Here is a 230,686-nt window from a genome sequence, read left to right on the forward strand (position 1 = left end):
TGATCTTCTCGGGCGGCACCCCGGACGTCGCGCCGCTCACGCAGCGCCTCGCCGAGCTCACGGGCACGCGCGGGCAGGACTGGCAGCGGCTCACGGCCGCCGCGTTCGTCTCGCTCATCGTGCCGTTGATCGTGTTCTTCAGCCTCCAGCGCTACTTCGTCCGTGGCCTGCTGGCGGGCTCCACGAAGGGCTGATCCGCACCCGCCCGACCCGGCCCGGTCGTCCGCTCGCGCGGGCGGCCGGGCCGTCGTCGTGGCGGGCGCAGGCGTGGTCGGAAGAGATCCCCCACGGGCGTAAAATCGCCGGAATGACGAGGATGGGCGACATCGCCGCGGGCGGCGGGATGCGCGGGGGCGGCGGACGCGGCGGACGGGTGAGCGCGGCCGACGCCGAGGCGCAGCGCAGGGCCAACGCCGAGGCTCCGCGGGTCGAGAACCTGCTGGGCCGGATCGTGGAGCTCTTCCAGCCCCACCGCCGGGCGCTGGTCCTCACGATCGCGCTCGTGCTGGTCGGCGCGGGCCTCACGGTCGTGCCGCCGCTGCTCACGCAGCAGGCCTTCGACCGCGGGCTCTTCCCGCCCACCGGCGGCCCGGACATCCCCGTCCTGGTCGAGCTCGTCGCCATCATGATCGCCATCTGGGTCGCGGGCGCCGGGCTCGGCGTGTGGCAGACGTACCTCACCGCGACGGTCGGCAACCGGGTCATGGGATCCATGCGGGTCGACCTGTTCCGCCACCTGCAGAGCATGGAGCTCGGCTTCTTCACGCGCACGAAGACGGGCGTGATCCAGTCCAGGCTGCAGAACGACGTGGGCGGAGTGGCGGCGGTCCTCACCAACACCGTCTCGAGCGTGCTCGGCAACACCGTGACCGTCATCGCGGCGCTCGTCGCGATGCTCGTGCTCAACTGGCAGCTGACCCTCGTGGCCGTCGTGCTGATGCCCGTGCTCGTCATCGCGCAGCGGCGCGTGGGCCAGGTGCGGGCGCGGATCGCGTCGAAGACGCAGGAGTCGCTGTCGGACATGACGGCGATCACGCAGGAGACGCTCTCGGTGTCCGGCATCCTCCTGTCGAAGAGCTTCAACAGGCAGGCCGCGGAGACCGAGCGCTACGAGGCCGAGAACCGCACCCAGATCCGGCTGCAGGTCAGCCAGCAGATGAGCGGCCAGTGGTTCTTCGCGCTCGTGCAGATCTTCCTGTCGATCATCCCGGCCATCGTCTACGTGGTCGCGGGCTTCCTCATCACGGGCGGCGTCAGCGTCACCGCGGGCACCATCGTGGCGTTCACGACCGTGCAGGCGCGGCTCATGTGGCCGCTCATCGGCCTGATGCGCGTCGCGCTCGACCTCCAGACCTCCGGCGCCCTGTTCGCCCGCATCTTCGAGTACCTCGACCTCGAGCCCGCGATCCGCGACCGGCACGACGCCCGTCGTGTGGCCGCAGGCCCCGCCCTCGGCCGCGTCGCGTTCGACGACGTGCGCTTCTCCTACCCCGACACGCGACCCGGCGAGCGGCCCACCCTCGACGGCATGTCGTTCGAGATCCAGCCCGGCCAGTTCGCGGCGTTCGTGGGGCCGTCGGGCGCGGGCAAGACCACGGTGTCGTACCTCATCCCGCGCTTCCACGACGTGACCGGCGGGTGTGTGCTGTTCTCCGGCGAGGACGTGCGCGACCTCGAGCAGGAGTCGCTGCTGGAGAACATCGGCATCGTGAGCCAGGAGACGTACCTCTTCCACGCGACCATCGGCGAGAACCTCCGCTACGCGCGCCCGGACGCCACGCAGGAGCAGATCGAGCAGGCGGCGCGCGCCGCGAACATCCACCAGACCATCGAGTCGTTCCCCGACGGCTACGAGACGCTCGTGGGGGAGCGCGGCTACCGGCTGTCCGGTGGCGAGAAGCAGCGCATCGCCATCGCCCGCGTGCTGCTCAAGGACCCGGCCGTGCTGATCCTCGACGAGGCCACGAGCGCGCTCGACGCGATCTCGGAGCGCGTCGTGCAGCGTGCGCTCGACACGGCGTCGCGCGGCCGCACCACGATCGCGATCGCGCACCGGCTCTCGACCGTGGTGGACGCCGACGTGATCTTCGTGGTCGTCGCCGGCCGCATCGTCGAGCGCGGCACGCACGTCGAGCTGCTCGCCCGCGGCGGCGAGTACGCGCGGCTCTACAGCGACCAGCGCACGGCGGCCGCCTGACCCGGACGCACGACCGCCCGCCCGCGACGGCGGACGGGCGGTGCGGCGGTGTGCCTCAGGAGCGGGCGTCGAGCAGCTGCTGCATGTAGAGGATCTCCTTGTCCTGGATCATGACCATGCCGTTGGCGAGGTCCGTCACCAGGGGGTTCCGCGAGCGGTCGAGGAGGCCCTGGGCCATCTCGACGCCGCCGCGGTGGTGGGCGATCATCAGCGTGAGGAACTTGCGCTCGGCCTCCACGCCCGTGAGCGACTGCAGCTCGTCGAGGTCGGCCTGCGACGCAAGGCCCGGCATGGTCGCGCCCGGGGTCATGTCCATGGAGGAGTGGTCGGTCTTGCCGTCGAGCGTCGGCAGCGTCATCCACGTCATGCGCGGCTGGGACGGCGCCTGGTCGAGGCCCCACGAGGTGAGGAACGCGTACATCTGGCCGGCCTGCTGGGCCTGCGCCTGGGCGATGTCCTGCGCGATGAGCTTGACCTCGGGGTCGTCCGTGCGGTCGATGATCATGAGCGACATCTGCACGGCCTGCTCGTGGTGCACCTGCATGTCGCGGGAGAAGCCGGCCTCCGCGCTGTTCGTGCTGGGCGTGAGGGCCGAGACGGGCGCGGTGACGCGGCCGACGAGGAGGCCGGCGACCACCAGGGCCACCGCGACGATGCCTGCGGCGAGGCCGATGCGGATCCGGCGGCCGCGTGCGCGCGTCGCCTCGCCGTGCGCGACGAGGCCCTCGAGCTCCTCCTCGCGGATGTCGTCGTCCGGGACGTGGTCGACGACGACGTCGCCGTCCTCTTGGCGGTCGGATCCGCCCGTTCCGCGGTCGGTCACGGTCAGCCGACCCGGCCCTCGCCCTCGAGGGCGCCGGTGCACGCCGCACCGGCCTCGGGGGCGTTCGGGCTCTTCCAGTACTTGGCCATGAAGTCCTTGATGCGCTGGTCGTCGATCGAGTCGACCTTCACCTGCGCGCCCCACGCGGACAGCGCGATGGGGGTGTCGAGGCCGTCGTACGGCGACATCGTGACGTAGCCGCCGAACGACTCCGCGTACTTCTGGAGCTTCGACAGGTCGTCGCCGGTGATCTTCGCGGCGTCGTAGGTGATCCAGACGGCGCCGTGCTCGAGGTCGTGCACCGCGTTCTCGTTGGGCTGCGGCTGGTCGTAGATGCCGCAGTTGAGCCACATGGGGTTGTGCTCGCCGCCGGCGGGCGGGCTCATGCCCTCGTACAGGCCGGCGTAGTCGACCGGGGTCTGCACGTGGGTGCTGGGCAGCGAGTCCCAGGTGCGGAGGCCCTCGATCGAGATGTCGGCCGGATCCTGCTTCGGTGTGCCGGTCGAGACGACCACCCCGATGACGACGGCGACCACCGCGACGGCGGCCACGGATCCCGTGATGATGCCGATGAGCCGGTTGCGGCGCGCGCGGTCCTGCTGCCTCTTCAGCGCCGCCACCTTCTCGGCGCGGCGGGCCTCGCGCTGCTGCTTGACCGTGAGGTCCTTCTGGGCCTGCTTGGCGGTCGGCGGGACGGGCCGCCCGCTCTCGTCGCCGGAGGGCGTGGTGTCGTCGCGTCGCGCCACGGAGGGTCCTTCTCTGCTGGGGAATGTGCGGCCAGGATACCGGCTCGGCCTGGACGGACCCTGCCCGCGCGGGGCGCTCCGGCCCCGTAACACGGCGGAGGCGCGCGCCTACACTGGACGAGCGGAGCCCACCGGACCGCACACCTGACACCGGGAGCGCCACCTCACGTGAAGTACGCCGACACGATCCTCGACCTCATCGGGAACACCCCGCTCGTGAAGCTCAACAAGGTGGTCGAGGGGATCTCGGCGACCGTGCTCGTGAAGGTCGAGTACCTGAACCCCGGCGGCAGCGCCAAGGACCGCATCGCGACGCGCATCATCGACGCCGCCGAGCGCGACGGCAAGCTGGAGCCCGGCGGCACGATCGTCGAGCCCACCTCGGGCAACACCGGCGTCGGCCTGGCGCTCGTCGCGCAGCAGCGTGGCTACCGCTGCGTGTTCGTGCTGCCGGACAAGGTCGGCGAGGACAAGCGGAACGTGCTCACGGCGTACGGCGCCGAGATCGTGGTCACGCCCACCTCCGTGGCGCCCGACCACCCCGACTCCTACTACTCGGTGAGCGACCGGCTCGCGCGCGAGATCCCCGGCGCCTTCAAGCCCGACCAGTACTCGAACCCCAACGGGCCGCTCAGCCACTACGAGACCACGGGTCCCGAGATCTGGCGCGACACGGAGGGGCAGATCACCCACTTCGTCGCGGGCGTCGGCACGGGCGGCACGATCAGCGGCGTCGGCCGCTACCTCAAGGAGGTCTCCGAGGGGCGCGTGCGCATCGTCGGCGCCGACCCCGAGGGATCCGTCTACTCCGGCGGCACCGGCCGCCCCTACCTCGTGGAGGGCGTCGGCGAGGACTTCTGGCCGGCGGCCTACGACCCCGACGTCGTCGACGAGGTCATCGCATCCAGCGACCAGGAGTCGTTCGACATGACCCTGCGGCTCGCCCGCGAGGAGGGCCTGCTCGTCGGCGGATCCAGCGGCATGGCCGTCGTCTCCGCGCTCAAGGCCGCGAAGCACCTCGGCCCCGACGACGTCATGGTGATCCTCCTGCCCGACGGCGGCCGCGGCTACCTCGGCAAGATCTTCAACGAGAAGTGGATGCAGTCGTACGGCTTCGCCCGCGTCAACGGCCAGCGCACGGTCGCCGACGTCATGAGCGCCAAGACCGGCAGCCTGCCCGACCTCGTGCACGCGCACCCGAACGACACGATCCGCGACGCGATCCGCATCATGACCGAGTACGACGTCTCGCAGCTGCCGGTCCTCTCGGCCGAGCCGCCCGTCGTCATGGGCGAGGTCGCGGGCGCGGTCGACGAGCGCAGCCTGCTGGAGCTCGTCTTCAGCGGCCGCGCGCAGCTGTCCGACCAGGTCGGCCCGTTCGCGGGCGCGGCGTTCGGGCTCATCGGCGTGAACGAGACCGTGCCCGACGCGTGGAGCGCGCTCGGATCCGCCGACGCCCTCATGGTGAGCGACGGCGGCAAGCCCGTGGGCGTGCTCACGCGGCACGACCTCCTGACCTACCTCACCGACTGATCCACCGGCGCAGCACCAGCACCCCTCCCGACCCATAGAGACGAGTCCCCGTGAGCGACAAGCACGACTTCGACACCCGCGCGATCCACGCCGGACAGGACCCGGATCCCACCACGGGCGCCGTCATCCCGCCGCTCTACCTCACGAGCACCTTCGTGCAGGACGGCATCGGCGGGCTCCGCGAGGGCTACGAGTACGCGCGGAGCGCCAACCCCACGCGCACCGGACTGCAGGAGCTGCTCGCGTCGCTCGAGAAGGGGAGGCACGCGTTCTCGTTCGCCTCGGGACTCGCCGCCGAGGACACGCTGCTGCGCGCGATCACGCGCCCCGGCGACCGCATCGTGCTGAGCGACGACGTGTACGGCGGCACCTACCGCCTCCTCACGCGCGTGCTCGGCGACTGGGGGATCGTCGTCGAGACGGTCGACATGAGCGACCTCGCGGCGGTGGAGCGGGTGCTCGGATCGGGCCCCGCCAAGGTCCTCTGGGTCGAGACGCCCAGCAACCCGCTCATGAAGATCAGCGACATCCGCGCGCTCGCCGACCTCGGGCACGCGGCGGGCGCGGTGGTCGTCGTCGACAACACGTTCGCCTCGCCGTACCTCCAGCAGCCGCTCACGCTCGGCGCCGACGTTGTCGTGCACTCCACCACCAAGTACCTGGGCGGCCACTCCGACGTGCTCGGCGGAGCCGTGGTCCTCGACGACGACGCGCTCGCCGAGAAGGTCGGCTTCCTGCAGTTCGCGGTCGGCGCCGTCTCCGGACCCATGGACGCCTGGCTCACGACGCGCGGGATCAAGACCCTCGCCGTCCGCGTCGAGCGGCACTCCGCGAACGCCGAGGAGATCGCCGCGTTCCTGCAGCAGCACCCCGACGTCACGGCCGTTAATTACCCGGGCCTCCCGGAGCACCCGGGACACGACATCGCGAAGGCCCAGATGGCGGGCTTCGGCGGCATGATCTCGTTCCAGGTGCGCGGGGGAGCGAAGGCCGCGCGCCGCGTCGTCGAGGGCACGCGCGTGTTCCAGCTCGCGGAGTCGCTCGGCGGCGTCGAGTCGCTCATCAGCTACCCGTCCGAGATGACGCACGCGTCCGTGAAGGGCACGCCGCTCGAGGTCCCGGACGACCTGGTGCGCCTGTCGGTCGGCATCGAGTCCGTCGAGGACCTCGTCGTCGACCTCGAGCGCGCGCTCGGCAAGGCCCTCAAGCAGAGCAAGCACTAGTCGCGAACGGCCCGCCGCCTCGATGGGCGGCGGGCCGCGCAGCCCTCAGGGCAGCAGCTCGCGCACGGCCTCGTCGACGCTCACTCCGCGCTCGCGGGCGTGGGCGCTGAGGCGCGCCATCGTGTCGCGATCGAGCGCGATCGTGAGCGTGGTGTCGCCGGGCTCCGGCGCGATCTCCTCGTCGAACGCGTCGAAGTCGAACAGGCCCGGCTGCGCGGGGGCCTCGGCCTCCAGCTCCTCCGCCGCCGCTGCCACGGGATCGGCCGCGCGCTCGGCGTCGGCCGCGACGGCCGCGGTCTCCGTCGCGTCGTCGGGGGATCCGGACGCGTCGGCGTCGTGGCCCGCCCAGCCGGGGCCAGCGGGGATCGTGCTCCGGCCCTGGAACGCGGTCGCCACCGCGCGCGCCCGCACGTCGGCGGCCTCGTTCAGCGGGTGGTTCGCGTGGCCCTTGACCCACTCGAAGCGGTAGCGGCGGCCTTGGATCTCGGCGTCGATCTCCTTGAGCAGCTCGACGTTGAGCACCGGCTTGCCGTCGCCCTTCCGCCAGCCCTTGCGCTTCCAGCCGGGCATCCACTTCGTGACCGAGTTGATGACGTACTGGCTGTCGCAGAGCACGAGCAGGTCGTCGTCGAGGTGGGCCGTGGCCCGGAACAGCTCCAGCACGGCCTTGAGCTCGCCCTGGTTGTTGGTCGCGTGCGCCCAGCCGCCCGCGGCCCAGTGCTCGTCGTCGACGTACCAGGCCCAGCCGGCGGGTCCGGGGTTGCCGAGCGCGGATCCGTCTGCCGCGGCGGTGATCGTCACAGGTGGTGCCTCTCGTCGGGTGGACGACCAGTCTGCCGCAGGCGTCCGACCCCGGCGCGCGCCCCTCCCGGCCGCGGCCCCTCCGTCCGCATGCGGCATGTGACAGTCACATGTGACAATGTGACACCTGCGCCACGGGGCGCTGTCGGGCGGATGCCCGCACGGAGACGGGGTCGATGATGACGACGGAGACGCCGCGCGGCAGGGCGCCCAGCATCCGCGACGTCGCGCGCCTCGCCGGGGTGTCGCACCAGACGGTCTCGCGCGTGCTCAACGACTCGCCCTCGCTCCGCGCGGAGACCCGCCAGCGCGTGCTCGACGTGATGGAGCAGATCCAGTACCGGCCGAACCGCGCGGCCCGCGCCCTCGTCACCAGCCGGTCCCGCACGATCGGCGTGCTCACCGCCCAGAGCTCCCAGTACGGTCCCGCGTCGTCCATCGCGGCCATCGAGGAGGCCGCCCGAGAGGCCGGGTACCTGGTCACGACGACCAACCTGCCCTCGTCCGACGAGGCCGCGATCCAGGTCGCGCTCGGCCACCTCGTCGACCAGGCCGTCGAGGGCCTCGTGGTAGTGGCGCCGCAGGTGCGCGTGCGCGAGGTGATCGCGAGCATGTCGCTCGACGTCCCGTACGTGACCATGCAGAGCGACGGCCGCGGCGACGCGCACGACCTCTCGGTCGACCAGATCGCGGGCGCCCGACTCGCCACGCGTCACCTGCTCGAGCTCGGCCACCGCGACATCTACCACCTCGCCGGCCCGCAGGACTGGGTCGAGGCGGAGGCGCGGATGCGCGGCTTCCTCGACGCGATGTCGGCCGCCGACGTGCCCACGACCGCGCCCATCCTCGGCGACTGGACCGCGGAGTTCGGGTTCTACGCGGGCCGCGAGATGCTGCGCCTCCGCGACTTCACGGCGATCTTCTCCAGCAACGACCAGATGGCCCTCGGGCTCATCCACGCCGTGCGCGACGCGGGCCTCGACGTGCCGGGCGACATCAGCATCGTCGGCTTCGACGACATCCCGGAGGCGTCGCACTTCTGGCCGCCCCTCACGACCGTCCGCCAGGACTTCGCCGAGGTCGGACGCCGCTGCGTCGCGCTGCTGCTCGACGGCATGGGCGGCACGGGGGACAGGTACCGCGGCACGATCACACCGGAGCTGGTCGTCCGGGCGTCGACGGGACCGCCCTCGTACTGACCCGGCGACCCGGCCGACGCCCCCTCCCAGCCGCCGACGCCCCACTTCGAGGGGGCGCGGCCTCTCGGGTTGACAGGTCGATCCCGCGCGTGTGTAGAGTGACATCCGCTGATGTGACCGTTCACATCGGAGGGTGGTCTTCCCGGATCGCCACGCAGCAGACGAAGGAGTCGATCCCGTGCCCAGCGCCCCCACGAGCACCGCAGCCGAGGCCCAGCCCGGCACAGAGGCCGAGAGCTACGTCATCGGCGTCGACTACGGCACCCTCTCCGGCCGTGCCGTCGTGGTGCGCGTCTCGGACGGCGTCGAGCTCGGCTCCGGCGTCCTCGACTACCCGCACGCGGTGATGGACGACACGCTCGCCGCGACCGGCGCGCAGCTGCCGCCCGAGTGGGCCCTGCAGGTCCCGAGCGACTACGTGGACGTGCTCAAGCAGGCCGTCCCCGCCGCCATCCGCGAGGCCGGCATCGACCCCGCCCGCGTCATCGGCATCGGCACCGACTTCACCGCGTGCACCATGGTGCCCACGCTCGCCGACGGCACCCCGCTCAACGAGGTCGACGGATACGCCGATCGCCCCCACGCCTACGTCAAGCTCTGGAAGCACCACGCGGCGCAGTCGCACGCGGACCGCATCAACGCGCTGGCCGAGGAGCGCGGCGAGAAGTGGCTGGCCCGCTACGGCGGCCTCATCTCCAGCGAGTGGGAGTTCGCCAAGGGCCTCCAGCTGCTCGAGGAGGACCCGGAGCTGTACGGCCTCATGGAGCACTGGGTCGAGGCGGCCGACTGGATCGTCTGGCAGCTCACCGGCAGCTACGTGCGCAACGCCTGCACCGCCGGGTACAAGGGCATCCTCCAGGACGGCGAGTACCCGACCGCTGAGTTCCTCGGCGCGCTCAACCCCGACTTCGCGTCCTTCGCCGAGGACAAGGTCGCGCACGAGATCGGCCAGCTCGGATCCGCCGCCGGCACGCTCTCGGCCGAGGCCGCAGCCTGGACGGGCCTGCCCGAGGGCATCGCCGTCGCGGTCGGCAACGTCGACGCGCACGTCACCGCGCCGGTCGCCCGCGCCGTCGAGCCCGGCCAGATGGTCGCGATCATGGGCACGAGCACCTGCCACGTGATGAACAGCGACGTGCTCACCGAGGTCCCCGGCATGTGCGGCGTCGTCGACGGCGGCATCGTCTCGGGGCTGTACGGCTACGAGGCCGGCCAGTCCGGCGTCGGCGACATCTTCGCCTGGTACGTCAAGAACCAGGTGCCCGCGCGCTACGCCGAGGAGGCCGCTGCCGCAGGCAAGAGCGTGCACCAGCACCTCACCGACCTCGCGGCCGACCAGCCCGTCGGCGGCCACGGCCTCGTCGCGCTCGACTGGCACTCCGGCAACCGCTCGGTGCTCGTCGACCACGAGCTCTCCGGACTCGTCGTCGGCACCACGCTCACCACGCGCACCGAGGAGGTCTACCGGGCGCTGCTCGAGGCCACCGCGTTCGGCACGCGCAAGATCGTGGAGACCTTCGCCGCGTCGGGCGTCCCCGTCACCGAGTTCATCGTCGCGGGCGGCCTGCTGAAGAACGCGTTCCTCATGCAGGCCTACAGCGACATCCTCCGCCTCCCCATCTCGGTCATCACGAGCGAGCAGGGCCCGGCGCTCGGATCCGCCATCCACGCCGCCGTCGCCGCGGGCGCCTACCCGGACGTGCGCGTCGCGGGGGACGCCATGGGCAAGGTCGAGCGCGGCAGGTACCAGCCCGACGAGGAGCGCGCGCTGGCCTACGACCGCCTCTACGAGGAGTACTCCACGCTGCACGACTACTTCGGTCGCGGCGCCAACGACGTCATGAAGCGGCTCAAGTCGCTGAAGAGAGAGGCCCGCGCGTGAGCAACTTCGCCCCCGAGATCGAGGTCGCGGTCGCCCGCGTCCGCTCCGAGGTCTCCCGCCTGCACGGCGAGCTCGTGCGCTACGGCCTCGTGGTCTGGACCGGCGGCAACGTCTCCGGCCGCGTCCCCGGCGCCGACCTCTTCGTGATCAAGCCGTCTGGCGTCAGCTACGACGACCTGAGCCCCGAGAACATGATCCTCTGCGACCTCGACGGAAACGTGATCCCGGACACCCCCGGCTCCCGCAACGCCCCCTCCAGCGACACCGCGGCGCACGCGTACGTCTACCGCAACATGCCCGAGGTGGGCGGCGTGGTCCACACGCACTCCACCTACGCGGTGGCGTGGGCGGCCCGTCGCGAGCCCATCCCGTGCGTCATCACCGCGATGGCGGACGAGTTCGGCGGCGAGATCCCCGTCGGCCCGTTCGCGATCATCGGCGACGACTCGATCGGCCGCGGCATCGTCGAGACGCTCACCGGGCACCGCTCGCGCGCCGTGCTGATGGCCGGTCACGGGCCCTTCACCATCGGCAAGGACGCGAAGGACGCCGTGAAGGCCGCCGTCATGGTCGAGGACGTGGCGCGCACCGTGCACATCTCCCGCCAGCTCGGCGAGCCGACCCCCCTCCCCGTGGAGGCCGTCGACTCCCTGTTCGACCGCTACCAGAACGTCTACGGACAAGCACCCCAAGGAGCCCTGAAGTGAGCCGCATCACCACGTCCCTCGACCACTACGAGGTCTGGTTCCTCACCGGCAGCCAGAACCTCTACGGCGAGGAGACCCTCCAGCAGGTCGCCGAGCAGTCGCAGGAGATCGCCCGGCAGCTCGAGGAGGCGTCGGACATCCCCGTCCGCGTCGTCTGGAAGCCCGTCCTCAAGGACTCCGACAGCATCCGCCGCATGGCACTCGAGGCCAACGCGAGCGATGCCACCATCGGCCTCATCGCGTGGATGCACACGTTCAGCCCCGCGAAGATGTGGATCCAGGGCCTCGACGTCCTGCAGAAGCCCTTCCTCCACCTGCACACGCAGGCCAACGTCGCGCTGCCCTGGAGCAGCATCGACATGGACTTCATGAACCTCAACCAGGCCGCGCACGGCGACCGCGAGTTCGGCTACATCCAGTCGCGCCTCGGCGTCGTCCGCAAGACCGTCGTCGGCCACGTGAGCACCGAGTCGGTGCGGCAGGGCATCGGCACGTGGATGCGCGCCGCCGCCGGCTGGGCCGCCGTGCACGAGCTCAAGGTCGCCCGCTTCGGCGACAACATGCGCAACGTCGCGGTCACCGAGGGTGACAAGACGGAGGCCGAGCTCAAGTTCGGCGTCTCCGTGAACACGTGGGGCGTCAACGACCTCGTCGAGCGCGTGGACGCGGCGACCGACGCCGAGATCGACGCGCTGGTCGATGAGTACGAGACCCTCTACGACATCCAGCCCGAGCTGCGGCGCGGCGGTGAGCGCCACGAGTCGCTCCGCTACGGAGCGGCCATCGAGGTCGGCCTCCGCTCCTTCCTCGAGGAGGGCGGCTTCGGCGCCTTCACCACGAGCTTCGAGGACCTCGGCGGCCTCCGCCAGCTCCCCGGCCTCGCCGTGCAGCGGCTCATGGCCGAGGGCTACGGCTTCGGCGCCGAGGGCGACTGGAAGACGGCCGTGCTGATCCGCGCGGCGAAGGTCATGGGCTCCGGGCTCCCGGGTGGCGCGAGCCTCATGGAGGACTACACCTACCACCTCGTCCCCGGCGAGGAGAAGATCCTGGGCGCGCACATGCTCGAGATCTGCCCCACGCTCACGACCGGCCGACCGAGCCTCGAGATCCACCCGCTCGGCATCGGCGGGCGCGAGGACCCCGTGCGCCTCGTCTTCGACACCGACCCCGGCCCCGCGGTCGTCGTCGCGATGAGCGACATGCGCGACCGGTTCCGCATCGTCGCCAACGTCGTGGAGGTCGTGCCGCTCGACGAGCCGCTCCCGAACCTGCCCGTCGCCCGTGCCGTGTGGAAGCCCGCGCCGGATCTCGCGACGAGCGCAGCGGCGTGGCTCACCGCCGGCGCCGCCCACCACACGGTCATGAGCACGCAGGTCGGCGTCGAGGTCTTCGAGGACTTCGCCGAGATCGCGCGCACCGAGCTCCTCGTCATCGACGAGGACACGACCCTCAAGGGTTTCACCAAGGAAGTCCGCTGGAACCAGGCGTACCACCGCCTGGCCCAGGGCCTGTAACACCCACACCAGGGGTGCGCATCCGGCGCAGAAGCCGGGAGAGCGCCTCACAGCAGCAGTACGAAAGGACACGACCGTGAAGATGAAGAAGGTCCTCGTCGGCATCGCCGCCACGAGCATCGCCCTCTCCCTCGCCGCCTGCTCCGGCGGCGGAGGCCGCGGCGGCAGCGCCGGCGGCACCGAGGACAACAAGGGCGCCCTCGTCGGCGTCGCCATGCCCACCAAGACGAGCGAGCGCTGGGTCGACGACGGCAACAACGTCAACGACCAGCTCACCAAGCTCGGCTACAAGGTCGACCTGCAGTACGCCAACGACAAGGTGCAGGACCAGATCTCGCAGATCGAGACGATGCTCAACAAGGGCGCCAAGGCGCTCATCGTCGCGTCGATCGACGGCACCGCGCTGACCCAGGTCCTCAAGACCGCGGCCGACGACGGCGTCAAGGTCATCGCGTACGACCGCCTGATCAACGGCACCGAGGACGTCGACTACTACACGACGTTCGACAACCAGCAGGTCGGCGTGCTCCAGGGCAACTCCCTCCTGCAGGGCCTCGGTCTCGTGGACGCCGACGGCAAGGCCACCGGCAGCACCGAGAAGAAGACCATCGAGGTCTTCGCCGGCAGCCCGGACGACAACAACGCGCAGTTCTTCTACGACGGCGCGATGAGCGTCCTCAAGCCGTTCCTCGAGTCCGGCCAGGTCACGATCGGCTCCGGCCAGTCGGACTTCAGCCAGGTCGCGATCCAGCAGTGGAAGCAGGAGGGCGCGCAGGCCCGCATGGAGAACCTGCTCTCCGGCTCGTACCCCGGCGGCGCCAAGCCGGACGGCGTCCTCTCGCCGTACGACGGCCTGTCGCGCGGCATCATCCAGGCCCTGACCTCGGCCGGCGTCGCCAGCGACGCCATGCCGATCATCACGGGCCAGGACGGCGAGAAGGCGTCCGACAAGCTCATCCTCGACGGCGTCCAGTACTCGACGATCTTCAAGGACACGCGCCTGCTCGGCAAGGAGGCCGTCACGATGGTCGACGACCTGCTCACCGGCGGCACGCCCGACGCTCCTGACTCCTACAACAACAAGGTGAAGGACGTCCCGACCAAGCAGTTCGCCCCCGTGACCGTGACGAAGGACAACCTCGTCGAGGTCATCGTGGACAGCGGCTACTACACGCAGGACGAGATCGACAAGGGCGAGTAGTCCCCTCCCGCGCCGCCCCGGCGGCGCACCCGGCCGGTCGACGCTCGCGTCGACCGGCCTCCACCGGGTCGGGCCGGCCGCGCACCGCGGCCGGCCGGATCACGGGTGACGGTCACCCGCCGCCCGCAGCACCGCCGCCGGGTACCCGGCACCACCATCCACACAAGTGAGGCAGGCCATGGCCAACCACATTCTCGAGATGCGCGGCATCACCAAGACGTTCCCCGGCGTCAAGGCGCTGCAGGACGTCACTCTCGAGGTCACGCGCGGCACGTGCCACGCGATCTGCGGCGAGAACGGCGCGGGCAAGTCGACCCTGATGAAGGTCCTCTCGGGCGTCTACCCGGCCGGTTCCTACGACGGCGACATCGTCCTCGAGAACGATGTCGTCAAGTTCTCCAGCATCCGCGACAGCGAGAAGTCGGGCGTGGTGATCATCCACCAGGAGCTCGCGCTGAGCCCCTTCCTCTCCATCGCGGAGAACATCTTCCTCGGCAACGAGATCTCCAAGGGCGGCTTCATCGACTGGAACGCCACCAACGTGGAGGCCGCGAAGCTCCTCGCCCGCGTCGGGCTGAGTGACAACCCGGCCACCAGGATCGCCGACATCGGCGTGGGCAAGCAGCAGCTCGTGGAGATCGCGAAGGCCCTCTCCAAGGAGGTGAAGCTCCTCATCCTCGACGAGCCCACCGCGGCGCTGAACGACGAGGACTCCGCCCACCTGCTCGACCTGATCAAGCACCTCAAGGGCCAGGGCATCACGAGCATCATCATCAGCCACAAGCTGAACGAGATCAAGGCGATCGCCGACGCGGTGACGATCATCCGCGACGGCAAGACCATCGAGACCCTCGACCTCGCACGCGACTCCATCAGCGAGGAGCGCATCATCAAGGGGATGGTCGGCCGCGACCTGCAGAGCCGCTACCCCGACCGCACGCCGGACATCGGCGAGGAGGTCCTCCGCATCGAGGACTGGACGGTCCACCACCCGCAGGAGCACTCCCGCGTCATCGTCGACCACGCCAACCTCAACGTCCGCGCGGGCGAGGTCGTCGGCATCGCCGGCCTCATGGGCGCGGGCCGCACCGAGCTCGCGATGAGCGTCTTCGGCCGCTCCTACGGCGCGAACATCTCCGGGAAGCTCTACAAGCGGGGCAAGGAGATCCAGGCGAAGACGGTCGGCGACGCCATCAAGCACGGCATCGCCTACGCCACCGAGGACCGCAAGCACTACGGCCTCAACCTCATCGACGACATCAAGCGCAACATCTCCGGCGCCGCCCTGGACAAGCTGGCCAAGGCCGGCTGGGTCGACGCGAACCAGGAGTACGTGGTGGCAGACGGCTACCGGAAGTCGATGAACATCAAGGCCCCGAGCGTGGGCGCCATCACCGGGAAGCTCTCCGGCGGCAACCAGCAGAAGGTCGTCCTCTCCAAGTGGATGTTCTCCGACCCGGACGTGCTCATCCTCGACGAGCCCACCCGCGGCATCGACGTCGGCGCCAAGTACGAGATCTACACGATCATCAACGCGCTCGCCGCTCAGGGGAAGGCGGTCATCGTCATCTCCAGCGAGCTGCCCGAGCTGCTCGGCATCTGCGACCGGATCTACGCCCTCTCCGCCGGGCGGATCACGGGACAGCTGCCGATCGCCGAGGCGACCCCCGAGAGCCTCATGTCCTACATGACCAAGGAAAAGGAATAGCAAGCATGTCCAGTCTCAGCAGTGTGGCGGGTTTCCTCGTCAGTCGCCTCAGGCAGATCGGCATCTTCATCGCGCTGATCGCGATCGTGGTGCTGTTCCAGATCCTCACCGACGGGACGCTCCTCGAGCCCCGCAACGTCACGAGCATCGTCGTCCAGAACGCCTACATCCTGATCCTCGCGATCGGCATGGTGATGATCATCATCGCCGGCCACATCGACCTGTCGGTCGGATCCGTGGTGGCCCTCATCGGCGCCGTATCCGGCGTGTTCGCGGTGAGCTGGGGATGGCCCTGGTACATCTCGATCATCGCGAGCCTCGTGATCGGCGGCCTCATCGGCGCCTGGCAGGGCTTCTGGGTGGCGTACGTCGGCATCCCCGCGTTCATCGTGACCCTCGCCGGCATGCTCACGTTCCGCGGCCTCGCGCAGATCGTCCTCCAGAACCGCCCCATCACGCCGTTCCCGGACGAGTACGTGTCCGTCGGCGCGGGCTTCCTGCCCGACCCCTCGGGCGGCACCTCCTACCTCGAGTGGGTCACCGTCACGCTGGGCGTGCTGGCCGCGATCTTCCTCGTCGCGCAGCAGCTCCGCGAGCGTCGTGCCCGCGTCAAGCTCAACCTCGAGGACGAGCCCTTCGGCTGGTTCATCACGAAGCTCGCCACCATCGCGATCCTCGTGCTCGGCATCACGTACCTGCTCGCCAGCTATCAGGGCACGCCGATCGTGCTGCTCATCCTCGCCGTGCTCGTGCTCGTCTACACGGCGGTGATGAACCGCAGCATCTTCGGTCGTCACATCTACGCCCGAGGCGGCAACCTCAACGCCGCGCAGCTGTCCGGCATCAACACGAAGCGCGTGGACTTCCTGCTCTTCGTGAACATGGGCTTCCTGGCGGCGCTCGCGGGCATCGCCTTCACCGCGCGCAGCAACTCCGCCCTCCCGAGCGCCGGCAACGGCTTCGAGCTCGACGCGATCGCCGCGGTGTTCATCGGCGGCGCGGCCGTCACCGGCGGCATCGGCACCGTGACGGGCGCCATGATCGGTGGTCTGATCATGGGCGTGCTCAACAACGGCATGTCGCTGCTCGGCCTCGGCACGGAGTACCAGCAGCTCATCAAGGGCCTCGTGCTCCTGCTGGCCGTCGCGTTCGACGTGTTCAACAAGAGCCGCGGATCCAAGTCCGCGACCTGATCCACCCGCTCTGACGCGCAGACGAAGGGCCCGGCATCCGAGTGGATGCCGGGCCCTTCGTCGTGCGCAGCTCTAAATATCAGTATGGCTTTCTTCGAGAGCACCAGGATTGAGACCGGGGTGTGGAAGACTCTGGAGTGGAGTTGGTCGCGTCTCTAAGATCCGGTCATGAGGACCCCGAGGCACAACGCATCCTCACAACGCATCTCGTTCAGCAAAGAGGTCGAAACACCTTTCCGGCGACCGGTCGCCAGGTTCGGGTCGCTCGTCGTCATGGTGCTCGCGGCATCCCTCCTCTACGCAGCACCCGCGCATGCCTCTGAACATGCCGCTGCGGGAGGAGCGGCTCAGCCGATGGAAACCCTCGTCACGTCGGTGAAGCCAGAGTCCGTCAGCGAATTGGTTCACGAGTTGGATGCATCACGTCTGCCCGCATCAATCACCGTGGAGTCCGGCGTCGTCGTTCGGAAATATCGGCTAGGGAACGGTCTAACCGTATCCGTTCCGGATGCCCTCGGGGGCAGCGGGCACGCACCCCTATCATCGTCGTTGATCGGTGCCGGCTACGAAAATAGAAGGGGTGCATACATCTCGTTCAATAAGACCGATCAAACTGCTTTGGCTTCTGGGGCGGGCGCGGCGCTCGGTGCTGCGATTTGTTTCGCGGGTCCGGTAGCGTGCGGTAACGCGGCAACCATCATAGCGGTCGCCCTGGTCTACATCAACGATCAGGGTCTCTGCGCGGGCAATGGGGAACTCCGCATCTATACTGCGACTCTGCAGGGTCGTTGTGTCTGACGCATTTCGTGGATGCTGTGCTGACGCGCGAGGATACAATTCATCAGGCAAAGGCGTCTACAGAGATGAAAGAGGGTGCATGACGTGAGATCCCGCGTGGTGTTGTGGGTCATCGGCACTGCTTCTGTCTTGATCGCAGGTTGGGCCCTGGCCGGGCAGGATGGCAGCCGTTTTGTCGCCCTCGTGACCGTCCCGCTCTTCGTTCTCTTCGTGCTCCTGGCCGTGTCGCTATCCCGGCGCAGACGTCCGCCGGGCTGAGAAGAGGCATCACGGTCCGCCGTTGACAGGATGGGGCACGAGCTGAGGCAATCATCCGGCGCTGCGAAGCGCAGACGACGAGAGCCGCCCCCGTGATCCGGGAGCGGCTCTCGTGTCGTGCGGGTGCGGACTCTAGGAGCGCGCGCCCATCAGGTGCTCGAGCGCCAGCTGGTTGAGGCGGACGAAGCCGAAGCCCTTCGCGTCGAAGTACGACGGGGCGTCGAAGTCCTCGTAGGAGGAGCGGTCGGCGAGGATGTCGTCGTACGACTCGCCCTCGTTCAGCGTCGGCGTGTAGATGTCGGCGACCTTGGCGGCGGCGAGCGCCTCCTGGACCTCGGGGTCGGCGCGGAACGCCTGCGCGCGCTCCTTGAGGAGCAGGTACATGCGCATGTTCGCGGCGGCGGAGTCCCACACGCCCGTGATGTCCTCGGTGCGGCTGGGCTTGTAGTCGAAGTGACGGGGGCCGTCGTAGGAGCGGCCGCCGCCCACGCCGCCGTTCTCCAGCAGGTCGACGAGCGAGAACGCGTTCTGCAGGTCGCCGTGGCCGAAGACGAGGTCCTGGTCGTACTTGATGCCGCGCTGGCCGTTGAGGTCGATGTGGAAGAGCTTGCCCTGGTACAGCGCCTGCATGATGCCGGCGGTGAAGTTGAGGCCCGCCATCTGCTCGTGGCCGACCTCGGGGTTCACGCCGACGAGCTCGGGGCGCTCGAGGGTCTCGATGAAGGCGAGCGCGTGGCCGAGGGTGGGCAGCAGGATGTCGCCGCGGGGCTCGTTGGGCTTCGGCTCGATCGCGAAGCGGATGTCGTAGCCCTTGTCGGTGACGTAGTCGCCGAGGAGGTTGACGGCCTCGCGGTAGCGCTCGAGCGCGCCGCGGACGTCCTTGGCGGAGTCGTACTCGGCGCCCTCGCGGCCGCCCCACATGACGAACGTCTGCGCGCCGAGCTCGGCGGCGAGGTCGATGTTGCGGAGCACCTTGCGGATCGCGAACCGGCGGACGGCGCGGTCGTTGCTGGTGAAGCCGCCGTCCTTGAAGACGGGCGCGCTGAAGAGGTTGGTGGTGACCATCGGCACGACGATGCCGGTGTCGCTGAGGGCGCCCTTGAGGCGGTCGATCTGCGTCTGGCGCTCCGCGTCGGTGGATCCGAAGGCGAAGAGGTCGTCGTCGTGGAAGGTGAGGCCGTAGGCGCCCAGCTCCGAGATGCGCTCGACGCCCTCGACCACGTCGAGGTCGGAGCGGGTCGGGCCGCCGAAGGGATCGGCCCCCGTGTAGCCGATGGTCCAGAGTCCGAACGAGAACTTGTCCTCGCGGGTGGGGGTGAGCGCCATGGTGTCTCCTGTCAGCGTCGTCGGTGATTTGTTGCTAACTACAACCTAACCGGAGCGCGGCCGGGGCACAACGCCGACACGACGCTGGGGCGGGTCGGCTGGACGCGCGACGGGCACCCCGGCAGGATGGCAGGAGGTCGTCGTCGACCGCGCGCGTGCGCATCCGCCGGCCTGCCATCGCCCCGACGGAGAGGTCCACCCGACATGACCGACGCATCGCCCGCCGCAGCCGGACCGGACGCGGATCCCGCCGACGACCGGGGCGAGGGCCTCGAGTTCCCGCCCGGCTTCCTCTTCGGATCCGCCACCGCCGCCTACCAGATCGAGGGCGCGGTCGACGAGGGCGGGCGCGGCCCCTCCATCTGGGACACGTTCAGCCGCACGCCCGGGAAGGTCCTCGGAGGGGACACGGGCGACGTCGCCGACGACCACCACCACCGGCTCGAGTCCGACCTCGACCTGATGCAGGCGCTCGGCCTGGAGGCGTACCGCTTCTCGATCGCGTGGCCGCGCATCCAGCCGACCGGGCGCGGGCCGGCGAACGCGGAGGGCCTGGCGTTCTACGGGCGGCTGGTCGACGGGCTCGTGGCCCGGGGGATCACGCCCATCGCGACGCTCTACCACTGGGACCTCCCGCAGGCGCTCGAGGACGAGGGCGGCTGGGCGAGCCGCGACACCGCGTACGCGTTCGCCGACTACGCGCGGATCGTGGGCGAGGCGCTCGGGGACCGCGTCGGCACCTGGACCACGCTCAACGAGCCGTGGTGCTCGGCCTACCTCGGCTACGCGGCCGGCGTGCACGCGCCGGGCCGCACGGACGCCGAGGACTCGTTCCGCGCCGTGCACCACCTCAACCTCGCGCACGGCCTCGCGGTCCGGGCGCTCCGGGAGGTCGTGCCGGCCGACGCGCGCTTCTCCATCACGCTGAACCTGCACGTGATCCGCGGCGAGGGCGACACGGGGCCCGAGGCCGTCCGCCGCGTCGACGGCGTCGGCAACCGCGTGTTCCTCGACCCGCTGCTGCACGGCCGCTACCCGGCCGACGTGCTCGAGGACACCGCCTCGATCACCGACTGGTCGTTCGTGCTCCCCGGCGACACCGAGCTCATCCGCCAGCCGCTGCACCTGCTGGGCGTCAACTACTACAACACCAGCCGGGTGCGGATGCGGGACGGCTCCGTCGCGGGCGGCGGCACCTCCATCCACGGCGACGTCGCCGCGACGCCGTTCCCCGGCACCGACGACGTCGAGTTCCTCGAGCAGCCGGGCCCGTACACGGCGATGGGCTGGAACATCGAGCCCCAGGGCCTGGAGGACCTGCTCGTGTCGCTGCACGACGAGTTCCCCGACCTGCCGCTCATGGTGACGGAGAACGGCGCTGCGTTCGACGACGAGGTGACCGTGGAGGACGGCGTGCGCGCGGTCCACGACCCCGAGCGGATCGACTACCTGTCGCGCCACTTCGCGGCGGCCCACCGCGCGATCGAGCGCGGCGTCGACCTCCGCGGCTACCAGGTGTGGTCGCTCCTCGACAACTTCGAGTGGGCATACGGGTACTCGAAGCGGTTCGGCATCGTGCACGTGGACTACGCCACCCAGGAGCGGACGCCCAAGGACAGCGCCCTCTGGTACGCGCGGCTCATCGCCGACCGCACCATCCCGGCGGTCGACGCGCGGCCCGAGCGCCACGTGCGCCCCGGGGCGTGAGCGGGCCTGCGCCCGGCACGGACGAGCGTGCGGTGCTCGCCGCCGGGATCGTGATGCGGCCCGCGCGGATCACCGACGCCGCAGCGCTCGCCGCGGCGTACCGCGAGAACCGGGAGCACCTCCGGCCGTTCGAGCCCGCCCGCACCGACGCGTTCTTCACGTCGGCGGGGCAGCGCGCACAGCTCGCGGGGCGCATCGCCGAGCGGGCGGCCGGATCCGGCCTGCCTTACCTCATCGTGGAGCGCGACCGCGTCATCGGCCGCTGCGACCTGTTCGCGGTGAAGCGCGGCGCGGCGCAGAGCGCGAGCCTCGGCTACTGGATCGACCGCGAGCGCCAGGGCGCCGGGCTCGCGACGGCGGCTGCCCGGGAGGCGGTCCGCATAGCCCGCGCCGCCGGGCTGCACCGGCTGGAGGCGTCGACGCTGGTGGGGAACGGCGGATCCGAGGAGGTGCTCACGCGCGCCGGGTTCGACGCCATCGGGATCGCGCCGGCGTACCTGCGGATCGACGGCGCGTGGAGCGACCACACGCTGTGGCAGCGCGTGGTCGACGGAGCGCACTGACGGGCGCCGCGTGGGTCGGTCGGCGTCCGCTCAGGCCTCGAGGAGCAGCTCGGTCATGCTGCGCAGGCGCGCCTGCGCGGTCGAGTCGGCTCCGCTGCGGCGGACGACGTCGTCGTGCACCTGCTCGGCGACCCGCAGGAGGTCGGGCAGGATCCCGCGCCCGCGACCGGTGAGGGCGATGAGGAGGCGGCGTTCGTCGGCCAGGTCACGCTGGCGCGTGATGTAGCCGAGGAGCTCGAGGCGCTTGAACAGCGGAGACAGGGTGCCCGGAGTGAGCTGCACGGCATCGCTCAGATCGCCCGCGCGACGCGGGTCGTGCTCGTGCAGGGCGAGCATGACGAGGTACTGCGGGTGCGTCAGGTTGTACGGCTTGAGCAACGGCCTGTAGAGCGAGATCACCGCTCGGGACGCGGCGGCGAGCAGCAGTCCCATGTCGCGGTCGAGCAGCGCTCCGTCGTGGTCCGTCATGTGTCCTCCTGGCCGTCCGCGGGACGCGTCCCCCGACGGCCTGATCCCTTCGGACGCTACTCCCGAGACCGAGCAGCGGCGCGACCCGGGTCCGCACGCACAGGGCGCGCGGAGGCGCGCGTCATCACTCGGTCGTGGGCGACATCCACCCCTGCTCCATCTGGTGGCGTCGCACCTCGGCGACGGCCCGGTCGGCGTCGACCGGCACCGCGTCCCAGATGATGCCGGAGCCGTCGAGCCAGCCCAGCGCGAGCATGGCGTCGGCCAGGTCCTCCACGAACATCGCCACCGTCGTGCCGTGGGAGCGGATGCGGTCGCCGTGCAGGCTCCAGCCGAAGTAGGCCGACAGGTACCTGGCCTGCTCCGAGTGGCTGCGCTGCAGGTGCCGGTTCGACCGCTCGGTGGATCCGCCCGAGGCCTGGACCTCGTCCTGCAGCTCGTCGCCGTGCTCGTCCGACATGCGTCACCGTTCCTCCGCGTCAGGGTGCCCGCGGTGGACACCGGAGGCAGACCCCTCAGACATTACGTAGCGCCACCGACAATCCGCCAGGGGCGGCTGTCCTGGCGGCGTGCGGGCCCTGGGCGCTCACGCCCGACGGAGCTCCCAGTCGCCGACGCGCAGCCGGACGAGCGCCGCGACGGCGGCGTGCACGGCGGGCGAGGCGGATCCGCCCGGAGCCGTGACGACGTGGACGACGCGCTCGCCGACGCCGGAGATCCGCCGCCGGACGACGCCGCGGGGGAGGGGCGCGGTCGCGAGGGCGAGCGACGGGAGGAGCGCGACCCCGAGCCCCGCCTGCACCATGCCCACTGCGGCGGCCGCGTTGTCGGTCTCGAAGGCCGTCGCCGGCGCGAAGCCGCTGCGGGCGCACGCGCTCACGAGGTGGCGGCGGCAGCGCACGCAGCCGGCGATCCACCTGTCGTCGGCCAGGTCGTGGAGCGCGAGCGGGCCGCGGTGCCGCAGCGCCCGCGACTCCGGCAGCACGGCCCACAGCGTCTCGCGCCAGAGCGGCCGGGACTCGAGGCCGTCGAGGGAGCGCGCGCCCGGGTCGTCGGGGTCGTCCGGGTAGGCGAAGGTGACGGCGACGTCGGCCTCGCGCGCACGGACGGCCGCGACGGCCTCGGGCGGCTCGGCCTCGAGGTAGCCGAACCCGAGGCCCGGGTGCGCCGCCGCGAGGCCGCCGAGCAGCCGCGGGACGACGGTCGACGACGCGGAGGGGAACGCCGCGACGCGCACGGTCCCGGCGCGCAGGCCCCGCAGGTCGTCGAGCTCGTCGGCGGCCTGGTCGATGGCGTGCACCACGGTCTCGGCGTGCCTCGCGAGGACGCGGCCGGCCTCCGTGAGGACGACGCCGCGGCCGGCGCGCGCCGTGACGGGCACGCCGATGCGCGCCTCGAGGCGCCGGAGGGTCTGCGACAGGGCCGGCTGGCTGACGCCGAGGGAGGCCGCAGCCGCGGTGATCGAGCCGCGCACGGCGAGGGCGTGCACCGCCGCGAGGGCGGCGGAGTCGAGGTCGCGCGCGGTCGGGGGAGCGTCGGTCATTCACGGAGCATAACGCGGGCTTATGGGACGCATGCCGGGCGGGGTCTTGCTCGATGGATCCGCCCTCGTCACGCTGGACGCATGACGACCGCGCCCCTGCCCGCCGACCTGCGCGACCTGTTCGAGGCCGGGCCCGGCTACCTGTCCGCCTGCACCATGGGCCTGCCCACGCGCGCGACGGTCGAGCGCCTGCGCGCCGATCTCACGACGTGGTCGGCCGGCGGATCCACCGCGCACGGCTACGGCGGCGTCGTCGAGGGCGTGCGCGCGTCCTACGCGTCGCTCGTGGGCGTGCCGGTCGGATCCGTCGCCGTCGGCTCGCAGACCGCCTCCTTCGTGAGCGTGCTCGCCGCCGCCGTGCCCGCGGGCGCCGAGGTGCTGTGCGTGACGGGCGACTTCAGCTCTCTCACGTACCCGTTCGTGGTGGCGGAGGCGCGCGGGGTCGTGGTGCGGCACGTGCCGCTCGAGGAGCTCGCGGCCGAGATCGGCCCGCGCACGCACCTGGTCGCGTTCTCCCTCGTGCAGTCCGCCGACGGCCGGGTCGCCGACGTCGCCGCGATCCGGGAGGCCGCGCGGATCCACGACGCCCTCACCCTCTGCGACACCACGCAGGCGGCGGGCGCCATGCCCATCGACGCGAGCCTGTTCGACGCGACCGCCTGCCACGCGTACAAGTGGCTCTGCGCGCCGCGCGGCGCGGCCTTCCTCACGCTGTCCGACCGCTACCGCAGGACCCTCGTCCCCGTGCAGGCGAACTGGTACGCGGGAGCCGACGTGTGGGCGTCCTGCTACGGGCCCGCGATGGCGCTCGCCGAGGACGCGCGCGCGTTCGACGTCTCGCCCGCGTTCGGCGCGTGGGTGGGCGCCGCTCCGGCGATCGCGCTCTTCGCGCGCCTCGACCTCGATGCCGTGCACCGCAGGAACGTCGAGCTCGGCGACCTCGTGAGCGTGGGCCTCGGCATCGAGCCGCGCGGGCAGGCCATCGTGACCTGGCCGGACGCGGACGGCGCCGACCTCGCCTCCCTCGGGGCGGCGGGGATCGTCGCCTCGGGCCGCGCCGGCCGCGCGCGCATCGCGTTCCACCTCTGGAACGACGAGGACGACGTGGAGCGGGTCGTCCGCGCGCTCCGGCGCTGAGGAGCGGCAGCGCGGCGATTCCCTGGGCTGGGAATATGCCGGGCGCGAGCCAGTTGGACTTCGAGGCGGCGCACGCGCACGTCCTCCGTCCTCCGGCGCCCCGCGCCCCCCTCATCCCGAAGGAACGCTCCGTGTCGTCTGCCGTCCTCCACCCCGGCGATGCGCTCTCCCGTCGAGAGCGCATCGTCTACATCATCGTGCTGGGCGCCCTCGTCGGCCTCGGGCCGTTCACGATCGACCTCTACCTGCCCGCCTTCCCGGTGATCAAGGACCAGTTCGGCGTCTCGGACGCGGCCGTGCAGCTGACCCTCACGGGCACCACCGTCGGGTTCGCGCTCGGCCAGCTCGTCGTCGGCCCGTGGAGCGACCGCGTGGGCCGGCGCCTGCCGCTCATCGTCGCCACGAGCCTGCACATCCTCGCGTCGCTCGGCGCCGCGCTCGCCCCCGACGTCACGGCGCTGCTCGTCTTCCGCATCCTCCAGGGCGCCGGTGCCGCCGGCGGCGCGGTCGTCGCCATGGCCATGGTCCGCGACCTCTTCGGCGGCCGCCCGCTCGTGCGCATGCTCTCGCGCCTCGCGCTCGTGACCGGGCTCGCGCCGATCCTCGCGCCCGTGATCGGCTCGCAGCTGCTGCGCTTCGTCGACTGGCGTGGCGTGTTCTACGCGCTCACCGCCTACGCGCTCCTCGTCGTGATCGCCGTCACCTTCTTCATCGTCGAGACGCTGCCGAAGGACCGCGTGCGCATCGAGGAGAAGGGGACGCTCCTCCGCCGCTACCGCTCGGTGCTCGGTGACCGCGTGTTCGTCGGCGTCGCCCTCATCGGGGGGATGCAGTTCGCGGGGCTGTTCTCCTACCTCTCCAGCTCGTCGTTCCTGTTCCAGGACGTGTACGGATTCGACGCGCAGCAGTTCGGGATCCTGTTCGGGATCAACTCGCTCGGGGTCGTGATCGGCAACCAGATCGCCGCCAGGCTCACGAAGGTCATCGGGCCGCAGTGGATCCTCGCGGGCGTCGTCACCGTGCAGTTCCTGTCGTCGGCGACGATCGTGCTGCTCGGGACGTTCACCGACGCGGGGCTGCTGGGCACCCTGATCCCGCTGTTCTTCTTCATCCTCGCGTGCGGCTTCGGGTTCCCGTGCGTGCAGGTGCTCGGGCTCGTCAACCACGGGCACGAGGCCGGCACGGCCGCGTCGCTGCTCGGTGCCGTGAACTTCGGGCTGGCGGGTGCGATCTCGCCCATCGTCGGCGTGATCGGCATCACCTCGGGCGTGCCGATGGCGGCCGTCATGGGGGCGTGCGCGGTCGTCTCCATCCTCTCGATGTGGCTCATCGTCCAGCCGCGGACGGTGCCGGCGCTCACGAACTGACGGCCGTCGACCGGCCGGGAGCGCTGGGTAGGGTGAGGCCATGAGCCCCGCCCGCGACCCGGCCCGCCTCCGGGGCGTCGACGCCGCCCGGGGCCTCGCGGTCCTCGGGATGATGGCGGCGCACGTCGCCGTGCCGCGGACCCTCGAGCTCGACGAGCCGGCGACCTGGCTCGCCATCACGGACGGCCGCTCCTCCATCCTCTTCGCGACGCTCGCGGGGCTGTCCATCGCGCTGATGTCGGGGCGCGAGCGGCCGGCGGACGGGAGCGACCTCGCGCGCGTGCGCCTGCGGATCCTCGTGCGCGCCGCGTGCCTGTTCCTCCTCGGCGGGCTGCTGGCGTCGCTGCAGACGTACGTCGCGGTGATCCTCGAGGTCTACGCGGTGCTGTTCGTGGCCGTGCTGCCGCTGCTGCGCTGGCGCGCGTCGCGGCTGCTGGCGCTGGCCGCGGTCGCCGCCGTCGCGCTGCCGGTCACGACCACCGCGCTCGCCATCCACTTCGACGGCGCGCTGATGCGGCCGGATCCGTTCGTGGTGCTCGTCGTCACGGGCCACTACCCGGCGCTCACCTGGGTGGTGTTCGCCATCGTCGGCCTCGGGATCGGCCGGCTCGCGCTCGGAGCCGCGCGCGTGCAGCTGCTGCTCGTGACCGTCGGCGCCGGCCTCGCCGTGCTCGCGTACGGCGGCTCGGCGCTCGTCGAGGCCGCGCTGCCCGCGCCGCCGCCGGGGTGGGAGTTCATCCTCTCGACGACGCCGCACGGGGGCTCGCCGTTCGAGGTCGTGGGGTCCGGCGGGTTCGCCATCGCGGTGATCGGCCTGTGCCTGCGCGTCGCCGCCCTGCTCCCGGCCGTGCTCGTGCCGCTCGAGGCGGTGGGGCAGCTCGCGCTCACCGTGTACGCGGTGCACATCGTGGTCATCGACCTCGTCGCGCCCGAGGGCGAGCTCATCGCGGACGACGGCGCGTACCTGGCGTTCGTGGTCGTGACCGTCGTGCTCTGCCTCCTCTGGACGCGGACCATCGGGCGCGGGCCGTTCGAGCGCGCGCTGGGCGCGGTCGCCGGGCGCGCGTCCGCCCTCGCGCCGCGCGGGACGGGGGAGCGCGGGACGGGGGAGCGCGAGCCGGGGGAGCGCGAGCCGGAGGGCGTCCGTTAGAGCAGCGGGCCGGATCCGGTTCGGGCGTCGCGCGCGGCGGCCCCGAGCCGGCCGAGCGCGTCCACCCGGGACAGGCTCGCGGCGTCGTCCACGTCCCACGCGGCGGACAGCGCGCACCACGCCTCCGTCCACGCGAGCACGGCATCGAGGTCGGCGCCCGTCTCCTCGGCGACCACGCGCGCGCGGCGGGCCAGGCGTCCCGGCCGCAGCGCGATCGCGGGGGTGGGATTCGCGAGCACGTTCGCGGTGTCGAAGCCGGGGTCGCCGACGAGGGCCTTCGGGTCGATGGCGCGCCAGGCGTCGCTGTCGCTGTCGTCGCGGTCGTCGTCGCCGTTGCCGTCGCCGAAGCGCATGACGTTGCCGTGGTGGACGTCGCCGTGCAGCACGACGCCCGGCCCGGATCCGGCGAGCAGCTCGCGGGCGACGCCGGCGCCGCGGTCCAGGGGCCGGGGGAGCGGGCGCACGGGCTCGAGGAGCTCGCGGAACCAGACGGTCAGCGGCACGGCCTCGGCGACCATCGTCGCGTCCAGCGGGACCAGGTGAAGCCGGGCGGCGGCGCGGGCGAGGATCCGCGTGGCCCGGTCGTCGCGAGCGTCCGCGTCCGGCCCGTCGGCCGAGGCCTCCCGCACGAGGATCCCCGGGTCGCCCGAGCGCGCCATGAGCACGGTGCCGTCGGCGTCCGACTCGAGCACGGGCGCGGCGCCGCGGCCGGCCCAGGCCGCCATCAGCCGCCCGCCGCGCCGCTCCTCCTCCACGAGCGGCACCTTGAGCATCAGGCGCGCGCCGTCGCGGCGGACCGGGGCGAGCACGCTGCTGGCTGTGCGCGTGGCAGGGCCGTCCTGATCCAGCCGCCAGCGCTCGAGCAGCGGCGCGAGCATCGAGGGGGCCGGGTCCGTCACAGCCGGATCGACACGGGGACGCCCGTGAGCGCCATGATGCCGACGACGGCGCCGATCACGCACACGCCCAGGAGCACGAGCGCCCCCGCCATCGCGATCCGCGACCGCTCGTACCAGGGCAGGATCCCGCGCCTGGCCCCGCGCAGCTCCGCCATCGTGAGCACCTTCGCCTGCTCCGTCAGCGGGAGGTCGAGGTCGGCCGCCATCGAGCGCATGGTCCACAGGTCGTACACGTGGCCGCTCAGGCGGAGGAGGAGCCGGCCGTCGACGTCCATGACGAACAGGCGCGGTCGCGTGTCGAGCGTGAGGCCCTGGTAGACGTGCACGACCAGGAGGTCGTGGACGGTGCTGCCGCGGATGCGCGTGCGGCGCCCGAGGAAGCGGGACTCGACGTCGCCCGTGATGTGCGAGATCCGCACGTAGGAGGTGAGGTACAGGCCGGCGAGCACGGCGCCCAGCAGCACGATCAGGACCACGCCGAGGATCACGGCCTCCGCGTTCCCCGTGGGGACGGCGAGCACGAGCAGCGCCGCGCCCAGCGGGATCACGAGCGCGAGCGTGGCGAGGCCGAGCTGCCGGAGCAGCGCCGCGCGAGGGCGGATGAGCGTGCTCGTGCCCGCGGGGGGCGCGTCGCCGTCGTCCTGCACGTGGCCTCCGGTCGTCCGACGCCGTCGCCGCGTCTGCCGTCGTCCGGCGCGCCGCGCATCCAGGGATGGGCGGCGCCCGCGGGTGCGGGCGGGACGACCGGTCCAGCCTAGGCGGGTGCCGACCCGGCGGGCAGAGGCGCTATGGGGGACACGGGGAGGCCGCCGGGGTACACGAGAGCCCCGGCGGACCGGGGTCCGTCGGGGCTCTCGTGCGACTGGCGGAGGATAGGGGATTCGAACCCCTGAGGGCTTTCACCCAACACGCTTTCCAAGCGTGCGCCATAGGCCACTAGGCGAATCCTCCATGACGCGTGCCGCGGCGTCAGGAACGCGGCGGCACCCGTCGATACTACCTGCCCGCGAGGAGGCTCGATGCACCAGGGGTGTCGAGCAGCCCGGCGAGGGCCCGACGGGAGGGCGCGCCGAGCTTGGCGCGCGCCTGGTACAGGTGCGACTCGACCGTGCGCACGGACAGGAAGAGGCGCCCGGCGATCTCCCGGTTGCTCAGCCCCTGCGCCGCGAGCACGCCGATCTCGAGCTCCCGGCGGGTGAGCATGCTGACGTCGAGGACGGGCGTGACCGTCACAGCGGCGGCGGCCGGCGCACCACGGTCGATGCGCGCTTGGATCCGCGCCAGCGTAGCCCGCGCCTCGGAGAGGGCGGTCCCGGTCTCGCCGCCCGCCAGCATGCGGAGGAGGTCCTCGCATGCGGTCAGGGCCTGCTGGTGCAGGCCGGACTCCTCGAGCGTGCGGACGCCCTGCGCGACGAGCGCCGCGTCCGCCGTGCGGGATCCCTCCACCACCTCGGCCATGCCGTGCAGGGCCGGCACGTCGGTGCGATCGCGCACCAGGCGGGCGCCCGAGACGAGGCGGGGATCCGCGGATCCGAGCGTCCAGGCCCGGAACAGCATGCCCGCCCGGAGCGCGTGGGCGTCGCCGCTCAGGTCGCCCACGTCGAGGAGCAGCGTCGCCGCCTCCTCCGGCCGGCCGCGGGACGCGAGGATCTCCACGCGCACGCCCTCGGCGAGCATGCGCTGGTACGGGTAGCGCGGATCGGCCCGGTGCGCGATCTCCGTCGCGATGCGCTCGGCCTCCTCGGTGCGGCCGCGGAGCGCGAGCACGCGGGCGCGCTGCATGCCGATCCAGAGCCGCCACGTGCCGATGTCCGGGCCGATCAGGCGGTCGTCCGCGAGGGTCAGCTCGGCCTCCGCGCGGTCGAGCCGGCCGAGGTCGAGGGCGACGCCGCCCGTGATGGCGCCGAGGACGGGGATGAACCACTGCGCGTCCTGCGCGATCGCCGACTCCACCCACGCGTCGAGCTCGCGCTCGAGGTCGGGCAGGTCGAGGCGGCACAGGCGGCGGCTGAACGCGCTCGCCGAGAGGAGCTCGAGGCGCGCCTCCTCGAGGAGGATGTCGTCGTAGGTCCCGCGGCGGTCGGAGCGGCGGGAGACGAGGCCGAGCCCCTCGTCGATGGCGTCGCCGAGCTCGGCGCCGCGCCCGAGGTGGCCGAGCGCGAGGACGACGGCGCGCTGGGCCCTGAGGCGCACGAGCGGGCTGGCCGTGAGGGTGGAGGCGTCCCGGGCGGCGCGGAGCGCGGACTCCCACTCCATCAGCCCGAGCGACATGGCGGCGCCGATGACGGCCGCCTGCGCGCGCTCGTCGGGATCCGCGTCGGCCCCGTTCGCGATCTGGTCGAGCAGGCGGCGGACGCGGTCGGTCCCCGGCATCGCGGCATGCGTCGAGAGGACGCGCCAGTGCAGCGCCTCGACGCGCTCGGCCGCGGTGAGGGACGTCGTGTCCAGCGACTCCAGCACCGCCATCGCGCGCGCCGGGTTGCCGAGGACGGTCAGGGCGCGTCCCCGCTCGCAGGCCGCGTACGCGTCTGAGCCGCCGCGACCGGCGATCTCCGCGAAGGCGAGCGCGTCGTGCGTCATGCCGACGTCGTTGGCGAGCCGCGAGGCGACGAGGTGCACGACCGCGAGCGTGTCCTCGCCGAAGCGCTCGACGGCGTCGCGGCGATCGTCCTCGGTGAGCGTGCGCGCGATCAGCAGGCTCTCCTTGGGGTTGAGGGGGACGCCGTGCGCCGCCTCCTGCAGGAGCGACCCGACGACGCGACGGGTGAGGGCGTCGACGGCCTCCGGGTCGGTGCGGGCGAGCGCGGCCTCGGCCTCCAGCAGGTCGGCGCGGAGGATCCGGTCGCCCTGGCCCTGCACGCGCGCGAGGCCGCGGGCGCCGAGCACCCGCAGGATCGTCTCGCCGAACAGCCGGGCGGCACGCTGGTAGGGGACGCCGTCGAGGCGGGCGAGGAGCACCAGCGTGCTCCGCTCGTCGTCGTCGAGCATCGAGACGCGCGAGGAGACCAGCTCGAGGATCCGGGCGCGCGGCGCGTGCGGGCTCGGGAAGGCGTAGCCCGTGATGGTGCGATCCGGGCCGTCCGACTCGAGCGCCTCGAAGGTCAGCTCGCGGACGAGGAACGGCCGTCCGCCGCTGCGCCGCTGGATCTGCACACGCGTCGCCTGGTCGAGCGCGACGTGGCCCGCGATCGAGTCGATCATCGCGTCGACCTCGGCCGCATCCAGCGGGGCGAGGTCGAGCCGCTCGGCGTAGCCGTTGCGCCAGAGGCCGAGGATCTCGTGGGCCGCCTGCGCGTTGCGCACGGCCTGGTCCCCGCCCGCCTCGAGGTCCCTGGCGCGGAGGTGGCGGGGATCGCCGCCCGTGTCGTCGACGGTCACGAGCAGCGTGCAGCGCTCGCTCGCTCGCGCGTCGACGAGGGCGGCGCGCAGGTCGGGTGCCATCAGGTGCCCGTCGTCGATGACCACGACGGGTCGCACGGCGGGGAGTGGTCGCGCGGTGCGGATCCCGGGGACCTGGTCGACGACCCGGCGCAGGACGTCGGCGAGGTCGGGCGTGGAGGCGTGGGCGCGGATCACGGTGAGGCCGTTGCGCGTGAGGGCGTCCGCGACGCGACCGGCGACGTAGCTGCGACCCGAGCCGACGCTGCCGGTGACCACGGCGCTCGTGCCGGCCGCGAGCCACCGCTCGAGCGTCTCCAGGTCGCGGGCGCGGCCGCCCCGAGCGGCAGCCGGGCTCTCGACGCGGCCGCTCGACCGCATGTAGGTGTGCGTCATCTGCTTCATGTGACCCCCGTCGCGTCAAAGCGGTGGTCCACGCCGCATCCCCCGAGGCTGCGCGGTCCTTGTGAGTACATCTTGCGCGGAATGCGGGGTTCGAGCCAGGCGAACCGACGTTTACTGATCGGATGGGTCGCGGAAATAAGTAGTCCGCACTGTGGGGGACACGCTCCGACGCTCCTAACGTCTTCTACATGTCCGGGCATGGGGATGCTCCGGACGGTGCGCTCCGACGCATCATGCGTGCGACGCACGGGACCACGACGGCTTCGGGTGCCGTCGGCCCGAAGCGTCGCCCGTGGCACGACCCGGGTGCCTCAGCAGCCCGGAAGCGGATGACGGCCCCCTCCATGGAGGAGGGGGCCGTCATCCAGATCCGCGCGGCTCGCGCGCGAGGCGGGTGCCGCTAGTAGCGGAGGCCCGCGATGGCCTCGGCGACGGGCTCCTCGCCCGAGATCGCCTCGAACTGGACGCGGACGCCCGTGCCGTCCACGAGCGCGGTCGCGACGATCTCGGCGACGTCGGCGCGCGGGATGGAGCCGCGTCCCGTGGACGTGCCCACCTGGATGCGGCCGGTTCCCGCGTCGTCGGTGAGGCCGCCGGGACGCACGATGGTCCAGTCGATGTCGCGGGCGCGGAGGTCGGCGTCCGCCTCGGACTTGGCGCGCTGGTAGATCTCGTACGTGTCGTCGCTGTCGGGGTCGAAGCCGTCGACGGCCATGGCCGAGATCATCACGTAGCGCGTGACGCCCGCCTTCTCGGCGGCGTCGGCCAGCAGGATGGCGCCGTCGCGGTCGATCGTGAGCTTGCGCTCGGGACCGGAGTCGGGCCCGCCGCCGGCCGCGAAGACCACGGCGTCGGCGCCCTGGAGCGCCTGGGCGACCTGGTCCACGTCGCTCTTCTCCAGATCCAGCACGAGCGCCTCGGCGCCCGCCTCGGCGAGGTCGGACGCGTGGTCCGGGTTGCGGACGATGCCGACGGGCTGGTGGCCCTGGTCGGCGAGGCGTCGTTCGAGCAGTCGGGCGATCTGGCCGTGTCCTCCGGCGATGATGATGCGCATGCCGCCCACGCTACGCCCGGCGCGGTGACCGGCTCCTGGGCGCCGCCGCCCGCCCGACCGGGCTCCCGCGTCGGGTACACTCGGTGTCGGCTCCTCGCGTGGTGCCATCCAGGTGAACTCCCCCAGGGCGGAGACGCAGCAAGGGCAGCCGGGCTCTGGCAGGTGCGCGAGGGGTCTTCTCCTTTTAACACGCGCAGGCTGCCGCGCAGGCGACGCCCATAGGCTTGCGGGCATGGCTCGGAGCATCTACATCACGTCCGCCGAAGGGCACTCGGGCAAGTCGACGGTCGCGCTGGGCGTGCTCGACACCCTCACCCACCAGATCCAGCGGGTGGGCGTCTTCCGTCCCATCGCGCGCTCCATCGAGGAGCCCGACTACGTGCTCCAGGCGCTGCTCGCGCACGACGGCGTCGACCTCGACTACGACGAGTGCGTGGGCGTCACCTACGACGACGTGCACGCGGATCCCGAGGCCGCCCTCTCGCGCATCGTGGAGCGCTACAAGGCCGTCGAGGCGAAGTGCGACGCGGTCGTCATCGTCGGCAGCGACTACACCGACGTCGGCAGCCCCACCGAGCTGTCCTTCAACGCGCGCATCGCCGCGAACCTCGGCGCCCCCGTGCTCCTGGTGCTCACCGGCCGCCGCGCGGACGAGACCGGCGGCCGCAGCCCCGACGAGATGCGCCAGATCGCCGACCTCGCCATCCCCGAGCTGGTCACCGCGCACGCGGCCCTGCTCGGCGTCGTCGTTAACCGCGCCGACCCCGAGCAGCTCGACGCCATCACGGCCGCGATCCCCGCTGCCGTCCCCGCGTCGCTCCAGGCGCGGGCGCCGCACGTGCCGGTGTGGGCGATCCCGGAGGACGCGTTCCTCGTCGCCCCCACGGTCTCGGAGCTGCTCGACGCGGTCGACGGCACGCTCGTCAAGGGCGACCAGGCGCTCCTCAGCCGCGAGGCGCTCGGCGTCGTCGTCTCGGCCATGTCCATGGAGAACGTGCTCGCGCGCCTCACCGAGGGCGCCATCGTCGTGATCCCCGGCGACCGCAGCGAGGTCCTCCTGGGTGTGCTCACGGCGCACGCCTCCGAGACCTTCCCCACGGTCGCGGGCATCGTGCTGAACGGCGGGTTCGCGCTGTCGCCCACCATCGAGACGCTCATCGCCGGGCTCGACCAGACCCTGCCGATCATCTCCACCGAGCTCGGCACCTACGAGACCGCGAAGCGCATCACGCAGACCCGCGGCCGGCTCTCGCCCGAGTCCACCCGCAAGATGGACACGGCGCTCGCAGCCTTCGAGCAGCACGTCGACACGTCGCGGCTGCTCGAGCTGCTGGACGTCAGCCGCTCCGACGTGGTCACGCCGCTCATGTTCGAGTACGGCCTCATCGAGCGGGCCAGGACGGCCGGCAAGCGGATCGTGCTGCCCGAGGGCACCGACGACCGCGTGCTGCGCGCCGCCGGGACGATCCTCAGCCGCGGCATCGCGGACGTCACGATCCTGGGCGAGGAGATCGAGGTGCGCTCCCGCGCCATCGGCCTCGGCATCGACATCGGCCGCGCGACCGTGCTCAGCCCGTTCGACGCGGTGCTCCGCGAGCGCTTCGCGGAGGAGTACGTCCGCTTGCGCGCCCACAAGGGCATGGTGCTCGACATCGCGCGCGAGACCGTGACCGACGTGTCCTACTTCGGCACGATGATGGTCCAGCTGGGCCTCGCCGACGGCATGGTGTCGGGGGCCGCGCACACGACGGCGCACACCATCCGGCCGGGCTTCGAGATCATCAAGACCACCGAGGGCGTCTCCGTCGTCTCGTCCGTGTTCCTCATGGCGCTCGCCGACCGCGTGCTCGTCTACGGCGACTGCGCCGTGAACCCGGATCCCACGGCCGACCAGCTCGCCGACATCGCCATCTCCTCGGCCGAGACCGCGGCGCAGTTCGGCATCGAGCCGCGCATCGCGATGCTGTCGTACTCGACGGGGGAGTCGGGCGCCGGCGCCGACGTGGAGAAGGTGCGCCAGGCGACGGCGCGCGTGCGGGAGCTGCGGCCGGACCTCGCGGTCGAGGGCCCCATCCAGTACGACGCTGCGGCGGACGCGGCGGTCGCGGCCACGAAGATGCCCGGCTCGGCGGTCGCCGGCCGCGCGACGGTGTTCATCTTCCCGGACCTCAACACGGGCAACAACACCTACAAGGCCGTGCAGCGCTCGGCCGGCGCGGTCGCCATCGGGCCCGTCCTGCAGGGGCTCCGCAAGCCCATCAACGACCTGTCGCGCGGCGCGCTCGTGCAGGACATCGTCAACACCGTCGCCATCACCGCCATCCAGGCCGAGGGGATCGAGGCGGGCTGAGCGCCCGTCCGTCCCGTCCGTCCCGCCCGCACTCGCACCCGCACCGTCAGGAGAATCCCCGTGCCCGTCGTCCTCGTCGTCAACTCCGGATCGTCGTCGTTCAAGTACCAGCTCATCGAGATGGACACGGAGTCCGTGCTCGCGTCCGGGCTCGTGGAGCGCATCGGCGAGCCGACCGGATCCACGCGTCACAAGGCCGGCGGCGACTCGTGGGAGCGCGAGCTGCCCATCGCGGACCACACCGCCGGGTTCCAGGCGATGCTCGACGCGTTCGCCGAGCACGGGCCGTCGCTCGACGAGGAGCCGCCCGTCGCGGTCGGCCACCGGGTCGTGCACGGCGGCGACGTGTTCGTCGAGCCGACCGTCGTCACCGACGAGGTGAAGGCCGACATCGACGACCTCTCCGCGCTGGCGCCGCTGCACAACCCGGGCGCGCTGCAGGGGATCGAGGCAGCGCAGACCGCGTTCCCCGACGTGCCGCACGTCGCCGTCTTCGACACCGCGTTCCACCAGACGCTGCCGGCCGAGGCGTACACCTACGCCATCGACCGGGAGCTCGCCGCGGCGCACCGCATCCGCCGCTACGGCTTCCACGGCACGAGCCACAAGTTCGTCTCGGAGGCCGCCGCGCGCCTGCTCGGCAAGCCGCTCGAGGAGACGCGGATCATCGTTCTGCACCTCGGCAATGGCGCGTCGGCCGCGGCCGTGCAGGGCGGGCGCTCCATCGACACGTCCATGGGCCTCACGCCGCTCGAGGGCCTGGTGATGGGGACCCGCTCCGGCGACATCGACCCGGCGATCCTGTTCCACCTCGCCCGCCACACCGACCTCGGCCTCGACGAGCTCGAGACGCTGCTCAACCGGAGGAGCGGCCTGCTCGGGCTGACCGGTCTCGGCGACATGCGCGACGTGCAGCGCGCGGCGGCCGATGGCGACGAGGCCGCGCAGACGGCGCTCGGCGTGTACCGGCACCGGATCCGCCACTACGTGGGCGCGTACGCGGCCCAGCTCGGCGGTGTCGACGCGGTCGTCTTCACGGCCGGCGTCGGCGAGAACAACCCGCTCGTGCGGCGACGCTCCCTCGCGGGCCTCGAGTTCATGGGCATCGGGGTCGACGACGACCGCAACGAGCTGATCAGCTCCGAGGCGCGCTTCGTGAGCCCCGAGGGATCCCCCGTCGCGGTGCTGGTGATCCCCACCGACGAGGAGCTCGAGATCGCCCGGCAGTCGTTCGCGGCGACGGCGGGCTGATCCGGCCGCGCCCTCCGCTCTCCCCGCACGCTCCGCGAGGCCCGCGATCCACTCGGATCGCGGGCCTCGCGTCGTCGTGCCCTGGTCCGCGCGGTCAGTAGGGCTACTGGGATGCCTACTGAAGCGAGTGCGTGCTCTGCGCACGGGCAGACCAGTGCCCCGCAGTGTTGTCCGCTCCGCGACCGGATGAAAGCCTCATAAGACCGTGGGAGTGGTGGGGGCCGCCCCGTGGTGACGCACGGCCGCGTCCACGAGCGCGGCCGGCCATGCAATCGAGGGGAACGCAGATGGCACTACACATGCCCAGCCGCAGAAGCAGGCTGGCGACCGCGACGGCCTTCGGGCTCGCCGCGGCGATCGTCGCATTCGGGGGCACCGCGCCCGCGAACGCCGAACCGGGGGACACGGCGGAAGCTGAGGGCCGATTCCTGACCCTGACGAACGTCCCGCAGGTGATCGCCCTCGATGGCGCGTACACCTCCTACGGACCCGGCGACACCGCCGCGCAGGTGGAGGACGCGCCCCTGGACGTGGACGTCCTGAACGGGCTCGCGAACGCGCAGCTCTCCGCTGGCGTCACCCTCGGCTCCCTCCTCGACCTGGACCAGGCCGCATCGGCCGGCGTGCTCCAGCAATACGCGTCCGCGGGACCGGCCGGCGCCACGGGCGCGGCAGGAGCCGTCTCGGACAGCGGCGCCATCACGGTCGGCGCCGGCGGCGGCGGACAGCAGACGGTCATCGACCTCGGCTCCACCATCGCCTCGATCGGTGCGCAGAACACCCTCTCCGACCTCTCGCTGCGCTTCGGCGCCATCTCCTCCACCGTCACCTCGACGGGCACGGGGACGCCCGCCTCGGACTACGACATCGCGTCGGCCGAGGCCGTGCTCACGAGCCCGCTCGTCGCGCAGATCAGCTCGCGGCTCACCACGGCCGTGAACGGGATCGCGCCCGGCATCGCCGGATCGGTCGACGTCTCGGCCGCCACGGGGCCGCTCCTCGAGGGCATCCTCGGGGAGAACCTCGTCACGAGCGTCCTGCGGGTCGGCACCCCCACCGTCGTCGCCACGGCGAACGTCAACACGGCAGCCGTGGTGAACGCCGCGCTCGCGCAGCCCCTCACCAACGCCGACGGGACGGTCTCGATCGACGTCTCGGCCGGCACGATCACGGTCGACCTCGACCGGATCCAGGCGCTCAACGACCGCCCGGCCGGCACCTCGGTCCTGTCATCGGAGCTGCTCGCGGGCGTCGTCGACTCCGCGATCACGAACATCTTCACGGAGGTGCTGCCGAACCGCCTGGTGACCGCGCTCCGCACCTCCACCACGGTGAACGTCGCGGTCACCGCGCCGCTCACGACGGGGCTGCTCAATGCCAACGCCGGCACGCTCGGCGTGGACGTCAACCTGTCGCTCGACCGCCTCCTCGGCGGCACGACGGGCACGGCGCCCACGATCAGCCTCGCCCGGACCAACCTGATCGGTCTCACGGTCAACCTGACGACCCTCGCGCCGCTGTTCGACGACCTCGTGACCGGGCTCCTCGGCTCCAACGCCGACACCGACCTGCTGCCGGCCATCGGCACCGCGCTGACCGGCGTCAGCACGGGGGTCATCACCGCGCTCGCCCCGGCCTTCCCGGTCGTCGACCAGGTGGTGCGCCTCACGGTCAACGAGCAGGCGCCGGACGCCTTCATCGACGAGGACGGCGTCGACGCCGGATCCTCGTCGGTGACCGCCCTCCGCGTGCGGCTGCTCGGGAACGGCGGGCCGACCGTCGACCTGGCCCGCTCGACCGTGCGTGCCGTGCCGGCCCCCGTCGCCGACGACGTGACCATCACGACCCCGACGCCGAACCAGGTGATCGAGCTGCCCGCCGGGCAGACGACCGTCGTGGTGCCCGTCACCGGCACCGCCGACCCGGATGCCGAGGTCACGCTGACCGTCGGCGGCCAGACGGTCGGCCCGCAGCCGGTCGGCCCCGGGAACGCCTACACGCTCACGCCCCCCGCCCTCCCGGCGGGCACGTACACGGCCACGGTCACCCAGACGATCGACGGCCAGGCCGCGGGCTCGGCGACGGTGACCTTCACCGTCGCCCCGGCCGCCACCGGCATCACGATCACGACGCCCACCGCTGGCCAGGTCTTCCTGACCACCGCGACGGACCCGACTGTCGACGTGCCCGTCGAGGGCGCAGCGGACGTCCGCGCCTCCGTGACCGTCTCGATCCCCGGCCAGACCGCGCAGACCGAGCTGGTCGGCACGGACGGCCGCTACGACGTGGTCTTCGCCGACCTCCCGGTCGGCACGTACACGGCGACGGCCACCCAGTCGATCGACGGCGTGGTCCGCGGAACCGAGACGGTCACCTTCACGGTGGGCGCCCCGGCAGTGGGGATCGCGATCGACTCGCCCACCGACGACCAGGAGATCCCGAGCAGCGGGACCGGGCCGAACCCGACCGCTGACGTCCCCGTGACCGGATCCGCGGACCCCCGCGCCTCCGTGACGGTGACGATCCCCGGACGGACGTCCCAGACGGACACGACGGTCACGAACGGCCGCTTCGACGTCCTGTTCCCGAACCTGCCCGTGGGCACCTACACGGCCACGGCGACGCAGACGATCGGCGGAGTCGCGGTGGGGACGGACATGGTGACCTTCGTGGTCGGCGCGCCCGCCGAGGACGTGGTCATCGACACGCCGACCAACGGACAGACGTTCACGATCCCCGCGGGCGGCACCACGACCGACGTGATCGTGAACGGCAGCGCGGATCCCCGTGCCACGGTGGTCATCTCCCTCCCGGGACGCGACGACGTCACGCAGGTCGTCGGGGACGACGGCCGCTTCGAGACGACGTTCACCGGCCTGACGGCCGCGTCGTACGACGTGACCGTCACGCAGTCCATCGGCGGCGCGCCCGCCGGCTCGGACACCGCCTCCTTCACCGTCCAGATCGCAGGGATCGAGCAGGTCGTCATCGAGACGCCCGAGCCCGGCGACTTCATCCCGCTGGCCGCCGGCACCACGACGGTCGTCGTCCCGGTGACGGGAACGGCCGACCCGGCCGCGACCGTCACGCTGACCGTCGGCGGCACCACGACGGGCCCCGTGGAGGTGGACGACGACGGTGGCTTCACGCTGACGCCGCCTGCCCTCCCGGCGGGCACCTACACGGCCACCGTCACCCAGACCATCGGCGGGCAGCCGGTGGGATCCGACACCGTGACCTTCACCATCGGCGCTCCGGTGACCATCACGGCGCCGACCGCCGGCCAGGAGTACACGCTGCCCACCGGCGCGACCGGGGTCGACGTGACCGTCTCCGGCCGGGCCGACCCGATCGGGACCGTCACGGTCACGATCACCGGGCGTACGCCCATCGAGGTCGAGGTGGGCGACGACGGCACCTACGAGGCCACCTTCACGGGCGTCCCCGTCGGCTCCTACACCGCCACCGCCACCCAGACGATCGGCGGCGCAGCGGCAGGATCCGCCGACCCTGTGACCTTCACCGTCACCGCCGGCGCTGCTGACGGCGGCACCGACGCAACCGCTGCCGTGGATGTCGACGGCGGCGCGGACGCGGCTGGTGCGGATGCGGCTGGGACGGACGCGGCTGGAACGGATGCGGCTGGGACTGACGCGGCTGGTACGGACGCGGCTGGTACGGACGCGGCTGGTACGGACGCGGCTGGCACTGACGCGGCTGGCACTGACGCGGCTGGTACGGACGCTGCTGGGACAGACGCTGCCGGAACGGATGCGGCTGGAGCGGACGCTGCCGGAACCGACGCGGCTGGAACGGATGCCGCCGGAACTGACGCTGCTGGGACCGACGCTGCCGGGACCGACGCTGCCGGGACTGACGCTGCTGGGACGGACGCTGCCGGGACTGACGCTGCCGGTACGGACGCTGCTGGGACGGACGCGGCTGGGACGGACGCGGCTGGTACGGACGCTGCTGGTACGGACGCTGCCGGAACCGACGCTGCCGGAACCGACGCTGCTGGAACGGACGCTGCCGGTACGGACGCTGCCGGAACCGACGCTGCCGGAACCGACGCTGCTGGGACGGACGCGGCTGGTACGGACGCTGCTGGGACGGACGCTGCCGGAACCGACGCGGCCGGAACCGACGCTGCTGGAACGGACGCTGCCGGTACGGACGCGGCTGGTACGGACGCTGCCGGAACCGACGCTGCCGGGACTGACGCGGCTGGTACGGATGCGGCCGGAACGGACGCTGCCGGAACCGACGCTGCCGGGACTGACGCGGCTGGTACGGATGCGGCTGGTACGGACGCTGCCGGAACCGACGCTGCCGGAACCGACGCTGCTGGAACTGACGCTGCCGGGACTGACGCTGCCGGAACCGACGCTGCTGGAACTGACGCGGCTGGTACGGATGCGGCTGGTACGGATGCTGCCGGTGCGGACGCGGCTGGTACGGACGCTGCCGGGACTGACGCGGCTGGTACGGACGCTGCCGGGACTGACGCGGCTGGTACGGACGCTGCCGGGACTGACGCGGCTGGTACGGACGCTGCCGGTACGGACGCTGCCGGAACCGACGCTGCCGGAACCGACGCTGCTGGAACTGACGCTGCCGGGACTGACGCTGCCGGAACCGACGCTGCCGGAACTGACGCGGCTGGTACGGATGCGGCTGGTACGGATGCGGCTGGTACGGATGCTGCCGGGACTGACGCGGCTGGTACGGACGCTGCTGGTACGGACGCTGCTGGTACGGACGCTGCTGGTACGGACGCTGCTGGTACGGACGCTGCTGGTACGGACGCTGCTGGTACGGACGCTGCTGGTACGGACGCTGCTGGTACGGACGCGGCTGGTACGGACGCGGCTGGTACGGATGCTGCCGGGACTGACGCGGCCGGGACGGACGCTGCTGGAACTGACGCGGCTGGTACGGACGCTGCCGGAACGGACGCTGCCGGGACTGACGCTTCGGATGCTGCTGGAACGGATGCGACGGATGCTGCTGGGGCTGACGCTTCGGACGCTGCCGGTACGGATGCGATGGATGCTGCTGGGGCTGACGCTTCGGACGCGGCCGGTACGGATGCGACGGATGCTGCTGGGGCTGACGCTTCGGACGCTGCCGGTACGGATGCGACGGATGCTGCTGGGGCTGACGCCTCCGACGCGGCCGGCGCCGATGCCAGCGACGCCAGCGATGGATCCACGGACGGCTCGGACGCTCCCACCCGGGCGACCGTCTCCCTTCCGGTGATCGTCCGCGGGACGGGCGTCGTCCAGGAGGTGACCGCCGAGAACTTCACTCCTGGCGAGACGATCCTGGCGACGGTCAACTCCACGCCGATGCCGCTGGAGCCGAAGATCGCGGACGCGGACGGGCGGGCGACCTTCACCTTCCCGGTCGGTGCCGACTTCGAGCTCGGAGCGCACTCGGTCACGGTGACGGGTACGGAATCCGGCCCGGCCGACGAGATGCTCACGCAGTTCCAGGTGGTCGCCGCGACGGTCCCGGCCGGCCAGCCGGGCCCGGTGCTCGGCGGAGGCGGTTACGGCGGCGGGATCCTCCCGGTGACGGGCGGCGACGCCGACGGGCTGCTGCTGCTCGGCGGGATCGCGCTCCTGATGATGCTGACCGGCGCCGGTGCCCTGCACCGCAGCCGCAGCCGTCGGGTGTGATGCTCCGGCACTGAACACGGAAGGGGCGGGCGTCCCGGCAGATCCTGCCGGGACGTCCGCCCCGCTCCACTCGATCAGCTCGAGCGCGTGACCTGCACGACCCGCACGACCTGCACGACCGGCACGACCCGAGACCCACCCGACGCACGAAGGGGACGGCGCAGATGACCGACACGAAGCACGAGCACGACGCGGAGGCGGATCTCGAGGAGGCCACCGCCTCCCCGCAGCAGCCGGATCCCGAGGATCCCGCGGACCCCGCGGATCCCGCGGATCCCGCGGACGAGCATCCCGACGACCACGAGACCGGCGCCCCGGGCGACGCGCCGTCGTCCCCCACGGGCACGACGCGCCCGTCCACGCCCCCCGGCCTCACCCGCGGCGCGCGCATCGGGACGGCCGTCGCCGCCGCCGCCATCGCGATCTACGTCGCCACCTCGATCCTCATGGTGGTGCCGCAGGGCGACGCCACCCGCGCGCTCACGGCCGCCGCGCGCCCCTACTTCAGCCAGCAGTGGAACGTGTTCGCCCCCTCCATCCAGAAGACCAACCGCCACCTCGAGATGCAGGCGCAGTGGCGGGACGCGTCCGGGACCCTGGTCAAGAGCGACTGGGCCGACATCACCGGCGTCGAGTACGCCGCGGGGGAGGGGACGCTGCAAGGATCCCGCACGGTGAAGCAGAGCGCCAACCTGCTCAAGACGTACACCGAGCGGTTCCAGACCCTCACGCCGGAGCAGAAGGCCATCGTGCAGGACACCTTCATCCGCCGCGCGGACACCGACTCGGGCTTCGCCGCGAAGTCGGACACGTCCCTCATCGAGCAGCTCACCGCGCTGGACGAGGGCAGCCAGGGCCGCGTGATCCGGCTGCTCCGAGCGGACTACGTGATGAAGGAGTTCACGACCTACTGGGCGACCGCCTGGTTCGGCCGCGACATCGAGCGCGTGCGCTGGCGGGTCGTGACCGACAGGCCCAACGACTTCGCGCACCGGGACGACGCCACGCAGCAGTTCAGCCAGAACGTGCTCCCGTTCGGATGGCGGGAGGCGGACGACATCATCGATCCGCAGGCGCTCAGCGTCTACCAGGGAGTCATGGAGAGGTACGGACGATGAGCGCGGATCAGCACGAGCCCGACCGGTCGACGGCCGAGAGCACCCCGGCGGGGCGCGCGAGCACGACCGCCTCCGCGAAGAAGCCGGCGAAGGCGACCACCGCGACGACGTCCACGAAGCCGAAGGCGCCGGCCGCGGGATCCTGGACCGGTCGCCACCATCCCCGCAACGCGTCGTCACGACCCCGCGGTGCCGTCGCGCGCCGGGCGTCCGGCGTCCGCGCCGCCCGCCTCCGGCAGATGCTCCAGGACCGCGAGCTCCTGACCGCGCTCCGCGACCCGCGAGGCTGGCCGCGCGGCATCGCGACGTGGATGACGGAGCGCGAGCACGCGACGTACAGCTTCGCGGCCTTCCGCATCACGATCGGCGCCGTGATCCTCATGGTGCTCGTGACGTGCTTCAGCGACCGCCACTACCTCTGGGGCGTCGGCGCCCGCTTCATCGACCCGGAGTCCACGCGCCGCGGGTGGCTGCCCCTGTTCACGGGCCTGTTCTCCAAGACCGACGCGACGCTCTTCGACCTGGCCTACCTGCTCCTCGTGGTGCTGGCCGCCCTCTTCACGCTCGGCTGGCGCACGCGCATCGTGACGCCGTTCCTCCTGGTCTTCTGGGTCGGCCTGTCCACGAACAGCACGCTGCTCACGAACGGGGGCGACACCGTCCTGCGGCTCGTGCTGTTCTTCGCGCTCTTCGCCGACCTCTCGCGGCACTTCTCCATGGACGCCGCACGGCGTAGGCGGGCGGCGGTCACGCCGGCTGTCGGGACCGCGGGCCGGGCTCCGGTCGGCCTCGTGCAGGTCGCCCGTGCGCAGATCGACCGCATCCCGCGGCTGGTCCCCGTGCTCCTGCACAACACCGCGCTGGTGCTCTGCGCCTACCAGATCATGCTCGTCTACGTGAACTCGGCCCTCCTCAAGCTGCAGGGCGCGGAGTGGCGCGACGGGACCGCGACCTACTACTCGCTCATCCTCGACGGCTACCGCCCCTGGCCGTGGCTGAACGACCTCCTCGTGCAGTCGAGCCTCGGCATCGTGGTCGCGAGCTTCGTCGCCGTGACCTTCCAGGGCCTCTTCCCGCTCCTCATCCTGTGGCGTCCGACGCGGATCGTCGCGCTCGTCGCCATCACCGGCATGCACCTGATGATCGGGCTCCTGCTCGGACTCTGGCCGTTCTCGCTCGCGATGATCGCGCTCGACTTCCTCTTCATCCGGGACGCGACCTGGCGCGAGGGGCGGGCGCTGATCGGGCGCTGGAGCGAGGACAGGCCGGACCGGATCCGGGCGGCGCACGCGCGTCGCTCCTCCCCAGCACCGGCAGCGGAGGTGCCGGCCGAGGCGTGACGCCGCGGGCGGCCGGACGGTCGGGGGTGCCCGGTATCCTCGGGACCGTGGTCACCGCCCTGTATCGCCGTTACCGGCCAGAGAACTTCGCCGAGCTCATCGGCCAGACGCAGGTGACGGATCCGCTGCGCACCGCCCTCCGCACCAACCGCGTCAACCACGCGTACCTGTTCAGCGGCCCGCGCGGATGCGGCAAGACCACGTCGGCCCGCATCCTCGCGCGCTGCCTCAACTGCGCCGAGGGCCCCACCGACACCCCGTGCGGCGTCTGCCCCAGCTGCGTCGAGCTCAGCCGGGACGGCAGCGGATCCCTCGACGTGGTCGAGATCGACGCCGCGAGCCACAACGGCGTCGACGACGCGCGCGACATCCGCGAGCGCGCGGTGTTCGCCCCGGCGCGCGACCGCTACAAGATCTTCATCCTCGACGAGGCGCACATGGTCACGCCGCAGGGCTTCAACGCGCTGCTGAAGATCGTGGAGGAGCCGCCGGAGCACGTGAAGTTCATCTTCGCCACCACCGAGCCCGACAAGGTCATCGGCACCATCCGCTCCCGCACGCACCACTACCCGTTCCGGCTCGTGCCGCCCTCGCAGATGCTCGACTACGTGGAGCACCTGTCCCGCGAGGAGAGCGTGCAGGTGGCGCCCGGCGTGCTGCCGCTCGTGGTCCGTGCCGGCGGCGGATCGGTGCGCGACACCCTCTCCCTGCTCGACCAGCTCATCGCCGGGTCGGAGGACGAGAGCGTGGAGTACGAGCGCGCCGTCGCCCTCCTCGGCTACACGCACGCGGCGCTGCTCGACGAGGTCATCGACGCGGTCGCCCGGCACGACGCGGCCGCGGCGTTCGCAGGGGTGGACCGGGTCATCCAGACCGGCCAGGATCCGCGCCGCTTCGTGGAGGACCTGCTCGAGCGGCTGCGCGACCTCATCATCGTGGGCGCCACATCCGCCGAGGGCGCCGCCGCCGTGCTGCGCGGCACCCCGGAGGACGAGCTCGAGCGCATGCGCGCGCAGGCCGTCGCCTTCGGCGCCGTCGAGCTGTCGCGCGCCGCCGACGTGGTCAACGCCGCCCTCACCGAGATGACCGGCGCGACCTCGCCGCGCCTCCACCTCGAGCTCCTGGTCGCGCGCGTGCTCGTGCCCGCGAGCGACGACACGCACCGCGGCGCCCTCGCGCGGGTCGAGCGCCTCGAGCGCCGGGTCGGCGTGGCCGACGCGGGGGCGGATCCGGCGCCCGCCGCGGTCGCGCCCGTCACGACGCCCGCTGCCGCGCCCGCAGCGGCTCCCGCGCCTGTCGCCACGCCTGCTCCCGTCGCCACGCCTGCTCCCGTCGCCACGCCCGCACCGGTCGCGGCTGCGGATCCGGCCCCCAAGACGAAGCCCACGGAGACCGGCACGTCGGCATCGGCCGCATCCGCTCCCGAGGAGCCCTCCACGTCCTCGTCCGGCACGAGCGCGCCGTCGGCGGAGGTGCCGCCGGCGACCGCATCCGCCGCATCCGCCGCATCCGCCGCGCCCGTCGGCCCCGTCACCTTCGAGCAGCTGCGCGACTCCTGGCCGTCGGTCGTCGAGGCGGTCGAGAAGGCCAAGCGCAGCGCCTGGCTCGTCGCCGTCACGGCTACGCCGCGCGCCCTCGCGGGCGACGTGCTCACGCTGTCCTTCGTCAGCGCGAACGACGCGGAGAGGTTCAAGGAGCGCGGCGCTCCCGGCCAGGGCGTCAGCGACATCCTGCGCACCGCCATCCTCGACGTGCTCGGCATCCGCGTGAAGTTCATCGCCCGCGTCGAGCCGCACGGGGGCACCGGGGCTCCCACCGGCACGCCCGCTCCCACCGGCGGCGGATCCGCGTCGACCGCGCCCGAGGCCTCCCGACCGGCGGCGTCCCCCGGCACGTCGAACGGCACGCGATCGAAGGGCGGGAGCGCCACCGCGACGTCCGCTCCGACCAGCCCGTCGGCGTCGACCGCGGCGTCGTCACCCGCGGTGACGGCCCCAGCGGCGAAGGCACCGCCCGCGAAGACCACCCCCGCAGGCGGCGGCTGGGCCACCGTGGCCATCCCCACCTCCGATCCCGGCGTATCAGAGGCCCGGTCCGTCCGGCCGCCCGCCTCCCGCCCCGAGCTGTCCGCTCCCGCGGCCCCCGCGGTCCCGCCGACGGCACCGGCCGCCGCACCGCGAGCCGCGGCCCCGAGCGCGCCCGCCCGCGGATCGTCGGTCGTGCCCGACGCGCACGTCCCCGACTTCGAGGAGCCCGAGCCCGACGAGTTCGGCCCCGCCGAGCCCGGCTGGGCCACCGGCGGTGCCTCTCCGGACTCGGCCCCGCCCGTGGCCCGATCCGTCCCCGCGCAGCAGCAGCCCGCCGCCGCCGCCGTCTCCGGATCCGCTCCACGGCCGGACACGCCCGCCGCCGCCCCGGCCGCGTCTGCGTCCGCGGCGCCCCAGCGCTACGGCGAGTCGGTCGTCCGCGAGCTCCTCCAGGCGACCTTCATCGAGGAGAAGCCCGTCGAGCGCAAGGCCCGCCCCACCATCCGCCCCACAGGTCAGGACTAGCGCCGCATGTACGAGGGAATCGTCCAGGAGCTCATCGACGAGCTCGGCCGTCTGCCGGGCATCGGCCCGAAGTCCGCCCAGCGCATCGCGTTCCACATCCTGCAGACCGAGACGTTCGACGTCTCGCGCCTGGCCGAGGTGCTCACGGTGGTCCGCGACAAGGTGCGCTTCTGCGCCATCTGCGGCAACGTCAGCGAGGAGGAGACCTGCGGCATCTGCCGGGATCCCCGCCGCAGCCCCGCCACCATCTGCGTGGTCGAGGAGGCGAAGGACGTCGTCGCCATCGAGCGCACGCGCGAGTTCCGCGGGCTCTACCATGTGCTGGGCGGGGCCATCAGCCCCATCGACGGCATCGGGCCGGACGACCTCCGCATCCGACAGCTCATGCAGCGCCTCGCCGACGCCACGGTCACCGAGGTCATCATCGCCACGGATCCGAACCTGGAGGGCGAGGCGACCGCCACCTACCTCTCGCGGCTGCTCTCCACCTTCGACATCCGCGTCACGCGCCTCGCCTCGGGCCTCCCCGTCGGCGGCGACCTCGAGTACGCCGACGAGGTCACCCTCGGCCGGGCCTTCGAGGGCCGGCGCCTCGTGGGGGAGTGACCGGAGCGCACCGCGTCACGCGGCGGATCCTCCGATGCCGCGCCCATATGATCGTGAACCGGGCCGCCCGCGCCCACCCGAACCCCAGGAGTCGCCCGTGAGCCTCATCGTGCAGAAGTTCGGCGGATCGTCGGTGGCCGATGCCGAGAGCATCAAGCGCGTCGCGAAGCGCATCGTCGCCACCCGCAAGGCCGGCAACGACGTGGTCGTCGCCGTCTCCGCCATGGGCGACTCCACGGACGAGCTGCTCGACCTGGCCCACGAGGTCACGCCCATCCCCGCGCCGCGCGAGCTCGACATGCTCCTCACCGCGGGCGAGCGCATCTCCATGGCACTGCTCGCCATGGCCATCAAGAGCATGGGCTACGACGCGCGCTCGTTCACCGGCAGCCAGGCAGGCATGATCACCGACGCCCAGCACGGCGCCGCCCGCATCGTCGACGTCACGCCCGGCCGCGTCCGCGACGCGCTCGGCGAGGGCGCCATCGCCATCGTCGCGGGCTTCCAGGGCTTCAACCGCGGCACCGGCGACATCACCACGCTCGGACGCGGCGGATCCGACACCACGGCGGTCGCGCTCGCCGCGGCCCTCGGCGCCGACGTCTGCGAGATCTACACCGACGTCGACGGCATCTTCACGGCCGACCCGCGCGTCGTGCCCCTCGCCCGCAAGATCGACCGGATCACGAGCGAGGAGATGCTGGAGCTCGCGGCGTCCGGCGCGAAGGTCCTCTACATCCGCGCCGTCGAGTACGCCCGACGGCACGGCGTCCTGCTGCACGTCCGCTCCTCGTTCACGCACAACGAGGGCACCATCGTCTACAACCCCACGGATGGAGAGAATGTGGAAGAGCCCGTCATCGTCGGCGTCGCCGCCGACCTCAGCGAGGCCAAGGTCACGGTGGTCGGCGTCCCCGACGTGCCGGGCAAGGCCGCGCAGATCTTCACCATCGTCGCCAAGACCGGCGCCAACATCGACATGATCGTGCAGAACGTGTCGGCCGCCGCCACGAGCCTCACCGACATCTCGTTCACGCTCCCGAAGTCGGACGCGCAGCGCGTCCTCACGGTCCTCGCCGCCGAGAAGGACGAGGTCGGCTTCACCGGCCTCCAGCACGACGACCAGATCGGCAAGCTCGCGCTCGTCGGGGCCGGCATGCGCACGAACGCGGGCGTCTCGGCGCAGCTCTTCACGGCGCTGTCCGACGCGGGCATCAACATCGAGATGATCTCCACCAGCGAGATCCGCATCTCGGTCGTCACCCGCGCCGACACCATCGACGAGGCCGTCCGCGTCGTCCACCACGCGTTCGGGCTCGACGCGGACGACGTCGCCGTCGTCCACGCCGGCACCGGCCGCTGACCCGCACACGCCCGACCCGCACGCCCGACCCGCACGCCCGCGCACCGCAGGAGGAGACACCCGTGACCGACACCGCATCCGCCGGATCCGCCGCCCCCGCCCCGGAGACCCCCGGCCTCCGCGTCGGCGTCGTCGGCGCCACCGGCCAGGTCGGCGCCGTCATGCGCCGCCTCCTCGAGGAGCGCGCGTTCCCGATCGCGGAGATCCGCTTCTTCGCCTCGGCGCGTTCCGCCGGCACGACGCTGCCGTTCGCCGGACGCGACGTCGTCGTGGAGGACGCGGCCACCGCCGATCCCACGGGCCTCGACATCGCGCTCTTCTCCGCGGGCGCCACGACGTCGCGCGCGCAGGCGCCCCGCTTCGCCGAGGCGGGCGTGCTCGTCATCGACAACTCCAGCGCCTGGCGCATGGACCCCGAGGTGCCGCTCGTCGTCTCCGAGGTCAACCCCGAGGCCATCGGCGACGCCCGCCGCGGCATCATCGCGAACCCGAACTGCACCACCATGGCCGCGATGCCGGTGCTCAAGGTCCTGCACGAGGAGGCCGGCCTCACCCGCCTCGTGGTCAGCACGTACCAGGCCGTCTCCGGATCCGGCCTCGTCGGCGCCGAGGAGCTCGCGGGCCAGGCCGAGGCCGCCGTCGCCGCGGGCCCGGAGGCGCTCCGCCGCCTCGTCCACGACGGCCGCGCGGTCGAGCTCCCCGAGCCCGCCGTGTACCAGCGCCCCATCGCCTTCGACGTGATCCCGCTCGCCGGCAGCATCGTCGACGACGGCCTCTTCGAGACCGACGAGGAGAAGAAGCTCCGCAACGAGAGCCGCAAGATCCTGGGGCTGCCCGACCTCCTCGTCAGCGGCACGTGCGTGCGCGTCCCCGTCTTCACCGGCCACTCGCTCTCGGTCAACGCCGAGTTCGCGTCGCCGCTGAGCGTGGCCCGCGCCGTCGAGCTGCTGTCGACCGCGCCCGGCGTCGAGCTGTCGGACATCCCCACGCCTCTCCAGGCCGCCGGCACCGACCCCAGCTACGTGGGCCGGATCCGCGCCGACGAGGGCGCGCCGGAGGGCCGTGGCCTCGCCCTCTTCATCAGCAACGACAACCTCCGGAAGGGCGCCGCGCTCAACGCCGTGCAGATCGCCGAGGTCGTCGCGGCAGGGCGCTGATCCCTGCCCGGCCGGCGCGCGTGAGGGTTCCCGTACCACTCCCGGCAGCTCCGAGGGGGCCCCGAGGAGCGGGCGTAGACTGATCCGGTGAGCGAATCAGCGGAACCGGTAGACGTCGTCCTCGTCGGTGGCGGGATCATGAGCGCGACGCTCGGCACCCTCATCAAGCAGCTCGAACCCGACTGGACCATCCAGATCTTCGAGCGCCTGGGCGAGGTCGCCATGGAGTCGAGCAACCCGTGGAACAACGCGGGAACGGGTCACGCCGCCCTCTGCGAGCTGAACTACACGCCGGAGAAGGACGGGAAGATCGAGATCGGGTCCGCGACCCGCATCAACGAGCAGTTCCAGCTCTCCCGCCAGTTCTGGGCGCACCTGGTCACGGCCGGCGCCGTGCCGGAGCCCAAGGAGTTCATCAACCCCACCCCGCACATGACGTTCGTCCGCGGCACGGAGAACGCCGAGTTCCTCCGCCGTCGCTTCGACGCGTTGCGCGCCCATCCCCTCTTCGAGGCGATGGAGTACTCGGAGGACCCCGCGGTCATCCACTCCTGGGCCCCGCTCCTCGTGCTGCAGCGCGAGAAGGACGAGGTCATCGCGGCCACGCGCTTCGAGGGCGGCACCGACGTCGACTTCGGCGCCCTCACCAACAAGCTCATCGACTACCTCACGGAGCACGGCGCTGCCCTGCACCTCAACCACGAGGTCCGCGGCCTGTCGCAGAACCCGGACGGCAGCTGGCACCTCCGCATCCGCAACGACGTCGGCCGCTCGACCGTGCAGGTGGATGCGAGGTTCGTCTTCATCGGCGCGGGCGGCGGTGCTCTGCCCCTCCTGCAGAAGTCGGGCATCCCCGAGATCAAGGGCTTCGGCGGGTTCCCCATCAGCGGCGAGTGGTTCCGCACGGACGACCCCGAGATCGTCGCGAAGCACCGCGCGAAGGTCTACGGCAAGGCGGCCATCGGTTCGCCGCCCATGTCCGTGCCGCACCTCGACACGCGCGTGGTGGGGGGCGAGACCTCGCTGCTCTTCGGGCCCTACGCCGGCTTCAGCCCGCGCTTCCTCAAGAAGGGCTCGCTGCTCGACCTGTTCGCGTCGATCCGGCCGCACAACATCATCCCGATGCTCGCCGTCGCGAAGGACAACCTGAGCCTCATCAAGTACCTCGTCAGCCAGCTCATCGCCTCGAAGGAGACGAAGTTCGACGCGCTCCGCGAGTTCATGCCCACGGCCGACCCGAAGGACTGGTACCAGGTCACGGCCGGCCAGCGCGTCCAGGTCATGAAGAAGGACGCGAAGAAGGGGGGCGTCCTGCAGTTCGGCACCGAGGTCGTCGCGGCCGCGGACGGCAGCATCGCCGGCCTCCTCGGTGCTTCGCCCGGCGCGTCCACGGCGGTCCCGATCATGCTCGACGTCCTCGAGCGCTGCTTCCCCCACCGCATCGCGGGATGGAAGAAGCCCCTCACGCGCATGATCCCGAACTACGGGACCCTCGTGGCGTCCGACCCGAAGAAGACGCCGAAGATCATCCAGGAGACCGCCGAGGTCCTCGAGCTCCAGCACTGATCGGACGGGCGGGCGCGAGATCGCGCCCGGCCGCTCGCATCCCGTTCGAATGTGTGTTCGAATGGGCGCATGAGATGGAGCGCGCAGAGGCTGTCCGACGCGAGCGCTGATGCGCTGCCCGGGCTCGCCCGCCTGAGCAACCTCGTGCAGAGCGTCCGCACCCCGGAGTTCCAGGGCGTCACCTTCCACGAGGTGCTCGCCAAGTCGGCCCTCAACCGCGTGCCGGGGGAGTCGAAGGTCATGCCGTACGGGTGGACCATCAACCCCTACCGCGGCTGCACCCACGCCTGCGTCTACTGCTTCGCGCGCCCCACCCACGAGTACCTCGACCTCGACGGTGGCCGCGACTTCGACGACCAGATCGTCGTCAAGGTCAACGTCGCCGAGGTGCTGGCCCGCGAGCTCGCGAAGCCCACGTGGACGCACGACGCCGTGGCGCTCGGCACCAACACCGATCCGTACCAGCGGGCCGAGGGCCGCTACGCGCTCATGCCCGGCATCATCGCGGCGCTCGCGTCGTCGGGCACGCCGCTGTCCATCCTCACCAAGGGCACGCTCCTGCGCCGCGACCTCCCGCTGCTCGCCGAGGCCTCGACGAGCGTGCCGGTGGACCTCGCTATGAGCATCGCCGTGCTCGACGACGACCTGCAGCAGTCGGTGGAGCCCGGCACCCCCACGACGACCGCGCGGCTCGCGACCGTCACGGCGATCCGCGATGCGGGCCTCGACTGCACCGTGTTCATGATGCCGATCCTGCCCATGCTCACGGACGGCGTGGAGCACCTGGACCACGCGCTCACCCGCATCCGCGAGGCCGGCGGCACGCGCGTCCTCTACTCCGCGCTGTACCTGAAGCCCGGCGTGAAGGAGTGGTACCTCCAGTGGCTCGAGCGCGAGCGCCCGGATCTCGTGGGCCGCTACCTCGACCTCTACGCGCGCGGCGCGTACGCCCCGCAGGCGTACCGGTCGTGGCTGAAGGCGCGCATGGATCCGCTGGTCCGCCGGCACGGGCTCGGCGGCGGGCGGGTGGATCCGCGCACCGGCGGCGTGCTGTCCCGCGCAGACCTCCCGGACGTCGAGGCCGCGCGCGCTCCGGTCGGGGTCCGGCCGCGTCCCGGCTGGAGCCAGGAGGGCGCGGACAGCCGCGCCACGACGGCACGCGGTCGCGGCAGCTGGACGCAGGCGCCGACCCCCGGCCCGCTGGTCGCCGCGGCGCTGCCCGCCGCCTCGGCGACGCAGGCCACGCTGTTCTGACCCGGGGTGTCCGCCCACGCCCCCGGATGCCGTCCGGGCGCGCCCCTGGCTAAAGTTCTGACATGACCACGCTGCGCGACCCCGGGGCGGTCACGCGCGACGCCTCCGGGCGGTCGTCGCCGCAGCCCGTGCGCGTCGGCGTGCTCATGGGCCACGAGCCCGCGCTGGACGAGGTCTGCGCGATCCTCCGCCGCCGGGCTCCTGAGATCGACGTCGTGGTGAGCACGACGGGCTGGCTCCAGCTGGTGCGCTCGCCGCGCTTCCCGACGGACGTCGTCGTCGTCGACTACGACCTCGCCGACGAGGTCAGCCTCGAGGGCCGGATCCGCTCCTGCCGCGCGGCCGGAGCGGCCGTCGTGGTCCTGTCGCGTTCGGGTGCCGAGGAGGTACGCCGTCGCGTGGTCGACGCGGGGGCCGCCGCGCTGCTGACCGGGCCCGTGCCCGCGGCGGACATCGTGGCCGCCGTCCGCGCCGTCGCCGCGGGATCCCGATCCGGGCAGCGGCGCGACGACGCGGGGGCGGGCGAGGTCGGCGCACGCGACTTCGCGAGCCCCCGCCTCAGCCAGGGCGAGGAGCAGGCGCTCCGCCTGTACGTCACGGGTCGATCGACCCTGGCCGTCGCCACGGCCATGAACGTCCAGTACGAGACCGCGAAGACGTACCTCCGTCGCGTCCGCGCGAAGTACCGCCTCGTCGGGAGGATCGCGAGCCGTCGGTCCGACCTGATCGATCGCGCCACCGAGGACGGCTACCTTCGGTAGATGGCCAAGCTCTACTTCCGTTTCGGCGCGATGAACAGCGGCAAGAGCACCTCGATGCTCCAGGCCGCCTACAACTACGAGGAGCGCGGGCAGCACGTGCTGCTCACGAAGCCCGTGATCGACACCAAGGGCGACCGCGACATCGTGTCCCGCCTCGGCGTCCGTCGCCCGGTGGACTTCCTCCTCGAGCCGGACGCGGACGTCTGGCAGGAGTTCGGGATCCATCGCGAGCGCGTCCTGCAGGAGAAGGGCGGCCCGACGGCGTGCCTCCTCGTCGACGAGGCGCAGTTCCTCCGCGAGTCGCAGGTGGACGACCTGCTGCGCATCGCGATCCTGCAGGACGTGCCCGTCATCGCCTACGGGATCCGCACCGACTTCCAGACGGTCGCGTTCCCCGGGAGCCGGCGGCTGCTGGAGATCGCGCACAGCCTGGAGGAGATGAAGACCATCTGCCGCTGCGGCCGCAAGGCCGTCTTCAACGCCCGCCAGGTCGGCGAGCGGTTCATCTTCGCCGGCGACCAGGTGGCGATCGACGGCGAGGACGTCACGTACATGTCGCTCTGCGGCGCCTGCTACCTCGCGGAGAGCGGGGGAGTGCTCACGAGCGGCCGGCCCGTCGAGGCGGGCGTGTCGGCCTTCGGCTACCCCGCGGGCCCCGACGCCGACTTCGCCTGATCCGACCCGGGGGCCGGGCGGCGCGGGTCGTCAGTCGCGCAGGTAGCGGAGGCCGAACGCGGTGAGGACCCCCGTGATCAGCAGGGTGACGAGCGGCAGGAGGGCGGCGCAGGCGTCGAGCATGGGGGCGGACCTCGTCTTCGGGTGAGCGGGCGGCGATGCATGGGGCAGGTGGGTGGCCTGACCTGCAGCCACGCTAGACCGAGCGTCCCACCATGGGTCCGCCCCAGATGCTGGGGCGTCGTCCCCGGGGCGTCATTCCCGTCTCCGGGGAACCGGGACGGGTCCGCGGCTGTGGGAGCATGGGGCTCGGGCGCCGCTGGGGGGCGCTCCATCGACGAGGGGGATCGCTTGTGGAACTGCGTGAATACATCCGGATCCTGCGACGGTCGTGGGTGCTCATCCTGCTGGTCCTGCTGCTCGGCGTGGGCGCCGCGGCCGGCTACTCGCTCGTGCAGACCCCCGAGTACCGGGCGTCGTCCAAGGTCTTCGTCTCGACGCAGTCGGCGGGCACCGTGCAGGACCTGAGCCAGGGCAGCACGTTCACGCAGCAGGCGGTCAAGAGCTACGCCGACGTGGTGGCGACGCCCGCGGTGCTCGAGCCGGTCATCGCCCAGCTCGGCCTCGACGCGACCGCCGAGTCGCTGGCACCGAAGATCACCGCCACCGCGGCCGCCGACACCGTCATCATCCAGATCTCCGTGGAGGACGAGCAGGCCGAGGCCGCCGCCACCATCGCGAACGCGGTTGCCCGGAGCTTCACCGACTTCGTCGCCGACCTCACGCCGCTGGACGTCAACGGCCAGCCGCAGGTGAAGATCACCACCCTGCAGGAGGCGCGGATCCCGGCGTCGCCCGTCTCCCCGCAGGTCCCGCTGAACCTCGCGCTGGGCGGTCTCATCGGCCTCGCGCTCGGCGTCGCGGCGGCCGTGCTGCGCGCCACGCTGGACACGCGGATCCGCGGCGAGCGCGACCTGCGTCTCGTGACGCACGCACCCATCCTCGGCGGCATCGCGTACGACCCGAAGGCCAAGGATCGCCCGCTCATCGTGCAGTCGGATCCGCGCAGCCCGCGCGCCGAGTCCTTCCGCAGCCTGCGCACGAACCTGCAGTTCCTCGACTTCGGCGGCCGCGCGCGCAGCTTCGTCATCACGAGCGCGGTGGAGTCCGAGGGCAAGTCCACCACGAGCGCCAACCTCGCCATCGCGCTGAGCGACGCGGGCGCCCGGGTCGCGGTCATCGACGCCGACCTGCGCCGTCCCAAGCTCGCGTCCTACCTCGGGCTCGAGGGGGCGGTCGGGCTCACCGACGTGCTCATCGGCCGCGCGGAGCTGAAGGACGTCCTGCAGCCGTGGGGCAACCGCAACATGTTCGTGCTGCCGGCCGGGCAGATCCCGCCGAACCCGAGCGAGCTGCTCGGATCGCGCACCATGGTCACGCTCCTCAAGGAGCTCGAGGCCGAGTTCGACACCGTGCTCATCGCCGCGCCGCCCCTCCTCCCCGTCACGGACAGCGCCGTGCTGTCGAAGAGCGCGGGCGGGGCGATCCTCATCGTGTCGTCCGGTCGCGCGCATCGCGGCCAGGTCCACGCGGCCATCGAGTCGCTGAACAGCGTCGGCGCCGAGGTGCTCGGCGTCGTGCTGACCATGCTCCCGACCAAGGGCCCCGACGCCTACGGGTACGGCCAGTACGGCTACTCGTACGTGCGCCCCGACAGCGCCGAGACCGCGAGCCCGGCCGCTCCCTGACCCGCCGCCGACCCGTGTCGTCCCGGCTGGTCCCGCGGGGGCCTGTACGATCCGGATGACACCACCGCTCGACCCCGCATCTCCCGTCGCGCGGATCGGCGGCCCGTGCTCCACCGAGAGGAGCGGGTCGCGGCTCGTCGGCGGGACGCGGACCGGATCCGGCCCCCCGCGAGGGTGAGCCGCCCGCGGCCGCACGATGCCCGCCACACCGGGAGACACCATGTCGGCTCACGCCGAGGCGCGACCGCGCCGCCCACGACGTCCGTCCGGCCACCGCGCCACTCGATCCGCGGGCGCCGCGCGTGGCTAGGTCGGCGCCGGACGGCCGGAAGCCCATGGCCGTCACGGGACGCACCCGCCGGCGTCGTCCGTCGCTCGGCCGCATCATCCCCGGGGTCGGCGTCACCGCTGTGGTCGCCTTCCTCGTCATCGACCTGATCCTCGTCTCGGCCGCCGTGACCCGCACCGGCGGGGGATCCCCCGACGAGGGCACCGCAGCCCCTTCGCCGTCCGCCACCAGCACCGACGCCGCCGCGAGCCCGACGCCCGCGCCGAGCGCCACCCCGAGCACGACCGTGGCCGCGCCCACCGTCTTCCTCGCGGCGGGGAACGCCGAGGTCGCCTGGCGCACCACGGGTGGCTCCTGCACGGGCGAGCCCGCCCGCATCCAGACCACCATCGACGAGGGCCGCACCTGGGACACCCGCTCGACGGGCTCGTTCGATGCGCGCCGTATCCTCGCGCTGCAGGTGGAGAGCCCGGACGTCGGCAGCATCGTCGCCGACGTGACCGCCGCGTGCACCCGCACCACGCTCCAGAGCTTCACGGGCGGCGAGTTCTGGCGCGACGCGCCCGCGCTCACGGCGACGACCGCGTACGTCGACCCGGCACAGCCCGGCACGGTCCAGCTCGTCCAGGGCCCGCGGGAGGCTCCGTGCGACGACGCCGTCCAGGTCGTCGACAGCGGCCAGGCCGCGGCGGTGCTCTGCGGATCCGGCGCGCTGCACGTCCGCTCGGGCAGCGGCGACTTCCGCCAGGTCGACGCCCCCGGTGTCCTCGCGCTGGCGCTCGGCACGGACGGCATCCTCACGGCGGGCACCGCCGGATCCTGCGCGGGCACGAGCGTCGGCCGCATCGTGCCGGCCTCGGGCGCCGTGAGCGTCCTCGGCTGCGCGGCGGCCGCCCCCACCAGCGGATCCGTCGCCATCTCGGCAGCGGGTCGCGACGTCTGGCTGCTCACCGGCGACTCCGTCAGCATCTCCGCCGACGGAGGGGCCACCTGGTGACCTCGGCGCCCGGCCTCGCGCCGTCGCCGCGTCGACGCCGGGCTCGGCGCCCCTGGACGCGTCGCCGTGTCGTGACGGTCGCCGTCGCCGCGATCGCCGTCCTCCTCCTCCTCTGGATCGCGTGGGTCGCCGCCCGCGCCCTCCTCGCCCGCGGGGAGCTCGAGCAGGCAGTGCCGCTCGCGTCCTCCGTGCAGAGCGACCTCCTGGCGGGCGACCCCGCGGGAGCGTCGGCGAACGTCGCGCAGCTGCGCGATCACTCCGCGCGCGCGGTGTCGCTCACGGGGGATCCGGTCTGGGCCGTCACCGAGCACGTGCCGTTCGTGGGCCCCAACCTCCGCGCCTTCCGCGAGATCGCCGGGATCGTCGACCGCATCGGCGGCGAGGCGCTCCAGCCCGTCGTCGGCATCGCCGGCACGCTCGACGTCGCGAGCCTCACGCCGAAGGACGGGCGGCTCGACCTCGACCCCATCGTGGCCGCGCAGGAGCCCGTCCGCCAGGCCGACGACGCGCTCGACGCGGCGCTGACCGACGTGACGGCCATCGACACCGGCAGCACCATCCGCCCGGTCGCCGACGCCGTCGCGCGCCTCGAGGAGACGGTGGGCAAGGCCGCCGAGACGCTCGCCGTCGTGCGCCACGTCACCGACCTCGCGCCCGCCATGCTCGGCGCCGACGGCGACCGCAGCTACCTGCTCATGTTCCAGAACAACGCCGAGGTGCGCTCCACGGGAGGCATCCCCGGCGCCCTGGCGCTCGTCCGCACGGGCGGCGGCGCGTTCTCGCTCGCCGCCCAGGACTCGGCGCGCGCGTTCCCGCGCCTCGCGGAGCCCGCCCTGCCGCTGGATCCCCAGACCGCCGGCCTCTACGGCACGATCACCGGCCGCTACATGCAGGACGTCACGCTGACTCCCGAGTTCCCCCAGGCCGCACCGCTCGCCGCCGAGATGTGGCGGCTCAAGCACGGCCAGGCGGTCGACGGCGTGATCAGCATCGACCCGGTCGCCCTCTCGTACCTGCTCGAGGCCACCGGCCCCATCACGCTCGCGACCGGCGACGTGCTCCGCTCCGACGACGCCGTCGACCTGCTCCTGCACGACGTCTACCTGCGCTACCCGAACCCGGACGTCCAGGACGCCGTCTTCGCGAGCGTCGCCGACTCGGTGTTCGCGAAGGTCTCCTCCGGGGACGTGGATCCGGCCGCGCTGGTGAAGGCGCTGGGGCACGCCGCCGAGGAGCGTCGCATCCTGATCTGGAACTCGCGCGCCGACGAGCAGGCGACCCTCGACGGCACCACGTTCCAGGGCTCGCTGCCCGCCGACAACGACGAGTCGACGGTCTTCGGCGTTTTCCTCAACGACTCGACCGGCGCGAAGATGGACTACTTCCTCTCGCTGCGGACCACGCTCGCGATGGCCATGTGCCGGGACGACGGCAGGCCGGACTACCGCACCGAGGTGATCCTCGGATCCACGGCGCCGGCCGACGCGGCCTCGCTGCCCTTCGTGGTCACGGGCGGAGGCGTGTACGGCGTCGCGCCCGGTGACGTCAAGACGCGCGTGGCGGTGTACGGTCCCCCTGGCACGGTTCCGCTGCGGGTGCACATCGACGGCCAGGAGACGCAGTTCCAGCCGGAGATCGTGGGCGGGCGGGCCGTCGCGCAGGTCGAGGTGACGCTGAAGCCCGGTCAGGAGGTCCGCATAACGGTGGACACGCTGGGTGACAAAAAGACCGACACCCCCCTCTCCATCGTCACGACGCCCGTAATTAACACGATCGCAACGCAGTTCCGCTCGCTGTCCTGCGATCCGGCCCAGTAGTCTCCTCCGTGGGGGAATGAACGACGGCGGACCCGAGTCCGCTAGTGGCCCCTGTGCACCACGCGCAACTCACACTGGGGGAACCACATGCTCAAGAAGATCCTCGCCGGGGCGGCCATCGCCCTCGCCGCGACGTTCACCGTCGCCACCGCCGCCAACGCGGACCCGTACACGCCCGAGGGCGGCGTCACCGTCAGCGACCCGACCGTTGCGCCCGGCGAGAGCACCGTCCTGTCCTTCGGGCCTGGTTCGTTCGCTCCCGTCAGCCCCGTCACCATCACCATCTCCGGTGAGGACGCGGCGAACGCCACGCTCGCCTCCTTCCGCACGGCCCCCATGGCCGTGACGACCAACTCCATCACCAAGACCTCGGCCAACGACGGCAGCCTCCGCGTCACCGTCACGCTGCCGGCTGGTAGCGCCGCGGGCTCCTACGCCCTCACCGGCACGGACGCCCAGGGCAACACCGTCTCCACGACCATCTCGGTCGTCGCGGCCGCCGGCAACGGCACCGCGACCGGTGGCTCCAGCGCCGACGGCGCCGCGGGCCTCCCCGTCACGGGTGGACAGCTGCCCGTCGTCCTCATCTGGACCGGCGGCGGCCTGCTGCTGCTCGGTGCCGCTCTCGTGGTCGTGCTCGCCACGGTCCGTCGCCAGCGCGCCACGGTCTGACCCACATCACGGACAGCGTCGCCTGACTCCCTCCCGGAGCCTGGTGGCGGAAGGCCCCGAGGCATCCGCCTCGGGGCCTTCCGCCGTCTCCGGGCGCCGTGACGAGGCGGCGGTTGACCCCAGTCCGGGGCAGATCCCGCCGTCCACTCGGCAGGGGCGGCGGACGCGGCTAGCATCTCCAACGTGGGTTTACCCGACCCGCTGTCTGCCTGAAGGCGTCGACCCGAAATCGCGCCCCGCGGACACCACCGCTCCGAGGCGATACCCGTCGTGCCCCCGCACGTCCGTCCCGGGCGCATCAGAGAAGGCCCACCCGAGATGCTCGCCAAGACCCTGGCGGGCGCGTTCGTCGCGCTCGTGATCACCGTTTCCGTCCCCGTCGCCGCCCAGGCGGAGAACTACGTCCCCAAGGACTCCACCGTCGCCTGCAGCGGCATGACCGTCACCCCGGCCGCCGTCGCCCCCGGCGAGTCGGTCCGGATCGCCGGCGTCGCCGGATCCTTCACCGCGGGCGAGACCGTCGCCGTGCGCCTCTCCGCCGCGGCAGGCGCACCCGCCGCAGCCGGCGACCCCGCCGCATCCCTCACCGCGGCCGCCGACGGCTCCGTCTCGGGCACGCTCGTCGTCCCGACGACGGCGACCGGCACCTGGCGCGCCAACCAGACCGCCGCGTCGGGCGACCACTGGTGCGGCATCGTCTCCGTCGTCCCGGCGAGCACCCGCACTGCGGCGGATGCGGGCTCGCTGCCCATCACCGGCGGCACGCTGCCCATCGGCCCCGCGATCACCGGCGGCGGGCTGCTCCTCGCCGGCGCCGCGGCCGCGGGCATCGCGACGGCTCGCCGTCGTCGCGCCTCCTGACGCCCGACGCCGCTCCCGACCCGACGTGGGCGGATCCGATCACGACCGGATCCGCCCGCGTCGTCGTGTCCGCGCCCCGATGAGCGCCGCCGTCGCCGCGCCGAGGAGAGCTCCTGCCCCGTTGGCCGCCACGTCGGTGACGGACGCCACGCGCACCGGCAGGAACGCGCCCTGCGCGAGCTCCACCGTCGCCGACATGGCGGTCCCGGCGAGCACGACGACCCACCAGCGGGGAACCCCGAAGGCGAGCACGCCGAGCATGCCGAGCGGGGCGAACAGGGCGACGTTCGCGGCCTCCTCGAGCATCGTGTAGCGGAACCATGGCATCCCGTGGTGCTGCACGAACACGACGCCGCGCATCAGATGGGGATGGACGCCGCGGTCGACGCTGTCCGGGGTGAGCGTGACCAGCCTGATCAGGGCGACGTACGCCAGGAGCAGCACGGTGGCCTGCCGCCGGCGGATGCGTCGGCGCTCGCGATCCCGCCGGGCGCCCCAGGCCGAACGGCCGGTCGCGGTGCCATCGGCCGTCGCGCCAGGCGGGGAGCGGGGGCGGCGGGACCCATCGGGCCGCAGCCTGGCAACGCGCCCCCGGCGGGGAATGCGCCGCGGATCGCGCCCGTTCTCCCCGGGGTGACCCACCTCGAACGCGTGCCCCTGGACGTCCTCGACCTCGCTCCCCGTCCCTTCGGCGGCACGAACGCCGACGCCGTCGCGGGCAGCATCCGGCTCGCGCAGGCCGCCGAGGCCGCGGGGTACTCGAGGTTCTGGGTGGCCGAGCACCACGGCATGCCCGGGATCGCGAGCTCCGCCCCCGCCGTCCTGCTGGCCGGCATCGCCGCGCGCACGTCCACCATCCGCGTCGGCAGCGGGGGCGTCATGCTGCCGAACCACACGCCGCTCGTCGTCGCCGAGCAGTTCGGGACCCTCCGCGCCCTCTACGGCGACCGCATCGACCTCGGCATCGGCCGGGCTCCCGGCACCGACGGCGCGACCGCGATGGCGCTCCGCCGCAGCGAGGCGGGCCTCGGCGTCGACGACTTCCCGCAGCAGCTCGTCGACCTGGTCGGCTTCTTCTCGGGCGGCATGGCGGACGACAACCCGCTGCGTGGCATCACGGCCGTCCCGGGGCTCGGCGACCGCCCGCAGATGTGGCTCCTGGGATCCAGCGGCTACTCCGCGCAGGTCGCCGCCGCGCTCGGGATCCGGTTCGCCTTCGCGCACCACTTCGCCGGCGACCGCACGGAGCAGGCGCTCGCGCTGTACCGCGAGCGCTTCGAGCCGAGCGACGACCTCGCCGCGCCGCACAGCGCCATCGCGGTGAACGTCATCGCCGACGAGGACCCCGAGGTCGTCGAGCGCGAGGCGCGTGCGGGCCGCATCACGTGGCTCCGCATGCGGCAGGGCGGGAAGCCCCAGCCCGTGGATCCGGCCAAGGCCGCCGCGTATGCGTTCAGCGACCTCGAGCGCGAGATCATCGGGGCGCGTGACCGCCGCCAGGCGATCGGCTCTCCCGACGCCGTGCGCATCGGCCTCGAGCGCCTGCTCTCGAGCACGGGCGCCGACGAGCTCATCGTCGCGCCGTCGTCCACGACGCTCGAGCACCGCATCCAGACGCTCCGCATCGTGCGCGATCTGGCTATCGGGGAGGCTCGCGCGGCCTGATCGCGAGTGCACTCATCACATTTCGGCCACGGGGAGCTGAGACCCTCCCTGAGGCGGATGTCGCGCCTCCGGGCGCGGGTTAGATTCGTACCATGAGGAAAACTGACCTGACCATCTCGACCCGGTTGGGCGCGTTCCTCGGACTCGTCGGCATGAGCACGATCGCCGGCGTGCTCGTCGCCGCCATGGTGACCCCGGCCATCGCCGTCTCCGGCATCGCGGCCAACAGCACGATCGGGGTCTTCGAGGACATCCCCGACAACCTGCAGATCGACAACCTCGCCCAGAAGACCGTGCTGTACGCCAAGCAGGGCGACCAGCAGGTCCCCTTCGCCGAGTTCTTCTCGCAGGACCGCGAGGAGGTCCCGTGGGAGGCCGTCTCGTCGTACGCGAAGGACGCCGCGATCGCGACCGAGGACCCCCGCTACTACGAGCACGGCGGCGTCGACGTCCTCTCGGCCGCTCGCGCGCTCGCGCAGAACGTGCTGAACAAGGAGGTCCAGTCCGGCGCCTCCACCATCACGATGCAGTACGTCCGCAACGTCCTGGTCCAGAAGGCCCAGAACATGGTCGACTCCTCCGACGAGGCCACTCAGGCCGAGGGACGCAAGGCCTTCCAGGAGGCCACCCAGCCCGACATGCCCCGCAAGCTCAAGGAGATGCGGATGGCGATCGGGGTGGAGAAGAAGTACTCCAAGAACGAGATCCTCCTCGCCTACCTCAACATCGCGAACTTCGGCAGCCGGGTCTACGGCATCGAGTCCGCGGCGCGCTACTACTTCAACGTCTCCGCCGCCGACCTGACCCTCGAGCAGGCCGCGAGCCTCATCGCCACGGTCAACGCGCCCGAGGTCTTCAAGATCGACAACCCGGACAACCTCGGGCGCAACAAGGAGCGCCGCGACCTGCTGCTGCGGAACATGCTCAAGGAGCAGAAGATCACGCAGGAGCAGTACGACACGGCGTCTGCCGCCGCCATCACGCCGACGATCACGCCCTCCACGAGCGGCTGCATCCAGGCGAACCCGATCTCGGCCGCCTACTTCTGCGACTACGTGAAGAACGAGATCCTGACGAACCCGGAGTTCGGCGCGACCCCGGCCGAGCGCGACGCCGTGCTCAAGCGCGGCGGCATGCAGGTCTACACGACGCTCGACCTCGACATCCAGGGCAACGCGGCGGAGCAGATGCGCAAGCAGGTGCCGACGACCGCGCGGTTCACGAAGATCGGCGGATCGGTGGTCTCCCGCGAGGTGAAGACCGGCCGCATCATCGCGATGGCGCAGAACACCGACTACGGCGTCGCGGCCGACCAGGCCGGCGTCACGGAGATCAACTACTCGGCCGACAAGGCCCACGGCGGCTCCGCCGGGTTCCAGGTCGGATCCACGTACAAGATCTTCACCCTGGTGGACTGGCTGAAGAGCGGGAAGTCCGTCTACCAGACCGTGAACGCGTCGAAGACGAAGTGGAACCAGTCCGAGTTCCGCGCCTGCGGGGAGCGCGTGGGATCCGAGCCGTACACGGTCACCAACGACACGAACACGGGTGCGACCTCGAACCAGACGGTCCTCCAGGCGACCGTGGCGTCCGTGAACTCGGCGTTCATCGCCATGGCCAGCCAGCTCGACATCTGCGACATCAACCAGACGGCGAAGGACATGGGCGTCTACAACGCCGACAACCGCGATCTGCAGAACTACCCGCCGGACGTGGTCGGCTCGGGCGGCAACAACGTCGCCCCGCTCCAGATGGCGACCGCCTTCGCCTCCGTGGCGAACCAGGGCACGATGTGCCCGCCCATCGCGATCGACAAGGTCGTCCTCCCGGACGAGTCGGAGCTCGTGACCCCGAAGAGCGAGTGCGCGCAGGCCATGAGCCCGGAGGTCGCCAACACGGCCGCCTTCACGCTCAAGGCGGTCATGGGCGGCACCGGCGCGGCGTCGAACCCGCGCGACGGCACCGAGATCATGGGCAAGACCGGCACGACCGACCGCTCGAAGGACACCTGGTTCGTCGGATCCTCGACCGAGGTCACGACGGCCGTCTGGGTCGGCAACGTCGAGGGCTTCGCGTCCATGCGCCGCAACGTCCTCAACGGCTCGGCCGCGGACAGCGCGCGTCACCGGATCTTCAAGCCGCTGCAGACGTTCATCGACGACCGCTACCCGGCGGAGGGCTTCCCCGCCCCGAGCAGCACGCTGACGAAGAAGCCGTACGTGCCGCCGGCACCGAAGCCCACGCAGTCGGCGGCGCCCACGGCACCCGAGGCGCCCGCCGCTCCGGCGGCGCCCGCCCAGCCCGCCCCTCCCGCGGAGGAGTGAGCCCGCGCTCGATGGGGAGCGCGCGCCGACGGCCGTCGCCTCCGGGCGGCGGCCGTCGTGCTGTGCGCCGCCGGGCCCCGGATGCCTCGGATCGCGCGACTCGTAGACTGGACGACCGCTCCACCACCGACCCGGGAAGGCCATCATGACCGGGACCCCGACGTCCGCACCCGCGCGCGTGCGCACGCTCCTGCCCGGCATCGAGGGGCTCCGCGGGGTCGCCGCCGTCGCCGTGCTGCTGTACCACGTGCAGCGCCAGCTGGCCCGGCCCACCACCGACGTCCCGCTCGTCGGCGAGGTCGCCTTCTTCAGCCACGGCGTCACGCTGTTCTTCGTGCTGAGCGGCTTCCTGCTGTTCCTGCCGTTCGCGCGCGGACTCGTCGACGGCGGCGCGATGCCGCGGCTGTCGCGCTACGCCGCCAACCGCGTCCTCCGCGTCTTCCCGGGCTACATCGTGGTGCTGCTGCTCGTGAGCCTCGTGCTGCGCATCGCGATCCTGCCGCGCGAGACCCGTGACGCCGGCATCTCGGTGGGCACGCTCGGACCGGTCGACACGGTCGTGAACGCGCTGCTGCTGCAGGGCTACACGCCGCGCACGCTCCGCAGCGGGATCGAGGTCGCGTGGACGCTCGCCGTCGAGGTGTCCTTCTACGTGGTGCTGCCCGTCGTGGCGCTCCTCGCGGCGCGGCTGCTGCGGGGGAGGGCCACGTGGATCCGCGCCCTCGCACCCGCGGCCGTGCTCCTGCTGATCGGCGTGGCCGGCAAGGTGTGGTCGATGATCGCCCAGGCCCCGCTCGGTCACCGCGGACGCCTCGCGAGCGAGTGGGGCGTCACGTGGGAGGCAGTTGCGAACCGCAGCATCCTCGTGCACGCGGACCTCTTCGCCTACGGGATGGCGGCGGCCGTCGTCCTGCTCACCCTGTCGGCGGACGAGGCGCTGCGCGACCGCGTCGCCGCCTGGCGGGTGCCCGCCGGGATCGTCGCCGCCGCGCTCATCGTCGTCGCCTCGGAGGCGCCCGTGGGCGCGTTCGAGGAGAGCATCGTGGCCGCCTCGTGCGCGATGCTGCTGCTGCTCGTGGCGCTGCCGCGGCGCGGGGGATCCCTCGGCCCGGTGACGCGGTTCCTCGAGCTGCGGTGGATCGCCTGGCTCGGCACGATCTCGTTCAGCGTGTACCTCTGGCACCTGCCGGTGATCCGCTTCCTCCGCCGCGCGGGCCTCGTGCTGCCGGACACGCTCGCGGGCTTCGCCCTGAACACGCTCGTGGTCGGAGCGGTGACGCTCGCGCTCTCGGCGGCGACCTACTACGCGATCGAGCGGCCGGCGCTGCGGCTGAAGGCCGTCACGCGCTAGACCACGCCGCGACACGGGCCCGGCACGACGAAGGGCCGCTCCCGGAGGAGCGGCCCTTGGCGTTCGTGCCTGTCCTGCTGTGCCTCCCGGAGGAGGCGGTGTGTCGGGGTAACAGGATTTGAACCTGCGACCTCTTCGTCCCGAACGAAGCGCGCTACCAAACTGCGCCACACCCCGATGGCCCGAGGGCCGGGCTCTACGATACCCGATGTTCGCGGGTCCGGAGTACGCCGCGGGCGGTCAGACCGCCGTGAGCGTGAGCAGCGTCGCCTCGGGGAAGCAGGCGAAGCGCACGGGCGCGTAGATCGAGGTGCCGAGGCCAGCGCTCACGTGGAGGAACGACGCCCGGTCGGCGTGAGGCCAGACGCTGAGGCCCTTCACCTGGCGGCGCGGGATGTCGCAGTTGGTGACGAGCGCGCCGTAGCCGGGCACGCAGACCTGGCCGCCGTGCGTGTGCCCGGCGAAGATCATGCGGGCGCCGTTGGTGACGAACGAGTCGAGCACCCGGCGGTAGGGCGCGTGCGCGACGCCGATCGACACGACCGGCGCGTCCGAGGCGCCCTGGTAGGCGTCCCCGTCCTCGCGCAGCGCGTCGAGGGCTCCGGGGAGCGCCTCGAGGTGGTCGAAGTCCCGGTGAGGGTCGTCCACGCCGAAGAACTCCAGCAGCGTGCCGTTGACCTCGATCGCGCCGGCCGCGTTGTTGAGGTCGACCCAGCCGAGCGACGCGTAGAGCCGCTCGAGCCGCGCGAGGTCGAGGTCGGCGGGCCGCTGCGTGGCGTGCGTGTTGGCGGTGAAGTACTTGAACGGGTTCTTGAGCATCGGCCCGTAGTAGTCGTTCGAGCCGTGCACGAAGACGCCGGGGATCCCGCGGAAGGCCTCGAGCGTCTCCTCGACCGCGATGATGCCCTGTTCGTGGCCCGTGTTGTCGCCGGTGTCGACGACGAGGTCGGGCTCGAGGTCCGCGAGCTCCCGAACCCAGCGCTGCTTCTTGTGCTGCCACGGTGCCATGTGCATGTCCGACAGGTGGAGCACGCGGATGGGGTCCGCGCCCACGGGGAGCACCGGCACCGTCACCTCGCGGAGGGTGAAGCGGCGGCGCTCGTAGAAGGACGCGTACGCGAAGACCGCCGCGCCGGCCGCGGCGACGCCGCCGACGGTGCGTGCGATGGTGCCGACGACGCTCATCAGCTGCGCCCGATGTAGAGCGTCACGGGACCGCTGCTCTGTTGACCGGCGGCGGGATCCGTGCGGGTCGCCTTCCCGATCTGCGAGTTGTCCTGCACCTGCTCCTGCGCCATGGTGACGTCGAATCCAGCGCCACGGAGCGTCTGCCGGGCGCTCGTCATGTCCTGCCCGCGCACGTCAGGGACGGTGCCCGGGGTGCCCTGCTGCTGGCCCTGGTCGGGCCCGCTGCTGATGAACACCGTGACGGTCGATCCACGCGCCGCGTTGGCGCCGGCACCCGGGTCGGATCCGGCGACCTGACCGACGGCCACGTTCGCGGAGGACCGCGAGCCGCCCTGGGCGAAGGACAGGCCCGCGCCCTCGATGGCCGACTGGGCGTCGGCGGGCGACATGCCCGACACGTCCGGCACCTGGACCGTCGGCGTGCGGGTGAGGTCCGCTGCCGGGCCGGGGAACGCCGACCCCTTGTAGACCGCGTTGACGGCCTGCATGAACGGCTTCCACACGGCGAAGCGAGCGGTGGACATCAGCTGCCCGTTCGGGAGCTTCGTCAGGCGCTGGCGGATGTCCTGTCCGCCGTAGCTGCCCACCCAGATGGCGGTGGTGACCTCGGTGCTGGATCCCACGAACCAGGTGTCCTTGGCCCTGTCCGTGGTACCCGTCTTGCCGATGAGGGGCGTGCCGTCGTTCGTGTTGGCGGCGGCACCGGTCGCGCTCATGACCCCGCCGAGCGCGTAGGCGGCCGTGTGGGCGACGTCCGGGCTCACGGTCTCCGTGCAGTTCGCGGAGGGAGGCGTGATCTCGGTGTCATCGGGCAGCACGACCTTGTCGATCAGGATCGGCGTGCACGTGGTGCCGTTGTTCGCGACCGTGGCATACGCCGAGGCCATCGTGAGCGGCGCGATGTTGTTGCCACCGGACCCGATGATGTCGGACACGAGGCCGGAGAGCGGCTTGCTCTTGTCCGCCTGATGGATCCCGATGTCCTTCGCGGTCTGCACGATGCCGCACATGTCGAGCTCGGAGGCCATGGCCATGAACGCGGTGTTGGTGGAGTTCGCGGTCCCGGACATGACGGTCCGGTTGGCACCCGGCGCGGCACCGTCGTTCGTGACCGTCAGCGGCTTCGAGCTCAACGTCCCGCCCGTGCACGAGTCGCGGAAGTCGCTCCCGGCCCATGTCCCCTTGGAGGAGTTGACGACCTCGTTCACCGAGTGCCCCTCCTTCAGCCACTCGAGGAGGGTGACGATCTTGTACGTCGATCCCACCTGGAAGCCACGCGACCCGCCCATGTCCTGGTCGGTGTTGAAGTTGACGCTCTGCACACCAGCGCCCGCGTCGTTGCCGTAGTCGGTGTTCTGCACCATGGCGATGACGCGACCGGTCTTCGCCTCGACGCTGGTCATCGCCGACCCGAGCTCCGGGATGCTGTTCATCGTCGTGGGGATCTGCTTGCGCAGGTCGTCCGTGGCCTTGGCCTGCAGGTCGAGGTTCAGCGTCGTGTAGATCTTGTAGCCGTTGCGGTTGAGGTTCCGACGGGCCTCGTCGGGGGTCTGGCCGAACTCCTTCGAGTTCTCGACCGTGTACTTCACCGCGTCGCAGAAGTACGCGGCGCTGGCGGGCTGGGCCGCGTTGCAGCCGCTCACCGAGGGGGTGATCGCCGGTGTGACGGGGGTGGCGATCGCCTCGTCGTGCTGTTGCTGCGTGATGCTGTGGTGCTTGAGCATGTTGTCGATGAGCACGTCGCGGCGCTCCTGGTTGGCCGTGATGTTCCCGGGCTCGTCGATCCGCAGGGCCGTGGGGTAGTTGACCGTGGCGACGAGGCTCGCGGCCTGGGCGATGCTGAGGTCCTTCGCGTCCACGCCGTAGTAGTACTTCGCAGCCGACTGGATGCCGTAGACGCTGCCGCCGTAGTTCGCGATGTTGAGGTAGCCGAGGAGGATGTCGTTCTTCGAGAACTTCTTCTCCAGGCCGATCGCGAGGCGCATCTCCTTGAGCTTGCGGGCGGTCGACTCCTGCGTCGCCTCCGCATACGCCTTCTTGCCCGCGTCCGGGTCCGTCTCGGCGAGCGTCTCCGCCTTCTGCACGAGCACGTTCTTCACGTACTGCATGGTGATGGTGCTGGCGCCCGACTCGACGCCGCCGCCGATGACGTTCTGGGCGAGCGCGCGGAACGTGGACTGCACGTCGACGCCGCCGTGCTCGTAGAAGCGGGGATCCTCCGTGTCGACGGCCGCGGCCTTCGCGTTGTCGGAGACCTCGTCCCAGCTCACCTCCTGGCGGTTCTGCGCGTAGAACTCCGCGAACTTGACCGGCTGGCCGCCCTGCGTGGCGTACAGCTCGGTCTTCTGGGCGAGGTTGTCGATCTGCAGGTAGTCCGGCAGGTCCTCGAAGAGGCCGATCGTGTTGTTGGCCGCGAGGCTCGTGACGGCGATGGCGGGGGTGACCATAGCCGCGACCAGCACGCCGGCGACGGCGCTCATGCCGAGGACGCCCGTGAGCGCGGCGGCGACGCGGCCGGGCGTGTTCTTGGAAGCAGACATAGACTCCAGAGTACGGGAAGGGTGTATGGGAACCCGTGAGACCTGTGCGCCGGCCGCCCGCGCCCGTCCCGTCATGCACCCGACCCGACCGGCAAGGAGCCGAGATGACCGCAACGCCCGCGCAGTGGGAGTACCTCACCACGCCGCTGATGATCCACAACACCGCCGCCATCCTCAACACCTGGGGATCGCAGGGCTGGGAGCTCGTGCAGGTCGTCACCGGCCCCGAGGGCGGGCTCGTCGCCTACATGAAGCGCCCGGTCGCCGGTGCGGAGCACGGCGCCTGATGGGCGCGATCTCCGACCGGCTGGCCGAGCTGGGCATCGAGCTGCCCGCGGTCGCGGCCCCCGTCGCCGCCTACGTCCCCGCGGTCGTGCACGGCGGATTCGTCTACACGAGCGGCCAGCTGCCCTTCGTCGACGGCGCGCTCGCCGCGACCGGGAAGGTCGGTGCCGAGGTGTCGGCCGAGGACGCCAAGGCGCACGCCCGCACGTGCGCGCTGAACGGGCTCGCGGCCGCGGCGGATGCGGCCGGCGGCGTCGACCGCATCGCGCGCGTGATCAAGGTCACGGGCTTCGTCGCCTCGGCCGAGGGCTTCACCGGGCAGCCGGGCGTCATCAACGGCGCGAGCGAGGTGCTGGGGGAGATCCTCGGCGATGCAGGGATCCACGCCCGCTCTGCCGTGGGCGTCGCCGAGCTGCCGCTCGGCTCGCCCGTCGAGGTCGAGCTCGTGGTGGCGCTCGTCGAGTAGCCGTCGTCCGCCGTGGCGGACAGGGGAGGGCCGGGTGCGCATCGCACCCGGCCCTCCTGTCGTCCCGCGCCGTGATGTCGGATCAGCCCGCGCTCATGCGGTCGGAGATGACCTGCATCACCTGCGTGTCCGCCAGCGTGGTGGTGTCGCCGATCGCCCGGCCCTCCGCCACGTCGCGCAGCAGCCGGCGCATGATCTTGCCCGAGCGCGTCTTCGGCAGCTCCTGCACGACGAACACGCGGCGCGGCTTCGCGATGGCGCCGATCTGGTCCGAGACGTGCTTGCGGAGGACCTCGTTCGGATCCTCGTCGCCGAGCGCGCTCGCCTCGGCCGAGCGGAGGATCACGAAGGCCACGACCGCCTGGCCGGTCGCCTCGTCGGACGCGCCGACGACCGCAGCCTCGGCCACGTACGGGTGCGCGACGAGCGAGGACTCGATCTCCGCCGTCGACAGGCGATGGCCGGAGACGTTCATCACGTCGTCGACCCGGCCGAGCAGCCAGATGTCGCCGTCCTCGTCGAGCCGCGCGCCGTCGCCCGCGAAGTAGCGGTCGCCGAAGCGGTCCCAGTACGTCTCGCGGTAGCGCTCCGGGTCGCCCCAGATGCCGCGCAGCATCCCGGGCCAGGGCTCGGTCACGACCAGGAGGCCGCTCTCGCCTCGCGCGACGGGCTCGCCCTGGTCGTCGACCACGGCGACCTGGATGCCGGGGATGGGGGACTGCGCGGATCCGGGCTTCGTCGCGGTGACGCCGGGGAGCGCGGAGATCATGATGCCGCCGGTCTCCGTCTGCCACCACGTGTCCACGACGGGCACGTCGCCGCCGCCGACGACGTCCCGGTACCAGCGCCACGCCTCCGGGTTGATGGGCTCGCCGACCGAGCCGAGCAGGCGGATGGAGGAGAGGTCGCGCGCGTCCGGGATCTCTCGGCCGGTCTTCATGAAGGAGCGGATGGCCGTGGGCGCCGCGTACAGGATCGTCACGCCGTGCTTCTCCACGATGTCCCACCAGCGGCCGGGCTGCGGGGCGTCGGGCGTGCCCTCGTAGATGACCTGCGTGGCGCCGTTCGCGAGCGGGCCGTAGACGACGTAGCTGTGGCCGGTGATCCAGCCGACGTCCGCCGTGCACCAGTAGACGTCGGTCTCGGGGTGCAGGTCGAAGACGTTGCGGTGCGTGTAGGCGACCTGCGTGAGGTAGCCGCCGGAGGTGTGCAGGATGCCCTTCGGCTTCCCGGTCGTGCCGCTCGTGTAGAGGATGAAGAGGGGGTGCTCGGCCTCGAAGGCCTGGGCCTCGTGCTCCGGATCCGCCGCGGCGACGCGCTCGTGCCACCAGAGGTCGCGGCTCTCGTCCCAGTCGACCTCGTTCTCGCCGCGCCTGACGACGAGGACGTGCTCGACGGATCCGGCCGATCCGACCAGTGCGGCATCCACGGCGGGCTTGAGCGGGAAGACCTTGCCCTTGCGCCAGCCGCCGTCCGCGGTGATGACCACGCGGGCCGCGGCGTCGTCGATGCGCGCGCGCAGGCTCTCGGCGCTGAAGCCGCCGAACACGACGGAGTGGACGGCTCCGATGCGCGCGACGGCCAGCATCGCGATCACGGCCTCCGGGATCATCGGCAGGTAGATCGCGACGCGGTCACCCGCGACGACGCCCAGGTCGCTGAGTGCGTTCGCGGCGCGCTTGACCTCCGCGGTCAGCTCGGCGTAGGTGAGGTCGCGGGTGTCGCCTGGCTCGCCCTCCCAGTGCAGCGCGACGCGGTCGCCGTGCCCGGCGAGCACGTGCCGGTCGAGGCAGTTGTAGGCCACGTTGAGCCGTCCCTCGGGGAACCAGCGGGCGACGGGCGCGTCCGACCAGTCGAGGACCGTCTCGAACGGGGTCTCCCAGGTCACCAGCTCGCGGGCCCTGTCGGCCCAGAAGCCGAGACGGTCGGCGGCGGCGGACGCGGCGAGGGACTCGTCGGCCACGCGGGTGGCGCGGAACGCGTCCGACGGCGGGTGGACGGGCCCCGACTCCGCCGTCGTCGCCGGGCGCGAGGGGATGGCCGTCCCCTCCTCGTCCTGGTCGGGCGCGGCGGGGCTCGAGGCTCCGGGCTGGGTCGATCGGGGGTTCGTGGACATCGTCATCGTCATCCTCTCCGCGACCCACGTTAGCGGGTGGGTCGTGCGCCACCGCGGCCGACAGGGGGATGCGGCGACCCCGCTGCCCGGGAGTACGGTGGGGGAACGGCCAGAACACGCATGACCCTCCCCTGGGGGGAGGCTCGCGGCGTATGCTCATGCCGTCGGGTCAAGCCCGGCGTGTGGCGGATCCAGGATTCCCCCGATCCTTCGTCACGTGGCGGCGCCCGTTCCCCCGATGGGCGCCGCCCCTCTTCCTCCCCAACGTGTCGCGATGACGGCTCCTCACCGGCTCGTGCCGGCCCGCGAGGACGGCGAGCGGCCGCGCCTAGTGTCCGCGCATGATCGAGTGGCAGGCATCCGTCGTGGGTCGAGGCGTCCTCCCGGGGGAGGCGTCGCGGCACCGGTCCGCGGGCGGCGCGGGGCCGGGCTATCGTCCGCTCGTCGTCGCCCCCGCGGCCTTCGTCCCTCGGACCCGGACGCCCGGCGGCGCTGGTCGGGGCGTCGCGTCGTCCGACGCCCGGGGCACGGGGGTCGGCGGGGTCCTCCGTCTCCCGGCGGACGGCGTCGTCGCCGAGCCCGCATCGCACCCGACCCTGCGCCGGGTCCCGTCCGCGCTCGGTCCCCTCGCGCATCTGGCGCAGGACCCCCGGACGACGGACGTGTTCGTCAACGGCGACGGCGAGGTCTGGGTCGACCGCGGATCCGGCCCCGAACGCCGACCCGACGTCGACCTCGGCGGTGAGCCGTCCGTGCGCGCGCTGGCCGTGCGGCTGGCCGCGGAGGGCGGGCGGCATCTGGACGAGGCGGCGCCGTGCGTGGACGTGAGGCTGGGTGACGGGATGCGCATCCACGCGGTGCTGCCACCCGTGTCGACACGCGGCACGCTGCTCTCCATCCGGCTCCCCTCGCGGGCGAGGCCGACGCTCGACGCGCTCGACGCGGCGGGGGCATTCCCGCCCGGATGCCGCGCTCTGCTCGAGGAGGCGGTGCGACGGCGCACGAACCTCCTGATCACCGGGGCCGGCGGCAGCGGGAAGACGACCCTGCTCGGCGCGCTGCTCGCCCGAGCGGATCCGCGGGAGCGCATCGTGCTCGTCGAGGACGTCGCCGAGCTGCGCGTGCGTCATGCGCACGTCGTGTCGCTCGAGGCCAGGCAGGCGAACATCGAGGGGGCCGGGGAGCTGTCCCTGCCGCGCCTGGTGCGGGAGGCGCTGAGGATGCGTCCGGACCGGCTGGTGGTGGGGGAGTGCCGGGGCAGCGAGATCAGGGACCTGCTCGGAGCGCTCAACACCGGGCACGACGGAGGCGCGGGCACCCTGCACGCCAACGGCGTCGCGGACGTGCCGGCCCGGCTCGAGGCGCTGGGCGCGCTCGCCGGCATGGACGCGGTCACGACGGCACGCCAGGCGGTGAGCGCGATCGGCCTGGTCGTCCACCTCGCCCGGACGCCGCGGGGACGCCGGGTGACCGCCGCCGGACGCCTCGCGACGGGCGACGACGGCCGCCTCCGCATCGTGCCGGTGCGCTGGGATCCCGGCGCGGGTCCGGTGGCGCGGCCCGCGGTGGCGGTGTGGGCCTCGGATGCGCGCGGGGGGCGTGGATGATCCGGGACGCGCACCCCTTCCGCCCAGGGCTGCGTCGGCGGCTGCGTCCGCGTCTGCGGGGCGCGGGCGACGAGGCGGTCGTCGAGGAGGCCGAGGAGATCGCCGCGTTCGTGCGACGACTCGCGGTGCTGCTCGGCGCGGGGCTGCACCTCGAACGCGCGTGGTCGCAGCTGGCGCCGCCGGGCGGGCGCGCCCGGCGCGGCGAGCGCGCGGTTCCCGCCCTGGTCCGTCGCGTGGCCGCGGGCGCAGGGTCGGCTCCCCTCGCCGACCGCGTCGTGGCGGCGGCCACCGCGTGCGAGGCGGCAGGCGGAGGCACCGCGGGTTCGTGGTCCGCGCTCGCCGCGGGGCTGGAGGTCGCGGATCGCACGGGAGCGCCGCTCGCGCGGTCCCTCGATCGGCTCGCCGGCTCCCTCGTCGACATCGCCCGGGTGCGCCGCGAGGCGGGGACGGCGCTCGCCGGCCCGGTGGCGACCAGCCGCACCGTCCTCCTCATGCCCGGCGCCGGTCTGCTCCTGGCGGCCGGGCTCGGGTTCGATCCGCTCCGCGTCCTCGTCACCACCGTGCCCGGGCTCGTGTGCCTCGTGGTGGGCTCCTCGCTCGTGGCGATCGGCTGGCGGTGGAACCGCCGTCTGGTGAGCCGGGCCCTTCCGCGGGAACCCGCACCTGGGCTCGTCCTCGACCTGGTGGCGATGGCCATGTCTGGTGGGGCGTCCGTGCCTCGTGCGGTCGCGGTCGTCCGACGTGCGTGCGAGCGCGCCGGCCTGCGCGCTGGCGACGACCTCGACGCCGTCGGGCCGGTCGTCGACGCGGCCGCCCGCACCGGTGCTCCCGTGGCCGTGCTCCTCGGGAGCGAGGCGGAGCGGATCCGCAGGGACGCCGCCACCTGGGCGGAGCGGGCGGCGGCGCGTCTGGCGGCGCGGCTCATGCTGCCGCTGGGCGTGTGCATCCTGCCGGCGTTCCTGGCGGTGGGCGTGGTGCCGATGCTGCTGGCCGTCGTGTCCTCAACACTCGGCCGCGGATGAGGGCATCCACCATCGCGGATCCCGCCACGGGCCGACGTCGTCGGACGGGGCATGGTGGCGTCCCGGCCGATGGTCGGCAGGGACAGGACAGCGGGGATGGCCCGCCAGAGGGAGAGGACGAGGACATGGGACGAGTCGAGGAACGGGCGCACGGGATCGGCGTGCGCGGCGCGGAGGTCGCGGCCGCGCGGGGGTGCGGATCCGGCACGGCGGGAGCCGCGTTGGCAGCGGAGGGCCGCGCCGTATGGCCGCTGGCCGCGGCGGAGGCTGCGCCTGACGCTCCGTCGCGTCCATCGGCGCGGGTGATGACCTGCGCGAGGGCCTGCGGCGGGGAGGTGGTCACGGCGGCCCCGAGGCTCGCGCCGTCGCGTTCCGCTCGCGTCGCTCGCGCGGTGCGGCGTGCGCTCCTCTGCCGTCCAGCGGGCGACGGGGGTGCGGCCACCGCCGAGTACGCCATCGCGACCATGGCGGCGGTGGCGTTCGCGGGCCTGCTCGTGGTCATCCTGCAGAGCGACGAGGTCCGCGGGATGCTCCTCGACCTCGTGCGGCGCGCGCTGACGTACGACCGGTGATCCCGTCCACCTCGGCGGAGGCGATTCCGCACGGCGATCCGCGTGCCTGCCCGGTCGCGGATCGCGGGGCGGCGGCCGCGGAGCTGGCGGTCGTGCTGCCCGCGGTCGTGCTGGTCCTCGGGCTGTGCATGGGCGCGGTGCAGACGGTCGGCCAGCAGGTCGTGCTGACATCCGCGGCGGAGGAGGCGGCACGGAGCATCGGACGCGGGGAGGACGCGGGCACTGCGGCGGCGCGCATCGACGGCGCGGCGGGGGGAGCGTCGATGGCGGTGGATCGGTCGGGTCACACCGTCTGCGTCCGGCTCACGGCGCCCAGCCGCTTCGGCCCCGCTGGCGCTGCCGGGCTCCGCGTGTCGGCGCGGGGCTGCGCATGGCAGGAGGATCCGGGTGTCCCGTGACGGCGACGTCGGCTCGGGCACCGTGGTCGCGGTCGGCCTGCTCGGCGCGGTCACCGCGCTCGCGCTGGCCACTGTGGCCGTCTCGTCCGCGCTGGTGGAGAGGGCGGCAGCGGCGGGCGCCGCGGACTCCGGGGCGCTCGCCGCGGCGGACGTCGCCGCGGGGTTCGCGGCCGGCTCTCCCTGCTCGGCGGCCGAGGAGGTCGTGGTCGCCGCCGGGGCGGCGCTCGCGGGCTGCGAGATCACGGGCACGACGGCGGTCGTGGTCGCAGAGCGTCGCGGTGGCCCGATGGGCCTCCAGGTCACGGCGCGCGCGAGAGCCGGTCAACCGCCGTCCCGGGCGTCGGGATGACCCGGGGCAGCCCGGTCGTCCGGGGCGTCCTCGCCCTCCTGGCGGAGCCGAGGCGCGCTGTTCGAGAGCATCTCGCAGGCGGCCCACGAGAGGGGTCGGGCCCCCGTCGAGCGTCCTCGTCCACGTGCGCGGGGGGCGCTCCTGCCCGGCCGATGCGCCTCCCGGACGCGGTGCATCCGGGAGGCACCGCGATTAGGTGCCCGGTCGGTGCGCGTGTGTATGGTGTGCCTTGTCGGGGACCCCGCCGCACGTCGCCCCGGATCGGATCCGATCCGAGCGGGCACGCATCTCGGACACCGGGCCGGCCACCGGCCCCCATGAACGCATATATAAGGAGTCACGTGCCCGGCACGAAGAAGTTGGTCATCGTCGAGTCGCCGGCCAAGGCCAAGACGATCGCCCAGTACCTGGGCAGCGGCTACGAGGTGCAGGCCTCCGTCGGCCACATCCGCGACCTCATCGAGCCGAAGAACCTGCCGCCCGAGCTGAAGAAGGGCACGCTCGGCAAGTTCTCCGTCGACGTGGAGAACGGCTTCGAGCCCTACTACGTCGTCAGCGACCAGAAGAAGAAGACGGTCGCCGACCTCAAGCGGGCGCTCAAGGACGCCGACGAGCTCTTCCTCGCGACTGATGAGGACCGCGAGGGCGAGGCCATCGCGTGGCACCTGCTGCAGGTGCTGAAGCCGAAGGTGCCGGTCAAGCGCATGGTGTTCCACGAGATCACCAAGGAGGCCATCGAGCGGGCCCGCGACAGCACGCGCGACATCGACACGGCCCTCGTGGACGCCCAGGAGACGCGGCGCATCCTCGACCGCCTCTACGGCTACGAGGTGTCGCCCGTCCTCTGGCGCAAGGTGGGGCCCGGCCTGTCCGCTGGCCGCGTGCAGTCCGCCGCGACGCGGCTGGTCGTGGACCGCGAGCGCGAGCGGCTGGCCTTCGTCACCGCCTCGTACTGGGATCTGACGGCGTCGCTCTCGCCGGTCGACCAGCAGCTCCCGTTCGACGCCCGCCTCGTCCGCATCGACGGTGCGCGCATCGCCACGGGCCGCGACTTCGACGACAAGGGCGCGCTCAAGAACGACTCGCGCCCGCTCGACGCGAGCAGCGCGGAAGCGCTCGCCGAGGCGCTCCGCGACCCGTCCGTGCCGCTGAAGGTGCAGAGCGTCGAGTCGAAGCCGTACACGCGTCGCCCCGCCGCGCCCTTCACCACGTCGACGCTGCAGCAGGAGGCGGCGCGCAAGCTCCGCTTCTCCGCGCGGCAGACCATGAGCGTCGCGCAGTCGCTCTACGAGAACGGCTACATCACGTACATGCGCACCGACTCGCCCTCGCTCTCGCAGCAGGCGATCAACGCGGCGCGCAAGCAGGCCGCGGAGCTCTACGGGCCCGAGACCGTGCCGGACAAGCCGCGCCTCTACGCGGGCAAGAGCAAGAACGCGCAGGAGGCCCACGAGGCCGTCCGGCCCGCCGGGGAGACCTTCCGCACGCCCCAGCAGCTCGCATCCACGCTGCGCGGCAACGACCACAAGCTCTACGACCTCATCTGGAAGCGCACCATCGCGTCGCAGATGGCTGACGCGAAGGGATCCACCGCGTCGGTCGTCATCGCCGCGGGCCCCACGTCCGTGGGCGAGGTCGCCGAGTTCGCCGCCTCGGGCACGGTCATCACATTCCGCGGGTTCCTGGCCGCGTACGAGGAGAGCCGCGACGAGGAGCGCCATGGTGCCGCCGAGCCGCGCGAGGCCAAGCTGCCCGACCTCAAGAATGGCCAGGACCTGCGCCTCGTCGACGTCGACGCGAAGGGGCACGAGACCAGCCCGCCGCCGCGCTACACGGAGGCGAGCCTCGTCAAGACGCTCGAGGAGCTGGGGATCGGTCGTCCGTCGACCTATGCCGCCATCATCTCGACGATCGTCGACCGCGGCTACGTCACGCCGCGCGGCACGGCCCTCGTCCCGAACTGGATCGCCTTCTCGGTGGTGCGGCTGCTCGAGGAGTTCTTCACGGAGCTCGTGCAGTACGACTTCACCGCAGGCATGGAGGACGACCTCGACCGCATCGCGGAGGGCTCGGCCGAGCGCGTCGACTGGCTGAAGGGCTTCTACTACGGCAACGACGCGCACAAGGGGCTCCGCCCCACGATCGACAACCTCGGCGAGATCGACGCCAAGGAGATCAACTCCCTGCGCATCGCGGACGACATCACCCTGCGCATCGGCAAGTACGGCCCCTACCTGGAGGTCCACGAGGAGGGTGCCGCAGCGGACGCGACGCCCCGCCGCGTCAACCTGCCGGAGGACCTCGCGCCGGACGAGCTGACCGCGGCCAAGGCCCGCGAGCTGATCGACGCGCCGGTCGTCACCGACCGGGTCATCGGCATCAACCCCGAGAACGGCAAGCAGGTCGTGGCGAAGGACGGTCGTTACGGCCCGTACGTCACCGAGCTCGACCCCGAGCCCGAGGTGGCACCGGAGGCCCCCGCTGGCGGTGCCGACACGGCGACCGGCGAGGTGCTCGAGAGCGCGTCGGCGGCGACCACGGCCGCACCCGCGAAGAAGGCGCCCGCCAAGAAGCCGGCGGCGAAGAAGGCGGCGGCCGTCAAGCCGCGCACCGCCTCCATCTTCAAGTCGATGGACCTCGCGACGGTCGACCTCGAGACGGCGCTGCGCCTGCTCGACCTCCCGCGGGTCGTGGGCGAGGATCCGGAGACGGCCACCCCCATCACCGCCCAGAACGGCAAGTACGGCCCGTACCTGAAGAAGGGCACGGACTCGCGCTCGCTCACGAGCGAGGAGCAGATCTTCGAGATCGACCTGCCCGGTGCCCTCGAGGTCTTCGCACAGCCCAAGTACGGCGCCCGTCGTCCGTCGAGCGCGCTGAAGGAGTTCGACGCGGATCCCGTGAGCGGCAAGGGCATCAAGGTGAAGGACGGACGCTTCGGCCCGTACGTCACAGACGGCGAGACCAACGCGACGATCCCGAAGAGCGAGTCCGTCGAGGACGTCGACTTCGACCGTGCGGTCGAGCTGCTCGCCGACAAGCGCGCCAAGGGGCCGGCGAAGCCGAAGACCAAGGCCAAGGCCCCGGCCAAGGCGAAGGCCAAGGCACCCGCGAAGGCGAAGACGACGGCAACGAAGTCCACCGCGGCGAAGACGTCCACCGCGAAGACCGGCACCGCGACGACGACCGCCGCGCGCTCGGCCGCCGCCACGAAGGCGGCGGCGACCAGGGCCGCCAACAAGGCGGCCGCTGCCGCGGCGACGGCATCCGACGCGACGTGACCGGCGTCTTCATCACCCTGGAGGGCGGCGACGGCGTGGGGAAGTCCACGCAGTCGGCGCTCCTCCGGGGATGGCTGGAGGACGAGGGCCACGAGGTCGTCGTCACCCGCGAGCCCGGGGGCAGCGACCTCGGGGTGGAGATCCGCGAGATCGTGCTGCACCGTCGCGGCCACATCGCGCCGCGCGCCGAGGCGCTCCTGTATGCGGCCGACCGCGCGCATCACGTCGACACGGTCGTCCGGCCGGCGCTCGAACGGGGCGCCGTGGTCCTGCAGGACCGCTACCTCGACTCGTCCGTCGCGTACCAGGGGGCGGGTCGCGTGCTGGACGCCGTCGAGATCCGCGAGCTGTCGCTCTGGGCCGCCCAGGGGCTCCTGCCCGACCTGACGGTGCTGCTCGACCTCGACCAGGCCGCGGCCCGCGTCCGCCTCGACGCGGCTCGCACGCGCTTCGACCGGCTCGAGGCCGAGCGCGCCGAGTTCCACGAGCGCGTGCGCCAGGCGTTCCTCGGTCTCGCCGACGCGGAGCCGGAGCGCTTCCTGGTCGTGGATGCCGCGCGCCCGCGCGAGGAGATCGCCGCGGAGATCCGGACCAGAGCGCATGCGCTGATCGCGGCGGGAGCATCGGCGTGAGCGACGCGACGACGGACCGGCAGGCTGCCGCGCCGGCGGACGGCCCGTCCGCGAGCCCCGACGGGCGGGCGATCTGGGACGAGCTCACCGGCCAGTCCGAGGCGGTCGCGCTCCTCGCCGCGGCGAGCAGCCCGCGGGCCACGGCGCGTGACGCCGCCGGCACCGCGCTCGCGCACTCGTGGCTCATCACCGGGCCCCCCGGATCCGGCCGCTCGAACCTCGCCTACGCCTTCGCGACCGCGCTGCTCAGCGACGGCACGCCGGAGGGCGACGCGGCGACCGCGCGCCAGGTCGCCGCCCGCAGCCACCCTGACCTCGGCGTGCTCGCGACCGAGCGGGTCATCATCGCCATCGACGAGGTGCGCGCCCTGGTCACGTCGTCGCAGTACTCGCCGTCGGTCGGCCGCTACCGCGTCATGGTCGTCGAGGACGCCGACCGGATGACCGAGCGCACGTCGAACCTCTTGCTGAAGGCGCTCGAGGAGCCGCCGGAGCGCACCATCTGGATCCTGTGCGCGCCCAGCGAGGCCGACCTGATCCCGACCATCCGCTCCCGCGTGCGCAGCGTGCGGCTGCGCATCCCGTCGGTCGAGGACGTGGCCGCGCTCATCCAGCGACGCGACGGCGTCGACGCGGCCACCGCCACCCGCGCGGCCCGCGAGGCGCAGAGCCACATCGGGATGGCGCACCGGCTCGCCACCGACGCCGAGGCACGCGAGCGCCGCAGCCGCACCCTCGAGCTCGCGCTCGGGATCCGCACCGTCGGCGACGCCGTGCGCGCCGCCGCCGCGATGCTCGAGCTCGCCGGCCAGGACGCCAAGGCCTTTACGGTGCAGCGCGACGCCGACGAGCGCGAGCGCGCGCTCCGGTCGCTCGGCGTGCAGGAGGGCGGATCCATCCCGCCGCAGCTGCGATCGCAGATCCGGCAGCTCGAGGAGGACCAGAAGCGGCGCGCCACGCGCAGCCTCCGCGACGGCATCGACCGGATCCTCGTCGACCTCATGTCGCTGCACCGCGACGTGCTCCTCCACCAGCTGGGCGCGGACCTGCCCCAGGTGAACGCGGCCATCGCCCCGCGGATCGCGGAGGCCGCTGAGGCCGGATCCGCGGCGGCGTCGCTCGCGGTCCTCGACGCGGTCGGCGTCGCGCGCCGCCGGATCGACGGCAACGTGTCGCCGGCGCTCGCCCTGGAGGCGATGCTCGTCTCCATCACCCGCACCCGCACGGCGGGTCGCGCGTGACGCGAAGGAGCACGCAGGCTCGGGCCCGACGTCGAGCCGGAGCGCTGGGCGCGGTCCTGCTCGCCGCGGCCGTCGCCCTGAGCGGGTGCGGCCTCATCCCCGTCCCCGAGCCGCGCAGCTCGACCTCGAGCCCCACGACGGAGGAGGTCGCGCCCGACCTGGCCCGCTACTACGAGCAGGTCCTCACGTGGTCCCCGTGCGAGGACGGCGCCCAGTGCGCGACCGCGACGGCTCCCCTCGACTGGACGGCCCCCGATCCGGCCACCGACATCCAGCTCGCCCTCGTGCGGCACACCGCCCGCGGCGCGGACGGGCCGCGCGGCTCGCTCTTCGTCAACCCCGGTGGTCCGGGTGCGTCCGGCGTCGACTTCGTGAAGGCGAGCGTCGACTACGCGGTCTCGCGCGACCTGCAGGACGCGTACGACATCGTCGGCTGGGACCCCCGCGGCGTGGGGGCGTCCACCGCCGTCGACTGCGTCGACGACACCCAGCTCGACTCCTTCCTCTACGGCGAGACAGAGGCGCCGCCCGGCACCCCCGCGCACGACGAGGAGCTGGTGCAGGCGTCGAAGTCGTTCGCGGAGTCCTGCGCCGCCGGGTCCGGCCCGCTGCTGCAGTTCATCGACACCCAGAGCACCGTGCACGACCTGGACATGCTGCGAGCCCTGGTGGGGGACAGGCAGCTGGACTACCTCGGCTACTCGTACGGCACGAGCATCGGCGCGCAGTACGCCCAGGACTTCCCCGCGCACGTCGGCCGGATGGTGCTGGACGGCGCGACGGACCCCTCCGCGAGCACGTTCGACGTCGTGCTCGCGCAGACGACGGGATTCCGCACCTCGTTCGAGTCGTACATGGCTGCGTGCCTGGCGGGGCAGGGGTGCCCGTTCCGCGGATCCGTCGACGAGGGCGAGCAGACGGTCGCGAGCCTCCTCGATCGGCTCGACCAGAGCCCGCTGCGCGCCCGCGACGGGCGGGAGCTCGACGGGCAGGTCATGCGCAGCGCCATCGATTCCGCGCTCTACAGCGAGCAGCAGTGGCCGGCGCTCACGACCGCGTTCACCGAGGCGCTCCGCGGCGAGTCCGCCACCGCCTTCTCGCTCGCCGACTCCTACTTCGGCCGGAAGCCGGACGGCACCTACTCCGGCAACTTCTACGAGGCCTTCCTCGCGATCCAGTGCATCGACTACCCGGTGGAGCGGGATCCCGCAGTGCTCGTGACGGAGGCGGCGGAGCTCCGCGCCGCGGCCGGCGAGCTGGCGGATGACGACACCTCCCGCGACGGCGAGCCCGACCCGCTGTGCGGCAACTGGCCCTATCCCGCCCGGCACACCCCGGCGCCCGTGTCGGCGGAGGGCGCGGCCCCCATCGTCGTCGTCGGCACCACGGGCGATCCCGCGACGCCGTACACCTGGGCGGAGGCGCTCGCGGGCCAGCTCGCCTCCGGCGTGCTCCTCACCTACGAGGGGGAGGGGCACATCGCCTACGACGAACGGGATCCGTGCATCGTGTCCGCGGTGGACGGCTACCTGCTCGGCGGGGATCCGCCTGCCGCCGGCACGACCTGCGGCTGACGCGTCGAGGGCGGACCGCGGACGGGGCTGGGCGGGGCTCGCGCTGCCGGTGTGCGGGAGCGGCCTCCGGGATCCGGTATGCTCTCTACTCGTGCCTGGTACTCGTCGAGTCCGGGCCGGGCCGCCTTAGCTCAGTCGGTAGAGCATCTCACTCGTAATGAGAAGGTCGTCAGTTCGATTCTGACAGGCGGCTCCACCATCCCTCCCGCTCGTCGCGGTCTCCCGCGAGAGCAGGGAGCCGCGTCGCAGGTCCTCCACAGGGCGCTCCCCTCGCGTGCGTCCCCCATGAGCCCCGGCGGCCGGACGGCTCCTCGGGTGCGCCGTCTAACATGGCCCCATGCGATCCCCTGCCGACGGCCCCGACCGCGCGCGCGCCGACCGCACCGACCGGGACGCGCCCGCGTCCCGAGCCCGCACTCGCGACCGAGCCCGCACGCGTGACCGCCATCGCACCCGGTCCCTGACGGCCGCGGTCGCGGTGGTCGCCCTGCTCGCCGCCGGCGCCGTGGGCGCGGGCGCTCTCACGGGTCGTGCGGGCAGCGCCTCGGCGAGCGTCGCCGCCACCGCCGACCCGACTCCCGCCCCGAGCCCGACACCCACCGAGGCGCCGCCTCGTCCCGCGCCCGCCGACGCGGCCGCCGTGCGCGACCTCCGCATGTGCTCCATCTCGACCCTCGCGCAGGATCCGCGCCTCGCCACCTTCGAGGGCCAGGTCCGCGACGCGGCCACCGGACGCGTGCTGTTCGACCGGAACGGCAGCACCCCGGAGCGCACGGCGAGCGTCATGAAGGTCATCACCTCGGCCGCGGCCCTCGCGGCGCTCGGCCCCGACCGTCGCATCGCGACCACGGTGGTCCGCGGGTCCGAGCCCGGCACCGTCGTGCTCGTGGGCGGCGGGGATCCGACCCTGTCGCGCCTGACATCCGGCAGCTCCGTCTACCCGGGCGCGCCGCGCCTCAGCGACCTCGCCCAGCAGGTGCGCACGGCCTGGGCGGCGGATCCCGCGACGGCCGGCACTCCCATCACCCGCATCGTGCTCGACACCTCGCTCTTCTCCGGGGACACGTGGATCCCGTCGTGGGCCGCCTCCGAGCGGAAGGCGGGGTACTCCAGCTTCATGACGCCGCTGCAGCTCGACGCCGACCGCGCGGATCCCGCCGCCGTCGTCTCCGCCCGCAGCGAGGATCCGCTGGCGCGCGTCGGCAGCACGTTCCGCTCCATGCTGGGCGGGTCGGCCGAGGTCACGCAGGGCTCGGCACCGGCCGGCGCCGCCGTGCTCGGCAAGGTCGAGTCGCAGCCGGTCTCGTCGCTCATCCAGACCGCGCTCATCAACTCCGACAACGTGCTCGCGGAGTCGCTCGCGCGGCTCGTGAGCATCCAGGTCGGCGCGGGGAACTCGCAGCAGTCGCTGGCGACCGGGATCCCGAAGGCGCTGCAGGCGTACGGGCTCGACACCTCCACGCTCACGATCGTCGACGGCCAGGGGCTGAGCCCCGAGAACCGCGTCCCGCCGTCGCTGCTCGCGCAGCTGATGATCCAGGTGGACCAGCGCCAGCAGGCGCTCGGGTACCTGCACGACGGGCTCCCCGTCGCGGGCCGCACCGGCACCCTGGCGGGCCGGTTCACCGGCGACAGCGCCGTGGCACGCGGGCACATCGTGGCCAAGACCGGCTGGATCGACACCGGCTACACGCTCGCCGGCATCGTCGACGCGGCCGACGGCACGAAGCTGACCTTCGCCTTCTACGCCATCGGGAACGTGACGGGCGACGCGAAGATCGCCTTGGACGCGCTGGCCGCGGGCGCGTACCGCTGCGGGGCGGACCTGGGGGACGAGTGACGCGCGGCCCGGTCCCGGGCGGCGGATCCACGGCACCGGGCCCGGCCCGGGGAAGGAGCGGCACATGAGCCGTGCTCTGTTCATCATCGACGTGCAGAACGACTTCACGGAGGGCGGCGCGCTCGGCGTCGACGGCGGCGGCGACGTCGCGCGGGGGATCACCCGGCTCCTCGCCGCGGAGCCGTACCGCTACGACCACGTGCTGGCGTCGCGTGACTGGCACGAGGCGACGGGCGACAACGGCGGCCACTTCGCCGCGGCCGGCGTCGTCCCCGACTTCTCGACCACGTGGCCCGAGCACTGCGTGCAGGGCACCCACGGAGCCGAGTACCACCCCGACCTCGACGTCACCGCCGTCGACTTCCACCTCCGCAAGGGCCAGGGCGCCCCCGCCTACTCGATCTTCGAGGGCACGACGGAGGACGGCGTGCCGCTGGCGGACCTGCTGGCGCTGCACGAGATCACCGACATCGACGTCGTCGGCCTGGCGACCGACTACTGCGTGCTCGCCTCGGCGCTCGATGCGGTGCACCAGGGCAAACGGGTGCGGATCCTGGCCGACCTCGTCGCGGGCGTGGCACCGGCCACCAGCGCCGCTGCCCTCGACCGCCTCCGCGACGCCGGGGCCGAGATCGTCGAGGGCACAGCCGACTAGGCGGCCTGCGGCACCACGGCCTGCGGCACCACGGCCGGCCGCACCACGGCCCGCGGCGCCGCGGCCGCGGCCACGAGCATCAGCACCACACAGCACGGAAGAAGCGAGGACAGCATGACCGCATCCACCGAGACCGACCTCCTGTCGGGCACGCCCACCACCCTGCTCATCGGGGGCGAGCGGGTCGACGCCGAGGGCGGCGCGACGTTCGAGGTCCGGGATCCCGCGACTGATGACGTCATCGCGCGGGTGGCCGACGCGAGCCCCGCGGACGGCGCGCGTGCCCTCGACGCGGCGGTCGACGCGCAGGCGGCGTGGGCGGCGACCGCGCCGCGCGCCCGGGGCGAGATCCTCCGTCGCGCGTTCGACCTGCTCCAGGAGCGCAAGGACGAGTTCGCGCTCCTCATGACGCTCGAGATGGGCAAGCCGCTGGCCGAGTCGCTCGGCGAGGTGACCTACGGCGGCGAGTTCCTCCGCTGGTTCTCCGAGGAGGCGGTGCGGATCACGGGCCGCTACGGCACGAACCCCGAGGGCACCGGCCGCATGATCGTGTCGCAGCACCCGGTCGGACCCGTGCTGCTCATCACGCCCTGGAACTTCCCGCTCGCGATGGCGACCCGCAAGATCGCGCCGGCGCTCGCCGCGGGCTGCACCGTGGTCATCAAGCCAGCCGACCTCACGCCGCTCACCACTCTCCGCTTCGCCGAGCTGCTGGCGGAGGCGGGGCTGCCGGCTGGCGTCCTCAACGTGATCCCCACCACCCGCGCCGCCGACGTCACCGGCCCGCTCATCGCCGACCCGCGGCTGCGCAAGCTGAGCTTCACCGGATCCACGCCCGTCGGCCGCCAGCTCGGCGAGCAGGCAGCGCAGAACGTGCTGCGCGTCTCGCTCGAGCTGGGCGGCAACGCGCCCTTCGTGGTCTTCGCCGACGCCGACATCGACAAGGCGGTGGACGGCGCCATGGCGGCGAAGTTCCGCAACGTCGGGCAGGCGTGCACCGCGGCGAACCGCTTCATCGTGGAGGCGTCGATCGCGGAGACCTTCGCCGACCGGCTGCAGGAGCGCATCGACCGGATGCGCATCGGCCGCGGCACCGAGGACGGCGTCACGGTCGGCCCGCTCATCGACGGCCGCGCCGTCGACAAGGCCGACCGGCTGGTGCGCGACGCCGTGGAGCGCGGCGCGACCGTGCGCGCGGGCGGCGAGCCGCAGGAGGGCGCCGGCCACTTCTACCCGCCGACCCTCATCACGGGCGTCGCCGAGGGCAGCGACATCCTGCGCGAGGAGATCTTCGGGCCGGTGGTCGCGATCGTGCCCTTCGATGACGACGACGAGGACGATGCGGTGCGCCTCGCCAACGACACCGAGTTCGGCCTCGTGTCCTACGTCTTCACGCGCGACCTCGCGCGCGGGCAGCGCATGATCGAGCGGCTCGAGACGGGCATGACGGGCCTCAACATGGGCGTCATCTCCAACGCGGCCGCGCCGTTCGGCGGCGTGAAGCAGTCGGGGCTCGGCCGCGAGGGCGGGCTCGAGGGGATCCACGAGTACCTGAACACGAAGTACACGCTCACGCCCGACCCGTTCGCGTCGTAGTGGCGCACGTCGTCCCGGTCGACGACCTCGCGGATCCGCGGCTCGCCGACTACAGCCACCGCACCGACGTCGCGCTCCGCAAGGCCGCGGGCGGGGGTCACGGGATCTACCTGGCGGAATCCGCGCTGGTGCTCGAGCGGGCGCTCAAGGCCGGGCACGTGCCGCGGTCCGTGCTCGCGCTCGGCGGCACGGTCGACGAGGCGCTGGCGCTGGTCGGCGACCGCGACGTTCCGGTGTTCACCGGGCCGGGCGAGCTGCTCGCGGAGCTCACCGGCTACGTGCTGCACCGCGGCGTCGTCGCGTCGCTCGACCGACCGGCGCTGCCCTCGATCGCGTCGCTGCTCGAGGACGCGCGGCGGGTGGTGGTGCTCGAGGACGTCGTGGACCCCACGAACGTCGGCGCGATCTTCCGCTCGGTCGGGGCCATCGGGGCGGATGCGGTGCTCGTCACGCCGCGCTGCACGGATCCGTTCTACCGCCGCGCCATCCGCGTCAGCATGGGCACCGTGCTGCAGGTGCCGTGGACGCGCACGGGGGAGTGGCCGGAGACGCGGGCCGCCCTCGCCGACGCCGGCTTCCACGTCGCTGCGCTGGCGCTGACCCCCGGCGCGGTCTCGATCCGCGACTTCCGGGCCGAGGAGCACGAGCGGCTCGCCATCGTGCTCGGGTCGGAGGGGCCCGGCCTGTCCGCGGAGGCGATCAGCTCGGCAGACACCGTCGTGCGGATCCCCATGGCGCACGGCATCGACTCGCTCAACGTGGCGGCAGCGAGCGCGGTCGCGCTCTACGCGCTGACCTGACGCCGTCCCACCCCGCTCGCCTCCGCCTACCTCGTGCTCGCGCTGGCCGGCGTCGTGGTGACGTGGACCTGCGACATCACCGACATCACGTCCGGGCGCGACCACCTGGGCGACTGGTTCGGCAGCGGCCCGTCGGTGTCCTCGCTCACGGCCGACGTGCTCGTCGCCGCGATCGCTGCCGTCCTGTTCATCCTCGTGGAGGGGCGCCGCCTCGGCATCCGGTTCGCGTGGATCCTCGTGGTGCTCATCCCGCTCGTCGCGCTCGCGTCCGCCCTCCCGCTGCTCCTCGGCGGGCGCGAGATGCGGGTGCGCACGGAGGCGTCGCCCGGCTGATCGCCGCGGGCGGCGCGGACGCGTCTCCCCTCGAACGCGCAGCGCGCGACACGCGGCACGTCGCGCGCCGCCGCGCGACCGATCCCGCCCCGCTCGCGCGGATCGGCGGGCCACCGCATAGCCTTGCCTCACCGATGAGATGGGGTCCCATGAGCACGCGTCCCGCACGCCGGCGCCCCACGCGCCTCGCCGTCGTCTACCTGGTGCTCGCGGCAGCCGGCCTCGTGCTCACGTGGTCGGCGAACATCCGCGTGGTCACGGAGGGCCGCGACTTCCTCGCGGACCTCTCCGCCGGCGGTCCGGCCGTCTCGTCGCTCTCGTGGGACCTGCTGATCGCCGCGGTCGCGAGCGTCGTCTTCATCGTCGTCGAGGGGCGCAGGCTGCGGATGCGGCGGGTCTGGATCTACGTGCTCCTCGCCCCGCTCGTCGCGTTCGCGGTCGCCCTGCCGGTGTTCCTCGCGGCGCGGGAGATGCACCTGAGCGCGCCAGGGCGGGCGGAGCCGACGCCGCCGGTCTGAGCGCCGCGACGCGCGCGGAGCGGCAGCGCGCATGCGCCGGTCCGTCGCCCGCGGTCGGCGCCCGCTACACGAGCAGCTGGTGCTTCGCGAGGTCGCGGTAGAGCGGCGTCGAGACGACGAGCTCCGCGTGCGTGCCGGTGCCGACGACGCGGCCCTTCTCCACGACGACGATGAGGTCGCTGTCGACGACGGTCGAGAGCCGGTGCGCGATCACGATGAGCGTGCGGTGCTCGGCGACCGCGTCGATCGCCTTGCGGAGCAGCTGCTCGTTGAGGCCGTCGAGGCTGGACGTCGACTCGTCGAGCAGCAGGATCGGCGGGGCGGAGAGCAGCGTGCGCGCGATGGCGAGGCGCTGGCGCTCGCCGCCCGAGAGCATGATGCCGTCCTCGCCGACGGGCGCGTCGAGGCCGAGCTCGTTGCGGGCGAGCACCTCGGTGAGGTTCACGGCGTGCAGCACCTGCACGCAGTCCTCGTCGGTGGCGTCGAAGGCGGTGAGCGTCAGGTTCTCGCGCAGGGTCCCGGCGAGCACGGGGGCGTCCTGCTCGACGTAGCCGATCTGGCGGCGCAGGTCCTCGCGGTCGAGCGTGCGGATGTCGCGGCCGCCGACGCGGACGACGCCCGACGTCGGGTCGTAGAAGCGCTCGATGAGGGCGAGGATCGTGCTCTTGCCGGCGCCCGAGGGGCCGACCAGCGCGATCCGCGTGCCCCGCTCGGCGCGGAAGCTGATGCCCTGGAGGACGCCGCCGCCCGTGCGGTCGGCGCCGGGGGCGGCGTCCGCGGCGTCGGCCGGAGATGCGGGTGCCGCGGTCGTCGCGGCACCATCTGCGGTGGCGTCCGCATCCGCCGCCACCGAGTACGCGAACCGCACGTCCACGAGCTCGACGGCGGCTGCGTCGGTGCGGTCCTCCGCCGCGGGCGCGCCGTCGCGGAGGCGACCGGCGAGGTCGGCGTCGCCGTCGGTCTCGACGGGCAGCTTCACGATCTCCTGGATCCGGCCGAGCGCGCCGAGCGCCTGGTTGACCGCGGTCACGGCGCCGAAGGCCTGGCCGAGCGGCATGATCATGAGGAAGAGGAACAGGATGAACGCCACGAGGTCGCCGACCGTGATGGCCCCGGCCGCGACGCGGTAGCCGCCCACCCCCACCACCACGAGGAACGACGCCTGCAGGGCGATGCCCGCGATCGGCACGACGACGGCCGACGCCTTCGCGACCTTGATGCCCATCTCCCACGCGCCCTCGGCGTCGGCCTCGATGGCGCGGATCTCGCGGTCGGTGGCGTTGCTGGCGCGGACGGTGCGGATCGCGCCGATGGCCCGCTCCACGCTCGCGGCCAGGTCGCCGACCTTGCGCTGCGCGCGCTGGCTGGCGATGCGGATCCGGCCGGAGAGGCCCACGACCGCGACGACCGAGACGGCCACGACCAGCACGGTGAGGCCGAGGAGCACGGGGTCGATGATGAACATCGCGATGATGGCGCCGAGGAACGTGACCGCGCCGCCGATCGCCTCGACGAGGCCCTGCGTGAGCACGGCGCGGAGGAGCGTGGTGTCGGAGCCGACGCGGGAGACGAGGTCGCCCGTGCGGCGCGTGTCGAACTCGGAGATGGGCAGGCGGAGGATCCGGCGCACGAGCGTGCGGCGCGACGAGAGGACGATGCCCTCGCCCATCCGCTGCAGCAGGTAGTGCTGGTAGCCGGAGAGGAGCCCGGACACGACTACGAGGCCGACGAGCGCCCACACGAGCGCGCCGAGCGCGCCGCCCGCCTGCACGACCCCCACCACGCGCTGCACGAGGAGCGGCTGCGCGAGGCTCGCGGCGGCCCCCAGCACGCTGAGCACGACGACGAAGGCCATCAGCCCGCGCTGCTCGAGGATGTACGGCAGCAGCTCCGAGAAGCGCGCGCGGGGGCCGTCGTCGGCGGAGTCGCGGCGCGCGAACGGGCTGCGGGACCGGGCGCGCGGGGCGGCGGCGGTCTCGGGACGGGCGGTGCTCATGCGTGTTCTCCCGGGTGGTGGGTGCGATCGCGATGCGGCGCGCGGCCAGCCGGGCGGACGGCGGCCGAGCGGTCGGGCGTCCGACGAGCGGAGCGTCGCGCGTGCCGCATCGCCGTGGCGACTCTACGCGCCGGCCACCGCACGATCGCCGGGAGTGATTCCGCTCGTGGAGAAAACCCCCGGCCATGCCTAGGCTGTGGAGTCGTGCCCACCCCCGTCATCACCGCAGACCGCCTCGTGAAGAAGTACGGCGAGCACGCCGCCGTCGACGGCCTCTCCTTCGAGGTCGCGCCCGGCGAGTCCTTCGGGCTGCTCGGGCCGAACGGCGCCGGCAAGTCCACGACCATGCGCATGATCGGCGCGGTCTCCTCGCGCACGGGCGGCTCCCTCGACATCCTCGGGCTCGACCCCGACACCCATGGCCCCGAGATCCGCTCGCAGCTGGGCGTCGTGCCGCAGGCCGACAACCTCGACATGGAGCTCAAGGCGCGCGACAACCTCATCGTCTACGGCCGCTACTTCGGGCTGCCGCGGAAGCAGGTCGCGGCCCGCGCCGACGAGCTGCTCGAGTTCGCGCAGCTGAGCGACCGCGCGAACGCGAAGGTCGACGACCTGTCCGGCGGCATGAAGCGGCGCCTCACGATCGCGCGCGCCCTCATCAGCGACCCGCGGATCCTGCTGCTCGACGAGCCGACCACGGGCCTCGACCCGCAGGCCCGCCACATCCTCTGGGACCGCCTGTTCCGCCTCAAGGAGCAGGGCACGACGCTCGTGCTCACCACGCACTACATGGACGAGGCCGAGCAGCTCTGCGACCGGATCGTCGTCGTCGACGAGGGCCGCATCATGGCCGAGGGGTCGCCCGCGTCCCTCATCCGCGACCACTCGAGCCGCGAGGTGCTCGAGGTGCGCTTCGGGTCCGACCGCAACGAGTCCGCATCCCGCGAGATCGCCGGCTACGGCGACCGGGTCGAGGTGCTGCCCGACCGCGTGCTCGTCTACGCGTCCGACGGCGAGGCCGTGCTCAGCAGGATCCTCGAGCAAGGCCTGAAGCCCATCACCACGCTCGTGCGCCGCTCCAGCCTCGAGGACGTCTTCCTCCGCCTCACGGGACGGAGCCTGGTCGAGTGAGCGCCGTCGACACCCGGCAGGCCGCGGTCGCCGGCGGCGTCCGCCCCCGCCGCTTCGGCGCCTGGTACGCGGCCGAGCACCGGCTGCTCGGGATCCGCGCCTACCTCGGCACCGCGCTCGCGACCGGCATCGGGAGCCCCTACGTCTACCTCTACGCGCTCGGCGTGGGCCTCGCGACCGTCGTCGACCGCGGTACGGACGCGAACCAGGCGCTCGGCGTCAGCTTCCTCGTGTTCGTGGCCCCCGCGCTCCTCGCGACCAGCGCCATGACGGTCGCGAGCGAGGAGTTCAGCTTCCCGATCTTCGGCGGGTTCAAGTGGAACCCCGTGTTCCAGGCGATGAACGCGTCGCCGCTCACGCCGGCCCAGATCATCGACGGCCAGGTCATCGGCGTCGCGATCCGCATGGCGCCCACGTGCATCGCCTACTTCGCGTTCATGCTCCTGTTCGGCGCGGTGCCGCTCGGTACGGGCTTCCTCGCGATCGGCGCCGCCGTGCTCACGGGCATGGCGATCGGCGTGATGCTGATGGCCTACGTCGCGACCCTCACGCAGGACAGCGGGCAGATCGCGATGGTGATGCGCTTCGTCATCACGCCGCTGTCGCTGTTCTCGGGCACGTTCTTCCCGCTCACCCAGTTCCCCGTCTGGCTCCAGTGGATCGGCAGGATCTCGCCGCTCTGGCACGGCACCGAGCTCGGCCGGGTCGCGACCTACGGCATGCAGGAGCCGCTCTGGCTCACGGTCGCGCACGTCGCGTACCTGCTGCTCTGGCTCGCGGTCGGCTGGACGCTGTCGCGCCGCGTCGCGACGAGGAGGCTGCGCGCATGACCGGATCCACGTTGCCCGCGAACGCCCCGGCGCCCGCGCCCGCCGCCCGTCGCAGCCGCGGCGGCCCCCGATCGCTCTACGCCGGCAACGCCCGCTCCGTGCTCTCCCGTGGCCTGCTCGCCACGCGCAGCACCAACTGGACCATCGTCCTCTCCGGCTTCTTCGAGCCCGTCTTCTACCTGCTCGCGATGGGGATCGGCCTCGGCTCGCTCGTGGGCGACGTGACCACGAGCACCGGCCAGCCCGTGCCGTACGCCGCCTACATCGCGCCCGCGCTCCTCGCGGTCTCCGCCATGAACGGCGCCGTGTACGACTCCACGTGGAACGTCTTCTTCAAGATGAACCACTCGAAGCTCTACCAGGGCATGCTCGCGACCTCGCTCGGCCCGCTCGACGTGGCCTTCGGCGAGATCTCGCTGGCGCTGCTGCGCGGCGTCGTCTACTCGTCGGGCTTCCTCGTGGTGATGCAGGTGCTCGGCCTCAACCTGTCGTGGTGGGCGATCCTCGCGCTGCCGTCCGTGGTGCTCATCGCGCTGGCGTTCGCGAGCTTCGGCATGGCCGTGACGAGCTACATGAAGACGTTCCAGCAGATGGACTGGATCAACTTCGTCCTGCTGCCGATGTTCCTGTTCTCGGCGACCTTCTATCCGCTGTCGGTGTACCCGGCGTGGGTCCAGACGGTGATCCAGGCGCTGCCGCTCTGGCACGCGGTGGAGCTCGTGCGCGGGTTCACGACGGGCGCGCTGTCGTTCGCGGTCGTCGGCCACGTGCTCTACTTCGCGGTGATGACGGCCATCGGCCTGGTCTTCACGACGCGGCGGCTGCGGGTCCTCTTCCTCGACTGAGGCCGCCCGCGACGAGCGCGAGGCCGACGGAGCCCATGACGACGGCGGCTGTGGCGACCGCCACCGGGTACGCGGACGGCTGCGCGGACGGCGGCAGGAGGGCGAGCACCTGCGCCGTCACGACCGTGGCCAGCAGCGACGACGCGGCCAGCACCGTCGACGTGAGCGACGAGACCCGGCCCATGGTCCCGACGGGTGCCTCCGCCTGGAGGATCGGGCCCTGCGAGACGAGGAACACCGCGAAGACGAGGCCCGCGATCCCCATGAGGATCGCCGCCGGCAGGAATGCGCGCACGGTCGAGTACGCGGCGTAGGTCGCGCCGAGCGCGACGAGGGCGGCCGGGACCACGCGCTCGGGGCGGATGAGGGTGACGAGCGCGGGCGCCGTCAGGGCGCCGACGAGGCCGCCGACCGCGAACATCGCCGTGACCGCGCCGTACTCCGCTGCCGTCAGGCCCATCGTGGTGAGGGCGAGGAGGGCGAGGGTCGCGTTGTTGACGCCGAGGGTCACGCCGTAGGCGGCGAGGCCGGCCACGAGGATCCGGAGCCGCGGCGAGGACCGCACGATGCGGATCCCGGCGGCGAGCTCGGCGCGGAAGCGGGCTCCCGCGGAGGCGACCGTGCCGTGCGCGTGCGCATCGCCTTGCGCCTCCGGCGGGCCGGTGTCGGCGGCCGTGGCCCCGCGCTCGGGCACCGCGAGCACCAGCGCCGCCGACGCGAGGAACGACACGGCGTCCATCACGAGCGCGGGCTCCGGGCCCAGCAGCGCGTAGACGGCCGGGCCGGTCAGCCCGGAGAGGATCCCGACGCCCGTGCTCGCGAGCAGCGAGCGTCCCGCGGCGGCGGCACGGCGATCGACCGGGACGACCACCTGCACCAGGGCGGCGCGCGCCGGGTCGAAGAGCTGCGACACGCAGCCGATGACCAGCTGCGTCATGATGACGGCGGCGATCACCAGGGGCGTCGGACCGGTGACGGCGATCACCATGAGCGGCACGAGCAGCGCGGCCCGCGCGAGGTCGGCCGCGACCATCACGCGGCGGGCGGGCCAGCGGTCGACGAGCACGCCCGCGATCGGCGCGAGCACGAGGCGCGGGAGGCTCGTCGCGCCGATGACCGCGCCGATGTAGAGCGGCAGGGCCGGGTCGCCCGGGGCGAGTCCCGTGGCGAGCCACACGGTCACGGTCGCCGCGAGCACGTACTCGCCGAAGGCGGAGAGCGCCTGCGCGAGCCAGATGAGCGTGAACGAGCGGGAGATCAGGAGCGGAGGACGCGGGTCGCGCGGGCGGCGGTCGGGGTCGGGCACGGGCGGCCTCCGATCGGTCGTCTCCTCCCCACGGTAACGGCAGGCGCGCCGGTGCCCGGGCCGTGCCGGGCGTGAGGATCCGCTCGGTACCCTGGCCGAGAGCGCCACCCGGGCGCGGCCGGCCAGGTGCCGGGGGAGGCAGGTGCCCATGGGCCGCGTCGTGGTGCTCGGATCGCTCAACGTCGACCAGGTGGTGCGCGTGCCGCGGCACCCGCAGCCGGGGGAGACCCTGATGGGGTCCGACCCCGAGCGGCTCTGGGGCGGCAAGGGCGCGAACCAGGCGGTCGCCGCGGCCGACGCCGGCGGCGAGGTCGCCATGGTGGGGGCCGTGGGCGACGACGCCGACGGATCCGCCTACCGCGCGCGCCTCGCCGACCGCGGCATCGACGTGTCCGGCCTCGTCACGGTGGACGACGCCACGACGGGCCTCGCGATCATCGCGGTGGACGACGACGGCGAGAACACGATCATCGTCGCGCCCGGCGCCAACGCCCGCGTGACGGATGCCCACCTGGATCCGCTCGACGCGCTCACCGCGGGCGACGTGCTCCTCGCCTCGCTCGAGCTGCCCCTCGACACCATCGCCGCGGGCGTCCGCCGCGCGCACGCCGCCGGCGCCCGCGTGGTGCTCAACCTCGCGCCCTTCGCCGCGCTGCCCGCCGAGGTGCTCGCGCTCGCGGATCCCGTCGTCGTCAACGAGCACGAGGCCGGGCTCCTCCGCGAGTCCGGCACGCCCGCACCGGCGTCGCTGCTCGTCACGCTCGGCGCCGAGGGCGCGATGTGGGGCGACGTCGAGGTCCCCGCGTCGAAGGTCTCCCGCGTCGTCGACACCACGGGCGCGGGCGACGCGTTCTGCGGCGCGCTGGCCTCCGCGCTCGCCGCGGGCGCCGACCGCGAGGCCGCCCTGGTCGTGGCCGCCGACGCGGCCGCGGTCGTCGTGCAGCGGCAGGGCGCGCAGCCGGCGGACGATTGATCCGCATGGCCGCATCCGCCGACGTCAGACCGGACGCCGCCGACCGCGCCTGACCCCGCCCTGGTCGAGCGTCCGGTCCCGCGACAGCGGATACGCCCTGTCGAGGCGCGGGCCCACCACCACCCGGAGCAGGAATCGCGACAGCAGCGCGCCGCCGGCCCAGTACGCCCCGATGAGGAGCGCCGCGACACCGGGCAGCACATGGGTGGCGATGCCGGCCACCACGAGCAGCGTCCAGACGATCCCGACCCCGGAGTAGAGGGACCGGTAGCCGTCGACCGCCCGGTCGCGCTTCTCCTGCTGTTGCTCCGCGCGGTCGTCGAGCGCGGACACCGTCCGGCCGAAGTCGCCGTCGTCGACGGTGGCGAAGAGGTCCCGCACGGGCACCTCCAGCGCCTTCGCGACGAGCGACAGCGTCTCGAGGCTCGCGTCGTTCCCCGCCTCCAGACGCTGCACCGTGCGCACCGTGATCCCGCTGGCCTCGGCCAGCCTGTCCTGCGTCCAACCCCGCTCGCGGCGGAGGTCCGCCACCCGTGTCTCGTTCATGGGGCCAGCCTGGCCGCCGGAGCGGATCCGCACCATGACGCGGACCCGACAGCTCCCCGACATCTCCCCGACAGCGGGGCGACAGGGGGGCGGAGGGCGCACGCGGCGCCGTGGCAGGCTGGACGCATGCCCCCGCATCCCCGCCTGAGCTTCCGCGAGCAGGCGGAGGGGGCACTGGTGACGTTCGCCGGGACCGTCGCCTACCTGCTGTTCGTGGTGGGGCGCGACACCGAGGTGCGCACGGAGGGCGACCGCGTGCTGGTCGTCGTGTGCACGATCGGGGCGATCGCGATGGCGGCGGTGGTCCTCGTCGTCGTGACACGCGGTGCGCTCCGGCGGCGGCGCGGGAGCGCGGCCGCGGCCGGTCGGGCGGACGCACCGCAGGTCGACGGCCCCGCCGACGAGGGGCGCTCCTAGCGGCGGAGCCCCCGGCGGCGCGCGATCTCCACTGCGAGACCCACCAGCACGAGCGCGGCACCGGCCGCGGCGAACCACCAGGCGATCTCCATGCCGGCGGGCTCCTCGCCCACGATGCCGCCCATCACGGCGCCCAGCGCCACCGCGACGACGAGCGCGCCGGACCCCGCCAGGGTCGCCGCGAGGATCCGCATGTCCGCGACCATCAGACGGGCTGCAGCGCGAGCTGCTCGCCCGCGGGGAGCTCCACGCGGACGGCGTCGTCGGGGCGGACCTCACCGCCGGTGATGACGACGCCCATCACGCCGGACTTCCGCACGACGTTCCCCTCGGCGTCGCGGTCGAGCACCGCCTTCATGGCGCCGGTGCCGAGCTCGTCGATCTGGATGCAGGGGTTCCGCAGGCCGGTCAGCTCGACCACGGCGTCCTCGCCGAGGTGGAGGCGCGTGCCGGTGGGGAGGTCGAGGAGCGGGATGCCCGCGGTCGTGACGTTCTCGCCGAGGTCGCCCGGCCCGACCCGGTAGCCCTTCTCCGCCAGCTCGTCGTGCAGCTCGGCGTGGACGAGGTGCACCTGGCGGAGGTTCGGCGCGTCCGGGTCGCGGCGCTTGCGCGAGAGGTGCTGGACGGTGGTGCCGAGGTGCGCGTCGCCCTCGACGCCGAGGCCGGCGAGGAGCGTGATCGACGGGCGGACGGGCTTGGAGAAGCGGTGGGCGTCGTCGCGCGCGACCGCGAGGACCCGGGGCGAAGCGGACGGCTGCATGCCAGCGACGATAGCGGCGCGGCCCCCGCCGGGCGAGCCCCCGGCCGGGACGGGGGCGCGGGGTCCCGCTCGCCCGGTCGGCCCGCTAGGTTCGGGGCATCGGCGGCGATGGGGGATGCGATGCGCGCGACGGCCATGAGCGGATCGCGACGGACGACGCTCGTGGCGGGCCTCGCCTCCGCGGGCGCCCTGCTGCTGCAACCCGCGCTGCTGGGCGGCTTCCGGATCCAGCCGACGCCCGACATGGCGTCGACGATCGAGCTGCGGAGCCCGTCGTCGATGTCCTCGGCGTCGTGCTCACGGTGGTCGCCGCCGTGGTGCTCGCCCGCGGCGTGCGCGGGGAGCCGGGGCTCGTGCGGGCATCGCGCGTCAGCGGCGTCGCGGTGCTCGTGCATGCGGCCGTCGTCGTGGGGATCGCGGCGGCGCAGGCGGCGATGCGGCCCTTCGCCGAGGCGGCCTCCCTCGACGAGCTCCGGTCGACCGGCCTCATCACGCTGACGACGGCGCTCGACCTCGTCCGGGCCGCGGCCCTCGTGGTGCTCGCGGTGGTCGTGCTGCGCGGACAGCTGCTCGAGCCGCTCGCCCGCGTCGCGCTCGCGGTGATGGCGGCGGCCACGGGGGCGTACGCGGTGCTCGGCTCGATCGCCGGGCTGCTGCTGGGTGCGGGCGGAGCCGCGTACCTGCTGATCCCGGTGGCCCCGCTGCTCATCACGCTGCCGACCGTGGCGCTCGTGGCGTCGGCCGCGTTCGCGCTCGGGCTCGTGATCCACGGCCGGTCCGCGGCGATGCGCGTACGGGCAGAGGCGATCCGCCGGGCCTGGTGAGGGCGTGGTCCGGATCCCGGACATGACGAGAGCCGGGTCGACGCATCGACCCGGCCCTCGATCCGGTCAGCGTGCGGCGGCTGCCGTGCCGGCCTCGCCGTGCTCCCGCAGCACGAGGAGCGCCACGAGCGAGATCGCGGAGGCGACGCTGAGGTAGACGCCGACGAGCATCACGCCGCCGCCGCCGATGTCCCAGAGCCATGTGGCGATGAACGGCGCGACGGCGCCGCCGATGATGCCGGCGAGGCTGAACGCGAGGGACGCGCCGGTGTAGCGGACGTCGGCGGCGAACAGGCCGGGCAGCAGGGATCCGACGGCGCCGTACCCGATGCCGATGAGCGCGAAGCCGAGGATCACGAACATGAGCGTGCCGGGCAGGCCCGCGGAGAGCAGGGGATCCATCAGCAGGCCGAAGAGGACCATGCCGGCGGCGCTCACGGCCACGATCGGACGCGCGCCGCGACGCTGGGCGAGCGCGCCCGAGACCACGATGGTGATCGCGAAGGACACGACGCCGACGAGGAGCATCAGCAGGAAGGCGGTGCGGGTGTACCCGAGGCCGGCGTGGAACGAGGAGGCGTCGAAGGGCTTGCCCGCTGCGGTGGCTGCGGCCTGCGCGGCCTCCGCGGTGCGCGGCGACGTGCCGTAGGTGACCGCGAACGTGGTCATCAGGTAGAAGAGCGTGAAGATGGCGAGGAGGGCGAGCGCGCCGAGGATCAGCCCGCGCCAGCCCGTGCGGATGGTGCGGCCGAGCGGCATCCGCGACGTCTCGCCGCGGTCGAGGACCGCCTGGAACTCCGGCGCCTCCACGAGCTTCACGCGCACGTAGAGGCCCACGAGCACGAGCACGGCGCTGGCGAGGAACGGCACGCGCCAGCCCCACGACTGCAGGTCGGCGGGGGTGAGCGTGAGCGAGAGCACGAGGAACAGGCCGGTCGAGAGGAAGAAGCCGATGGGCGCGCCGAGCTGCGGGAACGTGCCGTAGATCGCCCGCTTGCCCGCGGGTGCGTTCTCGGTCGCCAGCAGCGCCGCGCCGCCCCACTCGCCGCCGAGGCCGAGCCCCTGGACGAAGCGGAGCACGGCGAGGGCGGCGGGGGCGGCGACCTCCCAGCCCGGCGTGAGGCCGCTCGGCAGGGATCCGATGAGCACGGTCGCGATGCCCATCGTGAGCAGCGACGCGACGAGCGTGCGCGTGCGGCCGAACCGGTCGCCGAAGTGGCCGAAGAGCACGGATCCGATGGGCCGGGCGAAGAACGCGACGCCGAACACGGCGAGGGACTGCAACTGCGCGACCGCGGGATCCGAGTTCGCGAAGAACAGCGCGGGGAACACCAGCACGGCGGCGGTCGCGTACACGTAGAAGTCGAAGAACTCGATCGACGTGCCGACGAGGCTGGCGACCAGGACGCGCGAGCGCGGGTTGGCCGGGGCGTCGACGGGCGGGGCGGTGGCGGGGGCAGCGGTCATGGCGGTGGCTTCCGGCTTCAGGGACGGGGAGACGCCACTGACGTGGCGCGCCGACGGTACCGACGCTCCCCGCCCCTCCGGGCCGGCCGTTCACATGACGCGTGTCAACTGACGTTCCCCGCGTAGTCCGCGTCGCGCGTCTCGCGGCTGATGATGAGCGCCACCAGCGTGATCGCCGCCATCGCGCTCAGGTACACGCCGACCAGCAGCACGTTCCCGTCGAGCAGCTGCCAGAGCGCCACCGCGATGAAGGGAGCGACCGCGGCGCCGAGGATGCTCGCGACGTTGTAGCTGATCGCGGATCCCGTGTAGCGCACGTTCGTCGGGAACAGCTCGGGCAGCACCGCGCCCATCGGCCCGAACGTGAGGCCCATGAGCGTGAAGCCGATGATGAGGAGCGCCATCGTGCCCGCGAAGCCGCCCGAGAACAGCGGCACGAAGAGCAGGCCGAAGACGAGGATCCCGACGGTCGTCGCGATGAGCATCTTGCGGCGGCCGTACCTCTCCGCGAGCGGTCCCGAGACCATCGTGAAGATGCCGAAGAACACGACGCCCACGATGAGCATGAGCAGGAAGTCGTTGCGCGCGTAGCCGAGGCCCGCGGCGAACGTGTCCGGGTTGAAGGGCTTGCCCGCTGCGGTCGCGGCGGCCTCTGCGGTGGCGGCGTCGCGCGCGGTGGTGCCGTAGGTGAGCGTGAACGTCGTCATCAGGTAGAAGAGCGTGTAGGTCGCCAGCATGATGAAGGTGCCGAGGATCAGCGGGCGCCAGCTCGTGACGAACACGCGCGCGACGGGCAGCTTCGCGACCTCGCCGGAGTCGACGACCTTCTGGAACGCGGGCGTCTCGATGAGCTTCAGGCGCACGTAGAGGCCCACGATCACGAGCACGGCGCTCGCGAGGAACGGCACGCGCCAGCCCCACGCCTGGAACTGCTCGGGGGTGAGGCCGAGGCTCAGCGTGAGGAAGACGCCGTTGGCGACGATGAAGCCGATGGGCGCGCCGAGCTGCGGGAACGTGCCGTAGATGGCGCGCTTGCCGACGGGCGCGTTCTCGGTGGCGAGGAGGGCGGCGCCGCTCCACTCGCCGCCGAGGCCGAGGCCCTGGCCGAAGCGCATGATCACGAGGAGCGCGGGGGCCGCGACCTCCCAGCCGGGCGTGAGCGCGGTGGGCAGGCAGCCGATCAGCACGGTCGCGATGCCCATGGTGAGCAGCGACGCGACGAGCGTGCCCTTGCGGCCGACGCGGTCGCCGAAGTGGCCGAAGAGGATGGATCCGATGGGCCGCGCGATGAACGCGACGCCGAACACGGCGAAGGACGCGAGCTGCGCGACGGTCGGGTCGTCGTTCGCGAAGAAGAGGGCGGGGAAGACGAGCACCGCCGCGGTCGCGTAGACGTAGAAGTCGTAGAACTCGATCGACGTGCCGATGAGGCTCGCGATGATGACGCGCGAGCGCGAGTTGCCTGCGGGCGGGGTGGCGGTGGACGGGGCGGCGGTGCGGGCCGCGGGGGTCGTGGACATGCGGGGAGACGGCTTTCGGCTGGTGCGGCGTGAGCGGCAGGGGCGCGCGGATGGGGCGGGCGCGCCGGTCGGGCGCGGGCGCCGGGTGCGGCGGAGTCGAGGGGGCCACTCGTGATGGCCGAGCTGAGTTTACGCCCCTGGGGAGATGCTGTGCGCGGTCGCTAGGTTGGGCACGGACCGGCGGAACCCGCGATGCCGCCGACCACGAGGAGCCCCATGGAGCACGAGACCGGCCGCGCTGTCCTGCCGGGGCTCGCGAAGCTCTGCGGCGTCGGGGTGTTCGCGGCCCTCGCGACCGGGTACTGGTACCTCGCGATCCCGTGCGTCGCGGTCGTCGTGCTCTGCGTGCTGCAGCTGCGTCGCTGGACGCACCAGGAGCTCGAGGAGCGCGCCCGGCTCGCCGAGGAGCCGACCGAGGAGGATCGGGCGGAGGCGCTCAGGTGGGACGAGGACGGCGGCGTCGCCCTCGACCCGCTGCCGTCGGAGGAGCCGGGGCCGGACGAGCGGCGCTAGCTGCCGGGGGCCATCGCGGGCGCGTCGGCCGGGCGCGCGTCCGCGGCGGATCCGCGTCGCCGCCTCAGCAGCCCTGTCAGGTCGTGCGCCGACAGCGACACCGCCAGCACCGCGGCCAGCACGAGCGCGAGCGCGGGGGCGGCGACCGCCCACGGCGCGCGCTCCGCGTAGGCGCTGCCCTCGCTGAGGATCAGGCCCCACTCGGGCGTCGGCGGGGCGCTGCCGAGGCCGAGGAAGCCGAGCGCCGCGAGCGTGAGGGCGATGCCGGGGAGCCGCAGCATCGCGTTCCGCACCACGGGGCCGACGACGGCGGGCAGGAGGTGCCCGAGCAGGATCCGCGCGCGTCCGACGCCGAGCACCGGCAGGATCCGCACGTGCGGCTGCGCGCGCGCCTCCTGCATCAGGGCCCCGGCGTGCGCGGCGAGCGGCGCCCAGCCGACGGCGGCGACGGCGATGGCCGCGCCCGCGGTCGACGGCCCCTGGATCGCGGCCACCACGATGCCCGCCAGGATCGGTGGGGCCGCGTTCGCGACCTCGATCGGCCCGATCGCCGCCCGCGGCAGGAGCCCGAGCGCGAGCCCGACAGCGCAGCACGCGATCACCACGAGGAGCGCCGTGCCGAGCGTCGTGACGGCGCCGTGGCCGACCCGGCCGAGGAGGTCCCGGCCGCTCGCGTCGGCGCCGAACGGCAGCGCCCACGAGGGCGGGGCGAGGCGGCCCGCGGTGGTGGCGAGGGGATCCCGCGCGAGACCCGCCACGACGATGAGCGCGAGGAGGCCGGCCGCGACGGCGGGGACGACGGCGTCGCGCGGTCGGGCGGGGACGCGCGCGTCGGGCACGGGCAGCGACCCGAGGCGGAGGGCGGGGCCGAGGAGCGCGCGACGGGCGAGATCCGCGAGCGCGCCCGCGGCGACGGCGACCGCGAGGAGCGCGAGCACGCCCGCCTGCAGCGCGGGGATGTCCTGGCTGCTCGCCGCGCCCAGGGTCGCGCGGCCGATGCCGGGGATCGCGAACACCTGCTCGACCGCGACCGCTCCGCCCGTGAGGCCGACGAGGACCAGCCCGACCTGCCCGAGCACGGACGGCAGCGCCCGGCGCAGCACCGCGAGGGTCGTGCGCGCGGGCGGCAGGCCGGCCATCGCCCAGGTCGCGACCCAGCGCTCGGCCGATGCGGACCGGATCGCGTCGGCGAGGAGGCGCCCGATGAGCCCGCCCGCGGGGATCCCGAGGGCGAGCGCGGGGAGCGCGGCGTTCGCGGGCCCGTCCCAGCCGGACGGCGGCGCCCAGCGCAGCCAGACGGCGACCACCACGAGCAGCGCGGTCGCGAGCAGGAACTCGGGGAGCGCGGTGAGGGCGGCGGCCAGGGCGCCGGATCCGCGGGCCAGGCGCCCGCGCGTCGCGTCGCGGAGGGCGGGCGCGCAGAGGAGCGCCGCGACCGCCACGGCGCCCGCGATCGCGAACGCCATCAGCGTGAGGGAGACGCCGAGCGCGTCGAGGGTGCCGGGGAGGACCGGACGGCCGGAGATCCACGACGTGCCGACGTCGCCGCGGAGGGCGCCCGCGAGCCAGTCGAGCGAGACGGCGAGCGGCCCGCGGTCGAGGCCGAGCTGCGCGCGCACCGCCGCGAGCGCCTCCGGGGTGGCCTCGAGGTCGGCGTAGCGCGCGCGGAGGATCGTGTACTCGGGCGAGCGGCCGGAGAGCCACGGCAGCGCGCCGACGAGCGCCACGACGCCGCCGATCGCGACGACGCGGGACGCCCCGACGACGAGCCCGTCGCGCGCGCGGCCCATCAGCGCTCGACGCGCGTGTCGACCGTGATGAGCGCGCGCTCGCGGGGATCGCGCACGGCGCCCGTCACCCCGGCGGCCTCGCCCTGGATCACGCGCTCGTGCAGGAGCGGCACCGCGGCGTCGTCGGCGAGGACGAGCGCCTCGACCCGCATGATCGCGGCGCGGCGCTCGGGCCCGGCCGGCAGCGCGGACGCGTCGGCGAGGGCCTGGTCGACCGCGGGGTCGCACTCCTGCGAGATGTTGAACGAGCCCTGGCACGCGAAGTCGCTGTAGAGGTACGCGGCCGGATCCCCGGAGTCGAGCACGGTGGCGCGCGACAGGATGAAGGCGTCGAACCTCCCCGCCAGCGCGTCGGCCTCGATGTACTGGTACTCGCGCACGTCCTGGCTCACGTCGAAGCCGGCGGCCTCGAGCTGCTGCTCGAGCTGCACGGCGACCTCGGGGAGCTCGGCGCGGTCGGTGAACGTGCCGAGCGTGATCGGCACGCCGTCGACCTGCGCGGGAGTCGCCCTGCCCGTCAGCGCGTCGCGGTACGAGGCGCCGTCGCGGAGGTCTGCGGCCCAGGGCAGCGCGGGTCCGAGGAGCCCGGTGGCCGCGTCGGCCCGGCCCTCGTACACGCCGGAGACGAGGGCGGCGCGGTCGACCGCGGCCTCGGCGGCGGCGCGCACGCCCGGGTCCGCGAAGGGCCCGGTCCGCGTGTTCAGGTACAGCGTGTTGGTGCGCGGCATCGCGACCTCGTGCAGGAGCTGCGGATCCACCTGCGCGGCCTGGCCCACGGGGATCGCCTCGACCACGTCGGCCGTCCCGGTGCGGAGGGCGGCGGCGCGCGCGGTGCCGTCGGGCACGAAGCGCACGTCGATCCCGGCGGACGCGGCGCGGCCGCCCCAGTAGTCGTCGAACCTGTCGAGCGTGGCGGAGGACGTGCCGTCGGCCGCCGTCAGGCGGAACGGCCCCGTGCCCGTGCCGACGGGCGAGACCGTGCCGTCGGCGCCGTACGCGGAGGCGGCGAGGATCGCGAGCTGCGGGCTCGACATGCGCTGCGGCACGAGCGGGTCGGGCGTCGCGGTGCGCACGAGGACGCGGTCGCCGTCGGCGGTGGCCGTGAGGTCGACGCCGTCGAGGATCCGCGGCTTCGGGCTCGCGGTCGCCGCGGCGGTGAGCGAGTCGGCGGCCTGCGCGGCCGTGAGGGTCGTGCCGTCGTGGAAGGGCACGTCGGGGCGGATGTCGAAGGCCCACGTCAGGTCGTCGACGCGGGTCCAGCCGGTGGCGAGCTGCGGCTGCGCGTCGCCGAGGTCGTCGAGGGTCACGAGCGTCTCCGCGGTGCTCCAGCGCGCGAGCTTGAAGGCGTCGTCGCTGAGGGGCGTGAGGCCGGAGCGCGGCGGCTGCAGCATGGCGAGGCGGATGCGGCCGTCGCCGTCCTGTCCGCCTCCCGTCGTGGATCCCGGGCTCGTGGCGAAGCAGCCGCTGAGGGCGAGCGTGGACGCGGCGGCGAGGGCGATCAGGGCGGCGGAGCGGGCGGGGTGGGGGCGTCTAGCGGGCATGGGGTCCTGTCTCGGGGATGCGCGGGGCATCGACGGCGATGCGCGGGGCATCGGGGGTGGTGGTCGGGGGAGCGGGCGTTGCGCGCGGGGACGCGGCGCGGCCGGGTGCGGGCGCGTCGGGCGCGTGGGGCGCGTCGTGCGCGGGGACGGGCGCGGGCAGGAGCCGGGGCAGGCCGACGGCCGCCGCGACGGGCAGCACGGCGAGGATCCCCCAGGCGACGGCCGGCGCCGCGTCGAGCAGGGATCCGACCACGCCGCCGGCGACGAGCACGGCGACGCCGCCGCAGCTGGCGAGCAGGCCGTAGAACGACGCGGTCGGACGGCCGGCGGCGAAGGACGGGACGAGCTCCATGGTCACGGGGCCCGCGGTCATGTGGCCGAGCGTGAGGCAGACGACGAGGAGCGCGGCGGGCACGAGCTCGGCACCCGCGGGCGGCGGCACGACGGACGCGACCGCGAGCGCCGCGAAGCCCGTGGCGGTGGTGCCGAAGCCGAGCGCGAGCGCGCGACCGGGGCCGAGCCGCTTCGCGAGGAGGGCGACGGGCCACTGCAGCGCGATCGTGAGCAGCGAGACGGCGAGGAACGCGGATCCGACCGCCGCCGTCCCCGCACCTGCGCGCGCGAGCTCGAGCGGCAGCCCGAGGTAGAGCTGGTTGTAGGCCACGAGGTCGACGGCGAAGAGGGCGGAGAACGCGAGGAAGCGGCGGTCGCGGACGGCGGCCCAGCGGTCGGCGACGGGGGCGGCGACGGGGACACCTATGTGGGCGGCGCCGGCAGCAGCACCGGCGGCAGCACCGGCGACGGGCGCGGATCCCGGGCGCGACTCCCCGGGCGATGCCGCGACGGCCCGCCCCGCGTCCGCCGGGATCACGCACCACAGCGCCACCCCCACGGCCGCGAACAGCGCCGCGCCCACGAGCACGGTCGCGGAGAACCCCAGCCCGAGCAGGGCGGCGCCCACGAGCGGACCCACGGCCGCGCCGATCTCGCCCACCAGCACGAGCGCCGCGAACAGCGAGGGTCGCCCGGGCCGCCGGGTGGGACGGGACCGCGCGTCGGCGGCGGCCACGAGGCTCTGCAGCGCCGGGCTGAACAGCGCGCCGCCGAGTCCCGTGAGGATCGCGCCGACGAGGAAGCCGACGAGGTCCGCGGCCAGCGCGAGCCCCAGGTAGCCGGACACGCGCACGACGCAGCCCGCGGCGATGAGGGTGCGCGGGCCGAACCGGTCGGCGAGCATGCCGCCGAGGAGGAACAGGCCCTGCTGGCTGAAGGTGCGGGCGCCGAGCACCAAGCCGATCGCGAGGGCGCCGAGCCCGAGGTCGTCGCGCATCACGACGGCGAGGAACGGCACGACCGCGTAGAAGCCGAGGTTGAACACGAGCTGGCTGGAGAGGAGGACGGCGGCGTGGGGCGCGGTGGTGCCCGGGCCCGCGGGTCCGGGCGGGTGGGACGCGGTCATGCGGTGAGCGCTCCCGGCAGCCGGGGCACGGCGTCGGCGAGCTCGCGCGTGGCCGGATGCGCGGGGTCGGCGAGCAGGCGCCCGGTCGGCCCCTCCTCCGCGATCCGCCCGCCCGCGAGCACCGCGCTGCGCCCGCAGAGCCGCGCGACGGCGTCGAGGTCGTGCGACACGAGCACGAGCCCCAGGCCGCGCTCGCGCACGAGGTCGCCGAGCAGCTCGATGATCCGGTCGCGCAGCGGCAGGTCCACCCCGCTCACGGGCTCGTCGGCGAGGAGGATCCCCGGGGAGGTCGCGATGGCCCGGGCCAACGCCACGCGCTGCGCCTGCCCGCCGGACAGCTCGCGGGGCCGGCGGTCGGCGAGGGATGCGGCGAGGCCGACGTCGTCGAGGGCGCGGGCGACGATCGCGGCGTGGTCGCCCGGCACGTCGAGGCGGCGCAGCGGCTCGCGGATGAGCTGCCGCACGGTCATGCGCGGCGCGAGGCTCGCGCCCGGATCCTGCGGCACCATCTGCACGCGCCGCCGGTACCAGCGGAGGGCGGATGCGCGGCCGGGTGCGACAGCGCGGTCGCCCAGCGCGACGGTGCCCGCGGTCGGCGCCTCGAGGGCGAGCAGCACGCGCAGCAGGGTCGACTTGCCGGATCCGGAGCGGCCCACGATCCCGACCGTCTCGCCGGGCCCCACGCGGAAGGTCACGTCGTCGAGCGCGGGTGCGGGGCCGGGGGCACCGGATGCGCGGGCAGCCCGAGCCGCGCGGCGCCCCGCGGGGTCGCGGCGCGGCGGGTACCGGTGCGTGATCCCCGTCGCGGTGAGCGCGTCGGTCATCGGGCCGCCACCGCGCCGAGCGGGGTCGACGCGGACGCCGCCGGCGCGACGCGATCCGCGGATCCGCCGCCCGCCCGCCGCGCCGCCGCCGCCACGAGCGCCCGGCTGTACGCGTGCCGCGGTCGCCGCACGAGCTCGCGCATCGACCCGGCCTCGACCACGCGGCCGGCCTCGAGCACGACGACCCGGTCGCACAGCGCCGCGGCGACCGCGATGTCGTGGGTGATGAAGAGGAGCGACTGGCCGGTCGCGTCGAGGCGGCGGCGGATCACGTCGACCACGCGCGCCTGCGTCACGACGTCGAGCGCGGTCGTCGGCTCGTCGGCCAGCAGCAGGTCGGCGCGGCAGAGGAGCGCGAGAGCGAGGCAGACGCGCTGGCGCTGGCCGCCCGACAGCTCGGCGGCGAAGGCGGGGAGCGTGCCGTCGGGATCCTCGATGCCCACGTCGGCGAGGAGCGCGACCACCTCGCGTCGGGCGTCGCGGCGGGTGAGGAGCCCGCCGTCCGCGGCGGATCCGCGGGCCCGGCTCGCGCGCAGCGCCGCGACGAGCTGCGCGCCCACCGTGATGAGCGGGTTCAGCGCCGCGAGGGAGTCCTGCTGCACGGCGGCGACGCGGCCGAGGCGCGCGCGGGGCGCGTCCGGCGCGACGGCGCGGCCGTCGAGCTCGACGACTCCGCGCACGCGGGATCCGGGCGGCAGCGTCCCGAGCACGGCCTGTGCGGTGAGCGACTTGCCCGATCCGGACGCGCCCACGAGCGCGACCCGCTCGCCCGCCCCGACCCGCAGGTCGACGTCGTGCACGAGCGGCGCCCGGTCGATCGCGACGGAGAGGGAGCGGACGTCGAGGGCGGGCTGCACCGGGCCCCCGTCCGTCCGCGCCGGGTGCCGGGCGGTCCGGCGGCGCTCCCGACGACCTTACTGATACTCGTTCTCGATATCAAAACCGAGCGGAGGGAAGGTCAGGCTCCGCGGATCCCCTTCAGCAGCAGCGCCGTCGTGACCGCGGCCTCGGCCGCCTCGGCGCCCTTGTCCTCCTTCGACCCCGGGAGCCCGGCGCGGTCGATGCCCTGCTGCTCGTCGTCGAGCGTGAGCAGCCCGAAGCCGATCGGCTTGCCCGCGAGGAGCGACGCCTGCGTGAGGCCGGAGGTCGCGGCGTCGGACACGTACTCGAAGTGCGGGGTCCCGCCGCGGATGATCACGCCGAGCGCGACGACCGCGTCGGCCCCCGCGTCGAGCGCCGCGCGCGCGACCACGGGCAGCTCGAAGCTGCCGGGCACGCGGATCACCGTGGTGGTCACGCCCGCCGCGTCGAGCACGCGCTGCGCGCCCGCGAGGAGGCCCGCGCTGATCTCGTCGTGCCAGCGTCCGGCGACGACCGTGACCCGGAGGCCGCTCCCGTCGAGCGCGGTCGGGTCGATCTCGGGTGCTCCGTGTCCGCTCATGCGGTCTCCTCCTGGGGTGATGCGGTCGTGGTGGTCAGGCCGTCGGGCGCCTCGGCGTCCGGGTAGGCGTCGGATCCGATGTGCATGTCGGTGTCGAGCACCATGCGGTGCCCCATGCGGTCGCGCTTCGTCTCGAGGTAGCCGGCGTTCACGTCGTTGACGCCGACGACGAGCGGCACGCGCTCGGTCACCTCCACGCCGTGCGCCTCGAGCTGCCGCACCTTCTCGGGGTTGTTCGTGAGCAGGCGCACGTCCTCGATCCCCATCTCCTGCAGGATCGCCGATGCCGCGCCGTAGTCGCGCGCGTCCGCGGGGAGGCCGAGGGCGACGTTCGCGTCGAGCGTGTCGAAGCCGTCCTCCTGCAGCCGGTACGCGCGCAGCTTGTTGACGAGGCCGATCCCGCGGCCCTCGTGCCCGCGCAGGTAGACGACGACGCCGCCGTCCCGCTGGATCTCGTCGAGCGCCGCGTCGAGCTGCGGCCCGCACTCGCACTTGAGGGATCCGAGCGCCTCGCCCGTCAGGCACTCCGAGTGCACGCGCACGAGCGTCCCGTGCGCGCGCGGCTCGCCCGCGACGATCGCGACGTGATCGGCGCCCGTCGTGCGGTCGCGGTAGGCGCGCAGCTTCACGGAGCCGTGCGTGGTGGGGACGGTGGTCTCGACCTCGAAGATCACGCGCGACGCCTCGGGGATGGCGACGGCGGGCTCGAGCGGACGATCGCAGTGGAACTCCTCGAGGTGCGCCTTCAGCGCCTCGATCGTGACGACCAGCACGCCCTCGCGCTCGCCGAGGGCGAGGAGGCCCGGGAGCCGCATCATCTCGCCGTCGTCCTGCACGATCTCGCTGATCGCGCCGACGGGCGTGAGGCCCGCGAGCGTCAGCATGTCGACCGCCGCCTCGGTGTGGCCGTCGCGCTCGCGCACGCCGCCGTCGACCGCGCGCAGCGGCAGGATGTGGCCCGGCCGGTGCAGGCTCGTCGGCACGCTGCCGAGGTCGGCGAGCACGCGCAGGGTGTGCGCCCGGTCGGACGCGCTGATGCCCGTGGAGAGCCGGTCGGCCGCGTCGACGGAGACCGTGTAGGCGGTGCCGCGCGGATCCCGGTTGTCGGCCACCATGAGCGGCAGCTCCAGCCGGTCGGCGATCTCGTTGGTCATGGGCGCGCAGATGAAGCCCGACGAGTGCTTCACGAGCCAGGCCACCCACTCGGGCGAGGCGGACTCGGCGGCGAGCAGCACGTCGCCCTCGTTCTCGCGACCCTCGTCGTCGACGACGATCACGGGGCGGCCCGCACGCAGCTCCTCCAGCGCGGCGGGGATGCCGGCGAGGCTCACGCGCCCGCCTCCTCGGTGCCGGTGCCGGTGCCGGTGCCGGTGCCGGTGTCCCGCGCGTCGAGCGCGAGCATCCGCTGCACGTGGCGCGCGAGCACGTCGGTCTCCAGGTTGACCTCGTCGCCGGGCTCGAGCGCTCCGAGCGTGGTGGCGGTGAGCGTCTCGGGGATGAGCGACACCTCGAACCACGCGTCGGCGTCCGGGGTGTCCGTGGCGCTGACGGCGCTCACGGTGAGGCTCACGCCCTGCACCGTGATGGATCCGCGATCCACCACGAGCGGCGCGAGGTCGGCGGGCAGCGAGAAGCGGAGGATCCGCCACGCCTCGCCCGGCGTTGTCGCGAGCAGGCGCCCGGTGCCGTCGACGTGGCCCTGCACGATGTGGCCGCCCAGGCGGTCGCCCACGCGCGCGGCGCGCTCCAGGTTCACGCGGTCGCCCACGCCGAGGCGTCCGAGCGAGCTCATCACGAGCGTCTGCCGCATGACGTCGGCGGTGAAGCCCTCGGGCGTCTGATCGACGACCGTGAGGCACACGCCGTCGACGCTGATGGAGTCGCCGTGGCGGGCGTCGGACACCGCGAGCGGCGCCTCCACCGTGATCCGGGCGGAGTCGCCCTCGGCGTCGAGCGCGAGGACGCGTCCGCGCTCCTCGATGATCCCTGTGAACATCACTGGCCTTCCGTGGTGGGTCGCGCGGTCACGAGGAGGTCGTCCCCGAGCCGCGTCGTGCTGATGAGGGTGAGTCGGTGGGCGGCCGGCATGCTCGGCACGCCGAGGTCGCCGGTCGCGGTGCGCGGGCCGCCGAGCAGCACGGGCGCGAGGTAGGCGACCACCTCGTCCACGAGCCCGGCGGCGACCAGCGCGGAGACGATCGTGGGGCCGCCCTCCACGAACACATGGCGGATCCCGCGTCGGCCGAGCTCCGCGAGCGCTTCCGCGGGGTCGTGGCCCGCGATGCGGATCAGCCGGCGCGGGTGCCGGTGCACGGCCGCGTCGTCGGGGATCGCGCGCTCGCCGAGCACGACGGGCGCGGGCTGGTGCGGGTACGGGATCCCGTCGGGCCGGCGGGCCGTGAGCGCGGGGTCGTCGGCGAGCACGGTGCCCGTGCCCACGAGGATCGCGTCGGCCTCGGCGCGGCGGCGGTGCACGTCCTCCCGGGCGGCGGGCCCCGTGATCCAGCGGCTCGTGCCGTCCGCGGCGGCGATGCGGCCGTCGAGGCTGGAGGCCCACTTCGCGGTGACGAAGGGGCGACCGAGCCGGGCGGATCCGAGCCACACGCGCAGGAACGCCGCGGCCTCCTCGGCGAGCACGCTGTCGGTGACCTCGATGCCCGCGGCGCGCAGCCGTGCGGCGCCACCCGAGGACTCGGCGCCCGGGTCGGCGACCGCGTAGGCGACGCGCGCGACGCCGGCCTCGATCAGGGCAGCTGCGCACGGACCGGTGCGCCCGGTGTGGTTGCAGGGCTCGAGCGTGACGACGGCGGTGGCACCGCGTGCCCCGCCCGCGGGCAGCTGCCGCAGCGCGTCGACCTCGGCGTGCGCGGATCCGGCGCCGCGGTGGCGGCCCTCGGCGATGACGCGGCCGGACGCGTCGAGGATCACGCAGCCGACGCGCGGGTTGGGGCCCCACGCGGGACCCTCGGCGGCGAGCTCGAGGCCGCGGCGCATCGCGCGCTCGAGCGCGGGTGCGTCGGCCGCGTGCTGGCCGGCCGCGTGCCCGTGCGCTGCCGTCGGGTCGTCGTGCATGGTGTCCTCGTCCGTGGACGGACTCCGGGCGCGGTCGACGAGACCTCGACGCCGGCAGGCTCGCTGGCGCCGCGTGCGCCTCCCATCCGGACTTTAACCGTCGGTCCCGGAATCCCACCGGATCGGCGGACGAGGCTCCCGGGGACCCGGTCGCGCATCGTCCGTTCGCGGACTGTCACCGCCGGCTCGGATTTCCACCGACCCCGGAGCACGTGTATGCCACGAGATTAGCCCACGCGGCTGCGAGGCCGGGCTCCGTGACGCCCCGCGACCTACGCCGTCAGCGGACGCCGATGAGGTCCACGGCGTCGGCGAGCTCGGCGAGCGCCGTGATCCGCACGACGCCGGCCGGCAGGGGAGCGTCCCCGTCGCCCAGGGCGTCGAACCAGACGCCGCCGGCGAGGCCCGCGTCGACCGCACCGAGCGCGTCGGTGCGCAGCCGGTCGCCCACCATCACGGCGTCGGCCGGATCCACGCCCGCCTCCGCGCACGCGAGCAGGAAGATGCGCGGGTCGGGCTTCGTGAAACCGAGGTCGCCGGAGCAGATCACGGGGGAGAGGCGCGCGGTGAGCCCGGCGGCGGCGATCTTCGGCTCCTGCTGGCTGCGCTCGCCGTTCGTCACGACGCCGAACCGCACGCCCGGGTGCCGCCGTCCCATCTCGTCGAGCGCCTCGACGGCACCGGGCAGCGGCCGCCACGACGCCTCGTAGCCGGCGAGGTAGCCGCCGAACCAGGCGTCCGTCGCGGCGTCGTCCTCCGCGAGCGCGGCGGCGAGGTCGGCGGCGTCGGCGGATCCCCACGCGGCCAGGAACCCGCGCACGCGTGCCCGCCGCTGGCCCCGGTAGTCGAGCTCGCCCGCGAGGTAGCGGTGGTAGTGCTCTTCCTCGAGGGCGACCCACAGCGCGACGGCGCGGTCGCGCTCGTCGGCGTCGGAGGCGTCGAGGTGCCCGCGCGCGGCGAGGTGCGCGGTGATCCCGTCGGCCACGGCGCCGCGGTGGTCCACCAGCGTGTCGTCGAGGTCGAGGAGGACCAGCCGCAGGGTCATCGGCCGGCGCGCCGCACGAGTCCGACGGCGTCGTAGACGCGCGCCAGCATGGCGTCGGCCCGCTCCTCGGCGCGCTCGGCGTTGCCGGCGAGCACGCGGTCGAGCTCGGCCGGGTCGTCCAGCAGCTCGAGCGTCCGCGCGCGGATCGGCTCGAAGACGCCCGTGACGGTCTCGGCCACGTCCTTCTTCAGGTCGCCGTAGCCCCGGCCCGCGTAGCGCTCCTGGAGTGCATCCACGGCCGTGCCCTCGAAGGCCGAGAGGATCGTCAGCAGGTTCGAGACGCCGGGCTTCTCGCCGCGGTCGAAGCGGATCTCGCGGTCCGCGTCCGTGACGGCCGAGCGGATCTTCTTGGCCGTCTTCGCGGGCTCGTCCAGCAGCCACACCACGCCCGCGTCGGAGGCGGAGGACTTGCTCATCTTCGACGTCGGGTCCTGCAGGTCGTAGATGCGCGCCGTGTCCTTCTGGATCATGGGCTCGGGGATCGTGAACACGTCGCCGAAGCGCCCGTTGAAGCGCTTCGCGAGGTCGCGCGTGAGCTCCACGTGCTGCTTCTGGTCGTCGCCCACGGGCACGACCTCGGTGCCGTACAGCAGGATGTCGGCCGCCATGAGCATCGGGTACGCGAACAGGCCGACCGTCGTCGAGTCGGCGCCCTGCTTCTGCGACTTGTCCTTGAACTGGGTCATGCGGCTGGCCTCGCCGAACCCGGTGAGCGTGTTGAGGATCCACGCGAGCTCGGTGTGCGCTGACACGTGCGACTGCACGAAGAGCGTGGAGACGGCCGGGTCGATGCCCGCGGCGATGTACTGCGCCGCGGTGCGCCGGGTGCTCGCGCGGAGCGCCGCGGGGTCCTGCGGCACGGTGATGGCGTGCAGGTCGACGACGCAGAACACGGCGTCGTGCGTGGTCTGCAGCTCCTTCCACTGCAGGAGCGCGCCGATGTAGTTGCCGATCTGCAGCGAGTCGGCGGACGGCTGCATGCCGGAGAAGAGGACGGGACGTGCGGTCATGGCGATGCCTTCGTGAGGGGAGCGCGGGGCGCTCGCGGGGCGCCGGTGCGGCGCGGAGGGGAGGGGAGGGGAGGGGGAGAGGCGGTGCGGGCGACGGGTCAGATCGCGTAGTCGACGACCACGGGCGTGTGGTCCGACCATCGCTGGTCGTACGCCTCGGCGCGGTCGACCGCGTAGCCCACGACCTTCTCCGCGAGGGCGGGGGTCGCAAGCTGGTAGTCGATGCGCCAGCCCGTGTCGTTGTCGAACGCCTTGCCGCGCCAGCTCCACCACGTGTAGGGGCCGTCGACCTCGCCGGCCTGCTGGCGGCCGACGTCGACCCAGCCGAGGCCGGTCCCGGTGGATCCGTCGACGCCGGTGACCTCCTCGCCGCGCGCGCCGAGGATGCGGTCGAGGTAGGCGCGCTCGCGCGGCAGGAACCCGGCGCGCTTCACGTTGCCCTTCCAGTTGCGGATGTCGAGCTCGCGGTGGCCGACGTTGAGGTCGCCCACCACGACGGCGAGCTCGGAGTGCTCGGCGATCTCGGGCAGGCGCCGCTCCATGCCGTCGAGGAACTTCCACTTCTCGTCCTGCTTGGCGGTGCCGACCTCGCCGGAGTGCACGTAGGCGCTCACGACCGTGACGATGGTGCCGTCCACGTCGTAGTCGGCCTCGAGCCAGCGGCCCGCGCTGTCGAAGTCCTCCTCGCCGATCGCGACGCGGTGGATCTCGGCGCGGCGGCGGCTCGCGATGGCGACGCCCGCGCGGCCCTTGGCGGTCGCGGCGTCGTGCAGCACGTTCCACTCGGGACCGAGGAGGCCCTCGATGTCGCTCGTCTCGGCGCGGACCTCCTGGATGGCGAGGATGTCGACGTCGCGCGTGGCCAGCCACTCGCCCATGCCCTTGCGGAACGCGGCCCGGATGCCGTTCGTGTTGATGGACGCGACGCGGAGGTTCGAGGGCATGGAGACGATCCTAACGGCGGTGCTCTCCCCGCAGCCGGAGCAGGACCCGGGTCAGCCCGCGCGATGCCCCGTACCTCTCGCGGGCTCGCGCGCGCTCCTCCTCCTCGAGGATCCGCCGGGCCTCGTCGAGCTTCGCGACGCGCTCCTTCTCCAGCTCCTCGGGGCTGAGGCGGCGCGCGTCGATGCCGCGGTCGCGCATGCCGACGGCGATCCACGAGGCGCAGATCAGGATGACCTGGCAGATGAGGTTGAACCAGATCAGCAGGCCGATGATCACCGCGAACGACGCGAGCAGCGGGTTCCGGGTGGCCCCCCCGAGGAGCGCCGTGCCGAGCACCTTGAGGACGCCCATGGCCACGCCGCCGAGGAGCGCGCCCTGCAGGAGCTGCGGCCGCGGGATCCTGACGCCCGAGAGGATCCGGTAGGCGCCCGCGAGCACGGCCGTGTCGAGCGCGAGCACGAGCGCGAGGCCCACGGTGCGACCGACGACGATCGCGAGCAGCGAGTCCTCGCCGACCTGCATCAGCCCGAACACGAAGCCGAGGAGCCCGGTGCTCACCACCGAGAGCGCGGCCGAGAGCACCATCGCGAGCGCGAAGACCAGGGCGAGCCCGAGGTCCTTGACCTTGAGCAGCAGGAAGAACGTGGTGGGCGGCGGCAGCTCGAAGATGCGGCGCACCGAGTCGCGCGTGGAGGCCAGCCAGCCGAGCGCGGTGACGAGGAGGCCGATGGAGCCGATGATCCCGGTCGCGCGCACGGCGTCGGAGGCGAGCAGCGCCTCGGGGTCCTTGATGGCCCCGTTCGGGCCGAAGAGCCCGGGGACCGCGCCCTGGATCAGCGTGAGCAGCGAGTCGAGGAGCGCAGGGTTGTCCGCGAGCACGGACCCCGCCACGGAGAAGCCGACCGCGAGCGCCGCGAACACCGCGAACACCGCCTGGTACGACATGCCGGCCGCGAGGATCGGTCCGCCCGCGGCCCCGTAGGCGAGGAGCACGCGCACGGGCTTGAGCTCCATCACGCGCGCGAACAGGGCGGGGATGCCGGTGGGCGCGGGCGGCCCCCCGGAGGCCGGGGTGGGAGCGGGGGATGCGGGGCGTCCGCGGCCGTCGGGGGCGGTCATCCCCCGAGGATACGGGCCGCCAGCCCCCTGATAGCGTGGACGGGCCGTTCCGGCACCCCGACCGGACAGCCACCCGCGCGGGCGCCGTCCGTCCGCGCGTCACGCACCCGAGCGAGGGAGTCCCTGTGCGCATCACCGGCATCGGAGTAGGACACGGAGTGGCCACCGGGCCCGTGATGAGGATGCCCGACCCGCTTCCCGAGCCCGGCACGGAGCCCTTCACGGGCGACGCCGACGCCGAGGTCGCGCGCGTCGCCGAGGCCCTCGCCGCGACAGCCGACGACCTGGCCGCGCGCGGCGCCCGCGCGGGCGGCGACGCGAAGGACGTGCTCGACGCGCAGTCCCTCATGGCGCGCGACCCCGCGCTCCTCGACTCGGTCGGCCGCCTCGTCGGCCAGGGACGCTCGGGGGAGCGCGCCGTGTTCGAGTCGTTCGCGACCTTCCAGGAGCTCCTCACCGGGATGGGCGGCTACATGGCCGAGCGCGCGGCGGACCTCGCGGACGTCGCCCAGCGCGTCATCGCCCGCCTCCGCGGCGTGCCCGCGCCGGGCATCCCCACCGCCGACGCGCCCTTCGTCCTCGTCGCGCGGGACCTCGCGCCCGCCGACACCGCGCTGCTCGACCTCGACCGCGTGCTCGCCCTCGTCACCACCGACGGCGGCCCCACCAGCCACACCGCGATCCTCGCCCGCAGCCGCTCGATCCCCGCCATCGTCGGCGCGACGGGCGCCGCGGACCTCGCCGAGGGCGACGAGGTCGTCGTCGACGCGGCCGCCGGCATCGTGATCGTGCACCCCGATGACGCGGAGCGCGAGGACGCCGTCCGCCGGATCCGCGCCCGCGAGGAGGCGCTCGCCGCTCCCATCACCGACGGCGCGCTCGCCGACGGCACGCCCGTCCCGCTCCTCGCCAACCTCGGATCCCCCGACGAGGCCGCACGCGCGGTCGAGCTCGGCGCGGAGGGCGTCGGCCTCTTCCGCACCGAGTTCCTCTTCCTCGACGCCGCCGAGGCGCCGTCGGTCGCGGCGCAGACCGCGCAGTACACCGCGCTCCTCGAGGCGTTCCCGGGCCGCAAGGTCGTCGTCCGGGCGCTCGACGCCGGTGCCGACAAGCCGCTCGCCTTCCTCACCGACGCAGATGAGGAGAACCCGGCACTCGGCCTCCGCGGGCTCCGCGCGCTCCGGGCGAACGAGGGGATCCTCCGCGACCAGCTCACCGCCCTCGCCGCCGCGGACGCCGCCACCGACGCCGACCTCTGGGTCATGGCGCCCATGGTCGCCGACGCGGAGGAGACCGCGTACTTCGTGGAGCTGGGGCGCGAGCTCGGCCTTGGCACCGTGGGCGTCATGGCCGAGGTGCCGTCGCTCGCGCTCCTCGCCGACCAGGTCGTCGAGGTCGCCGACTTCGTGAGCGTCGGCACCAACGACCTCACGCAGTACACGATGGCGGCGGATCGCCTGCTCGGCTCGGTCGCCTCCTACCAGGACCCCTGGCACCCCGCGGTCCTCCGCCTCGTCCGGACGCTGGGCGACGCGGGCCAGGCGTCCGGCACGCCCGTGGGCATCTGCGGCGAGGCGGCGGCGGATCCGCTGCTCGCGGTGGTGCTCGTCGGCCTCGGTGCCACGAGCCTGTCCATGACGCCCGCCGCGCTCGCCGACGTCCGCCTCGAGCTCGGCCGCCGCACCCTCGACGAGGCGCGCGCGGCCGCCGAAGCGGTCCTCACGGCGCGCACCGCCGCCGAGGCGCGTGCCGCGGCCGAGCGGATCCTCGCGGCCGGCTAGCCGCGCGCGGCACGGCGGAAGGCCCCGCAGCTCCGAGGAGCTGCGGGGCCTTCGTGGTCCGGGGGAGGGGAGGCGCTACGCCTTGCCGCGCATGATCGCCTGCTTGACCTCGGCGATCGCCTGCGTCACCTGGATGCCGCGCGGGCACGCCTCGGAGCAGTTGAAGGTCGTGCGGCAGCGCCACACGCCCTCCTTGTCGTTGAGGATGTCGAGGCGCACGTTCGACTCGTCGCGCGAGTCGAAGATGAAGCGGTGCGCGTTGACGATGGCGGCGGGGCCGAAGTACTGGCCGTCCGTCCAGAAGACGGGGCACGACGACGTGCACGCGGCGCAGAGGATGCACTTCGTGGTGTCGTCGAATCGGGCGCGCTCGGCGGCGGACTGGATCCGCTCCTTGCCCTTCTCCGGCTTCGTGTTCGAGATGAGGAAGGGCTGCACGTCGCGGAACGACTCGAAGAACGGCTCCATGTCGACGACGAGGTCCTTCTCCAGCGGCAGGCCCTTGATGGCCTCCACGTAGATGGGCTGGTCGATGTCGAGGTCCTTGATGAGCGTCTTGCAGGCCAGGCGGTTGCGGCCGTTGATGCGCATCGCGTCGGATCCGCACACGCCGTGCGCGCAGGAGCGGCGGAAGGTCAGCGACCCGTCCTGCTCCCACTTGATCTTGTGCAGCGCGTCGAGGATCCGGTCGGTCGGGTAGACCTCGACGTCGAAGTCCTCCCACCGGGGCTCGGCATCCTGGCCCGGCAGGTAGCGGCGGATGATGAGGGTCACCGTGAAGGTGGGGATGGCCGAGGCCTCTCCCGCGGGGGGTGCGTCCAGGGTTGCGGTGCTCACGATTCGAGTCCTTTTCCGATCGGTGCTGCGGTGACGGGCGGGTGCTGACCTGAGGTCAGTACTTCCGCTCCATCGGCTGGTAGTTCGTGATGACCACGGGCTTGGTGCTCAGCTTGATGTGGTCGCCGGCGTCCGTGCTGTGGGCGTCGCCGGTGAGGTACGCCATGGTGTGCACCATGTAGTTCTCGTCGTCGCGCGTGGGGTAGTCCTCGCGGAAGTGGCCGCCGCGGCTCTCCTTGCGGTACATCGCCGAGTAGACGACGACCTCCGCGAGGTCGAGGAGGAAGCCGAGCTCGATGGCCTCGAGCAGATCCGTGTTGAAGCGCTGGCCCTTGTCCTGCACCTGGATGTTCGTGTACCGCTCGCGCAGGTCGGCGATCACCTTGGTGACCTCGATCAGCGTGTCCTCGGTGCGGAACACCTGGGCGTTGCGGTCCATCGACTCCTGCAGCTCGCGACGCAGCGTCGAGATCCGCTCGGTGCCGTCGGAGTTGCGCGCGCCCTCGACGAGGCCCTTCACGAAGTCGGCCGCGTCGGCGGGCAGCGGCGTGAAGTCGACCGTCTTCACGTACTCGGCCGCGTAGTTGCCGGCGCGCTTGCCGAAGACGTTGATGTCGAGGAGCGAGTTGGTGCCCAGGCGGTTGGACCCGTGCACCGAGACGCACGCGCACTCGCCGGCGGCGTAGAGGCCCGGCACCACGGTCGTGTTGTCGGAGAGGACCTCGGCCTTGATGTTGGTGGGGATGCCGCCCATCGCGTAGTGCGCGGTCGGCAGCACGGGCACGGGCTCGGTGTACGGCTCGACGCCGAGGTAGGTGCGCGCGAACTCGGTGATGTCCGGGAGCTTCGCGTCGATGACCGCGGGCTCGAGGTGCGTGATGTCGAGGTACACGTAGTCCTTGTTCGGACCGGCGCCCCGGCCCTCGCGGATCTCCGTGGCCATGCACCGCGCCACGATGTCGCGGGGCGCGAGGTCCTTGATGGTGGGGGCGTAGCGCTCCATGAAGCGTTCGCCCTCGCTGTTGCGGAGGATCGCGCCCTCGCCACGTGCCGCCTCCGACAGGAGGATGCCGAGGCCGGCCAGGCCGGTCGGGTGGAACTGGAAGAACTCCATGTCCTCCAGCGGCAGGCCCTTGCGCCAGATGATCCCGACGCCGTCGCCCGTGAGGGTGTGCGCGTTCGAGGTCGTCTTGTAGATCTTGCCGAAGCCGCCCGTCGCGAAGATCACGGCCTTCGACTGGAACACGTGGATCTCGCCGGTCGACAGCTCGAGGGCCACGACGCCCGCGGGCTGCTCCTTGCCGTCGACCTCGGCCATGACGAGGTCGAGCACGTAGAACTCGTTGAAGAAGTTGATGCCGAACTTGACGCAGTTCTGGTAGAGCGTCTGCAGGATCATGTGGCCCGTGCGGTCGGCCGCGTAGCAGGAGCGGCGGACGGGGCTCTTGCCGTGGTCGGCCGTGTGGCCGCCGAAGCGGCGCTGGTCGATCTTGCCGTCGGGCGTGCGGTTGAAGGGGAGGCCCATGTTCTCGAGGTCGATGACCGCATCGATGGCCTCCTTGGCGAGGATCTCCGCCGCGTCCTGGTCGACGAGGTAGTCGCCGCCCTTGACGGTGTCGAAGGTGTGCCACTCCCAGCTGTCCTCCTCGACGTTGGCGAGGGCCGCGGCCATGCCGCCCTGCGCCGCGCCCGTGTGGGACCGCGTCGGGTAGAGCTTGGAGATGACGGCCGTGTTCGCCTGGGGTCCCGCCTCGATCGCCGCGCGCATGCCGGCGCCGCCCGCACCCACGATGACGATGTCGAACTGGTGGTAGTGGACGCCGTCCACGATGGTGCTCGCGGAGGGCTCGGAACCGGGGGTCGCGGTGTCAGTGGTCACGGGCTTCTTTCTCGAGGCGGGAGGGGGAGCGACTAGAGGTCGCCGCAGAAGGACGGCAGCAGGTCGGCGGGCTGGCCGGCGGGGCACGGATCGAACGTGAAGACCACGAGCGTGCCGAGCACGAGCAGGACCACCGTGGACGTGACGAGCGCGCCCTTGAGGATCGTGCGGGTGCGCGGCGACGCGGCGTAGTCGTTCACGAGGGTGCGCATGCCGTTGGCGCCGTGGATGACCGCGAGCCAGAGCAGCGCGATGTCCCACACCTTCCAGAACGGGTCGGACAGCTTGCCGCCGACGAACGCGAAGTCGATGGCCTTGATGCCCTCGCCCTGGATGAGGTTGACGTAGAGGTGGCCGAAGATGAGCACGACGAGCACGACGCCCGAGGCGCGCATGTACATCCAGCCCCACTTCTCCCAGTTCACGCCGCCCTGCTTGCGGGGCTGGCGCGGCTGGCGGGGGCGCTCGACGCTGACCTGCTGTGCGATGTCGCTCATGATCAGATCCATCCCGCTTCGCTGAAGACGTTGAGGAGGTGGCGCGGCACGAAGCCCGCCATGAGCACGACCCAGAGGCCGATCACCACGTAGAACATCAGGCGCTGGTGCTTGGCGCCGAAGCGCCAGAAGTCGATGAGGATGATCCGCAGCCCGTTGAGCGCGTGGAACCCGATGGCGCCGACGAGGGCGACCTCGCCGATGCCCATGATCGGGTTCTTGTAGGTGCCGATGACCGCGTTGTACGCCTCGGGGCTCACCCGGATGAGGCTCGTGTCGAGCACGTGCACGAGGAGGAAGAAGAAGATGGACACGCCGGTGACGCGGTGCAGCACCCATGACCACATGCCCTCGCGGCCCCGGTACAGCGTCCCCGCGGGGACCTTCGGTGCGCGCGAGGTATGCGGTTCGCGGGTTCCTGCCGTCTTGATGGACACGGAACGACCCTCCCTGATGCTGGTGCCCCGTGGGCGGAGCGCCTTCGCGCCGACATTGCGCGTCGCCGTCGAGTCTACGGGCGGGTCCGGGCGGTCACCCGTTAGGGCACCCTAAGTGTGAGGGCTCGTCCGCGACCGCGTCAGGCGAGGAGCGGGACGGGGCCGGCGCCCGCGACGTCCGCCGCCTGGAACGCCGAGCCGCGGGCCGAGACGGCGCGGCCGTAGTGCCCGATGAGCTCGTCGCCGATCGTGGCCCAGGACCGGCCGAGCACGGCGCGGCGGCCCGCCTCGCCCATCCGCAGCCGCATCGGCTCGCTGGCCACCAGCTCGTCCACCAGGCGTCGCAGGTGCGCGTCCCGAGGTGACGCGGGATCGAAGAGGAAGCCGTCCGTGCCGTGGTCGACGAGGTCGATCGGGCCACCCGCGTGCGGGGCGACCACGGGGAGGCCGGATGCGTGCGCCTCCTGCACGGTCTGGCCGAACGTCTCCTCGGTGCCGGTGTGCACGAACACGTCCATGGCGGCGTACGCGGCGGCGAGCTCGCGGCCGCCCACGCGGCCGAGCCACGTGACGGGCATGCCCGCGAGCGCGCGACGGGCGGACGCCTGGCTCGGGCCGTCGCCCGCGATGAGGAAGCGCACGCCGCGGATCCCGCGGAGTGCCTGGAGCCGCTCGAGCTGCTTCTCGGGGGCGATGCGCCCCACGTAGCCGACGATCGTCTCGCCGCCCGGCGCGACGCGGTGCCGGAGCGCGACCGCGTCCTCCATGGCGCGGTTGCGGGGGTGGTAGCGGTCGAGGTCGACGCCGCGGCCCCAGCGGGCGACGCGCTCGACGCCCGCCGCCGCGAGGTCGGCGGCAGCGGCGCTCGAGGGCGCGAGGGTCAGGTCCGCGCCCTGGTGGATCCACCGCACGAGCCGCCACACGTACGGCGCGGTGGCCGCCAGCCGGTTCCGGCGCGCGTAGCCCGCGACGTCGGTCTGGAAGATGGCGACGGACGGGGTGTCGATGCGCGTCGCGGCCGCGATGGCCTGCGCGCCCAGGAAGAGGGGCGACGCGGCGTGCAGCACGTCCGGCGCGAAGTCGGTCAGGAGGCGCAGCACCTGGGGGCTGGGGATGCCGACCGGGAACTGCCGGTAGGCGATGGCGGGCACGCCGTGGACGGGGAAGCCCGCGAACTCGGACGGGGCGCCGGCGTCCGGGGCGATCACGATGGCCTGGTGCCCGCGGTCCCTGAGGTGCTCGAGCACCCGGCAGACGCTCGTGGTGACGCCGTTGACGGTGGGGAGGAAGCTCTCGCTGACGACGGCTACGCGCATGCCTCCGACGCTAGGCACCGGTGCCGACCGTGCCGCCGTCCCGTCGTGAACGCCCCGTTGCCGTCGCGTGAACTCGACGCATCCGGCTGTCTCCCAGGGTGCCGATAGTGTGGATGCATGACCGAGCAGACGAGCGCGATCTCCCGTTTCTACAGCGTGATCCCGGCAGGCGGCGTGGGCTCCCGCCTCTGGCCGCTGTCCCGCGCGGACGCCCCGAAGTTCCTCCACGACCTCACGGGCTCCGGCCGCACGCTGCTGCGCGACACGTGGGAGCGGCTCGCGCCGCTTTCCGGCGAGGACCGGATCATGGTCGTCACCGGCCGCGCCCACCGCGCCGCCGTCGAGGCCCAGCTCCCCGAGCTCACCGACCCGAACGTGGTCCTCGAGAGCGAGGGGCGCGACAGCACCGCCGCGATCACGCTCGCCGCGGCGATCCTCCAGCGCCGCGAGCCGGGCGTCATCATCGGCTCGTTCGCGGCCGATCACGTCATCGCCGACCCGGACCGCTTCCGCGACACCGTCCGCGAGGCCGTCATCGCCGCCGACGCGGGCTACATCACGACCATCGGCATCACGCCCACGGAGCCCGCTACCGGGTTCGGCTACATCCACACCGGCAAGGCGCTCAGCATCCCGGACGCCCCGCACGCCCTCGAGGTCGCGTCGTTCGTGGAGAAGCCGAGCATCGGCGTCGCCCGCGGCTACGTGAAGGGCGGCACGCACCTCTGGAACGCGGGCATGTTCATCGCGCGCGCCGACCGCCTGCTCGAGGAGCTCGGCCGCACCGAGCCCGAGCTGCTGAAGGGCGTGCTCGAGCTCGCCGAGGCGTGGGACACCGCCGACCGCGGCCTCGTCGTCGACCGCGTGTGGCCGAACCTGAAGAAGATCGCCATCGACTACGCGGTCGCCGAGCCCGCCGCGGCCCGGGGCGCGCTCGCCGTGATCCCCGGCCGCTTCACCTGGGACGACGTGGGGGACTTCGCCTCCGTGGCCAAGATGCACTCGAGCGGTCGCAAGTCCGACCTCGTGATCCTCGGCGAGGACGCGCGCGTCCTGTCCGACGCGTCGAGCGGCATCGTGGTGGCCAACAGCAAGCGCGTGATCAGCCTCATCGGCGTGCGCGACATCGTCGTGGTCGACACCCCCGACGCCCTGCTCGTGACCACCAAGGAGAACGCGCAGCGCGTCAAGAGCGTGGTGGACGCGCTCAAGCTCAGCGGCGGGACGGACGTCCTGTAACGAAGGGGTAACGAACCCCTCTGGCGCTCTCCTCGGCCGGAAGGGGCCGGGAGCGCCGCCGTTAGATTCCGGGGATGCCCCGCACCCGCCGCGCCGTCCGCGCCGCCATCCTGCCCATCGCCCTCCTCTCCGCCGCGGCCCTCGCCGGGTGCGGCGCGGCCCCCGAGCCCGGCGCCACCGGATCCGCATCCGCGAGCGACTACTGCGCCCGCATGGTGACCAACTCGGGCGGCCTGCAGGACCGCTCCTTCAACCAGTCGAGCTGGGAGGGGCTCCAGCGCGCCGAGCAGGAGCTGGGGATCCAGGCCGACGTGCTCGTCTCGACGTCCGAGACCGACCTCGCCCCCAACGTCGAGCAGGCGGTGGGCACGGGCTGCGGGTTCATCCTCACCGTGGGCTACGAGCTGGCGGAGGCCACGTCGGCCGCCGCGGCGGAGAACCCGGACGTGCACTTCTCGATCGTCGACGAGGTCGTCGACGCCCCGAACGTCAAGCCGCTCGTGTTCGACACGGCCCAGGCGTCCTACCTCGCGGGCTACCTCGCGGCGGGCGTGAGCCAGACAGGCAAGGTCGGCACCTTCGGCGGCGGCAACCAGCCCCCCGTCACCCTCTTCATGGACGGCTTCGTCGATGGCGTGGCCGCGTACAACCAGGCGCACGGCACGAGCGTCGTCGCTCTCGGCTGGGACGCCGCGGCGCAGGACGGCACGTTCACGGGCGACTTCGAGGACGTGTCGAAGGGACAGACCACCACGCAGAACCTGCTCGACCAGGGCGCCGACGTGATCATGCCGGTGGCCGGCCAGGTGGGGGAGGGCGCGGCGTCGGCGATCCTCGCGCACGGCAGCGGCAAGCTCATCTGGGTCGACAACGACGGCTACGACACCCTGCCCGCCGAGTACCGCCCGCTCCTGCTCACGAGCGTGCTCAAGGACACCGGCCAGGCCGTCGTCGACATCGTGGCCGACGACCAGAAGGGCACCTTCTCCTCGGAGCCGTACGTGGGCACGCTCGAGAACGCCGGCGTGGGCCTCGCGGAGTACCACGACCTCGCCGCGTCGGTGCCGCCCGAGCTGCAGTCCGAGCTCGACGCGCTGAAGGCCCGCATCGTCTCCGGCGACGTGCAGGTGGAGTCGGTCTCGACGCCGTAGCAGAGGCCGTGTTGCCGCGGTGTTTCGGGGCCGTCGCGGATCGATAACGCTTGCGCTCGCGGGCCCGATCCGGGCTCCGGATGCATTCCCGTGCATGGGTAACATGAACGCACATCGCCCGGCTGACCCGGGCTGCACCTGGAGGCCACAGTGACCATCACCACCCGAAAGGCCGCCCTCGGCGGTCTCGCCGCCGTCGGCATCACCGCGATCCTCGCGGGCTGCGGCGCCGCCCCCGAGTCGACCGCGGGAGGCACCGGCGGCGCCGCGAAGAGCGACCTTCTGACCTGCATGGTCTCCGACTCGGGCGGCTTCGACGACAAGTCGTTCAACCAGCTCGGCTACGAGGGGCTCAACAAGGCCGTCTCCGACCTCGGCTTGACGGCTCCGAAGACGGTCGAGTCGGCGGCGGAGACCGACTTCGCGCCGAACCTCACCAACCTGGCCGACCAGGGCTGCGGCCTCATCGTCACGGTCGGCTTCCTGCTCAAGGAGGCGACCGAGGAGGCCGCCAAGGCCAACCCGGACATCGAGTACGCGATCATCGACGACGCGCAGATCACCGCGGACAACGTCAAGCCCATCACCTTCAACACGAGCGAGGCCGCGTTCCTCGCGGGCTACTCCGCCGCGGCCTACTCGAAGACCGGCACGGTCGGCACCTTCGGCGGCCTGCAGATCCCGACCGTCACGATCTTCATGGACGGCTTCGTCGACGGCGTGGACTACTACAACGAGCAGAAGGGCAAGGACGTCAAGGCCATCGGCTGGGACGTCGCGAGCCAGAGCGGGTCGTTCACGGGCGAGTTCGTCGCCAACCAGACGGCCAAGACCGCGGCCCAGACCCTCATCGACCAGGGCGCGGACGTCATCATGCCCGTCGGCGGCCCGATCTTCCTCAGCGCCGGCGAGGCCATCCGCGACTCCAGCGACAAGAAGGTCGTCATGGTGGGCGTCGACTCCGACGCGTACGAGACCGCGCCCGACCTCAAGGACCTCTTCCTCACCTCGGTGCTCAAGGGCATCGACGCGGGCGTCGAGGACGTCGTGACGACCGCGGCGGACGGCAAGTTCGACGCGACGCCGTACGTCGGCACCCTCGAGAACGGCGGCGTGGACATCGCCCCGTTCCACGACTACGAGTCGGAGGTCCCGTCGGACCTGTCCGGCGAGCTCGACACCATCAAGGCCGGCATCATCGACGGCTCGATCACCGTCGAGTCGCCGTCGTCGCTGACGAAGTAGCATCGAACGCACCGCGGGGGGATCGGCAGTCGCCGGTCCCCCCGCCGCGTGCTCACCACACCCACCGAACAGATTGATCCGATGAAGCTCGAACTGCGGGGAATCACCAAGCGCTTCGGCGCGCTGGTGGCCAACGACCACATCGACCTCGTCGTCCACCCGGGCGAGATCCACTGCCTCCTGGGCGAGAACGGCGCGGGCAAGTCCACGCTGATGAACGTCCTCTACGGCCTGTACCAGGCCGAGGAGGGCGAGATCCTCCTGGACGACCGCGTGGCCCGCTTCGCCGGACCCGGCGACGCCATGGCTGCCGGCATCGGCATGGTGCACCAGCACTTCATGCTCATCCCCGTCTTCACGGTCGCGGAGAACGTCATGCTCGGCCACGAGGAGACGAAGCTCGGCGGCCGGCTCGACCTGGCCGGCGCCCGCGCGAAGGTGCGCGAGATCTCCGCCCGCTTCGGCTTCGACGTCGACCCGGACGCGCTCGTCGCCGACCTGCCCGTCGGCGTGCAGCAGCGCGTCGAGATCATCAAGGCCCTGTCGCGCGACGCCGAGGTGCTCGTGTTCGACGAGCCGACGGCCGTGCTCACGCCGCAGGAAACCGACGAGCTCATGGTCATCATGAAGCAGCTCCGGGACGCCGGCACGGGCATCGTCTTCATCACCCACAAGCTGCGGGAGGTGCGCGAGGTCGCGGACCGCATCACCGTGATCCGGCTCGGCAAGGTCGTCGGCGAGGCGGAGCCCACCGCCAGCAACGCGGAGCTCGCGTCCCTCATGGTCGGCCGGAGCGTGTCGCTCACCGTGCAGAAGGAGCCCGCGACGCCCGGTGCCGCCGCGCTCGTGGTGCGCGACCTGACCGTGATCGACGCCTCCGGCCAGGTCGTCGTCGACGGCGTGAGCTTCGACGTGCACGCGGGGGAGATCCTCGCGATCGCCGGCGTGCAGGGCAACGGCCAGACCGAGCTGACCGAGGCGATCCTCGGGCTCCAGCCTCGCGTGTCCGGCACCATCGAGCTCGACGGGACGCGTCTCACCGGCCGCTCCGTCCGCCGCGTGCTCGACGCGGGAGTCGGCTTCGTGCCCGAGGACCGCAACGAGGACGGGCTCGTCGGCGAGTTCACCATCGCCGAGAACCTCATGCTCGACCGGTCAGACAGCCCGCCGTTCGTCGTCGCCGGATCCCTGAAGCTCGGCTACCTCGACGAGTTCGCGCGGGACCGCGTCCGCGAGTTCGACATCCGCACCCAGGGGATCGACACGCACGTCGGCCGGCTCTCCGGCGGCAACGCGCAGAAGGTCGTGCTCGCGCGCGAGCTGAGCCGCGACCTCCGCCTCTTCGTCGCGGCGCAGCCCACGCGCGGGCTCGACGTCGGATCCATCGAGTTCGTGCACACGCGCGTCGTCGAGACGCGCGACCGGGGCCTGCCCGTCATCGTCGTCTCCACCGAGCTCGACGAGGTGGCGGCGCTGGCCGACCGCATCGCCGTGATGTACCGCGGCGGCATCGTCGGCATCGTGCCCGGCGACACCCCGCGCGACGTGCTCGGCCTGATGATGGCGGGCGAGGTCCCCGCATCCGTCACCACCCCCACGACCGCCGGAGGGCGCACCGCATGACCGACGACACCACCCGTCCCGAGGGCCAGGCGCCCGAGGACCCGTCCGCGGGGCAGCTGCCCGCCTCCGGACGCGAGGCCGGATCCGTGGGCGACCCCACGCGCTCGGAGGCGCCCGCGGGCGTGCCGGCCGTGGCGACGGCCGCTCCCGGCGACGGCGACGGAGCCGACGGATCCCGCGCCGGCCAGATCCTCCGCGAGATCGCGAGCGGCAGCGCGCTTCTGTCCGTCCTCGCGGTCGTCCTCTCGCTCATCGTGGGCGCGCTGCTCATCGCCGTCACGGACGAGGAGACGCAGAAGGCGGCGGGCTACTTCTTCAGCCGACCGCTCGACACGCTCCGCGCGGGCTGGGACGCCGCCTCCGGCGCCTACTCTGCGCTCTTCCAGGGATCCATCTACAACTTCCGCCGGCCGGGCTTCGCCAACGGCATCAAGCCGCTCACCGAGACGCTGACCTTCGCGACCCCGCTGATCGCGGCCGGCCTCGGCGTCGCGCTCGCGTTCCGCGTGGGCCTGTTCAACATCGGCGCCCGCGGCCAGATGCTCATCGCCGCCGCATGCGCCGGCTGGGTCGGCTTCGGCTTCGACCTGCCGCCCGTGATCCACCTGGTGCTCGCCGTCGCCGCGGGCATCGCGGGCGGTGCGGTCTGGGGCGGGATCGTCGGCCTCCTCAAGGCGCGCACGGGCGCGCACGAGGTGATCGTCACGATCATGCTCAACTACGTCGCGTTCTACCTCCTCTCGTACCTGCTCCGGACGCCCGGTCTGCTGCAGGCGCCCGGGTCCAACAACCCGAAGACGCCCGCGATGCAGGACACCGCGATCTTCCCGGCGCTCCTCGGCGACGGGTACTCGCTGCACGCGGGCTTCCTCGTGGTCGTCGTCGCGACGGTGATCGTCTGGTACCTGCTCAACCGCTCCGGCCTGGGCTTCCGCTTCCGCGCGGTGGGCGAGAACCCGAGCGCCGCGCGGGTGGCCGGCATCGACGTCAAGAACTCGTACCTCTACGCCATGCTCATCTCCGGCGGGCTCGCGGGCCTCGCGGGGGCGAGCCAGGTGCTCGGCACGGTCACGACGGGCTTCAGCTCGGGGATCGACGCCGGCATCGGCTTCGACGCCATCACGGTGGCGCTGCTCGGCCGCAGCCGGCCGTGGGGCGTGTTCGTCGCGGGGATCCTGTTCGGCGCGTTCAAGGCCGGCGGCTTCTCGATGCAGGCGGCCGAGGGCGTGCCCATCGACATCGTCGTGGTCGTCCAGTCGCTCATCGTCCTGTTCATCGCGGCGCCCCCGCTCGTGCGGGCGGTCTTCCGCCTTCCCGCGCCGGGCCAGGCGCGTCGCACCACCCGGACCCGGAAGGCGGCGATCGCCTCATGACCGCGACGACCCCCACGCAGTCGGCATCACCCGCGCCGCACGACCCCGCGGCCGCCGCGCTCGAGCGCGCCGTCACGACCAGCTGGAAGGCGCCCGTCGCCTTCGGCGTCTTCACCGTGATCTCGCTCGTCCTGTTCGTGCTGCTCGGACGCCAGGGGTCGAGCACGTTCGGCCTCTCCACCGGGACCGACCTCATCCAGCTCGCGCCGCTCGTGCTGCCTACCGCCGCCACCGGTGTCGTCGTCACCGTGGTCCTCGCCGCCCTCACGGTGGTGTCCGCCGTGCTGGTGCGCCGGTCGGCGAAGGTGCCGCTGTGGTTCACCGCCGTGTTCGCGATCCTGTTCCTCGTCGCGTTCCTCACCTGGGCGTCCGCGGGCCAGACGATCCCGGTGCCGGGACTCCTCGTGGGCACGGTCGCCCTGTCGGTGCCGCTCATCTTCGGCGCGCTCGGCGGCGTGCTCTCGGAGCGCGTCGGCGTCGTGAACGTCGCGATCGAGGGCCAGCTGCTGGCGGGCGCGTTCGTGTCCGCTGTGGTGGCCTCCCTGACGGGTCAGCCGCTCATCGGGCTGGCGTCCGCCATGGTCGCCGGCATGCTGGTCTCGTTCGTGCTCGCCGCCTTCGCGATCAAGTACCTGGTCGACCAGGTCATCGTGGGCGTCGTGCTCAACGTGCTGGTCACGGGCCTCACGAGCTTCCTCTTCTCGCAGGTGCTGTCGGCCGACCCGGGGCGCCTCAACTCGCCGCCGCGCTTCGACCGCATCGACATCCCGGTCCTCGGCCAGATCCCGATCATCGGACCGGTGCTCTTCCGGCAGACGATCATCGTCTACGTCATGTACGTGGCCGTGTTCCTCGTCTGGTACTGCCTCTCCCACACGCGCTGGGGCCTGCGCCTCCGCGCGGTGGGCGAGCACCCGCAGGCTGCCGACACCGTGGGCATCAAGGTCTCCGCGACCCGGTTCTGGAACGTCTCCCTCGCGGGCGCCATCGCGGGCCTGGGCGGCGCGTTCTTCACGCTCGGGTCCGTCGGCGCGTTCAACAAGGAGATGACCGCCGGCGCCGGGTTCATCGCCCTCGCCGCCGTGATCTTCGGCCGGTGGGATCCGCTGCGCGCCACGCTCGCGGCCCTCCTGTTCGGCTTCGCCAGCAACCTGCAGAACGTCCTCGGCGTCATCGGGTCGCCCGTGCCGAGCGAGTTCATGCTGATGCTGCCGTACGTCGTGACCATCGCCGCCGTCGCGGGCCTCGTGGGGCAGGTGCGCGGACCCGCCGCCGCAGGCAAGCCCTACGTGAAGTCGTGAGCGCCGTGGAGCCCGTCGAGTCGGGCGGCATCGACTGGGGATCCCTCCGCGAGGCGGCGCACGAGGCCATGGGCCGCGCGTACGTCCCGTACTCCCGCTTCCCCGTGGGCGTCGCGGCCATCGCCACGGACGGCCGCGTCATCACCGGCTGCAACGTGGAGAACGCGTCCTACGGCCTGACCCTGTGCGCCGAGTGCGCGCTCGTCTCGGTCCTGCACCTCACGGGCGGCGGCCAGCTCGTCGCCTTCACGTGCGTGGACGGCGACGGCAACGTCCTCATGCCGTGCGGTCGCTGCCGGCAGCTGCTGTTCGAGCACGCGGTGCCGGGCATGCTCCTGGAGACCGTGTCGGGGATCCGCACCATCGACGAGGTCCTGCCCGATGCATTCGGCCCGAGCACGCTGAACGCCTACGGGGATCGCTCGTGAGCGCCGCGTTCGACGTCGTCGACCTCATCCGCACCAAGCGCGACGGCGGCCGCCTCTCGACCGCCGAGATCGACTGGCTCGTAGCGGCGTACACCGAGCGCTACGTGGCCGACGAGCAGATGGCCGCGCTCGCGATGGCGATCCTGCTCCGCGGCATGGACCGCACCGAGATCCGCGACCTCACCCTCGCCATGATCGCGAGCGGCGAGACGCTCGACTTCTCGCAGCTCGGCAAGCCCACGGTGGACAAGCACTCCACGGGCGGCGTGGGCGACAAGATCACCCTCCCGCTCATGCCCCTGGTCGCCTCGTACGGCGTCGCGGTCCCGCAGCTCTCCGGCCGCGGCCTCGGCCACACGGGCGGCACGCTCGACAAGCTCGAGTCGATCCCCGGCTGGCGCGCCGACCTCTCCACCGAGGAGATGGTGCAGCAGATGAAGGACCACGGCGGCGTGATCTGCGCGGCCGGCAGCGGCCTCGCCCCGGCCGACAAACGGCTCTACGCGCTGCGCGACACCACGGGCACGGTCGAGGCGATCCCGCTCATCGCCTCGAGCATCATGAGCAAGAAGATCGCGGAGGGCACGGGCGCGCTCGTGCTCGACGTGAAGTTCGGATCCGGCGCCTTCATGACCGACATCGACCGCTCGCGCGAGCTCGCCCGCACGATGGTCGAGCTCGGCACCGACGCCGGGGTGCGCACCACCGCGCTCCTCACCGACATGGATGTGCCGCTCGGCCTCGCCATCGGCAACGCGAACGAGGTGCGCGAGTCCGTCGAGGTGCTCGCGGGCGGCGGCCCCGCCGACGTCGTCGAGCTCACGCTCGCGCTCGCGCGGGAGATGCTCGCCGCGGTCGGGATCCCGGACGCCGACGTCGACGTCGCCCTCCGCGACGGCCGGGCCATGGACTCGTGGCGCGCCACCGTGCGCGCGCAGGGCGGGGATCCGGACGCCGCGATGCCCGTCGCCCGCGAGACCCACGTGGTCACCGCGGACCGCGACGGCGTGCTCGTGCAGCAGGACGCACTCCCGTTCGGCATCGCGGCCTGGCGCCTCGGCGCCGGACGCGCGCGCCAGGGGGACGCCGTGCAGCACGCCGCGGGCGTCGACCTGCACGCGAAGCCGGGGGATCGCGTCCGCCGCGGCGACCCGCTCTTCACCCTCTCCACCGACGAGCCCGAGCGGTTCGCCCGTGCGCTGGAGTCGCTCGAGGGCGCGTACCGCGTCGGCGACCCGAAGGAGCACGTCGCGCGCGGCCCGCTCGTGCGGGAGCGCATCACCGCCGAGGGCTGATCCGCCGCCCGGCCGTCGTCGGAGGATGTCGGCCGGGCCGGGCCGGGCCGGGCCGGGCCCGCGCGACGCTTCAGCCGATGCGCTCGAGCGCGTCGACCACCACGTCCCAGAACCCGGCGTGGTCGAGGTCGACGGCGACCTGGGTCGTGCAGTCGGCGGGAGCCGGCCGGCGCAGGTCCGCGACGGTCATGCCGGTCGTGTGCGTGCCCGTCAGCTCGACCGAGATCGGCGCGCGCCGGACGCTCACCAGGCGCGGGTCGATCACGCGCGCGACGGCGCACGGGTCGTGCACGGGCGGGCTGGGGAAGTCCTGCCGGTCGTGGTAGGCCCGGCCGTAGGACTCCATCGAGTCGACGACGAAGCGCGCGGCGGGCGTGCCGAGCGCGGCGATGCGCGCCATGACCTCGGGTGTCGCCGTCGCCTGGTACGTGAGGTCGAGCCCGACCATCGTCACGGGCCACGCCTCGCCGAAGACGATGTGGGCGGCCTCGGGATCGACCGCGATGTTGAACTCCGCCACGGCCGTGCGGTTGCCCCGGTGGTAGCCGCCGCCCATGAGCACGACCTCCTTCACGCGCTCGACGATGCGCGGCTCGCGGCGCACCGCGAGCGCGACGTTCGTGAGCGCGCCGAGCGGCACCAGCGTGATCTCGCCGGGCGCGTGCGCCATGACCGTCTCGATGATGAGGTCCACCGCGTGCCGCGGGTCGAGCGCCACGGTGGGCTCCGGCAGCTCGGGCCCGTCGAGCCCGGACTCGCCGTGGATCTCGGGCGCGGTCATCACGGGCCGCACCAGCGGGCGCGCGCATCCGGCGGCGACGGGCACGCCGTGGATGCCCGCCACCGTCGCGACCGCGAGCGCGTTCCGCGTCACCTTCTCCAGCGTCTGGTTGCCGGCGACGGTGGTGATGCCGACGAGCTCGACCTCGGGGCTGCCGTGCGCGAGCATCAGGGCGAGGGCGTCGTCGTGCCCCGGGTCGCAGTCGATCAGGATCTTGGTGGGCATGGGTCCTCCGGCTCGGGTCGCGGCCCGCCGACGTGTCGCGCACCGATCGTCCGTGTGCCGACTACCTCGGCGCGGGGCCGCGTCGAGGCTAGTAGATTCGTCCCATGACGATCGCTCCCGAGGACTCCACGCTGCCCGGCGGAGGGTCGTTCCGCGACCTCCCCAAGGTCTCCCTGCACGACCACCTCGACGGCGGCCTCCGCCCCGGGACGATCGTCGAGATCGCCGACGAGATCGGGCTCGAGCTGCCCGCCGCGGGTGACGAGGCGCTCGGCGAGTGGTTCCGCACCAGCGCCGACTCCGGATCGCTCGTCGAGTACCTCAAGACCTTCGACGTCACCATCGCCGTCATGCAGACCGAGGAGCAGCTGGCGCGTGTCGCCCGCGAGTTCGTCGAGGACCTCGCGGACGACGGCGTCGTCTACGGCGAGATCCGCTGGGCGCCGGAGCAGCACCTCACCCGCGGGCTCTCGCTCGACCAGGCGGTCGAGGCCGTGCAGTCCGGCATCGAGGAGGCCGTGCGCGGCGTCGAGGAGGCGGGCGGATCCATCCGCGTCGGCCAGCTCGTCAGCGCCATGCGCCACCTCGACCGGGGCACCGAGATCGCGGAGCTCGCCATCCGCCATCGCGACCGCGGCGTCGTGGGCTTCGACATCGCCGGGCCCGAAGCGGGCTTCCCGCCCTCCCGCATGCAGGGCGCGTTCGACCTGCTGTCGCGCGAGTGGATGCCCCGCACGGTGCACGCGGGCGAGGCCGACGGCCTCGAGTCCATCCGCGGCGCGCTCCTCGACGGCCGGGCCCTGCGCCTCGGCCACGGCGTGCGCATCGCCGAGGACATCGAGGTCGACAGCGAGGAGGGCGAGGACGTCTTCGTCACCCTCGGCACGCTCGCGCAGTGGGTCAAGGACCGCGGCATCCCGCTCGAGCTCAGCCCGTCGTCGAACCTGCAGACCGGCGCCATCGAGGCGTGGGGCGTCGAGATGGTCGACCACCCCTTCGACCTGCTCTACCAGCTCGGCTTCGCCGTCACGGTCAACACCGACAACCGCCTGATGAGCGGCACCAGCATCAGCCGCGAGCTGGCGCTCCTCACGGACGCGTTCGCCTACGACCTCGACGACCACGAGGTCTTCCAGCTGAACGCGGCCGCGGCGGCGTTCCTGCCGCTGGAGGAGCGCGAGGCGCTCGCCGACATCATCTCCGACGGGTTCGCCCGCCTGTAGCGCGGGGCCAGAGGCCTCCCGTCCCGCTCGACCCGTCCCGCTCGCCGCTTCGACAGAGAGGTCGCATCCCGTGCTCCCACCGCTCCCGGACGACTCCGTCACCCTCGGCGCCGACGCCGCCGACTGGCGCGCCGCCGTGCGCCTCGTCGGCGACGCGCTCGTGCGATCGGGGGCGGCCACCGCGGAGTACGGGGATGCCATGATCCGCGTGGTCGAGGAGTTCGGCGCCTACGTCGTCATCGCCCCGGGGCTCGCGCTCGCGCACGCCCGGCCCGGTCCGGAGACGCTCGCGGACGGCCTCGCGGTCGTCACCCTCACCGAGCCGGTGGCGTTCGGGCACGCGCACAACGACCCCGTGGACGTCATCGTCGGCCTCGCGGTCACGACGGTCGACCGGCACGTCTCGTCGGTCGCCGACATGGCCAACATCTTCAACGACGCCACCGCCATCCCGCGGCTGCGCGCCGCCACCACCGTCGACGAGGTCCGGCGCATCATGGCCGGCGAGGAGGGCGCATGAAGGTCGTCGCGATCTGCGGCGTGGGGATCGGCACGTCCGGCATCCTCAAGGTCAACGCGGAGCGGGCGCTCGCGCGCCTCGGCATCGAGGCGGACGTGACCGCGGCCGACCTCGCGAGCGTCGCCTCCCTCGGCGAGGACGCGCAGGTGATCCTCACGTCGCCGGAGCTCGTGGACCGGATCGGGCCCACGTACGCCGACGTCGTGGTGATCGAGAACTACTTCGACCTCGAGGAGATCTCCTCCAAGCTCGACGCCGCGCTGGGCTGATCCGCCCCGGCGGGAGCCGATGCCGCATCCGCTGTCGAGGCGGGGACCCGCCCCCCGCGGGCGATGACGATCCCGGCCGCGATGAGCGAGCCCCCGGCGATCGCCGCTCCGGCCGCGATGATCGCGGGCGACGGGCCGGTGATCGGCTGCCCCGCGAGCGCCTGGGCGGTGACCAGCGCCACCATCGCGAGGTACGCGACGGCCGCGATCGCCGTCAGCCGCACGCGCACCCGGTCGGGCGCCAGCACAGGGATCCGCCGCGCCGCCAGCCCGAGGAGCAGCGCCGCGACGGGCAGCAGCTGCAGCGCGTGCATCCCGACGAAGTGCGGGATCCGCAGGTCGCCCGATGTGGTGCTCCAGCCGAGGACGGGGAGCCCGCGACCGCCGTCCGCCGCGCCCACGGTGTGCGCGCCGGACACTCCGTGGAAGTCGGCGAGCTGGGCCGCGGTGGGCGAGGTCATGAGGTACGCGAGGCCCATGCCGACCAGCGCGATGAGGGCGCCGGCCCGGATCCCGAGCGTCAGCGCCGGGTCGGGCAGCCGCAGGCGCAGCACGGCCAGGCTCGTGAGGAAGGCGCACAGGTACAGCACGGTGACGGAGGCCGCCATGACGCCCCAGAGGGCGGTCGCCAGCGGGGTCGTGACGTTGAAGTGGCTCGTCGTCCCGGCGGCCGCCGCGCCCACGATGACCGCCTGCTCGATCACGAGCGCCACCGCGACCACGGTCCCCGCGACGTGGGCCCGCCGCCGGAAGCGCGGGAGCCGCGCGATGAGCCACGCCCACGAGACGGCGTAGACGAGGATCGACAGGGAGAACTTGGCGGGCTTGTCCCAGACCGGCGCGCCCGTCACGACGCGGTCGTCGACCAGGCCGCCCACGAGGCACGCCGCCGCGACGACGGCCATGAGCGCGGCGACCGCCATGAGGGGCCGGTGCCAGCCGAACGCGCGGCGGATCACGACGCGGCCTCCGTCGGCATCGAGATGGTGGCCTGCGCGATCCGCCGGAGCCCTGCCGCCAGCTCGTCGCCGAGCACGGTGCCGACGACCATGAGCTCGGCCATCGCCGTGCGGTCGGGCCGGGCGCTCACCTCGGCGAGGTCGGCCTCGGCCTGCACGCGCGCGGCCTCGGCGTAGCGCGTGAGGTAGGCGTCCTCCATCGGGTGCCCGGAGCGGGCGAAGGCGTCGACCGCCCGCGCTGCCTGCGCACGGCCGGCGTGCCCGTCCAGGACGCACCAGCCGGCCGCCTCGGTGACCGCGTCGATCCGGGCGAGCGCGTCGGACGCGGGCGGCTCCGTCGCCGGCGGGCCGGGCGTGAGGGCGTCCTGCGCGACCGCGAAGACGTCCTGCACGCGGCGGTCGTCGTCGTCGAGCACGGCCAGGACCTCGCGGGCCCGGGCGACGGGCAGCCGCCCGACGTCGATGAGCGCGCGGATCAGCCGGATCCGCCGCGCGTGCTCGTCGTCGTAGTCGGTGCGGTTGCCGCCGATGCGGGTGCCTGCGGGCAGCAGGCCCTCGCGGACGTAGTACTTGACGGTGGCCGGCGGGACGCCCGTGGTCTCGGCCAGTTCGGTGATGCGCATGCCGCGAGGCTAGCGCACTGATAGCAGCACTACCAGTGAACGTCGCGCAAAGATCCCCGAACCGTCGGACGGCCCGCGGATCCCCCGTCTCAGACCTCGAGCAGGAGCGGCACGGCCTGCGCGAGGTCGGCCACGACGGCGCGCGCGGCGTCGCGGCGCTCGGCCACGGTGCCCTCGGTGCTCTGGGCGTCGAGGTAGACCTTGATCTTCGGCTCCGTGCCGCTCGGACGCACGATGAGACGCGCGCCGTCGCCGAGGTGGAAGCGGAGCACGTCGCTCGGCGGCAGGTCGGCCGTCCCCTCGGCGAGGTCGTCCATGCGCTCGACGCGACGGGATCCGATCGACGTCGGCGGCGACTGCCTGAGCTTCGCCATGATGCGCGGGATGACGGTGAGGTCGGTGACGCGCACGGAGATCTGGTCGCTCGCGAATGAGCCGAACCGCTCGGCGAACTCGCGGTCGTAGTCGTCGATGGTCTGCCCGCGCGACTTCAGCAGCATCACGCCGTGGAGCACGGCGACGGCGGCGGAGATGCCGTCCTTGTCGCTCGTGATCCACGGGGCGACCAGGTAGCCGAGCGCCTCCTCGTAGCCGTAGATGAGATCCGGCACGCGGCTGATCCACTTGAAGCCCGTGAGCGTCTCGCGGTAGCCGAAGCCCAGCTCCCGGGCGACGACCTCGAGCGCGGGGGAGGAGACGAGGGACGAGGCGAACGTGCCCGTGTTGCCGTCGGCGGCGTAGCGCTCGGCGATGCCGAGGCCGAGCAGCATGCCGACCTCGTTCCCCGAGAGGCGCCGCCAGGCGCCGTGCTCGTCCGCGATGGCGACCGCGAGCCGGTCGGCGTCGGGGTCGTTGGCGATGATGAGCTCGGCGTCGGACCGCACGGCCGCCTCGAACGCGAGGTCGAGCGCGCCCGGCTCCTCCGGGTTCGGGAAGTCGACCGTGGGGAAGTCGGGGTCGGGATCGGCCTGCGCGGCGACGACGACGGGCGCGTCGACTCCGACCGCGTCGAACACGCGCGCCGCGGTCTCCCACCCGACGCCATGCAGCGGCGTGTAGACCCACGTCAGCGGGGCGAGCGGGGCGGCGAACAGGCCGGCGGTCTCCTCGACGTAGGAGTCGATCAGCGTCTCGGGCGCGATCTCGTAGTCGTCCGCCACCGGCAGCTGCTGCACGGTGCGCTCGCCCGCGGCCTTGTGGATGAAGGCCGCGATGTCGCGGTCGGCCGGGCTGACGATCTGCGCGCCGTGGTCCTCGTCGCCGAGGTAGACCTTGTAGCCGTTGTCGCGCGCCGGGTTGTGCGACGCCGTGACCATGACGCCCGCGCTCACGGCGAGGTGCTTCACCGCGTACGCGAGGACGGGCGTGGGCAGGGCCCGGGGGAGCAGCACCGTGCGGACGCCCGCGCCGGCCATGATCCGCGCGGTGTCCTCGGCGAAGACCCGCGAGTTGTGGCGCCCGTCGTAGCCGATGACGATGCTGGGCCGCGGGCTGCGGCTGCGGAGGTAGTCGGCGAAGCCGGCGGCAGCCTGCGACACGAGCACGCGGTTCATGCGGTTCGGGCCCGCGCCCAGCTCGCCTCGGAGCCCCGCGGTGCCGAACTGGAGGCGCGTCTGGAAGCGGTCGCGGATCCCGGCGGCCGCCTGCTCCCGGTCGGCCGCGCCGGCCCCGGCGGCGGTGCCGTCGACGAGGGCGAGCAGCTCGTCGACCTCTGCGCGGGTGACGGGATCCGGGTCCTGCGCCTGCCAGGCGCGCGCGGCCGCGACCAACGCCGCGGTCTCCTCCCGGCTCACAGGGCGCCCACGATGCGCGCCAGCATGCCGCCGATGCGGCCCTCGGCGGCGCGGCCGGCCTCGATGACCTCCTCGTGGCTGAGCGGGGTCTTCTGGATCCCGGCCGCGAGGTTCGTGATGAGCGACATGCCGAGCACCTCCATGCCGGCCTCGCGGGCGGCGATGGCCTCGAGCGCGGTGGACATGCCGACGATGTGGCCGCCGATCGCCTTCGCCATCTGCACCTCGGCCGGCGTCTCGTAGTGCGGGCCGCGGAACTGGCAGTACACGCCCTCGTCGAGGTCGGGCTCGACCTCGTGGGCGATCGCCCGGAGCCGCGCGGAGTAGAGGTCCGTGAGGTCGATGAAGGTCGCGCCCTCGAGCGGGGAGTCGGCGGTGAGGTTGATGTGGTCGCTGATGAGGACGGGCGTGCCCGGGGTCCAGTGCTCTCTGATGCCGCCCGCGCCGTTGGTGAGGATCATCGTGGTGGCGCCGGTGGCCGCCGCGGTGCGCACGCTGTGCACGACCCGGCGGACGCCGTGGCCCTCGTAGTAGTGGGTGCGCGCGCCGATGACGAGGGCGCGACGGCCGGACGGCAGCAGGACGCTGCGGAGCGAGCCGACATGGCCCTCGAGCGCGGGCTTCGAGAAGCCGACGACCTCCGTCGCGGGGATCGCCGCGGTGGTCTCGCCGATGAGGTCCGCCGCCTTCCCCCATCCGCTGCCGAGCGTGAGGGCGATGTCGTGGCGCTCGACGCCGGTGAGCTCGGCGATCTGCCGGGCCGCCTGCCGCGCGATCTCCTGGGGGTCGGCGTCGGGCGACTCGAGGGGGTTGCTGTACGTCATCCCACGATCCTAAATGCGCGGGCGCGAGCGGCTCCGGCCGCCACGACGGCCGGGTTCGCGCGGGCCGCGGGCCTGCGGGATGATGTGCGCATGGGATACGAGTTCGAGGCCAACCAGCGGATCGCGATCCTCGGAGGGGGTCCCGGCGGCTACGAGGCCGCCATCGCCGGAGCGCAGCTCGGCGCGGAGGTGACGCTGGTGGAGCGCGTGGGCGTCGGCGGCTCGGCCGTGATGACCGACGTCGTCCCCTCGAAGACCCTCATCGCCACCGCGGAGGCCACCAACGCGCTCGGCGAGGCCGCCGACCTCGGCGTCCAGTTCTTCTCCCGCGGCGAGGCGACCCGTCGTCCCGTGCGCCCCGAGGTCGCGGTCAACCTCCAGGCCGTCAACGACCGCCTGCTGCGGCTCGCGCGCCAGCAGTCCGAGGACATGAAGTCGAGCCTGATCCGCGCCGGCGTCCGCATCGTGCAGGGCGAGGGCCGGCTCGACGGGCCGAACCGCATCATCGTCTCCACCGGCCGCGGGGGCGGCCGGGGCACCGACTTCGACGAGATCGACGCGGACACCACGGTCATCTCCACGGGCGCGAGCCCCCGCATCCTCGACACCGCGAAGCCCGACGGGGAGCGGATCCTCACCTGGACGCAGCTCTACACGATGGACTGCGTGCCCGAGCACCTCATCGTCGTCGGATCCGGCGTCACGGGCGCGGAGTTCGCGTCGGCCTACACCGCGCTCGGCGCCAAGGTCACGCTCATCTCCTCCCGCGACCAGGTGCTGCCGGGCGAGGACGCCGACGCGGCCCGCGTGATCGAGGACGTCTTCACGCGCAACGGCATGACCGTGCTCTCGAAGTCGCGCGCCGAGTCGGTCGTGCGCCAGGGCGACGGCGTGGTCGCGACGCTCAGCGACGGCCGCGTCGTCGAGGGCAGCCACTGCCTCATGGCGGTCGGATCCGTGCCGAACACGGCGGGCATCGGCCTCGAGGAGGCGGGCGTGCAGATGAGCGACTCCGGCCACATCCGCGTCAACCGCGTCGCGCGCACCTCGGTGCCGAGCGTCTACGCGGCGGGCGACTGCACCACGTTCCTGCCGCTCGCCTCCGTCGCGTCGATGCAGGGCCGCACGGCCGTCTACCACGCGATGGGCGACGCGGTCAGCCCCACCGAGCTCCGCAACGTGACCTCCAACATCTTCACGCAGCCGGAGATCGCGACGGTCGGCTGGTCGCAGAAGCAGATCGAGGAGGGGCTCGCGCAGGGCGACATCTACAAGCTGCCGCTCGCGTCCAACCCCCGCGCGAAGATGCAGAACGTGAAGGACGGCTTCGTGAAGCTGTTCGCGCGCACCGGCTCGGGCACGGTCATCGGCGGCGTCATCGTGGCGCCCAAGGCGAGCGAGCTGATCTTCCCGCTCGCGCTCGCCGTCGAGCACCGGCTCACGGTGGACGACGTCGCCCGCGCGTTCACGGTCTACCCGTCGCTCTCGGGCAGCATCTCCGACGCGGCGCGCGCCATGCACATCGTCCTCTGACCCGCCGGCCGCCTCACGCGGCCCGCACGCGACGACGGCCGGCCCCCGAGGGGACCGGCCGTCGTCGCGTGGTGCGAGCGTCAGACGATGTCGAGCAGGCGGTGCCCGGACGGGACGGTCTGGCCGACCTCGGCGGCGATCCCGGAGACGGTGCCCGCGGTGTGCGCCGTGAGCGGCTGCTCCATCTTCATCGCCTCGAGGACGACGAGGAGGTCGCCCTTGACGACCTGCTGGCCCTCCTCGACCGCGAGCTTGACGACGGTCGCCTGCATGGGCGAGGTGACGGAGCCGCCGCCCGATGTGTCGACGGATCCGGCCTGCTTGCGCCGCGCTGGGGCCGCCGCCGCCCGTCGGGACGAGGACGCGCCGGCCGCGGGCGCGAGGTCCTCGGGGAGGCTCACCTCGATGCGCTTGCCGCCGACCTCGACCACGACCGTGTGCCGGGCGGGCGCCTCGGCGGCGTCCTCGAGGGCGCCGGACCAGGGCTCGATGGTGTTGTCGAAGTCCGTCTCGATCCAGCGCGTGTAGACGGAGAAGGGCGCGCCGTCCGCCGGGGCGAAGGCCGCGTCGCGCACGATCGCGCGGTGGAAGGGGAGCACGGTCGGCAGGCCCTGCACCTCGAACTCGTCGAGCGCGCGGCGCGAGCGCTCCAGGGCGTCCTCGCGGCTGGATCCCGTGACGATGAGCTTGGCGAGCAGCGAGTCGAACGCGCCCGAGATCACGTCGCCCGCGCGCACGCCGGAGTCGACGCGGACGCCGGGGCCGCCGGGTGCCTGGAACACGTGCACGGGACCGGGCGCGGGGAAGAAGCCGCGGCCCGGGTCCTCGCCGTTGATGCGGAACTCGAACGAGTGGCCGCGCGGCTCCGGGTCGTCGTAGTCGATGAGGCCGCCCGCGGCGATGCGGAACTGCTCGCGCACGAGGTCGATGCCCGTGACCTCCTCGGAGACCGGGTGCTCGACCTGGAGGCGGGTGTTGACCTCGAGGAAGGAGATGGTGCCGTCCTGCGCCACGAGGAACTCGCACGTGCCGGCGCCGACGTAGCCGACCTCGCGGAGGATCGCCTTGGACGCGGCGTAGAGCTGGGCGTTCTGCTCGTCGGTGAGGAACGGCGCGGGCGCCTCCTCCACGAGCTTCTGGTGGCGGCGCTGCAGCGAGCAGTCGCGCGTGGAGATCACGACGACGTTCCCGGCGGAGTCGGCGAGGCACTGGGTCTCGACGTGCCGCGGACGGTCGAGGTACTTCTCGACGAAGCACTCGCCGCGACCGAACGCCGCGACGGCCTCGCGGGTGGCGGACTCGAACAGCTCCGGCACCTCCTCGCGGGTGCGGGCGACCTTGAGGCCGCGACCGCCGCCGCCGAACGCCGCCTTGATGGCGACGGGGAGGCCGTGCACGTCGACGAACTCGAGCACCTCGTCGGCGCCGGACACCGGGTTGAGCGTGCCGGGGGCGAGCGGTGCGCCCACACGCTCGGCCACGTGGCGGGCCGTGGTCTTGTCGCCGAGCTGCTGGATGGCGCTCGGCGAGGGGCCGATCCACGTGAGCCCGGCGTCGATGACCTGCTGTGCGAAGTCGGCGTTCTCGGCGAGGAACCCGTAGCCCGGGTGCACGGCGTCGGCGCCGGAGCGGCGGGCGATGGAGAGGAGCTTGGCGATGACGAGGTAGGTGTCGGCGCTCGACTGCCCGTCGAGGGCGTAGGCCTCGTCGGCGAGCGTGACGTGCAGGGCGTCGCGGTCCTGGTCGGCGTAGACGGCGACCGAGCCGATCCCCGCATCCCTCGCCGCCCGGATGATGCGGACGGCGATCTCGCCCCGGTTGGCGATGAGGACCTTGTTCACACGCGTCATGAGACCCCAGCCTAGGGTCTGGGATGCGCGCGGCTTCGGAGGGTCCGCACAAACATGAGGGGCTGCCGGGTAGGCGCGCCCACAACCGGCCGGTCGCGTCGCGCCCCTGGCATGATCGACGCATGACCGCATCCGGCACCGGCGACGACGACGCGCGAGCGGCCGCGGCCGACCTCCGGGAGCTGCTGCGGGGGACGGTCGGCGAGCTGCAGGCCCGCCGCGCGCCCGACGAGGCGCTCGCCGAGGTGCGCGCCAAGCGCTCGTTCGGGCCGATCAAGCGGCAGCCGGCCATGGTGCCGGTGGGTCGTGCCTGGCGGCTCGGCGTCCTGCTGCTCTCGGACGACGGGTCCCTGCGTCGCACCGGCAGCATCACCCGCGCGGTGGAGCCCACGCGCTCCCAGGGCCTGGACTCGGGGGTCGAGGCGCGCAAGGAGGCGAGGCGCCAGGCCGTCCGCGCCTTCGAGGAGGGCGACGCGGTCGACTACGACTGGGAGCCGATCGCGCTCGACGCGGCGTCGCTCGCTCGCGGATCCGGGCCCCTGTCCCTGCGCGGCCGCGAGCTCCGCGTGCAGTGGGGGCCGGCCGCGCACGAGACGCGACCCCTGGCGGCCTACCTCGCCGACCGCATCGAGGTCCTCGGGATGGGCTGACGCCCGCCGGCGGGCTCGCCGGTCAGACGAGCCGCGCCTCCACGGCGCCCTGACGGTTCCAGAGGTCCGTCCACTCCGCGCCGAGCTCCCGGACGAGCCCGCGGAGGGTGGGCAGCGAGAGGCCGACGACCGTGCTCGGGTCGCCCTGGATCCGCTCGATGAAGGCGGCGCCCAGGCTGTCGATGGTGAACGACCCGGCGACGAGCAGCGGCTCGCCCGTCGCGACGTAGGCGTCGATCTCCGCGTCGGTGATGTCGGCGCGGAAGCGGACGTCCGCGACGGCCGCGCGCCCGATGCCGCGCACGATGCGGCCGTCGGCCACCTCGATCAGCCAGTGCCCGGAGTGCAGCCGCCCCTCCCGGCCGCGCTGCGCCCGCCAGCGCTCGGTGGCGCGCTCGACCGTGTGCGGCTTGCCGTGCACGACGCCGTCGGTCTCGAAGGCCGAGTCGCCGCCGAGCACGAGGCCCGTGATCGGCGCACCCGCGACGAGCTGCCCGACGACCGCCTCGGCCTTGGCGCGCGCGAGCAGCTGCACCATGTCCTCGGGGCCGAGCGGACCCTGGCGCGCCTCGGCGGCCGCGACCGCGGCGGGCTCGTCGACGTCGGAGGGCAGCACGACGGGCTCGATGCCGGCGGAGCGCAGCAGGGCCAGGCGGGCGGGGGACGTGGAGGCGAGGTGGAGGCGCGTGGTCACGCCGACATGGTGGCACGCGTCCGGCGGGTCGCGGTCCGCTGTCGCGTGTGTGTCCGTGCCGCTCCCGCGTGTGTCAGGGGCGCGGTCCGCTGTCGCGTGTGTGTCCGTGCCGCTCCCGCGTGTGTCGCGGTCCGCTGTCGCGTGTGTGTCCGTGCCGCTCCCGCGTGTGTCAGGGTTGCGGGATGGGTGAGCAGGTGGGCCGCGAGGTCGAGGTGGACGTGACGAACATGGCGCACGGAGGGGTCTCCGTGGCCAGGCACGACGGCCGGGTGATCTTCGTCTCCGACGCGATCCCCGGCGAGCGAGTGCGGGCGCGCATCACCGAGGACTCGAAGAAGTCGTTCTGGCGCGCCGACACGGTCGAGGTGCTCGACGCGTCGCCGCACCGCCGCCCGCACGTCTGGGCCGAAGCATCCGTCGACCGCGCCCCGGAGGACCGCGTCGGCGGCGCCGAGCTCGGCCACATCCACCTCGCCCACCAGCGCGAGCTCAAGAGGCAGGTCGTGGTCGACTCGCTGTCCCGGATGGCGCACGTCGACATGGACGTCGAGGTGCAGGCGCTCCCCGGCGACGACGAGTCCGACGGCCTCGGCTGGCGCACGCGCGTCAGCCTGCACGTGGCCGACGACGGCCTGGTCGGCCCGTACGCCTCGCGCTCGCACCGGGTGATCCCCGTCGAGACGCTCCCGCTCGCCACCGCCGGCGTCAACGGCGCGGCGCCCTTCGGGCAGCGCTTCCCCGGCGTCGAGGGCATCGATCTCGTCGCCCCCTCTGACGGCCACGTGCGCATGCTGCTCATCGACGGCAAGCCGCAGCGCCGCGACACCATCACCGAGCGCGTCCACGACCGCGAGTTCAAGCTGGAGGCCGGCGGCTTCTGGCAGGTGCACCGCCGTGCCGCCGAGACGCTGTACGACGCCGTCCAGTCCTCCATCGACGAGGCCCTCTTCGACCCGCGCGCCGCGAACCTCGACCTCTACGGCGGGGTCGGACTCCTGGCCGCGGCCATGGGCGACCGCTTCGGCGACACCGTGCGGATCACGAGCGTGGAGAGCGACGAGGTCGCGACCGAGTTCGCCGGCGACAACCTGGCGGAGTGGGTGGGGGCCGCGTCGCTCACGGCGCGCGTCGACCGCTACCTGCAGAATCTCGTCCGCGAGGCGAGCCCCGCCGAGCGTCGTCGCCTGCAGGCGGCGACCGTCGTGCTCGACCCGCCGCGCGCGGGCGCGAAGAAGCCCGTCGTCGACGCGCTCGCCGAGCTGCGCCCGGCGCAGGTCGTCTACGTGGCGTGCGATCCCGTCGCGCTGGCCCGCGACGTGGCGCTGTTCGCGGAGCGCGGCTACGAGCTCCGCTCGGTGCGCTCGTTCGACCTCTTCCCGCACACCCACCACGTCGAGAGCGTGGCCGTGCTGGTGCCCGCGGCCTCCTGACCGGGGCATCCGCCGCCGAGAGGACGCGGCGGGCGGGCGATACAGTGGGCGAGGCGACCGTCGGAGCTCGACGGCACCACGCGACGAGGGGGATCCGCATGACCGAGACCACGCAGGGATCCGACCAGGTGACCGGAGGCCGTCCACCCGTCCGCGTCGCCGTCGTCGACGACCACGAGTCGGTGCGCCTCGGCCTCAAGGCCGCGTGCCTCGACGCCGGGTTCGAGTTCATCCTCGCGGCCGCGAACGCCCGCGAGCTCGTCGAGGGCCTGGTCGGCCGGGAGTGCGACGTGGTCGTGCTCGACCTCTCGCTGGGGGACGGCTCCTCCGTCACCGACAACGTCAAGGCCGCGCAGGGCACGGGTGCCGCGGTTCTCGTCCACAGCATCGCCGACCGCGTCGCGAGCGTCCGCGAGGCGCTCGCCGCCGGCGCCGCCGGGGTGATCCCCAAGTCGTCGGCCACGCAGACCGTCATGGCGGCCGTCGCCACCGTCGCGCGCGGCGACGTGCTCAACAACCTGGAGTGGGCGACAGCCATCGACGCGGACCGCGACTTCGCGAAGGCGCAGCTCGGCCGGCGCGAGCGCGACGTGCTGCACCTGTACGCGTCCGGCCTGCCGCTCAAGCTGGTGGCGCAGCAGCTGGGCATCGCGAACAGCACGGCGCGCGAGTACCTCGACCGGATCCGCGTGAAGTACGTCGAGGTCGGCCGCCCCGCCCCCACCAAGGTGGACCTCCTGCGACGCGCCGTGGAGGACGGCATCCTCCCCGGACTGGACCAGGACGGCGGCGATGCCCGCTAGGCCTCCGGCCAGCGCGCCGCACCCCGCGGCTCCCGCGACGCGCGCCCTCGCCGGCGCGCCGCCGCGCACCCCCGACAACCCCATCAGCCTCGCCCGCATCGAGACCATCCTCGGCCGCGGCGCCGGCGCGTTCGGCCTCCTCTTCGCCCTGCAGTCGGTGCAGGTCATCACCGGCCAGCTGGACACCATGCGCCCGGCGTGGAGCATCGCGTTCCTCACGGTGTTCTTCGGCAGCCTCGTCTGGACCTGCGTCGCCGGCGTGATCCGGCGGGGCGTCGTCCCCGCGCACGCCACCGTCGCGATCGTCTTCGTCCTCGCGCTCGCCACGTGGCCGTTCGCCATCGCGCCCGACACGCTCTCGCCCGTCCCGCAGCCGTTCCTCTACCAGGAGCTCACCGTCGCGACCACGTGCGCCGCGATGGCGTTCCGCCTCTGGATCGCCGTGATCTACACGGTCGCCGTGCCGCTCGGGCTCGGCGTCATCGAGGCGGTGATCCGCCACGGGACCATCACGCCGCTCGACGCGTTCCTGCAGGTGCTCTACTCGATCATCCTCGGCGGCTCGGTCCTCATGATCGTCACGGTGCTCCGCCAGGCGGCCCTCGGCGTCGACTGGGCGCAGGGCACGGCGCTGACGCGCTACTCGCACGCGGTGCGTCAGCACGCCACGGAGGTGGAGCGCGTGCAGGTCGACGCGATCGTGCACGACAGCGTCCTCACCACGCTGCTCTCGGCGGCGCGCACCGCGGATCCGGCGGCCCGCACGCTCGCCGCCACGATGGCCGCGAACGCGATGGGGCACCTGGCCGCGGCGGAGCAGGGAACCGACGACGACGCCTCGGTGCCCCTGCGCGCCGTCGCGAAGCGCATCGTCGACGCCGCCTCCGCGCTGTCCGCGCCGTTCGTCCTCGAGACGCGCGACCTCGGCGCGCGCACGGTCCCGGTGGCCACGGCCGAGGCCATCTACTCCGCGGCGGTGCAGGCGATGATGAACAGCCTCCAGCACGCCGGCACCTCGGCGGAGGCCATCACCCGGACGCTCGTCATCTCCGGCCACGGCGACGAGGGCGTGGCGATCGACGTCGTCGACGACGGCGTCGGCTTCGACCAGCGCCGCATCCCCACGGAGCGCCTGGGGCTCCGCGTGTCCATCAAGGAGCGCGTGGCGCAGGCCGGCGGGCTCGTCACCATCGACTCGGCGCCGGGGGAGGGCACGGCCGTGCGGATCCGCTGGCCCGCCCCGGCCGACGCCGCCGCGCCCGAGGCGCCCCTCCTCCCCGGGGACCTCGACGCGTCTCCGACCGAGCGCCCGGATCGCGAGAGGGGCGACCGGTGATCGTCGTCCCGCGCTCGATCGTGCTGGGCCTCGCCGCCCTCTTCTCGGCGTACCACGTGGTGCTCGCGCTCGTCGCGATCACGGCCCCCGCGGATCCGGCCGTCACGCTCGTCGCCGTGGCGCTCTACCTCGTCGCCACGCTCATGAGCCTGTGGCCCACGAGCCCCACGGTCATGCCCGTGTGGCTCGCGGCCTTCAACCTGGCCGTGGCGACGGTCGTGCCGGTCCTGGTGACCAGCCAGCTCTCGCCCGGAGGCCTCCCGCCCTTCACGACCTGGCACATCGCCGCCGTCGGCACCCTGATGACCATCACGTCCGCCCGCCGCAGGCAGGGCTTCGCCTGGGCGGGCATCGTCATCCTGGCGGTGCAGACCGTGCTCTGGAGCGGGCCGGCCGGGCTCGTCGCATACGGCGTCACGGGCAGCGCGCTGTGGGTGGCCGTCTCGCACGTCCTCGCGCACGCCCTCGCCAAGGCCGCGCGCGACGCCCGGCAGTTCCACCGTGCCGAGCGCGAGGCGGCCGACTGGCAGGCCGCGCAGGAGGCGCACCTCTACGAGCGGCAGTTCCGGCTCCGCCAGACGAGCCGGATGGCCGTGCCCATGCTCCGCCGCATCGTGGAGACGGGCGGCGACCTGTCCCCGGAGGAGCGCCAGGAGTGCCTCTACCTGGAGGGCGCCATCCGCGACGAGATCCGCGGCCGCACGCTCCTCAACGACGCCGTCCGCGAGCAGGTCATGCTCGCCCGGCGCCGCGGCACGGTCGTCACGCTCCTCGACGAGGGCGGGATCGACGACCTCGACGACGCCACGCGCGACGTCGTGCTCGACCGGCTGGCCGCGGCGGTGCGGGACACCCGGGCGGACAAGATCATCGCCCGGACGGTGCCCGAGGGGTCCGACACCGCGATCACCGTCGTCGGCCTGAGCGTGGCGGGCGACGGCAGCGCGAGCCTCCTGGGCAGCGACGACCTCGACGACGAGGTCGACCTGTGGCTGGAGATCCCGCGCCCGCGCACCTGAGCGGGCGGGCCGTGCCCGCGTGACCGGCCGGTGGTGCTGAGAGGCGCGGGGGCCGGTGCCTGCACCGTCCGCCCCCGCGCCTCTCCGGTCATCCCGATGACCCGAGCACCGGGATGATCCGCCCCCCGGCGTCGTCTGCTCACCACAGATGGACGACGCCGTGTTGACTGACCCACGATGCGGGCCCCCCAGCAGGACGAGTCTCACGCAGCGGGAGGGACCGGCCAAGTCGTCATTTGGGAGGACACGGCGTGCCGCGCACGCACCCCGAGGGCCGGGCGATCGGTCAGCCGGAGAATTCGCGCCAGCGACCGGGACCCGGCACCAGCGTGCCGCGGACGCTGCGCTGCGACCGCTGCCACGCGTCCGGCGCGCGGCGCGCGGGCTGCTCGGCGGCGGGCTGCGCCGCCAGCGCCGCGATGACCGCCGTGGCGGCGGCGAGCTCCTCCTCGGTGGGGGATCCACCGAGGACGCGGAAGCCCCCGACGGGGGCATCCGCCGACGCGTGCACGTCGCTCACAGCGGGATGTTCCCGTGCTTCTTGGGCGGCAGGCTCGCGCGCTTGGTGCGCAGCGCCCGCAGGGCCTTGACGACCGACGCGCGCGTGGCCGCGGGCTGGATGACGTTGTCGAGCTCGCCGCGCTCCGCCGCGAGGAACGGGCTCGCGACGTTGTACGTGTACTCGTTCGCGAGCCGGGTGCGCACGGCGGCGACGTCCTCGCCGGCCTGCTCCGCGCCCTTGATCTCGCCGCGGTAGAGGATGTTCACGGCCCCCTGGCCGCCCATCACCGCGATCTCCGCCGTCGGCCACGCGAGGTTGATGTCGGCGCCCAGCTGCTTGGATCCCATGACGATGTACGCGCCGCCGTAGGCCTTGCGCGTGATGACGGTGACGAGCGGCACGGTCGCCTCCGCGTAGGCGTACAGCAGCTTCGCCCCGCGGCGGATGACGCCCGTCCACTCCTGCTCGGTGCCGGGCAGGTACCCGGGCACGTCGACGAGCGTGAGGATCGGGATGGAGAACGCGTCGCAGAACCGCACGAAGCGGCTGGCCTTCTCTCCCGCCTCGATGTTGAGCGTGCCCGCCATCGCGTTCGGCTGGTTGGCGACGATGCCGACGGAGCGGCCCTCGACGCGCGCGAACCCGACGATGATGTTCGGCGCGAACAGCGGCTGGGTCTCGAGGAACTCGCCGTCGTCGACGATGCGCTCGATGATCGTCTTCATGTCGTACGGCTGGTTCGGGCTGTCCGGGATGATCGTGTCGAGCTCGTGGTCGCGCGCCGTCATCTCGAGGTCGACCGTGCGGGGGAAGTCCGGCAGCTCGGCGAGGTTGTTGTCCGGCAGGAACCCGAGGAGCGTCCGCGCGTAGTCGAGCGCGTCGTCCTCGTCGCTCGCGAGGTAGTGCGCGACGCCCGAGACCTTGTTGTGGGTCAGCGCCCCGCCGAGCTCCTCGAAGCCGACCTCCTCGCCCGTGACGGTCTTGATGACGTCGGGGCCGGTGACGAACATGTGGCTGGTCTTGTCGACCATGATCACGAAGTCGGTGAGCGCGGGGGAGTACACGGCGCCGCCCGCGGCCGGGCCCATGATCAGCGAGATCTGCGGGATCACGCCCGACGCGCGCGTGTTGAGGCGGAAGATCTCGCCGTACTTGCCGAGCGCGACCACGCCCTCCTGGATGCGGGCGCCGCCCGAGTCGAGGATGCCGATGATGGGGACGCCCGTCTTGATGGCGAGCTCCATGACCTTGACGATCTTCTCGCCCGCGACCTCGCCGAGGGATCCGCCGAAGATCGTGAAGTCCTGCGAGTAGACGGCGACCTGGCGGCCGTTGATGGTGCCCGTGCCCGTGACGACGGAGTCGCCGTACGGCCGCTTGGCGTCCATGCCGAACGCGTGCGTGCGGTGGCGGACGAACTCGTCGAGCTCGACGAACGACCCGTGGTCGAGGAGCTGGTCGATGCGCTCGCGGGCGGTCATCTTGCCGCGCGCGTGCTGCTTCTCGATGGCGGCCTCGCCGCTCGCGGTGACGGCCTCGTGGTAGCGCCTCTTCAGGTCGGCGAGCTTGCCTGCGGTCGTGTACATGTCCGGGGCGCCGGCGTCCTCGTCTGGCTCGTGTGCAGTCACCCGCCTCACTGTACCGGCGGGTGCGCGCCCCGCTCTTGTGGACCACGCACAGAAGACGGCGGGTCCGGGGTGCGATCACCTCCTGATCCGCTCGGTACGGTGACGGCATGGACCTCCCCCTCAGCCGCCTCGCCGCCCCGCGCCTCCTCGCCCTGCACTCGGTCGGCTCGACCAACGACGAGCTCTCCCGGCGGGCGACCGCGGATCCGGCCGCGTGGCCGGACGGATCCGTCGTGCTCACCCTCGACCAGACCGCGGGGCGCGGCCGCCGTGGCCGCGTCTGGGTGGCGCCGCCCGGGCGGACCCTCGCGGTCAGCGTGCTCTGCGTCCCCGGGCGCGCGGACCTCGACCCCGGCTGGCTGCCGCTCGTGGCGGGCCTCGCGCTCGTCGCGACCCTGCGCGACCTCGTGCCCGCACCGGCCGAGGTGACGCTCAAGTGGCCGAACGACGTGCACGTGGACGGCCGGAAGGTCTCCGGGATCCTCGGCGAGCTGGTCGCGCCCGGCCGCGTGCTGGTGGGCACGGGCCTCAACCTCACGCTCGAGGAGGCCGAGCTGCCGACGCCCACCTCCACGTCCCTGCGGCTGGCGGGCGTGCCGGACCCGGACGTGGACGCGATCCTGGCCGCCTACCTCCGGGCGTTCCGCACCAGGTACCTGGCCTGGGTGGACGCCGACGGCGACGCGCGCGCGGCCGGGCTCGTCGACGAGCTGGACCGCACGTGCGCCACGATCGGCCGCGACGTCCGCGTCGAGCTGCCGGGCGGCGGCGAGCTCCTCGGGCGCGCCACCGGGGTCGACGACGACGGGCGGCTCACCGTCGAGTCCGCCGCGGATCGGGCCGTCACGTCTGTCGCCGCGGGCGACGTGACGCATCTGCGGTATCAATGAGGCATGGCGCACACGGGTGACACGCAGCGGTACGCACCCGGAGAGGGCGGGCGGGCGCTCCCCGTCCGCGGCGGCCGCAGGGCCCGTCGCAAGGCCGAGAAGGAGGAGCGCCGTCGCGTCGCCGAGGACGAGGCGGATCGCCTCGCCTCGTCGCAGGACGTGGATCCGCGCCTCGGTCGCCCGGCCGCGCCGCCCGCCGCACCGCAGCAGCAGGTGGTCGCCGCCGACCCCGAGCGCGTGCTCGTCCGCCTCCGACCGCACGGCCGCGCCCTCACGCTCCCGGTGGTGCTGCTGCTCGCGATCTGCCTCGCGGGCGGGTACTTCGGCGGCTGGTTCCCGGAGCCATGGGAGAACGCTCTGCTGCTCGTGTCGCTCGCCGGCGTCGCGGTTTTCGTCACGCTGCTGCCTGTTCTGGTCTGGTTGAACCGCCGGTACACGGTCACGACCAGGCGCCTCATCGTGTCGCACGGGTTCTTCGTGCGCACCCGGCAGGAGCTGCTGCACTCGCGGGGCTACGACGTGACCCTCCGGCGCGGCCCGCTGCAGCACCTGCACCGCAGCGGCCACGTCACCATCAACGCCGGCCTCGAGTCGCCCGTCGTGCTCCGGGACGTGCCGTCCGCGGTGCTCGTCGTCCAGGCGCTCCAGGACCTCATGGAGGAGAACGCCAACATGGTGGCCGAGCGCCGCCGGCAGGAGGAGTCGCGCCGCGGCCGACCAGGCGACCCGGCATGGCGCCAGCAGGACGAGCCCCGCTCGGTGTGGCCGGACGACACGCAGCCCTGGCAGCGCGGTTGACCCGTCGCAGGTCGGGCGCCTAGGGGACCGCGACCCGGTCGGCGTCGTCCGTGCGCGCGGCCCCGGACGCTGCGGCGACCTGCGGTGCGGCGTGGCGCCGGGCGGGCGAGTAGACCCACTGGCGGTAGAGCACGAAGCGCACCGCGGATCCGAGCCCCAGGCCGATGACGTTGGCCGAGACGTTATCCGCGAGCGGCGACGTGAGCCCCAGCACGTAGTGCGAGACGTACAGGCACGCGAGCCCGATGACCATGCCGAGGAGGCTCACCGCCAGGAACTCGAGCGCCTCCCGGCCGCGGCGCGTGGTGCGCTGCTTGCCGAAGGTCCAGTAGCGGTTGCCCACCCAGTTGACGGCGATGGCGACGACGGTGGAGGCGACCTTGGCGAGCAGCGGCCCGGCCTCGACGGCGTCGGGGTGGAAGACGGTGGCGCGCAGCAGGTTGAAGACCGCGAGGTCGACGAGGAAGCCCGCGCCGCCGACGAGCCCGAACTGCGCGATCTGCACGCCGAGCGAGGCGAGGGAGCGACGGGGGGACATGGGCGGGGTCCGTCCTGGATGGGGGAGGATGTCGGGTGGCGTGACGGACGATGTTACCGGCTGGTCCCGCCCACCGACCGTCCCGAGGCCGCCCGCAGGCGTCCGCGGGCCCATGCACCTGCACCAGGAGGACACCATGACGCCCACCGTCGGAGTCGTCGGAGGCGGCCAGCTCGCCCGGATGATGATCGCCCCCGCCGTCGAGCTCGGCATCGGGATCCGAGTGCTCGCCGAGGCCGACGGCATGTCCGCCGGGCTCGCCGCCACGGCGGTCGGCGACTACCGCGACCTCGACGTCGTCCGCGCCTTCGCCCGGGACGTCGACGTGATCACGTTCGACCACGAGCACGTGCCGCAGCACGTCCTCCGCGCGCTCGTCGCCGAGGGCGTCGCCGTGCACCCGGGACCGGACGCCCTGCTCGTCGCGCAGGACAAGCTGCTCATGCGGGAGCGGCTCGAGCAGCTGGGCGTCCCGGTGCCGGTCTGGGCGCGCGTCGCCGACCGGGAGGCGCTCGCCGCCTTCCTCGCCGACAACGGCGGGGTCGCGGTCGTGAAGACCCCGCGCGGCGGATACGACGGCAAGGGCGTGCGGGTGGTGCGCTCCGCCGACGAGGCCGGCGACTGGTTCGACGCGCTCGGCGCGGGCGACGCGCTGCTCGCGGAGGAGCTCGTCGACTACGCGCGCGAGCTCGCGCAGTCCGTCGCCCGCCGGCCGTCGGGCGACGTCGCCGCGTGGCCCGTCGTCGAGTCGATCCAGCGCGACGGCGTGTGCGCCGAGGTCATCGCGCCCGCGCACGGCGCGAGCGCCCGGCTGCGCGAGGCGGCGGAGGAGATGGCGCGCGGGATCGCGGAGGGGCTCGGCGTCACGGGGGTGCTCGCGGTCGAGCTGTTCGAGACGGTGGACGGGCGCCTGCTCGTCAACGAGCTGGCCATGCGCCCGCACAACACCGGCCACTGGTCGATGGACGGCGCGGTCACCGGCCAGTTCGAGCAGCACCTGCGCGCCGTGCTCGACCTCCCGCTCGGGTCCACCCGGCCGCTCGCGCCGTGGTCGGTCATGATCAACGTGCTGGGCGGGCCGGAGACCGGCTCCCTCGCCGACCGCTACCCGCGGGCGCTCGCCGACCAGCCCGAGGCGCGCTTCCACTTCTACGGCAAGGACCCGCGCCCCGGCCGCAAGGTCGGGCACGTCACCGTGGTGGGCGACGATCTCGACGAGACCGCGTACCGGGCGCGCGCGGCCGCGGCGTTCTTCCGGGGCTGACCGCGCGCGGGCGGGCTGCGTGGCGCGGCTGGCGCGCAGGACCGGGCACCTAGCATGGAGCCCGTGAATCCCGACACCCCTGCACTCGTCGGCCTCGTCATGGGCTCCGACTCCGACTGGAACGTGATGGAGAAGGCGTCCCTCGCGCTCGACGCCCTGGGCATCGCCCACGAGGTCGAGGTGCTGTCCGCGCATCGCACGCCCGAGCGCATGATCGCCTACGGGCAGACCGCGCGCGAGCGGGGGATCCGCGTGATCATCGCGGGTGCGGGCGGCGCCGCCCACCTCCCCGGCATGATCGCCTCCGTCACGACCCTGCCCGTCATCGGCGTGCCCGTGCCCCTGGCGACCCTCGACGGCATGGACTCCCTGCTGTCGATCGTGCAGATGCCCGCGGGCGTGCCCGTGGCCACCGTCTCCATCGGCGGCGCGGAGAACGCGGGGCTCCTCGCCGCGCGCATCCTCTCGACCTCCGACGACCGCATCGTGGACGCCCTCGCGCGCCACCGCGCCGAGCTCGCCGAGCTCGTGGAGCGGAAGAACGCCGCGCTGCAGCAGAAGGTGTCGTCGCGCACGTGAGCCTGACGCAGCCCATCCGGCACCCGGACAGCCGGTCGCCGCGCATCATGACCACCCGGGCCTGGTGGCTCGTGGTGCTGAACGTCCTCATCCCCGGATCCGCCCAGGTCCTCGCGGGGAACCGCCGTCTGGGCCGCGTCGGCCTCGCCTCCACGCTCGCCGTGTGGGCGCTCGCCGTCGTGGTCGGCGGCCTCGCGCTGTTCGCGCGCGGCGCGCTCATCCAGGTCGTGTCCCAGGAGTGGCTGCTCGTCGTGCTGCAGGCGCTGCTGGCGGCGTACGCCGTGCTGTGGGTCGTGCTCTCGCTCGACACCCTGCGGCTCGCGCGCATCGTCCGCGTCGCGCCGCGGGCCCGTCCGGTCATCGCGGCGCTGTCGGTGCTGCTCCTGGTGGGCACGGCCGGATCCGCGGGCTACGCCGCCTACATCGTCGGCGTCGGCCGCGGTGCCCTGGGCGGGATCTTCGGCGACTACGCCACCGAGGCCCCGGTCGACGGCCGGTACAACATCATGCTGCTCGGCGGCGACGCGGGTAGCGACCGCGCGGGCCTGCGCCCCGACAGCATCACCGTGGTCAGCATCGACGCCGACACCGGGCGCGCGACCATGGTCGGCCTGCCGCGCGACATGGAGAAGGCGCCGTTCTCCGACGGCTCGCCGCTCCAGGAGCGCTACCCGAACGGCTACCAGCGCTGCGACGTCGACGCCTGCATGCTCAACTCCATCTACACCGAGGTCGAGGTCTACAAGCAGGACCTCTACCCCGACGCGAAGGAGAAGGGCAGCCTCCCCGGCATCGAGGCGATGCGCGAGGCCGTGCAGGGCGTCACGGGGCTCACGATCCAGTACTACGCGCTCATCGACATGCAGGGCTTCTCCGAGATGGTGGACGCGCTCGGCGGCATCGACATCGACGTGAAGCGCCGCATCGGCATGGGCTCCGGGCACGACGACAAGTTCCGGCCGGTGCCCATCCCCGAGTGGATCGAGCCAGGCGAGCAGAAGCTCGACGGCTACCACGCGCTCTGGTACGCGCGGTCCCGCTACCAGACGACGGACTACGACCGCATGTCGCGTCAGCGGGAGGTGCAGCAGGCGGTGCTCAAGCAGTTCGACCCGGCCAACGTGCTCACCAAGTTCGACGCGATCGCCCAGGCCGGCCAGCAGGTGGTCAAGACCGACATCCCGCGCGGCATGCTCGGCTACTTCACGCAGCTCGCGCTGAAGACGAAGGACCAGCCCATCGACGACCTGGAGATCGTGCCGCCGAGGTTCGACTCGCAGAAGCCCGACTTCCCGGCCATCCGCCAGGCGATCCAGCAGCAGTTCGCGAACGGCTCCGCGGGCTGATCCCGGGACGCGCGCCTACAGGTCGGCGTGCAGCTGCCAGACCTTCTCGGCGGAGTCGCGCCAGCTGAACGCGCGGGCCCTGTCCTGCCCGACGACTGCCAGGCGCTCGCGCGCCGCGGTGTCGGACAGCAGGCCGCCGATGGCCTCGGCGAGGCGCAGGGGGTAGCCGTCGGGATCCTCGCGCGGCACCACCACGCCCGCGTCGGCCGCGACCTCGAGGAGCGCGGGCGCGTCCGAGTGGACGACGGGCGTGCCGAAGGACAGCGCCTCCACGACCGGCAGGCCGAAGCCCTCCGACAGGCTCGGGTGCGCGAAGACCGTGGCGCGGTCGAGCGCGACGGCCAGGTCGGCGTCCGTGAGGGATCCGAGGCTGCGCACGCGCGACGGGTCGACGCCCGCCTCGTCCGCCACCTGCGCGAGCTCGACGTCGCCCCACGTCGCGGGGCCGACGATGAGGAGCGGCAGGTCTCCGGTCTCCGGGCGCACGAGCGCCTGCACGAGCGCCTGGACGCCCTTGCGCGGCTCGAGGCTGCCGACGGTGAGCAGGTACTCGGCGGGCAGGTCGAGCTCGGCGGCGCGGGCGTCGGGATCCTCGGGCAGGGCGATGCGCGGGCTCACGGCCCCGCCGATCACGCGCACCCGGTCGCCCAGGTCGACGTAGCGCGCGAGCTCCTCGGCCAGCGCGTGCGACGGGACGACGACGGCGTCGGCGTGCTTCCGCGCGCGCTTGGCCATCGCCTTCGTCCAGGCGACGGAGGCGCTCGTCATGCTCTCCGGGTGCGTCCACGCGTTGACGTCGTGGATGGTGGCGACGATCTGGTCGTTCGTGTTGACGCGGTCGTGACGGCGCAGCGGCGCGAGGAGGCCGGGCGCGTGGACCATCCCGGTCGTGCCGGGCGTCGGGAGGCCCAGCTGCCAGGCGCGGGAGAGCTCGCGGCGGGGGAGCGGGACGCGCGTGATGCGGGCGAGGCCGGGCAGGCGCTGCTCGAGGTCGGCCGTCTGCTCGGGCGTGACCGCGGAGACGACGCCCTCGACCTCGCACCCGCTCGGGGTCGACGCGATGATCGCGCTCGTCAGGTCCTCGGCGTAGCGGCCGATGCCGCCGGGCGTGGGGCCGGTCAGCTGGTCGATGATCACGCGCAGCGTGGTGGTCACGGTCCTCCATCGCGCGGGTGTCGGGTCGGCCCGCGGGAGGACCATCGTACCGGCGGGCGCCTCGGGTATCCGGGAGGAGCGCTCGGCGGGGTCAGCTCCGGCGCATCCGCTCGACGGCGTCCTTGGACGGGCCGTCGAAGGCGACCTTGCCCGACTGGATGAGGATCCCGCGCTCGCACAGGTCAGACACCATGTCGAGGTCGTGGCTCACGACGACGAGCGTCTTGCCCTGATCGTGCAGCTCGCGGATCTTCGCGAGGCACTTGCGCTGGAACGGCTCGTCGCCCACCGAGAGGATCTCGTCCACCAGGAGGATGTCGACCTCGGTGTGGATCGCGACCGAGAACGCCAGGCGCAGGAACATGCCCGAGGAGTAGTGCTTGACCTCGGTGTCGATGAACTTCTCGATCTCGCTGAACTCGACGATCTGGTCGAAGCGCGCGTCGATCTCGTGCTGCTCCATGCCGAGGATCGCGGCGTTGAGGTAGATGTTCTCGCGGCCGGAGAGGTCGGGGTGGAACCCGGCGCCCACCTCGATGAGGCCGGCGATGCGCCCGCGCGCGAGGACCTCGCCGCTGTCGGGCTGGTACACGCCCGAGATGAGCTTGAGGAGCGTCGACTTGCCGGATCCGTTGAAGCCCATGAGCGCGACCGACTCCCCGGGGCGCACCTGGAAGCTCACGTCCTCGAGCGCGTCGAAGGTCGAGGCGAGCGGCTTCCGGCGGACGGCCGCGATGACCGTCTCCTTGATGGAGTGCGTGTGGCGGAGGAGGAAGGACTTCCGCACGTTCTCGACGATGATGCGCGGGAGCGCGTCCGACTCAGAGGTCCTGGGCAAAGCGCCCCTCCAGCTTCTTGAAGACGAGCTGCCCGAGCAGGAGGCTCAGGAGCGAGACGCCGAGGGCGATGAACCCGTACATCCAGAGGTTCGGCGGCAGCTCGCCGGTGCCGCCCGTGGTGGGGTACCAGAACGCGGCGTGGAAGAGCTCGACCGCCGCGGTCACGGGGTTGAGCTGGTAGATCACGAGCAGCCAGTCCGGCAGCACCTTCGCGACCTGCGCATAGGGGTAGAGCACGGGCGACGCCCACACCACGACCATCACGATGAGCTCGACGAAGTTCTGCGAGTCGCGGAAGGACACGTTGGCGGCGCCGAACAGCATGCCGAGGCCGATGGCCAGCGTGCCGATGATGGCGACGGCCAGGAAGATCCCCAGCACCTGCACGGGCGTGGGCGCCCAGCCGACGAGGAGGCAGACGATGAGCAGGATGACGAGCTGAGGCAGGAAGTTGACCAGCGCCACGAACGTGCTCGACACCGGGAACAGCTCCCGGGGCAGGTAGATCTTCTTGATCAGCGCCCCGTTGTCCACGAGCGACTTCGTGGAGTTCGAGAACGCCTCCGTGTAGAAGTTGATGAGGATGATGCCCGAGAACAGGTAGACGGGGTAGTTCACCTGGTTGCGGTTCAGCTGCAGGAAGACGCCCATCGCCACGAAGAAGACGGCGAACTGGGCGGCCGGCTTCACGTACGACCAGAGCCAGCCGAGCACGGACCCGCGGTACCTGACCTGCACCTCCTTCTTCACGAGGAGGGAGAGGAGGTAGCGGCGGCGGTACACGTCGAGGAGCCCCGCGCCCGTGCCGGGCCTCGAGAACTCCCGCGACTGGGTGCTCGTCATGCTCGACACGTCGGTGGTGCCCTTCGGACTGCGTGGGGCTCGCGCGGGTCGCGGAGCGGTGGGGATCAGGCGTCCGGGATCGGACCGGACACGAGTGTAACCGTCAGCGTGCCCGGAGGACGCCGTGGGCGGCGGCGTCGGACAGGGCCTCGCGCCAGTCGCGGAACGGCGCGAGGCCGACGCGGGACCAGGCGTCGTGCCCGAGCACGGAGTACGCGGGCCGGGGAGCCGGCCGCACGAAGGAGGCGCTGTCGGTGGGCAGGACACGCTCGGGATCCAGCCCCGCCGCCGCGAAGACGGCCCGCGCGAGACCGAACCAGGTCGTCTCGCCGGTGGCCGTGCCGTGGAAGACGCCCGCGGGCGCACCGGCGTCGACGAGGTCGACGATGCGGGCAGCGAGGTCGACCGTCCAGGTCGGCTGGCCGCGCTGGTCGTCGACCACGGAGACGGTGTCGTGCGACGCGGCGAGCCGCAGCATCGTCGAGGGGAAGGACGGCCCGCCCGCGCCGTACAGCCATGCGGTGCGCACGACGCTCGCGCCGTCCGGGTGGCCGGCGAGCACCAGGCGCTCGCCCTCGGCCTTGGTGCGCCCGTAGGCGGAGACGGGCGCGTGGGGCGCGTCCTCCGGGTAGGGCGAGGTCGCGGATCCGTCGAAGACGTAGTCGGTGGAGACGTGCACGATGCGGGCGCCCGCGTCGGCGGCCGCGCGCGCGAGCACGCCGGCGCCGGTCGCGTTGATCGCGCGGGCCTCGTCCTCGTGCTCCTCGGCCGCGTCGACCGCGGTGTACGCGGCGAGGTTGACCACCACGTCGTGCCCGGCGACGGCCGCGCGGACGGCGGCCTCGTCGGTGATGTCCAGCTCGGTGCGCGCGGGCGCCGTCACGTCGTGGGCGGCGAGGGCGGGCAGGAGGTCCTGCCCGAGCATGCCCCGGCCGCCGGTGACGAGGATCCGGCTCACGCGGGCAGCTCGGCGCGCGCCTTCAGCGGCTCCCACCACGCGCGGTTGTCGCGGTACCACTGCACGACGTCGGCGAGGCCCTCGGCGAACGGCACCTGGGGTGCGTAGCCGAGCTCGCGCTGGATCTTGGAGATGTCGACGGAGTAGCGCAGGTCGTGGCCCTTGCGGTCCTCGACGCGGTCGACGTACGACCAGTCGCGGCCGGTGGCGTCGAGCAGCAGCTGCGTGAGCTCGCGGTTGGTGAGCTCGGTGCCGCCGCCGATGTTGTAGATCTCGCCGGGCGCGCCCTGCACCAGCACGAGCGCGATGCCGCGGCAGTGGTCGTCGACGTGCAGCCAGTCGCGGATGTTGAGGCCCTCGCCGTAGAGCGGCACGTGCCGGTCGTCGATGAGGTTCGTGACGAACAGCGGGATGACCTTCTCGGGGAAGTGGTACGGCCCGTAGTTGTTCGAGCAGCGCGTGATGGACACGTTCAGCCCGTGCGTGCGGTGGTACGAGCGGGCGAGCAGGTCGCTGCCGGCCTTCGACGCGGAGTAGGGGGAGTTGGGCTCGAGCGGCCGCTCCTCGTCCCACGAGCCCTCGGCGATGGATCCGTACACCTCGTCGGTGGAGACGTGCACGAAGCGCTTGAGGTCGTGGCGGAGGGCGGCGTCGAGGAGCTTCTGCGTGCCGAGCACGTTGGTCTCCACGAAGATGCTCGCGTCGCGGACGGAGCGGTCGACGTGGCTCTCGGCCGCGAAGTGCACGACCGCGTCGACCTGGGGGATCCACTCGTCGAGGACCGCGTCGTCGCGGATGTCGCCCTGGACGAACGTGTACCGCGGGGAGTCGCTGACGGGCGCGAGGTTCTCGAGGTTGCCCGAGTAGGTGAGCGCGTCGAGCACGACGACGTCGGCGCCCTCGAGCCCGGCGTAGTGGTCCTGCAGCGCGTGGCGCACGAAGTTGGAGCCGATGAAGCCGGCACCGCCGGTCACGAGGATCCTCATGGGGATGTGTCCTGTCGTCGAGACGCCGGGCGGGTGGGCCGGCGTCGGGGGAGAGTCCGCTGCTGTTCGGGGGCGGACCGCCTGCGAGTGTACCGGCGACGGCGCCCGTGACCATGTCCCCGTGCGGGGGAGGCGCGGGTCGCGCGGCGGATCCCGGGGGCGAGCGGGCAGGATGCGGGGATGGCCGCCTCCCGCATCCGCGCGCTCCTCCGCGACGAGCGCGTGGCGTTCCTCCTCGTCGGCGGCTTCAACACGGTCTTCGCGTTCCTCCTCTTCGCGGGTCTCGCCGCCACCATCGGCCGGACGCTCGATGCGGCGGGGCTCCCGGTGCTCGGATCGCTCGTGCCCCTCGCCGGCAGCTACGCGGTCGCGATCCTCGTGGCGTTCCTCCTCTACCGGCGGCTGGTGTTCCGCGTCCGCGGCCACGTGCTGCGCGACCTCGCGCGCTTCGTGTCGGTGTACGCCGTGTCCATCACGCTGAACGCCGTCTCGCTGCCGCTGCTCGTGGCGACAGGGCTGCCGCGCCTGGTCGCCCAGGCATCCATCGTGGTCGCGATCACGCTCATCAGCTACGTGGGCCACAGGTGGTTCTCCTTCCGCCGGCCGCCCGGCGAGGGCCGGACAGGGCCCTGATCGGCCCGTTGCTAGACTCCGACGCGTGCAGATCCGCGAACTCGCCGTACCCGACGCGTACGAGCTCACCCCCGTCCAGCGCGCTGACGACCGGGGCGTGTTCCTCGAGTGGTACCGGTTCGACGAGATCCAGGAGCGCGTCGGCCACCCGCTCGACCTCCGCCAGGCCAACATGAGCGTCTCGAAGCGCGGCGTCGTCCGCGGCGTGCACTTCGCCGACGTGCCGCGCGGCCAGGCCAAGCACGTGAAGGCCGTCTCCGGCGCCGTGCTCGACTTCATCGTGGACATCCGCGTCGGATCCCCGACGTTCGGGCAGTGGGACAGCGTGCGGCTCGACACCGAGACGCACAAGGCCGTCTACATCTCCGAGGGCCTCGGCCACTGCTTCGTCGCGCTCACCGACGACGCGGCCGTCACGTACCTCGTGAGCGACGTGTACAACCCCTCGGCCGAGCACGGCATCAACCCCCTCGACCCCGGGATCGGCCTCGTCTTCCCGGAGGAGGCCGGTGAGACGCTGCTCTCCCCGAAGGACCTCGACGCCCCGACGCTCGCCGAGGCGGCGGCCGCCGGACTCCTCCCCACCTGGTCGGACATGCGCGCCTTCCACGACTCGCAGAAGGTGAGCTGACCCATGAAGGGCATCATCCTGGCCGGTGGATCCGGCACCCGGCTCTGGCCGATCACGAAGGGCATCAGCAAGCAGCTGATGCCGATCTACGACAAGCCGATGATCTACTACCCCCTGTCGACCCTGATGATGGCGGACATCCGCGAGGTGCTCATCATCACGACGCCCGAGTACAACGACCAGTTCCGGGCCCTGCTCGGCGACGGCTCGCACCTCGGCATGCGCATCGAGTACGCCGTGCAGCCCTCGCCCGACGGCCTCGCGCAGGCCTTCGTCATCGGCGAGGAGTTCATCGGCGACGACTCGGTCGCGCTCGTCCTCGGGGACAACATCTTCCACGGCGCCGGCCTGGGCACGAGCCTGCGGAAGAACACCGAGATCGACGGCGCGCTGATCTTCGCGTACCACGTGGCGGATCCCACGGCCTACGGGGTCGTCGAGTTCGACGAGGACTTCACGGCCGTCTCCATCGAGGAGAAGCCCGCGCACCCGAAGAGCGCGTATGCGGTGCCCGGCCTCTACTTCTTCGACAACGACGTGGTCGAGATCGCCAAGGGCATCCAGCCGAGCGAACGCGGCGAGCTCGAGATCACGGCCGTCAACGACCACTACCTGCAGGCCGGCCGCCTCCGGGTCCAGGTCCTCGACCGCGGCACCGCGTGGCTCGACACCGGCACGTTCGAGAGCATGATGCAGGCCTCCGAGTACGTGAAGGTCATCGAGGACCGCCAGGGCTTCAAGATCGGCTGCATCGAGGAGATCGCGTACCGCGCCGGCTGGATCGACCGCGACGCCCTCGAGGAGCTCGCGCGTCCGCTCATCAAGAGCGGGTACGGGCGATACCTCGTCACGCTGCTCGACGCGTAGCGTCGGCGCGACCGGGCCAGCCGCTCCGCGTCAGCGCGGGGTGAGCTCGCCGGACTGCATGCCCGAGATGAGGGCCTGCGCCGTGATGTGGATCCCGGCGGGCAGCGGCATCGTGTCGCGCTCGTCGAGGTCCGGCCACACGACGCTCTCGAGGCGGAGGTCCACCGCCTGGTAGCCGGCCAAGGGCGACAGGCCGAGCATCACGTGCGGCCGCGCCTTGCCGAGCGCCGTGAAGTGTCCGAGGAGCGCGCTGATGGTGACCGGCTGCCCGGACGCCAGGATCTTCATCACGTGGGTGTCCGCCGGCAGGCCGAGCAGGCGCGCGGTCGCGTCGCGCACGAGGCCGGCGCAGTCGTCGGCGTAGAGGTAGTCGCGCACCGTCTCGAGCGGCACGTAGATCGAGGCCGGGGTGGGGGAGAGGTTCGCCCGGGCCAGCTGCGTGATGAGGCCCTGCGGCTTGCCGACCGCCTGGCGCGGACCGTACAGGTTCGCGATGCGCCCGATGAGGGTGCGCACGCCGGTGCGCTCGCCGAACGCGCGCACGAGGCCCTCCGCGCGGAGCTTCGCCTCCCCGTAGGGCGCCAGTGGCCGCGGTTCCGTCGCCTCCGTGAAGGGCGGCCGGGCCGCGCCCGCGTACACGCCGCCCGCGGACGACGAGTAGAACAGCGCGCCGCCGGGTGCCGGGTCGGCCGCGGCGGCCAGGGCGATCTCGTCCAGCACGGCCTCGAGCTGCCCGAGCTCGTGATCCAGCTGCGCGCGCGTGCTGCCGGTGACCGCGGCGCCCGCGCACCACATGACTGCCCAGCGACCGGCCGCGAGGCCCGCCGCGAGGAGCCGCTCCGCCTCGGTGCGCGCAGCCTGGCGGATGACGCCCTCGTCCGCGGTCGACCAGGGCAGGGGCTCGGCGTCGACGGGCGCCCAGCGGGGATCCGCCGTCAGGGCGTCGAGCAGGGACGCGCCGAGGAGGCCGCGCGCGCCGATCACCCAGACCGGGACGGCGGCCGTCATACGTGCCCGCGCGGCGGACGGCCGTGCGGGCCGTCGAGGGGGTCGCGCACGATCAGGTACGCGGGCCGGCCCTGCGCCATGCCGACCGAGACGCCGACGTACTCCGCGATGATCCCGAGGGAGAACAGGATGATGCCGCTCGACGCGAGGATCGTGACGATGGTCGACGCCCAGCCCGCCGGCACCGAGTTGTCGGTGAGGCGGCTGACGACGATGACGATCACGAAGATCAGCGCGACCACGAGGAAGAGCGCCCCGAGGACGCTCACGGCGCGCAGGCCGCGGGTGCCGCTGGAGAGCACCATCCGCCAGAAGTGCGAGAAGAGGCGGCGGGGCGAGTAGCCCGACTGCCGCTCGCCCTCGTCGCGGAGGGTGATGTCGCACGTCGAGATGCGGTTGGCGACCCAGCCGAGCGCGATGTCGAGGTAGACGCCGGACCCCGCGTAGGCGGCGACACTGCGGCCGACGGAGCCGAGCACGAGCCGGTAGCTCTGGAACTGCTCGGCGTCCTGGTCGGAGGACATGGCGTTGAGGACGACCTTGGCGCCGCGCGAGGCGACGTTCCGCAGGAGGCCGTGCGACGGCGTGTTCGTCGGCTTCGCGTAGACGACCGACGCGAGGTCGCGCATGGCGACGTCGAGCATGTCCGGGATGAAGCCCGGGTCGTGCTGGCCGTCCTCGTCGAGCGTGACGATCCAGTCCCCGCCCGACGAGGCCATGCCCGCGAGCGTGGCGGCGTGCTGCCCGAAGTTGCGGCTCAGCCAGATGGGCCGGACGAAGGGATGCAGGCGCTTGAGCTCGCGGAGGACGCGGGGGGATCCGTCGCGACCGTTGTCGAAGACGAGGAGCACCTCGGTGACGGCGTAGCTGTGGCCGTCGCGGGTGATCTGCGGGACCGTGAACGGCTGGATCTCCGCGATCAGCGCCTCGAGCGTCAGCTCGCCCTGGTACACGGGGATGACGACGGAGACGGAGTGGTCGGGCGGCAGCACGTCCTCGACCGCGTCGCGCGGTCCGACGGCGCTCACGCGGCGCTCCCGGCCGAGCGCGACATGCGCCGTCCGAGGTAGAGGTACACGAGCCGGCGGGAGAGCGCCTTGGCCCGGGCCATCATGTCGCCGAGCCGGACGTCGGCCCTGCTGACGACGCCGGGGTGCGCCTCGAGCACCCAGCGGTGGAAGCCCGCCGCCGCGCTGGCCTGCTCGCCCGCGAGCCGCACGCTCCACTGCGAGTCGGAGATGCGGAACCCCGCGAGGGCCTTCGGGCCGACGGACGCGAAGTCGCCGCGCAGCAGCACCTTCGCGTACGTGGTCTCGTCGATGAGGTACGGCCAGCGCGAGTCCCACCAGCCCACGGCCTCGAGGTCGGCCCGGCGCATGAGCACGCAACCCGGCTCACCGAAGATGTTGGTGCCCGAGCGGATGGTGCGGCGGACGGCAGCGGCGCCCGAGATGGCGATGCGGGATCCGGAGACGCCGTGGTCGCGCACGATCGGGCGGCTGTCCGCGTCGACGATGTCCCGCGGGGAGGCGACGAGCACGACGGACGGCGACGCGTCGAGCTCGGCCACCTGGCGCTCGAGGATGGTGGGGTAGAGGAGGTCGTCGCCGCAGACCAGCTTGATCAGCTCGCCGCCGGCCTCCTGGCTCACGCGGTTCCAGTTGCGGAGGGCCCCGCCGCCCGCCTCGGTGCGGAGCAGGCGGACGCGCGGCTCGTCGGCGTAGCGCTGCATCACGTCCCACGTCCCGTCGGTGGAGGAGTGGTCCGCGATCACGACCTCGAAGTCGGTGAACGTCTGCGCCAGCACGGAGTCGAGCGTCTCGGCGAGGTAGTCGGCGTTGTTGTATGCGGGGATGACGATCGAGACGCGTGGGGCCACGTGGCTCTCCTTCGGCGAGGCAGGAGGGGACGCGCCCGGGTCGAGGCCCACCCGGTGCACGTCATCGTGCGACGTGCGACGGAGACCGTGGGCGACCGCGGTGCGCGTGCGGACGGGGGCCATCCTCTCACGGCGCCCGCCCGCGACCGGTGAGGGCGCGGCCCACAGGGGGTCCGTCCTCACGAGCTGTCGGGGAGCCAAGCGTTAGGGTGAGTCCCGCCCGACCGGCCCCGCCTGTCCCGGGCTGCACACGACGAACGGACGACTCCTCAACATGCGCAGCAAGCTCCTGTGGCCGACGGCCGCCGTCGCCATGACGATGGTGGGCGCGATCATCCCGATGCTCTTCTTCCGCCGGTACTACTTCGTCAACGACACGGAGGCGGGGGCGTTCGGCCAGTGGTGGGAGATCGGGGACCGCCTCCTGTCGGGGAACTGGTCGCTGCTCAACCCGACGGTCTGGCAGTCCGGCAACTACCAGGCCGAGGGCGCGTGGGGCATCTACAGCCCCTTCATCTGGGTGATCGGCCTCGGCTCCCACGTGCTCTACGACGCGGCCCTGTACTCCACCATCGTCAAGCTGGCCTGCCTCGCGATCGGATCCGCCGGCTTCTTCGTCCTCGCCCGCAGCTACGGGATCCCGCGGGCATGGGCCGCGGTCGTCGCGGTCGCCGCCCCGCTGGCCGGCTTCACCCTCTACTACGACGCGCCCTCCTGGGTGAACGGACTCATGGCCTGGTGCTGGTGGCCTCTCGCCGTGGGCCTCACCCGGCAGAGCGTCCTCCTCAACCGGACCCCCTACGGGGGGATCGCGGCGTCCCTCCTCCTCGTCGGCATCGGCTACGTCTCCACGACCCTCATGCTCGCCGCCGCCCTCGCGGCCATCCTGCTCGAGGCCGTGCTCCGGCGTGACCGCGGCGCGATCTGGCGGGCCCTCGCGGCGTCGACCGTCGCCGGCCTGTTCACGATCGTCGTCCACCTCCCCGGCCTGCTCACCGCCTCGGTGTCCGGCCGCAACGAGGGCGTGGTCAACACGGGCTTCCTCGGCGTCGACCTCACCGACCTGGCCGTCTCGGCGATGCCGACGGGCGGCCCGTTCATGGAGACGTACGGCAGTCAGTTCCCCGGCTCGCCGCTCACCTACATCTCGTGGCTGCTGCCGCTCGTGGTGCTCATCCGACCCCGGGAGCTGGCCCGTCTCCTGCGCTCGCGCCCGAGCCTCGTCGTGATCGCCGTCGTGGCGCTCGTCGCCGTGAGCGCGCCGTCGCAGATCGGGCCGCTGCGGTTCCCCGTGCGCGTCCTCCCCTTCGTGGCCGGAGCCGTCCTCCTGATCCTGGCGCTCGGCCTCTCCCGCGCGCGCCGCACCGTCGTCACGCGCCGGCACCTCGTGGCCGCACTGCTCATCGTCGCGGCGACCGGCGGGCTGATGGGCCTGCAGGCCCCGCGCGAGTACCGCGCCATCCTCGTCGGGATGCTCGTCTCGGCGGTGCTCGTCACGGTGGCGATGGGCGTCGCCGGGGCGCGTCTCGGCCGAGCGTCCGGGCTTCCCGGTCTCCGCCGGATCGTGCGGACCCGCGAGGCCGGCCGTGCGACCCGCACCCTTGCCGTGATGGCCGTGGCCGGGACCCTCGTAGCGCTCGTCCCGCAGCACGCGTTCTCGCCGGCCTCGCCGCTCACCAGCTACTGGCTGCCCTCCGACGTCGTCGACTACTCCACGCAGCTGCCCGACTCCCAGGGCGACGTGCTCGTGGTCGGCTGGTCGGACGACGACTTCTACGACGAGTCGCTCGTCGGCAACTCGTGGTACGTCACGGGGAAGCCCGTTCAGAACGCGTACTCGTCGGTCTACTATCCGGGCTACTCCAAGGCCGTGTGCATGCAGTACAACGGCTTCACCTGCGGACAGCTGTACGAGCAGCTCTTCCAGCCGGTGCCGGGATCGGAGACCGGCACCGACCTCGTCGACCTCCTCGGCGTCAGCACGATCCAGGTCGTCAAGGTGCAGCGGGGCCTGGATTCCACGCGCGCCGTCCCGGAGCGGGACTGGGAGGTCGTGCCCGAGGGGTGGCACGTCGTCCAGGACACCCCGCACACGCGCACGATCGTGCGCGATGACCCGGCCGCCGGTGCGGGGGGCGTCGCATGGACCTCGGCGGGCACGTCCGCGACCGTGGTGCACGAGGACCCGATGGGCACCACGTTCCGGATCGACTCCGTGCCGGCGGAAGGCGGGCGCGTCGCGCTGTCCCTCATCCCCTGGCCGGGCTACCGCGTCGACGGCGGGACGCTCACCGACCAGCCCGTCGACGACATGCTCCTCGGCGTGGACGTGACCGCGGCGGACGCGGGCCGCACCGTGACCGTCTCGTTCTGGAGCCCGGGGTGGCAGGTCCAGCTGGGCTCGGGGATCCTCATGGTCCTCCTCATCGTCGCGTGGACGGTCCTGCGACGACGTGGCAGGAGGGCCGCATGAGCGCCGCCGCGCGCGTCGTCGCCGTCGTCGTGGCCTGGAACAGGCGCGAACTCGTCGTCGAGACCCTCCGCGCCCTCCGCGCGCAGACGGTGCCCGTGCAGAGGATCGTCGTGATCGACAACGCGTCGACGGACGGGTCGGCCGACGTCATCCGTGAGGGCTTCCCGGAGGTGGCGCTCACGACGCTGCCGACGAACACTGGCGGCGCCGGCGGGTTCACCGCGGGCATCGAGCGGGCGCTCACCGTCCACGACGCCGAGCTGGTGTGGCTGATGGACGACGACACCGTCCCGGATCCCACCGCGCTCGAGGAGCTGCTGCGAGCCCGCGCGGCCGCGCCCCGCGGCACCGTCGTGCTCGCGTCCGCCGTGCGCTGGACCGACGGGCGCCCGCATCCCATGAACACCCCGCGCACGAGGCCCTCGGCGACCCGCGGGAGCATCGCGCGCGCGGCCGAGCACGGCTGCACCCCCGTGCGCACGGCGTCCTTCGTGTCGATGATGATCGAGGCCGACGCCATCCGCGCCCACGGCCTGCCGATGGCCGACTACTTCCTCTGGAACGACGACTTCGAGTACTCGGCTCGCCTGCTCCGACGAGGCCGCGGCTACCTCGTGCACGGCAGCACGGTCGAGCACCGCACGCGCACCTTCGGGTCGACGGACGTCGATCCGGGCGCGCGCTTCGTCTTCGAGGTGCGCAACAAGATCTGGATGCTGCTGCGCTCCCGTGCGCTCTCGCCCGTCGAGCGCGTCCTCTACGCGGGCGCCGCGCTCGTCAACTGGACCCGCACCGTCGCGCGCTCCCGCGACCGGCGCCTGTTGATGCGGGGGCTCGCGGACGGCGTCCGCCAGGGGCTCAACCGCCCGCCGCGGGCCGCCCACGAGGTCCTCGACGGGCTCGGCGACGTCACCACGGGGATCCGGCGGATCGAGGCGGGTGCCGGCCGCTGACGTGCGGCCCTCCGCGCGTCAGTCGCGGCGGTAGGGCACCTCGGACGACGCCGTGCGCACCGTCCCGTCGGCCTGATCCGCGGGGCGGCCCACGTGCGACGCGACCAGGTACAGCGGCCGGTTCTGCACCTCCGCGTAGACCCGCCCGAGGTAGCTCCCGAGGACGCTGAGCATGATGATCTGCACCCCGCCCACGAAGAGGATCGCGATCACCGTGAACGTCCACCCGGGCACGACGCTCGACGGGTCGATGGCGCGGCTCACCAGGACGTACACGACCGCCAGCGCGCTGAGCGCCGACACGACGAGGCCGACGAGCTGGATGAGCTTCAGCGGGAACGTGGAGAAGCCGAGGATGCCGTCCGCCGCGAACTTGACCATCTTGCGCAGCGGGTAGCCCGTGACGCCCGCGTGCCGCTCGTCCCGGTCGAACTGGACGTTCGTCTGCTTGAACCCGACGTACGAGACCATGCCGCGGAGGAAGCGGTTGCGCTCCGGGAAGCGCTTCACGGCGTCGATGACCTTGCGGTCGATCAGGCGGAAGTCCCCGGTGTCGCGCGGGATGTCGATCTCGGCGACGAGGGCGAGGGTGCGGTAGAAGGCGCCGGCGGTGGCCTTCTTGAAGAGGCTGTCCTTGCGGGTCCGGCGCTGCGCGTAGACGACGTTGAAGCCGTCCTGCCAGCGTCGGATGAGCTCGACCGCGACTCGGGGCGGGTCCTGCAGGTCGGTGTCCATGATGACCGCCGCGTCGCCCGATGCATGGTCGATGCCCGCCGTCACGGCGATCTGGTGGCCGAAGTTCCGGGAGAAGTCGATCACCTGCACGCGGTCGTCTGCGGCCGCCAGGGCGTGCAGCCGCTCCAGCGAGGTGTCCGCGGATCCGTCGTTGACGTACACGAACTCGAAGCGCATCCCGAGGTCGGCGGACTCCAGCGCATCCGTCAGCGTGCGGGAGAACAGCTCGACGCTGGCCTCCTCGTCGTACACGGGCAGGATGAAGCTCACGAGCGGCGCGGGCGTGGGGAGGGGTTCTGCGGTCACGTGTCGGTATCCCTCATCGGTGCGTGTCGGGGTCGGATCCTGGTCGGCGGCGGGCCGGTCGGTCGGCTCAGCCTATGTCGATGCGGTAGAGGACGGCCGCAGCTCCCGTGGACGGGTCGTAGACGGCGCGGTCGACCTCCTCGAGGCCCGGCACGGAGGCCGGATCGGCGTCGGCCGCGCAGTCGGAGAGGGCGAGGTACCAGCGGATCCCCGCGCGCTCCGTCGCCTCCGCGTCCACGCGTCCGGCTGCGAGGGCGGACCGCGCGACGTCGACGGCGTCGCGGTCTGCCGGCCATGCCATGCCCAGGTTGTAGTGGGCGACGGATCGTCCCGAGTCGATCTTCACGATCTGCGGATCGAGGCACGCCCCGGCGACGATGGAGCCGTCCGTGGCGCCCGCCGTGACGTCCGCGATGGCGCGGTCCAGCGGCTCCGCGAAGGTGATCTGCGGGAGCTCGCGCCCGGCCGAGAAGAAGCGCCCCCAGTCGAGCGCGCTCGTGGCGCCGATCGCGACCACGAGGACGGTGCAGGCCGCGACGAGGGTGCGGGTCCGGCGCGGAGCCGGCGCGGGGCTGTCGACCTCACCGCCAGCGGCGTGGGCGTCGGCGTCCGCCCCTGCGCTCCGCCCTCGCAGGGTGCGCACCGCCACGTCGAGCAGCACGGGCACGATCGTCACCGCGATGAGCAGGAACCCGTCGATCCAGAGCCGGTAGGGCTCCTGGTTGGCTCGCCACAGGTCGTTCGTGGACGTGATCGCCCAGGCGAGCATCGCGCCGCCGGCGTACGCGGTCCAGATGGTGCGCCTGGCGCGGATCCCCGCCACGAGGATCACGACGAGCGGCACGATGAGCGCGGCACCGGCGAGCGGCCCGAGCGGGAGGTCGACGCCGAGGTCCTTGCTCGACGCGACGCGGTAGGAGAGGAACGGGTCGCCCGCCGCCGAGGCCACGACGGTCGTGACGATCTGGGGGAGCGTCGCGGCGAGCGCGGCGCCCATCGGGAGGAGCGCGAGGCCGCGGGTGCGGCCGATGGTGGCGAGGAGGCCCGGCACGGTGGGGAGGAGCCCGACCACGAACGCGGGCAGCGGGCCCACCGTCCCCGCGACCACGACGGCGAGCCCGAGCGACGCCGGCACCAGCGCGGCGGAGAGCACGAGGAGCCGGCGACGCGGGCGCTCGAGGACGGCGTATGCCGCCACGACGTAGAAGGAGAGGAACACGGCGGCCAGGAACGAGTAGACGTGGACGTTCAGCAGGCCGCCGACGACGACCGCCATGACGGTCATCGCGACGAGGCGCGCGCGGCGGGACGAGCCCCGGAGGAAGGGCACGAGCGCCCCGAGGAACGCGATGCCCGCCACGGAGAGGGCAGCGGCCTCGCCGTTGAGGGTGAACAGCACGCCGAACGGGCCCCACAGGACGGCGTGCGAGCTCATCTGCCAGAACCAGTGGCCGGGGCCCTGCGTCCACGCGAACGTCCCGAGCAGCAGGGGCGCGAAGCCGAGCACGCCGGTCCACGCGCGACCGGTGACGCGGACGCACGCGATGCCGATGGCCGCGACGAGGCACGCCTGCAGGGCCGTCCCGACGATGTTCCAGGACTCGACGGGGCCGAGTCCGGTGAGGTGGCCGAAGGCGCCGAGGACGATGTAGTAGAGGTGCGGGTAGGTGTTGCGGCCGGTCTCCGTGAACGGCTCCACGGACGCGAAGTCGCCGCGGGCGAAGTTCACGACCATCGAGAGGTACGACAGCTGGTCGTAGACGAAGTAGTCGCGGAACGAGCTCACGACGCTGCCCGTGCGGTGCACGAGCATCCCCACCTGGGTGACGAGGAAGAGGAGCACGGCGAGCGCGACGGCGAGCGCCGACGTCAGGTTCCCTGGAGCCGTCCTCCGGTCGATCCGGGCGGGGGAGACGGGAGAGGGCACGGGGGTGGATGCTATCAGCCGGCCCCTGCGAGACCGCGGTCCGCGGGCGTCGGCGGCGCGGGACGGGGACGATCCCTCCCGCCCCCGGCTAAACTGGGCCGCTCGACCCCGTCGCCCCGCGGCCGGGTCCGCACATCCATCGGACGTGACGCTGCCGCCGCAGCAGAGGGGACGCGCATGCCCACCGAGGCCTTCTCGCTCCTCCTCCCCGTGTACCGCGGCGACCGTCCCGACTTCCTCCGCCGGGCATTCCGCAGCACCGTCGACGACCAGACGCTCCGGCCGGATGAGGTCGTCGTCGTCCGCGACGGCCCCGTGTCAGTCGAGCTCGCCCGCACCATGGCGGAGCTCGCGGAGGCGTCGCCCGTCCCCGTCGTCACGGTCGAGCTCGCGCGCAACATGGGCCTCGCCTACGCGCTCGAGCGCGGGCTCGAGGCCTGCGCGCACGACGTCGTCGCCCGGATGGACGCCGACGACATCAGCCTCCCCGAGCGCTTCGCCCGCCAGCTCGCCCTCATCTCCGACGGCCTCGACCTGGTGGGCACCGGCATGTACGAGTTCGCGGACGAGGTCGGCACCATCGCCGGTCGCCGCACCCCGCCGGTCGGCGCCGACGCCATCTCCCGCTACGCGCGCTTCCACGACCCGTTCAACCACCCCACCGTCGTGTACCGGCGCCAGGCGGTGAAGCGGGCGGGCGGCTACCTCCCGCTCGGGCTGATGGAGGACTACTACCTCTTCGCGCGCATGATCCAGTCGGGCGCCCGCGTGGAGAACCTGCCGGATCCGCTCGTCATGTACCGCGTGAGCGCGGGCGCGTACGCCCGTCGCGGCGGCGTCGCCCAGCTGCGTGCCGAGCTCCGCCTGCAGCGGGAGTTCCGCCGTCGCCGCTTCACCTCCCTCTCGCAGGCCCTGCGCAACGTGCTCGTGCGCGGCAGCTACCGCCTCATCCCCGAGGCCGTGCGCCGCGGGCTGTACCGTCGCCTGATCACACGCGATCGGACGGTCCCGCAGGCCCGCGCCTGATCCCCCGTTACCCTTGACCAGTCCCGTCGAGCGCCCGTCGGGCGCCACCCCAGCAAAGGAATGTGCCATGAGCCCTGATCTCGTAGTGGTCGGATCCGGTTTCTTCGGACTCACGATCGCGGAGCGCGTCGCCGAGGAGCTGGGCCTCAAGGTCCTCGTCATCGACCGCCGCGACCACATCGGCGGCAACGCGTACAGCGAGAAGGACCCGGAGACCGGGATCGAGGTGCACCGCTACGGCGCGCACCTGTTCCACACGTCGAACGAGACCGTGTGGGAGTACGTCAACCGCTTCACGGACTTCACCCCCTACGTGCACCGCGTCTACACGGAGCACAAGGGAGAGGTGTTCCCCCTGCCTATCAACCTGGGCACCATCAACCAGTTCTTCCGCTCCGCGCACGGGCCGCAGGCCGCCCGCGACCTCATCGCCGAGCAGGCGTCCGAGCTCGACGCCGGGGAGGCGAAGAACCTCGAGGAGAAGGGCATCTCCCTCATCGGGCGCCCGCTCTACGAGGCGTTCATCCGCGACTACACGGCGAAGCAGTGGCAGACGGATCCCACGGACCTGCCCGCCGAGGTCATCAGCCGCCTGCCCGTGCGCTACACGTACGACAACCGCTACTTCAACGACACGCACGAGGGCCTGCCCGTCGAGGGCTACACCGCGTGGCTCGAGCGCATGGCCGACCACCCGAACATCGAGGTCCGCCTCGAGACCGACTTCTTCGACGAGACCCAGGAGGTCAACCGGGCATCGGTCGTCGGGAAGGTCCCCGTCGTCTACACGGGCGCCATCGACCGCTACTTCGACTACTCGGAGGGCGCGCTGTCGTGGCGCACGCTCGACTTCGAGCGCGAGGTGCTCCCGGTCGGCGACTTCCAGGGCACGCCCGTCATGAACTACGCCGACTCCGACGTGCCGTTCACGCGCATCCACGAGTTCCGCCACTTCCACCCGGAGCGCGACGCCCCGGCGGACAAGACGGTCATCATGCGCGAGTACTCGCGGTTCGCCGAGGGCGAGGACGAGCCGTACTACCCGGTGAACACCGCGGCCGACCGCGCGGGCCTGCTGAAGTACCGCGAGCTCGCCAAGCAGGAGGAGGGCGTCTTCTTCGGCGGCCGCCTCGGCACCTACCAGTACCTCGACATGCACATGGCGATCGGCGCGGCGCTCTCGATGTACGAGAACAAGCTGAAGCCCGTGCTCGCGAAGGACGCCTCCTGATGGCGGGCGACGTCGCGGGCGCACCCGCCGGGCTCGACCTCATCCAGCGCGTCATCCTGCCGTCCGAGCACGACCCGGACATCGTCCCGCTGTACGTGGACGCCGACTACTGGACGAGCATCCCGGTCGCGCCCGAGAAGCGTCGGCGCTCGCCGCTGCGCGTGGTCGACTCGGACACGCACAACGCCGTCGTCCGCCTCAGCGACATGGGCATCATCAGCGCCATCCGCGGCGACCGCGGCTTCCAGGTGCCCCACCGCAGGAAGGTGTCGTTCGGCACCTACTTCAACGCGTTCCCCGCCTCGTACTGGCGCGCGAGCACCACGCTCGACGGCGTCGTGCTCGAGGTCGAGACGAACGGCGAGGGCCAGGTGATCGTCTACCGCTCGAACGCGCGCGGCGTGATCCAGAAGGTCGACGGCGCGGCCGTGACCGGATCCACCACCTCCCGCTTCGAGCTCCCGTTCACGTACTTCGCGGACGGCGGCTGGTACTGGTTCGACCTGATGGGCGAGGAGGCCGACTTCGCGCTCGTCGAGGCCGGCTGGTACGCCCCGGCCGGATCCGCCCCCACCGCGGGCGCCGCCGGATCGGTGAGCATCGCCATCACCACGCTCAACCGCGCCGAGTACTGCGTCAAGCTCCTCACCGACATCGGCGAGAAGCCGGACGTCGCGGCGCTCCTCGACCACGTGTACGTCACCGACCAGGGCACCCAGAAGGTGGCCGACCAGCCGGCGTTCCCGCGTGCGCAGGAGCTGCTCGGCGAGAAGCTCCGCGTCATCGACCAGGCCAACCTCGGCGGATCGGGCGGCTTCTCCCGCGGCATGTACGAGACGCTGAAGGAGGGCGCGAGCGACTACGTCCTCGTCATGGACGACGACATCACGCTCGAGCCGGAGAGCATCCGCCGTGCCGTGAAGTTCGCGGACTACGCCAGGACGCCCACGATCGTCGGCGGCCACATGTTCGACATGTACGACAAGAGCAAGCTCCACGCGTATGCCGAGGGCTTCGACATGTGGAACTTCATGTGGGGTCCCGTCACGCCCACGCGCCACGACTTCAGCGCGTCGAACCTCCGCCAGACCAGGTGGATGCACCGCCGCGTCGACGCCGAGTACAACGGCTGGTGGATGTGCCTCATCCCCGTCTCCACGATCAAGCAGGTCGGCCTGTCGCTGCCCGTCTTCATCAAGTGGGACGACGCCGAGTACGCGCTGCGCGCCAAGGAGGTCGGCGTGCCGACCGTCACGCTCCCGGGAGCCGCCGTCTGGCACGTCTCGTGGGTCGACAAGGACGACTCGCAGGACTGGCAGGCCTTCTTCCACGCGCGCAACCGCCTCATCGCGGCCCTGCTGCACTCGCCGTACGAGCGCGGGGGGCGTTTCCTCACGGCCAACCTCGCCACGGACGTCCGCCACCTGGTGTCGATGCAGTACTTCGCGCTCGCCGCCCGGCACGAGGCGTACCGGAACATCCTCCGCGGGCCGCGCAGCCTGCACGAGGACATGGTGACGCGCCTCGCCCGCACCCGCGAGCTGGCGCAGGGATTCACCGACGGCGTCCCGATCAAGGACCGCGCCGCCCTGCCCGAGATCGTCGCGCCGGACAAGCCGCAGCGTCGGCGCGGGGGCGGAGCCCCGGCGGGCATCGCCCGCGTCGTGTGGCTCGCCCGGACGGTGGCGCGCCACGCGTTCGCCCCGCTCGGCCCGGCCGCGGCGCGCGGGCCGGAGGCGCACCTGGCGTTCGAGGACGCCCGCTGGTGGGTCGTCCCCTCCTTCGACAGCGTGCTCGTCTCCAACGCGGAGGGGTCGGCGGCACTCCTGCACCGCCGGGATCCCGTGCTCTTCCGCCGCATGCTGTGGACGAGCATCGTGCTCCGCTGGCGCATCCTCGCCCGCTGGCCGCAGCTCAAGGCCGCGTACCGCGCGGCCCTGCCCACGGTCACGAGCCCGGAGACCTGGGCCCGCACGTTCGGCGTCGACCAGCCTCCGGTCGGCCGCCGGAAGTAGTAGCCGGACGCGGCTCCGCCATCCGCTGAGCGCCGAGGGGCGTCCGATCCGCACCACGGTGCGGCGGACGCCCCTTCGTGTGTGAGAATCGCATCTCACGGCACGGGGACGCAGGGGGACGCATTTGTTCGACAACGGGGTGGACCACGTCCGGCGCGCACGCCGACGCTCGCGGCTGATCGCCTGCCTCGCCGTCTGGGCCGTCGCGCTCGGGGTCGGGCTCGTCGGCACCGGCACCATCGGAGGATCCGCGGAGCCCGCGCATGCGGCATCCGGCGCCGACTTCGATCCCGGCATGATCATCAGCGACGCCAAGTTCTACGACGGCGACGCGATGTCGCAGGGCGACATCCGGTCCTTCCTGCAGGCGCGCGTCCCGAGCTGCGCGTCCGGCTACGTGTGCCTCAAGAACTACGTGGAGAGTACGCCCGCGCGCGCGGCCGACAGCCGCTGCTCGGACCTCCAGGCGTCGCGCCTCAGCGGTGCCGACATCGTCTACTGGGTCGGCCGCGCGTGCGGGGTCAGCCAGGCCGCGCTCCTCGTGCTCCTGGAGAAGGAGCAGGGCCTCGTCACCGACAGCACGCCGACCGACCGCCAGTTCCGCAGCGCCACCGGCTACGGCTGCCCGGACACCGCCGCGTGCGACTCCCTCTACTACGGCTTCTTCAACCAGGTCTACAACGCGGCGCACCAGTTCAAGGTGTACCAGTCCACGCCGACGCGCTGGAACTACCAGGCCGGGCGCAGCAACCGCATCCTCTGGCACCCGAACGCGGACTGCGGATCCTCGCAGGTCACCATCCGCAACCAGGCGACGGCGGGCCTCTACATCTACACGCCGTACCAGCCCAACGCCGCCGCGCTGCGGAACCTCTACGGCAGCGGCGACTCGTGCTCCTCGTACGGCAACCGCAACTTCTGGCGCCTGTACACCGACTGGTTCGGCAGCACGAGCGACGGCCCCGTGTCCTCCTTCGTCAAGACGGCCACGGACGACACCGTCTTCCTGGTGAGCGGCGGGCAGAAGCACCAGGTCCCCGACTTCGGCGTCTACCAGTCCCTCTCCGCCCTGGGCGGGATCAGCACGGTGCCGCGCTCCTACCTCGACGCGCTGGGCACCGGCATCCCCGCGTCCGCGCTGGTGCGCGACCCCTCGTCGGGCGCGGTCGCCCTCGTGCAGGCGGATCGTCGGCACCGGTTCGCGTCGTGCGACCTCGTCGCCTCCTACGGCTACGGCTGCGGCGACGCCGTGAACCTCGACCCCCGCCAGCTCCGGGCGCTGTCGGACGCCGGCGAGATGAGCGCCTTCTTCGTCCTCCCCGGCAGCCCCGTCACCTACCTGCTGAGCGGAGGGACCAAGTACCCCGTGTCCACGTGGGGTGCCGTCCTCGGCCTCAACGGAGGACGTCCGCCCTTCGTCGCGACCATGCGCGCGTCGGTGGGCGCTCGGTACGCCACGGGCCACGCCGCCCTCCAGCCGGGGACCCTGGCGAAGGCGTCGAACAGCGCTGACGTCTTCCTCGTGGACGGGCTCGACCGCAAGATCCGCGTCCCGGACTTCGCCGTCACCGCGGAGCTCGGCCTCGGGCGGTCGTTCGCGACCGTGACCCCGGCATCGGTCGACGGGTACCCGCGTGCGGCGGCCGACCTGTCCCTGCTCGTGCGCTGCGCGGGCGTCACGTCGCTCGCCTCCCAGGGGAGCGTCGTCGCCCTGGGATCGCCGGGTTCGACGGGTCTCGCCGTCACCGACCTCGCGCCGTCGACGTGCGCCGCCCTCGACGCCGCCGGTCGGACGGTGACCGGGCCCGTCTTCGTCAAGGGCAGCACGTCCGCGACGGTGTTCCTCCTCCAGGGCGGTCAGGCGCGTGTGGTGCCCACCTGGGACCGGCTGGTCGCGCTCGCGGGCACGTCGTCGCCGACCGTCACGGTGATGGGTCCGGGGGCGCTCGCGCGCATCCCCGTCGGCGCCGCGTCCTGACGCACCTCACCCAGGTCGGGTCGCGCGGGTCCGCGCGGCCCGGGCACCCGGCGGGAGGTCATGCGCCACCGGATACAGTGGGGCCGCACCGGACGACCACGGCGCGGCCCGCCGGGTGCCCGCCCTAGCGCCCGGCGCGGCGAGGAGAGCCCATGGAACAGCACGCGCACGACGTCGACGGCCCCCGCGAGGAGACCCCGCCCCCGGGGATCCTGCTCCGGCTGATCAAGGACGAGCGCGTCGCGTTCCTGCTGGTCGGCGGCTTCAACACCGTGCTCGGCACGGCGTGGTTCGCACTCTTCTACCTGCTGTGGGGCCACTCGATCCCGTATCCGCTCGTGCTCGTCATCGCGTGGGCGGTGCAGCTCCCCATCGCGTTCACCCTGCATCGCAAGCTCGTCTTCCGGGTGAGCGGCAACCTGCTCCCGGACTTCTCCCGCTACACGCTGGTGAACCTCGTGCCGCTGTTCGCCAACATGCTGCTGCTGCCGCTCGTGGTCGAGACCACGCCCCTGGAGCCGATCGTCGCGCAGATCCTCGTGACCATCGTGATCACCGTGGCGACCTACACGGGCCACAAGTTCTTCTCGTTCCGCCGGCCGCGCGACGAGGCCGTCCGCTGATGCCGACGACGGGCCGCGGCCCGTCCGTCATCCCGGTCGGTGCTGCTCCGGGAGCCCGTGCCGCCAGCTGCGGCCCTGCGCGGCCTTGACGGCGCAGATCACGAGCAGGACCCAGCCCCACTCCACGATCGTGACGCTCTCGGCGAGCGACGCGACCACGAGGACGACGAGCACCAGGGCCGTCCAGACGTAGCCGACGCCGCGCTTGGTGGTCGCCAGCACCCAGGACCGGCCGAGCGCGAGGGCGCAGAACGCCGCGAACAGCGCGAGCCCGACGAGCCCGGCCTGCAGGTAGAGGTCGAGGTAGGCGTTCCGCCCTGTCTCCTGCGCGCCTCGGCTGACGAGGTCGAGGGCCGTGTACGGGTACGCGTCCCGGCGCCAGAAGCCGACGAAGCCCCAGCCCTCGATGGTGTTGAGGTCGATGAGGCGCAGCATCTCCCGCCAGAGCGCGACGCGCTGGAGGTAGTCGGGCCGCGCCTGCAGCACCTGCAGCACGGGGGAGCGGAAGGCCACGACCAGCACCGCGACACCTGCGGCGAGCACGAGGACCGCGCTGTTGGCCAGGGGCCGAGCCTGCCGCGCGAGGTGGCGGAGGCCGAGGATCGCGAGGGCGGCGACGGCGAGCACGAGGAACGTGCCGAGGATCACCGACGAGCGCGTGAGCGACGCCACGAGGAACGCGACGACCAGCGAGAAGACGGCGCGGCCGCGCGAGACGGACCGGGTCATGAGCTCCACCGCGAAGGTCACGGCCGCGACCAGGGCCAGGATGCCCAGGGCGTTGCGCTCGCCGAGCAGCCCCTGGATGGGGCCGAGGCGCTCGAGGGCGCCGCGGATCCCGAGGAACGGGATGGGGCCGTCGATGAGCAGCCCGGCGAGCACCTCGAGCGCGAGGGACGACACCAGCACCAGCCGCAGCACGTCCCCGGCCGCGCGCACGATCTGGATGAGGTCGCGGACGACGCCGACGTACACCGCGAGGAACGCGGACGCCGCGAGGTAGAGCACGCCGCCGACCGCGTCCGGCTGGTACGCCGTCCAGAGCAGCGTCGCGGCGCACCAGCCCACCAGGACGAGCAGCGAGATGGGCAGGAGGCCCCGCCACTCCCAGTCGCCGCGCTTCGCCGCGAGGGATCCCGCGGCCATGGCCACGAGCGCGGTGACGATGGCGATGAGGCCGGCCCACCCCACGGTGGACCTGAGCGCGTGCGACAGGACGGCCGTGCCGAGGATGCAGTGCGTGAGCGCGGCGGAGAAGCGCGCCGACCCGAGCAGGTCGGGCAGGCGCTCCGGGAGCGGCAGGCGGGCGGGACGGGTCATGCGTCGGCCATCACGGGCGGTCGGCGGGGCACCGGGCGGCCGCGCGGATCAGGCGACGCGGGGGTCGGCGGCGGCGGGCGCGGCGGCGGAGGGTACGGCCGCGGGGATCGAGGGGTCCGCGTGGTAGGACGGCGCGACCGCGGGGACCGGCGCGGTCTCCGGCCGTGCCGCACGGCGACGCGCATCGTCGGGTCCCGGGACGTCCTCGCGCGCCACCATGCCGGACTTCGTGACGATCGCGATGACGACGAGCAGCAGCCAGTTGCCCTCGTACAGCAGCCGGCTCTCCGCGAGGCTCTGCACGACCAGCGCGGTCATGAGCAGCAGCGGCGCCAGCGCGAGGGTGGAGTACGGCTCGACGCGGTCGCGGCGGTGCTGCCTGCGGTCGATCGCGGCCCACCAGGAGCGCACGTAGGTGGTGACGACGAACGCGGCGAAGGCCAGGAGGCCGATCGCGCCCACCTGCAGCAGGACGTCGATGTACGCGTCGTGGGCCTGCAGGTAGGTGACGCCGCTGCGGACGGCGAGGCCCTGGAAGGGGTGCACCCAGGGCGCCCAGTAGCCGATCCAGCCCCAGCCGACGACGGGGTGCTGCTGCGCGAGGCCCAGCACGGACTCCCAGATCTGGAACCGGCCCGTGAGGTCGGGGGACCGGCCGAGGAGCTCGAACACCTCGGCCGTGCGCGTGGCGACGACGCCCGCGCCGACCACGGCGGCCACGGCGACGCCCCCGGCCAGCACGAGGCGGCCCCGGATGCCGACGCGTCGGGCGACGAGCGCGAGGCCGGCGACGATGCCGGTCATGACGAGCGCAACCAGGACCGTGGAGCTGCCGGTGAGGGTCAGGGTGAGGAGGGCGACGAGGATCCAGATCCCGGCGTCGCGGCGGCGGACCGTGCGCGCCGCGTACTGCAGCGAGAAGACGATGAGGCCGAGCAGCGCGACCATGGCGAGCAGGTTCGCGTTGCCGACGACGCCCTGGATCCGGCCGCCGCTGAGGAGCTCCCCGCGGGTCCACGCGAACGCGGCGGGTGCGCGGGGCCCGTAGTCGGTGAAGAACGGCATGACCGGCCCGCGCACCACGACGGCGACGAACAGCTCGAAGGCGAGCGACAGCCCGAGGATGATGCGGAACGCGCGTCCGAGGCCCTGCACGATCTCGGACCACGACAGCAGGGCCACGAGCGTCAGCGCCGCGATGGACGTCGACAGCTGGATGAGCACGCCGAGCGCCGACTCCGGCCGGTACTGCGACCACGCGATGGAGAGCACCGCGATCCCCGTGAACACGAGCAGCGGGATCGGCAGCACGCGCACGCGCGGCAGGGGACGGGAGCGCGTGAGCAGGATGATGCACGTGACCAGCACGGCGAGCGCGATCGCCCCGAAGCCCCACCAGCTGAGGCTGTCGCGCCACATGTCACCGGCGAACGTGGTGACGAGGACGAAGGTCGCGAAGCTCCGGAGGGCTCGGCGGCTGGCGGTGGGCATGCCCATCAGGGTATCCGGCCCGAGGCCCTGGTCCCGCCGCCTGAGGTGAGCGGCGGCGCCGGGGCCCCGAACGCCGGCGCTCCACGCGCCCGGCTGTCCATCAGACGAAGGCCGCGTGCCCCGTGATCGCGCGGCCGACGATGAGCGTGTTCATCTCGCGGGTGCCCTCGTAGGAGTAGATGGCCTCGGCGTCGGCGAAGAAGCGGGCCACGTCGTAGTCGAGCACGATGCCGTTGCCGCCGAACGCCTCGCGGCACCAGGCGACGGTCTCGCGCATCCGGCTGGTGGCGTACGCCTTGGCCAGCGCCGAGTGCTCGTCCGACTGCGTGCCCTCGTCGACCATCTCGGACGCGCGCGTCACCAGCCCGATCGACGCCGTGATGTTGCCGAGGCTGCGGACGAGGAGGTCCTGGATGAGCTGGTGCGCGCCGAGCGGCTTGCCGAACTGCTCCCGCTCGCCCGTGTAGGCGACCGCCGCCTCGTACGCGCCGATGGAGATCCCGATGGCGGCCCACGCCACCTCCGCGCGCGTGAGCCGGAGCACCTTGGCGGTGTCGGCGAACGAGCGCGAGTTCTGCAGCCGGTTCCGCTCGGGCACGATGACGCCGTCGAGCTCGATGTCCGCGTTCTGCACGATGCGCAGCGCCTGCTTGTCCTCGATCCGGGTGGCGCGGAAGCCGGGGGAGTCATTCGGGACGAGGAAGCCCTTCACCTGGCCGTCGTCGGCGTCCTTGGCCCAGATGACGGTGACGTCGCTGATGGTGCCGTTGCCGATCCAGCGCTTGGATCCCGTGATGCTCCATTCGTCGCCGCGGCGCGTGGCGACCGTGCGGAGGCCGCGGGCGGAGTCGGATCCGGACAGCGGCTCGGTGAGGCCGAAGGAGCCGAGGATCTCCCCGGACGCGAACCGCGGCAGCCACTCGGCGCGCTGCTCCGGGGATCCGGCGACGGCGACGCTGCCCATCACGAGCCCGCTCTGCATGCCGACGAGGGTCGCGATGCTCGCGTCGACGCGGCCGAGCTCCAGCGCCGCCCAGCCGCGGTAGACGGCTGAGTTCTCGAACGGGCGCGTCTCGGGGAACGGCATGCCGAACAGGCCGCGCTCCGCGAGGCCGCCGACCACGTGGCGCGGGAACTCGGCGCGGGCCCAGAGCCCGTTGACGTGCGGCTTGACCTCTGCCTCGAGGTAGGCGCGGAGGTCGGCGAGGGACTCCTTCTCCCGGTCGCCGAGGCGGGTCTCGTAGCCGTAGAAGTCGCCGATGAGGGGGGTGAGGGACACGATGCTCCGTTGCGGTTCGTCGGCGCCCTCGGGGACGGGCGCCTGCGGCCGAGCCTAGGTCGGCGTCAAGGCGACGGCCCCATCGGTTGGTACTTTGGTCGCGTCCGGACAGGACGCGCGCCCTCGGGCGTTGTAGGTAGCCGCCAAGCCCGACAGGATCCCGACGTGTTCACTGCCCTCGCCAACACCCCACGCGACTACGCCTGGGGATCCCGCACCGCCATCGCCGAGCTGCTCGGCCGCGAGGCGTCCGGCGGCCCGGAGGCGGAGCTCTGGCTCGGTGCGCACGACGGCTCGCGCACGCGCGTGGTCGACCCGGCGGCGACGGGCGGCGCGACGACGCTGGCCGGGTGGATCAGCAGCGACCCCGCGACCACGCTCGGCCCGCTCGCCCAGGGCCTCCGCCCGGGCGACGGCCCCGGCCTCCCGTTCCTCCTCAAGGTGCTCGCCGCGGACGGCCCGCTCTCGCTGCAGGCCCACCCGGACCTGCATCGCGCGCGCCTCGGCTTCCGCGACGAGGAGGACCGCGGCGTCCCGATCGACGCGCCGCACCGCAACTACAAGGACCCGCTGCACAAGCCCGAGCTGATCTTCGCGCTCAGCGACGAGTTCCACGCGCTCTGCGGCTTCCGGCCGCTCGCGGAGGTGCGCGACGTCTTCACGCTGCTGCTCACGCTCGACGCGTCGGGTCCCGACTCGGACCCGGCCGTGATCCGCACCGTGCTGTCGCGCCTCACGGGACCCGAGGCGGACGTGCTGCGCGACGTCTTCGCCTTCCTGATGGGCGGCGGATCCGAGGTGCACCGCCTCGTCGACCGCGTCACCCTGCTCGCCAGCCTGGCCTCCGACCGGCAGTGCCGCGAGTTCTCGACCGAGATGCGCACCGTGCGCGAGCTGGCGGAGGCGTACCCGGGCGACCCCGGCATCGTCACCTCGCTCCTCCTCAACCGCGTGACGCTCCGCCGCGGCGAGGCCCTCTACCTGCCCGCGGGCAACATCCACGCCTACCTGCACGGGCTCGGGATCGAGCTCATGGCGGCCTCCGACAACGTGCTGCGCGGCGGCCTCACGCCGAAGCACGTGGACGTGCCCGAGCTCCTCGACGTGCTCGAGTTCCAGGCGCTGCCCGTCCCGTACCTCGAGCCCGAGCCCGCGGCGCCCGGCGTCGAGCTGTACCGCCCCGACGTGCCCGACTTCCTGCTCGCGCACGTCACCCCGGCCACGCGCGACGCGGCCGGGGGGGACGACGGCGCGAGCGTCGTCGAGGTCGACGGGCCGGCCATCGTGCTGTGCACCTCCGGCGAGGTGACCATCCGCGGCGAGGTCTCGTCCGTCGTGGTCCGGCGCGGCGACGCCGTCTTCGTCACGCCCGACGAGGGCCGGCTCGTCGTCACGGGGGAGGGCGAGGCGTTCCTCGCGACGACCCCGGCGCCCGCGGCCGCCGTCGACGACGGCGCGTGACCGAGGCCGGGAGCGCCGTCGATAGGGTTGCCGCATGACATGGTTGGTCACCGGCGGCGCCGGCTACATCGGTTCGCACATCGTCTCGGCGTTCGCGCGGGCGGGCATCGACACGGTCGTCCTCGACGACCTCTCGAGCGGGCACGCGTCGTTCGTGCCGGACGGCGTCCCCTTCCATCGGGGATCCGTGCTCGACCGCGAGCTGCTCGCGCGCGTCCTCGGATCGGGTGACATCCGCGGCGTCGTGCACGTGGCCGGCTTCAAGTACGCGGGCGTCTCCGTCCAGCGCCCGCTGCACACCTACGAGCAGAACGTGACCGCCACGGCCGTGCTGCTCGAGGAGATGGAGCGCGCGGGCGTCGACAGCATCGTCTTCTCGTCGTCCGCCGCCGTGTACGGGACGCCCGACGTCGACCTGGTCGACGAGAGCACGCCCAAGGCCCCCGAGTCCCCCTACGGCGAGTCGAAGCTCATCGGCGAGTGGCTGCTCCGTGACCAGGGGATCGCGAAGGGCCTCCGCCACGCGTCGCTCCGCTACTTCAACGTCGTGGGATCCGGCGACGAGGGCTACTTCGACACCAGCCCGCACAACCTCTTCCCGCTCGTCTTCGACGCGCTGCTCGACGGCCGCACGCCGCTCATCTACGGCGGGGACTACCCGACGCCGGACGGCACGTGCGTCCGCGACTACATCCACGTCGTCGACCTCGCGGCATCGCACGTGGCGGCGGCCCGTCGGCTCGAGGCCGGCGAGCCGGTCGAGCCCGTGTACTGCCTCGGCAGCGGCGCCGGCGTGAGCGTCCGCGAGATCATGACGGCCATCGCGCAGGCGACGGGCATCGACTTCGAGCCGGACGTGCGCGACCGCCGCCCCGGCGACCCGGCGCGCATCGTGGCCTCGGGGGAGCTCGCCGCGCGCGACATCGACTGGGCCATGCGCCACTCCCTGGACGACATGGTCACGAGCGCGTGGGACGCCCGCCAGGCCGGCGTCACGGCGTAGAGCCGGCAGCGAGCCTCGGCGCGTCGCAACCCTCGAGGAGCGGCTGAGGGTTTACGCTCCGCGGCTTGACGCGAGCGAGTTACACCGGTGTAATTATGACGATGAGCTGGGGCCGGCCGGGCGCCCCGCCCACGTGGGGAGATCGTGACATGGCACTACCTGAGTACCACGCCGGAGTCCCCGACGACTGGTTCGTCGACCCCGTCCGACTCGGGGTCCCCGGCGTCCGCAGCGTCGACGACGGCAATCCGCTCGCGTGGCAGGCCGACTCGCTCTGCGCGCAGACCGACCCCGAGGCGTTCTTCCCCGAGAAGGGCGGATCCACCCGCGACGCCAAGAAGATCTGCGGATCGTGCGAGGTGCGCAGCGAGTGCCTGGAGTACGCGCTCGAGAACGACGAGCGATTCGGCATCTGGGGCGGCCTCTCCGAGCGCGAGCGCCGCAAGCTCCGCAAGCGCGCGGTCTGATCCGGCCGTCCGGGCCGACGTGGCCCCCGGCTTCCGGCGCGCCGTCCCGCTGCGGCGGATCCCCACCGCGCACCACGTAGGGTCTCCCCTGTCATGCAGCCACGAGTAACCGCGATCCTCGTCGCCCACGAGGGCGCGCAGTTCCTCGACCGGACCCTCCAGGCCCTCGCCGCGCAGACGCGCCGCCCCGATCAGGTGGTCGCGGTCGACCTCGGCTCCCGTGACGGATCCGCCGCCCTGCTCGCGGCGTCCGACCCCACGCGCATGGTGCAGGCCCCGGCGCGGATGACCTTCGGACAGGCCGTCGACCAGGCCGTCCGGGTGATCCCCGCGCCCGAGGGCGACCACGAGCTGCTCTGGCTGCTGTCGGCCGACAACGCGCCAGCGCCCGATGCGCTCGAGCGCCTGCTCGCCGCGATCGAGGCGTCGCCGAGCGTCGCCGTCGCCGGCCCGAAGCTCATGGAGTGGGACCACCCCGGCTACATCCACGAGCTCGGGACGACGCTCACGACGCTCGGCGCGGCCGTGCCCGTCGTCGACGTCGAGCTCGACCAGGCGCAGTACGACGACATGAGCGACGTCCTCGGCGTCGCCGCGGGCGGCATGCTCGTGCGGCACCGCCTCTGGGACGAGCTCGGCGGGTTCGACGACGCGCTGCCCGTCATCGACGACGCGCTCGACCTCTGCGTCCGCGCACGACTCGCCGGCCACCGCGTCGTGGTCGTCCCGGCCGCGCGCGTCGCCTCGGCGGGCGACGCCGCCCCCGGCACCGCCTTCCTGGGCAAGCGGACCCCGCGTCGCCGGCGCCGTCGCCTGCGCAGGCAGGCGCAGCTGCACCGCCGCCTCTCCTACGCGCCGCCGGCAGCCGTCCCGTTCCACTGGCTCTCGCTCGTGCCGCTGGCCATCCTGCGCGCGCTGCTGCAGATGCTCCGCAAGCGGCCCACCGCCGCGCCGGGCGAGATCGGCGCTGCCGTGCGGGTGGCCGTCGCGCCCGGGCGGATCCGCGCCAGCCGCCGCCGCCTCGCCGCCAGCCGGACGGCGCCGTGGTCGAGCATCGCGTCGCTCCGCCAGCCCCTCGCGGTCGGCCGTCGCCGCCGGTCCCTGGCCCGGGAGCAGTACCGCGTCGAGCACATGGGCGTCACCGACGGCGTCGAGTTCCTCGCGACCGGCGGCGGATGGACCGTGCTCGCCGCGCTCCTCCTCTCCGCCGTCATGTGGCTGCCGCGGCTCACCGGCACGGCCCTCGTCGGCGGCCAGCTCCTGCCGCTCGGCCCGAGCGCCGGCGCGCTGTGGGCGCAGGTCGGCATCGGGGTCCGCGGATCCGGCGCCGGGCCCGTCGCCCCCTCCGACCCCTTCGCCTACGTGCTCGCCGTGCTCGGCAGCGTCACCGCGTGGGAGCCGTCGCTCGCCGTCCTCGGCCTGTTCGTGGCCGCCCTGCCGCTCGCCGCGCTCGCCGCCTGGCTGTGCGCCGCCCAGCTCACGCGGAACGCCTGGCTGCGCGCGCTCGCGGCCCTCGTCTGGACACTCGCGCCCACCCTGCTCGTCGCCCTCGGCGACGGCCGCCTGCCGGCCCTGCTCGCGCACCTGCTCCTCCCGTGGCTCGCGCTCGCGGTGCTGCGGGCGCCGCGCTCGTGGTCCGCCTCCGCCGTGGCGGGGATCCTGATGGCCGCCGTCGGCGCATCCGCCCCGTCGCTCGTGCCCGCCGTGCTCGTGCTCTGGCTCGTCGCCACGGTGCGGGCCGGACGCCGCGCCGGGCGGCTCGTCACGATCCCCGTGCCGCTGCTCGCCCTCGTCGCGCCCCTCGTCGTCCACCGCGTGATGCAGGGGCAGCCGCTCGCGCTCGCCGCCGACCCGGCCGTCCCCGCCGGCTTCACGCCCGCCGACGTGCCCGGCCTCGCGCTGGGCTTCCCGACCGCTGGCCTCGGCGGCTGGTCCGCGTTCGTCGACGGCCTGGGCGCCGGCCTCCCCGCCTCCGTCCCGCTCCTCGTGGTCGCGGTGCTGGTCGCGCCGCTCGTGCTGGGCGCGATCGCGGCGCTCTTCCTCCGCGGATCGCACCGCGCGGCCCTCGCGCTCGGCGTCACGGTGCTCGGGTTCGCGACCGCGGTGCTCGCCGCGCGGACCGTGGTGCAGTCGACGGGATCCGACGTCGTCGCGGTCTGGCCCGGATCCGGCCTCAGCCTGCTCTGGCTCGGCCTCGCCGGCGCCCTCGTGCTCGGCTTCGCGACGCTCGGCCGCCGCTCGCTCGTGCCGGGGCTCGTGGCCGCCGTGACCCTGGTCGTGCTCGCGCTGCCGCTCGTCTCGGCCGCTGTCGCCGGATCCACCGCCGTGCGCGCCACCACCGACACCTCGCTCCCCGGCCTCGTGGTCGCGGAGGCCGCGACGGATCCCGCCGTCGGCACGCTCGTGCTCCGCGCCGCGGACGACGGCTCGCTGTCCGCCGACGTCGAGCGCGGCGCCGGCCGCACGCTGGAGCAGGTCTCCACGGTCGACTCGACCATCGGCCCGCTGTCCGACACGCAGACGCGCGTCGCCGAGCTGGCGGGCAACGTCTCCTCCCGCTCCGGCCTCGACGCCACAGACGAGCTCCGCGCGCTCGGCATCAGCTACGTGCTCCTCGAGGCGCCGGCGGGCGATGCGGGGGCGGCCGTGCACGACCGCGCGCGCTCCGCCCTCGACGACGACCCGGTCTTCACGGCCGTCGGGCAGACCGAGGCCGGTCTCCTCTGGCGCTTCGTGGGCAGCGACGACCTCGTCGCCCAGGTCGCGGCGCCCGGCAACCTCGACGATCCGGGGCGCGCGGGCGTGCTCGCGGCGCAGGCGCTCGTGTTCGCGCTCACCCTGCTCCTGGCGATCCCCACCGGCGGCCTCGCGGCGGGCAGCCGTCCGCTGCCGGCCTACCGCGAGCCCGTCGCCGCCCCCGACTCGCGTCCGGCCGACGCCGAGGAGCCGCGGCCCGCGCACGACGACCGCGGCACCCCCGCGTACATCCACGAGCCGACCGGCGAGGCCGTGGAGGCCGCGTCCTTCGGCGACATCCGACAGGCGGGGGAGCGCCGCGCCGGCGACGACGGGGAGGGCGACGTCGTCGTGCCCGCGCCGTCCGCCGACCGGGACGACGACCGCCCCCGCGGCACCGACGACGACCGCAGGAGGACAGATGGCCAGGCGTGACGCCATGCGCATCGCGACGCGCGTGACCACGGGGATCGTCGGCGTCGCCGTGCTCGGGGTCGTGGTGACCGGCGCGCTGCTGCTCCCGCCCGCCGCGGGTGATGCGAGCGCCCCCTCGGTGCTCGTGACGCCCGTCGTGACCGACCAGCAGCGCGTCTGCCCCGGCTCGCTCCTCCGTCCGCCCGCGGCGGACGCCACGTCATCGACCACCGCGGTCGCCGTGGGGAGCGCCGCCGTGACGAGCGGATCCGCCGTGACCGGGTCGACCGGCGCCGCGCCGGCCGTCCGCACCTCGCGCATCGAGGCCCCCGAGGTGCAGGGCGGGGCGTCGAGCGCGCCCTCCGTCCTCGCCGTGGCGGGCGCCGTCGACGACGCCCCGACCGACCTCGCGGGCGCGGCGTCCGAGATCGCGACGGAGGGCGACCTCGCGGGGCTCGCCGCCACGTCGTGCTCCGAGGCCACCGCCGACGCGTGGCTCGTGGGCGGCGCGACGACCACCGGCCGCACCACATTCGTCGTGCTGGACAACCTGTCCGGCGTCTCCTCCACCGTCGACCTCGCCATCACGGGCGAGGAGGGTGCCGTCAGCGCCCCCGGCGCGAGCGGCATCTCCGTGCCGGCCGGAGGCCGCCGCGTGCTCAGCCTCGCGGGCCTCGCCCCCGACCTCTCGTCCCCGGCCGTGCACGTCCAGAGCCGCGGCGGCCAGGTCGTCGCCCGGCTCGAGCAGAGCACGGTCCGCGGGCTCCTCGCCGGCGGCGTCGACTGGATCGGCCCAGCCGCCGCCCCGTCCACCGCGCTCACCATGACCGGCCTCCGCATCGACTCGCAGGCGGCGCCCGTGGCGCCCGTCGACGGCGGGGACGCGCCCCCCGCCGACGAGGGCGGGGCCGCCCCCGGGACCGGATCGGACGGCGGCGCCGACCCCGACCTCGTGACGGCCGTGCGCATCGTGGTCCCCGGATCCGAGGACGCCGACGTCAGCGTCAGCGTCGCCCCCGAGGAGGGCACGGACGGCACGGGGACCACGTTCACGCTGCAGGCCGACGCGGGCCGCACGATCGACGTGCCCGTCTCCGCCCTCCCCGACGGCCGCTACTCGGTCACCGTGCAGAGCTCGGCGCCTGTCACGGCGGCCGTGCGCAGCGTCTCGGGTGCGGCGGAGAGCGGCGCGACCGACTTCGCCTGGCTCCCGTCGGCGGAGGCGCTCTCGCGCGACGCGCTCGTGTCGGTGCCCGCGGGTCCCGCGCCGCTCCTGCACCTGCGGAACGCCGGCGACCAGGCGACGTCCGTCACGGCGCGCCCGACCGACGGCTCGGCGGCCGTCTCGCTCGACGTGCCCGCCGGATCCGAGGTCTCGGCCGCCGTGGAGGCAGGGAGCACCTACCTGCTCGAAGGCGCCGCCGGCCTCACCGCGACGGTGACCCTCGCCGAGCCCGGGCGATCCGCGGCGCTGCCCGTCGTGCCGGTGCTCCCGGCCGCGGACCCGTTGCGCGTCCACCCCTGACGCCGGGCGTCCGGGCCGCCGTCGCCGCGGCATGCGCGCACGGGCGGACGCCTCACGCCCGTTCGGGATCCGGCGTCAGTGCGGGTCGTACCTGTCGGGGGCGAGGTCCCACGGGTCCTTGCCGAGCAGCTCTGCCACCGCGCGGTACACGCAGCCCTCGACGAGCGCCCGCTGGTGGTACTCGTCCTCCTCGTGCAGGTGCGCGAGGCGCTCGATGGGGAGCCGGTAGAAGATGACGCGGCGCTCGTCGGCGAGCACGCTCCAGCGGTCGATGCCGTCCCGCTCGCTGTTGCGGGCGGGCAGCGCGGCGACCTCGAACGAGACGCGGTCGAGCTCATCGGGCCAGAGGCCGCGGAGGTACTCGGCGGCGGACGCGATGGTCTGGTCGAAGACGTCGGCGCGCGTGCGGAGCACCGGCAGCTCCGGACCGGTGACGGGGGAGCGGAGGCCGCGGCCGTGCCGATCCCGCCAGGAGCCCCGGATGGAGACGTGGCCTCCCCGGCGGCGCGATCGTGGCATGGCCCCATCGTACGGCCCCGGGGTCGGCGGTAGTGTGGGCCCGACATGACGAACAGGCCCTGCTCCCGCGTCGGCTGCACCGGCGGCGCCACGACCACCCTCACCTACGTCTACGCGGACTCCATGGCCGTCCTCGGTCCCCTCAGCCACGACTCCGAGCCGCACAGCTACGATCTCTGCGACCGCCACGCGGCCCGTCTCTCGGCCCCGCAGGGCTGGCAGATCGTCCGGCACGGGGTGCTCGGTGAGGTAGGTTCCTGAGCATGACGACGACTCCCGCTGAGACGCTGACCGCCATCGTGAAGACCTACGACGTGCGAGGTCTTGTCGGGAGCCAGCTCACCGAGGAGCTGGTCACGGCCCTCGGCGCGGGCTTCGTGGACGAGCTCGGCGCGGCCGGTGGCGAGATCGTCGTCGGCCACGACATGCGCGACTCCTCTCCGTCCTTCGCGCAGGCGTTCGCCCGGGGCGCGACGGCCCGCGGCGGGAACGTCCTCCTCATCGGGCTCTGCTCCACGGACGAGACCTACTTCGCGTCGGGATCCCTCGACGCCCCCGCGGTCATGTTCACCGCGAGCCACAACCCGGCCACCTACAACGGCCTCAAGTTCTCCCGCGCGGGCGCCCAGGGCATCAGCCTCGACACGGGCCTCGGCGCCATCCGCGACCGCGCCATCGGCTTCCTGGCCGACGGCATCGCCGCGGTGGAGCCCGCGGGCCAGGTGCGGGAGCGCGACGTGCTCGCCGACTACGCGGGCTACCTGCGCCAGCTGGTCGACCTCTCCGGCATCCGCCCCCTGCGCGTCGTCGTCGACGCGGGCAACGGCATGGGCGGCATGACCGTCCCGGCCGTGCTCGGCACCGCGGCCGGCCTGCCCGAGCTGCCCATCGAGATCATCCCGCTGTACTTCGAGCTCGACGGCACCTTCCCCAACCACGAGGCGAACCCGCTCGAGCCGGCGAACCTCGTCGACCTGCAGAAGGCGGTCGTCGAGCACGGCGCCGACCTCGGGCTCGCCTTCGACGGCGACGCGGACCGCTGCTTCGTCGTGGACGAGAAGGGCCAGGCGGTCACGCCCAGCGCCGTCGCCGCCATCGTCGCGCTCCGCGAGATCTCGCGCGTGAAGGCGCAGTCGCCGGATGAGGCCGTCACGGTGCTGCACAACCTCATCACCTCGCGCATCGTGCCCGAGACCATCGAGGCGGCGGGCGCCACGGCGGTCCGCACGCGCGTCGGCCACTCGCTCATCAAGGACCAGATGGCCGCCACCGGCGCCGTCTTCGGCGGCGAGCACTCCGCGCACTACTACTTCCGCGACTTCTGGGGCGCCGACAACGGCATGCTCGCCGCGATGCACCTGCTCGCGGAGTTCGGCCAGACCGACGGCCTCATGTCCGACCTCTCCGCGCGCTACACGCCGTACGCGCTGTCGGGCGAGATCAACAGCACGGTCGACGACGTGCCCGCCGCCTACGAGCGCATCGTCGAGGCCTTCCGCGGCCGCGGCGAGTTCGACGAGCTCGACGGCCTCACGGTCGACGGCCCGGTCGGCGACGACGGATCCTTCTGGTGGTTCAGCGTCCGCCCCTCGAACACCGAGCCGCTCCTGCGCCTGAACGTCGAGGCGTCGACCGAGGCGAAGATGGCCGCCCTCCGCGACGAGCTCCTGGGGCTGATCCGCCGGGCCTGATCCCGTCTCCCGCACCACCACGACGCCGCGTCCCTCCCGAGGGGTGCGGCGTCGTCGTGTCCGCCCGCTCGATGCACACCCCCAGGGGGTATGCAGCGATACCCCTTGGGGGTACCATGGACGGAACGGGAGGTGGCCACCATGGTCGGGTACAGCGAGGGCAAGGACGACATCCTCAAGCGGCTGCGGCGCGCGGAGGGCCAGGTGCGCGGCATCGAGCGCATGGTCGAGTCCGACACGTACTGCATCGACGTGCTCACGCAGGTGTCCGCCGTGACGCGCGCCATGGAGACGGTCGCGCTCAAGCTGCTCGACGACCACCTCGCCCACTGCCTCGCGGAGGCCGCGCGCGAGGGCGGCCAGGTCGCGGACGACAAGGTGCGCGAGGCCTCCGCGGCCATCGCGCGGCTCGTCCGGTCCTGATCCGCCGACGCCCGTCGACATCGAACGACCCGAAGGAGACCCCATGACCACCACGACCTTCCCCGTCACCGGCATGACCTGCGCGCACTGCGTCGCGAGCGTCACCGAGGAGGTCGGCGAGCTGCCGGGCGTCGCGTCCGTCGCCGTCGACCTCGTCGCGGGCGGCGCATCCACCGTCACCGTGGAGAGCGATGCGCCGCTCGACCCCCAGGCCGTGCGCGCCGCGGTCGCCGAGGCCGGGTACGTCGCGGGGCTCTGACATGAGCGACCCCGCATCCGGATCCGCGCCCGCCGGGGATCCCGTCGCCGCCACGGCCGAGGACGGCGTCGTGCTGACGCGCGTCGACCTCGACGTGCAGGGCATGACGTGCGCGTCGTGCGCGATGCGCATCGAGCGCAAGCTCGGCCGGATGCCCGGGGTCGAGGCCGCCGTCAACTACGCCACTCACCGCGCGCGCGTGCAGCTGCCCGCGGGGACGAGCGTCGAGGACGCCATCCGCACCATCGAGCGCACGGGGTACCGGGCGTCCGAGCGAGACGGGTGGGGGAGCGCGGCGGCGGACGGCGTGTCCGGATCCGCTGCCGTGCCATCCGCATCCGCCTCCGCGGAGCGCGCGCCCGTCGCGGCTCCTCGCATCCGTCCGGACGCGCCCGCCGCCGCTGCGGATCCCGCATCCGCACCCGCGCCCGCTCCGACGGACGCGCCCGCCCCGACGGACCCACCCGCCCACGCCGCCGTCGCCACCCGCCGCCCCGACGCCGACGAGCTCGCGCTCCGGCAGCGACTCGTGGTCTCCGCGGCGCTCACCGTCCCCGTGTTCCTCATGGCGATGATCCCCGCGCTGCAGTTCCGGGACTGGCAGTGGCTGTCGCTCGCGCTCGCCGCGCCGGTCGCGGTCTGGGGCGCGTGGCCCTTCCACCGGTCCGCCGTCGTCAGCGCGCGCCACGGCGGAGTCGGCATGGACACGCTCGTCAGCATCGGCGTCGCTGCCGCGTTCCTCTGGTCGCTCTACGCGCTCTTCCTCGGCGACGCGGGCGAGCCCGGCATGCGCATGACCATGAGCCTCGTCTCGGAGCCGGGCGGCGGATCCGGCGACGTGTACCTCGAGGTCGCCGCGGCCGTCACGGTGTTCATCCTCGGCGGGCGCTACCTGGAGGCGCGGGCCGCCCGCGCGTCCGGCGCCGCCCTCGCCGCTCTGCTCGACCTCGCCGCGAAGGACGTCGCCGTCGTGCGCGACGGCGTCGAGCGGCGGATCCCCATCCGCGAGCTGCGCGTGGGCGAGGAGTTCGTCGTGCGGCCGGGCGAGCGCATCGCGACCGACGGCGTGGTCGTCGACGGGTCCAGCGCGGTCGACCGCTCGCTCCTCACGGGCGAGTCGCTGCCCGTGGAGGTCGGGCCCGGCGACGACGTGACAGGCGCGACCCTCAACGCCGGCGGCCGCCTCGTCGTGCGCGCCACGCGCGTGGGGGAGGAGACCCGGCTCGCCCGCATGGCCGCGCTCGTGGAGGAGGCGCAGACCGGCAAGGCCCGGATCCAGCGCCTCGCCGACCGCGTATCCGCCGTCTTCGTGCCGGTCGTGCTCGTGCTCGCCGTAGGCACGCTCGTGGGCTGGCTGCTGCTCGGGTTCCCGCCCGAGGCCGCGTTCACCGCGGCTGTGGCGACCCTGATCATCGCGTGCCCGTGCGCCCTCGGCCTCGCGACGCCGACCGCGCTCCTCGTGGGCACGGGGCGCGGCGCCCAGCTCGGGATCCTCATCACCGGCCCCGAGGTCCTGGAGTCGACCCGGCGCATCGACACCGTGCTGCTCGACAAGACCGGCACCGTCACCACGGGCGTCATGTCGCTCGTGCGAGCCGTGCCCGCGGCGGACGTCGACGCCGACGAGCTCCTGCGCGTGGCCGCCGCCCTCGAGGCGCGGTCCGAGCACCCGGTCGCGCGGGCCGTCGTCGAGGCGGCGGGCTCGGGATCCCTGCCCGTCATCGAGGGCTTCGCCGCCACCGCGGGCCTCGGCGTCCACGGCGTGGTCGACGGCCGCGCGGTCGCCGTCGGGCGGCCTGCGTGGCTCGCCGAGCAGTGGGCCGCCGAGCCAGACGCGTCGCTCGCCGAGGCGCTGCGCGAGGCCGAGACGGAAGGATCCACCGTCGTCGCGGTCGCGTGGGACGGTGCCGTCCGCGGGATCCTCGCCGTCGCCGACACCGTCAAGCCCACGAGCGCCGAGGCCGTCCGCCGCATGCGCGCGCTGGGCCTCGGTCCCGTGCTCCTGACCGGCGACACCGCGGGCGCCGCGCACCGCGTCGCCGCCGAGGTCGGCATCGACGAGGTGATCGCGGGCGTCCTCCCCGAGGGCAAGCTCGACGCGGTGCGCCGCCTGCAGGGCGAGGGGCGCGTCGTCGCGATGGTCGGCGACGGCGTGAACGACGCCGCCGCCCTCGCGCAGGCCGACCTCGGGATCGCGATGGGCACGGGCACCGACGCGGCCATCGAGGCGGGCGACATCACGATCGTCCGCGGCGACCTCGTGCTCGTGGCCGACGCCGTCCGGCTCGCGCGGCGCACGCTCGGCACGATCCGCGGCAACCTGTTCTGGGCCTTCGCGTACAACGCGGCCGCGATCCCGGTCGCGATGGCCGGCCTCCTCAACCCGCTGGTCGCGGGCCTGGCGATGGCGCTCTCGTCGGTGTTCGTCGTCACGAACAGCCTGCGCCTGCGCTCCTTCCGGTAGCGGGCTCGCGCCCGGTCGTCATCCACGGCCGGGCGTCACGCGTCGGATGCGAGACTGGGGGCATGACCCTGCTCCCGGAAGCCACGTCCACCGCCCTGCCCTTCCGCGTCGCCGACCTCTCCCTCGCGGAGTCCGGCCGCCACCAGATCCGCCTCGCCGAGAACGAGATGCCCGGCCTCATGGCCCTCCGCGAGGAGTTCGGCGCGTCGCAGCCGCTCGCGGGCGCGCGCATCGCCGGAAGCATCCACATGACCGTGCAGACGGCCGTGCTCATCGAGACCCTCACCGCCCTCGGCGCGCAGGTGCGCTGGGCGAGCTGCAACATCTTCTCCACGCAGGACGAGGCCGCGGCCGCCGTCGCGGTCGGCGCGGGCACCCCGGACGCGCCCGCTGGCGTGCCCGTCTTCGCCTGGAAGGGCGAGACGCTCGAGGAGTACTGGTGGTGCACCGAGCAGATCTTCGACTGGTCGGGCGAGGCCCAGGCCGCGGGCGCCGACTGGACGGGCCCGAACATGATCCTCGACGACGGCGGCGACGCCTCCCTCCTGGTGCACAAGGGCCGCGAGTACGAGCTCGCCGGCGTCGTGCCCGAGACGCCCGAGGACGCGAGCCACGAGTACCGCGTGATCCTCGACACGCTCCGCCGCAGCCTCGCCGCGTCCTCGGACCGCTGGACCCGCCGTGCCGCCGACATCCAGGGCGTCACCGAGGAGACCACCACGGGCGTCCACCGCCTGTACGAGCTGGCCCGCGACGGCGAGCTGCTGTTCCCGGCGATCAACGTCAACGACTCGGTCACCAAGAGCAAGTTCGACAACAAGTACGGCATCCGCCACTCGCTGCCCGACGGCCTCAATCGCGCCACCGACGTGCTCATCGGCGGCAAGGTGGCGTTCGTCGTCGGCTACGGCGACGTGGGCAAGGGCGCGGCCGAGGCGCTGCGCGGACAGGGCGCGCGCGTCATCGTCTCCGAGGTCGACCCGATCTGCGCGCTCCAGGCCGCGATGGACGGGTACCAGGTCGCGAAGCTCTCCTCGGTCATCGAGACCGTCGACATCCTGGTCACCGGCACGGGCAACGTCGACGTCGTGCGCGTGGACGACATCCAGCGCATGAAGCACCAGGCCGTCATCGCCAACGTCGGCCACTTCGACAACGAGATCGACATGGCCGGCCTCGAGCGCCTCCCTGGCGTGGAGAAGGTCGAGATCAAGCCGCAGGTGCACGAGTGGCGGCTGCCGTCCGGCCGCAGCGTGCTCGTGCTCTCCGAGGGCCGCCTGATGAACCTGGGCAACGCCACCGGCCACCCGTCCTTCGTGATGAGCAACTCGTTCACCAACCAGGTGCTCGCGCAGATCGAGCTGTGGGTGCGCAACGAGCAGTACCCGATCGGCGTGTACGTGCTGCCGAAGCACCTCGACGAGAAGGTGGCGCGCCTGCACCTCGACGCGCTCGGCGTGGAGCTCACGGAGCTCCGCCCCGAGCAGGCCGCCTACATCGGCGTGCCGGTCGAGGGGCCGTACAAGGTGGACCACTACCGGTACTGATCCGCGCCGTCGCGCCGACGCCGTCCGTCCCCTCCTCGGGGCGGGCGGCGTCGTCGCGTGGAGCGGGCGCGGCAGGGCGCGCGGCGCGCGGGCGGCGCGGGGAGCGGCGCGCGGCTCAGGCGGGCGTGGATCCGCCGCGCGCCGGGAACCCGTGCGGCAACCCCGCGAGGATCGGCTCGAGCGACGCCATGCGGTCCCGCTCGAGCATCAGGGCGCGGTGCTCGCGCTCGCGCCGGACCGCGCCGACGGCCGTGACGAAGGACTCGGGATCCGTCGCGGGCAGCGGCGAGACGTGCACCGCGGCCTCGTTCGCGAGCTCCGCCGCGAGGCGCGCGCGGGACGCCGGCGTCATGGCCTCCCGCTGCGTGAGGAAGCGGGCGAGGCGACGGCCGAGCGCGTCCGGCAGGCGGCCGACGTCCGCCTCGGACGCCCATGCGACGAGGTGCGGCGGCACGGGCGGCAGGGGAGCGGGATACGCGGGCACGCGCTCGTGCTGCGAGCGGGTGCCGGCCACGAGGTCGCCGAGGCGCTGGGCGCACGGGCTGAGGAGGCCCACGAGCGCGGCGAGCCCGCCGAGCGTGAGGTAGATCTCGAGGATCCCGACGAGCGCCCGGGCGACCGCGTGGCGGAGGCCGATGCCGCCGCCGTCCGCCCGCACGATGCGCGCTCCGACGGCCCAGCGCCCGAGCGACCGGCCGCGCGACGCGACCTCGACCACGACGGGCAGGACGACGATCGCGAGGACGACGGCGGCGATGGCGCACGCCGCGCTCGAGGCGGCGTCGAGGAGGCCCGCGCCGGCGAGCCGGCCGATGAGGAGCACGAGCAGGAGGCCCACGACCAGGGACGCGATGACGTCGATGGCGGCGCCCGCGGCCCGCAGCACGAAGCCCGCGGGACGGACGTCGAGGGCGACGGCCTCGCCGACCACGAGCGCGTCGGGACCGTCCGAGAGCATCGGGTCGTGTGCGTCGGCTGCCGCCATGCATATAGTCAAGCAGATGGACCTCGACGCCTACACCGCCGCCCACCGGGACGACTGGGACCGGCTCGCCCGCCTCGCGGGCCGGCGCCGGCTCGCCGGACCCGACGCCGACGAGCTCGTCGACCGGTACCAGGCGGGCGCGGCCGAGCTGTCCGCGATCCAGGCGGCGGCCGGATCCACCGCGCAGGGCGATCGGCTCTCTGTGGCGCTCTCGCGGGCCCGCATGCGCTTCACCGGGCAGAGCACGAACGTCGCGTCGCGCATCCCCTCGTTCTTCGCCGTCGACCTGCCGGCGGCCCTGTACCGGATCCGCTGGCTGACGCTCGCCGTGGCGCTCGTCACGGTCGCCATCGTCGCGCTCTACGCCACGTGGATCCTCCGCGACCCCTCGATGATCGCGAGCCTCGGCAGCGACGCCGACCTCCGGAAGTACGTCGAGGACGACTTCGTCGACTACTACAGCGAGAACCCGGCGGCCTCGTTCACCGGCCAGGTCTGGACGAACAACGCGTGGATCGCCGCGCAGTGCGTCGCCTTCGGGATCACGGGCCTGTGGGTGCCGTACGTGATCCTGCAGAACGCGCAGGGCCTCGGCACGACGACCGCCGTGATGTTCTCCTACGGCGAGGGCGGCACGTTCTTCTCGTACATCCTCCCGCACGGGCTGCTGGAGCTGACGGCGATCTTCGTGGCGGCCGCCGCCGGCCTCCGCATCTCGTGGGCCTGGATCGCGCCCGGCGCCCGCACGCGCGGCCAGGCGCTCGCCGAGGACGGGCGCGCGCTCATCACGGTGGCCATGGGGCTCGTGCTCGTGCTGCTGGTGAGCGGGATCATCGAGGGCTTCGTGACGCCGCAGCCGTGGCCCGTGCCGCTCAAGATCGCGATCGGGGCCGCCGCGCTGGGGGCGTTCCTCTTCTACATGGTGGTCGTCGGCGGCCGGGCGGTGCGCCAGGGCGCGACGGGCGACCTCGACGAGTTCGAGGCGGGCGGCCGGCGGATCGTCGCGGGCTGAGCCCGTCCGGATCCGTCGACCGCCCGCCTCGCGGTCGTGCGTCGGGCCGCGGGTCAGGCCGCGGGATCCACCTCGGCCTCCAGCGGCGTCGCCGTCACCGAGGTGCCGACGTGCAGACGGAAGGCGCCGGGCTCGCGCCGCCAGCCGCCGTCCCAGTGCGCGAAGGTCCGCGCGCCGACCGCGACCTCGACCTCGGCGGACGCGCCCGCGGCGAGCTCGACGGATGCGAAGCCCGCGAGCCAGCGCACCGCCCGGTCGACCGCGGATCCGCCGCGCGACAGGTAGGCCTGCACGACCTGCTTGCCGGCGCGGTCGCCCGTGTTGGTCACGCGGACGGTCGCGGTGATCCCGCCCGCTCCGTCCTCGGCGACGCGCAGGTCGTCGACCTCGTGCGTCGTGTAGCCGAGGCCGTGCCCGAACGCGTAGGCCGGGGTCGCGCCCGAGCGGAGCCAGGCGCGGTAGCCGACGTGGATCCCCTCGTCGTAGACCACCTTCCCGTCGACCGGCGTGACGGAGCGGACGGGGATGTCCTCCTCGGTGGCGGGCCACGTGGTGGGGAGGCGGCCGCCCGGCTCGACGTCGCCGAACAGCACGTCCGCGAGGGCGCCGCCGAACTCCTGGCCGCCGAACCACGCGAGGAGCACCGCCCGGACGTCATCGCGCCAAGGGAGGAGCACGGGGGATCCGGAGTTGACGACCACGATCGTGCGCGGGTTGGCGGCGGCGACGCGGCGCACCAGCTCGTCCTGGCGGCCGGGGAGCGCGAGCGAGTCGCGGTCGAAGCCCTCGGACTCGACCTGCGCGTTGGTGCCGACGACGACGATCGCGACGTCCGCGCCGGTCGCGGCCTCCACGGCCTCGTCGAGGAGGCGCTCGGGCTCGGACTCGTCTGCCTCGAGGCCCACCGTGATCCCGAGGATGCCCGCGAGGCCGCCGGGCGCGCTGGTCAGCTCGAACTCGACCTTCAGATCCACCGGCTGACCGGCGGTCGCCTCCAGCGGCGCGGAGATCGAGGGCGGCGACATGAGGCTCGCGCCGAGGTCCATGCCCACGGGCGCGGCGCCGTCCTCGCGGAGGAGCTCCCCGTCTGCGTGGACGCGGCCGCGGCCGGTCGCGCTGAAGCCGAACAGCACCTCGCCCGTCGCCGCCGGCGTCCAGCGGGTCGTGATCTCGATGACGGCCGCCGTGCCGGTGGGCGCGTCGCCGCCGAAGTACATGAGCGTCGTCGCCCGGCGGTCCTCCGTGAACATCTCCTGGCCGTCGGCGTCGAGGAAGCGCACGAGGGCGCCGGGCTCGCCCGTGCGGGGGTTCCGGATCTCCGCGAGCGGCAGCTCCTGGATCCCCTTCTGCACGACCGCGCCGCGCGCGTAGCGTACGTCGACGCCGTCGCCGAGGGCGGCGCGGATCCCGTCGAGCGGCGTGACCACGTGCTCCGGGATGACGGTCGCGCTGCCGCCGCCCTGCGTGCGCGCCTCGACGGCGTTGTGGCCGATGACCGCGACGGAGCGGAGCGCGGACGCGTCGAGCGGCAGCGCGGCGTCCTCGTTGCGCACGAGCACCGTTCCCGCCGCGGCGGCCGTGCGCGCGAACGCGACGCCGTCCTCGACCTCGACGGGAGCGGGCACGACGGCGTCGAAGCCCTCGAGCGCGCCGACGCGGGCGGCGAGGCGCAGCAGGCGCACCACCTTGCGGTCGATGTCGGACTCGAGCACGCGGCCGTCGCGCACCGCGTCGAGGAGCGGGTCGCCCCACGCGCCGACGGGGCCCGGCATCTCGAGGTCCTGCGAGGCGCTCGCGGCGTCGACGCTGCGGACGCCCGTCCAGTCGCTGACGACCACGCCGTCGAAGCCCCACTCCGAGTTGAGCGGCGTCTCGAGCAGGTCGTTCTCGGTCGAGGTCGTGCCGTTGATCGAGTTGTACGAGCTCATCACGAGCCACGCGCGTGACTCGACGACGGCCTTCTCGAACGCGGCGAGGTACAGCTCGCGCAGCGCCCGCTCGGACACCACGCTGTCGGCGGTGAAGCGGTCGGTCTCGTACTCGTTGGCGACGTAGTGCTTGGGGGTCGCGCCGACGCCGTTCTCCTGCACGCCCCGCACGTAGGCGGCGGCCAGGTCGGCGGTGAGCAGCGGATCCTCGCTGAAGGCCTCGAAGTGCCGCCCGCCGTAGGGGGAGCGGTGCAGGTTGATGGTCGGGCCGAGCACGACGTCGACGCCCTTGCGGCGCGCCTCGACGGCGCATGCGCGGCCGTAGCGGGCGGCGATCCCGGTGTCCCAGCTGGACGACAGCGCGGACGCGGACGGCAGGTTGAGCGAGGGGGAGCGCTCGTCCCAGACCTCGCCGCGCACTCCGCTGGGACCGTCGGAGACGAGCATGCGGCGGAGGCCGATGCCCTCCATGGGCCACGTGGTCCAGAAGTCGCGGCCCGTGATCAGCTGCACCTTCTGCTCGAGGGTGAGGCGCGCGGCGAGCTCCTCGAGACGGGCGGTTGCGGGGTCGAGCGGGGTGGTGTCGTGTGGGGTCTTCTCGTGCGGGTCCATGGGTGCTCCTCGGGTGACGTCGGCGTCTGGTCGATCCTGCTCGTGCTGCGCGGTCATCGGACGCCCTTCACGCGGAACGCGGCGACCGCGCCGAGGAGGCCGGCGGCGGCGCCCGCGAGGAAGAGGCCGGGGTAGCCGGCGATCCCCACCACGGCGCTCGCGGCGGTCGGCACGAGCGACTGCGGCAGCGCCTGCGCGATGTTGACGACACCGAGGTCCTTGCCGTTGTCGGCGTCGCTCGGCAGCACGTCGGTGATGAGCGCGAGGTCGACCGCGTAGAACGAGCCGATGCCCGCGCCGATGACGAGCTGCGCGACGTAGACGACGGCGAGGCTGGGCGCGAGGGCGAGGATCACGAGGCCGATCACCGCGACGAGCGCGGCAGCGGCCACGAAGACCTTGCGGCGGCCGAGCCGGTCGCTCAGCCAGCCGGCCACGAACGTGGTGGACACGACGCCGATCACGTTGAAGAGCGTCGCGACGAAGACGGCGTTGGCGACGTCGGCCTGCGCGACCCCGAGGTCGTCGATGAGGTAGAAGGCGAGGTAGTTCGTGGCCGTCACGGCGCTGGCCGTGAGCAGGAAGCGCATGAGCCAGGCCCAGCCGAAGTCGGGGTTGCGGCGCGGGTCGAACACGAACGAGCCGAGGAGCTCCCGCACGCTGAGGCGGGAGGTCGGGCGCTCGGTGAGCACGCGGTCGCGGAAGACCAGCGCGAAGACGACGACCACGGCCACGCCGACCGCGCCGGGCACGAGCACCTGCTGCGTCGTGGTCGTGAACAGCTGCACGATGAAGGTGCCGACCACGAGCGATCCGTTCTGCGCGACGCCGATGGCCGCCGCGACCCGGCCGCGGTTGCGCGGGCGGGCGGAGTCGGCCATGACGGCGATGAGCGCGGCGATGGCGGCGTTGAAGCAGCCCTGCACGAGCATCCAGGCGCCCACGAGCGCGAGCATGGTGGTCGCCTGCGTGAGGAGGATGAGCGCGCCGTACCCGAGGACGACGCCGCCGATGATCCACGGGCGGCGCATGCCGAAGCTGCCGGGCGTGCGGTCGGAGAGGCGGCCGGCGAGCGGGTTCACGACGAGGGCGACGAGCGCGCCGAGGCCGAGCACGAGGCTGAGGGTGCCGGCCGTGTCGTCCGGCGCGACCTCGGCGACCTTGAGGGCGAGCGACACGATGATGGGCGGCAGCAGGGCCACGAAGAGGCCGAGGAGCGCGATGGGCATCCCGATCTCGGCGCGGCGGGATCCGGGTGGGCGTGCACCGTCCGGCCGTCCGCTGGGGGCGCTCGACGCGCCCTCGGTGTGCTGGTCTCGGACTGCGTCGGCCACGGTGCCTCCAGGTTCCTGCCCGCCCTCGTCGGCGGGATCGGCATGACGGTAGCACGGAAAACCGACCTGCGGTAGGTATTTAGGGCCCTCGCGGATCGCTAGGGTCGTGCCATGGCAGTCGACGAGGGCCCGCGCCGGTACGCCAAGGGAGCGGCCCGGCGCCGCGAGATCCTCGAGGCCGCCCTGGCCCTGATCGCCGAGCGTGGCTACTCCGCGTCGTCGCTGCAGGAGATCGCCGACGCCGTGGGCATCAGCAAGGCGGGCGTCCTGCACTACTTCGAGTCGCGCGAGGCGCTCATCGCGGCCGTGCTCGAGGAGCGCGACGCCCACGCGGTCGCCGACTTCCGGGAGGCGATGCCGGATCGGGATCCCTCGGACATGGTCGGCATGCTGCTGCGCGCGAGCTCGCACAACGCCGACACGCCCGGCCTCGTCGCGCTCTACTCGCGCCTCGTCGTCGATGCCGCCGGTGCCGAGCACCCGGCCCACTCCTACATCGCCGATCGCTACGCGCGCGTCGTCGGCACGGTCGCCGCGCAGGTGCGCGCCCTCGGCGTCGAGCTGCCGGCGGGTCTCGACCCCGACTCCTTCGCGCATGTCGCCGTCGCGGTGAGCGACGGCCTGCAGCTGCAGTGGAGCTACCGTCCGGAGATCGACATGCGCGATGCGCTCGAGCGGGCGATCCGCGCGCTCAGCGGCGGGGTGCTCCCGCTGCCGTCCGCGGATCCGGCAGCGACGACCGCCACCGCGTGATCGCCGACGCCGGCAGCACGCCTCAGAGCCGCCCGGTCGCCTTCAGCCGGATGTAGCGGTCGGCCAGCGCGGGCGGCAGGTCGGCGGGCGCGCCCGTCACGACGTCGGCGCCGAGCCGGCGCACCGCCGCCTCCACGCGCGCCACGTCGAGCAGCGCGCGCTCCGCCGCGGCAGCACGGTAGACGGCGGCGCGGCCCGAGCGGTCGGCTGCGCGCTCGGCGAGGCCGGGATCCACGACCGCGGCCACCAGCACGTGGTGCATCCGCGTCAGCTGCGGCAGCACCTGCAGCAGCGCGCGCGAGCTGCCGCGGGAGTCGATGGCCGTGAGCAGCACCACGAGCGAGCGCTGCGAGACGATGCGGCGCACGAGCGCGGGCACCGCGGTCCAGTCCGTCTCGAGCAGCTCGGGATCCACGGGCGCGAGCGCGTCGACCATGCGCGAGACGACGTCCCCGCCCGATCCCGCCCGCACGCGCGCGCGGACGCGGCGGTCGTGGGCCACCATGTCCACCCGGTCGCCCGAGCGCGTGGCGAGCGCCGCGAGCAGCAGCGACGCCTCGAACGCGGTGTCGAGCCGGGTCTCGTCCCGGATCCGACCCGCGGCCGTGCGGCCCGTGTCCAGCACCAGCACCACGCGCCTGTCGCGCTCGGGCCGCCAGGTGCGGACGACCACGTCCTGCCGGCGGGCGGTCGCGCGCCAGTCGATGGAGCGCACGTCGTCGCCGCGCACGTAGTCGCGCAGGCTGTCGAACTCGGTGCCCTGGCCGCGCACCATGAGGGCGGTGCGGCCGTCCAGCTCGCGCATGCGGGCGAGGCGCGAGGGCAGGTGGCGGCGCGAGCGGAACGGCGGGAGCACGCGGACGGCGCCGGGGGAGAGGAGCGTCGCCTGGCGCGCGGTGAGGCCGAGCGGGCCGCCCGAGCGGATGGTGACGCGCTCGGTGCCGCGCTCGCCGCGGCGCGTCGGCGTGAGGGTCAGGCGGATCGCGCGGCGCTCGCCGGCCGGGATCCGCACCCGGTCGCGCGTGGAGGACGCGCCCGCGGACGGCTGCCAGGCGTCGCGCACCACGCCGCGCAGCGTCCGGGATCCGCGGTTGGTCACGAGCAGCACGCTCTCGCCGGTCTCGTCGAGGCGGATCCTGGCGGGCAGGCTCCGCTCGAGCGCGACCGCCCGGGGGCTCGCGGCCAGCGCGAGGTCGGTCGCGACGAGCAGGGCGACCAGGAGGATCCAGCCCGCGAGGAGCGCGTAGGCCGCGTCCGACCCGTCGCCGAGCGCGACGAGCGGCGCGATCCCCAGCAGGAGGAGCGCGACCGTGCGGCCGGTCAGGGCCATCTAGCGGCGCGCCACTAGATCGGCACCTGCACCTGCGCCATGACCCCGCGGAGCACGGCGTCGACGGACACGCCCTCGAGCTCCGCCTCGGGCCGCAGCGCGATGCGGTGGCGGAGCACGGGCAGCACCATCTCCTGCACGTGGTCGGGCGTCACGGCGTCGAAGCCGCTCAGCCACGCCCACGCGCGGCTCGCGGCGAGGAGGCTCGTGGATCCGCGCGGCGACACCCCGAGCTGCACCGACGGCGAGCGGCGGGTGGCACGCGCGAGGTCGACCATGTACGCGAGCACGTCGGCGCCCACGCGCACCTCGCGCACGGCCGCCTGCGCGCGGCGGAGTCCGTCGGCGTCGAGCACGGGCTGCACGCCCGCGGCCCGGAGGTCGCGCGGGTCGAAGCCCGTGGAGTGCCGGCGGAGCACCTCGACCTCGGCCTCGCGCTCGGGCAGGTCGAGCACGAGCTTCAGCAGGAAGCGGTCGAGCTGGGCCTCGGGGAGCGTGTACGTGCCCTCGTACTCGACGGGGTTCTGGGTGGCCGCGACGAGGAAGGGATCCGGCAGCGCGTGGCTCTCGCCGTCGACCGTGACCTGGCGCTCCTCCATCGCCTCCAGCAGCGCCGACTGCGTCTTGGGCGGCGTGCGGTTGATCTCGTCGGCCAGCAGGATGCTCGTGAAGACCGGCCCGCGCCGGAACGAGAACGCGCCCTCGCGGGAGTCGTAGACGAGGGATCCGGTGATGTCGCCCGGCATGAGGTCGGGCGTGAACTGCACGCGCGCGGTGTCGAGGCGGAGGGCCTCGCTGAGCGCGCGGACGAGGAGCGTCTTCGCCACGCCGGGCACGCCCTCGAGCAGGACGTGGCCGCGCGCGAGGAGGGCGATGATCATGCCGGTCACGGCGCCGTCCTGCCCGACGACGGCCTTCCCGACCTCGGTCCGGACGGCGAGCAGGCTGGTGCGGAGGTCGTCGGTCATGGATCCATTCTCCTGGTCGGGTCGGTGGGGTCCGTCGGGTCGGCGGCGCGGGCGACCCGGCGCTCGAGGTCGGCGAGGCGTCCGGCGAGGGCGACGAGGTCGCGGTCGGTGCGGGGGTCGTCGTCGAGGAGCAGGGCGCGGATCCCGGCCGGGTCCTCCCGGAGGGCGGATGCCGATGCGGCCACGACGTCGTCGACGGACGCGAGGCGGCCGAGCGCGAGCGTCGAGGCGATCCGGTCGACGGTGCCGACGCGCAGCGCGTCGAGGGCGTGCCCGCGCGCATCTGCCCGCTGGTAGAGCCGGGCGCGGCCCTCCGCGGTCTCGTCGGCGCGCACCACGACGGGCAGCCGCTCCACCACGAGCGGGCCGAAGCGGCGTCCGCGCCACACGGCGGCGGCGAGCGCGGCGGCGCCCAGCAGCAGGATCGCCGGGGTCACCCACCCGGGCGTGAGCTCGCCGAGGGTGGGCGGCGCGTCGGTCGCGGCGTCGTCGGGCGACGGCGTGTACCAGACGAGCCGCGGCCGCTCGCCGAGCACGCCCAGCGCGAGCGCGGCGGATCCCTGCTCGGCGATGCGGTCGTTCGTGAGGATCGGGTCGGCGCCGAGCACGGTCACGGTGCCGCCGGGCGCGAGCGCCGCGGGCACCTGGAGGAGCGCGAACGCGTCGCCGGTGTCGTCGGGGAAGCACGTGGCGGCGTCGGCCGCGTCGTCGCCGAGGTAGCGGAAGACAGGCGCGTCGTCGGGCACGGATCCCGCGGTCGTGGCGGCGGGCAGAGCGCAGGCGGCGTCGAGAGCGCGGTCGGCCGACTCGGCCGCGCCGCCCGCCGCGACGTCGGGGGCGATGGCCTGCAGCGTCCGGAAGTCGGGCGCCAGCAGCACCGTGCGCGTGGAGAGGCGGCCGACCTCGGCGAGCCGCTCGTCGTCGAGGCGGTCGGAGGTCGCGCCGAGCACGAGCGTCGTGTCGTCGCCGTCCCCGACGGCCGCCCGCGCCTCGGCGAGCGTCGAGGCGAGCGTGACCTCCACGCCCTGTCCCTGGAGCACGCGGGCGAGCGCCTGCGTGCCGCCGGGCGCCGGGTTGTCGGGCGCGAGCGCGTCGCCCTGCCGTGCGGCGCCGGACACCGCGAGCGAGGCCAGCGCGACGACGACGGCGAGGGCGGCCAGCGCGATCCACGTCCCGGCGCGCCGGAGCGCCTGCCGCGGCGTCCGGGTCTCGGCCGTCGCGAGGGCGGTCGGGGCGGGTGCCTCCACGGGTGCGCTCATCGGGGACCCGCGCCCACGGGCTCGTGCAGCACGGGCACTGCTGTGCGCAGGTCGCGGTCGAGCGCGGACAGCCGGTCGAGCGTCTCCTCGGTTCCCGGCCGTCCGAGGTAGCGGACGGCGTCGAAGTCGTCGGCGGCCACGACCAGCCGGGCGGCGTGGTCCGGGTGCGCGGATCCCGCGCGGCGGGCGAACCCGCGGGCCGTGGTGCCCGGGTCCACCGCCACGATCGTGCGCTCGGCCTGCTCGCGCGCGATCGCCCGGAAGAGATCGGAGGCGGCCGCCGCGAGGTCGCCCGCCCGCCTCGACGCCTCGGCCGCGCGCCGCAGCTCCTCGGCGGAGCGCCGGTCGTCGGATCCGAAGAGGCCGTCGCCGCGCGCGGCCGCCCGTCGGCGGTCCCGACGCGGCGCCCCGAAGACGAGGAACGCCACCACGACCACCGCGAGGACGAGCGCCCCGATCACCACGGGCGCGAGGTCCGCGAGGCCGCCGCCCGCCCCGTCGAGGAGCCCGGCGATCCAGTCGCCGACGGCCTGCGCCGCGAGGTCGAGGGCGTTCGGCCGGGCCGCCTCGTACTCGGGCTTCGCGAGCTCGTCGAGGAGCAGCCGGCGCGCGTCGTCGGCGTCGGGATCCAGGGGCACAGCCGCCGCACGCGCGACCGCGGTGACGAGGGGGGAGCCGATCACGCGCGTCCCGGACCGGCGGCGGTCGCACCGCTCGCGGGTGCCGCGTACGGGTCCCGCGCGCCCGCCCCCGTCGCCGACTCCGCGCCGGCCGCGCGCTCCTCGGCGAAGCGCGCGAGCTCGAGGTCGAGCCCCTCGCGCCGCATCCGCAGGTCGATGTAGAGGATGGCCGCGTTCGCCGACGTGACGACGGCGCCGATGCTCCCGACGACGACGCTCACCACGAGCGAGAGCAGCTGCGCGCCGATGTAGAAGACGACGGACGCGTCGAACGTCTGGAAGTCGAGCTCCCCGTTCGGGAAGAGCACGGTCTGCAGGATGGAGGTCAGCAGCGTCAGCGGCACCGTCACCACGTTCGCGGCGGCGGACACGATCACCGACGTGAGCAGCAGGATCCCGAGCACGCGCCAGAACGAGCCGAGCGTGAGCGACCACGACCGCCGGGCGGCCGCCAGCGGCCGCAGCCGCTCGATCACGATGGCGCTCGGCACGAGGGCGAGACGCGTGGAGACCCAGGCCGCCACGACCACGAGGCCCATCACCCCGAGGACGCCCACGAGGATCCCCGCGGCGATGCCGACGCCCCCGGCGAGCACCAGCAGCGCGACGATGCCGGCGAGCACCGCGAGGACGAGCGTCCACGCGGCGGTGAGGGAGAGGCTCCACAGAACGAGCGGCACGATCCGCGGGCGGGCGAGCCGCCACAGCGCGCGCATCCGCAGCCGCTCCCCGAGCGTGCCGCGTGCCACCTCGCTCGCGACGACGCCCTGGAGGAACGCCGACGCGACGATCGACAGCACGATGGTGACGACGGCCGCGATCACGACGGCCGCCACGCCCCCGGCGATGAGCGGCCCCTGGTCCGCCTCGCGGGCCGAGAGGACGCGGGTGACCACGAACCCGGTCACGCCGCCGACGATGACGAGGGTCACCACGCCGACGAGCCCCTGGATCAGCAGGGCACTGCCGACCGTGGCGCCGGGGTTCCGGCGCAGCGTCTGGAACGAGCCCGCGAGTATCGCGCCGAGCCCCATCGGCCGGAGCGGCAGCAGGCCGGGCTTCGGCGGCGGGGTCCAGCCGGGCGCGGCGCCCCAGCCGGGCGGCGGCGGGTAGCCCCCGCCGGACGGCGGTGCGGACGGCGGTGCGGACGGCGGCGCCGGGGGTGAACCGGGGGTCTGAGGGGCCTGCCAGCTCTGGTCATCGGTCACGCTCGCCAGCCTCCCACAGGCCGCGCGCGAAGTCCCGCGCCGCACGGGCCCGCCCGACCCGGCGGATCCACCGGCTACCCTGGGGGCCTACGAGGCAGGGAACACCTTCTGATGACAGCACGGATCCTGGTGGTCGACGACGACACCGCGCTCGCCGAGATGATCGGCATCGTCCTGCGCACCGAGGGCTTCGAGCCCTCCTTCTGCGGGGACGGCGGCCAGGCGCTCGCCGCGTTCCACGACGCGAAGCCCGACCTGGTGCTCCTCGACCTCATGCTCCCGGGCCTCGACGGCATCCAGGTGTGCGACCTCATCCGCGCGGAGTCCGGCGTCCCCATCATCATGCTCACGGCGAAGTCCGACACGGCCGACGTCGTCAAGGGCCTCGAGTCCGGCGCGGACGACTACATCGTCAAGCCCTTCAACCCCAAGGAGCTCGTCGCCCGCATCCGCACGCGCCTGCGCCCCGCTGCCGCAGCGTCGCCCGGGCTCCTCCAGGTGGGCGACCTCGTGGTCGACGTCGAGGGCCACGAGGTGCGCCGCGGCGAGGAGCGGATCAACCTCACGCCCCTCGAGTTCGACCTGCTGCACGCGCTCGCCAGCCGGCCTCAGCAGGTGTTCACGCGCGAGATGCTCCTCGAGCAGGTCTGGGGCTACCAGTACAAGGCGGACACGCGCCTCGTCAACGTCCACGTGCAGCGCCTGCGCGCGAAGGTCGAGGACGACCCGGACAACCCGCGCATCGTCATGACCGTGCGCGGCGTCGGCTACCGCGCGGGGGCCGCGGCCTAGATCCATGCGCCCGCTGCCCGTGTGGCTCGTCGACTGGAGGTCGTGGCCGCGCCGCCTCACCAGGATCTGGTCGGTCTCCCTCCAGTTCCGCACCGTCCTCATCACGGTCGCGCTCTCGGGCGTCACCGTCCTGCTCATCGGCGTGCTCATGACGCAGAGCATCTCGAGCGACCTCTTCCGCCAGCGGCTCGACACCGTCCTGCAGCAGTCGAACAGCGCCACCAGCCGGATGCAGGAGCAGTTCACGTCGTCCGACGCCTCCGACCAGACCGAGCTCGAGCAGCTGCGCACGCAGGTGTTCGACGAGCTCCGCGGCAGCGCCATCAACCTCTCCGACTTCGCCTTCCGCCGCACGCCCGGCACGGAGGCGCGCAACGTCCTGCAGAACGCGTCCACCGCCGACTACGTCGACAGCCTCCTGAGCGCCGACCTCCGTCGCGCGGTCGGCGAGGGCACGGGCACGCAGCAGTGGCAGTCGGTGGCGATCCCGGTGGGCGACCAGGGCGACACGAGCCCCGGCATCGTCGTCGGCTCCAGCATCGACATCCCGTCGGCCGGCCGGTACGAGCTGTACCTCGTCTACGACCTCGGCGACATCCAGCAGACCCTCGACTTCGTGGCGGGCACGATCCTCCTCGCGTTCCTCTTCCTCATCGTGCTCATCGGGGCGATCGCGTGGCTCGTGGTGCGGCTCGTCGTCGCGCCCATCCGCGTCGCCGCCGACACCAGCCAGAAGCTCGCCGCCGGGCAGCTCGAGGAGCGCCTGCCGGTGAAGGGCGAGGACGTGATCGCGACGCTCGCGCGCTCCTTCAACGGCATGGCCGACTCGCTGCAGTCGCAGATCACGCAGCTCGCCGACCTCTCGCAGCTGCAGCAGCGCTTCGTCTCCGACGTGTCGCACGAGCTGCGGACGCCGCTCACCACGATCCGGCTCGCGGGCGGCGTGCTCTACGACCTGCGCGAGGACTTCAGCCCGCCGGCCGCCCGGAGCGCAGAGCTGCTGCACACGCAGGTGGAGCGGTTCGAGACCCTGCTCGCCGACCTGCTGGAGATCAGCCGCTTCGACGCAGGCGCGGTGGACCTCGTGACCGAGCCGACCAACCTCGTGCGGCTCGTCGAGGACTCCATCGAGGAGTTCGAGGGCCTCGCCGCGCAGAAGGGCTCGGAGCTCCGGCTGGTCGCCCCCGGCGGCTACTTCGACGCGGAGATGGACGCCCGACGCGTGCGCCGCATCGTCACGAACCTCGTGGGCAACGCCGTCGACCACGGCGAGGGCAAGCCCATCGTCATCACGGTCGACAGCGACCGGGACGCCGTCGCGCTCGCCGTCCGCGACTACGGCGTGGGGATGACGCACGAGGAGATGGGCCACGTCTTCGACCGGTTCTGGCGCGCGGATCCGTCGCGCCAGCGCACCACCGGCGGCACGGGGCTCGGCCTCGCCATCTCCCTGGAGGACACGAACCTGCACCACGGCTGGCTGCAGCTGTGGTCGCGACCCGGCGAGGGATCCTGCTTCCGCCTGACCCTGCCGCGCCGGCCCGACGTCCCCCTCGACAGCTCGCCCGTCGCGCTGCCGCCCGACGACCCCGCGGACGACCGCGCCGACGAGGAGGACGCCCGTGTCCCCAGCACCTGATCCCCGCTCGCGCCGCGCGGCCCGCCGCTCGGTCCGCGCGGCAGCCGTCGCGCTCGTCGCCGCGTGCGCCGTCCTGCTCTCCGGCTGCGTCTCCATCCCGTCCGGCGGACCCGTCTCCGAGGGCGACCCCGCCACCGTCACCGACGAGTCCGGCGTCAGCTACCAGCCGGACGGCCCGCAGGCGGGCGACGGCCCGGACGACGTCATCGCCGGCTTCGTCGACGCCGCCACCAGCTCCGCCGACCAGTACGGCGTCGCCCGCCAGTTCCTCTCCTCCGACTTCGCGTCGCGCTGGGACCCGTTCGCCAGCGTCGTCGTGTGGGAGGGCCAGGCGAGCACCTCGGAGGAGGTCGACGGCACGTACAGCTACTCCGTCACGACCATCGCGACGGTCGACGGGCAGGGCCACTACCGCGAGGTCGGCAGCGACCAGGAGACGCGGCTGTCCTTCCAGCTCGTGCAGGAGCGCGGCGAGTGGCGCATCGCGAAGGCGCCCGACGGCATCGCCCTGCGCTCCACCTACTTCCGCGAGATCTTCAGCGCGCACGCCCTGTACTTCTTCGACCCCACGTTCTCGTTCCTCGTGCCGGACCTCCGGTTCTTCGTCACGCGCGCGTCCCAGAGCGTGAGCACCCGGATCGTCAAGTCGCTCCTCCAGGGCCCGTCGCCGTGGTTGTCCCAGCCCGCGGTCGTCACGGCGTTCCCCGAGGGCACGCAGCTGGCGTCCTCGGCCGTCACGACCGCGGGCGGCACGCCGCAGGTGGACCTCTCGACGGAGGCGCGCGCGGCCGACGGCGTCACGCAGCAGCGGATGAAGCTGCAGCTGCGGCAGAGCCTGTCCAACATCCCGTCCGTGCTCGACGTGCAGATGCTCGTCGACGGCACGCCCCTGACCGTCGCGGACCTCGGCGGACGCGGCCCGGTCAAGGACCCGCAGGCGGAGTCGCGCCCGCTCGTCCTCGCCCAGGGCCAGTTCGGCTACCTCGGCGGGGGAGAGGTCGCCCCGCTCGGCACCCTGGGCACGCGCGTGACGGCCCTCGCCGCCGACGCGGCGACCCTGAGCGTGGACGGTCGGCAGGCGGCGGTGCGGAACGCGTCCGGCGTGTGGTCGGTGGGCGACGGCGACCGCGACGCGGTCCTCCTCGACACGCGCCCCGGCCTCGTCGCGCCCTCGCTCGACGCGCAGGGCTACGTCTGGTCCACGCCCGCATCGGATCCGCGCGGGCTCGTCGCATGGGGACCCGACGGCGTCGGACACCCCGTCGCCGTCAGCTGGACGGCCACCGGCCGGGTCGTCTCCCTCGAGGTCGCGCGCGACGGCGCGCGTGTCCTCGTCCAGCTCGAGACGGGTGCGGGGCCGCAGCTGCTCGTGGCGTCGATCGTGCGCGACGGCGGCGTCCCGACCTCCCTCACGACGACGCCCCTCGAGCTCCTGGCGTCGCCGGGCACCCCGCTCGACGCCACGTGGGTCGACGAGCTCGACGTCGCGACCCTGACACTCGCGCCCGACGGGGAGCGCCAGGTGGAGCTGCACCAGGTCGGCGGTCCGTCGAAGGACATGGGCTCCGCGGCCGACGGCGTCTCCATCACGGGCGCCAACGACGAGAGCGGGCTGCGGGTCCTCACGAGCGCGGGCGCCCTGCTCACGCCGCGGGGCAGCACGTGGCAGCAGACGGCCACCGGCGTCTCCTTCGTCGCGACGAAGCGCTGATCCCCTCCACGGATCCGTCCCGCGCGCCGACCGGGGGCCAGGCGCGTGCGACCCTGCGCGCGTGATCCCCGTGCCCGGCCGTCCCGCCCCCGCCCTGTCCTCCCGCGTCCCGCCTGCGGTCCGCGCCGCCCTGCTCGACGCCGTCGCGGTCGTCGCCCCGGTGGCCTGCGCGGGGTGCGGCGCCCCGGATCGCGCCGTGTGCCCGGCCTGCCGGGCCGCGATGCCCTGCCCGCCCTTCGTGCGGCGGCTCGCGCTGCCCGCCGTCCCCGCCTCTCGCGGTCGCGTGCCCGCCCACGTCGTGCCGGTGGGCTGCGGGAGCGCGTACGCGCCGCCCTGGCCTCGGCTCCTGTCCGCCCTCAAGGAAGAGGGCCGAACGGACGCCGCGCGAGCGCTGACGCCCACCCTCATCCGGGCCGTCCGCGCGGCCGTCGTCGCCGCGGAGCGCGGAGCAGCCGGCACCCGTCCCCTCGACGTGATCCCCGTCCCCACGCCGGCGGGCTCCCTGCGTCGGCGTGGCTACGCGCCCGTCGAGGTCCTGCTCGCCCGCGCCGGCATGCGCCCGCTGCGTGCGCCCGGCGTGCCCGGGCTGCGGCGCCACCCGCTGCGCTTCGTCCGACGCCCCGCCGACCAGGCCGGCCTCGGGGTCGCCGCCCGCGCGGCCAACGTCGACGGCTGCCTCGCGGCGCGGATCGACCTCGCCGGTCGGCGGATCCTCGTCGTCGACGACGTCCTCACCACCGGCGCCACCCTCCGCGAGACCTGCCGCGCCATCCGGGCGGCGGGCGGCGAGGTCGTCGCGTGCGCGGTCCTCACCGCCGTCCCCGCCCGCTCGCGCGGCGGGCTGCCGCCCGTCCCCGCCCGCTGACCGACCCGCCGCTCCCTGTGCATGTCCGATGCGCCCGCGGTCCACCCGCCGGATGCCTCGCGCTGCGAGGAGCCCGAGGTCTAGGCTCGCCCGAAAGGCGTGAAAGTGATCGCCCTCTTCCAGCGGGCGACGCGTCATGATCTGGAGGTACGTCATGGACATCAACATCACCGGCCGCAACGCGGAGATCACCGACCGATTCCGCGTGTACGCCACCGAGAAGGCCGACAAGATCGTCCAGCTCGCCGAGAAGTCCATCTCTCTCGACATCAAGGTCTCGCGGCACAGCGAGAAGTCCGGCGGATCCGCCGGGGACGACCGCGTGGAGATCACGCTCGTGGGTCCCGGCCCCGTCATCCGCGCCGAGAGCAGCGCCGCCGACAAGTTCGCGGCCTTCGACCTCGCCCTCGGGCGCATGCTCGAACGGCTGCGCCGCGCCAAGGACAAGAAGAAGATCCATCGCGGCAACCACCGACCCGTCTCCCTGCAGGAGGCCGCCACCGACGGCTTCGCGCAGATCGACCTCGACCCGGCCGACGCCGAGCTCATCGAGCGGGTCAACGGGAAGAGCGTGGCGCCCGTCGACCAGCCCGTCGACGAGGACGACTACTGCCCCGTGGTCATCCGCACCAAGGTCTTCCCCTCGCAGTCCATGACGGTCGACCAGGCCCTCGAGCACATGGAGCTCGTCGGCCACGACTTCTTCCTCTTCATCGACGCGGAGACCGACCGCCCGAGCGTCGTCTACCGCCGCAAGGGCTGGGACTACGGCGTCATCGGCCTCGCGGACGGCGAGCAGGAGCTCGCGGGCGCGGGCGCGGGATCCCGGTCGCTCCGCCGCTGATCGGCACGCCCTCTCACGAGGCCCCGCGCGCTCCGGCGCGCGGGGCCCCGTGCGTGCCGCGGGCAGCGCAGGTCAGGGCGCTCCCGGGAACGGCACCGGACGAGCCGGTACTATGGCGGAGCTCGTCGGCGGCGACATCCGCGCGCCGTCACGGCGGTCGTCGTCATCCGGCGCCCGCCCATCTACGCAGGGAGACACCGATGGCCTCAGTACTCGAGAAGGTCCTTCGCGTCGGCGAGGGGCGCACGCTCCGCAAGCTGCAGAACTACGCGAAGGCGGTGAACCAGCTCGAGGAGGACTTCACGCACCTCACCGACGAGGAGCTGAAGAACGAGACCGTCGAGCTGCGCGAGCGCCACGCCAACGGCGAGTCCCTCGACGACCTGCTCCCCGAGGCGTTCGCCGCCGTCCGCGAGGCCTCCCGCCGCACGCTCGGCCTCCGCCACTTCGACGTCCAGATCATGGGCGGCGCGGCCCTCCACCTCGGCAACATCGCCGAGATGAAGACCGGCGAGGGCAAGACCCTGGTGGCCACGCTGCCCGCCTACCTCAACGCCATCGCCTCCCGCGGCGTGCACGTCATCACGGTCAACGACTACCTCGCCAGCTACCAGAGCGAGCTCATGGGCCGTGTGTTCCGCGCCCTCGGCATGACCACCGGCGTGATCCTCGCGGGCCAGACCCCGCAGCAGCGCCGCGAGCAGTACGCCGCCGACATCACCTACGGCACGAACAACGAGTTCGGATTCGACTACCTGCGCGACAACATGGCGTGGCAGGCGGCGGACATGGTCCAGCGCGGCCACTTCTTCGCCGTGGTCGACGAGGTCGACTCCATCCTCATCGACGAGGCCCGCACGCCGCTCATCATCTCCGGCCCGTCCGCGGGCGACGCGAACCGCTGGTTCACGGAGTTCGCGACCGTGGCCAAGCGCCTCGTCCCGGAGGTCGACTACGAGGTCGACGAGAAGAAGCGCACGGTCGGGGTCCTCGAGGCCGGCATCGAGAAGGTCGAGGACCACCTCGGCATCGACAACCTGTACGAGTCCGCGAACACCCCGCTCATCTCCTTCCTCAACAACTCGATCAAGGCCAAGGCCCTGTTCAAGAAGGACAAGGACTACGTCGTCATGAACGGCGAGGTCCTCATCGTCGACGAGCACACCGGCCGCATCCTCATGGGCCGCCGCTACAACGAGGGCATCCACCAGGCCATCGAGGCGAAGGAGGGCGTCGCGGTCAAGGCCGAGAACCAGACCCTCGCCACCGTCACGCTGCAGAACTACTTCCGCCTCTACAAGAAGCTCTCCGGCATGACCGGAACGGCCGAGACCGAGGCCGCCGAGTTCATGAGCACCTACAAGCTCGGCGTCGTCCCGATCCCCACGAACCGGCCCATGCAGCGCAAGGACCAGTCCGACCTCATCTACAAGAACGAGAAGGCGAAGTTCGAGCAGGTCGTCGAGGACATCGCCGAGCGCCACGCGGCCGGCCAGCCCGTCCTCGTCGGCACGACGAGCGTCGAGAAGAGCGAGTACCTCTCCAAGCTCCTCGCCAAGAAGGGCGTCCGCCACGAGGTCCTGAACGCGAAGAACCATGCGCGCGAGGCCGCCATCGTCGCCCAGGCCGGGCGCCTCGGATCCGTCACGGTCGCCACCAACATGGCCGGCCGCGGCACCGACATCATGCTCGGCGGCAACGCGGAGTTCCTCGCCGTCGCAGCCATGAACGCGCGCGGGCTGAGCCCCGTCGAGACCCCCGAGCAGTACGAGACCGAGTGGGACGACGTGTTCGCGAAGGTCAAGGCCGAGGTCGACGAGGAGGCCGCGAAGGTCATCGAGGCCGGCGGCCTCTACGTCCTCGGCACCGAGCGCCACGAGTCGCGCCGCATCGACAACCAGCTCCGCGGGCGCTCCGGACGCCAGGGCGACCCCGGCGAGAGCCGCTTCTACCTGTCGCTCACCGACGACCTCATGCGCCTGTTCAACAACGGCGCCGCCGCCAGCCTCATGGGCCGCGACAGCGTCCCGGACGACGTGGCCATCGAGTCCAAGGTCGTGAGCCGCGCCATCCGCAGCGCCCAGGGCCAGGTGGAGGCACGGAACGCGGAGATCCGCAAGAACGTCCTGAAGTACGACGACGTCCTCAACCGCCAGCGCGAGGCCATCTACGGCGACCGCCGCCACATCCTCGAGGGCGACGACCTCCAGGAGCGCTCGCAGCGCTTCCTCGAGGCCGTCATCGACGACGTGCTCGACTCCCACATCGGCGAGGGCAACGGCGACGACTGGGACTTCGACGCGCTCTGGACCGAGCTCAAGACGCTGTACCCGATCTCCATCACCATCGACGAGGTCATCACGGAGGCCGGCAGCAAGGGCCGCGTCAACCGCGACTTCGTCCGCCGCGAGATCCTCTCCGACGCCAAGCTCGCGTACTCGAAGCGCGAGGAGCAGCTCGGCGAGGCCGCCATGCGGGAGCTCGAGCGCCGCGTGGTGCTCTCGGTCATCGACCGTCGCTGGCGCGAGCACCTCTACGAGATGGACTACCTCAAGGACGGCATCGGCCTCCGCGCCATGGCCCAGCGCGACCCGCTGGTCGAGTACCAGCGCGAGGGCTTCGCGCTCTTCCAGCAGATGATGGGCGCCATCCGCGAGGAGACCGTCGGGTTCCTGTTCAACCTCGAGGTCGAGGTGCAGGCCCCGGCGGACGCCGAGTCCGTGGGCCCGCGCATCCAGGCCAAGGGCCTCGCCGCGAACCAGGCGACGGCGGACAAGCTGCGGTACACCGCTCCCACGGACGACGGCGGCGTCGAGGTCCGCAACCAGCGCGGCCAGATCGAGAAGGCGGCCACCGCGAAGGCCCAGAAGGATCAGCAGGCGGAGGACGCCGTCCTGGTCGGCGAGGACGAGCCGGAGACCCCGCAAGGCCCGCCCGCCCGCGGCGCCTTCGGCCAGCAGACCGGCGCCTCGTCATCCGCCCCGCAGAACCGCGAGGAGCGCCGCAAGTCCGACCGGCGCAAGTAGGTCTTCCCGGGCCGACAGGTCTCCAGCCGGCCCGGGGATGTCGGACCCACGCACGACGAAGGGCGCGCCTCCCGCGGGAGGCGCGCCCTTCGTCGTGCGTGGGTCGCCCGAGGACGACGAGGTCGCTAGAGGACGTTGATGGCCGTCGCGCGCCAGCGGCGGTCGAGGCCCTCGAGCCGGATCGCGACGGCGCGGGCACGTGCCCGACCGTGGACCACGATGACCGCTTCGATGACGCCGTCTCGAGGGGAGAACGACGTGACCGTGCCGATGGTGAACACCGGCCGGGTCACCGACTGGCCCTTCGCGCGGCGTGCGCGAGCGCTGAGGACCACGCGCTTGAGGAGGTGGCGGTAGACGTCATCGCTGACCCACCGCGCGATCTGGTCGAGCTCCCGCGCTCCGGCGAGGATCTCGATCACGCAGCGCGTGAGGTTCTCGAGCAGCGGACCCGACGGGGGGAGATCCTGGCTGCTGCAGGGCTGGCGCCCGAAGAAGTCGTCGACGTCGAAGCGCTTGCGGACCGTGCCCCGCACGGTGGCGGTCGTCGCGGGTGAGGTCGCGGGTGTCGAACCGGCGGCTCCGCTCGACTTCTGCGCGGGCGCTGATGCGGGCTTCCGGGCACCGGACCGACGGGTCGGGGCGCCCTCGGCGTTCCCGGCGACGGTGCTCCGGCGGTCAGGGAGATCCTCCCGTGGCACTGCTTCACTCATGCGTCACTCCCATCCCGGTGCTCCCCCCGATCGGGGGGACCACGATGACTGGTCAACTGTGACAGTGCGAGAGGCTCGGCGCACGTCCAGCGCACAAGATGTGGAGAACTGAGAGCGGATCTCAAGGAAGGGACCCAAGGTGACCCGGATGTACGCGGCCTCCCCGACACCCCGCTCGCTTCTCATGCGGGGGTCCGTCGACCGATGAGGTGGGAGAACCTCTTCGACGATCTCGAGGGTCAGTGGGAGACGGCACGGCTCGCCGAGGAGCGGGACCAGCGCGCCGAGGAGGAGCGCACCCGCGTCGCGCGCACCGTCGTGCGCGACCGCCTCAGGGCGCTCACCTCGGCCGATCAGGCACGGCCGCTGCGCCTGTCGCTGTCGGACGGCACGTGGATCGACCTCCGCGCCAAGGTCCTCGGTCGCGACTGGATGTCGGGTGAGCTGATCGTCCCGGGCGACGCGCCGTCGCGCGAGGAGCGGGCCTGCATCCTGCCGCTCGCCTCCATCCACGCGCTCGCCCTGGACCGCGAGCAGGTGCGATCGAGCCTCGCGCCCGTCTCGGAGCTCCCGCCCGAGCGCGGCATCGTCGACCGGATCGGGCTGCCGTTCGTCCTCCGCGACCTCTGTCGGCGCCGTGCCCGAGTCGAGCTGCGGCTCCGTGACGCGGTGGTCGGCGGCACGCTCGACCGCGTCGCCCGCGACCACGTGGACGTCGCGGTCCACGAGGCGGGCACCCCGCGCAGGGAGTCGGCCGTCTCCGGGTACCGGCTGGTGCCCCTCGCGGGCATCGTCCTCGTCCGCGTCTGATCGTCCGCGTCGCACCAGCATGTGGACAACGCGCGACGCGTCCTCGCGTCCTCCCCGACATTGACCGGCATGCCTCCCACCCCTCGTCCCGCGCGCCCGGCGCGCCGTCCCGTCTGGTCGGATCCCCGCTTCGTCGTCGGGCTGGTGATGGTCCTCGTGTCGACCGGTGGGGTGGTGGCGCTCCTGCGCTCCGCGGACTCCTCGGTGGTCGTCATGGCCGCGGGGTCCGCCCTCGACGCGGGGACCACCGTCCATGCCTCGGACCTGGTGCCCGTGCGCGTCCGCATCGACGGCGCCGCCGACCTCTACGTCTCCCCGGACTCCGCCGACGGGCTCGTCGTCACCCGCTTCGTGGGCGCGGGCGAGCTGATCCCGCGGTCGTCGCTCTCCTCCGCGGACGCGCGCACCACCGCGTCGGTCGTCATCCCCACGTCCGCGGGCGCCGACCACCTCGTCGCACCGGGCACCGTGGTCGACATCTGGGCGGCCGCGGCGAAGGGCTCGGGCACGAACGCCTACGACGCGCCGCGGGTCATCGTCTCGGGGGCCACCGTCGCCCAGGTCATCCGGCCGGAGGGCTTCGTCGCGGACCAGGACCACACCCAGGTGCAGCTGACCGTGCCGCGTGAGGACGTGGCGGCGGTCCTCTCATCCACCGACGCACGCGACCAGATGACGCTCGTGCCCGTCGGCGATGCGGGGGCGTGAGCGTGGCCTCCCTCATCCTCGCCCTCCCGCCTCGCGTGGAGGACGCGCTCCTGCGCGACGTCGTCGAGTCCGGTCACACGGTCCTCGCTCGTGTCGCGGGCGCGGCGGACGTGATCGCAGCTGTCCGGGCGACGACGGCCGACCCCCTGCATCTGGTCATCGCCGCATCCCCGACGACGCTCGACCGCGACGTGCTCACGGCGCTCGACGAACGGGGCGCGCGAGCGGTCGCGGTGGCGTCGAGCGAGGCCGACCGTCGCAATGCGCAGGCGCTCGGACACCACGAGGTCGTGGACGAAGGCGCCACATGGCGGGAGATCGAGGAGCTGCTGCTCTCGGGGCGTCGGCTCGGGGCGTCCGGCGGGATGGCGTCCGGCGGGATGGCGTCCGGAGTCCGGCGCGCGGACGCCGTCGCCGCGCACCTGGAGATCGACCCTCCCGAGCGCGTCGGCTCGGGTGATGCGTCCGATCGGGCCAGGCTGGCGGACGCGGGGGGCCGACGGTCGGCACGCGGTCCCGATGGCAGCCCGGATCCGGTCGGCGCCCGGTTCGGCGGCGAGGGCTCGTCGCGCTCCGCGTGGGGCTCGCGCACGCACGCCGAGCGGGACCGCAGAGGGCGATCGCTGCGGGGCCGTCTCGGGCTCGTCAGACGCCCGCGCGTGCCGGCTCCCGTGACCCGCGACGAGGGTGCGGACGACACGGCCGCGGGTGGACGTGAACCGGTCGGCCGGGTGATCGCCGTCTGGGGACCGCAGGGCGCGCCGGGGCGGACCACGACCGCGCTGGCCATCGCGGGCGAGGTCGCGGCGGCGGGTCGATCGGCCGTGCTGGTCGACGCCGACGTCCACGGCGGCACGGTCGCCGCCACGCTCGGACTCCTGGACGAGGCGCCGGGCTTCGCCGCCGCCTGCCGTCTCGCGGCGGCGGACAGCCTCACCGTGGAGGAGCTGGAGCGGATCGCGCAGCACCACCCGTCCACCCGGGCGCCGGGGTTCTCGGTCCTCACGGGCATCTCGCGCCCGGACAGATGGCCGGAGCTCGCCGAGGGGCGGGTCTCCGCCGTGCTGCAGGCGTGCCGTGGCTGGCGCGACTACACCGTGGTCGACGCCTCGTTCAACCTGGAGGACGACGAGGAGATCTCGAGCGACATGTTCGCCCCCCGCCGCAACGCCGCCACGCATGCCGTGCTGCGCGGCGCGGACCACGTCGTCGCCGTCGTCTCCGCGGACACGGTCGGCCTCTCGCGCTTCTTCCGCGCGTACGTGCAGCTCCTCGAGATCGTCGACCCGTCGCGGGTCTCGGTGCTCGTCAACCGCGTCCGCCCGAGCGCCGGTGGCTGGGATGCAGCCGGCCAGGTGCGGCGCACCCTCTTCCGCTTCGGGAGCGTGGAGGCCGCGGCCTACGTCCCCGAGGACCGGGAGTCGCTCGACGCCGCGGTGCTCGCCGGCGCCACGCTCCGCGACATCGCGCCGCGGTCGCCGGCTCTCGTCGAGTGGTCGCGGTTCACCCGCACCTCGCTCCTGCCTCCCGAGGACGCGCCACGGCGGCTGCGTCGAGAGGCCGGCTCGAGGCATCGAGGCGTCGATCGACCGGGGGAGGAGCGCGCCCGGCCCGCATAGGCTGTAGCCGTGTCCACGCTCAGCGATCTCGTGCATGCCCAGGGTCTGTCCTCCGACGCGGACGTCGAGTGGCTGCACCTCCTCGTCGGCGACTGGCAGCTCCTCGCCGACCTGGCGTTCGCGGACATCGTGCTGTGGGTACCGACCGTGAGCGGCAGCTTCGTCGCCGTCGCGCACGCTCGGCCGTCGAGCTCGGCCACGCTGTTCTACCGCGACTTCGTCGGGCAGCCCATCAAGGCGGAGTGGCGCAAGCAGGTCACCGACGCGCACGAGACCGCCCGCATCATCGACTCGTCCGCGCCGGACTGGTACGAGGAGACGCCGACCCGCGTGCGGGCGGTGCCGGTGCTGCGTCGACTGGCCCAGGGCAGCCCCGAGGTGACGGACACCCCCATCGCCGTGATCACGCGCCACACCAACCTCAGCGAGACGCGGACTCCGAGCCGCCAGGAGCTGACGTTCAACGAGTGCGCCAACGACCTCTTCGCGATGATCGCCGACGGCGACTTCCCCGACCTCGGCTCGCCGACCGGTCCCCGGCGCGGGGCGCCTCGCGCGTCCGACGGCCTGCTGCGCCTCGACGTGGACGGCATCACGACCTTCGCGAGCCCCAACGCCCTGAGCGCGTTCAACCGCATGGGCTTCTCCGAGGAGCTGGAGGGGGAGTCCCTCGCGGACGCGACGTCCAGCCTCCTCACCGGCAAGCGGCTGACCGTCGACGAGTCGCTGCCGCTCATCGTGGCCGGCCGGGCTCCATGGCGGACGGACATCGAGTCGCGCGGTGTCACCGTGTCTCTCCGTGCGATCCCGATCCGCAGCCACGGCGAGCGGGTAGGCGCCGTCGTCCTCTGCCGCGACGTGACGGAGCTGCGCCACCAGGAGCGCGAGCTGATCACCAAGGACGCGACGATCCGCGAGATCCACCACCGGGTCAAGAACAACCTGCAGACGGTCGCGAGCCTGCTGCGGATCCAGGCCCGCCGGTCGCACACGGAGGAGGCGCGCGAGGCGCTCGGCCACGCGCAGCGCCGGGTGGGTGCCATCGCCGTGGTGCACGACACGCTCAGCGAGGGGCTGAACCAGAACGTCGACTTCGACGCGGTTTTCGACCGCGTCCTGCTGCTCATCGCCGAGGTCGCCTCCGCGCACAACACGCGTGTGCATCCGAAGATCGTGGGCAGCTTCGGCGTGCTGCCGAGCGCCTACGCGACGCCGCTCGCCCTCGCGCTCACCGAGCTCGTGACCAACGCGGTCGAGCACGGCCTGGCCGGGCGCTCGGGCGAGGTGGCCATCGAGGCCGCGCGCACCGAGGAGACCCTCACTGTCAGCGTCCGTGACGACGGCGTGGGGCTGCCCGAGGGCAAGGTCGGGACGGGGCTGGGGACGCAGATCGTGCGGACGCTCATCCAGGGCGAGCTCGGCGGCACGATCGACTGGCACACGCTCATGGGCAGCGGCACCGAGGTGACCATCGAGGTGCCGCTGCGCTGGCTCTCGCCCGTCACGTCGTCCTGAGCCGGAGCCCCGGCCGGTCGGCGAGCCCGGGACGACGAGAGCCGGGCTGCCCCTGGGCGGCCCGGCTCTCGTCGGTGGTGCGTGGTGCGTGCGTCAGCTGGCGCGGCGGGCGCGTGCGGCGCGGCGCTTGAGGGCGCGACGCTCGTCCTCGCTGAGCCCGCCCCAGACGCCCGAGTCCTGGCCGGTCTCGAGGGCGTACTGCAGGCACATCTCGGTGACGGAGCAGCGGCCGCACACGGCCTTGGCCTTGTCGATCTGGTCGACGGCGGGTCCGGTGTTCCCCACGGGGAAGAACAGCTCGGGGTCCACAGTCAGGCAGGCTGCCTTGTCACGCCAGTCCATAGGGATGCTCCTCGGGTCGGTACTCGTTGCACGGCGGATCTGCCGCGGGATGGGGGTGGGGCGAGGCGTCCGGGAACCGCATCGGGACGGGCCACGTGGGCCCTCCTCGTGAGATGCTCAGCTTCGGGAGTTCGTCCCTTGTAAGCTCGGTTCCGGATCTGCTCACCACCCTGTGAACGAACTCGACCTCGAATATCGTCGCATAGAGCCAACGATCAATCAATAGCTTTGTATGGGAACGTGCTGTGACCGGAACCGGTGATGCCCTGGATCCTCGCGAGGACGCGGCTGCGCCCCGTCGATCTCCCGCCGTGGTCCTGCTGGTGGCGCTCGTCGCGCTCGAGGCGCTGGGCATGGCCGGCGTCACGGCCCTCCTCGTCGTCGATTTGCTCACCTCGACGCCGTCGTCCGTGGCCAGCGCCGTCGCGCTCATCGCCCTCGCCGCGCTCGCCGCCGTGTTCCTGGCCGCCGTCGTCCGCGGGATCCTCCGGGGTCGGAGCTGGGTGCGGCCGGCGGCTGTCACCTGGCAGGTGCTGCAGATCGCCGTCGGCGCGGGCAGCCTGCAGGGTGCCGACGCGCGTCAGGATCTCGGGTGGGGTCTCATCGTGCCGTCCGTGCTCGTGTTCGTGCTGCTGTTCACGAGGTCCGTGCTCCTCGCCACGCGCCGACGCGACTGAGTCGACGCGTCCCGCCGCGGCGCCCGCGCGTCAGGCGTCGACGCCGAGCTTCTTCCGCAGCGACGCGACGTGCCCCGTCGCCTTGACGTTGTACAGCGGGAGGGCGACGCGTCCCTCGCCGTCCACGACGACCGTGGAGCGGATCACGCCCGTGACCTTCTTGCCGTACAGCGACTTCTCCCCGTACGCGGCGTAGGCGCGGTGGACCTCGAGGTCGGGGTCCGACAGGAGGGTGAAGCCGAGGCCCTGCTCTTCGCGGAACCGGGCGAGGTCCTCCTGGGGGTCCTTCGAGATGCCGAGCACGCGGTAGCCGGCGCCCTGCAGGGAGTCCATGCTGTCGCGGAAGTCGCACGCCTGCGTGGTGCACCCGGGGGTCCCTGCCGCGGGATAGAAGTACACGATGACGTCCTGGCCGCGGAGGTCCGAGAGGGTGACGGGCGATCCGTCCTGGTCGGGGAGGGTGAAGTCGGGGGCGGGCTGCCCCTTCTCGAGGCGGGTGGTCTCGGTCATGGGGGAGCCTCTCGTTCGCGGGTGTCGACGTCCATGCTAGGGCCGGGCGGTCGTGGTTCGACCAGGCGCTCCACGGGCCGATTCGCGTCCGCCGCGCACGTGGTGCTAGTGTCATCTCTCGGTCCGGTACCCCGCACGACAGGGTCCTCACCTGCACCTCTAGCTCAATTGGCAGAGCAACTGACTCTTAATCAGTGGGTTCTCGGTTCAAGTCCGAGGGGGTGCACCACACGCTCCGCGTCGGAGCAGCTCGACACCTGGCCACGTGCATCACGCGCGTCCGTGGGCGCGGGAGAACCGTGAGAGAATACCGGTCGGACCATCACCGCGGACGCCCCTAGCGGAGCACCGCGGCGGCCGGTGATCTCGGTGCACCGGCCACGCATCACGGTCACGCCCACGGCGTGCTCCGAGGCGCGGGACGTCGGCGCCCACGCGGCTGTGCATGCGCGTGCGCGACATCTCCGGCACACATCTCGAGGTATCGAAGGACAGCACTGCATGATTTTCGAAGTAGGGGAGACCGTCGTGTACCCCCACCACGGCGCCGCCACGATCACCGCGGTCAAGACCCGCACCATCAAGGGGGTCGACAAGAAGTACATCACCCTCCAGATCCACCAGAGCGAGCTGGTCATCGACGTGCCCGTCGACAACGCCGAGCTCGTCGGGCTGCGCGACGTCATCGACAGCTCCGGCGTGGAGGCCGTGTTCGACGTGCTCCGCGGCGACGTCGAGGAGGAGGCGGGCAACTGGTCTCGCCGCTTCAAGGCCAACACCGAGAAGATGGGCTCCGGCGACGTGCGGCGCGTCAGCGAGGTCGTCCGCGACCTCTGGCGCCGCGATCAGGACTCCGGCGTCTCGGCCGGCGAGAAGCGCATGCTCGCGAAGGCCCGCCAGATCCTCGTCTCGGAGCTCGCGCTCGCGCAGAAGTCCACCGACGAGGAGGCGTCCGTCGTCCTCGACGGCGTCCTGGCGCAGAGCATCTCCGCCTGACCCCTCCCGCCGCGCTCCGCGGGGCGCAGCATCGCCGACGGGCGGTCCCTCGACGACGGGGGGCCGCCCGTCTGCGCGTCCGGGCGCCCGTCGATCCGCGTGCCGACCGGCGTAGGGTCCGAGCATGCGCGATCACCCGGAACGACCCGACCACGACGGCCCCCTCGAGCAGAACCCCCTCCAGCCCGCGCGCGGCGGGCTCCGCATCTGGATCTACGTGATCGCCGCGGTCATCGTCATCGCCGTCATCGCGTTCGCGCTGGTGCGCCTGGCGACCGCCGGGCAGAACACGCCGGGTCCCTCGTCCCTGGGCGCCGTCCTCCACCTGGCCGAGGCGGCGCGCGCGCTGATCTGAGCCGGCTCCGTCCGCTGCCGGCAGCAGACGGGCGTCCGCCGCCGCCTCCTCCCCGCGCCGGCGTCGCATCCATCACCCACCGTCCGCTCGGCGGCTGCACGACAGCAGTCCCGCTCGTGTAGCCATGGCCGCGGGACGGGGGCGCGATGGGTGACAGGAGGCGGCGGAGCGGACGCGGGAGGGGAGCTCCCGGGCAGCCTGTGCTCGCGCGGCTCGTGCAGCTCGTGCGGCTCGCGCCGCTCGTGCGGGGCAGAAGACAGGCCGTGCGCGTTCTCCTCGCGACCGCGGCTGTCCTCGTCGTGCTCGTCGCGGTGCTCGTGGGGGCGCGCGAGGCGGCCCTCGGACCCGACTCGGGCGGCGGGCATCTCAGCGCGGAGGTCCCTGACGGCGCCGTGGTGGGCGCGCTCGCCCACGCGGGGCTCGTGCGGGACGGCCGCATCGACGTGGCGTCCGTGCGCCAGATGGCCGATGCCGTCCAGGCGGACGGGCGCGGGCGGCACCCGCGCTACGACCGCGACGCCTTCGGCCCGGCCTGGGCGGACACAGACGGGAACGGCTGCGACCAGCGCGACGACGTGCTCGTCCGGGATCTCGTCCGCGTCGCGTTCGCGCCGTCCGACCCGGGTTGCACGGTGGTCGCCGGGCACCTCGACGACGTCTACACGGGGCACGGCATCGACTTCGCGCGCGGTCCGCGCACGAGCGCAGCCGTGCAGATCGACCACCTCGTGCCGCTGTCCTGGGCGTGGCAGCACGGGGCGTGGTCGTGGCCAGACGAGCGACGCGAGCGCCTCGCCACCGACTTCGACGAGCTGCAGGCGGTGGACGGCCCCACCAACCAGGACAAGTCGGATCAGGGGCCGGGGACGTGGCTGCCGCCGGACGCGGCCTACCGGTGCCTCTACGTCACCCGCTTCGCGTTCGTCGTGAGCAGGTACGGGATGTCGATCGACGACGCGGACAGGGACGCCATCGACCGCGTCCTCGGCGCCTGCTCGTGAGGGGCCCCGACCGGACGGCGTCGGTGCGCGCGCGTACGCTCGGCTCGACGCGGCCGGGCGTCGGCGCGGGCACGTGGCCCGGGCCGGGCGAACCCGAGGGGATCCGGATGTGGAGCAAGCAGAGCGGCGACGCCACCGGCGCGATCAGCCCGGTGCCGGAGCATCCGCATGCCCACCCCGTGCGGGGCGCCTGGCTCGTCCGCGTGGGCGACGGACCGGCCCTCGGCTGGGTGCTGCGCCATCGGGACGACCTCGCGGCGCCGTACACCTACGAGGTCTACGCCTGCGGCCTGGGCGCCGACGGGCTGCGGGTGTGGGTCCAGCGGCGGGACAGCCTGAACGCCGCGGTCGCGTGGATCATGCAGCACGACGCCGAGCTGCTGGCGTTCGGGCGGCGGCTGCGGCCGGATCCCGCGCAGCCCGTCACGCGGTCGGACGAGGACGCCGCCGCCCCCGAGGCGGGGGACGGCGGCGTCGGGTCGGTCTGAGGGCCGCCGGTCAGCGCTTCCGCTGGTCGGCCGCGTCGCGCCCGGTCACGGGGAACGGGCCGGTGATGCCCTCGCGCACGCGCGCGATCTCGAGGATCCGGTCGCGCTGCAGGTACCAGCCCACGACCAGCAGCGGGATGATGATCACCAGCGACGCGACCGTGAGCGTGCCGATGGGCCAGTCGATCACCATCAGCACGAGCACGCTGACGAGGAACGCGAGCGTGAGCCACGAGGTGACGGGCGCGCCCGGGAGCCGGAACGTGGGCTCCTTCGCCTTGCCCTGCTTCGCCCAGGTGCGCAGGCGCATCTGGCACAGGATGATGGTCGCCCAGCCGGCCACGATGCCGAGCGCCGCGACGTTGAGGACGATCTCGAAGGCCTTGTCGGGGACGACCGCGTTGAGGCCCACGCCGAGGAGCGTGATGGAGCCGGTGAGGAGGATCCCGCCGAAGGGCACGCCGCCCTTCGACATGACGGTCGTGAACTTCGGTGCCGACCCGTTCATGCCCATGGAGTGGAGCACGCGGCCCGTGCTGTAGAGGCCCGCGTTGAGGCTCGACATGGCGGCCGTGAGCACGACGAAGTTCATGACGGATCCGGCGATGGCGCCGACCTCGGGCGACCCGAGGCTGGAGAAGAACGTGACGAACGGGCTCTGGTCGGCGCTGTACGCCGTGTAGGGCAGCAGGAGCGAGAGCAGCACGATGGATCCGACGTAGAAGATCGCGATGCGGAAGACGACGGAGTTGATGGCGCGGGGGATGACCTTCTCCACGTCCTGCGTCTCGCCGCTCGCCGTGCCGACGAGCTCGATGGCGGCGTAGGCGAAGACGACGCCCTGCACGACGAGGACGACCGGCACGAGGCCCTGCGGGAAGACGCCGCCGTTCTGCTGGAGGACGGTCCACCCGGTCTGCACCTCGGCGCCGCCGACGGTGACGGGGAAGCTCCAGGCGAGCCAGACGATGCCCACGATGAGGAAGACCACGAGCGCGGCGACCTTGACCAGCGCGAACCAGAACTCCATCTCGCCGAAGACCTTGACGGCGACGAGGTTGAGCGCCAGGACGATGGCGAGCGCGATGAGGGCGAGCAGCCACTGCGGGGCCGCGGTGAACGCCGACCAGTAGTGCATGTAGAGCGCCACGGCGGTCACGTCGACGATCGCGGTGGTCGCCCAGTTGAGGAAGTACATCCAGCCGGCGGCGTAGGCGAACTTCTCGCCGTAGAACTCGCGGGCGTAGGAGATGAAGGAGCCGGAGCTCGGGCGGTGCAGCACCAGCTCGCCGAG

At 73.1% G+C, this 230,686-nt stretch carries 199 protein-coding genes, 4 tRNA genes, 1 other RNA gene and 1 riboswitch (2 of these 205 running past the window's edge); of the genes, 126 read left to right on the forward strand and 78 right to left on the reverse strand.

The window, feature by feature from the left end:
- A protein-coding gene (locus FGD68_RS06405; protein ID WP_104236145.1) for a carbohydrate ABC transporter permease crosses the window boundary here: on the forward strand, window positions 1-194 show its end. The gene continues 796 nt to the left of window position 1, outside the view; only the last 194 of its 990 coding nucleotides appear in the window; the start codon falls outside the window, past its left edge; its stop codon occupies window positions 192-194.
- A 122-nt stretch (window positions 195-316) separates the two neighbouring features.
- Window positions 317-2,197: an ABC transporter ATP-binding protein gene (locus FGD68_RS06410; RefSeq protein ID WP_119372764.1), complete on the forward strand. Its 1,881-nt coding sequence runs from the start codon at window positions 317-319 to the stop codon at window positions 2,195-2,197.
- A 55-nt stretch (window positions 2,198-2,252) separates the two neighbouring features.
- Here FGD68_RS06410 and FGD68_RS06415 read toward each other — a convergent pair whose 3' ends face one another.
- Together FGD68_RS06415 and FGD68_RS06420 are read right to left on the reverse strand one after the other, a co-directional pair.
- Window positions 2,253-3,020, reverse strand: coding sequence for a DUF305 domain-containing protein (locus FGD68_RS06415; protein ID WP_119372765.1), 768 nt, complete (start codon window positions 3,018-3,020; stop codon window positions 2,253-2,255).
- A gap of 2 nt (window positions 3,021-3,022) precedes the next feature.
- On the reverse strand, window positions 3,023-3,766 hold the full coding sequence (locus FGD68_RS06420; RefSeq protein ID WP_119372766.1) for a DUF3105 domain-containing protein: 744 nt from the start codon (window positions 3,764-3,766) through the stop codon (window positions 3,023-3,025).
- Window positions 3,767-3,934: 168 nt separating this feature from the next.
- On the opposite strand from FGD68_RS06420, the gene FGD68_RS06425 reads away from it, so the two are divergent.
- Together FGD68_RS06425 and FGD68_RS06430 are read left to right on the forward strand one after the other, a co-directional pair.
- A complete protein-coding gene (locus tag FGD68_RS06425) occupies window positions 3,935-5,299 on the forward strand; it encodes a cystathionine beta-synthase (protein WP_119372767.1) in 1,365 nt (454 codons plus the stop codon).
- A gap of 50 nt (window positions 5,300-5,349) precedes the next feature.
- Window positions 5,350-6,522 carry a cystathionine gamma-synthase gene (locus tag FGD68_RS06430; RefSeq protein WP_119372768.1) on the forward strand — a complete coding sequence of 391 codons (1,173 nt, stop codon included), beginning with the start codon at window positions 5,350-5,352 and terminating at the stop codon, window positions 6,520-6,522.
- A gap of 45 nt (window positions 6,523-6,567) precedes the next feature.
- On the opposite strand, the gene FGD68_RS06435 is transcribed toward FGD68_RS06430, so the two are convergent.
- Window positions 6,568-7,323, reverse strand: coding sequence for an RNase H family protein (locus FGD68_RS06435; protein ID WP_317207896.1), 756 nt, complete (start codon window positions 7,321-7,323; stop codon window positions 6,568-6,570).
- Between the two features lie 176 nt (window positions 7,324-7,499).
- On the opposite strand from FGD68_RS06435, the gene FGD68_RS06440 reads away from it, so the two are divergent.
- The 8 genes from FGD68_RS06440 (at window position 7,500) to FGD68_RS06475 (ending at window position 17,525) form a co-directional block, all read left to right on the forward strand.
- Window positions 7,500-8,522, forward strand: coding sequence for a LacI family DNA-binding transcriptional regulator (locus tag FGD68_RS06440; RefSeq protein WP_119373119.1), 1,023 nt, complete (start codon window positions 7,500-7,502; stop codon window positions 8,520-8,522).
- 178 nt (window positions 8,523-8,700) lie between these two features.
- Window positions 8,701-10,404, forward strand: coding sequence for a ribulokinase (gene araB / locus FGD68_RS06445; RefSeq protein WP_119373118.1), 1,704 nt, complete (start codon window positions 8,701-8,703; stop codon window positions 10,402-10,404).
- Window positions 10,401-11,111, forward strand: coding sequence for an L-ribulose-5-phosphate 4-epimerase (locus tag FGD68_RS06450; RefSeq protein WP_104236154.1), 711 nt, complete (start codon window positions 10,401-10,403; stop codon window positions 11,109-11,111). The genes araB and FGD68_RS06450 overlap by 4 nt, the downstream gene beginning before the upstream one ends.
- Window positions 11,108-12,625, forward strand: coding sequence for an L-arabinose isomerase (gene araA, locus FGD68_RS06455; protein WP_119373117.1), 1,518 nt, complete (start codon window positions 11,108-11,110; stop codon window positions 12,623-12,625). Before FGD68_RS06450 ends, araA begins: the two co-directional genes overlap by 4 nt.
- Window positions 12,626-12,701: 76 nt before the next feature.
- Entirely contained in the window at window positions 12,702-13,826 is a 1,125-nt protein-coding gene (locus FGD68_RS06460; RefSeq protein ID WP_104236156.1) for a substrate-binding domain-containing protein, read from the forward strand.
- Between the two features lie 178 nt (window positions 13,827-14,004).
- The gene (mmsA, locus tag FGD68_RS06465) at window positions 14,005-15,534 is read left to right on the forward strand and encodes a multiple monosaccharide ABC transporter ATP-binding protein (RefSeq protein ID WP_104236157.1); all 1,530 of its coding nucleotides are present in this window, start codon (window positions 14,005-14,007) and stop codon (window positions 15,532-15,534) included.
- A gap of 5 nt (window positions 15,535-15,539) precedes the next feature.
- Window positions 15,540-16,727 carry a multiple monosaccharide ABC transporter permease gene (mmsB, locus tag FGD68_RS06470; RefSeq protein WP_104236158.1) on the forward strand — a complete coding sequence of 396 codons (1,188 nt, stop codon included), beginning with the start codon at window positions 15,540-15,542 and terminating at the stop codon, window positions 16,725-16,727.
- A 354-nt stretch (window positions 16,728-17,081) separates the two neighbouring features.
- Entirely contained in the window at window positions 17,082-17,525 is a 444-nt protein-coding gene (locus FGD68_RS06475; RefSeq protein ID WP_147361661.1) for a hypothetical protein, read from the forward strand.
- A gap of 390 nt (window positions 17,526-17,915) precedes the next feature.
- Here FGD68_RS06475 and xylA read toward each other — a convergent pair whose 3' ends face one another.
- Entirely contained in the window at window positions 17,916-19,109 is a 1,194-nt protein-coding gene (gene xylA / locus FGD68_RS06480; protein WP_119373122.1) for a xylose isomerase, read from the reverse strand.
- A gap of 204 nt (window positions 19,110-19,313) precedes the next feature.
- On the opposite strand from xylA, the gene FGD68_RS06485 reads away from it, so the two are divergent.
- Both FGD68_RS06485 and FGD68_RS06490 read left to right on the forward strand, forming a co-directional pair.
- A complete protein-coding gene (locus FGD68_RS06485) occupies window positions 19,314-20,816 on the forward strand; it encodes a GH1 family beta-glucosidase (protein WP_119373121.1) in 1,503 nt (500 codons plus the stop codon).
- 32 nt (window positions 20,817-20,848) lie between these two features.
- Window positions 20,849-21,379, forward strand: a complete 531-nt coding sequence (locus tag FGD68_RS06490; protein ID WP_237609924.1) for a GNAT family N-acetyltransferase — start codon at window positions 20,849-20,851, stop codon at window positions 21,377-21,379.
- A 30-nt stretch (window positions 21,380-21,409) separates the two neighbouring features.
- Here FGD68_RS06490 and FGD68_RS06495 read toward each other — a convergent pair whose 3' ends face one another.
- The 3 genes from FGD68_RS06495 to FGD68_RS06505 all read right to left on the reverse strand — a co-directional run bounded on the left by FGD68_RS06495 (window position 21,410) and on the right by FGD68_RS06505 (window position 23,390).
- Entirely contained in the window at window positions 21,410-21,847 is a 438-nt protein-coding gene (locus tag FGD68_RS06495; protein ID WP_104236162.1) for a MarR family winged helix-turn-helix transcriptional regulator, read from the reverse strand.
- A gap of 124 nt (window positions 21,848-21,971) precedes the next feature.
- Window positions 21,972-22,307 (reverse strand): hypothetical protein, encoded by a 336-nt coding sequence (locus FGD68_RS06500; protein WP_119373797.1) that lies wholly within the window; start codon window positions 22,305-22,307, stop codon window positions 21,972-21,974.
- Window positions 22,308-22,433: 126 nt separating this feature from the next.
- Complete coding sequence (locus FGD68_RS06505) at window positions 22,434-23,390, reverse strand: LysR family transcriptional regulator (protein ID WP_237609925.1); 957 nt, start codon at window positions 23,388-23,390, stop codon at window positions 22,434-22,436.
- 81 nt (window positions 23,391-23,471) lie between these two features.
- Between FGD68_RS06505 and FGD68_RS06510 the strand changes: the two genes are divergently transcribed.
- The 3 genes from FGD68_RS06510 to FGD68_RS06520 all read left to right on the forward strand — a co-directional run bounded on the left by FGD68_RS06510 (window position 23,472) and on the right by FGD68_RS06520 (window position 27,044).
- The gene (locus FGD68_RS06510; protein ID WP_119373556.1) at window positions 23,472-24,527 is read left to right on the forward strand and encodes an aminotransferase class V-fold PLP-dependent enzyme; all 1,056 of its coding nucleotides are present in this window, start codon (window positions 23,472-23,474) and stop codon (window positions 24,525-24,527) included.
- A 131-nt stretch (window positions 24,528-24,658) separates the two neighbouring features.
- Window positions 24,659-25,894 carry a multidrug effflux MFS transporter gene (locus FGD68_RS06515; RefSeq protein ID WP_104236217.1) on the forward strand — a complete coding sequence of 412 codons (1,236 nt, stop codon included), beginning with the start codon at window positions 24,659-24,661 and terminating at the stop codon, window positions 25,892-25,894.
- Window positions 25,895-25,934: 40 nt separating this feature from the next.
- Window positions 25,935-27,044, forward strand: a complete 1,110-nt coding sequence (locus FGD68_RS06520; RefSeq protein WP_237609926.1) for a heparan-alpha-glucosaminide N-acetyltransferase domain-containing protein — start codon at window positions 25,935-25,937, stop codon at window positions 27,042-27,044.
- On the opposite strand, the gene FGD68_RS06525 is transcribed toward FGD68_RS06520, so the two are convergent.
- From FGD68_RS06525 to FGD68_RS06545, 5 genes are all read right to left on the reverse strand, one after another.
- Window positions 27,041-27,943 carry an aminoglycoside phosphotransferase family protein gene (locus FGD68_RS06525; RefSeq protein ID WP_237609927.1) on the reverse strand — a complete coding sequence of 301 codons (903 nt, stop codon included), beginning with the start codon at window positions 27,941-27,943 and terminating at the stop codon, window positions 27,041-27,043. The genes FGD68_RS06520 and FGD68_RS06525 overlap by 4 nt on opposite strands.
- Entirely contained in the window at window positions 27,940-28,590 is a 651-nt protein-coding gene (locus tag FGD68_RS06530; protein ID WP_237609928.1) for a hypothetical protein, read from the reverse strand. Before FGD68_RS06530 ends, FGD68_RS06525 begins: the two co-directional genes overlap by 4 nt.
- A 216-nt stretch (window positions 28,591-28,806) precedes the next feature.
- A tRNA-Ser gene (locus FGD68_RS06535) sits at window positions 28,807-28,894 on the reverse strand.
- Window positions 28,895-28,939: 45 nt separating this feature from the next.
- A complete protein-coding gene (locus FGD68_RS06540; RefSeq protein ID WP_182480881.1) occupies window positions 28,940-31,726 on the reverse strand; it encodes a LuxR family transcriptional regulator in 2,787 nt (928 codons plus the stop codon).
- A gap of 400 nt (window positions 31,727-32,126) precedes the next feature.
- Window positions 32,127-32,780, reverse strand: a complete 654-nt coding sequence (locus FGD68_RS06545) for an SDR family oxidoreductase (RefSeq protein ID WP_119372491.1) — start codon at window positions 32,778-32,780, stop codon at window positions 32,127-32,129.
- Window positions 32,781-32,865: 85 nt separating this feature from the next.
- On the opposite strand from FGD68_RS06545, the gene ffs reads away from it, so the two are divergent.
- The 19 genes from ffs (at window position 32,866) to FGD68_RS06640 (ending at window position 60,841) form a co-directional block, all read left to right on the forward strand.
- Window positions 32,866-32,962, forward strand: an RNA gene (ffs, locus tag FGD68_RS06550) — signal recognition particle sRNA small type.
- Between the two features lie 50 nt (window positions 32,963-33,012).
- A complete protein-coding gene (pta, locus tag FGD68_RS06555; RefSeq protein WP_104236168.1) occupies window positions 33,013-35,130 on the forward strand; it encodes a phosphate acetyltransferase in 2,118 nt (705 codons plus the stop codon).
- Between the two features lie 60 nt (window positions 35,131-35,190).
- On the forward strand, window positions 35,191-36,381 hold the full coding sequence (locus tag FGD68_RS06560) for an acetate/propionate family kinase (protein ID WP_119372490.1): 1,191 nt from the start codon (window positions 35,191-35,193) through the stop codon (window positions 36,379-36,381).
- 299 nt (window positions 36,382-36,680) lie between these two features.
- On the forward strand, window positions 36,681-42,065 hold the full coding sequence (locus FGD68_RS06565; RefSeq protein ID WP_237609929.1) for a sortase: 5,385 nt from the start codon (window positions 36,681-36,683) through the stop codon (window positions 42,063-42,065).
- A gap of 164 nt (window positions 42,066-42,229) precedes the next feature.
- Window positions 42,230-43,183, forward strand: a complete 954-nt coding sequence (locus tag FGD68_RS06570) for a DUF5819 family protein (RefSeq protein ID WP_119372489.1) — start codon at window positions 42,230-42,232, stop codon at window positions 43,181-43,183.
- On the forward strand, window positions 43,180-44,523 hold the full coding sequence (locus tag FGD68_RS06575; protein WP_119372488.1) for an HTTM domain-containing protein: 1,344 nt from the start codon (window positions 43,180-43,182) through the stop codon (window positions 44,521-44,523). The genes FGD68_RS06570 and FGD68_RS06575 overlap by 4 nt, the downstream gene beginning before the upstream one ends.
- Window positions 44,524-44,570: 47 nt before the next feature.
- Complete coding sequence (locus FGD68_RS06580) at window positions 44,571-47,075, forward strand: DNA polymerase III subunit gamma and tau (RefSeq protein WP_237609930.1); 2,505 nt, start codon at window positions 44,571-44,573, stop codon at window positions 47,073-47,075.
- Window positions 47,076-47,081: 6 nt separating this feature from the next.
- Window positions 47,082-47,681 carry a recombination mediator RecR gene (recR, locus tag FGD68_RS06585; protein WP_012297640.1) on the forward strand — a complete coding sequence of 200 codons (600 nt, stop codon included), beginning with the start codon at window positions 47,082-47,084 and terminating at the stop codon, window positions 47,679-47,681.
- A 97-nt stretch (window positions 47,682-47,778) separates the two neighbouring features.
- Entirely contained in the window at window positions 47,779-49,044 is a 1,266-nt protein-coding gene (locus tag FGD68_RS06590) for an aspartate kinase (RefSeq protein WP_012037587.1), read from the forward strand.
- Between the two features lie 62 nt (window positions 49,045-49,106).
- Entirely contained in the window at window positions 49,107-50,201 is a 1,095-nt protein-coding gene (locus FGD68_RS06595) for an aspartate-semialdehyde dehydrogenase (protein WP_119373246.1), read from the forward strand.
- Between the two features lie 87 nt (window positions 50,202-50,288).
- On the forward strand, window positions 50,289-51,767 hold the full coding sequence (locus tag FGD68_RS06600) for a malate:quinone oxidoreductase (protein WP_119373245.1): 1,479 nt from the start codon (window positions 50,289-50,291) through the stop codon (window positions 51,765-51,767).
- A 69-nt stretch (window positions 51,768-51,836) separates the two neighbouring features.
- Window positions 51,837-53,021, forward strand: a complete 1,185-nt coding sequence (locus tag FGD68_RS06605) for an Rv2578c family radical SAM protein (protein WP_237609931.1) — start codon at window positions 51,837-51,839, stop codon at window positions 53,019-53,021.
- A gap of 62 nt (window positions 53,022-53,083) precedes the next feature.
- Entirely contained in the window at window positions 53,084-53,782 is a 699-nt protein-coding gene (locus FGD68_RS06610; RefSeq protein ID WP_237609932.1) for a helix-turn-helix transcriptional regulator, read from the forward strand.
- On the forward strand, window positions 53,783-54,457 hold the full coding sequence (locus FGD68_RS06615; RefSeq protein ID WP_104236177.1) for a thymidine kinase: 675 nt from the start codon (window positions 53,783-53,785) through the stop codon (window positions 54,455-54,457).
- Window positions 54,458-54,810: 353 nt separating this feature from the next.
- Entirely contained in the window at window positions 54,811-56,205 is a 1,395-nt protein-coding gene (locus FGD68_RS06620) for a polysaccharide biosynthesis tyrosine autokinase (protein ID WP_119373091.1), read from the forward strand.
- 302 nt (window positions 56,206-56,507) lie between these two features.
- Window positions 56,508-57,491, forward strand: coding sequence for a hypothetical protein (locus FGD68_RS06625; RefSeq protein ID WP_237609933.1), 984 nt, complete (start codon window positions 56,508-56,510; stop codon window positions 57,489-57,491).
- Window positions 57,492-57,562: 71 nt separating this feature from the next.
- Window positions 57,563-59,308: a DUF4012 domain-containing protein gene (locus tag FGD68_RS06630; protein WP_237609934.1), complete on the forward strand. Its 1,746-nt coding sequence runs from the start codon at window positions 57,563-57,565 to the stop codon at window positions 59,306-59,308.
- An 87-nt stretch (window positions 59,309-59,395) separates the two neighbouring features.
- Window positions 59,396-59,980, forward strand: coding sequence for a sortase (locus tag FGD68_RS06635; protein WP_104236181.1), 585 nt, complete (start codon window positions 59,396-59,398; stop codon window positions 59,978-59,980).
- A 318-nt stretch (window positions 59,981-60,298) separates the two neighbouring features.
- Entirely contained in the window at window positions 60,299-60,841 is a 543-nt protein-coding gene (locus FGD68_RS06640) for a sortase (protein ID WP_237609935.1), read from the forward strand.
- Between the two features lie 39 nt (window positions 60,842-60,880).
- Here the strand turns inward: FGD68_RS06640 and FGD68_RS06645 are convergent, their stop codons facing one another.
- Window positions 60,881-61,285, reverse strand: a complete 405-nt coding sequence (locus FGD68_RS06645) for a VanZ family protein (protein ID WP_237609936.1) — start codon at window positions 61,283-61,285, stop codon at window positions 60,881-60,883.
- A 207-nt stretch (window positions 61,286-61,492) separates the two neighbouring features.
- On the opposite strand from FGD68_RS06645, the gene FGD68_RS06650 reads away from it, so the two are divergent.
- From FGD68_RS06650 to FGD68_RS06660, 3 genes are all read left to right on the forward strand, one after another.
- Window positions 61,493-62,506, forward strand: a complete 1,014-nt coding sequence (locus tag FGD68_RS06650; RefSeq protein ID WP_237609937.1) for an LLM class flavin-dependent oxidoreductase — start codon at window positions 61,493-61,495, stop codon at window positions 62,504-62,506.
- Between the two features lie 92 nt (window positions 62,507-62,598).
- Window positions 62,599-64,830, forward strand: coding sequence for a transglycosylase domain-containing protein (locus FGD68_RS06655; protein WP_119373588.1), 2,232 nt, complete (start codon window positions 62,599-62,601; stop codon window positions 64,828-64,830).
- A 145-nt stretch (window positions 64,831-64,975) separates the two neighbouring features.
- Window positions 64,976-66,181, forward strand: a complete 1,206-nt coding sequence (locus FGD68_RS06660) for an acyltransferase family protein (protein ID WP_119372901.1) — start codon at window positions 64,976-64,978, stop codon at window positions 66,179-66,181.
- A gap of 103 nt (window positions 66,182-66,284) precedes the next feature.
- On the opposite strand, the gene FGD68_RS06665 is transcribed toward FGD68_RS06660, so the two are convergent.
- The 3 genes from FGD68_RS06665 to FGD68_RS06675 all read right to left on the reverse strand — a co-directional run bounded on the left by FGD68_RS06665 (window position 66,285) and on the right by FGD68_RS06675 (window position 69,909).
- Window positions 66,285-66,358: transfer RNA gene (locus FGD68_RS06665), tRNA-Pro, on the reverse strand.
- Between the two features lie 63 nt (window positions 66,359-66,421).
- The gene (locus FGD68_RS06670; protein ID WP_119372902.1) at window positions 66,422-67,366 is read right to left on the reverse strand and encodes a metallophosphoesterase; all 945 of its coding nucleotides are present in this window, start codon (window positions 67,364-67,366) and stop codon (window positions 66,422-66,424) included.
- Complete coding sequence (locus FGD68_RS06675) at window positions 67,366-69,909, reverse strand: transglycosylase domain-containing protein (RefSeq protein ID WP_104236188.1); 2,544 nt, start codon at window positions 69,907-69,909, stop codon at window positions 67,366-67,368. Before FGD68_RS06675 ends, FGD68_RS06670 begins: the two co-directional genes overlap by 1 nt.
- A 104-nt stretch (window positions 69,910-70,013) precedes the next feature.
- Here FGD68_RS06675 and FGD68_RS06680 point away from each other — a divergent pair, with 104 nt between their 5' ends.
- Both FGD68_RS06680 and FGD68_RS06685 read left to right on the forward strand, forming a co-directional pair.
- Window positions 70,014-70,196 (forward strand): hypothetical protein, encoded by a 183-nt coding sequence (locus FGD68_RS06680; protein WP_012297657.1) that lies wholly within the window; start codon window positions 70,014-70,016, stop codon window positions 70,194-70,196.
- Window positions 70,196-70,660: a RidA family protein gene (locus FGD68_RS06685; protein ID WP_119372903.1), complete on the forward strand. Its 465-nt coding sequence runs from the start codon at window positions 70,196-70,198 to the stop codon at window positions 70,658-70,660. Before FGD68_RS06680 ends, FGD68_RS06685 begins: the two co-directional genes overlap by 1 nt.
- A gap of 82 nt (window positions 70,661-70,742) precedes the next feature.
- On the opposite strand, the gene acs is transcribed toward FGD68_RS06685, so the two are convergent.
- Window positions 70,743-72,782: an acetate--CoA ligase gene (acs, locus tag FGD68_RS06690; RefSeq protein ID WP_119372904.1), complete on the reverse strand. Its 2,040-nt coding sequence runs from the start codon at window positions 72,780-72,782 to the stop codon at window positions 70,743-70,745.
- A 335-nt stretch (window positions 72,783-73,117) separates the two neighbouring features.
- Here acs and FGD68_RS06695 point away from each other — a divergent pair, with 335 nt between their 5' ends.
- From FGD68_RS06695 to FGD68_RS06770, 16 genes are all read left to right on the forward strand, one after another.
- Window positions 73,118-74,383, forward strand: a complete 1,266-nt coding sequence (locus tag FGD68_RS06695; protein WP_237609938.1) for a TadA family conjugal transfer-associated ATPase — start codon at window positions 73,118-73,120, stop codon at window positions 74,381-74,383.
- Entirely contained in the window at window positions 74,380-75,405 is a 1,026-nt protein-coding gene (locus FGD68_RS06700) for a type II secretion system F family protein (protein ID WP_237609939.1), read from the forward strand. The genes FGD68_RS06695 and FGD68_RS06700 overlap by 4 nt, the downstream gene beginning before the upstream one ends.
- A gap of 305 nt (window positions 75,406-75,710) precedes the next feature.
- Window positions 75,711-75,977: a DUF4244 domain-containing protein gene (locus FGD68_RS06705; protein WP_390611257.1), complete on the forward strand. Its 267-nt coding sequence runs from the start codon at window positions 75,711-75,713 to the stop codon at window positions 75,975-75,977.
- Window positions 75,974-76,375 (forward strand): TadE family type IV pilus minor pilin, encoded by a 402-nt coding sequence (locus FGD68_RS06710; RefSeq protein ID WP_119373919.1) that lies wholly within the window; start codon window positions 75,974-75,976, stop codon window positions 76,373-76,375. The genes FGD68_RS06705 and FGD68_RS06710 overlap by 4 nt, the downstream gene beginning before the upstream one ends.
- Window positions 76,365-76,724 (forward strand): Rv3654c family TadE-like protein, encoded by a 360-nt coding sequence (locus tag FGD68_RS06715; protein WP_237609940.1) that lies wholly within the window; start codon window positions 76,365-76,367, stop codon window positions 76,722-76,724. The genes FGD68_RS06710 and FGD68_RS06715 overlap by 11 nt, the downstream gene beginning before the upstream one ends.
- Before the next feature lie 341 nt (window positions 76,725-77,065).
- Window positions 77,066-80,005 (forward strand): type I DNA topoisomerase, encoded by a 2,940-nt coding sequence (gene topA / locus FGD68_RS06720; RefSeq protein ID WP_119373081.1) that lies wholly within the window; start codon window positions 77,066-77,068, stop codon window positions 80,003-80,005.
- Entirely contained in the window at window positions 80,002-80,637 is a 636-nt protein-coding gene (gene tmk, locus FGD68_RS06725) for a dTMP kinase (RefSeq protein ID WP_119373082.1), read from the forward strand. Before topA ends, tmk begins: the two co-directional genes overlap by 4 nt.
- Window positions 80,634-81,878, forward strand: coding sequence for a DNA polymerase III subunit delta' (locus FGD68_RS06730; RefSeq protein ID WP_237609941.1), 1,245 nt, complete (start codon window positions 80,634-80,636; stop codon window positions 81,876-81,878). Before tmk ends, FGD68_RS06730 begins: the two co-directional genes overlap by 4 nt.
- Window positions 81,875-83,452 carry an alpha/beta hydrolase gene (locus FGD68_RS06735; RefSeq protein ID WP_119373083.1) on the forward strand — a complete coding sequence of 526 codons (1,578 nt, stop codon included), beginning with the start codon at window positions 81,875-81,877 and terminating at the stop codon, window positions 83,450-83,452. The genes FGD68_RS06730 and FGD68_RS06735 overlap by 4 nt, the downstream gene beginning before the upstream one ends.
- Before the next feature lie 120 nt (window positions 83,453-83,572).
- A tRNA-Thr gene (locus FGD68_RS06740) sits at window positions 83,573-83,648 on the forward strand.
- A gap of 141 nt (window positions 83,649-83,789) precedes the next feature.
- Window positions 83,790-85,292 carry a D-alanyl-D-alanine carboxypeptidase/D-alanyl-D-alanine endopeptidase gene (dacB, locus tag FGD68_RS06745; RefSeq protein ID WP_237609942.1) on the forward strand — a complete coding sequence of 501 codons (1,503 nt, stop codon included), beginning with the start codon at window positions 83,790-83,792 and terminating at the stop codon, window positions 85,290-85,292.
- 64 nt (window positions 85,293-85,356) lie between these two features.
- Window positions 85,357-85,947, forward strand: a complete 591-nt coding sequence (locus FGD68_RS06750) for an isochorismatase family protein (protein ID WP_119373774.1) — start codon at window positions 85,357-85,359, stop codon at window positions 85,945-85,947.
- A 114-nt stretch (window positions 85,948-86,061) separates the two neighbouring features.
- Window positions 86,062-87,543 carry an NAD-dependent succinate-semialdehyde dehydrogenase gene (locus FGD68_RS06755; RefSeq protein ID WP_119373680.1) on the forward strand — a complete coding sequence of 494 codons (1,482 nt, stop codon included), beginning with the start codon at window positions 86,062-86,064 and terminating at the stop codon, window positions 87,541-87,543.
- Window positions 87,543-88,343, forward strand: a complete 801-nt coding sequence (locus FGD68_RS06760; RefSeq protein ID WP_119373679.1) for a TrmH family RNA methyltransferase — start codon at window positions 87,543-87,545, stop codon at window positions 88,341-88,343. The genes FGD68_RS06755 and FGD68_RS06760 overlap by 1 nt, the downstream gene beginning before the upstream one ends.
- A 33-nt stretch (window positions 88,344-88,376) precedes the next feature.
- Entirely contained in the window at window positions 88,377-88,676 is a 300-nt protein-coding gene (locus tag FGD68_RS06765; protein WP_119373678.1) for a DUF2834 domain-containing protein, read from the forward strand.
- Between the two features lie 149 nt (window positions 88,677-88,825).
- Window positions 88,826-89,194 (forward strand): DUF2834 domain-containing protein, encoded by a 369-nt coding sequence (locus FGD68_RS06770; RefSeq protein WP_119373968.1) that lies wholly within the window; start codon window positions 88,826-88,828, stop codon window positions 89,192-89,194.
- Window positions 89,195-89,258: 64 nt separating this feature from the next.
- Here the strand turns inward: FGD68_RS06770 and FGD68_RS06775 are convergent, their stop codons facing one another.
- The gene (locus FGD68_RS06775) at window positions 89,259-91,190 is read right to left on the reverse strand and encodes an ABC transporter ATP-binding protein (protein WP_119373308.1); all 1,932 of its coding nucleotides are present in this window, start codon (window positions 91,188-91,190) and stop codon (window positions 89,259-89,261) included.
- A 204-nt stretch (window positions 91,191-91,394) separates the two neighbouring features.
- Here FGD68_RS06775 and FGD68_RS06780 point away from each other — a divergent pair, with 204 nt between their 5' ends.
- From FGD68_RS06780 to FGD68_RS06790, 3 genes are read left to right on the forward strand one after another with little or no spacing between them, the layout of a single operon-like run.
- Window positions 91,395-92,321, forward strand: a complete 927-nt coding sequence (locus FGD68_RS06780) for an ABC transporter ATP-binding protein (protein ID WP_119373307.1) — start codon at window positions 91,395-91,397, stop codon at window positions 92,319-92,321.
- Window positions 92,318-93,151, forward strand: a complete 834-nt coding sequence (locus tag FGD68_RS06785; RefSeq protein WP_119373306.1) for an ABC transporter permease — start codon at window positions 92,318-92,320, stop codon at window positions 93,149-93,151. Before FGD68_RS06780 ends, FGD68_RS06785 begins: the two co-directional genes overlap by 4 nt.
- Window positions 93,148-93,996 (forward strand): ABC transporter permease, encoded by an 849-nt coding sequence (locus FGD68_RS06790; RefSeq protein WP_104236206.1) that lies wholly within the window; start codon window positions 93,148-93,150, stop codon window positions 93,994-93,996. Before FGD68_RS06785 ends, FGD68_RS06790 begins: the two co-directional genes overlap by 4 nt.
- On the opposite strand, the gene FGD68_RS06795 is transcribed toward FGD68_RS06790, so the two are convergent.
- Window positions 93,959-95,302 carry an MFS transporter gene (locus FGD68_RS06795; protein ID WP_237609943.1) on the reverse strand — a complete coding sequence of 448 codons (1,344 nt, stop codon included), beginning with the start codon at window positions 95,300-95,302 and terminating at the stop codon, window positions 93,959-93,961. The genes FGD68_RS06790 and FGD68_RS06795 overlap by 38 nt on opposite strands.
- A gap of 148 nt (window positions 95,303-95,450) precedes the next feature.
- Between FGD68_RS06795 and FGD68_RS06800 the strand changes: the two genes are divergently transcribed.
- Entirely contained in the window at window positions 95,451-96,275 is an 825-nt protein-coding gene (locus FGD68_RS06800) for a ribokinase (RefSeq protein ID WP_181036689.1), read from the forward strand.
- Window positions 96,276-96,299: 24 nt separating this feature from the next.
- Here the strand turns inward: FGD68_RS06800 and FGD68_RS06805 are convergent, their stop codons facing one another.
- The gene (locus tag FGD68_RS06805) at window positions 96,300-96,821 is read right to left on the reverse strand and encodes a helix-turn-helix domain-containing protein (protein ID WP_104236225.1); all 522 of its coding nucleotides are present in this window, start codon (window positions 96,819-96,821) and stop codon (window positions 96,300-96,302) included.
- 126 nt (window positions 96,822-96,947) lie between these two features.
- Between FGD68_RS06805 and FGD68_RS06810 the strand changes: the two genes are divergently transcribed.
- A complete protein-coding gene (locus FGD68_RS06810) occupies window positions 96,948-97,238 on the forward strand; it encodes a hypothetical protein (protein WP_237609944.1) in 291 nt (96 codons plus the stop codon).
- On the opposite strand, the gene FGD68_RS06815 is transcribed toward FGD68_RS06810, so the two are convergent.
- Together FGD68_RS06815 and FGD68_RS06820 are read right to left on the reverse strand one after the other, a co-directional pair.
- Window positions 97,235-97,432, reverse strand: a complete 198-nt coding sequence (locus tag FGD68_RS06815) for a hypothetical protein (RefSeq protein WP_237609945.1) — start codon at window positions 97,430-97,432, stop codon at window positions 97,235-97,237. The two genes, FGD68_RS06810 and FGD68_RS06815, sit on opposite strands and share 4 nt — an antisense overlap.
- A gap of 11 nt (window positions 97,433-97,443) precedes the next feature.
- Window positions 97,444-97,998: an MOSC domain-containing protein gene (locus FGD68_RS06820; protein ID WP_104236211.1), complete on the reverse strand. Its 555-nt coding sequence runs from the start codon at window positions 97,996-97,998 to the stop codon at window positions 97,444-97,446.
- Window positions 97,999-98,291: 293 nt separating this feature from the next.
- Here FGD68_RS06820 and FGD68_RS06825 point away from each other — a divergent pair, with 293 nt between their 5' ends.
- Window positions 98,292-98,822 (forward strand): hypothetical protein, encoded by a 531-nt coding sequence (locus tag FGD68_RS06825; protein WP_237609946.1) that lies wholly within the window; start codon window positions 98,292-98,294, stop codon window positions 98,820-98,822.
- 66 nt (window positions 98,823-98,888) lie between these two features.
- Here the strand turns inward: FGD68_RS06825 and FGD68_RS06830 are convergent, their stop codons facing one another.
- Together FGD68_RS06830 and FGD68_RS06835 are read right to left on the reverse strand one after the other, a co-directional pair.
- Entirely contained in the window at window positions 98,889-100,289 is a 1,401-nt protein-coding gene (locus FGD68_RS06830) for an MFS transporter (RefSeq protein WP_119373471.1), read from the reverse strand.
- A 104-nt stretch (window positions 100,290-100,393) separates the two neighbouring features.
- Entirely contained in the window at window positions 100,394-101,809 is a 1,416-nt protein-coding gene (locus FGD68_RS06835; RefSeq protein ID WP_119373470.1) for an MFS transporter, read from the reverse strand.
- 216 nt (window positions 101,810-102,025) lie between these two features.
- Between FGD68_RS06835 and FGD68_RS06840 the strand changes: the two genes are divergently transcribed.
- Window positions 102,026-102,322, forward strand: coding sequence for a hypothetical protein (locus FGD68_RS06840; RefSeq protein WP_104236215.1), 297 nt, complete (start codon window positions 102,026-102,028; stop codon window positions 102,320-102,322).
- On the opposite strand, the gene FGD68_RS06845 is transcribed toward FGD68_RS06840, so the two are convergent.
- The 13 genes from FGD68_RS06845 to FGD68_RS06905 form a co-directional block, all read right to left on the reverse strand.
- On the reverse strand, window positions 102,319-104,112 hold the full coding sequence (locus tag FGD68_RS06845; RefSeq protein WP_237609947.1) for an ABC transporter permease subunit: 1,794 nt from the start codon (window positions 104,110-104,112) through the stop codon (window positions 102,319-102,321). The genes FGD68_RS06840 and FGD68_RS06845 overlap by 4 nt on opposite strands.
- Entirely contained in the window at window positions 104,112-105,653 is a 1,542-nt protein-coding gene (locus FGD68_RS06850) for an ABC transporter substrate-binding protein (RefSeq protein WP_237609948.1), read from the reverse strand. Before FGD68_RS06850 ends, FGD68_RS06845 begins: the two co-directional genes overlap by 1 nt.
- Complete coding sequence (locus tag FGD68_RS06855; RefSeq protein ID WP_237609949.1) at window positions 105,643-107,112, reverse strand: MFS transporter; 1,470 nt, start codon at window positions 107,110-107,112, stop codon at window positions 105,643-105,645. The genes FGD68_RS06850 and FGD68_RS06855 overlap by 11 nt, the downstream gene beginning before the upstream one ends.
- The gene (locus tag FGD68_RS06860) at window positions 107,109-107,936 is read right to left on the reverse strand and encodes an ABC transporter ATP-binding protein (protein ID WP_237609950.1); all 828 of its coding nucleotides are present in this window, start codon (window positions 107,934-107,936) and stop codon (window positions 107,109-107,111) included. The genes FGD68_RS06855 and FGD68_RS06860 overlap by 4 nt, the downstream gene beginning before the upstream one ends.
- Window positions 107,933-108,793, reverse strand: coding sequence for an ATP-binding cassette domain-containing protein (locus tag FGD68_RS06865; RefSeq protein ID WP_237609951.1), 861 nt, complete (start codon window positions 108,791-108,793; stop codon window positions 107,933-107,935). The genes FGD68_RS06860 and FGD68_RS06865 overlap by 4 nt, the downstream gene beginning before the upstream one ends.
- A 101-nt stretch (window positions 108,794-108,894) precedes the next feature.
- Window positions 108,895-109,377 carry a 6,7-dimethyl-8-ribityllumazine synthase gene (gene ribH / locus FGD68_RS06870; RefSeq protein WP_119373630.1) on the reverse strand — a complete coding sequence of 161 codons (483 nt, stop codon included), beginning with the start codon at window positions 109,375-109,377 and terminating at the stop codon, window positions 108,895-108,897.
- Window positions 109,374-110,708 carry a GTP cyclohydrolase II gene (gene ribA, locus FGD68_RS06875; RefSeq protein WP_104236416.1) on the reverse strand — a complete coding sequence of 445 codons (1,335 nt, stop codon included), beginning with the start codon at window positions 110,706-110,708 and terminating at the stop codon, window positions 109,374-109,376. Before ribA ends, ribH begins: the two co-directional genes overlap by 4 nt.
- Window positions 110,705-111,373: a riboflavin synthase gene (locus FGD68_RS06880; protein ID WP_119373629.1), complete on the reverse strand. Its 669-nt coding sequence runs from the start codon at window positions 111,371-111,373 to the stop codon at window positions 110,705-110,707. Before FGD68_RS06880 ends, ribA begins: the two co-directional genes overlap by 4 nt.
- Entirely contained in the window at window positions 111,373-112,449 is a 1,077-nt protein-coding gene (gene ribD / locus FGD68_RS06885) for a bifunctional diaminohydroxyphosphoribosylaminopyrimidine deaminase/5-amino-6-(5-phosphoribosylamino)uracil reductase RibD (RefSeq protein ID WP_237609952.1), read from the reverse strand. The genes FGD68_RS06880 and ribD overlap by 1 nt, the downstream gene beginning before the upstream one ends.
- Before the next feature lie 70 nt (window positions 112,450-112,519).
- A riboswitch (FMN riboswitch) is annotated at window positions 112,520-112,664 on the reverse strand.
- A 65-nt stretch (window positions 112,665-112,729) separates the two neighbouring features.
- Window positions 112,730-113,494: an HAD family hydrolase gene (locus tag FGD68_RS06890; RefSeq protein ID WP_119373461.1), complete on the reverse strand. Its 765-nt coding sequence runs from the start codon at window positions 113,492-113,494 to the stop codon at window positions 112,730-112,732.
- The gene (gene trpS / locus FGD68_RS06895; protein WP_104236412.1) at window positions 113,491-114,504 is read right to left on the reverse strand and encodes a tryptophan--tRNA ligase; all 1,014 of its coding nucleotides are present in this window, start codon (window positions 114,502-114,504) and stop codon (window positions 113,491-113,493) included. The genes FGD68_RS06890 and trpS overlap by 4 nt, the downstream gene beginning before the upstream one ends.
- Window positions 114,505-114,602: 98 nt before the next feature.
- Entirely contained in the window at window positions 114,603-115,448 is an 846-nt protein-coding gene (locus FGD68_RS06900; RefSeq protein WP_119373462.1) for an exodeoxyribonuclease III, read from the reverse strand.
- 10 nt (window positions 115,449-115,458) lie between these two features.
- The gene (locus tag FGD68_RS06905; protein WP_119373463.1) at window positions 115,459-116,568 is read right to left on the reverse strand and encodes a YihY/virulence factor BrkB family protein; all 1,110 of its coding nucleotides are present in this window, start codon (window positions 116,566-116,568) and stop codon (window positions 115,459-115,461) included.
- Between the two features lie 125 nt (window positions 116,569-116,693).
- Between FGD68_RS06905 and ptsP the strand changes: the two genes are divergently transcribed.
- Complete coding sequence (gene ptsP, locus FGD68_RS06910; protein ID WP_262914788.1) at window positions 116,694-118,349, forward strand: phosphoenolpyruvate--protein phosphotransferase; 1,656 nt, start codon at window positions 116,694-116,696, stop codon at window positions 118,347-118,349.
- 75 nt (window positions 118,350-118,424) lie between these two features.
- On the opposite strand, the gene FGD68_RS06915 is transcribed toward ptsP, so the two are convergent.
- The 5 genes from FGD68_RS06915 to FGD68_RS06935 all read right to left on the reverse strand — a co-directional run bounded on the left by FGD68_RS06915 (window position 118,425) and on the right by FGD68_RS06935 (window position 123,315).
- Entirely contained in the window at window positions 118,425-119,186 is a 762-nt protein-coding gene (locus tag FGD68_RS06915; protein ID WP_086513865.1) for a succinate dehydrogenase iron-sulfur subunit, read from the reverse strand.
- Between the two features lie 55 nt (window positions 119,187-119,241).
- The gene (sdhA, locus tag FGD68_RS06920; protein ID WP_119373453.1) at window positions 119,242-121,065 is read right to left on the reverse strand and encodes a succinate dehydrogenase flavoprotein subunit; all 1,824 of its coding nucleotides are present in this window, start codon (window positions 121,063-121,065) and stop codon (window positions 119,242-119,244) included.
- Window positions 121,066-121,097: 32 nt separating this feature from the next.
- The gene (locus tag FGD68_RS06925) at window positions 121,098-121,562 is read right to left on the reverse strand and encodes a succinate dehydrogenase hydrophobic membrane anchor subunit (protein WP_012037657.1); all 465 of its coding nucleotides are present in this window, start codon (window positions 121,560-121,562) and stop codon (window positions 121,098-121,100) included.
- A 2-nt stretch (window positions 121,563-121,564) separates the two neighbouring features.
- Complete coding sequence (gene sdhC, locus FGD68_RS06930; protein WP_119373454.1) at window positions 121,565-121,999, reverse strand: succinate dehydrogenase, cytochrome b556 subunit; 435 nt, start codon at window positions 121,997-121,999, stop codon at window positions 121,565-121,567.
- 140 nt (window positions 122,000-122,139) lie between these two features.
- Window positions 122,140-123,315, reverse strand: a complete 1,176-nt coding sequence (locus tag FGD68_RS06935) for a glycosyltransferase family 4 protein (RefSeq protein WP_237609953.1) — start codon at window positions 123,313-123,315, stop codon at window positions 122,140-122,142.
- 117 nt (window positions 123,316-123,432) lie between these two features.
- Here FGD68_RS06935 and FGD68_RS06940 point away from each other — a divergent pair, with 117 nt between their 5' ends.
- The 8 genes from FGD68_RS06940 to FGD68_RS06975 all read left to right on the forward strand — a co-directional run bounded on the left by FGD68_RS06940 (window position 123,433) and on the right by FGD68_RS06975 (window position 132,970).
- On the forward strand, window positions 123,433-124,554 hold the full coding sequence (locus FGD68_RS06940; RefSeq protein WP_119373268.1) for a mannose-1-phosphate guanylyltransferase: 1,122 nt from the start codon (window positions 123,433-123,435) through the stop codon (window positions 124,552-124,554).
- Window positions 124,555-124,628: 74 nt separating this feature from the next.
- Entirely contained in the window at window positions 124,629-125,705 is a 1,077-nt protein-coding gene (locus tag FGD68_RS06945; RefSeq protein ID WP_119373269.1) for a BMP family lipoprotein, read from the forward strand.
- Between the two features lie 150 nt (window positions 125,706-125,855).
- The gene (locus tag FGD68_RS06950; RefSeq protein ID WP_104236405.1) at window positions 125,856-126,950 is read left to right on the forward strand and encodes a BMP family lipoprotein; all 1,095 of its coding nucleotides are present in this window, start codon (window positions 125,856-125,858) and stop codon (window positions 126,948-126,950) included.
- A gap of 81 nt (window positions 126,951-127,031) precedes the next feature.
- Window positions 127,032-128,573: an ABC transporter ATP-binding protein gene (locus tag FGD68_RS06955; protein ID WP_104236404.1), complete on the forward strand. Its 1,542-nt coding sequence runs from the start codon at window positions 127,032-127,034 to the stop codon at window positions 128,571-128,573.
- Window positions 128,570-129,946, forward strand: coding sequence for an ABC transporter permease (locus FGD68_RS06960; protein WP_237609954.1), 1,377 nt, complete (start codon window positions 128,570-128,572; stop codon window positions 129,944-129,946). Before FGD68_RS06955 ends, FGD68_RS06960 begins: the two co-directional genes overlap by 4 nt.
- Entirely contained in the window at window positions 129,943-131,247 is a 1,305-nt protein-coding gene (locus tag FGD68_RS06965; protein WP_119373515.1) for an ABC transporter permease, read from the forward strand. The genes FGD68_RS06960 and FGD68_RS06965 overlap by 4 nt, the downstream gene beginning before the upstream one ends.
- Entirely contained in the window at window positions 131,244-131,675 is a 432-nt protein-coding gene (locus FGD68_RS06970; RefSeq protein ID WP_119373516.1) for a cytidine deaminase, read from the forward strand. Before FGD68_RS06965 ends, FGD68_RS06970 begins: the two co-directional genes overlap by 4 nt.
- The gene (locus FGD68_RS06975) at window positions 131,672-132,970 is read left to right on the forward strand and encodes a thymidine phosphorylase (RefSeq protein WP_237609955.1); all 1,299 of its coding nucleotides are present in this window, start codon (window positions 131,672-131,674) and stop codon (window positions 132,968-132,970) included. The genes FGD68_RS06970 and FGD68_RS06975 overlap by 4 nt, the downstream gene beginning before the upstream one ends.
- 70 nt (window positions 132,971-133,040) lie before the next feature.
- Here the strand turns inward: FGD68_RS06975 and uriH are convergent, their stop codons facing one another.
- Window positions 133,041-133,976, reverse strand: coding sequence for a uridine-preferring nucleoside hydrolase UriH (gene uriH, locus FGD68_RS06980; protein ID WP_119373460.1), 936 nt, complete (start codon window positions 133,974-133,976; stop codon window positions 133,041-133,043).
- A gap of 104 nt (window positions 133,977-134,080) precedes the next feature.
- Between uriH and FGD68_RS06985 the strand changes: the two genes are divergently transcribed.
- The 3 genes from FGD68_RS06985 to FGD68_RS06995 all read left to right on the forward strand — a co-directional run bounded on the left by FGD68_RS06985 (window position 134,081) and on the right by FGD68_RS06995 (window position 135,988).
- On the forward strand, window positions 134,081-135,199 hold the full coding sequence (locus FGD68_RS06985) for an adenosine deaminase (protein WP_119373459.1): 1,119 nt from the start codon (window positions 134,081-134,083) through the stop codon (window positions 135,197-135,199).
- 70 nt (window positions 135,200-135,269) lie between these two features.
- On the forward strand, window positions 135,270-135,719 hold the full coding sequence (locus FGD68_RS06990) for a PTS sugar transporter subunit IIA (protein ID WP_119373458.1): 450 nt from the start codon (window positions 135,270-135,272) through the stop codon (window positions 135,717-135,719).
- The gene (locus FGD68_RS06995; RefSeq protein ID WP_119373457.1) at window positions 135,716-135,988 is read left to right on the forward strand and encodes a PTS sugar transporter subunit IIB; all 273 of its coding nucleotides are present in this window, start codon (window positions 135,716-135,718) and stop codon (window positions 135,986-135,988) included. The genes FGD68_RS06990 and FGD68_RS06995 overlap by 4 nt, the downstream gene beginning before the upstream one ends.
- Here the strand turns inward: FGD68_RS06995 and FGD68_RS07000 are convergent.
- The 4 genes from FGD68_RS07000 to FGD68_RS07015 all read right to left on the reverse strand — a co-directional run bounded on the left by FGD68_RS07000 (window position 135,937) and on the right by FGD68_RS07015 (window position 140,187).
- The gene (locus FGD68_RS07000; RefSeq protein WP_119373456.1) at window positions 135,937-136,947 is read right to left on the reverse strand and encodes a hypothetical protein; all 1,011 of its coding nucleotides are present in this window, start codon (window positions 136,945-136,947) and stop codon (window positions 135,937-135,939) included. The genes FGD68_RS06995 and FGD68_RS07000 overlap by 52 nt on opposite strands.
- The gene (locus FGD68_RS07005; RefSeq protein ID WP_237609956.1) at window positions 136,944-137,570 is read right to left on the reverse strand and encodes a MerR family transcriptional regulator; all 627 of its coding nucleotides are present in this window, start codon (window positions 137,568-137,570) and stop codon (window positions 136,944-136,946) included. Before FGD68_RS07005 ends, FGD68_RS07000 begins: the two co-directional genes overlap by 4 nt.
- Before the next feature lie 89 nt (window positions 137,571-137,659).
- Window positions 137,660-139,363 carry a phospho-sugar mutase gene (locus tag FGD68_RS07010; RefSeq protein ID WP_237609957.1) on the reverse strand — a complete coding sequence of 568 codons (1,704 nt, stop codon included), beginning with the start codon at window positions 139,361-139,363 and terminating at the stop codon, window positions 137,660-137,662.
- On the reverse strand, window positions 139,360-140,187 hold the full coding sequence (locus tag FGD68_RS07015; RefSeq protein ID WP_119372822.1) for a purine-nucleoside phosphorylase: 828 nt from the start codon (window positions 140,185-140,187) through the stop codon (window positions 139,360-139,362). The genes FGD68_RS07010 and FGD68_RS07015 overlap by 4 nt, the downstream gene beginning before the upstream one ends.
- Window positions 140,188-140,277: 90 nt before the next feature.
- On the opposite strand from FGD68_RS07015, the gene FGD68_RS07020 reads away from it, so the two are divergent.
- Window positions 140,278-141,720: an NAD(P)H-quinone dehydrogenase gene (locus FGD68_RS07020; RefSeq protein WP_043584559.1), complete on the forward strand. Its 1,443-nt coding sequence runs from the start codon at window positions 140,278-140,280 to the stop codon at window positions 141,718-141,720.
- A gap of 80 nt (window positions 141,721-141,800) precedes the next feature.
- Here the strand turns inward: FGD68_RS07020 and FGD68_RS07025 are convergent, their stop codons facing one another.
- Window positions 141,801-143,570, reverse strand: a complete 1,770-nt coding sequence (locus FGD68_RS07025) for an acetyl/propionyl/methylcrotonyl-CoA carboxylase subunit alpha (protein WP_119372823.1) — start codon at window positions 143,568-143,570, stop codon at window positions 141,801-141,803.
- A 122-nt stretch (window positions 143,571-143,692) separates the two neighbouring features.
- Here FGD68_RS07025 and FGD68_RS07030 point away from each other — a divergent pair, with 122 nt between their 5' ends.
- Window positions 143,693-144,220, forward strand: coding sequence for a hypothetical protein (locus FGD68_RS07030; protein ID WP_119372824.1), 528 nt, complete (start codon window positions 143,693-143,695; stop codon window positions 144,218-144,220).
- A gap of 22 nt (window positions 144,221-144,242) precedes the next feature.
- Here FGD68_RS07030 and FGD68_RS07035 read toward each other — a convergent pair whose 3' ends face one another.
- Window positions 144,243-144,914 carry a Maf family protein gene (locus FGD68_RS07035; RefSeq protein ID WP_119372825.1) on the reverse strand — a complete coding sequence of 224 codons (672 nt, stop codon included), beginning with the start codon at window positions 144,912-144,914 and terminating at the stop codon, window positions 144,243-144,245.
- A 182-nt stretch (window positions 144,915-145,096) separates the two neighbouring features.
- Between FGD68_RS07035 and FGD68_RS07040 the strand changes: the two genes are divergently transcribed.
- From FGD68_RS07040 to FGD68_RS07055, 4 genes are all read left to right on the forward strand, one after another.
- Entirely contained in the window at window positions 145,097-146,344 is a 1,248-nt protein-coding gene (locus FGD68_RS07040; protein WP_119372826.1) for a class I SAM-dependent RNA methyltransferase, read from the forward strand.
- A gap of 98 nt (window positions 146,345-146,442) precedes the next feature.
- Window positions 146,443-147,147 carry a response regulator transcription factor gene (locus FGD68_RS07045; RefSeq protein ID WP_119372827.1) on the forward strand — a complete coding sequence of 235 codons (705 nt, stop codon included), beginning with the start codon at window positions 146,443-146,445 and terminating at the stop codon, window positions 147,145-147,147.
- Window positions 147,137-148,483 (forward strand): sensor histidine kinase, encoded by a 1,347-nt coding sequence (locus FGD68_RS07050; RefSeq protein ID WP_119372828.1) that lies wholly within the window; start codon window positions 147,137-147,139, stop codon window positions 148,481-148,483. Before FGD68_RS07045 ends, FGD68_RS07050 begins: the two co-directional genes overlap by 11 nt.
- Window positions 148,480-149,502 (forward strand): hypothetical protein, encoded by a 1,023-nt coding sequence (locus FGD68_RS07055; RefSeq protein WP_119372829.1) that lies wholly within the window; start codon window positions 148,480-148,482, stop codon window positions 149,500-149,502. Before FGD68_RS07050 ends, FGD68_RS07055 begins: the two co-directional genes overlap by 4 nt.
- A 286-nt stretch (window positions 149,503-149,788) precedes the next feature.
- Here the strand turns inward: FGD68_RS07055 and FGD68_RS07060 are convergent, their stop codons facing one another.
- Together FGD68_RS07060 and FGD68_RS07065 are read right to left on the reverse strand one after the other, a co-directional pair.
- Window positions 149,789-150,022, reverse strand: coding sequence for an acyl-CoA carboxylase subunit epsilon (locus FGD68_RS07060; protein WP_237609958.1), 234 nt, complete (start codon window positions 150,020-150,022; stop codon window positions 149,789-149,791).
- On the reverse strand, window positions 150,019-151,590 hold the full coding sequence (locus tag FGD68_RS07065) for an acyl-CoA carboxylase subunit beta (protein ID WP_104236384.1): 1,572 nt from the start codon (window positions 151,588-151,590) through the stop codon (window positions 150,019-150,021). The genes FGD68_RS07060 and FGD68_RS07065 overlap by 4 nt, the downstream gene beginning before the upstream one ends.
- Window positions 151,591-151,739: 149 nt before the next feature.
- On the opposite strand from FGD68_RS07065, the gene FGD68_RS07070 reads away from it, so the two are divergent.
- Complete coding sequence (locus FGD68_RS07070; protein WP_237609959.1) at window positions 151,740-152,522, forward strand: biotin--[acetyl-CoA-carboxylase] ligase; 783 nt, start codon at window positions 151,740-151,742, stop codon at window positions 152,520-152,522.
- A gap of 3 nt (window positions 152,523-152,525) precedes the next feature.
- Entirely contained in the window at window positions 152,526-153,320 is a 795-nt protein-coding gene (locus FGD68_RS07075; RefSeq protein ID WP_119372242.1) for a PH domain-containing protein, read from the forward strand.
- Between the two features lie 19 nt (window positions 153,321-153,339).
- Here FGD68_RS07075 and FGD68_RS07080 read toward each other — a convergent pair whose 3' ends face one another.
- Window positions 153,340-153,858 (reverse strand): GtrA family protein, encoded by a 519-nt coding sequence (locus FGD68_RS07080; RefSeq protein WP_119372241.1) that lies wholly within the window; start codon window positions 153,856-153,858, stop codon window positions 153,340-153,342.
- 112 nt (window positions 153,859-153,970) lie between these two features.
- On the opposite strand from FGD68_RS07080, the gene FGD68_RS07085 reads away from it, so the two are divergent.
- From FGD68_RS07085 to FGD68_RS07095, 3 genes are read left to right on the forward strand one after another with little or no spacing between them, the layout of a single operon-like run.
- A complete protein-coding gene (locus FGD68_RS07085; RefSeq protein ID WP_119372240.1) occupies window positions 153,971-155,122 on the forward strand; it encodes a 5-(carboxyamino)imidazole ribonucleotide synthase in 1,152 nt (383 codons plus the stop codon).
- 54 nt (window positions 155,123-155,176) lie between these two features.
- Window positions 155,177-155,701: a 5-(carboxyamino)imidazole ribonucleotide mutase gene (gene purE / locus FGD68_RS07090; protein ID WP_119372239.1), complete on the forward strand. Its 525-nt coding sequence runs from the start codon at window positions 155,177-155,179 to the stop codon at window positions 155,699-155,701.
- Window positions 155,698-157,047: an LCP family protein gene (locus tag FGD68_RS07095; RefSeq protein WP_119372238.1), complete on the forward strand. Its 1,350-nt coding sequence runs from the start codon at window positions 155,698-155,700 to the stop codon at window positions 157,045-157,047. The genes purE and FGD68_RS07095 overlap by 4 nt, the downstream gene beginning before the upstream one ends.
- Window positions 157,048-157,062: 15 nt before the next feature.
- Here the strand turns inward: FGD68_RS07095 and FGD68_RS07100 are convergent, their stop codons facing one another.
- From FGD68_RS07100 to rfbB, 5 genes are all read right to left on the reverse strand, one after another.
- On the reverse strand, window positions 157,063-158,202 hold the full coding sequence (locus FGD68_RS07100; RefSeq protein WP_119372237.1) for a glycosyltransferase family 4 protein: 1,140 nt from the start codon (window positions 158,200-158,202) through the stop codon (window positions 157,063-157,065).
- Window positions 158,203-158,293: 91 nt separating this feature from the next.
- Window positions 158,294-159,040, reverse strand: coding sequence for an ABC transporter ATP-binding protein (locus FGD68_RS07105; RefSeq protein WP_104236376.1), 747 nt, complete (start codon window positions 159,038-159,040; stop codon window positions 158,294-158,296).
- Window positions 159,024-159,893 (reverse strand): ABC transporter permease, encoded by an 870-nt coding sequence (locus tag FGD68_RS07110; protein WP_119372236.1) that lies wholly within the window; start codon window positions 159,891-159,893, stop codon window positions 159,024-159,026. The genes FGD68_RS07105 and FGD68_RS07110 overlap by 17 nt, the downstream gene beginning before the upstream one ends.
- Window positions 159,894-159,987: 94 nt before the next feature.
- Complete coding sequence (gene rfbD / locus FGD68_RS07115) at window positions 159,988-160,842, reverse strand: dTDP-4-dehydrorhamnose reductase (protein ID WP_119372235.1); 855 nt, start codon at window positions 160,840-160,842, stop codon at window positions 159,988-159,990.
- A complete protein-coding gene (gene rfbB / locus FGD68_RS07120) occupies window positions 160,839-161,828 on the reverse strand; it encodes a dTDP-glucose 4,6-dehydratase (RefSeq protein WP_104236373.1) in 990 nt (329 codons plus the stop codon). The genes rfbD and rfbB overlap by 4 nt, the downstream gene beginning before the upstream one ends.
- A 180-nt stretch (window positions 161,829-162,008) precedes the next feature.
- On the opposite strand from rfbB, the gene FGD68_RS07125 reads away from it, so the two are divergent.
- The 3 genes from FGD68_RS07125 to rfbA are packed head-to-tail and all read left to right on the forward strand — an operon-like array spanning window position 162,009 to window position 163,959.
- The gene (locus FGD68_RS07125) at window positions 162,009-162,461 is read left to right on the forward strand and encodes a GtrA family protein (RefSeq protein WP_119372234.1); all 453 of its coding nucleotides are present in this window, start codon (window positions 162,009-162,011) and stop codon (window positions 162,459-162,461) included.
- Window positions 162,462-162,486: 25 nt separating this feature from the next.
- Window positions 162,487-163,092: a dTDP-4-dehydrorhamnose 3,5-epimerase family protein gene (locus FGD68_RS07130; RefSeq protein WP_119372233.1), complete on the forward strand. Its 606-nt coding sequence runs from the start codon at window positions 162,487-162,489 to the stop codon at window positions 163,090-163,092.
- Between the two features lie 3 nt (window positions 163,093-163,095).
- Window positions 163,096-163,959: a glucose-1-phosphate thymidylyltransferase RfbA gene (gene rfbA, locus FGD68_RS07135; protein ID WP_104236370.1), complete on the forward strand. Its 864-nt coding sequence runs from the start codon at window positions 163,096-163,098 to the stop codon at window positions 163,957-163,959.
- A 30-nt stretch (window positions 163,960-163,989) separates the two neighbouring features.
- On the opposite strand, the gene FGD68_RS07140 is transcribed toward rfbA, so the two are convergent.
- From FGD68_RS07140 to FGD68_RS07150, 3 genes are read right to left on the reverse strand one after another with little or no spacing between them, the layout of a single operon-like run.
- A complete protein-coding gene (locus FGD68_RS07140) occupies window positions 163,990-164,967 on the reverse strand; it encodes an SDR family oxidoreductase (protein ID WP_119372232.1) in 978 nt (325 codons plus the stop codon).
- Complete coding sequence (locus FGD68_RS07145) at window positions 164,964-165,995, reverse strand: glycosyltransferase (RefSeq protein ID WP_119372231.1); 1,032 nt, start codon at window positions 165,993-165,995, stop codon at window positions 164,964-164,966. Before FGD68_RS07145 ends, FGD68_RS07140 begins: the two co-directional genes overlap by 4 nt.
- Window positions 165,992-166,846, reverse strand: coding sequence for a glycosyltransferase family 2 protein (locus tag FGD68_RS07150; RefSeq protein ID WP_104236422.1), 855 nt, complete (start codon window positions 166,844-166,846; stop codon window positions 165,992-165,994). The genes FGD68_RS07145 and FGD68_RS07150 overlap by 4 nt, the downstream gene beginning before the upstream one ends.
- Window positions 166,847-167,120: 274 nt before the next feature.
- On the opposite strand from FGD68_RS07150, the gene FGD68_RS07155 reads away from it, so the two are divergent.
- Together FGD68_RS07155 and FGD68_RS07160 are read left to right on the forward strand one after the other, a co-directional pair.
- Window positions 167,121-169,319: a hypothetical protein gene (locus FGD68_RS07155; protein ID WP_119372230.1), complete on the forward strand. Its 2,199-nt coding sequence runs from the start codon at window positions 167,121-167,123 to the stop codon at window positions 169,317-169,319.
- A complete protein-coding gene (locus FGD68_RS07160) occupies window positions 169,316-170,272 on the forward strand; it encodes a glycosyltransferase (RefSeq protein WP_104236421.1) in 957 nt (318 codons plus the stop codon). The genes FGD68_RS07155 and FGD68_RS07160 overlap by 4 nt, the downstream gene beginning before the upstream one ends.
- A gap of 18 nt (window positions 170,273-170,290) precedes the next feature.
- Here the strand turns inward: FGD68_RS07160 and FGD68_RS07165 are convergent, their stop codons facing one another.
- Together FGD68_RS07165 and FGD68_RS07170 are read right to left on the reverse strand one after the other, a co-directional pair.
- On the reverse strand, window positions 170,291-171,313 hold the full coding sequence (locus FGD68_RS07165; protein ID WP_119372229.1) for a glycosyltransferase family 2 protein: 1,023 nt from the start codon (window positions 171,311-171,313) through the stop codon (window positions 170,291-170,293).
- 67 nt (window positions 171,314-171,380) lie between these two features.
- The gene (locus FGD68_RS07170) at window positions 171,381-173,240 is read right to left on the reverse strand and encodes a hypothetical protein (RefSeq protein ID WP_119372228.1); all 1,860 of its coding nucleotides are present in this window, start codon (window positions 173,238-173,240) and stop codon (window positions 171,381-171,383) included.
- A gap of 177 nt (window positions 173,241-173,417) precedes the next feature.
- Between FGD68_RS07170 and FGD68_RS07175 the strand changes: the two genes are divergently transcribed.
- The 5 genes from FGD68_RS07175 (at window position 173,418) to FGD68_RS07195 (ending at window position 180,113) form a co-directional block, all read left to right on the forward strand.
- A complete protein-coding gene (locus FGD68_RS07175) occupies window positions 173,418-174,266 on the forward strand; it encodes a glycosyltransferase (RefSeq protein ID WP_104236364.1) in 849 nt (282 codons plus the stop codon).
- Window positions 174,267-174,333: 67 nt separating this feature from the next.
- The gene (gene glf / locus FGD68_RS07180; protein WP_104236363.1) at window positions 174,334-175,497 is read left to right on the forward strand and encodes a UDP-galactopyranose mutase; all 1,164 of its coding nucleotides are present in this window, start codon (window positions 174,334-174,336) and stop codon (window positions 175,495-175,497) included.
- On the forward strand, window positions 175,497-177,512 hold the full coding sequence (locus FGD68_RS07185; RefSeq protein WP_237609960.1) for a glycosyltransferase: 2,016 nt from the start codon (window positions 175,497-175,499) through the stop codon (window positions 177,510-177,512). Before glf ends, FGD68_RS07185 begins: the two co-directional genes overlap by 1 nt.
- Window positions 177,513-177,651: 139 nt before the next feature.
- Window positions 177,652-179,490 (forward strand): hypothetical protein, encoded by a 1,839-nt coding sequence (locus FGD68_RS07190; protein WP_119373489.1) that lies wholly within the window; start codon window positions 177,652-177,654, stop codon window positions 179,488-179,490.
- A gap of 152 nt (window positions 179,491-179,642) precedes the next feature.
- Window positions 179,643-180,113, forward strand: coding sequence for a GtrA family protein (locus FGD68_RS07195; protein WP_104236360.1), 471 nt, complete (start codon window positions 179,643-179,645; stop codon window positions 180,111-180,113).
- Between the two features lie 27 nt (window positions 180,114-180,140).
- Here FGD68_RS07195 and FGD68_RS07200 read toward each other — a convergent pair whose 3' ends face one another.
- The 3 genes from FGD68_RS07200 to FGD68_RS07210 all read right to left on the reverse strand — a co-directional run bounded on the left by FGD68_RS07200 (window position 180,141) and on the right by FGD68_RS07210 (window position 184,203).
- Complete coding sequence (locus FGD68_RS07200) at window positions 180,141-181,433, reverse strand: O-antigen ligase family protein (RefSeq protein ID WP_119373488.1); 1,293 nt, start codon at window positions 181,431-181,433, stop codon at window positions 180,141-180,143.
- 48 nt (window positions 181,434-181,481) lie between these two features.
- Window positions 181,482-182,924, reverse strand: a complete 1,443-nt coding sequence (locus tag FGD68_RS07205) for an O-antigen ligase family protein (RefSeq protein WP_237609961.1) — start codon at window positions 182,922-182,924, stop codon at window positions 181,482-181,484.
- Window positions 182,925-183,024: 100 nt separating this feature from the next.
- The gene (locus FGD68_RS07210; protein WP_104236357.1) at window positions 183,025-184,203 is read right to left on the reverse strand and encodes an acyl-CoA dehydrogenase family protein; all 1,179 of its coding nucleotides are present in this window, start codon (window positions 184,201-184,203) and stop codon (window positions 183,025-183,027) included.
- Window positions 184,204-184,368: 165 nt separating this feature from the next.
- On the opposite strand from FGD68_RS07210, the gene manA reads away from it, so the two are divergent.
- The 5 genes from manA to FGD68_RS07235 all read left to right on the forward strand — a co-directional run bounded on the left by manA (window position 184,369) and on the right by FGD68_RS07235 (window position 191,809).
- Window positions 184,369-185,664, forward strand: coding sequence for a mannose-6-phosphate isomerase, class I (manA, locus tag FGD68_RS07215; protein ID WP_237609962.1), 1,296 nt, complete (start codon window positions 184,369-184,371; stop codon window positions 185,662-185,664).
- Window positions 185,665-185,698: 34 nt separating this feature from the next.
- Window positions 185,699-186,667, forward strand: a complete 969-nt coding sequence (galE, locus tag FGD68_RS07220; protein ID WP_119373615.1) for a UDP-glucose 4-epimerase GalE — start codon at window positions 185,699-185,701, stop codon at window positions 186,665-186,667.
- Window positions 186,668-186,816: 149 nt separating this feature from the next.
- Window positions 186,817-187,134: a WhiB family transcriptional regulator gene (locus FGD68_RS07225; protein WP_012298082.1), complete on the forward strand. Its 318-nt coding sequence runs from the start codon at window positions 186,817-186,819 to the stop codon at window positions 187,132-187,134.
- 93 nt (window positions 187,135-187,227) lie between these two features.
- The gene (locus FGD68_RS07230) at window positions 187,228-190,305 is read left to right on the forward strand and encodes a glycosyltransferase family 2 protein (protein WP_237609963.1); all 3,078 of its coding nucleotides are present in this window, start codon (window positions 187,228-187,230) and stop codon (window positions 190,303-190,305) included.
- Window positions 190,292-191,809, forward strand: coding sequence for a DUF5719 family protein (locus FGD68_RS07235; RefSeq protein WP_237609964.1), 1,518 nt, complete (start codon window positions 190,292-190,294; stop codon window positions 191,807-191,809). Before FGD68_RS07230 ends, FGD68_RS07235 begins: the two co-directional genes overlap by 14 nt.
- A gap of 75 nt (window positions 191,810-191,884) precedes the next feature.
- Here FGD68_RS07235 and FGD68_RS07240 read toward each other — a convergent pair whose 3' ends face one another.
- A complete protein-coding gene (locus FGD68_RS07240; protein ID WP_104236351.1) occupies window positions 191,885-192,328 on the reverse strand; it encodes a metallopeptidase family protein in 444 nt (147 codons plus the stop codon).
- Between the two features lie 45 nt (window positions 192,329-192,373).
- Between FGD68_RS07240 and FGD68_RS07245 the strand changes: the two genes are divergently transcribed.
- From FGD68_RS07245 to ahcY, 6 genes are all read left to right on the forward strand, one after another.
- Window positions 192,374-192,589, forward strand: a complete 216-nt coding sequence (locus FGD68_RS07245; protein WP_012037719.1) for a DUF3499 family protein — start codon at window positions 192,374-192,376, stop codon at window positions 192,587-192,589.
- A 2-nt stretch (window positions 192,590-192,591) separates the two neighbouring features.
- Window positions 192,592-194,019 carry a phosphomannomutase/phosphoglucomutase gene (locus FGD68_RS07250; RefSeq protein ID WP_119373616.1) on the forward strand — a complete coding sequence of 476 codons (1,428 nt, stop codon included), beginning with the start codon at window positions 192,592-192,594 and terminating at the stop codon, window positions 194,017-194,019.
- A gap of 141 nt (window positions 194,020-194,160) precedes the next feature.
- Window positions 194,161-194,442 (forward strand): metal-sensitive transcriptional regulator, encoded by a 282-nt coding sequence (locus tag FGD68_RS07255; protein ID WP_015489737.1) that lies wholly within the window; start codon window positions 194,161-194,163, stop codon window positions 194,440-194,442.
- 43 nt (window positions 194,443-194,485) lie between these two features.
- Window positions 194,486-194,701 carry a heavy-metal-associated domain-containing protein gene (locus FGD68_RS07260; RefSeq protein WP_104236349.1) on the forward strand — a complete coding sequence of 72 codons (216 nt, stop codon included), beginning with the start codon at window positions 194,486-194,488 and terminating at the stop codon, window positions 194,699-194,701.
- A gap of 1 nt (window position 194,702) precedes the next feature.
- Window positions 194,703-197,165, forward strand: a complete 2,463-nt coding sequence (locus tag FGD68_RS07265) for a heavy metal translocating P-type ATPase (protein WP_237609965.1) — start codon at window positions 194,703-194,705, stop codon at window positions 197,163-197,165.
- A 62-nt stretch (window positions 197,166-197,227) separates the two neighbouring features.
- A complete protein-coding gene (ahcY, locus tag FGD68_RS07270) occupies window positions 197,228-198,712 on the forward strand; it encodes an adenosylhomocysteinase (protein ID WP_237609966.1) in 1,485 nt (494 codons plus the stop codon).
- A 115-nt stretch (window positions 198,713-198,827) separates the two neighbouring features.
- Here the strand turns inward: ahcY and FGD68_RS07275 are convergent, their stop codons facing one another.
- Window positions 198,828-199,697 (reverse strand): RDD family protein, encoded by an 870-nt coding sequence (locus FGD68_RS07275; protein ID WP_237609967.1) that lies wholly within the window; start codon window positions 199,695-199,697, stop codon window positions 198,828-198,830.
- Window positions 199,698-199,713: 16 nt separating this feature from the next.
- Here FGD68_RS07275 and FGD68_RS07280 point away from each other — a divergent pair, with 16 nt between their 5' ends.
- Window positions 199,714-200,709: a stage II sporulation protein M gene (locus tag FGD68_RS07280; protein ID WP_119373628.1), complete on the forward strand. Its 996-nt coding sequence runs from the start codon at window positions 199,714-199,716 to the stop codon at window positions 200,707-200,709.
- 53 nt (window positions 200,710-200,762) lie between these two features.
- Here the strand turns inward: FGD68_RS07280 and FGD68_RS07285 are convergent, their stop codons facing one another.
- Window positions 200,763-203,249, reverse strand: a complete 2,487-nt coding sequence (locus FGD68_RS07285) for a beta-glucosidase H (RefSeq protein WP_237609968.1) — start codon at window positions 203,247-203,249, stop codon at window positions 200,763-200,765.
- Between the two features lie 53 nt (window positions 203,250-203,302).
- Window positions 203,303-204,478, reverse strand: coding sequence for an MFS transporter (locus FGD68_RS07290; protein WP_237609969.1), 1,176 nt, complete (start codon window positions 204,476-204,478; stop codon window positions 203,303-203,305).
- A gap of 216 nt (window positions 204,479-204,694) precedes the next feature.
- Between FGD68_RS07290 and FGD68_RS07295 the strand changes: the two genes are divergently transcribed.
- Window positions 204,695-205,336 (forward strand): TetR/AcrR family transcriptional regulator, encoded by a 642-nt coding sequence (locus tag FGD68_RS07295; protein ID WP_119373538.1) that lies wholly within the window; start codon window positions 204,695-204,697, stop codon window positions 205,334-205,336.
- A gap of 22 nt (window positions 205,337-205,358) precedes the next feature.
- On the opposite strand, the gene FGD68_RS07300 is transcribed toward FGD68_RS07295, so the two are convergent.
- The 5 genes from FGD68_RS07300 to FGD68_RS07320 are packed head-to-tail and all read right to left on the reverse strand — an operon-like array spanning window position 205,359 to window position 210,781.
- On the reverse strand, window positions 205,359-206,666 hold the full coding sequence (locus tag FGD68_RS07300) for a DUF58 domain-containing protein (protein ID WP_237609970.1): 1,308 nt from the start codon (window positions 206,664-206,666) through the stop codon (window positions 205,359-205,361).
- Between the two features lie 14 nt (window positions 206,667-206,680).
- Window positions 206,681-207,634 (reverse strand): AAA family ATPase, encoded by a 954-nt coding sequence (locus tag FGD68_RS07305; protein ID WP_079532363.1) that lies wholly within the window; start codon window positions 207,632-207,634, stop codon window positions 206,681-206,683.
- A complete protein-coding gene (locus tag FGD68_RS07310) occupies window positions 207,631-208,893 on the reverse strand; it encodes a DUF4350 domain-containing protein (RefSeq protein WP_237609971.1) in 1,263 nt (420 codons plus the stop codon). Before FGD68_RS07310 ends, FGD68_RS07305 begins: the two co-directional genes overlap by 4 nt.
- On the reverse strand, window positions 208,890-209,576 hold the full coding sequence (locus tag FGD68_RS07315; RefSeq protein ID WP_237609972.1) for a DUF4129 domain-containing protein: 687 nt from the start codon (window positions 209,574-209,576) through the stop codon (window positions 208,890-208,892). Before FGD68_RS07315 ends, FGD68_RS07310 begins: the two co-directional genes overlap by 4 nt.
- The gene (locus FGD68_RS07320) at window positions 209,573-210,781 is read right to left on the reverse strand and encodes a hypothetical protein (RefSeq protein WP_237609973.1); all 1,209 of its coding nucleotides are present in this window, start codon (window positions 210,779-210,781) and stop codon (window positions 209,573-209,575) included. The genes FGD68_RS07315 and FGD68_RS07320 overlap by 4 nt, the downstream gene beginning before the upstream one ends.
- Window positions 210,782-210,892: 111 nt before the next feature.
- Here FGD68_RS07320 and mtrA point away from each other — a divergent pair, with 111 nt between their 5' ends.
- The 6 genes from mtrA (at window position 210,893) to secA (ending at window position 219,658) form a co-directional block, all read left to right on the forward strand.
- Window positions 210,893-211,573: an MtrAB system response regulator MtrA gene (gene mtrA / locus FGD68_RS07325; protein ID WP_012037735.1), complete on the forward strand. Its 681-nt coding sequence runs from the start codon at window positions 210,893-210,895 to the stop codon at window positions 211,571-211,573.
- Between the two features lie 4 nt (window positions 211,574-211,577).
- Window positions 211,578-213,212: an MtrAB system histidine kinase MtrB gene (gene mtrB / locus FGD68_RS07330; protein ID WP_119373700.1), complete on the forward strand. Its 1,635-nt coding sequence runs from the start codon at window positions 211,578-211,580 to the stop codon at window positions 213,210-213,212.
- Window positions 213,196-214,923, forward strand: coding sequence for a lipoprotein LpqB (gene lpqB, locus FGD68_RS07335; protein WP_237609974.1), 1,728 nt, complete (start codon window positions 213,196-213,198; stop codon window positions 214,921-214,923). Before mtrB ends, lpqB begins: the two co-directional genes overlap by 17 nt.
- Window positions 214,924-214,984: 61 nt before the next feature.
- On the forward strand, window positions 214,985-215,788 hold the full coding sequence (locus tag FGD68_RS07340; RefSeq protein WP_237609975.1) for a ComF family protein: 804 nt from the start codon (window positions 214,985-214,987) through the stop codon (window positions 215,786-215,788).
- Between the two features lie 154 nt (window positions 215,789-215,942).
- Window positions 215,943-216,632, forward strand: a complete 690-nt coding sequence (gene hpf, locus FGD68_RS07345; protein ID WP_012037739.1) for a ribosome hibernation-promoting factor, HPF/YfiA family — start codon at window positions 215,943-215,945, stop codon at window positions 216,630-216,632.
- A 200-nt stretch (window positions 216,633-216,832) separates the two neighbouring features.
- Window positions 216,833-219,658 carry a preprotein translocase subunit SecA gene (gene secA / locus FGD68_RS07350; RefSeq protein ID WP_119372555.1) on the forward strand — a complete coding sequence of 942 codons (2,826 nt, stop codon included), beginning with the start codon at window positions 216,833-216,835 and terminating at the stop codon, window positions 219,656-219,658.
- A gap of 125 nt (window positions 219,659-219,783) precedes the next feature.
- Here the strand turns inward: secA and FGD68_RS07355 are convergent, their stop codons facing one another.
- Window positions 219,784-220,371, reverse strand: coding sequence for an Rv3235 family protein (locus FGD68_RS07355; RefSeq protein WP_119372554.1), 588 nt, complete (start codon window positions 220,369-220,371; stop codon window positions 219,784-219,786).
- Window positions 220,372-220,575: 204 nt separating this feature from the next.
- Here FGD68_RS07355 and FGD68_RS07360 point away from each other — a divergent pair, with 204 nt between their 5' ends.
- From FGD68_RS07360 to FGD68_RS07375, 4 genes are all read left to right on the forward strand, one after another.
- Window positions 220,576-221,181 (forward strand): hypothetical protein, encoded by a 606-nt coding sequence (locus tag FGD68_RS07360; protein ID WP_104236025.1) that lies wholly within the window; start codon window positions 220,576-220,578, stop codon window positions 221,179-221,181.
- 69 nt (window positions 221,182-221,250) lie between these two features.
- Complete coding sequence (locus tag FGD68_RS07365; RefSeq protein WP_119372553.1) at window positions 221,251-221,889, forward strand: SAF domain-containing protein; 639 nt, start codon at window positions 221,251-221,253, stop codon at window positions 221,887-221,889.
- The gene (locus FGD68_RS07370) at window positions 221,886-223,508 is read left to right on the forward strand and encodes an AAA family ATPase (protein WP_237609976.1); all 1,623 of its coding nucleotides are present in this window, start codon (window positions 221,886-221,888) and stop codon (window positions 223,506-223,508) included. The genes FGD68_RS07365 and FGD68_RS07370 overlap by 4 nt, the downstream gene beginning before the upstream one ends.
- A 9-nt stretch (window positions 223,509-223,517) precedes the next feature.
- The gene (locus tag FGD68_RS07375; protein ID WP_104236026.1) at window positions 223,518-225,023 is read left to right on the forward strand and encodes a sensor histidine kinase; all 1,506 of its coding nucleotides are present in this window, start codon (window positions 223,518-223,520) and stop codon (window positions 225,021-225,023) included.
- Window positions 225,024-225,116: 93 nt separating this feature from the next.
- Here the strand turns inward: FGD68_RS07375 and FGD68_RS07380 are convergent, their stop codons facing one another.
- Complete coding sequence (locus tag FGD68_RS07380; protein ID WP_012037746.1) at window positions 225,117-225,365, reverse strand: WhiB family transcriptional regulator; 249 nt, start codon at window positions 225,363-225,365, stop codon at window positions 225,117-225,119.
- Between the two features lie 245 nt (window positions 225,366-225,610).
- Here FGD68_RS07380 and FGD68_RS07385 point away from each other — a divergent pair, with 245 nt between their 5' ends.
- Complete coding sequence (locus tag FGD68_RS07385; RefSeq protein ID WP_119372552.1) at window positions 225,611-226,042, forward strand: hypothetical protein; 432 nt, start codon at window positions 225,611-225,613, stop codon at window positions 226,040-226,042.
- Window positions 226,043-226,072: 30 nt separating this feature from the next.
- Here the strand turns inward: FGD68_RS07385 and bcp are convergent, their stop codons facing one another.
- On the reverse strand, window positions 226,073-226,552 hold the full coding sequence (bcp, locus tag FGD68_RS07390) for a thioredoxin-dependent thiol peroxidase (RefSeq protein ID WP_104236028.1): 480 nt from the start codon (window positions 226,550-226,552) through the stop codon (window positions 226,073-226,075).
- A gap of 153 nt (window positions 226,553-226,705) precedes the next feature.
- Between bcp and FGD68_RS07395 the strand changes: the two genes are divergently transcribed.
- The 5 genes from FGD68_RS07395 to FGD68_RS07415 all read left to right on the forward strand — a co-directional run bounded on the left by FGD68_RS07395 (window position 226,706) and on the right by FGD68_RS07415 (window position 229,392).
- Window positions 226,706-226,781 (forward strand) — tRNA-Lys (locus FGD68_RS07395).
- A gap of 272 nt (window positions 226,782-227,053) precedes the next feature.
- Window positions 227,054-227,548, forward strand: a complete 495-nt coding sequence (locus tag FGD68_RS07400; RefSeq protein ID WP_012298114.1) for a CarD family transcriptional regulator — start codon at window positions 227,054-227,056, stop codon at window positions 227,546-227,548.
- A 124-nt stretch (window positions 227,549-227,672) separates the two neighbouring features.
- Window positions 227,673-227,903, forward strand: a complete 231-nt coding sequence (locus FGD68_RS07405) for a hypothetical protein (RefSeq protein WP_104236029.1) — start codon at window positions 227,673-227,675, stop codon at window positions 227,901-227,903.
- 146 nt (window positions 227,904-228,049) lie between these two features.
- A complete protein-coding gene (locus FGD68_RS07410; RefSeq protein ID WP_119372551.1) occupies window positions 228,050-228,904 on the forward strand; it encodes an HNH endonuclease family protein in 855 nt (284 codons plus the stop codon).
- Between the two features lie 107 nt (window positions 228,905-229,011).
- The gene (locus FGD68_RS07415) at window positions 229,012-229,392 is read left to right on the forward strand and encodes a hypothetical protein (protein WP_104236123.1); all 381 of its coding nucleotides are present in this window, start codon (window positions 229,012-229,014) and stop codon (window positions 229,390-229,392) included.
- Window positions 229,393-229,402: 10 nt separating this feature from the next.
- Here FGD68_RS07415 and FGD68_RS07420 read toward each other — a convergent pair whose 3' ends face one another.
- Window positions 229,403-230,686 carry the 3' portion of an amino acid permease gene (locus FGD68_RS07420; RefSeq protein WP_119372550.1) on the reverse strand. It continues 249 nt past the right edge of the window, so 1,284 of the gene's 1,533 nt are visible here — the last part of the coding sequence; its start codon lies beyond the right edge, outside the window; its stop codon occupies window positions 229,403-229,405.

Origin of the sequence: Clavibacter californiensis (assembly GCF_021952865.1) — a bacterium.
Classification (GTDB): Bacteria; Actinomycetota; Actinomycetes; order Actinomycetales; family Microbacteriaceae; genus Clavibacter; species Clavibacter californiensis.

Bases quoted from the DNA above. Each gene is read 5' to 3' on its own strand.
- FGD68_RS07275 (WP_237609967.1), bottom strand. From the start codon at position 199,697: ATGGCGGCAGCCGACGCACACGACCCGATGCTCTCGGACGGTCCCGAC.
- FGD68_RS06440 (WP_119373119.1), top strand. From the start codon at position 7,500: ATGATGACGACGGAGACGCCGCGCGGCAGGGCGCCCAGCATCCGCGAC.
- FGD68_RS07205 (WP_237609961.1), bottom strand. From the start codon at position 182,924: ATGCCCACCGCCAGCCGCCGAGCCCTCCGGAGCTTCGCGACCTTCGTC.
- FGD68_RS06935 (WP_237609953.1), bottom strand. From the start codon at position 123,315: ATGCGCGTAGCCGTCGTCAGCGAGAGCTTCCTCCCCACCGTCAACGGC.
- FGD68_RS06750 (WP_119373774.1), top strand. From the start codon at position 85,357: ATGAGCCGTGCTCTGTTCATCATCGACGTGCAGAACGACTTCACGGAG.
- FGD68_RS06410 (WP_119372764.1), top strand. From the start codon at position 317: ATGGGCGACATCGCCGCGGGCGGCGGGATGCGCGGGGGCGGCGGACGC.
- FGD68_RS07160 (WP_104236421.1), top strand. From the start codon at position 169,316: ATGAGCGCCGCCGCGCGCGTCGTCGCCGTCGTCGTGGCCTGGAACAGG.
- FGD68_RS07415 (WP_104236123.1), top strand. From the start codon at position 229,012: ATGTGGAGCAAGCAGAGCGGCGACGCCACCGGCGCGATCAGCCCGGTG.
- FGD68_RS06655 (WP_119373588.1), top strand. From the start codon at position 62,599: ATGAGGAAAACTGACCTGACCATCTCGACCCGGTTGGGCGCGTTCCTC.
- FGD68_RS06685 (WP_119372903.1), top strand. From the start codon at position 70,196: ATGGGCGCGATCTCCGACCGGCTGGCCGAGCTGGGCATCGAGCTGCCC.
- FGD68_RS07030 (WP_119372824.1), top strand. From the start codon at position 143,693: ATGACCGCATCCGGCACCGGCGACGACGACGCGCGAGCGGCCGCGGCC.
- FGD68_RS07080 (WP_119372241.1), bottom strand. From the start codon at position 153,858: ATGTCCCCCCGTCGCTCCCTCGCCTCGCTCGGCGTGCAGATCGCGCAG.
- FGD68_RS06790 (WP_104236206.1), top strand. From the start codon at position 93,148: ATGACCGGATCCACGTTGCCCGCGAACGCCCCGGCGCCCGCGCCCGCC.
- FGD68_RS07140 (WP_119372232.1), bottom strand. From the start codon at position 164,967: ATGACGGCCGCCGTCCCGGTCTGGGTGATCGGCGCGCGCGGCCTCCTC.
- FGD68_RS06945 (WP_119373269.1), top strand. From the start codon at position 124,629: ATGCCCCGCACCCGCCGCGCCGTCCGCGCCGCCATCCTGCCCATCGCC.
- FGD68_RS06995 (WP_119373457.1), top strand. From the start codon at position 135,716: ATGAAGGTCGTCGCGATCTGCGGCGTGGGGATCGGCACGTCCGGCATC.
- FGD68_RS07410 (WP_119372551.1), top strand. From the start codon at position 228,050: ATGGGTGACAGGAGGCGGCGGAGCGGACGCGGGAGGGGAGCTCCCGGG.
- FGD68_RS07360 (WP_104236025.1), top strand. From the start codon at position 220,576: ATGAGGTGGGAGAACCTCTTCGACGATCTCGAGGGTCAGTGGGAGACG.
- FGD68_RS06705 (WP_390611257.1), top strand. From the start codon at position 75,711: ATGACCTGCGCGAGGGCCTGCGGCGGGGAGGTGGTCACGGCGGCCCCG.
- FGD68_RS07075 (WP_119372242.1), top strand. From the start codon at position 152,526: ATGGCGCACACGGGTGACACGCAGCGGTACGCACCCGGAGAGGGCGGG.
- FGD68_RS06845 (WP_237609947.1), bottom strand. From the start codon at position 104,112: ATGGGCCGCGCGCGCGACGGGCTCGTCGTCGGGGCGTCCCGCGTCGTC.
- FGD68_RS07240 (WP_104236351.1), bottom strand. From the start codon at position 192,328: ATGCCACGATCGCGCCGCCGGGGAGGCCACGTCTCCATCCGGGGCTCC.
- trpS (WP_104236412.1), bottom strand. From the start codon at position 114,504: ATGACCGCACGTCCCGTCCTCTTCTCCGGCATGCAGCCGTCCGCCGAC.
- FGD68_RS06880 (WP_119373629.1), bottom strand. From the start codon at position 111,373: ATGTTCACAGGGATCATCGAGGAGCGCGGACGCGTCCTCGCGCTCGAC.
- rfbB (WP_104236373.1), bottom strand. From the start codon at position 161,828: ATGAGGATCCTCGTGACCGGCGGTGCCGGCTTCATCGGCTCCAACTTC.
- FGD68_RS06660 (WP_119372901.1), top strand. From the start codon at position 64,976: ATGACCGGGACCCCGACGTCCGCACCCGCGCGCGTGCGCACGCTCCTG.
- FGD68_RS06955 (WP_104236404.1), top strand. From the start codon at position 127,032: ATGAAGCTCGAACTGCGGGGAATCACCAAGCGCTTCGGCGCGCTGGTG.
- FGD68_RS07175 (WP_104236364.1), top strand. From the start codon at position 173,418: ATGCCCACCGAGGCCTTCTCGCTCCTCCTCCCCGTGTACCGCGGCGAC.
- FGD68_RS06680 (WP_012297657.1), top strand. From the start codon at position 70,014: ATGACCGCAACGCCCGCGCAGTGGGAGTACCTCACCACGCCGCTGATG.
- FGD68_RS07005 (WP_237609956.1), bottom strand. From the start codon at position 137,570: ATGCGCATCACCGAACTGGCCGAGACCACGGGCGTCCCGCCGGCCACC.
- FGD68_RS06670 (WP_119372902.1), bottom strand. From the start codon at position 67,366: ATGAGCGTCGTCGGCACCATCGCACGCACCGTCGGCGGCGTCGCCGCG.
- dacB (WP_237609942.1), top strand. From the start codon at position 83,790: ATGCGATCCCCTGCCGACGGCCCCGACCGCGCGCGCGCCGACCGCACC.
- bcp (WP_104236028.1), bottom strand. From the start codon at position 226,552: ATGACCGAGACCACCCGCCTCGAGAAGGGGCAGCCCGCCCCCGACTTC.
- FGD68_RS07225 (WP_012298082.1), top strand. From the start codon at position 186,817: ATGGCACTACCTGAGTACCACGCCGGAGTCCCCGACGACTGGTTCGTC.
- ribH (WP_119373630.1), bottom strand. From the start codon at position 109,377: ATGAGCGGACACGGAGCACCCGAGATCGACCCGACCGCGCTCGACGGG.
- FGD68_RS07405 (WP_104236029.1), top strand. From the start codon at position 227,673: ATGCGCGATCACCCGGAACGACCCGACCACGACGGCCCCCTCGAGCAG.
- FGD68_RS07085 (WP_119372240.1), top strand. From the start codon at position 153,971: ATGCACCTGCACCAGGAGGACACCATGACGCCCACCGTCGGAGTCGTC.
- FGD68_RS06815 (WP_237609945.1), bottom strand. From the start codon at position 97,432: ATGCGGATCCTCGCGGCGACCCTGGCGGGGTCCGGCGCGCTCGTCGTC.
- FGD68_RS06960 (WP_237609954.1), top strand. From the start codon at position 128,570: ATGACCGACGACACCACCCGTCCCGAGGGCCAGGCGCCCGAGGACCCG.
- FGD68_RS06820 (WP_104236211.1), bottom strand. From the start codon at position 97,998: ATGCAGCCGTCCGCTTCGCCCCGGGTCCTCGCGGTCGCGCGCGACGAC.
- FGD68_RS07020 (WP_043584559.1), top strand. From the start codon at position 140,278: ATGGGATACGAGTTCGAGGCCAACCAGCGGATCGCGATCCTCGGAGGG.
- FGD68_RS06800 (WP_181036689.1), top strand. From the start codon at position 95,451: ATGGGCCGCGTCGTGGTGCTCGGATCGCTCAACGTCGACCAGGTGGTG.
- FGD68_RS06605 (WP_237609931.1), top strand. From the start codon at position 51,837: ATGAGATGGAGCGCGCAGAGGCTGTCCGACGCGAGCGCTGATGCGCTG.
- FGD68_RS06485 (WP_119373121.1), top strand. From the start codon at position 19,314: ATGACCGACGCATCGCCCGCCGCAGCCGGACCGGACGCGGATCCCGCC.
- FGD68_RS06695 (WP_237609938.1), top strand. From the start codon at position 73,118: ATGATCGAGTGGCAGGCATCCGTCGTGGGTCGAGGCGTCCTCCCGGGG.
- acs (WP_119372904.1), bottom strand. From the start codon at position 72,782: ATGACGATGTCCACGAACCCCCGATCGACCCAGCCCGGAGCCTCGAGC.
- FGD68_RS06965 (WP_119373515.1), top strand. From the start codon at position 129,943: ATGACCGCGACGACCCCCACGCAGTCGGCATCACCCGCGCCGCACGAC.
- FGD68_RS07355 (WP_119372554.1), bottom strand. From the start codon at position 220,371: ATGAGTGAAGCAGTGCCACGGGAGGATCTCCCTGACCGCCGGAGCACC.
- FGD68_RS06570 (WP_119372489.1), top strand. From the start codon at position 42,230: ATGACCGACACGAAGCACGAGCACGACGCGGAGGCGGATCTCGAGGAG.
- FGD68_RS06860 (WP_237609950.1), bottom strand. From the start codon at position 107,936: ATGACCGACGCGCTCACCGCGACGGGGATCACGCACCGGTACCCGCCG.
- recR (WP_012297640.1), top strand. From the start codon at position 47,082: ATGTACGAGGGAATCGTCCAGGAGCTCATCGACGAGCTCGGCCGTCTG.
- FGD68_RS07265 (WP_237609965.1), top strand. From the start codon at position 194,703: ATGAGCGACCCCGCATCCGGATCCGCGCCCGCCGGGGATCCCGTCGCC.
- FGD68_RS06850 (WP_237609948.1), bottom strand. From the start codon at position 105,653: ATGCCCGCTAGACGCCCCCACCCCGCCCGCTCCGCCGCCCTGATCGCC.
- FGD68_RS06700 (WP_237609939.1), top strand. From the start codon at position 74,380: ATGATCCGGGACGCGCACCCCTTCCGCCCAGGGCTGCGTCGGCGGCTG.
- FGD68_RS06615 (WP_104236177.1), top strand. From the start codon at position 53,783: ATGGCCAAGCTCTACTTCCGTTTCGGCGCGATGAACAGCGGCAAGAGC.
- FGD68_RS06495 (WP_104236162.1), bottom strand. From the start codon at position 21,847: ATGACGGACCACGACGGAGCGCTGCTCGACCGCGACATGGGACTGCTG.
- FGD68_RS06640 (WP_237609935.1), top strand. From the start codon at position 60,299: ATGCTCGCCAAGACCCTGGCGGGCGCGTTCGTCGCGCTCGTGATCACC.
- FGD68_RS07050 (WP_119372828.1), top strand. From the start codon at position 147,137: ATGCCCGCTAGGCCTCCGGCCAGCGCGCCGCACCCCGCGGCTCCCGCG.
- galE (WP_119373615.1), top strand. From the start codon at position 185,699: ATGACATGGTTGGTCACCGGCGGCGCCGGCTACATCGGTTCGCACATC.
- FGD68_RS07285 (WP_237609968.1), bottom strand. From the start codon at position 203,249: ATGGACCCGCACGAGAAGACCCCACACGACACCACCCCGCTCGACCCC.
- secA (WP_119372555.1), top strand. From the start codon at position 216,833: ATGGCCTCAGTACTCGAGAAGGTCCTTCGCGTCGGCGAGGGGCGCACG.
- ahcY (WP_237609966.1), top strand. From the start codon at position 197,228: ATGACCCTGCTCCCGGAAGCCACGTCCACCGCCCTGCCCTTCCGCGTC.
- FGD68_RS07255 (WP_015489737.1), top strand. From the start codon at position 194,161: ATGGTCGGGTACAGCGAGGGCAAGGACGACATCCTCAAGCGGCTGCGG.
- FGD68_RS07400 (WP_012298114.1), top strand. From the start codon at position 227,054: ATGATTTTCGAAGTAGGGGAGACCGTCGTGTACCCCCACCACGGCGCC.
- rfbA (WP_104236370.1), top strand. From the start codon at position 163,096: ATGAAGGGCATCATCCTGGCCGGTGGATCCGGCACCCGGCTCTGGCCG.
- FGD68_RS06500 (WP_119373797.1), bottom strand. From the start codon at position 22,307: ATGTCGGACGAGCACGGCGACGAGCTGCAGGACGAGGTCCAGGCCTCG.
- FGD68_RS06985 (WP_119373459.1), top strand. From the start codon at position 134,081: ATGACGATCGCTCCCGAGGACTCCACGCTGCCCGGCGGAGGGTCGTTC.
- FGD68_RS06835 (WP_119373470.1), bottom strand. From the start codon at position 101,809: ATGTCCACGACCCCCGCGGCCCGCACCGCCGCCCCGTCCACCGCCACC.
- uriH (WP_119373460.1), bottom strand. From the start codon at position 133,976: ATGCCCACCAAGATCCTGATCGACTGCGACCCGGGGCACGACGACGCC.
- glf (WP_104236363.1), top strand. From the start codon at position 174,334: ATGAGCCCTGATCTCGTAGTGGTCGGATCCGGTTTCTTCGGACTCACG.
- FGD68_RS06770 (WP_119373968.1), top strand. From the start codon at position 88,826: ATGAGCACGCGTCCCGCACGCCGGCGCCCCACGCGCCTCGCCGTCGTC.
- FGD68_RS06675 (WP_104236188.1), bottom strand. From the start codon at position 69,909: ATGTCTGCTTCCAAGAACACGCCCGGCCGCGTCGCCGCCGCGCTCACG.
- FGD68_RS06755 (WP_119373680.1), top strand. From the start codon at position 86,062: ATGACCGCATCCACCGAGACCGACCTCCTGTCGGGCACGCCCACCACC.
- FGD68_RS07235 (WP_237609964.1), top strand. From the start codon at position 190,292: ATGGCCAGGCGTGACGCCATGCGCATCGCGACGCGCGTGACCACGGGG.
- ribD (WP_237609952.1), bottom strand. From the start codon at position 112,449: ATGCACGACGACCCGACGGCAGCGCACGGGCACGCGGCCGGCCAGCAC.
- FGD68_RS07250 (WP_119373616.1), top strand. From the start codon at position 192,592: ATGACGACGACTCCCGCTGAGACGCTGACCGCCATCGTGAAGACCTAC.
- FGD68_RS07365 (WP_119372553.1), top strand. From the start codon at position 221,251: ATGCCTCCCACCCCTCGTCCCGCGCGCCCGGCGCGCCGTCCCGTCTGG.
- FGD68_RS07230 (WP_237609963.1), top strand. From the start codon at position 187,228: ATGCAGCCACGAGTAACCGCGATCCTCGTCGCCCACGAGGGCGCGCAG.
- FGD68_RS07125 (WP_119372234.1), top strand. From the start codon at position 162,009: ATGGCCGCCTCCCGCATCCGCGCGCTCCTCCGCGACGAGCGCGTGGCG.
- FGD68_RS07195 (WP_104236360.1), top strand. From the start codon at position 179,643: ATGGAACAGCACGCGCACGACGTCGACGGCCCCCGCGAGGAGACCCCG.
- FGD68_RS07045 (WP_119372827.1), top strand. From the start codon at position 146,443: ATGACCGAGACCACGCAGGGATCCGACCAGGTGACCGGAGGCCGTCCA.
- FGD68_RS06575 (WP_119372488.1), top strand. From the start codon at position 43,180: ATGAGCGCGGATCAGCACGAGCCCGACCGGTCGACGGCCGAGAGCACC.
- FGD68_RS06900 (WP_119373462.1), bottom strand. From the start codon at position 115,448: ATGCCCTCGAACCTCCGCGTCGCGTCCATCAACACGAACGGCATCCGG.
- FGD68_RS06510 (WP_119373556.1), top strand. From the start codon at position 23,472: ATGACGACCGCGCCCCTGCCCGCCGACCTGCGCGACCTGTTCGAGGCC.
- FGD68_RS06505 (WP_237609925.1), bottom strand. From the start codon at position 23,390: ATGACCGACGCTCCCCCGACCGCGCGCGACCTCGACTCCGCCGCCCTC.
- FGD68_RS06565 (WP_237609929.1), top strand. From the start codon at position 36,681: ATGCCCAGCCGCAGAAGCAGGCTGGCGACCGCGACGGCCTTCGGGCTC.
- FGD68_RS06545 (WP_119372491.1), bottom strand. From the start codon at position 32,780: ATGCGCATCATCATCGCCGGAGGACACGGCCAGATCGCCCGACTGCTC.
- FGD68_RS07305 (WP_079532363.1), bottom strand. From the start codon at position 207,634: ATGACCGACGACCTCCGCACCAGCCTGCTCGCCGTCCGGACCGAGGTC.
- FGD68_RS07070 (WP_237609959.1), top strand. From the start codon at position 151,740: ATGGACCTCCCCCTCAGCCGCCTCGCCGCCCCGCGCCTCCTCGCCCTG.
- FGD68_RS06905 (WP_119373463.1), bottom strand. From the start codon at position 116,568: ATGACCGCCCCCGACGGCCGCGGACGCCCCGCATCCCCCGCTCCCACC.
- mmsB (WP_104236158.1), top strand. From the start codon at position 15,540: ATGTCCAGTCTCAGCAGTGTGGCGGGTTTCCTCGTCAGTCGCCTCAGG.
- FGD68_RS06840 (WP_104236215.1), top strand. From the start codon at position 102,026: ATGGAGCACGAGACCGGCCGCGCTGTCCTGCCGGGGCTCGCGAAGCTC.
- FGD68_RS07025 (WP_119372823.1), bottom strand. From the start codon at position 143,570: ATGACGCGTGTGAACAAGGTCCTCATCGCCAACCGGGGCGAGATCGCC.
- FGD68_RS06940 (WP_119373268.1), top strand. From the start codon at position 123,433: ATGACCGAGCAGACGAGCGCGATCTCCCGTTTCTACAGCGTGATCCCG.
- mmsA (WP_104236157.1), top strand. From the start codon at position 14,005: ATGGCCAACCACATTCTCGAGATGCGCGGCATCACCAAGACGTTCCCC.
- xylA (WP_119373122.1), bottom strand. From the start codon at position 19,109: ATGGCGCTCACCCCCACCCGCGAGGACAAGTTCTCGTTCGGACTCTGG.
- FGD68_RS07280 (WP_119373628.1), top strand. From the start codon at position 199,714: ATGGACCTCGACGCCTACACCGCCGCCCACCGGGACGACTGGGACCGG.
- FGD68_RS06635 (WP_104236181.1), top strand. From the start codon at position 59,396: ATGCTCAAGAAGATCCTCGCCGGGGCGGCCATCGCCCTCGCCGCGACG.
- FGD68_RS06830 (WP_119373471.1), bottom strand. From the start codon at position 100,289: ATGACCGCTGCCCCCGCCACCGCCCCGCCCGTCGACGCCCCGGCCAAC.
- FGD68_RS07040 (WP_119372826.1), top strand. From the start codon at position 145,097: ATGGGTGAGCAGGTGGGCCGCGAGGTCGAGGTGGACGTGACGAACATG.
- FGD68_RS06855 (WP_237609949.1), bottom strand. From the start codon at position 107,112: ATGACCGCGTCCCACCCGCCCGGACCCGCGGGCCCGGGCACCACCGCG.
- FGD68_RS07200 (WP_119373488.1), bottom strand. From the start codon at position 181,433: ATGACCCGTCCCGCCCGCCTGCCGCTCCCGGAGCGCCTGCCCGACCTG.
- FGD68_RS07380 (WP_012037746.1), bottom strand. From the start codon at position 225,365: ATGGACTGGCGTGACAAGGCAGCCTGCCTGACTGTGGACCCCGAGCTG.
- FGD68_RS07310 (WP_237609971.1), bottom strand. From the start codon at position 208,893: ATGAGCGCACCCGTGGAGGCACCCGCCCCGACCGCCCTCGCGACGGCC.
- FGD68_RS06810 (WP_237609944.1), top strand. From the start codon at position 96,948: ATGCCCCCGCATCCCCGCCTGAGCTTCCGCGAGCAGGCGGAGGGGGCA.
- mtrB (WP_119373700.1), top strand. From the start codon at position 211,578: ATGCGCCCGCTGCCCGTGTGGCTCGTCGACTGGAGGTCGTGGCCGCGC.
- FGD68_RS06775 (WP_119373308.1), bottom strand. From the start codon at position 91,190: ATGAGCACCGCCCGTCCCGAGACCGCCGCCGCCCCGCGCGCCCGGTCC.
- FGD68_RS06475 (WP_147361661.1), top strand. From the start codon at position 17,082: ATGGAAACCCTCGTCACGTCGGTGAAGCCAGAGTCCGTCAGCGAATTG.
- pta (WP_104236168.1), top strand. From the start codon at position 33,013: ATGGCTCGGAGCATCTACATCACGTCCGCCGAAGGGCACTCGGGCAAG.
- FGD68_RS06890 (WP_119373461.1), bottom strand. From the start codon at position 113,494: ATGACCCTGCGGCTGGTCCTCCTCGACCTCGACGACACGCTGGTGGAC.
- FGD68_RS07065 (WP_104236384.1), bottom strand. From the start codon at position 151,590: ATGTACACGACCGCAGGCAAGCTCGCCGACCTGAAGAGGCGCTACCAC.
- FGD68_RS06540 (WP_182480881.1), bottom strand. From the start codon at position 31,726: ATGAAGCAGATGACGCACACCTACATGCGGTCGAGCGGCCGCGTCGAG.
- FGD68_RS07155 (WP_119372230.1), top strand. From the start codon at position 167,121: ATGCGCAGCAAGCTCCTGTGGCCGACGGCCGCCGTCGCCATGACGATG.
- FGD68_RS07260 (WP_104236349.1), top strand. From the start codon at position 194,486: ATGACCACCACGACCTTCCCCGTCACCGGCATGACCTGCGCGCACTGC.
- FGD68_RS06610 (WP_237609932.1), top strand. From the start codon at position 53,084: ATGACCACGCTGCGCGACCCCGGGGCGGTCACGCGCGACGCCTCCGGG.
- FGD68_RS07290 (WP_237609969.1), bottom strand. From the start codon at position 204,478: ATGCCCATCGCGCTCCTCGGCCTCTTCGTGGCCCTGCTGCCGCCCATC.
- FGD68_RS06520 (WP_237609926.1), top strand. From the start codon at position 25,935: ATGAGCCCCGCCCGCGACCCGGCCCGCCTCCGGGGCGTCGACGCCGCC.
- FGD68_RS07015 (WP_119372822.1), bottom strand. From the start codon at position 140,187: ATGACGTACAGCAACCCCCTCGAGTCGCCCGACGCCGACCCCCAGGAG.
- FGD68_RS06805 (WP_104236225.1), bottom strand. From the start codon at position 96,821: ATGAACGAGACACGGGTGGCGGACCTCCGCCGCGAGCGGGGTTGGACG.
- purE (WP_119372239.1), top strand. From the start codon at position 155,177: ATGGAGCCCGTGAATCCCGACACCCCTGCACTCGTCGGCCTCGTCATG.
- hpf (WP_012037739.1), top strand. From the start codon at position 215,943: ATGGACATCAACATCACCGGCCGCAACGCGGAGATCACCGACCGATTC.
- FGD68_RS07295 (WP_119373538.1), top strand. From the start codon at position 204,695: ATGGCAGTCGACGAGGGCCCGCGCCGGTACGCCAAGGGAGCGGCCCGG.
- FGD68_RS07185 (WP_237609960.1), top strand. From the start codon at position 175,497: ATGGCGGGCGACGTCGCGGGCGCACCCGCCGGGCTCGACCTCATCCAG.
- FGD68_RS07245 (WP_012037719.1), top strand. From the start codon at position 192,374: ATGACGAACAGGCCCTGCTCCCGCGTCGGCTGCACCGGCGGCGCCACG.
- FGD68_RS06925 (WP_012037657.1), bottom strand. From the start codon at position 121,562: ATGAGCGACATCGCACAGCAGGTCAGCGTCGAGCGCCCCCGCCAGCCG.
- mtrA (WP_012037735.1), top strand. From the start codon at position 210,893: ATGACAGCACGGATCCTGGTGGTCGACGACGACACCGCGCTCGCCGAG.
- FGD68_RS07300 (WP_237609970.1), bottom strand. From the start codon at position 206,666: ATGGCCCTGACCGGCCGCACGGTCGCGCTCCTCCTGCTGGGGATCGCG.